Source organism: Nocardiopsis sp. iso_25 (assembly GCF_056173305.1).
On sequence record NZ_CM149667.1, the window covers coordinates 3,146,743 to 3,365,892 of the forward strand.

Annotated in this window: 218 protein-coding genes and 5 pseudogenes (2 of these 223 cut by a window edge); 111 read left to right on the forward strand and 112 right to left on the reverse strand. The window is 73.0% G+C overall.

Annotated elements, in window-relative coordinates; genetic code table 11:
- A protein-coding gene (locus tag AC0VX6_RS13550; protein WP_274977888.1) for a DUF58 domain-containing protein crosses the window boundary here: on the reverse strand, positions 1–709 show its 5' portion. The gene continues 260 nt to the left of window position 1, outside the view; only the first 709 of its 969 coding nucleotides appear in the window; the start codon lies at positions 707–709; its stop codon lies off the left edge, out of view.
- Between the two features lie 4 nt (positions 710–713).
- The gene (locus tag AC0VX6_RS13555) at positions 714–1,775 is read right to left on the reverse strand and encodes an AAA family ATPase (protein ID WP_047871649.1); all 1,062 of its coding nucleotides are present in this window, start codon (positions 1,773–1,775) and stop codon (positions 714–716) included.
- A 150-nt stretch (positions 1,776–1,925) separates the two neighbouring features.
- On the opposite strand from AC0VX6_RS13555, the gene AC0VX6_RS13560 reads away from it, so the two are divergent.
- From AC0VX6_RS13560 to AC0VX6_RS13580, 5 genes are all read left to right on the forward strand, one after another.
- Positions 1,926–2,645: a protein kinase family protein gene (locus AC0VX6_RS13560; RefSeq protein ID WP_274977889.1), complete on the forward strand. Its 720-nt coding sequence runs from the start codon at positions 1,926–1,928 to the stop codon at positions 2,643–2,645.
- 353 nt (positions 2,646–2,998) lie between these two features.
- Entirely contained in the window at positions 2,999–3,766 is a 768-nt protein-coding gene (locus tag AC0VX6_RS13565) for a HipA family kinase (RefSeq protein WP_274977890.1), read from the forward strand.
- Positions 3,763–4,200 carry a DUF3037 domain-containing protein gene (locus tag AC0VX6_RS13570; protein ID WP_013152991.1) on the forward strand — a complete coding sequence of 146 codons (438 nt, stop codon included), beginning with the start codon at positions 3,763–3,765 and terminating at the stop codon, positions 4,198–4,200. Before AC0VX6_RS13565 ends, AC0VX6_RS13570 begins: the two co-directional genes overlap by 4 nt.
- 144 nt (positions 4,201–4,344) lie before the next feature.
- Positions 4,345–5,658 carry a multidrug effflux MFS transporter gene (locus tag AC0VX6_RS13575; protein ID WP_274977891.1) on the forward strand — a complete coding sequence of 438 codons (1,314 nt, stop codon included), beginning with the start codon at positions 4,345–4,347 and terminating at the stop codon, positions 5,656–5,658.
- A 221-nt stretch (positions 5,659–5,879) separates the two neighbouring features.
- Positions 5,880–8,006 (forward strand): AMP-binding protein, encoded by a 2,127-nt coding sequence (locus tag AC0VX6_RS13580; RefSeq protein ID WP_475469000.1) that lies wholly within the window; start codon positions 5,880–5,882, stop codon positions 8,004–8,006.
- Positions 8,007–8,095: 89 nt separating this feature from the next.
- Here the strand turns inward: AC0VX6_RS13580 and AC0VX6_RS13585 are convergent, their stop codons facing one another.
- The 3 genes from AC0VX6_RS13585 to AC0VX6_RS13595 form a co-directional block, all read right to left on the reverse strand.
- Complete coding sequence (locus AC0VX6_RS13585) at positions 8,096–8,743, reverse strand: LuxR C-terminal-related transcriptional regulator (RefSeq protein WP_274977893.1); 648 nt, start codon at positions 8,741–8,743, stop codon at positions 8,096–8,098.
- The gene (locus tag AC0VX6_RS13590) at positions 8,695–10,029 is read right to left on the reverse strand and encodes a sensor histidine kinase (RefSeq protein ID WP_274977894.1); all 1,335 of its coding nucleotides are present in this window, start codon (positions 10,027–10,029) and stop codon (positions 8,695–8,697) included. Before AC0VX6_RS13590 ends, AC0VX6_RS13585 begins: the two co-directional genes overlap by 49 nt.
- A gap of 165 nt (positions 10,030–10,194) precedes the next feature.
- Positions 10,195–11,136 carry a hypothetical protein gene (locus tag AC0VX6_RS13595; protein ID WP_475469338.1) on the reverse strand — a complete coding sequence of 314 codons (942 nt, stop codon included), beginning with the start codon at positions 11,134–11,136 and terminating at the stop codon, positions 10,195–10,197.
- 165 nt (positions 11,137–11,301) lie between these two features.
- On the opposite strand from AC0VX6_RS13595, the gene AC0VX6_RS13600 reads away from it, so the two are divergent.
- The 3 genes from AC0VX6_RS13600 to rnhA all read left to right on the forward strand — a co-directional run bounded on the left by AC0VX6_RS13600 (position 11,302) and on the right by rnhA (position 13,115).
- On the forward strand, positions 11,302–11,745 hold the full coding sequence (locus AC0VX6_RS13600; RefSeq protein ID WP_013152997.1) for an SMI1/KNR4 family protein: 444 nt from the start codon (positions 11,302–11,304) through the stop codon (positions 11,743–11,745).
- A gap of 20 nt (positions 11,746–11,765) precedes the next feature.
- Positions 11,766–12,425 carry a peptide deformylase gene (gene def / locus AC0VX6_RS13605; protein ID WP_274977896.1) on the forward strand — a complete coding sequence of 220 codons (660 nt, stop codon included), beginning with the start codon at positions 11,766–11,768 and terminating at the stop codon, positions 12,423–12,425.
- 216 nt (positions 12,426–12,641) lie between these two features.
- Positions 12,642–13,115: a ribonuclease HI gene (gene rnhA, locus AC0VX6_RS13610; protein ID WP_274977897.1), complete on the forward strand. Its 474-nt coding sequence runs from the start codon at positions 12,642–12,644 to the stop codon at positions 13,113–13,115.
- Positions 13,116–13,169: 54 nt separating this feature from the next.
- Here the strand turns inward: rnhA and soxR are convergent, their stop codons facing one another.
- Complete coding sequence (gene soxR / locus AC0VX6_RS13615) at positions 13,170–13,637, reverse strand: redox-sensitive transcriptional activator SoxR (protein ID WP_047872170.1); 468 nt, start codon at positions 13,635–13,637, stop codon at positions 13,170–13,172.
- Positions 13,638–13,641: 4 nt separating this feature from the next.
- The gene (locus tag AC0VX6_RS13620) at positions 13,642–14,340 is read right to left on the reverse strand and encodes an ABC transporter ATP-binding protein (protein ID WP_274977898.1); all 699 of its coding nucleotides are present in this window, start codon (positions 14,338–14,340) and stop codon (positions 13,642–13,644) included.
- Between the two features lie 193 nt (positions 14,341–14,533).
- On the opposite strand from AC0VX6_RS13620, the gene AC0VX6_RS13625 reads away from it, so the two are divergent.
- The 3 genes from AC0VX6_RS13625 to AC0VX6_RS13635 all read left to right on the forward strand — a co-directional run bounded on the left by AC0VX6_RS13625 (position 14,534) and on the right by AC0VX6_RS13635 (position 17,258).
- Positions 14,534–15,472 (forward strand): GlxA family transcriptional regulator, encoded by a 939-nt coding sequence (locus AC0VX6_RS13625; protein ID WP_475469003.1) that lies wholly within the window; start codon positions 14,534–14,536, stop codon positions 15,470–15,472.
- A gap of 54 nt (positions 15,473–15,526) precedes the next feature.
- Complete coding sequence (locus tag AC0VX6_RS13630) at positions 15,527–16,168, forward strand: DJ-1/PfpI family protein (protein WP_368045829.1); 642 nt, start codon at positions 15,527–15,529, stop codon at positions 16,166–16,168.
- Positions 16,169–16,271: 103 nt separating this feature from the next.
- The gene (locus tag AC0VX6_RS13635; protein ID WP_475469340.1) at positions 16,272–17,258 is read left to right on the forward strand and encodes a DUF2332 domain-containing protein; all 987 of its coding nucleotides are present in this window, start codon (positions 16,272–16,274) and stop codon (positions 17,256–17,258) included.
- A 116-nt stretch (positions 17,259–17,374) separates the two neighbouring features.
- Here the strand turns inward: AC0VX6_RS13635 and AC0VX6_RS13640 are convergent, their stop codons facing one another.
- Positions 17,375–18,364 carry an adenosine deaminase gene (locus AC0VX6_RS13640; protein WP_475469006.1) on the reverse strand — a complete coding sequence of 330 codons (990 nt, stop codon included), beginning with the start codon at positions 18,362–18,364 and terminating at the stop codon, positions 17,375–17,377.
- 150 nt (positions 18,365–18,514) lie between these two features.
- A complete protein-coding gene (locus tag AC0VX6_RS13645; protein WP_475469008.1) occupies positions 18,515–18,829 on the reverse strand; it encodes an SHOCT domain-containing protein in 315 nt (104 codons plus the stop codon).
- Between the two features lie 133 nt (positions 18,830–18,962).
- Between AC0VX6_RS13645 and AC0VX6_RS13650 the strand changes: the two genes are divergently transcribed.
- The 5 genes from AC0VX6_RS13650 (at position 18,963) to AC0VX6_RS13670 (ending at position 23,998) form a co-directional block, all read left to right on the forward strand.
- Entirely contained in the window at positions 18,963–20,174 is a 1,212-nt protein-coding gene (locus AC0VX6_RS13650) for a sensor histidine kinase (protein WP_368045830.1), read from the forward strand.
- Complete coding sequence (locus AC0VX6_RS13655) at positions 20,171–20,824, forward strand: response regulator (RefSeq protein WP_274977903.1); 654 nt, start codon at positions 20,171–20,173, stop codon at positions 20,822–20,824. The genes AC0VX6_RS13650 and AC0VX6_RS13655 overlap by 4 nt, the downstream gene beginning before the upstream one ends.
- A 59-nt stretch (positions 20,825–20,883) precedes the next feature.
- Complete coding sequence (locus AC0VX6_RS13660) at positions 20,884–22,050, forward strand: aminotransferase class V-fold PLP-dependent enzyme (RefSeq protein ID WP_274977904.1); 1,167 nt, start codon at positions 20,884–20,886, stop codon at positions 22,048–22,050.
- Positions 22,051–22,256: 206 nt separating this feature from the next.
- Complete coding sequence (locus tag AC0VX6_RS13665) at positions 22,257–23,108, forward strand: MerR family transcriptional regulator (protein ID WP_475469010.1); 852 nt, start codon at positions 22,257–22,259, stop codon at positions 23,106–23,108.
- Complete coding sequence (locus AC0VX6_RS13670; protein ID WP_475469012.1) at positions 23,105–23,998, forward strand: transglutaminase-like domain-containing protein; 894 nt, start codon at positions 23,105–23,107, stop codon at positions 23,996–23,998. Before AC0VX6_RS13665 ends, AC0VX6_RS13670 begins: the two co-directional genes overlap by 4 nt.
- A gap of 36 nt (positions 23,999–24,034) precedes the next feature.
- On the opposite strand, the gene AC0VX6_RS13675 is transcribed toward AC0VX6_RS13670, so the two are convergent.
- From AC0VX6_RS13675 to AC0VX6_RS13710, 8 genes are all read right to left on the reverse strand, one after another.
- Positions 24,035–24,274 (reverse strand): hypothetical protein, encoded by a 240-nt coding sequence (locus tag AC0VX6_RS13675; protein ID WP_475469014.1) that lies wholly within the window; start codon positions 24,272–24,274, stop codon positions 24,035–24,037.
- A 294-nt stretch (positions 24,275–24,568) separates the two neighbouring features.
- Positions 24,569–25,750 (reverse strand): FAD-dependent oxidoreductase, encoded by a 1,182-nt coding sequence (locus AC0VX6_RS13680; protein ID WP_475469016.1) that lies wholly within the window; start codon positions 25,748–25,750, stop codon positions 24,569–24,571.
- Positions 25,747–26,319 carry a TetR/AcrR family transcriptional regulator gene (locus AC0VX6_RS13685; protein WP_475469018.1) on the reverse strand — a complete coding sequence of 191 codons (573 nt, stop codon included), beginning with the start codon at positions 26,317–26,319 and terminating at the stop codon, positions 25,747–25,749. Before AC0VX6_RS13685 ends, AC0VX6_RS13680 begins: the two co-directional genes overlap by 4 nt.
- A gap of 164 nt (positions 26,320–26,483) precedes the next feature.
- Complete coding sequence (locus tag AC0VX6_RS13690) at positions 26,484–26,873, reverse strand: Hsp20/alpha crystallin family protein (protein ID WP_274977910.1); 390 nt, start codon at positions 26,871–26,873, stop codon at positions 26,484–26,486.
- Positions 26,874–27,018: 145 nt separating this feature from the next.
- Positions 27,019–27,756: a class I SAM-dependent methyltransferase gene (locus AC0VX6_RS13695; RefSeq protein WP_475469020.1), complete on the reverse strand. Its 738-nt coding sequence runs from the start codon at positions 27,754–27,756 to the stop codon at positions 27,019–27,021.
- A 251-nt stretch (positions 27,757–28,007) separates the two neighbouring features.
- Positions 28,008–29,045, reverse strand: a complete 1,038-nt coding sequence (locus AC0VX6_RS13700) for an aminotransferase class V-fold PLP-dependent enzyme (RefSeq protein ID WP_475469022.1) — start codon at positions 29,043–29,045, stop codon at positions 28,008–28,010.
- 14 nt (positions 29,046–29,059) lie between these two features.
- The gene (locus tag AC0VX6_RS13705) at positions 29,060–30,034 is read right to left on the reverse strand and encodes a phosphotransferase family protein (protein ID WP_475469024.1); all 975 of its coding nucleotides are present in this window, start codon (positions 30,032–30,034) and stop codon (positions 29,060–29,062) included.
- Positions 30,035–30,209: 175 nt separating this feature from the next.
- Complete coding sequence (locus AC0VX6_RS13710; RefSeq protein ID WP_475469025.1) at positions 30,210–30,695, reverse strand: MarR family winged helix-turn-helix transcriptional regulator; 486 nt, start codon at positions 30,693–30,695, stop codon at positions 30,210–30,212.
- A 138-nt stretch (positions 30,696–30,833) separates the two neighbouring features.
- Between AC0VX6_RS13710 and AC0VX6_RS13715 the strand changes: the two genes are divergently transcribed.
- The gene (locus tag AC0VX6_RS13715; RefSeq protein WP_274977915.1) at positions 30,834–32,492 is read left to right on the forward strand and encodes an FUSC family protein; all 1,659 of its coding nucleotides are present in this window, start codon (positions 30,834–30,836) and stop codon (positions 32,490–32,492) included.
- 185 nt (positions 32,493–32,677) lie between these two features.
- Here the strand turns inward: AC0VX6_RS13715 and AC0VX6_RS13720 are convergent, their stop codons facing one another.
- The 4 genes from AC0VX6_RS13720 to AC0VX6_RS13735 all read right to left on the reverse strand — a co-directional run bounded on the left by AC0VX6_RS13720 (position 32,678) and on the right by AC0VX6_RS13735 (position 36,879).
- Positions 32,678–33,394, reverse strand: coding sequence for an ArsR/SmtB family transcription factor (locus AC0VX6_RS13720; RefSeq protein ID WP_475469027.1), 717 nt, complete (start codon positions 33,392–33,394; stop codon positions 32,678–32,680).
- Positions 33,395–33,648: 254 nt separating this feature from the next.
- Positions 33,649–34,425: a putative protein N(5)-glutamine methyltransferase gene (locus AC0VX6_RS13725; protein ID WP_475469029.1), complete on the reverse strand. Its 777-nt coding sequence runs from the start codon at positions 34,423–34,425 to the stop codon at positions 33,649–33,651.
- Positions 34,426–34,576: 151 nt separating this feature from the next.
- Positions 34,577–35,506, reverse strand: a complete 930-nt coding sequence (locus AC0VX6_RS13730) for a ribonuclease Z (RefSeq protein ID WP_475469031.1) — start codon at positions 35,504–35,506, stop codon at positions 34,577–34,579.
- A gap of 950 nt (positions 35,507–36,456) precedes the next feature.
- Entirely contained in the window at positions 36,457–36,879 is a 423-nt protein-coding gene (locus AC0VX6_RS13735; RefSeq protein WP_274977920.1) for a VOC family protein, read from the reverse strand.
- A 268-nt stretch (positions 36,880–37,147) separates the two neighbouring features.
- On the opposite strand from AC0VX6_RS13735, the gene AC0VX6_RS13740 reads away from it, so the two are divergent.
- The 4 genes and pseudogenes from AC0VX6_RS13740 to AC0VX6_RS13755 all read left to right on the forward strand — a co-directional run bounded on the left by AC0VX6_RS13740 (position 37,148) and on the right by AC0VX6_RS13755 (position 41,440).
- Positions 37,148–38,299: a helix-turn-helix transcriptional regulator gene (locus AC0VX6_RS13740; RefSeq protein WP_475469033.1), complete on the forward strand. Its 1,152-nt coding sequence runs from the start codon at positions 37,148–37,150 to the stop codon at positions 38,297–38,299.
- Between the two features lie 263 nt (positions 38,300–38,562).
- A pseudogene (locus AC0VX6_RS13745) lies at positions 38,563–39,432 on the forward strand (magnesium and cobalt transport protein CorA).
- Between the two features lie 165 nt (positions 39,433–39,597).
- Positions 39,598–40,167, forward strand: coding sequence for a TetR/AcrR family transcriptional regulator (locus AC0VX6_RS13750; RefSeq protein ID WP_475469035.1), 570 nt, complete (start codon positions 39,598–39,600; stop codon positions 40,165–40,167).
- A gap of 88 nt (positions 40,168–40,255) precedes the next feature.
- Positions 40,256–41,440, forward strand: coding sequence for a GDSL-type esterase/lipase family protein (locus AC0VX6_RS13755; protein WP_475469037.1), 1,185 nt, complete (start codon positions 40,256–40,258; stop codon positions 41,438–41,440).
- Between the two features lie 137 nt (positions 41,441–41,577).
- Here AC0VX6_RS13755 and AC0VX6_RS13760 read toward each other — a convergent pair whose 3' ends face one another.
- The 4 genes and pseudogenes from AC0VX6_RS13760 to AC0VX6_RS13775 form a co-directional block, all read right to left on the reverse strand.
- The gene (locus tag AC0VX6_RS13760) at positions 41,578–42,303 is read right to left on the reverse strand and encodes a Mut7-C RNAse domain-containing protein (protein ID WP_475469039.1); all 726 of its coding nucleotides are present in this window, start codon (positions 42,301–42,303) and stop codon (positions 41,578–41,580) included.
- 103 nt (positions 42,304–42,406) lie between these two features.
- A complete protein-coding gene (locus AC0VX6_RS13765) occupies positions 42,407–43,273 on the reverse strand; it encodes an LLM class flavin-dependent oxidoreductase (RefSeq protein WP_475469041.1) in 867 nt (288 codons plus the stop codon).
- Between the two features lie 112 nt (positions 43,274–43,385).
- The gene (locus AC0VX6_RS13770) at positions 43,386–43,862 is read right to left on the reverse strand and encodes a hypothetical protein (RefSeq protein ID WP_475469043.1); all 477 of its coding nucleotides are present in this window, start codon (positions 43,860–43,862) and stop codon (positions 43,386–43,388) included.
- 163 nt (positions 43,863–44,025) lie between these two features.
- Positions 44,026–44,946: pseudogene (locus AC0VX6_RS13775) on the reverse strand (aldo/keto reductase); the annotation flags it as partial.
- A gap of 28 nt (positions 44,947–44,974) precedes the next feature.
- On the opposite strand from AC0VX6_RS13775, the gene AC0VX6_RS13780 reads away from it, so the two are divergent.
- Complete coding sequence (locus tag AC0VX6_RS13780) at positions 44,975–45,469, forward strand: MmyB family transcriptional regulator (RefSeq protein WP_475469342.1); 495 nt, start codon at positions 44,975–44,977, stop codon at positions 45,467–45,469.
- Positions 45,470–45,551: 82 nt separating this feature from the next.
- Entirely contained in the window at positions 45,552–46,094 is a 543-nt protein-coding gene (locus tag AC0VX6_RS13785; protein ID WP_274978143.1) for an MOSC domain-containing protein, read from the forward strand.
- A 144-nt stretch (positions 46,095–46,238) separates the two neighbouring features.
- Here AC0VX6_RS13785 and AC0VX6_RS13790 read toward each other — a convergent pair whose 3' ends face one another.
- Both AC0VX6_RS13790 and AC0VX6_RS13795 read right to left on the reverse strand, forming a co-directional pair.
- Positions 46,239–46,664 carry a DNA-binding protein gene (locus tag AC0VX6_RS13790; protein WP_274977930.1) on the reverse strand — a complete coding sequence of 142 codons (426 nt, stop codon included), beginning with the start codon at positions 46,662–46,664 and terminating at the stop codon, positions 46,239–46,241.
- Positions 46,665–46,722: 58 nt separating this feature from the next.
- On the reverse strand, positions 46,723–47,475 hold the full coding sequence (locus AC0VX6_RS13795; RefSeq protein ID WP_475469045.1) for an SDR family oxidoreductase: 753 nt from the start codon (positions 47,473–47,475) through the stop codon (positions 46,723–46,725).
- Positions 47,476–47,690: 215 nt separating this feature from the next.
- On the opposite strand from AC0VX6_RS13795, the gene AC0VX6_RS13800 reads away from it, so the two are divergent.
- Together AC0VX6_RS13800 and AC0VX6_RS13805 are read left to right on the forward strand one after the other, a co-directional pair.
- Entirely contained in the window at positions 47,691–49,073 is a 1,383-nt protein-coding gene (locus AC0VX6_RS13800) for an FAD-binding oxidoreductase (protein WP_475469047.1), read from the forward strand.
- A 133-nt stretch (positions 49,074–49,206) separates the two neighbouring features.
- Positions 49,207–49,905 carry a hypothetical protein gene (locus AC0VX6_RS13805; RefSeq protein ID WP_274977932.1) on the forward strand — a complete coding sequence of 233 codons (699 nt, stop codon included), beginning with the start codon at positions 49,207–49,209 and terminating at the stop codon, positions 49,903–49,905.
- A 48-nt stretch (positions 49,906–49,953) separates the two neighbouring features.
- Here AC0VX6_RS13805 and AC0VX6_RS13810 read toward each other — a convergent pair whose 3' ends face one another.
- Complete coding sequence (locus AC0VX6_RS13810) at positions 49,954–51,405, reverse strand: aminotransferase-like domain-containing protein (RefSeq protein WP_475469049.1); 1,452 nt, start codon at positions 51,403–51,405, stop codon at positions 49,954–49,956.
- Between the two features lie 40 nt (positions 51,406–51,445).
- Here AC0VX6_RS13810 and AC0VX6_RS13815 point away from each other — a divergent pair, with 40 nt between their 5' ends.
- Together AC0VX6_RS13815 and AC0VX6_RS13820 are read left to right on the forward strand one after the other, a co-directional pair.
- The gene (locus AC0VX6_RS13815) at positions 51,446–52,300 is read left to right on the forward strand and encodes a DMT family transporter (RefSeq protein ID WP_475469051.1); all 855 of its coding nucleotides are present in this window, start codon (positions 51,446–51,448) and stop codon (positions 52,298–52,300) included.
- Between the two features lie 118 nt (positions 52,301–52,418).
- A complete protein-coding gene (locus AC0VX6_RS13820; RefSeq protein ID WP_274977935.1) occupies positions 52,419–52,964 on the forward strand; it encodes a type 1 glutamine amidotransferase domain-containing protein in 546 nt (181 codons plus the stop codon).
- Between the two features lie 84 nt (positions 52,965–53,048).
- Here AC0VX6_RS13820 and AC0VX6_RS13825 read toward each other — a convergent pair whose 3' ends face one another.
- The 3 genes from AC0VX6_RS13825 to AC0VX6_RS13835 all read right to left on the reverse strand — a co-directional run bounded on the left by AC0VX6_RS13825 (position 53,049) and on the right by AC0VX6_RS13835 (position 56,095).
- Positions 53,049–53,162 carry a methionine/alanine import family NSS transporter small subunit gene (locus AC0VX6_RS13825; protein ID WP_212639894.1) on the reverse strand — a complete coding sequence of 38 codons (114 nt, stop codon included), beginning with the start codon at positions 53,160–53,162 and terminating at the stop codon, positions 53,049–53,051.
- Positions 53,162–54,706: a sodium-dependent transporter gene (locus AC0VX6_RS13830; RefSeq protein ID WP_475469053.1), complete on the reverse strand. Its 1,545-nt coding sequence runs from the start codon at positions 54,704–54,706 to the stop codon at positions 53,162–53,164. The genes AC0VX6_RS13825 and AC0VX6_RS13830 overlap by 1 nt, the downstream gene beginning before the upstream one ends.
- A 357-nt stretch (positions 54,707–55,063) precedes the next feature.
- Positions 55,064–56,095 carry a pirin family protein gene (locus AC0VX6_RS13835; protein ID WP_475469055.1) on the reverse strand — a complete coding sequence of 344 codons (1,032 nt, stop codon included), beginning with the start codon at positions 56,093–56,095 and terminating at the stop codon, positions 55,064–55,066.
- 333 nt (positions 56,096–56,428) lie between these two features.
- Between AC0VX6_RS13835 and AC0VX6_RS13840 the strand changes: the two genes are divergently transcribed.
- The 7 genes from AC0VX6_RS13840 to AC0VX6_RS13870 all read left to right on the forward strand — a co-directional run bounded on the left by AC0VX6_RS13840 (position 56,429) and on the right by AC0VX6_RS13870 (position 63,407).
- A complete protein-coding gene (locus AC0VX6_RS13840) occupies positions 56,429–57,583 on the forward strand; it encodes a Gfo/Idh/MocA family protein (protein WP_444964023.1) in 1,155 nt (384 codons plus the stop codon).
- The gene (locus tag AC0VX6_RS13845) at positions 57,580–58,740 is read left to right on the forward strand and encodes a dihydrodipicolinate synthase family protein (RefSeq protein WP_274977938.1); all 1,161 of its coding nucleotides are present in this window, start codon (positions 57,580–57,582) and stop codon (positions 58,738–58,740) included. Before AC0VX6_RS13840 ends, AC0VX6_RS13845 begins: the two co-directional genes overlap by 4 nt.
- Complete coding sequence (locus AC0VX6_RS13850) at positions 58,737–59,696, forward strand: sugar phosphate isomerase/epimerase family protein (protein WP_475469058.1); 960 nt, start codon at positions 58,737–58,739, stop codon at positions 59,694–59,696. Before AC0VX6_RS13845 ends, AC0VX6_RS13850 begins: the two co-directional genes overlap by 4 nt.
- 53 nt (positions 59,697–59,749) lie before the next feature.
- Positions 59,750–60,655 carry a 5-dehydro-4-deoxyglucarate dehydratase gene (locus AC0VX6_RS13855; RefSeq protein ID WP_274977940.1) on the forward strand — a complete coding sequence of 302 codons (906 nt, stop codon included), beginning with the start codon at positions 59,750–59,752 and terminating at the stop codon, positions 60,653–60,655.
- Between the two features lie 2 nt (positions 60,656–60,657).
- Positions 60,658–61,746 carry a mandelate racemase/muconate lactonizing enzyme family protein gene (locus AC0VX6_RS13860; RefSeq protein ID WP_475469060.1) on the forward strand — a complete coding sequence of 363 codons (1,089 nt, stop codon included), beginning with the start codon at positions 60,658–60,660 and terminating at the stop codon, positions 61,744–61,746.
- A 259-nt stretch (positions 61,747–62,005) separates the two neighbouring features.
- A complete protein-coding gene (locus AC0VX6_RS13865; protein ID WP_274977942.1) occupies positions 62,006–62,383 on the forward strand; it encodes a DUF2784 domain-containing protein in 378 nt (125 codons plus the stop codon).
- 136 nt (positions 62,384–62,519) lie between these two features.
- A complete protein-coding gene (locus AC0VX6_RS13870) occupies positions 62,520–63,407 on the forward strand; it encodes a DUF2268 domain-containing putative Zn-dependent protease (RefSeq protein WP_274977943.1) in 888 nt (295 codons plus the stop codon).
- Between the two features lie 38 nt (positions 63,408–63,445).
- Here AC0VX6_RS13870 and AC0VX6_RS13875 read toward each other — a convergent pair whose 3' ends face one another.
- The 5 genes from AC0VX6_RS13875 to AC0VX6_RS13895 all read right to left on the reverse strand — a co-directional run bounded on the left by AC0VX6_RS13875 (position 63,446) and on the right by AC0VX6_RS13895 (position 69,461).
- Entirely contained in the window at positions 63,446–64,477 is a 1,032-nt protein-coding gene (locus tag AC0VX6_RS13875; protein ID WP_274977944.1) for a LacI family DNA-binding transcriptional regulator, read from the reverse strand.
- Between the two features lie 67 nt (positions 64,478–64,544).
- Positions 64,545–65,498: an NAD-dependent epimerase/dehydratase family protein gene (locus AC0VX6_RS13880; protein WP_274977945.1), complete on the reverse strand. Its 954-nt coding sequence runs from the start codon at positions 65,496–65,498 to the stop codon at positions 64,545–64,547.
- A 518-nt stretch (positions 65,499–66,016) separates the two neighbouring features.
- Positions 66,017–66,985, reverse strand: a complete 969-nt coding sequence (locus AC0VX6_RS13885) for a DUF6807 domain-containing protein (RefSeq protein ID WP_475469063.1) — start codon at positions 66,983–66,985, stop codon at positions 66,017–66,019.
- Positions 66,982–68,154 (reverse strand): Gfo/Idh/MocA family protein, encoded by a 1,173-nt coding sequence (locus AC0VX6_RS13890; RefSeq protein WP_475469065.1) that lies wholly within the window; start codon positions 68,152–68,154, stop codon positions 66,982–66,984. The genes AC0VX6_RS13885 and AC0VX6_RS13890 overlap by 4 nt, the downstream gene beginning before the upstream one ends.
- The gene (locus tag AC0VX6_RS13895) at positions 68,154–69,461 is read right to left on the reverse strand and encodes a Gfo/Idh/MocA family oxidoreductase (RefSeq protein WP_475469066.1); all 1,308 of its coding nucleotides are present in this window, start codon (positions 69,459–69,461) and stop codon (positions 68,154–68,156) included. Before AC0VX6_RS13895 ends, AC0VX6_RS13890 begins: the two co-directional genes overlap by 1 nt.
- A 433-nt stretch (positions 69,462–69,894) precedes the next feature.
- Between AC0VX6_RS13895 and AC0VX6_RS13900 the strand changes: the two genes are divergently transcribed.
- The 3 genes from AC0VX6_RS13900 to AC0VX6_RS13910 are packed head-to-tail and all read left to right on the forward strand — an operon-like array spanning position 69,895 to position 73,069.
- A complete protein-coding gene (locus AC0VX6_RS13900) occupies positions 69,895–70,866 on the forward strand; it encodes a carbohydrate ABC transporter permease (RefSeq protein WP_274977949.1) in 972 nt (323 codons plus the stop codon).
- The gene (locus AC0VX6_RS13905; protein ID WP_248770397.1) at positions 70,856–71,731 is read left to right on the forward strand and encodes a carbohydrate ABC transporter permease; all 876 of its coding nucleotides are present in this window, start codon (positions 70,856–70,858) and stop codon (positions 71,729–71,731) included. Before AC0VX6_RS13900 ends, AC0VX6_RS13905 begins: the two co-directional genes overlap by 11 nt.
- A gap of 18 nt (positions 71,732–71,749) precedes the next feature.
- Complete coding sequence (locus AC0VX6_RS13910) at positions 71,750–73,069, forward strand: ABC transporter substrate-binding protein (protein ID WP_274977950.1); 1,320 nt, start codon at positions 71,750–71,752, stop codon at positions 73,067–73,069.
- Between the two features lie 130 nt (positions 73,070–73,199).
- On the opposite strand, the gene AC0VX6_RS13915 is transcribed toward AC0VX6_RS13910, so the two are convergent.
- Entirely contained in the window at positions 73,200–74,159 is a 960-nt protein-coding gene (locus AC0VX6_RS13915) for an EamA family transporter (protein ID WP_274977951.1), read from the reverse strand.
- Positions 74,160–74,301: 142 nt separating this feature from the next.
- Positions 74,302–74,829 carry an N-acetyltransferase family protein gene (locus AC0VX6_RS13920; protein WP_475469343.1) on the reverse strand — a complete coding sequence of 176 codons (528 nt, stop codon included), beginning with the start codon at positions 74,827–74,829 and terminating at the stop codon, positions 74,302–74,304.
- Positions 74,830–74,861: 32 nt separating this feature from the next.
- Here AC0VX6_RS13920 and AC0VX6_RS13925 point away from each other — a divergent pair, with 32 nt between their 5' ends.
- Entirely contained in the window at positions 74,862–75,425 is a 564-nt protein-coding gene (locus tag AC0VX6_RS13925) for a helix-turn-helix domain-containing protein (RefSeq protein WP_274977953.1), read from the forward strand.
- A gap of 33 nt (positions 75,426–75,458) precedes the next feature.
- On the opposite strand, the gene AC0VX6_RS13930 is transcribed toward AC0VX6_RS13925, so the two are convergent.
- Together AC0VX6_RS13930 and AC0VX6_RS13935 are read right to left on the reverse strand one after the other, a co-directional pair.
- A complete protein-coding gene (locus AC0VX6_RS13930; RefSeq protein WP_274977954.1) occupies positions 75,459–76,292 on the reverse strand; it encodes a phosphotransferase in 834 nt (277 codons plus the stop codon).
- A 118-nt stretch (positions 76,293–76,410) separates the two neighbouring features.
- Entirely contained in the window at positions 76,411–77,457 is a 1,047-nt protein-coding gene (locus AC0VX6_RS13935; protein WP_475469070.1) for a Gfo/Idh/MocA family protein, read from the reverse strand.
- Positions 77,458–77,939: 482 nt separating this feature from the next.
- Here AC0VX6_RS13935 and gdhA point away from each other — a divergent pair, with 482 nt between their 5' ends.
- Complete coding sequence (gene gdhA / locus AC0VX6_RS13940; protein WP_274977956.1) at positions 77,940–79,310, forward strand: NADP-specific glutamate dehydrogenase; 1,371 nt, start codon at positions 77,940–77,942, stop codon at positions 79,308–79,310.
- Between the two features lie 214 nt (positions 79,311–79,524).
- Here the strand turns inward: gdhA and AC0VX6_RS13945 are convergent, their stop codons facing one another.
- Positions 79,525–80,502, reverse strand: a complete 978-nt coding sequence (locus tag AC0VX6_RS13945; RefSeq protein WP_274977957.1) for an aldo/keto reductase — start codon at positions 80,500–80,502, stop codon at positions 79,525–79,527.
- 390 nt (positions 80,503–80,892) lie between these two features.
- On the opposite strand from AC0VX6_RS13945, the gene AC0VX6_RS13950 reads away from it, so the two are divergent.
- Positions 80,893–82,161, forward strand: coding sequence for a purple acid phosphatase family protein (locus tag AC0VX6_RS13950; protein WP_475469072.1), 1,269 nt, complete (start codon positions 80,893–80,895; stop codon positions 82,159–82,161).
- 163 nt (positions 82,162–82,324) lie between these two features.
- Here AC0VX6_RS13950 and AC0VX6_RS13955 read toward each other — a convergent pair whose 3' ends face one another.
- The 6 genes from AC0VX6_RS13955 to AC0VX6_RS13980 form a co-directional block, all read right to left on the reverse strand.
- Positions 82,325–82,765 carry a VOC family protein gene (locus AC0VX6_RS13955; protein WP_274977959.1) on the reverse strand — a complete coding sequence of 147 codons (441 nt, stop codon included), beginning with the start codon at positions 82,763–82,765 and terminating at the stop codon, positions 82,325–82,327.
- Between the two features lie 81 nt (positions 82,766–82,846).
- On the reverse strand, positions 82,847–83,470 hold the full coding sequence (locus AC0VX6_RS13960) for a DUF1349 domain-containing protein (protein WP_475469075.1): 624 nt from the start codon (positions 83,468–83,470) through the stop codon (positions 82,847–82,849).
- A 253-nt stretch (positions 83,471–83,723) separates the two neighbouring features.
- Positions 83,724–84,179 carry a pyridoxamine 5'-phosphate oxidase family protein gene (locus AC0VX6_RS13965; RefSeq protein WP_274977961.1) on the reverse strand — a complete coding sequence of 152 codons (456 nt, stop codon included), beginning with the start codon at positions 84,177–84,179 and terminating at the stop codon, positions 83,724–83,726.
- Positions 84,180–84,335: 156 nt separating this feature from the next.
- Complete coding sequence (locus AC0VX6_RS13970) at positions 84,336–85,202, reverse strand: IS5 family transposase (protein WP_475467140.1); 867 nt, start codon at positions 85,200–85,202, stop codon at positions 84,336–84,338.
- Positions 85,203–85,291: 89 nt separating this feature from the next.
- Positions 85,292–85,477 (reverse strand): DUF397 domain-containing protein, encoded by a 186-nt coding sequence (locus AC0VX6_RS13975; protein WP_475469077.1) that lies wholly within the window; start codon positions 85,475–85,477, stop codon positions 85,292–85,294.
- 2 nt (positions 85,478–85,479) lie between these two features.
- Positions 85,480–86,391, reverse strand: a complete 912-nt coding sequence (locus AC0VX6_RS13980; RefSeq protein ID WP_274977963.1) for a helix-turn-helix domain-containing protein — start codon at positions 86,389–86,391, stop codon at positions 85,480–85,482.
- A 121-nt stretch (positions 86,392–86,512) separates the two neighbouring features.
- On the opposite strand from AC0VX6_RS13980, the gene AC0VX6_RS13985 reads away from it, so the two are divergent.
- Entirely contained in the window at positions 86,513–86,836 is a 324-nt protein-coding gene (locus AC0VX6_RS13985) for a hypothetical protein (protein ID WP_274977964.1), read from the forward strand.
- A gap of 140 nt (positions 86,837–86,976) precedes the next feature.
- Here the strand turns inward: AC0VX6_RS13985 and AC0VX6_RS13990 are convergent, their stop codons facing one another.
- Positions 86,977–87,405, reverse strand: a complete 429-nt coding sequence (locus AC0VX6_RS13990) for a hypothetical protein (protein WP_274977965.1) — start codon at positions 87,403–87,405, stop codon at positions 86,977–86,979.
- Between the two features lie 172 nt (positions 87,406–87,577).
- Here AC0VX6_RS13990 and AC0VX6_RS13995 point away from each other — a divergent pair, with 172 nt between their 5' ends.
- The 3 genes from AC0VX6_RS13995 (at position 87,578) to AC0VX6_RS14005 (ending at position 89,330) form a co-directional block, all read left to right on the forward strand.
- A complete protein-coding gene (locus AC0VX6_RS13995; RefSeq protein WP_274977966.1) occupies positions 87,578–88,015 on the forward strand; it encodes a GNAT family N-acetyltransferase in 438 nt (145 codons plus the stop codon).
- A gap of 106 nt (positions 88,016–88,121) precedes the next feature.
- A complete protein-coding gene (locus AC0VX6_RS14000; RefSeq protein ID WP_475469080.1) occupies positions 88,122–88,862 on the forward strand; it encodes a class I SAM-dependent methyltransferase in 741 nt (246 codons plus the stop codon).
- A gap of 129 nt (positions 88,863–88,991) precedes the next feature.
- The gene (locus AC0VX6_RS14005; RefSeq protein ID WP_475469081.1) at positions 88,992–89,330 is read left to right on the forward strand and encodes a DoxX family protein; all 339 of its coding nucleotides are present in this window, start codon (positions 88,992–88,994) and stop codon (positions 89,328–89,330) included.
- 54 nt (positions 89,331–89,384) lie between these two features.
- On the opposite strand, the gene AC0VX6_RS14010 is transcribed toward AC0VX6_RS14005, so the two are convergent.
- Positions 89,385–90,185, reverse strand: coding sequence for a TetR/AcrR family transcriptional regulator (locus AC0VX6_RS14010; RefSeq protein WP_475469345.1), 801 nt, complete (start codon positions 90,183–90,185; stop codon positions 89,385–89,387).
- 73 nt (positions 90,186–90,258) lie between these two features.
- Here AC0VX6_RS14010 and AC0VX6_RS14015 point away from each other — a divergent pair, with 73 nt between their 5' ends.
- From AC0VX6_RS14015 to AC0VX6_RS14025, 3 genes are all read left to right on the forward strand, one after another.
- Positions 90,259–92,529, forward strand: a complete 2,271-nt coding sequence (locus AC0VX6_RS14015; RefSeq protein WP_475469083.1) for an ATP-binding cassette domain-containing protein — start codon at positions 90,259–90,261, stop codon at positions 92,527–92,529.
- A 158-nt stretch (positions 92,530–92,687) separates the two neighbouring features.
- Entirely contained in the window at positions 92,688–93,305 is a 618-nt protein-coding gene (ccmA, locus tag AC0VX6_RS14020) for a heme ABC exporter ATP-binding protein CcmA (RefSeq protein WP_475469085.1), read from the forward strand.
- Positions 93,302–94,807 (forward strand): DUF6297 family protein, encoded by a 1,506-nt coding sequence (locus AC0VX6_RS14025; RefSeq protein ID WP_475469087.1) that lies wholly within the window; start codon positions 93,302–93,304, stop codon positions 94,805–94,807. The genes ccmA and AC0VX6_RS14025 overlap by 4 nt, the downstream gene beginning before the upstream one ends.
- Before the next feature lie 305 nt (positions 94,808–95,112).
- Here AC0VX6_RS14025 and AC0VX6_RS14030 read toward each other — a convergent pair whose 3' ends face one another.
- Complete coding sequence (locus AC0VX6_RS14030) at positions 95,113–96,126, reverse strand: helix-turn-helix transcriptional regulator (protein ID WP_475469089.1); 1,014 nt, start codon at positions 96,124–96,126, stop codon at positions 95,113–95,115.
- A gap of 62 nt (positions 96,127–96,188) precedes the next feature.
- Here AC0VX6_RS14030 and AC0VX6_RS14035 point away from each other — a divergent pair, with 62 nt between their 5' ends.
- A complete protein-coding gene (locus AC0VX6_RS14035; RefSeq protein ID WP_475469091.1) occupies positions 96,189–96,782 on the forward strand; it encodes a DinB family protein in 594 nt (197 codons plus the stop codon).
- Positions 96,779–97,240: a VOC family protein gene (locus tag AC0VX6_RS14040; protein ID WP_475469093.1), complete on the forward strand. Its 462-nt coding sequence runs from the start codon at positions 96,779–96,781 to the stop codon at positions 97,238–97,240. The genes AC0VX6_RS14035 and AC0VX6_RS14040 overlap by 4 nt, the downstream gene beginning before the upstream one ends.
- Before the next feature lie 71 nt (positions 97,241–97,311).
- On the opposite strand, the gene AC0VX6_RS14045 is transcribed toward AC0VX6_RS14040, so the two are convergent.
- Positions 97,312–97,662: a type II toxin-antitoxin system HicB family antitoxin gene (locus AC0VX6_RS14045; protein WP_475469095.1), complete on the reverse strand. Its 351-nt coding sequence runs from the start codon at positions 97,660–97,662 to the stop codon at positions 97,312–97,314.
- Positions 97,659–97,916, reverse strand: a complete 258-nt coding sequence (locus AC0VX6_RS14050; RefSeq protein ID WP_475469096.1) for a toxin HicA — start codon at positions 97,914–97,916, stop codon at positions 97,659–97,661. Before AC0VX6_RS14050 ends, AC0VX6_RS14045 begins: the two co-directional genes overlap by 4 nt.
- 226 nt (positions 97,917–98,142) lie before the next feature.
- On the opposite strand from AC0VX6_RS14050, the gene AC0VX6_RS14055 reads away from it, so the two are divergent.
- The 3 genes from AC0VX6_RS14055 (at position 98,143) to AC0VX6_RS14065 (ending at position 100,635) form a co-directional block, all read left to right on the forward strand.
- Positions 98,143–98,784, forward strand: a complete 642-nt coding sequence (locus AC0VX6_RS14055) for a TetR/AcrR family transcriptional regulator (protein ID WP_475469098.1) — start codon at positions 98,143–98,145, stop codon at positions 98,782–98,784.
- 10 nt (positions 98,785–98,794) lie between these two features.
- Positions 98,795–99,985 carry an acyltransferase family protein gene (locus tag AC0VX6_RS14060; RefSeq protein ID WP_475469100.1) on the forward strand — a complete coding sequence of 397 codons (1,191 nt, stop codon included), beginning with the start codon at positions 98,795–98,797 and terminating at the stop codon, positions 99,983–99,985.
- A 95-nt stretch (positions 99,986–100,080) separates the two neighbouring features.
- Complete coding sequence (locus AC0VX6_RS14065) at positions 100,081–100,635, forward strand: sugar O-acetyltransferase (protein ID WP_248770448.1); 555 nt, start codon at positions 100,081–100,083, stop codon at positions 100,633–100,635.
- Positions 100,636–100,859: 224 nt separating this feature from the next.
- On the opposite strand, the gene AC0VX6_RS14070 is transcribed toward AC0VX6_RS14065, so the two are convergent.
- Together AC0VX6_RS14070 and AC0VX6_RS14075 are read right to left on the reverse strand one after the other, a co-directional pair.
- Positions 100,860–102,758: an ABC transporter ATP-binding protein gene (locus tag AC0VX6_RS14070; protein ID WP_475469102.1), complete on the reverse strand. Its 1,899-nt coding sequence runs from the start codon at positions 102,756–102,758 to the stop codon at positions 100,860–100,862.
- A 201-nt stretch (positions 102,759–102,959) separates the two neighbouring features.
- The gene (locus AC0VX6_RS14075) at positions 102,960–103,634 is read right to left on the reverse strand and encodes a TetR/AcrR family transcriptional regulator (RefSeq protein WP_475469104.1); all 675 of its coding nucleotides are present in this window, start codon (positions 103,632–103,634) and stop codon (positions 102,960–102,962) included.
- A gap of 147 nt (positions 103,635–103,781) precedes the next feature.
- Between AC0VX6_RS14075 and AC0VX6_RS14080 the strand changes: the two genes are divergently transcribed.
- The 3 genes from AC0VX6_RS14080 (at position 103,782) to AC0VX6_RS14090 (ending at position 106,967) form a co-directional block, all read left to right on the forward strand.
- The gene (locus tag AC0VX6_RS14080) at positions 103,782–104,708 is read left to right on the forward strand and encodes an oxidoreductase (protein ID WP_274977983.1); all 927 of its coding nucleotides are present in this window, start codon (positions 103,782–103,784) and stop codon (positions 104,706–104,708) included.
- Positions 104,709–105,157: 449 nt separating this feature from the next.
- The gene (locus AC0VX6_RS14085; protein ID WP_475469107.1) at positions 105,158–106,102 is read left to right on the forward strand and encodes a DUF3592 domain-containing protein; all 945 of its coding nucleotides are present in this window, start codon (positions 105,158–105,160) and stop codon (positions 106,100–106,102) included.
- Between the two features lie 172 nt (positions 106,103–106,274).
- Complete coding sequence (locus AC0VX6_RS14090) at positions 106,275–106,967, forward strand: hypothetical protein (RefSeq protein WP_475469109.1); 693 nt, start codon at positions 106,275–106,277, stop codon at positions 106,965–106,967.
- Positions 106,968–107,033: 66 nt separating this feature from the next.
- Here the strand turns inward: AC0VX6_RS14090 and AC0VX6_RS14095 are convergent, their stop codons facing one another.
- Positions 107,034–107,753, reverse strand: a complete 720-nt coding sequence (locus AC0VX6_RS14095; protein ID WP_475469110.1) for a sensor domain-containing protein — start codon at positions 107,751–107,753, stop codon at positions 107,034–107,036.
- 109 nt (positions 107,754–107,862) lie between these two features.
- Positions 107,863–108,558: a GAP family protein gene (locus AC0VX6_RS14100; RefSeq protein ID WP_475469112.1), complete on the reverse strand. Its 696-nt coding sequence runs from the start codon at positions 108,556–108,558 to the stop codon at positions 107,863–107,865.
- 72 nt (positions 108,559–108,630) lie between these two features.
- On the opposite strand from AC0VX6_RS14100, the gene AC0VX6_RS14105 reads away from it, so the two are divergent.
- Positions 108,631–109,260 carry a TetR/AcrR family transcriptional regulator gene (locus AC0VX6_RS14105; RefSeq protein WP_274977989.1) on the forward strand — a complete coding sequence of 210 codons (630 nt, stop codon included), beginning with the start codon at positions 108,631–108,633 and terminating at the stop codon, positions 109,258–109,260.
- Between the two features lie 365 nt (positions 109,261–109,625).
- Here the strand turns inward: AC0VX6_RS14105 and AC0VX6_RS14110 are convergent, their stop codons facing one another.
- Entirely contained in the window at positions 109,626–110,942 is a 1,317-nt protein-coding gene (locus AC0VX6_RS14110) for an RNA-guided endonuclease InsQ/TnpB family protein (RefSeq protein WP_475469114.1), read from the reverse strand.
- A 197-nt stretch (positions 110,943–111,139) separates the two neighbouring features.
- Here AC0VX6_RS14110 and AC0VX6_RS14115 point away from each other — a divergent pair, with 197 nt between their 5' ends.
- Entirely contained in the window at positions 111,140–111,712 is a 573-nt protein-coding gene (locus AC0VX6_RS14115; RefSeq protein WP_475469116.1) for a GNAT family N-acetyltransferase, read from the forward strand.
- A gap of 30 nt (positions 111,713–111,742) precedes the next feature.
- On the opposite strand, the gene AC0VX6_RS14120 is transcribed toward AC0VX6_RS14115, so the two are convergent.
- Together AC0VX6_RS14120 and AC0VX6_RS14125 are read right to left on the reverse strand one after the other, a co-directional pair.
- On the reverse strand, positions 111,743–112,150 hold the full coding sequence (locus tag AC0VX6_RS14120) for a MarR family winged helix-turn-helix transcriptional regulator (protein WP_274977993.1): 408 nt from the start codon (positions 112,148–112,150) through the stop codon (positions 111,743–111,745).
- A gap of 120 nt (positions 112,151–112,270) precedes the next feature.
- Complete coding sequence (locus tag AC0VX6_RS14125; RefSeq protein WP_274977994.1) at positions 112,271–113,068, reverse strand: class I SAM-dependent methyltransferase; 798 nt, start codon at positions 113,066–113,068, stop codon at positions 112,271–112,273.
- A 284-nt stretch (positions 113,069–113,352) separates the two neighbouring features.
- Here AC0VX6_RS14125 and AC0VX6_RS14130 point away from each other — a divergent pair, with 284 nt between their 5' ends.
- On the forward strand, positions 113,353–113,835 hold the full coding sequence (locus AC0VX6_RS14130; RefSeq protein WP_274977995.1) for a VOC family protein: 483 nt from the start codon (positions 113,353–113,355) through the stop codon (positions 113,833–113,835).
- Between the two features lie 54 nt (positions 113,836–113,889).
- On the opposite strand, the gene AC0VX6_RS14135 is transcribed toward AC0VX6_RS14130, so the two are convergent.
- Positions 113,890–114,645, reverse strand: coding sequence for an SAM-dependent methyltransferase (locus tag AC0VX6_RS14135; protein WP_475469118.1), 756 nt, complete (start codon positions 114,643–114,645; stop codon positions 113,890–113,892).
- A gap of 386 nt (positions 114,646–115,031) precedes the next feature.
- On the opposite strand from AC0VX6_RS14135, the gene AC0VX6_RS14140 reads away from it, so the two are divergent.
- Positions 115,032–116,501 carry an MFS transporter gene (locus AC0VX6_RS14140; RefSeq protein ID WP_475469120.1) on the forward strand — a complete coding sequence of 490 codons (1,470 nt, stop codon included), beginning with the start codon at positions 115,032–115,034 and terminating at the stop codon, positions 116,499–116,501.
- Positions 116,502–116,566: 65 nt separating this feature from the next.
- Here the strand turns inward: AC0VX6_RS14140 and AC0VX6_RS14145 are convergent, their stop codons facing one another.
- Together AC0VX6_RS14145 and AC0VX6_RS14150 are read right to left on the reverse strand one after the other, a co-directional pair.
- Positions 116,567–117,727 carry an FUSC family protein gene (locus tag AC0VX6_RS14145; protein ID WP_274977998.1) on the reverse strand — a complete coding sequence of 387 codons (1,161 nt, stop codon included), beginning with the start codon at positions 117,725–117,727 and terminating at the stop codon, positions 116,567–116,569.
- A gap of 167 nt (positions 117,728–117,894) precedes the next feature.
- Positions 117,895–118,638, reverse strand: a complete 744-nt coding sequence (locus AC0VX6_RS14150; protein ID WP_475469122.1) for a (2Fe-2S)-binding protein — start codon at positions 118,636–118,638, stop codon at positions 117,895–117,897.
- A gap of 192 nt (positions 118,639–118,830) precedes the next feature.
- On the opposite strand from AC0VX6_RS14150, the gene AC0VX6_RS14155 reads away from it, so the two are divergent.
- The 3 genes from AC0VX6_RS14155 to AC0VX6_RS14165 are packed head-to-tail and all read left to right on the forward strand — an operon-like array spanning position 118,831 to position 121,869.
- Entirely contained in the window at positions 118,831–120,150 is a 1,320-nt protein-coding gene (locus AC0VX6_RS14155) for a sensor histidine kinase (protein WP_368045837.1), read from the forward strand.
- Positions 120,147–120,851 carry a response regulator transcription factor gene (locus AC0VX6_RS14160; RefSeq protein ID WP_475469124.1) on the forward strand — a complete coding sequence of 235 codons (705 nt, stop codon included), beginning with the start codon at positions 120,147–120,149 and terminating at the stop codon, positions 120,849–120,851. Before AC0VX6_RS14155 ends, AC0VX6_RS14160 begins: the two co-directional genes overlap by 4 nt.
- A gap of 46 nt (positions 120,852–120,897) precedes the next feature.
- On the forward strand, positions 120,898–121,869 hold the full coding sequence (locus AC0VX6_RS14165) for a DUF4097 family beta strand repeat-containing protein (RefSeq protein ID WP_274978002.1): 972 nt from the start codon (positions 120,898–120,900) through the stop codon (positions 121,867–121,869).
- On the opposite strand, the gene AC0VX6_RS14170 is transcribed toward AC0VX6_RS14165, so the two are convergent.
- Entirely contained in the window at positions 121,856–122,272 is a 417-nt protein-coding gene (locus AC0VX6_RS14170; RefSeq protein ID WP_274978003.1) for a hypothetical protein, read from the reverse strand. The genes AC0VX6_RS14165 and AC0VX6_RS14170 overlap by 14 nt on opposite strands.
- Positions 122,273–122,400: 128 nt before the next feature.
- Here AC0VX6_RS14170 and AC0VX6_RS14175 point away from each other — a divergent pair, with 128 nt between their 5' ends.
- Positions 122,401–123,417 (forward strand): Gfo/Idh/MocA family protein, encoded by a 1,017-nt coding sequence (locus tag AC0VX6_RS14175; protein WP_274978004.1) that lies wholly within the window; start codon positions 122,401–122,403, stop codon positions 123,415–123,417.
- On the opposite strand, the gene AC0VX6_RS14180 is transcribed toward AC0VX6_RS14175, so the two are convergent.
- On the reverse strand, positions 123,395–124,312 hold the full coding sequence (locus AC0VX6_RS14180; protein ID WP_274978145.1) for a GNAT family N-acetyltransferase: 918 nt from the start codon (positions 124,310–124,312) through the stop codon (positions 123,395–123,397). The genes AC0VX6_RS14175 and AC0VX6_RS14180 overlap by 23 nt on opposite strands.
- Before the next feature lie 138 nt (positions 124,313–124,450).
- Between AC0VX6_RS14180 and AC0VX6_RS14185 the strand changes: the two genes are divergently transcribed.
- Positions 124,451–125,026 carry a Uma2 family endonuclease gene (locus AC0VX6_RS14185; protein ID WP_475469128.1) on the forward strand — a complete coding sequence of 192 codons (576 nt, stop codon included), beginning with the start codon at positions 124,451–124,453 and terminating at the stop codon, positions 125,024–125,026.
- A gap of 10 nt (positions 125,027–125,036) precedes the next feature.
- Here the strand turns inward: AC0VX6_RS14185 and AC0VX6_RS14190 are convergent, their stop codons facing one another.
- The 3 genes from AC0VX6_RS14190 to AC0VX6_RS14200 form a co-directional block, all read right to left on the reverse strand.
- Entirely contained in the window at positions 125,037–125,993 is a 957-nt protein-coding gene (locus AC0VX6_RS14190; protein ID WP_475469129.1) for a helix-turn-helix transcriptional regulator, read from the reverse strand.
- A 93-nt stretch (positions 125,994–126,086) separates the two neighbouring features.
- Positions 126,087–126,488, reverse strand: coding sequence for a RidA family protein (locus tag AC0VX6_RS14195; protein ID WP_274973188.1), 402 nt, complete (start codon positions 126,486–126,488; stop codon positions 126,087–126,089).
- 124 nt (positions 126,489–126,612) lie between these two features.
- Positions 126,613–127,386 carry a dimethylarginine dimethylaminohydrolase family protein gene (locus AC0VX6_RS14200; protein WP_475469347.1) on the reverse strand — a complete coding sequence of 258 codons (774 nt, stop codon included), beginning with the start codon at positions 127,384–127,386 and terminating at the stop codon, positions 126,613–126,615.
- Between the two features lie 135 nt (positions 127,387–127,521).
- On the opposite strand from AC0VX6_RS14200, the gene AC0VX6_RS14205 reads away from it, so the two are divergent.
- Together AC0VX6_RS14205 and AC0VX6_RS14210 are read left to right on the forward strand one after the other, a co-directional pair.
- Positions 127,522–128,640, forward strand: a complete 1,119-nt coding sequence (locus tag AC0VX6_RS14205; RefSeq protein WP_274973189.1) for an NAD(P)/FAD-dependent oxidoreductase — start codon at positions 127,522–127,524, stop codon at positions 128,638–128,640.
- Positions 128,641–128,752: 112 nt separating this feature from the next.
- Positions 128,753–129,040, forward strand: coding sequence for a YiaA/YiaB family inner membrane protein (locus tag AC0VX6_RS14210; RefSeq protein WP_047869550.1), 288 nt, complete (start codon positions 128,753–128,755; stop codon positions 129,038–129,040).
- 61 nt (positions 129,041–129,101) lie between these two features.
- On the opposite strand, the gene bioB is transcribed toward AC0VX6_RS14210, so the two are convergent.
- A complete protein-coding gene (gene bioB, locus AC0VX6_RS14215; RefSeq protein WP_475469131.1) occupies positions 129,102–130,163 on the reverse strand; it encodes a biotin synthase BioB in 1,062 nt (353 codons plus the stop codon).
- 119 nt (positions 130,164–130,282) lie between these two features.
- Positions 130,283–130,891: a TetR/AcrR family transcriptional regulator gene (locus tag AC0VX6_RS14220; protein WP_274973191.1), complete on the reverse strand. Its 609-nt coding sequence runs from the start codon at positions 130,889–130,891 to the stop codon at positions 130,283–130,285.
- Between the two features lie 99 nt (positions 130,892–130,990).
- On the opposite strand from AC0VX6_RS14220, the gene AC0VX6_RS14225 reads away from it, so the two are divergent.
- Positions 130,991–131,854 (forward strand): oxidoreductase, encoded by an 864-nt coding sequence (locus tag AC0VX6_RS14225; RefSeq protein WP_475469132.1) that lies wholly within the window; start codon positions 130,991–130,993, stop codon positions 131,852–131,854.
- A 209-nt stretch (positions 131,855–132,063) separates the two neighbouring features.
- On the opposite strand, the gene AC0VX6_RS14230 is transcribed toward AC0VX6_RS14225, so the two are convergent.
- Complete coding sequence (locus tag AC0VX6_RS14230) at positions 132,064–132,675, reverse strand: HAD family hydrolase (protein ID WP_274973193.1); 612 nt, start codon at positions 132,673–132,675, stop codon at positions 132,064–132,066.
- Between the two features lie 198 nt (positions 132,676–132,873).
- Between AC0VX6_RS14230 and AC0VX6_RS14235 the strand changes: the two genes are divergently transcribed.
- Positions 132,874–134,301, forward strand: a complete 1,428-nt coding sequence (locus AC0VX6_RS14235) for a sugar porter family MFS transporter (RefSeq protein ID WP_475469133.1) — start codon at positions 132,874–132,876, stop codon at positions 134,299–134,301.
- 4 nt (positions 134,302–134,305) lie between these two features.
- On the opposite strand, the gene AC0VX6_RS14240 is transcribed toward AC0VX6_RS14235, so the two are convergent.
- Positions 134,306–134,554: an SHOCT domain-containing protein gene (locus AC0VX6_RS14240; RefSeq protein ID WP_475469135.1), complete on the reverse strand. Its 249-nt coding sequence runs from the start codon at positions 134,552–134,554 to the stop codon at positions 134,306–134,308.
- Positions 134,555–134,706: 152 nt separating this feature from the next.
- Between AC0VX6_RS14240 and pabB the strand changes: the two genes are divergently transcribed.
- The 4 genes from pabB (at position 134,707) to AC0VX6_RS14260 (ending at position 139,309) form a co-directional block, all read left to right on the forward strand.
- Positions 134,707–136,785, forward strand: a complete 2,079-nt coding sequence (gene pabB / locus AC0VX6_RS14245; RefSeq protein ID WP_475469136.1) for an aminodeoxychorismate synthase component I — start codon at positions 134,707–134,709, stop codon at positions 136,783–136,785.
- A 64-nt stretch (positions 136,786–136,849) separates the two neighbouring features.
- Positions 136,850–137,467, forward strand: coding sequence for a DUF4291 domain-containing protein (locus tag AC0VX6_RS14250; RefSeq protein ID WP_274973197.1), 618 nt, complete (start codon positions 136,850–136,852; stop codon positions 137,465–137,467).
- Positions 137,468–137,525: 58 nt separating this feature from the next.
- Positions 137,526–137,918 (forward strand): nuclear transport factor 2 family protein, encoded by a 393-nt coding sequence (locus AC0VX6_RS14255; protein WP_274973198.1) that lies wholly within the window; start codon positions 137,526–137,528, stop codon positions 137,916–137,918.
- 296 nt (positions 137,919–138,214) lie between these two features.
- Positions 138,215–139,309: a class I SAM-dependent methyltransferase gene (locus AC0VX6_RS14260; protein WP_475469138.1), complete on the forward strand. Its 1,095-nt coding sequence runs from the start codon at positions 138,215–138,217 to the stop codon at positions 139,307–139,309.
- Here the strand turns inward: AC0VX6_RS14260 and AC0VX6_RS14265 are convergent.
- From AC0VX6_RS14265 to AC0VX6_RS14275, 3 genes are all read right to left on the reverse strand, one after another.
- Positions 139,216–139,557 (reverse strand): helix-turn-helix domain-containing protein, encoded by a 342-nt coding sequence (locus AC0VX6_RS14265; protein ID WP_274973200.1) that lies wholly within the window; start codon positions 139,555–139,557, stop codon positions 139,216–139,218. The genes AC0VX6_RS14260 and AC0VX6_RS14265 overlap by 94 nt on opposite strands.
- Positions 139,487–139,843: a type II toxin-antitoxin system RelE/ParE family toxin gene (locus tag AC0VX6_RS14270; RefSeq protein WP_475469349.1), complete on the reverse strand. Its 357-nt coding sequence runs from the start codon at positions 139,841–139,843 to the stop codon at positions 139,487–139,489. The genes AC0VX6_RS14265 and AC0VX6_RS14270 overlap by 71 nt, the downstream gene beginning before the upstream one ends.
- A 201-nt stretch (positions 139,844–140,044) precedes the next feature.
- Positions 140,045–140,173 carry a hypothetical protein gene (locus AC0VX6_RS14275; RefSeq protein ID WP_274973202.1) on the reverse strand — a complete coding sequence of 43 codons (129 nt, stop codon included), beginning with the start codon at positions 140,171–140,173 and terminating at the stop codon, positions 140,045–140,047.
- 53 nt (positions 140,174–140,226) lie between these two features.
- Here AC0VX6_RS14275 and AC0VX6_RS14280 point away from each other — a divergent pair, with 53 nt between their 5' ends.
- Positions 140,227–140,928, forward strand: coding sequence for a metal-dependent transcriptional regulator (locus AC0VX6_RS14280; protein WP_274973203.1), 702 nt, complete (start codon positions 140,227–140,229; stop codon positions 140,926–140,928).
- Positions 140,929–140,972: 44 nt separating this feature from the next.
- Positions 140,973–141,617, forward strand: a complete 645-nt coding sequence (locus AC0VX6_RS14285; RefSeq protein WP_475469140.1) for a Uma2 family endonuclease — start codon at positions 140,973–140,975, stop codon at positions 141,615–141,617.
- Between the two features lie 67 nt (positions 141,618–141,684).
- Here AC0VX6_RS14285 and AC0VX6_RS14290 read toward each other — a convergent pair whose 3' ends face one another.
- A complete protein-coding gene (locus AC0VX6_RS14290; RefSeq protein ID WP_475469142.1) occupies positions 141,685–143,295 on the reverse strand; it encodes an alkaline phosphatase D family protein in 1,611 nt (536 codons plus the stop codon).
- Between the two features lie 317 nt (positions 143,296–143,612).
- Here AC0VX6_RS14290 and AC0VX6_RS14295 point away from each other — a divergent pair, with 317 nt between their 5' ends.
- Positions 143,613–144,242 (forward strand): NAD(P)-dependent oxidoreductase, encoded by a 630-nt coding sequence (locus AC0VX6_RS14295; protein WP_475469144.1) that lies wholly within the window; start codon positions 143,613–143,615, stop codon positions 144,240–144,242.
- A gap of 40 nt (positions 144,243–144,282) precedes the next feature.
- Complete coding sequence (locus AC0VX6_RS14300) at positions 144,283–144,780, forward strand: MarR family winged helix-turn-helix transcriptional regulator (protein ID WP_274973207.1); 498 nt, start codon at positions 144,283–144,285, stop codon at positions 144,778–144,780.
- A 122-nt stretch (positions 144,781–144,902) separates the two neighbouring features.
- On the opposite strand, the gene AC0VX6_RS14305 is transcribed toward AC0VX6_RS14300, so the two are convergent.
- Positions 144,903–145,079 carry a hypothetical protein gene (locus tag AC0VX6_RS14305; protein ID WP_274973208.1) on the reverse strand — a complete coding sequence of 59 codons (177 nt, stop codon included), beginning with the start codon at positions 145,077–145,079 and terminating at the stop codon, positions 144,903–144,905.
- A gap of 107 nt (positions 145,080–145,186) precedes the next feature.
- Between AC0VX6_RS14305 and AC0VX6_RS14310 the strand changes: the two genes are divergently transcribed.
- Positions 145,187–145,774, forward strand: a complete 588-nt coding sequence (locus AC0VX6_RS14310; protein ID WP_274973209.1) for a TetR/AcrR family transcriptional regulator — start codon at positions 145,187–145,189, stop codon at positions 145,772–145,774.
- Positions 145,775–145,902: 128 nt separating this feature from the next.
- Here AC0VX6_RS14310 and AC0VX6_RS14315 read toward each other — a convergent pair whose 3' ends face one another.
- On the reverse strand, positions 145,903–147,513 hold the full coding sequence (locus AC0VX6_RS14315) for a nuclease/transposase family protein (protein ID WP_475469145.1): 1,611 nt from the start codon (positions 147,511–147,513) through the stop codon (positions 145,903–145,905).
- Positions 147,514–147,889: 376 nt separating this feature from the next.
- Here AC0VX6_RS14315 and AC0VX6_RS14320 point away from each other — a divergent pair, with 376 nt between their 5' ends.
- Both AC0VX6_RS14320 and AC0VX6_RS14325 read left to right on the forward strand, forming a co-directional pair.
- A complete protein-coding gene (locus AC0VX6_RS14320) occupies positions 147,890–149,161 on the forward strand; it encodes an MFS transporter (RefSeq protein WP_475469147.1) in 1,272 nt (423 codons plus the stop codon).
- A 255-nt stretch (positions 149,162–149,416) separates the two neighbouring features.
- Positions 149,417–150,208: an alpha/beta fold hydrolase gene (locus AC0VX6_RS14325; protein WP_274978147.1), complete on the forward strand. Its 792-nt coding sequence runs from the start codon at positions 149,417–149,419 to the stop codon at positions 150,206–150,208.
- Positions 150,209–150,295: 87 nt separating this feature from the next.
- Here the strand turns inward: AC0VX6_RS14325 and AC0VX6_RS14330 are convergent, their stop codons facing one another.
- Positions 150,296–151,168 carry a helix-turn-helix domain-containing protein gene (locus AC0VX6_RS14330; protein ID WP_274973212.1) on the reverse strand — a complete coding sequence of 291 codons (873 nt, stop codon included), beginning with the start codon at positions 151,166–151,168 and terminating at the stop codon, positions 150,296–150,298.
- Between the two features lie 276 nt (positions 151,169–151,444).
- On the opposite strand from AC0VX6_RS14330, the gene AC0VX6_RS14335 reads away from it, so the two are divergent.
- The gene (locus AC0VX6_RS14335) at positions 151,445–152,593 is read left to right on the forward strand and encodes a baeRF2 domain-containing protein (protein ID WP_274973213.1); all 1,149 of its coding nucleotides are present in this window, start codon (positions 151,445–151,447) and stop codon (positions 152,591–152,593) included.
- Between the two features lie 186 nt (positions 152,594–152,779).
- Complete coding sequence (locus tag AC0VX6_RS14340; RefSeq protein WP_274973214.1) at positions 152,780–153,337, forward strand: SMI1/KNR4 family protein; 558 nt, start codon at positions 152,780–152,782, stop codon at positions 153,335–153,337.
- A gap of 57 nt (positions 153,338–153,394) precedes the next feature.
- On the opposite strand, the gene AC0VX6_RS14345 is transcribed toward AC0VX6_RS14340, so the two are convergent.
- On the reverse strand, positions 153,395–154,396 hold the full coding sequence (locus AC0VX6_RS14345; protein WP_475469149.1) for an exonuclease domain-containing protein: 1,002 nt from the start codon (positions 154,394–154,396) through the stop codon (positions 153,395–153,397).
- A gap of 720 nt (positions 154,397–155,116) precedes the next feature.
- Between AC0VX6_RS14345 and AC0VX6_RS14350 the strand changes: the two genes are divergently transcribed.
- Both AC0VX6_RS14350 and AC0VX6_RS14355 read left to right on the forward strand, forming a co-directional pair.
- Positions 155,117–156,382, forward strand: coding sequence for a sensor histidine kinase (locus AC0VX6_RS14350; protein WP_475469152.1), 1,266 nt, complete (start codon positions 155,117–155,119; stop codon positions 156,380–156,382).
- A complete protein-coding gene (locus AC0VX6_RS14355; protein ID WP_475469153.1) occupies positions 156,363–157,040 on the forward strand; it encodes a response regulator in 678 nt (225 codons plus the stop codon). Before AC0VX6_RS14350 ends, AC0VX6_RS14355 begins: the two co-directional genes overlap by 20 nt.
- 442 nt (positions 157,041–157,482) lie before the next feature.
- On the opposite strand, the gene AC0VX6_RS14360 is transcribed toward AC0VX6_RS14355, so the two are convergent.
- A complete protein-coding gene (locus tag AC0VX6_RS14360; protein WP_475469155.1) occupies positions 157,483–157,818 on the reverse strand; it encodes a hypothetical protein in 336 nt (111 codons plus the stop codon).
- A 494-nt stretch (positions 157,819–158,312) separates the two neighbouring features.
- Between AC0VX6_RS14360 and AC0VX6_RS14365 the strand changes: the two genes are divergently transcribed.
- The 3 genes from AC0VX6_RS14365 to AC0VX6_RS14375 all read left to right on the forward strand — a co-directional run bounded on the left by AC0VX6_RS14365 (position 158,313) and on the right by AC0VX6_RS14375 (position 161,899).
- Positions 158,313–158,510, forward strand: coding sequence for a hypothetical protein (locus tag AC0VX6_RS14365; RefSeq protein WP_475469157.1), 198 nt, complete (start codon positions 158,313–158,315; stop codon positions 158,508–158,510).
- Positions 158,511–158,732: 222 nt separating this feature from the next.
- On the forward strand, positions 158,733–159,401 hold the full coding sequence (locus AC0VX6_RS14370) for an ABC transporter ATP-binding protein (protein WP_475469158.1): 669 nt from the start codon (positions 158,733–158,735) through the stop codon (positions 159,399–159,401).
- Positions 159,402–159,418: 17 nt separating this feature from the next.
- A complete protein-coding gene (locus tag AC0VX6_RS14375) occupies positions 159,419–161,899 on the forward strand; it encodes an FtsX-like permease family protein (protein WP_475469351.1) in 2,481 nt (826 codons plus the stop codon).
- 135 nt (positions 161,900–162,034) lie between these two features.
- Here AC0VX6_RS14375 and AC0VX6_RS14380 read toward each other — a convergent pair whose 3' ends face one another.
- The 6 genes from AC0VX6_RS14380 to AC0VX6_RS14405 all read right to left on the reverse strand — a co-directional run bounded on the left by AC0VX6_RS14380 (position 162,035) and on the right by AC0VX6_RS14405 (position 167,681).
- Positions 162,035–162,682, reverse strand: coding sequence for a recombinase family protein (locus AC0VX6_RS14380; protein WP_475469160.1), 648 nt, complete (start codon positions 162,680–162,682; stop codon positions 162,035–162,037).
- Positions 162,683–162,878: 196 nt separating this feature from the next.
- Positions 162,879–163,121 (reverse strand): hypothetical protein, encoded by a 243-nt coding sequence (locus AC0VX6_RS14385; protein WP_475469162.1) that lies wholly within the window; start codon positions 163,119–163,121, stop codon positions 162,879–162,881.
- A 61-nt stretch (positions 163,122–163,182) separates the two neighbouring features.
- Positions 163,183–163,365 (reverse strand): hypothetical protein, encoded by a 183-nt coding sequence (locus AC0VX6_RS14390; RefSeq protein WP_475469164.1) that lies wholly within the window; start codon positions 163,363–163,365, stop codon positions 163,183–163,185.
- A gap of 60 nt (positions 163,366–163,425) precedes the next feature.
- Positions 163,426–164,055 (reverse strand): hypothetical protein, encoded by a 630-nt coding sequence (locus AC0VX6_RS14395; RefSeq protein WP_475469165.1) that lies wholly within the window; start codon positions 164,053–164,055, stop codon positions 163,426–163,428.
- 143 nt (positions 164,056–164,198) lie between these two features.
- A complete protein-coding gene (locus AC0VX6_RS14400) occupies positions 164,199–164,699 on the reverse strand; it encodes a putative phosphothreonine lyase domain-containing protein (protein WP_475469167.1) in 501 nt (166 codons plus the stop codon).
- A gap of 54 nt (positions 164,700–164,753) precedes the next feature.
- Entirely contained in the window at positions 164,754–167,681 is a 2,928-nt protein-coding gene (locus AC0VX6_RS14405) for a Tn3 family transposase (protein ID WP_475483723.1), read from the reverse strand.
- Positions 167,682–168,004: 323 nt separating this feature from the next.
- Here AC0VX6_RS14405 and AC0VX6_RS14410 point away from each other — a divergent pair, with 323 nt between their 5' ends.
- Both AC0VX6_RS14410 and AC0VX6_RS14415 read left to right on the forward strand, forming a co-directional pair.
- Positions 168,005–168,613, forward strand: a complete 609-nt coding sequence (locus tag AC0VX6_RS14410; protein WP_274973218.1) for a DUF3887 domain-containing protein — start codon at positions 168,005–168,007, stop codon at positions 168,611–168,613.
- A 53-nt stretch (positions 168,614–168,666) separates the two neighbouring features.
- Positions 168,667–169,653, forward strand: coding sequence for a lysostaphin resistance A-like protein (locus tag AC0VX6_RS14415; protein ID WP_475469353.1), 987 nt, complete (start codon positions 168,667–168,669; stop codon positions 169,651–169,653).
- On the opposite strand, the gene AC0VX6_RS14420 is transcribed toward AC0VX6_RS14415, so the two are convergent.
- From AC0VX6_RS14420 to AC0VX6_RS14450, 7 genes and pseudogenes are all read right to left on the reverse strand, one after another.
- A complete protein-coding gene (locus tag AC0VX6_RS14420) occupies positions 169,628–171,331 on the reverse strand; it encodes a serine/threonine-protein kinase (protein WP_475469168.1) in 1,704 nt (567 codons plus the stop codon). The two genes, AC0VX6_RS14415 and AC0VX6_RS14420, sit on opposite strands and share 26 nt — an antisense overlap.
- A 199-nt stretch (positions 171,332–171,530) precedes the next feature.
- Positions 171,531–172,805: an RNA polymerase sigma factor gene (locus AC0VX6_RS14425; RefSeq protein WP_475469169.1), complete on the reverse strand. Its 1,275-nt coding sequence runs from the start codon at positions 172,803–172,805 to the stop codon at positions 171,531–171,533.
- A 15-nt stretch (positions 172,806–172,820) separates the two neighbouring features.
- Positions 172,821–173,003: pseudogene (locus tag AC0VX6_RS14430) on the reverse strand (YciI family protein); the annotation flags it as partial.
- Positions 173,004–173,059: 56 nt separating this feature from the next.
- Entirely contained in the window at positions 173,060–173,992 is a 933-nt protein-coding gene (locus AC0VX6_RS14435; RefSeq protein WP_475469171.1) for an RNA-guided endonuclease InsQ/TnpB family protein, read from the reverse strand.
- On the reverse strand, positions 173,929–174,330 hold the full coding sequence (locus AC0VX6_RS14440) for a helix-turn-helix domain-containing protein (protein WP_475469354.1): 402 nt from the start codon (positions 174,328–174,330) through the stop codon (positions 173,929–173,931). The genes AC0VX6_RS14435 and AC0VX6_RS14440 overlap by 64 nt, the downstream gene beginning before the upstream one ends.
- 118 nt (positions 174,331–174,448) lie before the next feature.
- Positions 174,449–174,622: pseudogene (locus tag AC0VX6_RS14445) on the reverse strand (YciI family protein); the annotation flags it as partial.
- A gap of 132 nt (positions 174,623–174,754) precedes the next feature.
- Entirely contained in the window at positions 174,755–175,633 is an 879-nt protein-coding gene (locus AC0VX6_RS14450; protein ID WP_475469173.1) for an alpha/beta fold hydrolase, read from the reverse strand.
- Between the two features lie 159 nt (positions 175,634–175,792).
- On the opposite strand from AC0VX6_RS14450, the gene AC0VX6_RS14455 reads away from it, so the two are divergent.
- From AC0VX6_RS14455 to AC0VX6_RS14470, 4 genes are all read left to right on the forward strand, one after another.
- The gene (locus tag AC0VX6_RS14455) at positions 175,793–179,293 is read left to right on the forward strand and encodes a BTAD domain-containing putative transcriptional regulator (protein WP_475469175.1); all 3,501 of its coding nucleotides are present in this window, start codon (positions 175,793–175,795) and stop codon (positions 179,291–179,293) included.
- Between the two features lie 114 nt (positions 179,294–179,407).
- Entirely contained in the window at positions 179,408–180,352 is a 945-nt protein-coding gene (locus AC0VX6_RS14460) for a metal ABC transporter substrate-binding protein (RefSeq protein ID WP_475469177.1), read from the forward strand.
- On the forward strand, positions 180,349–181,095 hold the full coding sequence (locus AC0VX6_RS14465) for a metal ABC transporter ATP-binding protein (RefSeq protein WP_475469179.1): 747 nt from the start codon (positions 180,349–180,351) through the stop codon (positions 181,093–181,095). The genes AC0VX6_RS14460 and AC0VX6_RS14465 overlap by 4 nt, the downstream gene beginning before the upstream one ends.
- Complete coding sequence (locus AC0VX6_RS14470; RefSeq protein ID WP_274973226.1) at positions 181,083–181,997, forward strand: metal ABC transporter permease; 915 nt, start codon at positions 181,083–181,085, stop codon at positions 181,995–181,997. The genes AC0VX6_RS14465 and AC0VX6_RS14470 overlap by 13 nt, the downstream gene beginning before the upstream one ends.
- Before the next feature lie 39 nt (positions 181,998–182,036).
- Here the strand turns inward: AC0VX6_RS14470 and AC0VX6_RS14475 are convergent, their stop codons facing one another.
- The gene (locus AC0VX6_RS14475; RefSeq protein WP_475469181.1) at positions 182,037–182,993 is read right to left on the reverse strand and encodes an NAD(P)-dependent alcohol dehydrogenase; all 957 of its coding nucleotides are present in this window, start codon (positions 182,991–182,993) and stop codon (positions 182,037–182,039) included.
- 102 nt (positions 182,994–183,095) lie between these two features.
- On the opposite strand from AC0VX6_RS14475, the gene AC0VX6_RS14480 reads away from it, so the two are divergent.
- The gene (locus AC0VX6_RS14480; protein WP_475469182.1) at positions 183,096–183,704 is read left to right on the forward strand and encodes a TetR/AcrR family transcriptional regulator; all 609 of its coding nucleotides are present in this window, start codon (positions 183,096–183,098) and stop codon (positions 183,702–183,704) included.
- Between the two features lie 173 nt (positions 183,705–183,877).
- On the opposite strand, the gene AC0VX6_RS14485 is transcribed toward AC0VX6_RS14480, so the two are convergent.
- The 3 genes from AC0VX6_RS14485 to AC0VX6_RS14495 are packed head-to-tail and all read right to left on the reverse strand — an operon-like array spanning position 183,878 to position 187,029.
- The gene (locus AC0VX6_RS14485) at positions 183,878–185,437 is read right to left on the reverse strand and encodes a tripartite tricarboxylate transporter permease (protein WP_475469184.1); all 1,560 of its coding nucleotides are present in this window, start codon (positions 185,435–185,437) and stop codon (positions 183,878–183,880) included.
- A complete protein-coding gene (locus AC0VX6_RS14490) occupies positions 185,438–186,040 on the reverse strand; it encodes a tripartite tricarboxylate transporter TctB family protein (protein ID WP_274973230.1) in 603 nt (200 codons plus the stop codon).
- On the reverse strand, positions 186,037–187,029 hold the full coding sequence (locus tag AC0VX6_RS14495) for a Bug family tripartite tricarboxylate transporter substrate binding protein (RefSeq protein WP_274973231.1): 993 nt from the start codon (positions 187,027–187,029) through the stop codon (positions 186,037–186,039). The genes AC0VX6_RS14490 and AC0VX6_RS14495 overlap by 4 nt, the downstream gene beginning before the upstream one ends.
- A gap of 435 nt (positions 187,030–187,464) precedes the next feature.
- Between AC0VX6_RS14495 and AC0VX6_RS14500 the strand changes: the two genes are divergently transcribed.
- Positions 187,465–188,208 carry a metallophosphoesterase gene (locus AC0VX6_RS14500; protein ID WP_475469186.1) on the forward strand — a complete coding sequence of 248 codons (744 nt, stop codon included), beginning with the start codon at positions 187,465–187,467 and terminating at the stop codon, positions 188,206–188,208.
- Between the two features lie 199 nt (positions 188,209–188,407).
- Here AC0VX6_RS14500 and AC0VX6_RS14505 read toward each other — a convergent pair whose 3' ends face one another.
- Positions 188,408–189,220, reverse strand: a complete 813-nt coding sequence (locus AC0VX6_RS14505) for a thioesterase family protein (protein WP_274973234.1) — start codon at positions 189,218–189,220, stop codon at positions 188,408–188,410.
- A 142-nt stretch (positions 189,221–189,362) separates the two neighbouring features.
- Here AC0VX6_RS14505 and AC0VX6_RS14510 point away from each other — a divergent pair, with 142 nt between their 5' ends.
- From AC0VX6_RS14510 to AC0VX6_RS14520, 3 genes and pseudogenes are all read left to right on the forward strand, one after another.
- A complete protein-coding gene (locus tag AC0VX6_RS14510; RefSeq protein WP_475469188.1) occupies positions 189,363–190,496 on the forward strand; it encodes an RNA-guided endonuclease InsQ/TnpB family protein in 1,134 nt (377 codons plus the stop codon).
- A gap of 170 nt (positions 190,497–190,666) precedes the next feature.
- A pseudogene (locus AC0VX6_RS14515) lies at positions 190,667–190,816 on the forward strand (MerR family DNA-binding protein); the annotation flags it as partial.
- A 30-nt stretch (positions 190,817–190,846) separates the two neighbouring features.
- The gene (locus AC0VX6_RS14520; RefSeq protein WP_475469355.1) at positions 190,847–191,281 is read left to right on the forward strand and encodes a TipAS antibiotic-recognition domain-containing protein; all 435 of its coding nucleotides are present in this window, start codon (positions 190,847–190,849) and stop codon (positions 191,279–191,281) included.
- 112 nt (positions 191,282–191,393) lie between these two features.
- Here the strand turns inward: AC0VX6_RS14520 and AC0VX6_RS14525 are convergent, their stop codons facing one another.
- Positions 191,394–191,930: a hypothetical protein gene (locus AC0VX6_RS14525; protein ID WP_274978150.1), complete on the reverse strand. Its 537-nt coding sequence runs from the start codon at positions 191,928–191,930 to the stop codon at positions 191,394–191,396.
- Positions 191,931–192,304: 374 nt separating this feature from the next.
- On the opposite strand from AC0VX6_RS14525, the gene AC0VX6_RS14530 reads away from it, so the two are divergent.
- Positions 192,305–192,835 (forward strand): NUDIX hydrolase, encoded by a 531-nt coding sequence (locus tag AC0VX6_RS14530; RefSeq protein ID WP_475469190.1) that lies wholly within the window; start codon positions 192,305–192,307, stop codon positions 192,833–192,835.
- Between the two features lie 216 nt (positions 192,836–193,051).
- Here AC0VX6_RS14530 and AC0VX6_RS14535 read toward each other — a convergent pair whose 3' ends face one another.
- The gene (locus AC0VX6_RS14535) at positions 193,052–193,225 is read right to left on the reverse strand and encodes a glycine zipper domain-containing protein (protein ID WP_274973237.1); all 174 of its coding nucleotides are present in this window, start codon (positions 193,223–193,225) and stop codon (positions 193,052–193,054) included.
- Between the two features lie 424 nt (positions 193,226–193,649).
- Between AC0VX6_RS14535 and AC0VX6_RS14540 the strand changes: the two genes are divergently transcribed.
- Positions 193,650–195,335, forward strand: a complete 1,686-nt coding sequence (locus AC0VX6_RS14540; RefSeq protein ID WP_475469192.1) for an ABC-F family ATP-binding cassette domain-containing protein — start codon at positions 193,650–193,652, stop codon at positions 195,333–195,335.
- 85 nt (positions 195,336–195,420) lie between these two features.
- Here AC0VX6_RS14540 and AC0VX6_RS14545 read toward each other — a convergent pair whose 3' ends face one another.
- Both AC0VX6_RS14545 and AC0VX6_RS14550 read right to left on the reverse strand, forming a co-directional pair.
- On the reverse strand, positions 195,421–195,666 hold the full coding sequence (locus tag AC0VX6_RS14545) for a DUF397 domain-containing protein (protein ID WP_274973239.1): 246 nt from the start codon (positions 195,664–195,666) through the stop codon (positions 195,421–195,423).
- Complete coding sequence (locus tag AC0VX6_RS14550; protein WP_475469194.1) at positions 195,663–196,532, reverse strand: helix-turn-helix domain-containing protein; 870 nt, start codon at positions 196,530–196,532, stop codon at positions 195,663–195,665. The genes AC0VX6_RS14545 and AC0VX6_RS14550 overlap by 4 nt, the downstream gene beginning before the upstream one ends.
- A 194-nt stretch (positions 196,533–196,726) precedes the next feature.
- On the opposite strand from AC0VX6_RS14550, the gene AC0VX6_RS14555 reads away from it, so the two are divergent.
- Positions 196,727–196,972 carry a hypothetical protein gene (locus AC0VX6_RS14555; protein WP_248770538.1) on the forward strand — a complete coding sequence of 82 codons (246 nt, stop codon included), beginning with the start codon at positions 196,727–196,729 and terminating at the stop codon, positions 196,970–196,972.
- Positions 196,973–197,131: 159 nt separating this feature from the next.
- Positions 197,132–197,689 (forward strand): hypothetical protein, encoded by a 558-nt coding sequence (locus AC0VX6_RS14560; protein ID WP_475469196.1) that lies wholly within the window; start codon positions 197,132–197,134, stop codon positions 197,687–197,689.
- A 95-nt stretch (positions 197,690–197,784) separates the two neighbouring features.
- On the opposite strand, the gene AC0VX6_RS14565 is transcribed toward AC0VX6_RS14560, so the two are convergent.
- The gene (locus tag AC0VX6_RS14565; RefSeq protein WP_274973243.1) at positions 197,785–198,195 is read right to left on the reverse strand and encodes a DUF2000 domain-containing protein; all 411 of its coding nucleotides are present in this window, start codon (positions 198,193–198,195) and stop codon (positions 197,785–197,787) included.
- A 107-nt stretch (positions 198,196–198,302) separates the two neighbouring features.
- Here AC0VX6_RS14565 and AC0VX6_RS14570 point away from each other — a divergent pair, with 107 nt between their 5' ends.
- Together AC0VX6_RS14570 and AC0VX6_RS14575 are read left to right on the forward strand one after the other, a co-directional pair.
- A complete protein-coding gene (locus AC0VX6_RS14570; protein WP_274973244.1) occupies positions 198,303–198,767 on the forward strand; it encodes an Lrp/AsnC family transcriptional regulator in 465 nt (154 codons plus the stop codon).
- A 76-nt stretch (positions 198,768–198,843) separates the two neighbouring features.
- Positions 198,844–199,017: a glycine zipper domain-containing protein gene (locus tag AC0VX6_RS14575; RefSeq protein ID WP_475469198.1), complete on the forward strand. Its 174-nt coding sequence runs from the start codon at positions 198,844–198,846 to the stop codon at positions 199,015–199,017.
- An 84-nt stretch (positions 199,018–199,101) separates the two neighbouring features.
- Here AC0VX6_RS14575 and AC0VX6_RS14580 read toward each other — a convergent pair whose 3' ends face one another.
- The gene (locus AC0VX6_RS14580) at positions 199,102–199,764 is read right to left on the reverse strand and encodes a hypothetical protein (RefSeq protein ID WP_475469200.1); all 663 of its coding nucleotides are present in this window, start codon (positions 199,762–199,764) and stop codon (positions 199,102–199,104) included.
- A gap of 229 nt (positions 199,765–199,993) precedes the next feature.
- Here AC0VX6_RS14580 and AC0VX6_RS14585 point away from each other — a divergent pair, with 229 nt between their 5' ends.
- On the forward strand, positions 199,994–201,001 hold the full coding sequence (locus AC0VX6_RS14585) for a MerR family transcriptional regulator (protein ID WP_274973247.1): 1,008 nt from the start codon (positions 199,994–199,996) through the stop codon (positions 200,999–201,001).
- A 40-nt stretch (positions 201,002–201,041) separates the two neighbouring features.
- Here the strand turns inward: AC0VX6_RS14585 and AC0VX6_RS14590 are convergent, their stop codons facing one another.
- A complete protein-coding gene (locus AC0VX6_RS14590) occupies positions 201,042–201,644 on the reverse strand; it encodes an SDR family NAD(P)-dependent oxidoreductase (RefSeq protein WP_475469202.1) in 603 nt (200 codons plus the stop codon).
- A gap of 365 nt (positions 201,645–202,009) precedes the next feature.
- Positions 202,010–202,879 carry an NmrA family NAD(P)-binding protein gene (locus AC0VX6_RS14595; RefSeq protein ID WP_475469204.1) on the reverse strand — a complete coding sequence of 290 codons (870 nt, stop codon included), beginning with the start codon at positions 202,877–202,879 and terminating at the stop codon, positions 202,010–202,012.
- A 388-nt stretch (positions 202,880–203,267) separates the two neighbouring features.
- Between AC0VX6_RS14595 and AC0VX6_RS14600 the strand changes: the two genes are divergently transcribed.
- The 3 genes from AC0VX6_RS14600 to AC0VX6_RS14610 are packed head-to-tail and all read left to right on the forward strand — an operon-like array spanning position 203,268 to position 208,194.
- Positions 203,268–204,653: an MFS transporter gene (locus AC0VX6_RS14600; protein ID WP_475469205.1), complete on the forward strand. Its 1,386-nt coding sequence runs from the start codon at positions 203,268–203,270 to the stop codon at positions 204,651–204,653.
- Complete coding sequence (locus AC0VX6_RS14605; RefSeq protein WP_475469206.1) at positions 204,650–206,746, forward strand: molybdopterin oxidoreductase family protein; 2,097 nt, start codon at positions 204,650–204,652, stop codon at positions 206,744–206,746. The genes AC0VX6_RS14600 and AC0VX6_RS14605 overlap by 4 nt, the downstream gene beginning before the upstream one ends.
- Positions 206,743–208,194 carry an FAD-dependent oxidoreductase gene (locus AC0VX6_RS14610; protein ID WP_475469208.1) on the forward strand — a complete coding sequence of 484 codons (1,452 nt, stop codon included), beginning with the start codon at positions 206,743–206,745 and terminating at the stop codon, positions 208,192–208,194. The genes AC0VX6_RS14605 and AC0VX6_RS14610 overlap by 4 nt, the downstream gene beginning before the upstream one ends.
- Positions 208,195–208,360: 166 nt before the next feature.
- On the opposite strand, the gene AC0VX6_RS14615 is transcribed toward AC0VX6_RS14610, so the two are convergent.
- The 6 genes from AC0VX6_RS14615 to AC0VX6_RS14640 form a co-directional block, all read right to left on the reverse strand.
- Entirely contained in the window at positions 208,361–208,924 is a 564-nt protein-coding gene (locus AC0VX6_RS14615) for a DinB family protein (protein WP_475469209.1), read from the reverse strand.
- Positions 208,925–209,053: 129 nt separating this feature from the next.
- Positions 209,054–209,536 (reverse strand): anthrone oxygenase family protein, encoded by a 483-nt coding sequence (locus AC0VX6_RS14620; RefSeq protein ID WP_274973254.1) that lies wholly within the window; start codon positions 209,534–209,536, stop codon positions 209,054–209,056.
- A 321-nt stretch (positions 209,537–209,857) separates the two neighbouring features.
- Positions 209,858–211,027: a PP2C family protein-serine/threonine phosphatase gene (locus tag AC0VX6_RS14625; protein ID WP_475469211.1), complete on the reverse strand. Its 1,170-nt coding sequence runs from the start codon at positions 211,025–211,027 to the stop codon at positions 209,858–209,860.
- Between the two features lie 195 nt (positions 211,028–211,222).
- Positions 211,223–212,704 (reverse strand): MFS transporter, encoded by a 1,482-nt coding sequence (locus AC0VX6_RS14630; protein ID WP_475469212.1) that lies wholly within the window; start codon positions 212,702–212,704, stop codon positions 211,223–211,225.
- Between the two features lie 225 nt (positions 212,705–212,929).
- Positions 212,930–213,571 carry a DsbA family oxidoreductase gene (locus AC0VX6_RS14635; RefSeq protein ID WP_274973257.1) on the reverse strand — a complete coding sequence of 214 codons (642 nt, stop codon included), beginning with the start codon at positions 213,569–213,571 and terminating at the stop codon, positions 212,930–212,932.
- A 123-nt stretch (positions 213,572–213,694) separates the two neighbouring features.
- Positions 213,695–214,639 (reverse strand): ADP-ribosylglycohydrolase family protein, encoded by a 945-nt coding sequence (locus AC0VX6_RS14640; RefSeq protein ID WP_274973258.1) that lies wholly within the window; start codon positions 214,637–214,639, stop codon positions 213,695–213,697.
- A 243-nt stretch (positions 214,640–214,882) separates the two neighbouring features.
- Between AC0VX6_RS14640 and nirB the strand changes: the two genes are divergently transcribed.
- The 4 genes from nirB to AC0VX6_RS14660 form a co-directional block, all read left to right on the forward strand.
- Positions 214,883–217,384, forward strand: coding sequence for a nitrite reductase large subunit NirB (gene nirB / locus AC0VX6_RS14645; protein WP_475469214.1), 2,502 nt, complete (start codon positions 214,883–214,885; stop codon positions 217,382–217,384).
- A complete protein-coding gene (gene nirD / locus AC0VX6_RS14650) occupies positions 217,381–217,752 on the forward strand; it encodes a nitrite reductase small subunit NirD (RefSeq protein ID WP_212639753.1) in 372 nt (123 codons plus the stop codon). Before nirB ends, nirD begins: the two co-directional genes overlap by 4 nt.
- Complete coding sequence (locus AC0VX6_RS14655; protein WP_475469216.1) at positions 217,749–218,924, forward strand: uroporphyrinogen-III synthase; 1,176 nt, start codon at positions 217,749–217,751, stop codon at positions 218,922–218,924. The genes nirD and AC0VX6_RS14655 overlap by 4 nt, the downstream gene beginning before the upstream one ends.
- Positions 218,925–218,996: 72 nt before the next feature.
- Positions 218,997–219,150 carry the start of a sirohydrochlorin chelatase gene (locus AC0VX6_RS14660; protein WP_274973261.1) on the forward strand. 539 nt of this gene lie beyond the right edge of the window, so only the first 154 of its 693 coding nucleotides appear in the window; it begins with the start codon at positions 218,997–218,999; the stop codon falls past the right edge of the window.

Consider the following 219,150-nt stretch of genomic DNA (forward strand, 5'->3'; position numbering starts at 1 on the left):
CGGGCACGTCCAGCTCGCGCGGATCGACCACCTCCACCACCAGCACCTGGTGGCGCGCGGCCAACTGGCGCAGGGGCCGCTCCCAGGTCACCTCGCCGCCGAAGGCGGGGGTGTCCAGGAAGTCGGAGACCACCACCCGCAGGCCGCGCCTGCGGCGCACCCGCACCAGGTCGCCGATGGCGTCGGCCAGGGTGGCCCGGTGCGGCGAGGGCTCGCGCTCGTCCCCCTTCGGCGCCGCGGCCACCGTGGCCAGCAGCGCCAGCAGGGCCTCCTTGCCCGAACGCGCGGGCCAGCGCCGGATCGCGCCCCGGTGCAGGAAGTGGGCGCCGAAGCGGTCGCCCACCTTCTGGGTGAGGAGGTTGGCCGCGACCATCGCCCCGACCGCCACCTCGTGCTTGGAGCGCAGACCCGTGCCGAAGTCCATGCTCGGCGACAGGTCCAGCAGGGTCCAGCTCTCCAGTTCGCGGTCGGCGACCAGGTCGCGCACGTGCGGGGTGTCGGTGCGCGCGGTCACCGACCAGTCCATGAGCCGAACGTCGTCCTCGCCCGGCTGGTACAGGCGCGCCTCGGCCGCCTCCGAACCCGGCCCCAGGCGCAGGCCGAGGTGCTCACCGTGCAGCAGCCCCTCCAGGCGGTGCACGATGCGCAGGTCCAGACGGCGCAGCGCGGCGCGCAGCCGGGGGTCGGTACCGATGGCGGGTGCGTTCACCGGCTCACCTCGCGGAGGCGAAGGAGGCGGTCTCCCCGCTGGGCGGCTCGTCCCAGATCACCCGTGGCGCCAGCACGGTCGACAGGATGCGGTCCACCACCTGTTCGGCGGTGATGCCGTCGGCCAGGGCGTCGAAGGTCAGCACCAGGCGGTGGGCGATGACGTCGTGGGCGAGCACCCGCACGTCGTCGGGGAGCACGTAGTCGCGCCCGCGCAGCAGGGCCAGGGCCCGCGCGGCCGAGACCAGGCCCAGGGTGGCGCGGGGGCTGGCCCCCATCTCCAGCACCTGGCGCAGGTCCGGCATCTGGTGGTTCTCCGGCTCGCGCGTGGCCATGACCAGCCGCACCACGTAGTCGGCGATGAGCTGGTGGACGTGGACGCGCTGGGCGTCGGACTGCAGCTCGCTCAGGGTGACGGGGTCGAGCACCTGGTGCGCGGTGGGCGGGGTGGTCGACATCCGGCGCAGGATCTCCATCTCCTCGTGCGCGCGCGGATGGCGGACGTTGATCTTCATCAGGAACCGGTCGCGCTGGGCCTCGGGCAGCGGGTACACGCCCTCGGACTCGACCGGGTTCTGTGTGGCGATGACGATGAACGGGGAGGGGAGCGGGTGGGTGGTCCCGCCCAGGGACACCTGCCGCTCGGCCATGACCTCCAGCAGGGCCGACTGCACCTTGGCCGGGGCCCGGTTGATCTCGTCGGCGAGCACGAAGTTGGCGAAGACCGGCCCCAGCTCCACGTCGAACTGCTCGGTGGAGGGATGGTAGATGCGCGTGCCGACGATGTCGGAGGGCACCAGGTCCGGTGTGAACTGCACGCGGGCGAACGAACCCCCGGTGACCTTGGCCAGGGTGGACACCGCCAGGGTCTTGGCGATGCCGGGCACGCCCTCGATCAGGCAGTGCCCTCCCGCGACCAAGGCGATGAGAGAGCGCTCCACCATGCGCTCCTGGCCCACGATCACCCTGGACACCTCGTGCAGCGCGGCGCGCAGCAGTCGGGTCGGTTCGCCCGGAGCGCTGTCCGGGCCCGCGGAGGGCGTTGAGCCGTTTGCGCTCTCTGCCATGTGCCGCCTTCCTAGCAGGGAGCCCCGACGCGGGGGCACCGGATAGGTTGTGGATCACTCACCTGTGGTGACACTACCCGTTTCGCGGGCACCAGTCCGGTACACAACGCGGCGAAGCGGACGGCCGGAGTGGAGGGCAAGGGGGATGACATGGCGGTTCCCACGATGGGGCTGAACGAGGGTGATCCACGTCAACTGGGCGGCTACCGCCTGCTGGGGCGGGTGCGCGACTCCTCCCTCGGGGTGGTCTACCTGGGCAGGGACGGGTCCGGGAACCAGGTGAGCGTCGCCGTGCTCGACTCCGGCGCCGCGGGCGACGGCGGCGCGCGCGAGCGGTTCGCCGAGGCGGTGCGCCGCAGCCCCGACGTGGTCGCGGCCCGCACGCACGGGCGCTCGGCGCTGTGGGTGGCCCTGGCCCACGACGGGTCGGGCGCGTCGGCGGAGGACTTCCTCAAGGTGGCGGCGCGCTCGGGCCGGGCGGCCGCGCGCGGCCCGGTGGTGATGCCGCACTGGGCGGGCTCGCGCGGTCCCGTCTCGGTGCGGTGGGCGCCCTGGGCCGGGCGCAGGGACAGCGCCGTGGCGGCGGGGGAGAGCAACTGGTGGCTGATCGGCGGACTGGGCCTGGTGCTGGTGCTCATCCTGCTGCTGGTGTCGCTGCTGTACTGGTGGATGCTCCAGTTCCCGCCGCCGGAGATGCCCAGTCCGGCGCAGCCCCCCGAGGCGCAGGAGAGCCCGGAGAGCCCGCAGGGTCCGGGGACGCTCCCGGGCGAGGAGGAGGGCGAGGGCGGGGGAGCGGAGCCGACGCCGGTCGTGCCCACGCCGGGGGAGGGCGACGGCGAGTGGGGCGACAACCCCGAGGACAACCTCTAGCGGGGGGAGTACGCGGCTCGGGAAGCGCGCGAGGGGTCCGGTTCCGGTACCGGACCCCTCCCTTGCACCCGATATAAATCTACGTCGTACAGGTGGCGGTCTCTTTCTTGAAAAACGAAAAAACACGAGATCGCGCGGCTACGCCGCACGGTCCTACTGATCTTCCTCCCGGAAGCGGTTCGGCGTGTCGCGGCGGTCCGGGGACGTTGCCTAGAACGTGTTCAGGGTCCTTTAGTGGCGCTGTCGGGAGGCGGTTCCGGTGCGGCGCAGGGGCGGGAGGCCGCGGGCCTCTGCGTCCGGCTCAGCGGCGGGCCCGTCGCGGCGTCGGTGCGCGGGCGCTCCGCGGGCTGCCTATGCTGGTCCGCGTGCTGAGAAAGGTGGTCGCGACGCGGTACGTGCTGCCGCTGCGCGAAGGAGGTTCGCTCCCGGGGTTGGTCGAGGCCGACGACCTGGGCATGTACGTGGTCAAGTTCCTCGGGGCGGGGCAGGGGCGCAAGACGCTGGTTGCCGAGGTCGTCGCGGGGGAGCTGGGCCGCGCCCTTGGCCTGCCCGTTCCGGAGCTGGTCACGGCGGAGTTCGACGCGGTGATCGGCCGCAGCGAGCCCGACCCCGAGGTGCAGGAGCTACTCAAGGCCAGCGGTGGGCTCAACCTGGGGATGGACTTCCTCCCCGGTTCGCTGGGCTTCGATCCGCTGACCTTCGAGGTGGACCGGGGGTTCGCCGGGCGGGTGCTGTGGTTCGACGCCCTGACCGGCAACGTGGACCGGTCCTGGCGCAACCCGAACATGCTGCTGTGGCACGGGCGCCCCTACCTGATCGACCACGGTGCGACGCTGATCTTCCATCACAACTGGGCCAACGCCGAGCGGTTCGTGCACCGCCCCTACGACGCCTCCGACCACGTGCTGTCGGGTGCGTCGCCGGACCTGGCCGCCGCGGACGCGGACCTGGCGCCCTTGGTGGACGAGGGTCTGCTGCGCCGTGTGGTGGAGCTGGTGCCGGACGAGTGGCTGGTGGACGAGCCCGGGTTCGACGGTCCCGGGGATGTGCGTGAGGCGTATGTGCGGTACCTGCTGGCCCGGGTGGCCGAGCGTTCCTGGCTGCCGGAGGTGACGGGATGAGCGCCCCGAGGCGTTACAGCGACGCGGTGACGACCGGTCGTGTGGGTGAGCGGCGTGAGCGTGCGGTGTTCGAGTACGCGCTGTTGCGGGTGGTGCCGCGGTTGGAGCGCGGTGAGTGCGTGAACGCCGGGGTGATCGTGTACTGCCAGGAGCGGGGGTTCCTGGGGGCTCGTTCGGCGTTGGACGAGCGGCGGTTGCTGGCGGTGGACGCTGAGGCGGACGTGGCGGGTGTACGGCGTGCGCTGGAGGCGGTGGAGGTGATGTGCCGTGGCGGCGCGGGGGCGGGTGCGGCCGGCCGTGAGCGTCCCGGTCAGCGGTTCCGGTGGTTGACGGCTCCGCGGAGCACGATCGTGCAGCCGGGGCCGATCCACGGTGGTCTGACGGAGGATCCGGAGGGCGAGGTCGTGCGGTTGCTGGACCGGCTCGTAAGGTAACCGTCCGGGCCGTAACGGACATCACAGGCATTCTGGGGGATAAAGAGGAGGCGATCCGCGGGTTCGGGATGTTGGTATGGGAGTGTCCGTCGTCGGCGGGGCTCCTCCTTCCGGCGCTTTTCCCGTTCCTGAACTGGAGTGCCTGTGCAGTCCCCGAACTCCCCCTCCGCGGTCCCTGACCGGGAGGCGGTCGAGAGGTCCTCTTCCCCTGTCCCGGTTTCTTCTCCCGCCCCCGAACCGGAGGCGGGTGGGCGCTGGACGCCCTCGCGCAAGTCGGTGGCGCTGCTGGTGCTGGTCCTGGGTGTGCTGACGGCGACCGGGCCGTTGGCGACCGACATGTACCTCCCGGCGTTCCCCCAGATCACGCGGGATCTGGGGACGAGCGAGGCGCAGATCCAGCTGACGCTGACGGCGATGATGCTGGGCCTGGCCGTGGGCCAGTTGGTGATCGGGCCGTTGAGTGACGCGGTGGGCCGTCGTGGTCCGCTGTTGGTGGGTGTGGCCCTGTTCACGGTGACGTCGGTGCTGTGCGTGTTCGTGCCGGACGTGACGCTGTTCATCGCGCTGCGGTTCGTGCAGGGTGTGGCCGGTGCGGCGGGTGCGGTGATCGGTCGTGCGGTGGTGCGTGACCTGTTCGCGGGCGATGACGCGGTGCGGTTCTTCTCGCGTCTGGCGCTGGTGATGATGCTGGCTCCGCTGTTGGCTCCGTTGGCGGGTGCGCAGTTGCTGCTGGTGGGTCCGTGGCAGTTGAGTTTTTGGGTGCTGGCGGTGATGTCGGCGCTGAGCTTCGTGCTGGTGTTGGTGTGGTTGCCGGAGAGTCTGCCGGTTGAGGACCGTCGTCGGCAGGGTCCTCGTCAGTTGGTGGCGACGGTGGGTGGTCTGCTGCGTCAGCCGCGTTTCTTGGGTCCCGTGCTGACGATGGGGCTCAGTTTCGGGATGTTGTTCACGTACGTGTCGGCGTTCTCGTTCGTGTCGCAGACGGAGTTCGGTGTCTCGCCGCAGTTGTACGCGGGGCTGTTCGCGGTGAACGCGCTGGGGATGATGGCGGGTACGCAGCTGAACGGTTTCCTGGTGGGTCGTGTGGAGACGCTGCGGCGCCTGGGGATGGGGCTGGTGCTGGCTCTGTCCTCGGTGGGTGTGCTGGCGGTGTTGGCGGTGCTGGGTGCGGCCCAGTTGTGGATGGTCGTGGGGTTGCTCGCGTTGATGATGCTCAGTGTCGGGTTCATCATGCCGAACGCGACGGTGACGGCTCTGGACGGGCAGCCGGCGGCTGTGGCGGGTACTGCTTCGGCGTTGATGGGTGCGTTGCAGTTCGCGCTGGGCGGTGGTGTGGCGTCGCTGGCGGGGCTGACGGAGACGGGTGAGCCGTCGTTGGTGAGTATGGCGGTGGTGATGGTGTCGGTGGCGGTGCTGTCGTTGCTGGCGTATGTGTGGTCGGTGCGCACGAAGGTGCGGTGAGCGTTTTTCGGTGGTGTGGGCCCGGTGCCGTGGGTGGGGCGCCGGGCCCTGCGTGTGTGGTGCCGGGTCGGGTGAGTTGTGGCCGCGGTGTGGTCTGGGGCGTTGCGGGTCTGCGTTCCGGGTTGCCGTGTGGTGGGGAAATGGGCACAGTAGGTCGCAATCCCCCGATTGAGGTGGGCCTGTCCGGCCTGTCTTCCGATGCGGCAAGAGGATGAGTGGGTATGGGCGGTCCGAGTGTCACTCCTGGTATGTGGGCTCGGGGTCTTTCCGGGCTGAGCGACCTGGTGTACGGGGTGGCCACGGAGGAGGCCCATGCGGAGGTGTTCTCCGTGCGCGGTGAGCGCGGCCGGTGGGAGCGGGTGAAGGCCGGCGGGTTCGCCACGGAGGTGACGGCGGTCGCCAAGGGTCTGGTGGCGGCCGGTGTGGGTGAGGGCGACCGGGTCGTGGTGGTGTCGGGGTCGCACCAGGACTGGGTGCGGTTGGCGTTCGCCGTGTGGTCGGTGCGTGCGGTGCTGGTGCCGTTGCCGGAGTCGGTGTCGGCGGAGCGTTTGGCGCACGTGGTGCGGCAGACGCGTCCGGCGGCCGCGGTGGTGCAGGGCGATCGGTCGTTGCGTACGGTGTCGGGTTTGCAGCGTGAGTTGCCGGACCTGGGCCGGGTGTGGCGGATGGATGCTGGTCTGCCGGGTGTGGTGTCGCTGGGTGCGTACATGGACGCGTCGTCGGTGCGGTTTCGTCGGGACGGGGCTGTGGCCGAGGACGTGGCGGTGGTGCTGTATCCGGTGAGTACGGTGTCGCGGCTGACGCGGGGTGTGGTGTTGTCGCACGGGGCGTTGTTGTCGGCGGCGGCGGATGTGGTGGACCGGATGTGGCCGCGGTTGTCGGAGTTGCCTGAGGGTCGGGCGAGCACGTTGTTGGATCTGCCGTTGTCGCAGATCTCGGGGTTGGCCGCGTTGGTGGCGTGCATGGTGGGGCGTGTGCGTGTGGGGTTGGCGGGCCCGACGGGGTTGATGCGGCAGGTGGAGGCGTTCAAGCCGACGGTGCTGGTGTGTTCGGCCCGTGTGTTGGAGGGTGTCTTCGACGTCGAGCGGGGGAGTGCGCGTTCGACGGGGTGGGACTCGTTGGGCACGTTCAACGCGGCGGTGGAGTCGGCGGTGCAGTTCGACCGGTCGCCGCGCAGGAGTGCGTGGCAGCGGTTGTCACGGACGATGTATGACTGGCAGTTCTCGCGGGTGCGGGAGTTGTTCGGTGGCCGGGTGCATCTGGCGGTGTGCTGGGGTGGTGGGCTGTCGGACCGGTTGGACTCGTTCTTCGGCGGTGTGGGGATTCCGGTGGTGCAGGCGTTCGGTACGGCCGAGGCGGCGGGTGTGTTCACGGCCGGTGCTGTGGGGGACCGGGTTGCGGGGACGGTGGGGCGTGCCCTGGAGGGTCGTGAGGTGTGGGTCTCGCGTGAGGGCGAGATCCATGTGCGCGGCGGTGCGGTGTTCTCGGGGTACTGGGGTGAGGGTGAGGCCTCGCGGAGTGCGTTCCGTGAGGGGTGGTTGGCGACCGGGTACGCGGGTGAGGTGGACGCGGACGGGGTCGTGAGTGTGGCGGGCCGGTTGCGGGTGCAGGCGGCGACGGAGGAGTTGGCGGGGCGGTTCGTGGCGCGCGGGGTGGATGAGGCGCCCGCGTTGGAGGGCCGTGTGCTGGAGGGGCCTGGGGAGCGTGCCCTGGAGGGGCGGCCGGTGCGGGAGCGGCGTGCCTCTGAGGAGGGTGTGCGTCGGCGGGAGGCGCCCGCGTTGGAGGGGCGTGCGTTGGAGGCCGCGGTGGAGCAGGAGCCCGGTGCGGCCTCGGATGGGGGTTCGGGGGAGATGTTGGCGGTGACGGCCGCCTTCGCCGCGGTGGATCCGGCCGGGGTCGGGGAGCCCGCGGTGGTGGAGGCGCGGGAGCAGCGTGTGGAGCGGGGGGACGCGGAGCTGGTGGCGGAGTTCGAGGCGCGGTTGCGTGCTCATCCGTTGATCAGTCAGGTGTTGGTGATCGTGGAGGGGCGGCCGTTCGCGAGTGCGTTGGTGACGTTGGTGCGTGACCAGTTGGAGTACTGGCGGTTGGTGAACGGTCGGCCGTTGGCGATGGCTGCGGAGGAGATCGCGGGGGATCGTGATCTGCTGCGTGAGGTGCAGGGGTTGGTGTACGAGGCCAATCGGAGTGTGCCGCGTCATCTGGCGGTGCGGTCGTTTCACGTGTTGGCGGAGGAGTTCACGGTGCAGTCGGGGTTGGTGCACGCGTCGGGGGAGTTGCGGCGTGAGGCGGTGCTGCGGGCGTTCTCGGAGGAGATCGACGGGTTGTACCGGGTGCGTCGTGAGCAGTAGTAGGGGGTAGTGGGCGGCGGTGTTGGGGCCGCGGTTCGGACCGGGTGGTCTGGGCCGCGGCCTTTGGTGTGTGGTGTGGGCTGGGGTGGTTACTGGCCGTTGAGGAAGGCCAGGACGGCCAGGACGCGGCGGCTGTCGTCGGAGGAGGGCGGTAGGTCGAGTTTGGTGAAGATGTTGTTGATGTGCTTGCTGACGGCTTTTTCGGTGATGTAGAGGCGTGCGGCGATGGCGGAGTTGGAGCGTCCTTCGGCCATTTCGGACAGGACTTCGCGTTCGCGGGGGGTGAGTTGGGCCAGGGGGCCGCTCTGGTCCTGGCGGGCGAGGAGTTGGGAGATGACGGCGGGGTCCATGGCGGTGCCGCCGTCGGCGACGCGGCGGACGGCTTCGATGAACTGGCCGATGTCGAAGACGCGGTCCTTGAGGAGGTAGCCGACGCCGCCGGTGTCGTCGGAGAGCAGTTCGCGGGCGTAGAGCTGTTCGACGTGCTGGGAGAGCACGAGGATGGGCAGGCCGGGGATCTGGGTGCGGGCGGCGATGGCGGCTTGGAGGCCTTCGTCGGTGAAGGTGGGGGGTAGGCGTACGTCGACGACGGCGACGTCGGGTTTGTGTTCGGTGAGGGCGGTGTGGAGTTCGGGGCCGTTGTCGACGGCGGCGACGACGGTGAAGTCGTGTGCCTGGAGGAGGCGGATCAGTCCGTCTCTGAGGAGGGCAAGGTCTTCGGCGATGACAACACGCACGGGATCTCCAGGGTCACGATGGTGGGGCCGCCTGGTGGGCTGGTGATGTTCATCGTGCCATCAAAGGCGTCCAGGCGTCGGCGGATGCCGGCCAGGCCGCTGCCGGGGGCGGGGGTGGCGCCGCCGGTGCCGTTGTCGGTGGTGGTGATGACGAGGCGGTTGCGGCCGTGGTTGATGTGGATCCAGGCGTGGGTGGCGTGGGCGTGTTTGGCGGTGTTGGTGAGGAGTTCGGCGATGGCGAAGTAGGCGGCGGATTCGACGGGGTCGGCGGGGCGGCCGTGGAGGTGGATGGTGACGGTGATGGGGAGGTGGTGGGTGAGGGCGAGGGCGTGGACGGCGCCGTGGAGGCCGCGTTCGACGAGGACGGGTGGGTGGATGCCGCGGACGAGGTCGCGGAGTTCGGTGAGGGCGTGGCGGGTGGTTTCGCGGGCTTCGGTGAGCATGGCGCGGGCGGTTTCGGGGTCTTTTTCGACGATTTGTTCGGCCATGCCGAGGTTCATGCCCAGGGCGACGAGGCGGGCTTGGGCGCCGTCGTGGAGGTCGCGTTCGATGCGGCGGATCTCTGAGGCCTGGGTGTCGATGGTGTGGGCGCGGCTGGTGGCCAGGTGGGCGACGCGGGCGGTGAGTCGGGCTTTTTCGGAGGGGGAGAGCAGGAGGCGGTTGAAGCGTAGGTAGGTGTCGGCGGCCAGGGGGATGAGGAGCCAGCCCAGGGTGATGAGGGCCAGGGCGGGGATGAGGATGATGAGTTGGTTGAGGGTGGTGGTGGGGGTGTAGGTGTCGTAGAGGGTGGGGCCGGTGAGGTTGAGGGCGAAGAGGAGTTGTTCGATGCCGTGGGCGATGAGGGTGAGGGGGATGGTGACGAGGAGGAAGCTGGCGGGGGCGGAGATGAGCCAGAGCAGGTCTCTCCAGGTGGCGGGGTCGGTGATGATGGCGGTGCCGCGGCGGGTGATGCCGGTGGGGGGGATGGGGCGGTAGGCGGAGGCGATGGGGCGGTGTAGGGGGCGGGTGGTGGGGGTGGGCAGGCCGGGGGTGGCGGTGCGGCCTCGGGGGGTTTTGCTGTTTTTGATGAGTAGGTGGCTGAGGGTGCGGCGTTGGCTGTCGGCGAGGGTGCGTAGGAGGAGGGCGGTGAGGATGACGAAGGGTAGGCCGATCCAGGTCAGGGTGAGTACGGCCGAGAGGACGACGAGGGGGAGCAGAAGGAGGGCGGCGATGTTCTGGGAGAGCAGGAGGAAGAGGTAGGCCAGGGTGGTGAGGCGGCCTGCGCGGTGGTGGGGTGCGGTGGCCATGGGTGGTTCTTCCGTTCCTGCGCTCGTGGGTGCTGGTGTCTATTGTGTCCTGTTCGCGGGTGTGGGCGCGGTGGTGTGGGCTCCCCTGTCGCGGGGGTGGGGGCAGCGGTCAGGAGGGCTCCCGGCTGGTGCGGGAGCCCTCCTGGGCGTTGTGTTCGGGGGTTTTCAGGGCCAGCGCATGTCGGTGGCGGGGCCCAGGTCGCTGACGCGGGTGCTGCTGTGGGCGTCCAGGGCCTTCTTGAGTTGGTCCCAGGACTGGCGGGGGGTGTTGTCGGTGTTGTTGCAGGTGCGCTGTTGGCAGGCGGTGTGCTGGGACATGGCTCCGGCGAAGCGCAGGGGGTCGTCGGTGTTGGTGTGGCCCCAGCGGCTGATGTTGGCCCACTGGTCGGCCTGGATGCCGTCGGTGCGGTAGATCTGGGGGATGACGTGGACGCGGGGGTTGCCTCCGCCGGCCATGTGGTGGACGTCGGCCAGGCGCCAGCCGTTGGCGCAGTCGCCTGAGCCGGTGGTGGGGCAGGAGTCGGCGGAGTTGGCGGCGTAGAGCGGTGTGGTGGTGGCCTGGGTGTAGGCGGCGAGCCAGTCGCGGGCCCAGGCGGGGGTGGACCAGGAGGGTTCGGCGTCCAGGGCGGCGGTGATGGTGACGGCCTCGGTGGTGGAGGCGTCTTGGGCGGTGGTGACCAGGTCGGCCCAGCGTTGTCCGGCGTGGGTGCCGGTGACGCCGCCGTCGTCCTTGTTGTTGACGCCCAGGGCCAGGTGGGCGGTGGCCTGGCCGGTGCGGCACTCGGTGAAGCCCTGGGCCCAGTGGTGGGCGTAGGCGGCGGCCTTGCTGTAGGCGGAGCGGGGTGTGGTGGAGTTTCCCGCCCTGCCGGGTTCGCGTAGGGTGTCGTCCTTTTCCTGGGTGCCGAAGAAGAGGATGCGCGGGCCGGTGGCGCCGGTGCGTCCTTCGGTGCATCCGGCCTCGTGGGCGTGGGTGGAGGTGGCGTCGGTGAGGGGGACGTAGCGGCTGGTGGTGTGGCCGGGGTAGGTGGCGGTGGTGGTCGTGGTGGTGGCGTGGGTGGGCGTGCCCAGGGCGGTCAGGGCGGCGGCGAGCGCGGTGGTGGCGAGCATGCGTGCGGTGGAAGCCATGGGGTCATTGTGTGGGATAGTGACCGGTTGTGCACGCATCGTGATATGGGTGGCGTGTTCGGGTTTTGGGGTGGTGCGGCGCCCGTGGGTTCGGGTTTTTGGCGCAACTCGCCGCCGACGATTTCCCGTGGGTTGCCACGACCTGTGATGATCAGGAGTGTGTGGCGTGAACTGATCCTGGAGATGTATCCCGAGGCCGATCTGAGCGATCCGGCCGATGAGGTGACCCTGGCCGAGGTGGAGAAGCACCTGATGCTGCCCCTGCCCTTCGAGCTGGCCTCGTTGCTGCGCGAGACCGACGGGGTGACCAACGAGTACGGGGACGCGGTGGTGTGGAGTGCGCGGCGTCTGGTGGAGGACAACCTGGCGATGCGCCGGGAGCCGGACTATCTGGAGCTGTACGCGCCCTTCGACGAGATGATCTTCTTCGGTGACTCCGACATGGGGCCGCAGTTCGCCTACGTGCACACCGACTACGGTCCGGGGATCGTGGTGTGGGACCATGAGAGTGACCGGCGACGCCTGGTGGTGGTGTCGTTGCGCGACTACCTGGCGCGGTGTCTGATCCAGGGCAACTCCTGGTTTCGTTGAAGTGTGGTGAGAGTAGGACCATGTCGGAGCATGGCGGGGTTGGCGTCGTCGTTCAGGGCCGGGAGGTCGCGGATTTTCCCGAGTGGGCTCCGGAGGCGGCGCGTGGCCGGGTGCGGCGGATCACCGTGACGGGTGAGGAGGTGCTGCACCGGCGTGGTGTGGATGTGGCGCCGCAGATGTTGGGCTCGGCGGAGTTGGCCGCTCTCATCGACGACATGTTCGTGACGATGTACGCGGCCGAGGGTGTGGGGTTGGCGGGCAGTCAGGTGGGTGTGGACCTGCGGGTGTTCGTCTATGACTGCCCTGATGATGACGGTGTGCGTCATGTGGGGCACGTGGTCAACCCGGTGTTGGACGAGCGCGACCCCGATGACGCGGTGGTGGTGGAGTCCGAGGGGTGTTTGTCGGTTCCGGGGCCGCACGCGGATCTGGGGCGGGTCGAGCACGCCACGGTGCGGGGTGTGGACCGTGACGGCGAGCCCGTGGTCGTCAGCGGCAGCGGGTACTTCGCCCGGTGTCTGCAGCACGAGACCGATCACACGCTGGGCCGGTTGTACGTGGACCGGTTGAGTGCGCGTGAGCGCAAGCGGGTGCTGAAGAAGATGAACGAGATGGCCCATGACGTGTTCGCGCGTCGTGAGGAGCGGGCCGAGGAGTTGGCGAGGGAGCTGGCCGGCTGATCCGGGCTGCGTGTGGGGGTGTTCCGGGTGCGGAACGCCCCTTTTTTGTGGTGCGGGGGTGGTTGGTTGGGGCGGGTGTGGAGGGTCCTTTGGTCGGGTCGGCGGGCCGAAGTGGCGGATGTGGGGGCTCCATTGGGGGTGATTGGCTCCTTTTGTGGCCCCGTCGTTGGGGGTTGTGGCCTTTTCGTGACCGTGGGGGGCGGTAGATTGCCCGGCATGCGTAACGGGGACGAGGTCGGCCAGGAGCCGACGCAGCGGGTGGTCATCTACACCGACGGGGCGTGCAGCGGCAACCCCGGTCCGGGCGGGTGGGGGGTGTGGCTGCGCTACGGCGGCCACGAGAAGGAGCTGTACGGGAGTGAGGCGCAGACCACCAACAACCGGATGGAGCTGATGGCGGCGATCCGGGCGCTGGAGAGCCTGCGCCAGCCGCTGCCGGTGCTGGTGCACACCGACTCCTCCTATGTGCGCAACGGGATCACCTCGTGGCTGCACGGGTGGAAGCGGCGGGGTTGGCGCACGGCCGACAAGAAGCCGGTCAAGAACGTGGATCTGTGGCAGCGCCTGGACGAGGTCGCCTCACGCTATGAGGTGGAGTGGCGCTGGGTGCGCGGGCACAGCGGGGACGAGGGCAACGAGCGCGCCGACGCGTTGGCGCGGCGCGGACGCGACGAGGCCGCCGGGGTGTAGGGGGCGGTGCGGGGAGGGCGGCGAACGCGGGTGTTCGCCGCCCTCCCCGTGTGTTCAGCCGCTCTCGCGGGCCAGGGCGTTGACCATCAGGCGGCGCGGGCCGGGGCCGGCGGAGGCCAGGGCGTCGTCGGGGTTGGACAGGGTGCAGGTGTCCAGGGACAGGCAGCCGCAGCCGATGCAGTTGGTCAGGTCGTCGCGCAGGCGGATGAGTTGGCTTATGCGGGCGTCGAGTTCGGTGCGCCACTGCTGGGACAGGCGGGCCCAGTCGTCACGGGTGGGGGTGCGGTTGTCTGGCAGGGTGTCCAGGGCCTGGCGGATGCGTGCCAGGGGCATGCCCACGCGTTGGGAGATGCGGATGAAGGAGACCCGGCGCAGGGTGTCGCGGCGGTAGCGGCGCTGGTTGCCGGCGGTGCGGCGGCTGTGGATCAGGCCCTGGCGTTCGTAGAAGTGCAGGGCTGAGACGGCGACTCCGGCGCGTTCGGCCACCTGGCCGACGGTGAGTTCCTTGACGATGGGTGCCACGTGTTCATCCTAGGGCGTGGCCGGTGGTGCGGTGGGTGCCGGTGAGGGCGTAGAGGCGTGCGTAGGCGCCGCCGCGGACCAGGAGTTGGTGGTGGGTTCCGGTTTCGGTGACGCGTCCCTTGTACAGGAGCAGGATGCGGTCGGCGGTGCGGGCCAGGGCGGGTTGGCGGGTGAGGGTGAGCAGGCCGGTGTCGGGGGTGGTGGGTGGGTGGGCCTGGTCGTGGGCGGGCGGGTCGGTGAGCACGAGCAGGCGGGTGTTGGTGCGTTGGGCGTAGAGGGCGCGGGCCTGGTGGACGCGGGGGAGCAGGGCGGGGGGTAGGGCGTCCAGGGGTGTGTGCAGGCGGTGTGGTTCCAGGCGGGTGTGGGTCAGGGCGTGGGTCAGGTGGGGGTCGTCGGCTCGGGGTGTGTTCTGGCCGGTGATGGTGTGGGCCAGGGTGGGGCGGGGGGTGAGCAGGTGGGGGCGGGTGTGGGTGGCCAGGTGTCCGTGGGTGGGGGTGGTCTGGCCGGTGAGCAGGCGGGTCAGGGCGGTGGTGGCCTTGTCGGTCAGGCCGACCAGGGCCACGTGTTCGCCGGGGTGCAGGGTCAGGTCGAGGTGGTCCAGGTGGGGGGTGAGGGACACGTCGTGGAACTCCACCAGGGGTGGCAGGGGGGTGGTGCTGGGGTGGGTGGTGCTGCGGAGCTTGCCTCGGTTGGAGATCCTCACGGGTGTCCGTTCGTGTGGTGTGGTCGTCACCAGCCTGGGATTGTCCTGCGCGGGTGAGAGTTCTCGTGATCTGTTCGTGTCCTTGGTCTCGCTGGGTGGAACGGCTGGTGGGGCTGGTTGGTTCCCGGTGGCGGCAGGAAGGGTGGGGTGGACGACCTTGCGGTCGCGGTGCGGGGGCGCTGGGATGGGTGGCATGGGGCACGAGGTGGTCATCGTCGTCTTCGACGGTGTGCAGAGTCTGGATGTGGCGGGGCCGTTGGAGGTGTTCTCCGGTGCGGGCAGGGCGCCGGGAGGGCGTTACCGGGTGCGTACGGCGTCGTTGGGCGGTGGGGCGGTGACCTCCTCCAGCGGGTTGGGGTTGGTGCCGTCGGTGGCGTTGGAGCGGGTGGGGCGTGTGGACACGCTGGTGGTGCCCGGAGGTGAGGGGACGCGGTGCCCGGACGGGGCGCTGGTGGAGTGGTTGCGGGCACACAGCGGCGGTGCGGGGCGGGTGGCGTCGGTGTGTAGGGGGGCGTTCCTGCTCGCGGGGGCGGGGGTGTTGGACGGGCTGCGGGCCACGACGCACTGGGCGCACTGCGAGCGGTTGGCGCGGGAGTTCCCCGCGGTGCGGGTGGAGGCTGAGCCGATCTTCGTGCGTCAGGGGCGGGTGGTGACGTCGGCGGGGGTGTCGGCGGGGGTGGATCTGGCGTTGGCGTTGGTGGAGGAGGACCTGGGGCGGCAGGTGGCGTTGGCGGTGGCGCGTCATCTGGTGGTGTTCCTGCGCCGTCCGGGGGGTCAGGCGCAGTTCTCCGCTCAGTTGTCGGCGCAGGTGGCGCAGCGTCCGGCGGTGCGGGAGATGCAGCACTGGATCGCTGAGCACCCGGATGGGGAGGCGACGGTGGAGGCGCTGGCGCGGCGGGTGGGGTTGTCGCCCCGTCAGTTCGCGCGGGTGTTCGCCCGGGAGGTGGGGTGTACGCCGGGCCGGTACGTGGAGCGGGTGCGGTTGGAGGCGGCGCGGCGGTGGTTGGAGGAGGGGGAGGCGTCGGTGGCGCGGCGGTGCGGGTTCGGGACGGCGGAGGCGATGCGGTGGTCGTTCGTGCGCAATCTGGGGTGTCCTCCGGCGGAGTACCGGGCCCGTTTTCGGAGTGTGTGAGCCAGGTTTCCTCGTCGGTGTCGGTGGTGTGCGGGAGAAAGGGTGTGGTGTGTGGTGCGTGCGGCGATCGTGTTGTTCGAGGGTGTGACCCTGTTGGACGCGGTGGGCCCCTATGAGATGTGGGCGGGGTTGCCTGGGGTGGAGGTGGTGTTCGTGGGTGCTGAGCGCGGGCCGGTGCGTGACAGCGGTGGTCGGGGTGCTCTGGTGGCCGACGCCGCGTTCGAGGAGGTGGGTCAGGCCGATGTGGTGTGTGTGCCCGGTGGTCCGGGGCAGGTTCGGCACATGCGGGGCGGCCCTTTGGTGGAGTGGGTGCGCGGGGTGGACGCCGCCAGCAGGTGGACGACGTCGGTGTGTACGGGGTCGCTGATCCTGGCCGCGGCGGGGCTGTTGCGGGGCAGGCGGGCGACCTCGCACTGGTTGGCGTTGGAGCAGTTGGGACGCTGGGGTGCGGTTGCCACGCAGGAGCGGGTGGTGGTGGATGGCCGGTATGTCACCGCCGCCGGGGTGTCGGCGGGTATCGACATGGGGCTGATGCTGGCCGAGCGGATGGTGGGGCGGGAGGTGGCGCAGATGGTGCAGTTGGCCACCGAGTACGATCCGCGGCCGCCTTTTGACGCGGGGTCGCCGCGGACGGCTCCCGCGGAGCTGGTGGCGCGTGCGCGTGCGCGCTCGCGGTTCCTGTTGGAGGGGGCGTGAGCGCTTTCGCGGCGTCGGGGTGAGCGCGGTCACGGGGCGGCGGGGTGCGGGGGCGGGGTAGGAACACCGCACCTGTTCCCCCGAGGTGAAGGAGCGTGTGGTCGTGGAGCATGTCGCCGCCGTGGATGCGAGCGTGCACAGCGTCGTGAGGCAGTACCGGGGTTTCGCGGACGGTTACGCCCAGGACGCGGCTCCGGCGTACGCGCGTATCGCCCGGGCGCTGGCCGGGGACGAGCGGGTGCTGGAGCTGGTGGCCTCCCTGCCCGCGGGCAACAAGCGCCAGCCCAACCTGTTGCTGGGCGCGGTGCGGTTCCTGGGCGGGCCGGTGGGGGAGTGGGCGGATTTTCGCGCCTGGCTCCTGGAGCACTGGGAGGCGGTGCGGGAGGTGGTGCTGGAGCGCTACACCCAGACCAACGAGGTGCGCCGGTGCGCGACCCTGCTTCCGGTGCTGGCCGCTCTGGAGGGGCCGTTGGCGCTGGTGGAGGTGGGGGCGTCGGCGGGGTTGTGCCTGTACCCGGACCGGTACCGCTACTCCTTCGACGGCGGGGCGCCGATCGGTCCGCAGCGGAGTCCGGTGCTGCTTGAGTGTGCGACCTCGGGGCCGGTTCCGGTGCCCGAGCGGGTGCCGCGGGTGGTGTGGCGGGCGGGGATCGACCTGAACCCGTTGGACGTGCGCCGCGAGGAGGACGTGCGGTGGTTGGAGGCGCTGATCTGGCCGGGGCCGTATGAGGCCGGGCGGCGGGAGCGGTTGCGGGCGGCGGCGCGGGTGGCGGCGGTCGAGCCGCCCGTGCTGGTGGCCGGTGACCTGGTGGGGGAGTTGGAGGCGGTGGCGGCGCGGGTGCCCGCGGGGGCGCGGTTGGTGGTGATGCACAGCGCGGTGCTGGCCTATCTGGACGAGGCGTCGCGGGACGCGTTCGTTGAGGTGGTGCGGGGGTTGGAGGGGCACTGGGTGTCGAACGAGGGTGCGGCGGTGCTGCCTTCGTTGGAGGGTCCGCGCCCTGGGGTGGGTACCGATTTCGCGTTGGCGTTGGACGGGCGTGTGGTGGCCTTCGCGGGTGAGCACGGGCAGCGGTTGACCTGGGCGGGTTGAGGCGGGGCGGCCGTTGGCGGGTACGCGGGCGGGCGCGGGCCGGGCCCGTCGCGCGATCGGGCGGGCCCGCGTGGGGCGGTGTGGCCCCGTCCCCGGATGGGGGCGGGGCCGCACGCCTACCAGGGGTGGGGGTGGGCGTCGACCTCGGCGATGAGTTGGGCCTTGCGCTGGGGGGTGAGGAAGGAGGCGGTGAAGGAGTTGCGGGCCAGTTGGCGCAGCTGTTCGGCGCCCAGGCCCAGGTGGGTGTGCAGGGCCTGGTAGTTGTCGTGGACGTAGCCGCCGAAGTAGGAGGGGTCGTCGGAGTTGACGGTCACCAGCAGTCCGGCCTCCATCAGGGCGGGCAGGGGGTGCTGGGCCAGGTCGGGTACGGCGCGCAGGCGCACGTTGGACAGCGGGCACACGGTCAGCGGGGTCTGGGTGGCGGCCAGGTGGGCGACCAGGCCGGGGTCCTCCAGGCAGCGGATGCCGTGGTCGATGCGTTCGGCGCCCAGGAGGTTGAGGGCCTGCCAGATGTAGGAGGCGGGGCCCTCCTCGCCGGCGTGGGCGACGCGGCGCAGGCCCAGGTCGCGGGCGGCGGCGAAGACCTCGGTGAACTTCTCGGGCGGGTGGCCGACCTCGGCTGAGTCCAGGCCGACGGCGCTGATGTGTTCCAGGTGGGGGCGGGCCTGGTGGAGGGTGTCCAGGGCTTCGGCGGCGGGGCGGTCGCGCAGGAAGCACAGGATGAGGCTGGTGCTGATGTTGTGGGTGTGTTCGCTGGTGTGCAGGGCGGCCATGAGGCCGTTGATCACCGTGTCCAGGCTGATGCCGCGGCCGGTGTGGGCCTGGGGGTCGAAGAAGATCTCGGCGTGGCGTACGCCCTGGGCGGCGGCGCGGTCGAGGTAGGCGGTGGCCAGGTCGGTGAAGTCGGCTTCGGTGCGCAGGACGTCCATGAGGGCGTAGTACAGGTCCAGGAAGGACTGCAGGTCGGTGAAGGAGTAGGCGCGGCGCAGGGAGTCGACGTCGGGGCGGGGCGGGGTCAGGCCGTTGCGTCGGGCCAGGGCGAAGGCCAGTTCGGGTTCCAGGGTGCCTTCGATGTGGACGTGGAGTTCGGCCTTGGGGATGGGCATGGTGGTGCTCGCGCCTTCGTGGTCGGGGTTGCGTGCTGGCCATTGTGGCTGATGGGTGGGGGTGCCCCGGCCGGATCGGTGTGGGGTGTGGAGCACACGTTGGGGCCCGGCCGCGCGGGGTGCGCGGCCGGGCCGGGTGGGCGTGCGGGGTTATGTGCGGCCGGGGCGGTCGTTGTGGCCGGGGGTCCAGTTCAGGGCGCTGGCGCGTTCCATGAACTCCTCCACGGTCAGGTCGCCGCGGGCGAAGCGGTCGGCCAGGGTGCGGCGGGCCTCCTCCTCGGGTGAGGCGGGGCGCGGCGCCCAGGGCGGGCGGTGGCCGCGGCGGGCCAGGACGAAGGCCAGGGCGCCGAGCAGGATGAGGGTGAGCAGGAGGAACATCAGGGCTCCGGGGAAGACGAAGGCGGGCGGTCCCTGCCCCCAGTGGGGGTGGGCTGCCAGGGCGGTTGTCGCGGTGACGGTGTTCATGGGTTCACTGTGTCCGGGGCGCGGGGTCGCGGTCGTCCCCCCGCGGGCGGTACCTGTGCTGCGCCCGGGTGCGTAGGGCGCCTGCGCCTGTGGTGCCACGACAGGGCGGGGTTGGGCGGCCTAGGGTCGTGGTGTGAGTGGTGACAGGCGGATGCGCCGGGTGGTCGCGGACCTGGTGATGGGTGTGGTGCTGGGCGCGGTGGCGGTGGGGTTCGTGCGCGGCCAGTTGGTGTGGCAGCGGCGCGGCGGGGGCGGGCACGGCGGCCCCTGGCGGGGTGGGCCGCCCGCGGGGTGGGACGTGGACTGGGGTGCGGTGGTGGTGCCCTGGTCGGTGTGGGTGGGTGTGGGGGTGTTGGTGTGCGCGGTGGCGGTGCGCCGTGTGTGGCCGGTGGCGGCGTTGGTGGTGGCCGCGGTGGGGGCGGCGGTGTTCGTGGGGGCGGGGCACCCGGTGGGGCCGGTGCTGGTGTTGCCGGCGCTGGTGGTGTTCTCGGCCGCGATCCGGGTGGGTGCGGGGGTGTTCTTGGCGTGGACGGCGCCGTTGGTGGTGGCGGTGGGGTTGCTTTCGCGGGCGGATGAGCCCTGGTGGGGTTTGGCTGACGGGGGTGCGCTGGTGGGGGTGGTGTTCGCGGTGGGGGCGATGGCCTTTCCCGCGGGCGGTGGGGTGTTCGTGCGTGCGCGGCGTGAGGCGCGGCGGCGTGAGCGCCAGGAGGAGGTGGACCGCCACCGCTACGAGGAGCGGTTGCGTATCGCCCGGGAGGTGCACGATCTGGTGGGGCACAGCCTGTCGGTGATCAGCATGCAGGCGTCGGTGGCCCTGCACGTGGTGGATCGTCGGCCCGAGCAGGCGTCGGTGGCGCTGGCGGCGATCCGTGACAGCAGCCGGTCGGCCCTGGAGGAGTTGCGGGGCACGTTGGCGGTGTTTCGGGGTGGGGTGGAGGTGGCGGGTCGGGGTCCGTTGCCGGGGTTGGGGCGTGTGGAGGCGTTGGTGGGGGAGTTGCGCGGGGCGGGACGTCGGGTGGAGGTGGTGTGGGAGGGGGAGGCGGTGCGGGTGCCCGCGGCGGTGGACCACGCGGCGTTTCGGATCGTGCAGGAGGCGTTGACGAACGTGGTGCGCCATGGCGGTGAGGGTGCGTCGGCGCGGGTGCGGGTGGTGTACACCGAGCAGCAGGTGCGGGTGTGGGTGGCCGATGAGGGCGTGGGTGTGGTGGGGCCGGTGCGTGAGGGGTCGGGGATCGCGGGGATGCGTGAGCGTGCGCGTGCGGTGGGCGGGTCGGTGACGGTGGGGTCTGGTGAGGGTGGCGGGTTCGTGGTGCGGGCGTCGTTGCCGTTGGGGGGTGAGCGGTGAGCGTGCGGGTGGTGGTGGCCGATGACCAGGCGCTGGTGCGGATGGGGTTGCGGGTGTTGCTGGAGGGGGAGGCGGACCTGGAGTTGGTGGGTGAGGCCGCTGACGGTGGGCAGGCGGTGGAGCTGGTGCGTCGGCTGCGTCCGGACGTGGTGTTGATGGACGTGCGGATGCCGGTGGTGGACGGGTTGGAGGCGCTGCGGCGGATCGCGGGTGAGGAGGCGCTGGCGCACACCCGGGTGGTGGTGTTGACGACGTTCGAACTGGACGAGTACGTGTTCGAGGCGTTGCGTGCGGGGGCGTCGGGGTTCTTGATCAAGGACAGCGACCCGCAGGAGATGTTGGCCGCGGTGCGGGCGGCGGCGCGGGGTGAGGCGTTGTTGTCGCCGTCGGTGACGCGGCGGGTGGTGGCGGCGTTCGTCTCGCGTGAGCCGGGCGGGGGGCGGGTGCCGCGGTTGGAGGTGTTGACCGAGCGTGAGCGTGAGGTGGTGGGGCTGGTGGGTGAGGGGTTGAGCAACGAGGAGATCGCGGCCCGTTTGGTGGTCTCCCCGGCGACGGCGCGCACGCACGTGAGCCGGGCGATGGTCAAGCTCGGGGCCCGGGACCGGGCGCAGCTGGTGGTGTTCGCCTTCCGGGCCGGGCTGGTGCGCTGAAGGGGTCGGCGGGTAGGTTCGGCGGCGACGGTGTCGGGCGCGTGGGAGGGGCGGGCTGGATGGGCGTGGATGTGGCTGCGGTGCGGGCGGACACTCCTGGGGTCGTGGGGGCGGCGCATCTGGACAACGCGGGGTCGTCGTTGCCGCCGCAGGTGGTGGTGGAGGCGGTGGTGGATCACCTGCGCCTGGAGGCGCGGGTGGGGGGTTACGCGGCGGCCGAGCTGGCGCAGGCGCGGGTGGAGGGGTTCTACACCGCGGTGGCGCGGCTGGTGGGTGCGCGGCCGCAGGAGATCGCGTTCACCGAGAGTGCGACGCGGGCGTGGGAGTTGGCGTTCGGTTCGGTGGTCTTCGCCGAGGGGGACCGGGTGCTGACCACGGCCAGTGAGTACCCCAGTAACGCGCTCGGGATGGTCAAGGCGGCCCGTGAGCGGGGTGTGCGGGTGCAGGTGGTGCCCGACGACGCCGACGGGGTGATGGACGTGGTGGCGCTGGAGCGCGAGTTGGCTCAGGGTGGGGTGCGGGTGGTGGCGCTCAACCACATGCCCACGCACAACGGGCTGGTCAATCCGGCCGAGCGGATCGGGTCGCTGTGCCGCAGGTTCGGGGTGTTGTTCGTGTTGGACGCGTGCCAGTCGGCGGGCCAGTGGGATCTGGACGTGGAGCGGCTGGGGTGCGACGTGTTGGCGGTGACGGGGCGCAAGTTCCTGCGCGGGCCGCGGGGGACGGGGTTCGTGTACGCGCGGTCGGGGGCGGACCTGGGGGAGCCCGCGGTGGTGGACGTGACGTCGGCGCACTGGGAGGGGCAGGGGTACCGGGTGCGCGAGGACGCGCGCCGGTTCGAGAGCTTCGAGCGCAATGTGGCCGGTCAGATCGGGTTGGGTGTGGCCGTGGAGTACGCGTTGGCGGTGGGGATGGAGCCCGTCCGGGAGCGGGTGGGGGCGCTGGCCGAGCAGGCCCGGGACCGGTTGGGTGCTCTGGCGGGGGTGCGGGTGCTGGACCGGGGGGCGGTGCGGTCGGGGATCGTGACCTTCGCGGTGGAAGGTGTGGCGGCCGAAGGGGTGCGTGCGGCGCTGGGGGAGGCCGGGGTGCGGGTGAGCGTGTCGCGGTTGTGGAACCAGGTGTGGGAAGAGGGTGTGGGGGTGGACGAGGCGGTGCGTGCCTCGGTGCACTACTTCAATACGGAGGCTGAGGTGGAGGCGTTGGCGGACGCGGTCAAGGGGTTGTAGGCGCGTCGGGGCGCACGCCGGACGCGTCGGGGGCGGTGGTCTTCGCCGTGCGCGGATCGGTGTGGCTGGCCGGTTACCGGTGTGGCGGAGCGGGTGGCGGACGGCTCGGTCGCGGATGTCGGCGTCGCGGGCCGCGGGGCCGGGCGGGTCCCGGACGCGGGCGGGTGTTGACGGTGCCCTTGGGGCAGGGGCCACACTCACATCCCATGAGCACCCCACAGCCCCGCGAGGGGCTTTCCCGGGGGGAGTTCGCCCGTGCGAGCGGGCTCTCCCCCAAGGCGCTGCGGTTGTACGAGCGCTCGGGTCTGCTGGTCCCCCACCGGGTGGGCGCGGGCGGGCACCGCCTCTACCTCGCCGCCCAGGTGGAGCGGGCCCGGCGCATCCGCCTGCTGCGTCAGATGGACATGCCCCTGGCGGTGGTGGCCGAGGTGATGGCGCAGGAGGGCGGGCAGGCCCTGGAGCGGGCCCAGGCGTGGTGGCGGGCCCAGGAGGAGGCGCTGCGTTCGCGGCGCGCGGCCCTGGCCGAGCTGAGCCTGTCCTGGGGCGGGGCGGCTGAGCAGGACCCGGAGCCGGTGTGGCGGGTGCGCCGCGAACACGTGGCGGCGGCCAAGGTGGCGGCGGTCCGGGCCCGCACCGACCAGCAGAACCTGGTGGCGACCCTGCACGGGCGGGCGCAGGCGCTGCGCCGCCTGCTGGTGGGGCAGGGTGCGCGGCCCGGCCCCGGGTTCTGGGTCCTCTACCACGGTGCGGTGACCCCGGACGGTCCCGCGCCGATCGAGGTGGCGGTGCCCTTCACTGGGCACGCCGAACCCGAGGGGGAGGCGGTGATCCGGGTGGAGGCCGCCCACGTGCGCGCGGTGTGCGAGGTCAGGCGCGGCGACTGCTTCTATCCGCGGATCATGGGCGCCTACAGGGCGGTGGAGCGGTGGATGCTCCAGCGCGGCGCGCACGCGGCGGGGCCGTTGCGTGAGGTGTATGGGGCCTCCTGGGATGAGGTGGCCCAGGACGCGGTGTTCGCGCTGGTGGCGCGGCCGATGAGACAGGCGGGACGCGGATGAGCGCGGTGGAGGTGGACCGGTGGGCGGCGCACACCCCCTACAGCGACCCGGGCCGGCACGCGGGCGTGCTGGCGGGCCTGCCTGGGGATGTGGCGGGGCTGGGGCGGGTGCTGCGCGGGGTGGTGACCCACTACCGCGGCGGCGGGCAGGTGCTCACCGGGGAGCGGTTGGCCGAGATCGACCACCGGTGGGTGGAGGCGATGCTGGCCACCGACCAGGCCCGCTGCCCGGGGCCGTGGACGCGGCCCCGGGCGCAGCCGCTGGTGGGGTGCTGTCGTGACTTCGCGCTGGCGACGGTGGCGGCGCTGCGGGAGCGGGGGGTGGCGGCGCGCACCCGGGTGGGGTTCGCCTCCTACCTGAACGAGGGGTTTTGGACCGACCACGTGGTGAGCGAGTACTGGGACGGCGGGCGGTGGGTGTGGGCGGACACCCAGTTGGACCCGGCGGGCCCGTGGCCGGTGGATGTTCTGGACATCCCGCGCGCGCCTGAGGCGCGGGGCGCGGTCTTCGCCAGTGCGGCGCAGGTGTGGCTGGCCCACCGGGCGGGGGAGGTGGACGCCGAACGCTACGGGGTGCACCCGGACCTGCCGTGGCGGGGTGCGGGGTTCGTGCGCGCCTACGTGCTGTTGGAGTTGGCGCACCGCCAGGGCGAGGAGGTGTTGTTGTGGGACACCTGGGAGGCCATGCGGGCCGAGGACGACGGTGTGTTCGACGAGGTGGCGCGGTTGCTGGTGGCGGCGGACGGCGGGGACGGGGCCGCTGAGCGGGAGTTGGCGTACCGGTACGCCCGCGGGGGGCGGTTGAACCCGGGAGGGCGGGTGCTGTGCGCGTCGCCGTCGGGGTTCGTGGGGTGGGTGGACCTGGTGCGGCGGGTGGTCGAGCCGGGGTGAGGGGGTGCGGGCCGCCGGGGCAGGGGGCGGCGGGGTTCACACCGGCAGGAGGATCAGCAGGGTCGGCAGTGCCAGGACGAGCATGAGGCACCCTCCGGCCGCGGGGGTGGTGCCTCGGGGTGCGGTGGCCTCCAAGTCGGCGATCATGTGCCGTTGGGCCGGGCACCCCGGGGTCACGACGTCCTCATGGCTGAACACGCGGCAGGGCAGCCCCGTCATGAACTCGGCGTCGTACTGGCGTCCGCACAGGGAGCAGCGGGGGTCGTTCGGCTTCACGGTCGTGGTCCCTCTCGTCGAAGATCGGGCCGTGCCGCGTGGCCACCCGGCCGGTTCCCCGGCCTGGTGACGCAGGTGGGCCGTCCGGTGCGGTCGTGCGAGACGGCTTCACGTTCCTCTCGGACAGCGACAGTGCCGGGGCGGCCCCCGGCCGTTCGTGTGAGGGCGTCCCTCGTCGTCGGTGCGGCGGGTTTCGCCGCCCGCCCCGGGCGGGCCGTGGCCCTCCCGGGGCGGGGCCGTCGCCGCGTCACAGGTCGCGGTGGACACGGTTGAACGCGTGCCCGGCGGGGTGTTTCAGCCGTGGGCGGTCAGGGGGGTGTGTTCGCGTACGGCGGGGGTGGGCTTACCGGTGAGCGCCCCGGCCAGCAGGCGGCTCGCCCCGGGCAGGCCGGTCAGGCGCAGGGCCGTGCGGCGCAGGAGCAGTCGGGCGCGGGTGGGGGGCAGGAACCAGCGGGCGGTGCGGCGGGCGGCGCGCTGGCGTTGTTCGACCTCGGGGCGCCACTGGTGCTCGTAGCGGCGCAGCCCCTCCTCGACGGTGGGGGCCGAGGCCAGGTGTTCGGCCAGGACGAACGCGCCGCCCACGGCCAGGGAGGCGCCCTGGCCCGCGAGCAGGGAGACCGCGCCGCAGGCGTCGCCGAGCAGGACGGTGCGTCCCCGGCTCCAGTGGGGCACCACGCTCTGGGAGACCTGGTCGTAGTAGACGTGTTCGGGGTCGGGGCAGTGCTGGAGGGCGCGGGGCACCAGCCAGCCCAGGTCGGCGTGGGTGCGGCGCAGTTCGGTGCGCGGGTCGGCGGGCCGGTCGGGGGTGGGGCTGCGGTGAACGGTGAAGGCGGCCACGCGGCCGTCGCGCAGCCCGTACAGGCCCATCTGGGCGCCGATGGTGTCGGTGAGGTGGAAGCCGCCGTCGACGCGGGCGTGGATGTCGGGGTCGGTGAAGACGAAGGCGGCGGTGTGGAAGCCCAGGTAGCGCAGGTGGTCGGTTGCGGAGCCGAGGATCTGGGCGCGCACGGTGGAGTGGATGCCGTCGGCGCCCACGAGCAGGTCGCCGGTCAGGGTGCGGCCGCCCGCGAGGGTGACCTCGACGGTGTCGCCGTGGTCCTGGACGCGGTGCAGGGCCGCGTCGTGGTCCACCCGCACGTCGGGGGGCAGGGTTTCGCGCAGGGCGCGTTCGAGGTCGGGGCGCATGAGGGAGACCACGCCCAGGTGGGAGAACTGTTGGATGCCCAGCCTGGCGCGGGGGGTGCCATCGCGGTCGACGAAGGTGGCGTGGTCGATGTCGTAGCCGAGTGCGCGCAGGCGGGGCAGTAGGCCCATGAGTTCGGCGGCCTGGTAGCCGGGGCCGAAGAAGTCGATCATGTAGCCCTGGGTGCGGGGGTGGGGGGCCTGTTCGAGGACGGTGACCTGCCAGCCGTGGGTGTGCAGGCGGTGGGCCGCGGCCAGTCCGGCGATTCCGGCTCCGCAGATGATCGCTCTCATGGGTGTGCTCCCGGGGTGTGGTGGGTGAGCAGGCGGCGCAGGACGGGTTCGATCTCGGTGGAGGTCAGGTCCGGGGTGAGTGCGCGGTGGAGCAGGACGCCGTCCAGGGTCGCGGCCAGGACGGTGGCGGTCTGGTGGGGACTGGGGACGCCGGCGTGGGTGAGCCAGTCGGTGAGGTGGCGGCGCATCAGGTCCAGGACGCCGGTGACGGCCTCGCGCAGGCGGGGGTCGCGGGTGGCGGCCAGGTAGGTCTCGGTGACCAGGTGGGAGGCGGGGTCGTCGCCGGGGTAGCGGTCCAGGTCGCGCAGGATCAGGGCGAGTCCCTGTTCGGGTGTGGTGGTGGGGCCCAGCAGGTGGGCGGCCTCTTCGACGATGGCGGTGATGGCCTGGGTGGCGGCCTGGGTGAGCAGGGCTTGGAGGGAGGGGAAGTGGTAGTGGACCAGGCCGGGGCCCACGCCTGCGCGTTCGGCGAGTGTGCGGGTGCTGACCGCTGACCAGCCGCGTTCGCTGATGAGTTCGGCCGCTGCCCGGATCAGGCGGCCTTTGACGTCCTCGCCGCGGGGTGCCATGTGCGTCCTGTTTCTTGGTCGATTGCCTTGGGCGAACGTATTGGTCACTCGCCCAATTCGAGGATGGCACAGTGCCCGCCCCGCGGCAAGGGGCGGGGCGGGCACACGGAGAAGGGGGTGTGAGGTCCCCCGTGGTCCTCACACCCCCTGTCGGTTCTGCCGGGTCAGGCGGTGGCGCCGCCCTGGCCCAGGAGGATCTTGCGCGGCTGGGCCTTGGCGGCGACCGGGACGCGCAGGGTCAGGACACCGTCGGTGTGGTCGGCCTCGATGTGCTCGGTGTCCAGGTCCTGTCCCAGGCGCAGGCGGCGGGTGACGGCGCCGGTGGGCCGCTCGCCGACCAGGACGCGGCCCTCCTCGGCCCGCTCGGGGCGCTGGGCGCGGACGGTGAGCACCGAGCCCTCCACCTCCAGGTCGATGCCGTCGGCGGGCACGCCGGGCAGGTCGATCCGGACCACGAGGGCGTCCTGGGTGCGCACCGCGTCCATGGCGGCATTGCGCGCGGCGGGAGCGGTGGAGGTGGTGACGTCGAAGGGGATGGTGCGGGTGAGAAGCATGGAAGAACCCCCGAAAAACCTCGGCTTGATGCTGATGGACTCAAGTTTATTGACGACTTAGGGCGCGTCAAGGCGGTGTGGGGCACCCCACACGCCGACGCCCCAGGACTCGTACAGGCCGGGGTCCGGGGCGTGGAACGGGTGGTCAGCGGGTTCGGGCCAGGGTGATGATCTCGGGGCTGGACGCGGTCAGGGGCGAGCGGTCCCAGTTCCCGAACCGCTCGGCGGCCCGCAGCCCGGCCCGCTCCAGCAGCAGGTCCAAGTGGTCGGCCTCCACGAAGCGCAGGGTGCTCACGGTGCGCAAGGGGAGGGCGGAGTCGGAGCGGGTGGTGGTGCTGGTGAAGGTCACCAGCCCCTCGGGTGTGGGTGCGGCGGCGTCGTGGACGTCGCTCACGCGCACACCGTCGGCGGTGGTGACCTGGTGCGGGTGGGCGGGGGTCCACCTCTGCCAGGCGCGCGCGGCCGGGTTGCGGGTCTCGAAGGCCACCAGTCCGCCCGGGGCCAGAGCGCGGCGCACCGCCTCCAACGCGGCGCTGATCTCCTCGTCGGTGCGCAGTTCCTGGAAGGCGTGTCCGGTCATGGTGACCAGGTCGAACTCCTCCTGCCAGGTGTGGCCCGACAGGTCACCGCGCACCCAGGAGACGGTGTCGGTGCGCCCGCGGGCCACCTCCAGCATGGCCCGGGCCGGGTCCAGGCCCACCAGGTGTCCGGTGTGGCCGCGGGTGCGGGCGCGGTGGAGCAGACGGCCGGTGCCGCACCCGGCGTCCAGCACGCGCGGCGCGGCCATGACCAGGCCCAGGTAGAAGTCGTCACCGGGTCCCCACGGGCTGAGGAGGTCGTAGAGGGCGGCGACGTCGGGGGAGTCGTACGGGTTGTGGGTCATCGCGTCAGTGTGGCAGCGGGGCCGGGGGACGACCACCGGGTTTTCGCCCGCCCCGACCGGCGCGGGACGCGGTCCCGGAAAGGCCGGGGCGACCACCGTGGGCGCGCGCGTGCACGCACCCGTCCGTGTGCGCGGCCCACCCTGCCCCGTCGGGGAAAGCGGCGGACCGAGACGGGGGCGGACTCCCCCACGCCGGTGGGGCGTGGGGGTCCGTACTGGAAGTGGCGCGCGCCGGTGGGGCGCCTGCCGCGCTAGGGCTGGAGCAGGGCCTTGGCGGCGCGCTCGGCGTCGTCGAGGGTGTTGTACAGGTGGAAGGACAGGCGGGTGCGGCCCCCGCGTTCGGTGGTCACCACCCCGGCCCGGGCCAGGCGCTCGAAGGCGCCGGGCAGGTCGACGCTGGTGATGGCCGAGCGGGCGGGCTCCTGCCCCAGCGCCGCGCGGAAGTGGTCGGTCAGGGCGGTGTTGTGGGCGCGCACCCTCTCCAGACCCGTCTCCAGCAGGACCCGGCTGGAGACGGCGGCCGCCACGGCCGCGAACCAGTTGGGCGAGGTGTCGAAGGCGCGCGCGGTCGGTGCCGGGTCCAGCCGGGCGGCGTACATGGCCGAGGCGGTGTCGCGGGCGGCGGCCGGACCGGCGTTGTTGGGGCGCAGCCGCGCGCGCAGGTCGGGGGACAGGTAGGCCAGGGCCAGACCGCGCGGCGCCATGAGCCACTTGTAGGCCGAGGCGATCAGGGCGTCGAAGACGGTGGCGTCCAGGGGCGTCCACCCGGCGGCCTGGGTGGCGTCGGCCACGACCAGGGCGCCGTGGGCGCGGGCGGCCGCGACGATGTCGCCGGTGGGGGCCAGGCGTCCGTTCGCCGAGTGCACCGTGCTGAAGGCGACCAGGTGCGTGCGCGCGTCCACGGCCTGGGCCAGGCGGTCCAGGGGGACGGCCTCCACGGTGACGCCGCGGTCGGCCTGGGCCTGCCAGGGGAAGACGATCGAGGCGAAGTCCCCCTCGGGGACCAGGACGCGGGCGCCGTCGGGCAGGCTGGCGGCGATGGTTCCGGCGATCTGGGCGGTGCTGGCGCCCAGGGCGAGGTCGTCGGCGGGCGCGCCCACCAGGGCGGCCAGGTTGACGCGGGCCTGTTCGAGCTCGCGCCCCCAGGCCCCGGGGTCCCCGGTGGCGGTGTGCCAGGAGCGCACGGCTTCGGCCAGGGCCTGGTGGGCGGGCCGCGGCGGGATGCCGTACTGGGCGGTGTTGAGCCAGACGGTGTCGGTGCTCCACAGACCGGTGATGGTGTCGTCCATGGGCACCGAGTGTGTCAGGCGGTGGTGGCCAGCGCGATGTGGAGGCTGTGCTCGACGATGCCGAGCATGAGGTCGCGGTCGGGGTAGTCGCCGTCGAGCAGGCGCAGGGGACCGGCGACCAGGGACAGGTGCAGGGCCAGGTCGTACAGGGCGGTGCGGTCCGGGTCCAGGGGGCGGGTGGCCAGGCGCGGGTGGTGGGCGCCGAAGCGCAGGCGCAGGAAGGCGTGCTCCCACTCCGCGTCGAAGAACATCAGTCCCTCGATGTCGATCAGGACGGGGGCGCCCTGGGCGTCGACCAGGACGTGGTCGGGGCCGAGTTCGCCGTGGATGAGCGCGTGTTCGCGGCGGGGTTCCACACGCGCGGCCAGGGTGTGCAGGGTGGCGGTGAGGCGTTCGCGGCCCCGGCGCATGCGCGGGTCGCGGTGGGCGGCCTCGTCCAGGTCGCTCAGGGCCCGGTCCAGGACCAGCTGGTGGCAGGAGGGGGCGCGGGCGGCGCCGCCCGCGCCCAGGTGGGCGACCTTGCCGAAGGCGGTGTCGGTGCTCGCGTGCATGGTGCGCAGGTCGCGGCCCAGGCGGTCCAGGACCGGGCGTGCGGCGCGGGGGTCGCGGTGCAGGAGTTCTTCGAGGGTGGGGCCGGGGACGTCTTCGAGCACGGCCAGGCAGCCGGGGTGGTGGGCGCCGCTGGTGTCCAGGGCGTACAGGCGGGGGACCCGCACGCCCAGGTCGGTCAGGGTGCGGTGGGCGGCGGTGAACAGGTCGGCGCCCGAGGCGTGGGAGAAGGGGTCGGCCGGGTCGGCGCCGTGCGCGGTGGCGGGCCAGTAGTCCTCGCTGTCGTGCCACAGGTAGGCGATGACGGTGGTCTGGTCCAGGGCCAGGCGGTAGACGCCCTTCTTGGAGCCGCCGCGCAGGCGTTGGACGGCGCGGGCGGGGCCGGGGCGCCCCAGCAGGTCGGGGACGGCGCGGGCGAGGTCGACGGCGGGCGCGCTCATGGCACTCCTGGGGGGTGTGGTGGGGTGGGCGGCCATCCTCGCACGGCCCCGGTGGGGTGTGCCCGTGGTTTTTGGCGCCGGCCGCTCGCGGCGGGCCGGAGCCGCGAGCCCGGCTCGGTCGAGGCGGCCGGCGGCGGGTGGGGCCGCGCGCGGCCGGTGCTCGTCGGCGCGGGGCTCAGGCGCGGTCGATGGGGGCCAGGACGCGGGAGAGCAGGTCGGCCAGTTGGGCGCGTTCGTCGCCGGTCAGGGGGCGCAGGAGGTCGGCCTCGCGGTCGAGCTGCCCGGCGAAGAGGGTGTCGGCCAGGGCCTGTCCGCGTTGGGTCAGGCGGACCTGGACCTCGCGGCGGTCGCGTTCGAGGGGGGTGCGGGTGATGAGCCCGGCGGCCTCCAGGCGGGTGAGGCGTTTGGTGGTGGCGGCGCCCGAGGAGATGGTCTCGCGGGTGAGCTGGCGGGGGCGCAGTCCGTGGGGGGAGCGGCGCAGGGCGGCTAGGACCTCGAACTCGGGGCGGGTGACCTCGGCGTCGGCGAGTCCGTCCTCGGTGACGTTGTTCATCAGGGCGGCCAGGCGAAGGACGCGGCCCATGGCGGCCATGCTGGTCAGGTCGAGGTCGGGGCGCAGGCGCGACCAGCTGTGGAGGAAGCGGGAGACGGCGTCGCTCATGGTGTCCTTCGCGTGTGTGGCGGGCCGGTCGCCGGGTGCGGGCGGGCGTGCCCGTGGGCGGGGCGCCGGGCGGAGTGGGCGGTCTCTCCCCCCGTGGGGGTGTGTACGGCCCGCCGAACATCCTAAGATAATTTACTTGTGAATTACTTTTATCGTCCGTGGGTTGCGCTGCGCCGCACCCTCACCACCCGCGGGGCCTTCGCGCCCAGGCCCGTGCGCGGCAACGTCGCCGTCACCGCACTGCGCGCAGGAGTGTGCGTGGCCCTGCCCCTGCTGGCGCTGCACGCCGCGGGGCGCACCGACCTGGCCCCCTACGCCGCCATGGGCTGCTTCACCGCCCTGTACGCGCGCGACGACACCTACGCCCGCCGCGCCCGGCTCCTGGCCGTGGTCGGCGCGACCCTGACACTGGCCGTGGCCCTGGGCGCGCTGACCTCGGCCGTGCTCCCCCACCCCCTGGCCGCCATCACGGTCGTGGCCCTGGTCGCCGGCGGGGCCAAGTACCTCTCCGACGCCCTGGAGTTCGGCGCCCCGGCCGGGCTGATGTTCGTCTTCGCCGCCGGGGTGGCCGCCTACAACCCCCAGCCCCTGACCGCGCTGCCGGTGGTCGTGGCCACCACCGCGGCCGCGGCCGCCCTGTGCTGGACGCTGGCCCTGGTCGGCGCCCTGGTCCACCCCACCGCCCCCGAACGCCTGGCGGTCGCCCGCGCCCTGCACGCGCTCGCCCGTCACCTGCGCCACCCCGCACCCGCCGCCCGCACCGCAGCCGAGACCGCCCTCCACCACGCCTGGCACGTCCTGCTCTCCCGCCCCGGCCGCACCCCGGCCCGCCGGGGACTGGAGGTCCTCACCGCCCGCGCCGAAACCCTGCTCACCGGAACCGGAGACCGCCTCACCGACGCCCGCGCCGCCGCCGAGATGAGCGAACTGGCACGCCGCCTGCGCACCGAACGCGCCGTCGAACCCCTGGTCGGCGCCGACGAGCACGCCGCCCTGTCCCAAGCCGCCGCGCACCTGCGCCGCCACCACACACCCGCGCCCGGGCCGGGCCAGCGCCTGCGCGCCGCACTGCGCGCGCCCTCGCCCACCCCGGTGTCGGTGGTGCGCATCGTCCTGGCCTGCCTGCTGGCCGGGGCCCTGGCCTGGGCGCTGGGCATGGGACACGGCTACTGGGCGGCCGTCTCGGCCGGATCGGTCCTGCAGGCCGTCAACGTCACCACCACCTGGCACCGCACCCTGCAACGCGGCGCGGGCACGATCGTGGGCGTGGCGCTGGCCGCCGCGCTCTTCAGCCTGGACTACTCCCCGCTGGGCGTCATCGCGCTGGTGGTGGCGTGCCAGATGGCGGCCGAACTGGTGGTGACCACCAACTACTCCTACGCCATCGTGTTCGTCACCCCGCTCACCCTGGCCCTGTCGGGCCTGGCCCACGCCGACCCGGGCGCGGACGGGCTGGCGGCCGAGCGGCTGTGGGCCACCGTGCTGGGCGCCGCGGTCGGACTCCTGGTGTGCGCGGCGGTCGCCAACCGCCGCGCCGGGGACCACCTGAGCCAGGCCCTGGCCGCGTGCGAACGTGAACTCGCCCGGGCGCGGGAGTGCGCGGGCACCGACGCGGCCGCGCGCCGACGCCTGGTGCGCAGCCTGGTGGCGCTGCGCGCCTCCCACGCCCTGGCCGCGGGGGAGCCGTGGTCGGCGGTGGCGTGCGTCCAAGAGGTTCAGGACGTGGAACGACGCGCCCGCGCCCTGCTGGACGGGGCCGCCCTCCCGGGCCGGGCGGTCGGCACCCCCACGGGCTGAGACGAGGTCCGGAACCCGCAGCGGGGCGAGGCCACCGGAGGCTGCCACCGCGGGCCGGGAACGCTGTCGATCACCGCGGCCCGTGCCGCGCGCCCGGGACGACACGACGTCGCGGTGCCCGGCCCGGCGTCGGCCGATCACCACGGCCCGCGCCGCGGGCGCGGGACCACACGAGGTCGCGGTGCTCAGCCGGACGTCGCGGTCCGCACACCCAGCAGTTCACGCCAGGCCCGCTCGCCCGGCTCGGTGACCCGCAACGCCCGCCCCGAACCCACGCGCGCGCACCAGCCCGCCTCCAGCGCGTGGCGGCACAGCGCCGCCCCGGCCGTTCCGGCCAGGTGCGGCAGGCGTTCGGTCCAGTCCAGGCACGAGCGCACCAGCGGGCGCTTCCCGCCGCGCGCCAGCGGTATCCGCTGCTCGGCGAACCAGGCCACCCCGGCCTCGGTGAGCGCGAACCCGGTGTCCTGGGTCAGCAGCCCCCGCTCCGTCATGGCCCGGGTGACGGCGCAGCCCAGCTCACCGGCCAGGTGGTCGTAGCAGGTGCGCGCCCGCGCCAGGGCCCGGTCGGCGTGCACGGTGCGCAGGGTGCGCGGGCGCCGGGCCGACACCGGGGCCGACGTCGGGTCCGCGTGCGCGGCCAGGGCCTCCACCAGGTGCGCCACCGCCTCGTCGGCCAGGCGCACGTAGCGGTGGCGGCCCTGGCGTTCCTGGGCGAGCAGACCGCCCTGGACCAGCCGGGTCAGGTGTTCGCTGACGGTGGAGGCGCCCACCCCGGTGTGGCGGGCCAGCTCCCCGGCGGTCCAGGCGCGCCCGTCCAGCAGCGCCAGGCACACCCCGGCGCGGGTGGGGTCGGCCAGCAGGGAGGCCAGGGCGGCCAGGCGGGCGGCGTCGGGAGCGCGCATACCCCCAGGATGCGCCGCGCACGCTGCGGTGGCGACCGAAACGTGGCGCGCGGCCGGTGCGGCGTCGCTCTCACCGGCACCGGAGCGGGCACGCGGAACGGGAGAACGGCCGGGGCGCCGCGCGAGGGACGGGGACGGCCGAGGCGCGCACCCGCCGCACGCCGGGGGCGGTCGTGTCCGAGCGGCCCCGTGCGGCGGCCGCGGGGCGCGAGGACGCGACGGGTCCGCCCGCCCCGCGCCCCGGGGCCGCGCGGTCAGCGGGCGCCCGTGACCACGGTGGCCTCCCACTCCGGGCAGGAGACCACCTCACAGGCCAGACCGCCCCGGACGAAGGCCTCCCGCGCCGCCGCAACCTGCTCCCGGCCCACCTCCACCAGCACCCGGCCGCCCGGCGCCAGCCACCGGCCGGCCCCGGCGGCCACACGGCGCAGCAGGTCCAGCCCGTCCGGGCCCCCGTCCAGGGCCCGCCGGTCCTCGTGCACGCGCGCCTCCGCGGGCAGCAGCGCGATCCGGTCGGTGGGGACGTAGGGCACGTTGGCGACCAGCACCTGGACGCGGCCGCGCAGGTCCGGGGGCAGGGCGTCGTAGAGGTCGCCCTGGTGCACCCGGTGCCCGGGCAGGTTGCGCCGGGCGCAGGCCACGCTGGCGGCGTCGATGTCGGCGGCGTGCAGGGTGATGTCGGCGCGGGTGTGCGCCAGGACCGCGCCCAGGGCACCCGAACCGCAGCACAGGTCCACGGCCACGGCGCCGGGGGCGAGCAGGGCGCAGGCCCAGCGGGCCAGGAACTCGGTGCGGGGACGGGGCACGAACACGCCCTCGTCCACGCGCACGCGCAGCCCGCAGAACAGGGCCCAGCCCAGGACGTGTTCGAGGGGCAGACCGGCGCAGCGGCGCCGGACCATCAGATCCCGCTCGCCGGGGGTGCGCGCGGCGGAGGCGATCAGGCTCGCCTCCTGCTCGGCGAAGACGCAGCCCGCTTCGCGCAGACGGGCGACGAGGGCGGGGGAGACCGGGGAAGGTGGGGATGCCACGAGAGCCTTTCGACGAACTGTCGGGCGCTCCGGCTACGACGCGGGTGCGTGACCTCGCGGTGGGAACGCCCCTCCTGCGACAGCGGAGATCGTCCTCACCCCCTCGGTTGTACGGTCCAGTGCCCCGGAACTCTACCCCAACGCGCCCTGCTCAGGAGTCGCGGGGCGGCACCGGCAGGCGTTGCAGGTCCTGGGCCAGCGTGACGGGCCCGTCGAACTCGGCGGCGGCCTCGGCCAGGAAGCGGGCGTCGTCGTGTTCCTCGTAGCGTTCGGAGATGTGGGTGAGCACCAGGGTGCGCGCCCCGGCGCGCGCGGCCACGCGCCCGGCCTGGCGGGCGGTCAGGTGACCGTAGGAGCGGGCCAGATGCTCCTCGGTGTCCAGGTAGGTCGACTCGATCACCAGCATGTCGGCTCCGCGCGCGAGTTCGACCGCCTCCTCGCACTCGGCGGTGTCCATCACGAACGCCATGACCTGGCCCCGGCGCGGCCGCGCGCAGTCGGCCAGTTCCACGCGGCGCCCCTGGGCGGTGGTGACCGAGCCCCGGCGTTGGAGTTCGCCGACCATGGGGCCGCGCACGCCGTGGGCGGCCAGCCGCTCGGGCAGCATCCGCCAGCCGTCCGGTTCGGCCAGCCGGTAGCCGTAGGCGGTGGTCGAGTGGCGCAGCGGCAGCGCGGTCACGCGCAGGTCCGGCTCGCCCAGCGGGCAGGAACCGGTGCCGCCGACCGGTTGGGGGAGTACGACGTCGGTGTCGTGGAAGGCGGTGGCGTGGCGCAGCCGCCGCCAGTAGCGCTCGCCGTCGGCGGGGTAGGCCACGCGCACGGTGTGGGGCACCCGGTCGCGGGCGATGCGCTGGATGGTGCCGGGCAGGCCCAGGCAGTGGTCGCCGTGGAAGTGGGTGACGCAGACGCGGGTGATGTCGGTGGCGGCCAGGCCCGCCAGGCGCATCTGGCGCTGGGTTCCCTCGCCGGGGTCGAACAGGACGCCGTGGGTGTCCCACCGCAGGAAGTAGCCGTTGTGGTTGCGGCGGCGGGTGGGCACCGCGCTGGAGGTGCCCAGGACCACGAGTTCGCGTACGGACATGGGAGGGATCCTGCCACAGCACCGGGCCCGTCCATGGCGGGTCCTCGCGTGCCGTTCCGGGATCTGCCAGTCGAAGGCGGTAAGCGCGGACAGTGCCCGGGCGGAGGAGGCGTTCGGGGGCAGGGACCCGATCGTCGGAACCTAGGGGCCGGTCGGCGAAGCACGACACGGCCGTGCGCCGGCGATGTCACCGGCCGTCTGTGTCGGGTCAGGACCGGTCGAGGGCCCCGGAGAACTCGACGATGACCCGCAACGCCCCGGTACCGCTGGGGGCCGCCAGCGGGCCGGCGCCCCTCCTGCGGCGCGCGTGATGGTACAGCTCTGGCTGTACCCGTCGCGTTTTCGGGCCCTGGCCAGCGGCCTCTGAGGGCGCCGCCAACGAAACTCCGGGCTCCCCCGCCCTCTTTGTAGCAACACATGTAGTAGCACCTTATAAGGTTCACTTATCGGAGGTGAGAATGCAGGGGTGTTTGAGTCCTCGTTACGTGTGCAGATCGTTTTTACGTTAACTAATAACGTAACCAACGAAACGTTATTAGGAGGGGTGCGGAGAGGGCGCGCAGCACTGCGTTCCTGCGGAGACGAGGGGCCCAAGGCATGCGTGTACCGGCGGCGGGCACGACCGGCCCCGTGAACTACTGTTGCCTGCCATGGCGCACCCCCCGATCGGCCTCACCGCCGAGTTGGTCCGAGGTCTGCTGCTCGAACAGCACCCCGACCTCGCCGACCGCCCCCTGCACTCGGGAACACGGGGCTGGGGCAACCAGATGTGGCGGCTGGGCCCTGCGCCGGGCCCGGGGAAGGCGCACCGCCACGGGGCTGCGGAGTGGCGCAGGAGGCGCCGGTCGGCTCTTCGGCGGGCCGCGTGGGGCTCCCCTTCGGGACGGGAACGGGAGGTAGGGGGTGTGCGCCGGGCGGGTGCCCGGCCCGGCGCACACCCCCGTGCGGGGTCAGCCGTTGTAGGGGGCCGCCACGTCCAGGACCCAGACGACGCCGAAGCGGTCCTTGAGCATCCCGTAGAGCGGCGCCCACTGGGAGGGCTCCAGCGGTTGCACGATGGTCGAGCCGGCGGACAGCTTCTCCCAGAAGGCGGTGATCTCGTCGGCGCTGTCACCGCGCACGGAGACGAAGACGGCGTTCTCGCCTTGGTCCCAGGGCATCGCCGAGGGCACGTCGTAGGCCATGACGCGGAACCCGTTGTCCGCGACCACCTGGCCCCAGACCACCCAGTCCGCCTCGTCCGGGTCGGTGACGCTGCCCGCGTCCTTGTAGGTGACGGCGACGACGTCCCCGCCGAAGACGGAGTGGTAGAAGTCGAGCGCCGCGCGGGCGTCGCCGCGCAGGTTCAGGTGGGTCGTGGTCGTGACGGACATACTGGCTCCCTGGTCGAGTCGGGTGTGGACGGCCGCCGAGCGGGTCCGTGTCACGGGCGGGCGGTCCCGCATGGCCACGGTGTCCGCCCGGCTACGGGGCCGGGCGGACACCGCCTCTCCTCTGGGCGGTGGACACCGGGTGCCCACCACCCACGGGGTCGTGACCTGCGATGACCGTGCCTGTGTCGGCCCCCGTCGGCGTCTGCGGTCTCACACTGGCAGGGGTAGGGGCCAGGGTGTGTCCTCTACTTCCAGCAGGATGGGTTCCATGGTGATGAAGGCTTCCGCCCGTCTGCTGGCGCTGCTCTCCGTGCTCCAGACCCGCCGGGACTGGTCGGGCCGGGACCTGGCCGCCCGGCTGGACGTCAGCGCGCGCACGGTCCGCCGCGACGTGGACCGTCTGCGCGAACTCGGTTACCCGATCACGACCTTCAAGGGGCCCGACGGCGGGTACCGGCTCGACGCCGGGTCGCGGATGCCCCCGCTGCTGTTCGACGACGACCAGGCCGTAGCGCTGGCCGTAGCGCTCCAGGCGGCCACGGCCACCGGCGCCGGGATCGGGGAGGCCGCGGCGCGCGCCCTCAACACCGTTCGCCAGGTCATGCCCGCCCGCCTGCGCCAGCGGATCAACGCGGTCCGGGTCGCCGTGGTCGCGCCGCCCGCCGCCCCGCAGGCGCGGGCCGACGGCGGGGTGCTCACGGAGATCAGCGCCGCCGTGCAGGCCCGCGAGGAACTGCGCCTGGACTACGCCCCCGCCTTCCGGTCCTCCTCCGGGGAGGAGGAGGTCGCCGTGGTCGCGCCGCCCGCCGCCCCGCAGGCGCGGGCCGACGGCGGGGTGCTCACGGAGATCAGCGCCGCCGTGCAGGCCCGCGAGGAACTGCGCCTGGACTACGCCCCCGCCTTCCGGTCCTCCTCCGGGGAGGAGGAGGTCGCCGTGGGCCCGCGCCGGGTCCAGCCCCACCACCTGGTCACCTGGGCGGGGCGCTGGTACCTCCTGGGCTGGGACGTGGAGCGCGACGACTGGCGGACCCTGCGGGTGGACCGCATCGCGCTGCGCAGTCCCAACGGCCCCCGGTTCACACCGCGGGAGGTGCCAGGGGGTGAAGTGGCGTCCTTCCTCATCGGCCGGTTCCGGGGTTCGGACGGTGCGGTCGACTGGCCCTGCCGCGGTGAGGTGATCCTGGACCTGCCCGCCGCCGCCGTTGCCCCCTTCGCGCACGACGGGCTGGTGGAGGAGGTGGGCCCCGAGCGCTGCCGACTGGTGCTCGGCTCCTGGTCGTGGGTCGGCCTGGCCTCGGCCGTCGGCCGCTTCGACGCCGACTTCGAGGTCGTCGGACCGTCAGAGCTGGAGGACGCCTTCGCGCGGCTGGCCCGCCGTTACGCGGGCGGCGGCCGTCAGGCCCGCGCCCCCGAGCGCTGACCGCGCCGGAGGGCGGATCGCCGTAGCCCCGGGGGCGGACGGACCCGGTGGCACGGTCGCGGAACGGTGAGACCGCGGGGGTGCGAAGCCCGGGCCGGGAGGCTGTCCGGTGCGCGGGATCGTGCGTACAGAAGGGGATACAGCGCCCATAATGGTGGCTCGTGATCATAGACAAGGCCTACCACGACGGCAGGCGCCAGGAGATCGAGGGCGACATCAGCGACGCCTTCGACGAGGCCCGCCGCGAGCAGGGTGACTGCTTCGTGTGGATCGGGCTCCACGAACCCACAGCGGAGGAGTTCAGCCTCATCGAGGAGGAGCTCACCCTCCACCCGCTGGCCGTGGAGGACGCGCTGACCGCCCACCAGCGCCCCAAGCTGGAACGCTACGACGACACCCTGTTCGCCGTGGTCAAGACGCTCGCCTACGACGAGGAGACCTCCGACGTCGAGGTCGGCGAGGCGATGCTGTTCATCGGAGAGGACTTCGTGGTCAGTGTCCGCCACGGCGCGGCCAACCCGCTCGACCGCGTCCGCAGGCGCCTGGAGGCCGATCCCACGCTGCTGGCCGTCGGCCCCGCGGCCGTGCTCCACGGGGTGTGCGACGAGATCGTCGACCACTAAGGCACGGTGGTGCACAAGATCGAGTCCGACATCATCGAGCTGGAGCGGGCGGTCTTCCGGCCCGGCGGCTCGGACGTGACCGCGGACATCTACCACCTCAAGCGCGAGGTGCTGGAGTTCCGCAGCGCTGAGAGCCCGCTCATCCCGGTGCTGGAGGAGATCGCCAAGGGGCGCGTCCAGCGGTTCGAGGAGACCCGGGAGTACTTCCGCGACGTCCTGGACCACCTGCTGCGGGTGGACGACCAGGTCGACGACCGCAACGAGCTGCTCACCAGTGCGCTCACCGCCCACCTGGCCCTGCTGGGCAAGCAGCAGAACGAGGACGTCCGCAAGATCTCCTCCTGGGCGGCCGTCATCGCGATCCCCACCATGATCGCCGGGTTCTACGGTATGAACTTCGACCACATGCCCGAACTGCACTGGCTGTTCGGATACCCCCTCATCATGGGCGTGATGGTGGGTGCCTCCGGCCTGGTCCACCACCGGCTGCGCAAGAACGGCTGGCTGTAGGCACGCCGGGCCGGGAGGGCACGGCTCCCCCTCGGGCCCGGGAACGGTCCGCGAACGCGCGTCTCCCCTCCCTTGGCCGCACGGGCTCGTGCCTGGTATCCACAACCTCTTGCCTAAAGCCTTTAGGGAAAAGTACAGTGGTTTCTGGCAGAGAGGAGAGAGGCTATGGTACGTGCGGGACTGACCACCGAACGGCTCACCGAGGCGGGAGCCGAACTCGCCGACGAGGTCGGCTTCGAGCGGGTGACCGTCTCCGAACTGGCCCGGCGCTTCGACGTCAAGGTCGCCAGCCTGTACTCACACCTGCGCAACTCCCAGGACCTGAGAACCCAGATCGCCCTGCTCGCCCTGGAGGAGCTCGCCGACCGGGCCTCCGACGCCCTGGCCGGACGGGCGGGCAAGGACGCCCTGACCGCCCTGGCCAACGTCTACCGCGACTACGCCCGCGAGCATCCGGGCCGCTACGCCGCCGCCCAGTTCAGACTCGACCCGCAGACGGCCGCAGCCAGCGCCGGTGTGCGGCACGCACAGATGACGCGGGCGATCCTGCGCGGCTACGACCTGTCCGAGCCGGACCAGACGCACGCGGTCCGCCTGCTGGGCAGCGTCTTCCACGGCTACGTGACCCTGGAACTGGGCGGAGGGTTCAGCCACAGCGCCCCCGACACCCAGGAGACCTGGACACGGACCCTGGACGCCCTCGACGCCCTGCTGCGCAACTGGCCCGAGCCCTGACAGCGGCCCGCGCCCTCCCGTCGGCACCGAGCCGCGCGCCCACCGACCCACCGGACTTCACGACGGCCCCGACCACCAGGTTGACACCATGCACACCCAGCACCACTGGACCACCACACCCCTGACCGCGGACCTCCTGCGCGGCGCCCTGGACCTGGAGCGCACCGAGCACGGCGTGCTGCCGCACCGGCTGCCCGCGCGGGCCCGCGCCCAGTGCGAGGACCCGCAGCTGCTCATGGCCGAGTCCCAACCCTCCGGGGTTCGACTGGCCTTCCGGACCCGGGCCAGCGCCGTCGAACTCGACACGCTGCCCACCAAGCGCGCCTACACGGGCGCCCCGCCCCGCCCGGACGGCGTGTACGACTTGCTCGTGGACGGTCAGCTCGTCGACCAGGCCAGCGCGACCGGCGGCAACACCCTGACCGTCGACATGGCCACCGGCTCCGCCGAGCACCGGCCCGGACCGGTGGCCACCGTGCGCTTCACCGGCCTGCCCGACCGCGTCAAGGACGTCGAGATCTGGCTGCCGCACAACGAGACCACCGAACTCGTCGCCCTGCGCACCGACGCGGCCGTCGAACCCGCACCCGGCCGGGGGCGCAGGGTGTGGCTGCACCACGGCAGCTCCATCAGCCACGGCTCCAACGCCGCCAGCCCCACCGCCGTCTGGCCCGCGCTGGCCGCCTCCCTCGGCGGTGCGGAACTGGTCAACCTGGGGCTGGGCGGCAGCGCCCTGCTCGACCCGTTCACCGCCCGCGCCATGCGCGAGGCCCCCGCCGACCTGATCAGCCTCAAGATCGGCATCAACCTGGTCAACGCCGACCTGATGCGCCTGCGCGCCTTCGGCCCCGCGGTGCACGGCTTCCTCGACACCCTCCGGGAAGGCCATCCCGGCACGCCGCTGCTGGTCGTCTCGCCGATCCTGTGCCCCATCCACGAGGACACGCCCGGCCCCTGCGCCTTCGACCCGGACTCCCTGCGCACCGGGGAACTGCGGTTCCGGGCCACCGGCGACCCCGGCGAGCGCGCCGCCGGAAAGCTGACGCTCACCGTCATCCGCGAGGAACTGGAGCGCATCGTGCACCAGCGCGCGGCCGAGGACCCGAACCTGCACTACCTCGACGGGCGCGAACTCTACGGTGAGGCGGACAACGCCGAGCTGCCGCTGCCCGACGAACTGCACCCGGACACCGCCACGCACCGGCGTATCGGCGAACGCTTCGCCGAGCGCGTCTTCGGCGCGGGCGGCCCGTTCCACGACCACAGACCCTGAGAGGCCCGACCGGCCCGCCCCCGCCGCGCGGCCGTCGTCGTCCCACCGGTCGGCCGAGCAGGCACCCTCTGGGAGGTCCTCTGCACACGATCTGCCGTCCTCGGCCGGCCGGGCCCAGCCCGCCCTCGCCGTGCGGGTCAGGCCGGTCCGGGGCGCGCGGACACCAGCTCCTGGGCCTCGCGCACGATCTGGGCCAGCCGGGAGTGGTGGGCGCCGGGCCAGTACACCCGCTCGCACCCGGAGCAGCGCGCGAACACGTCGTAGGTGGCGCGGGTACCCGCCTCCAGGTCCTGGCGCACCTCCTCCTTGGTGGCGTGCACCAGTTCGCCGTTGCACGCCGGGCAGCGGGTCCAGGGCCGCAGAGGCGGGGCGAAGCGCTCCAGCACCTCGCGCAGCTGCCCGGCGGGCCGCTGCTCGCGCACGTAGCCGCCCGCCCGCAGTCCGCTGCGGCTCAGCAGTCCGCGGTCGCGGGTGAGCAGCACCCTGTCCTCGGCGTTGGCCTGGCGGAACAGGGAGGGGTCGTCGCGGTCGTTGTCGTAGGCGGTGTCCAGACCCAGCAGGCGCAGGCGCCGGGCCAGGGTACCCAGGTGCACGTCGAGCAGGAACCGCGGCTCGGCGAAGGGCAGGCGCTGCGGGTACTGCACGGGCAGGACCTCCACGGCCTCGCCTGGGGCGGGGATGTGGGAGGCGGGGGTGACGCGGCCGTCGACGCGCAGCGCGCCGACCTCGGTCAGGGGTATGCCCAACGACTGGACGACGTGTCCGAGGGTGGAGGTGGAGTCGCCCTTCACGAGCACGGTTCCGCTCCGGTGCCGTGAGGGCAGGAAGAACCGCAGTTCGGGCGCGAAACTCAGGTCCAGCATCGGTTCTCTTCCTTCCAGCGGGCCGTTCCCGGCCGCAGACCATGGGGCCGACCGGTGGCGGCGGACGCGGTGTGACAGGTACCCGGCGCGGCCGGTGAGTGGTTCAGGACAGGAGCGGGCGGACCCGTTCGGCGGTGAAGCGCACGAAGCCCTCGGGGTCGGGCTCGTCGGCCGTGGGCTGCAACACCACGGTGTCGGCTCCGGCCTCGGCCATGTGCCGCACCGCCTCGGCGACGCGGTCGGCGTCCCCTGCCACGCCGGTCTGCGGCGTCAGGCCCTCGGCGCGCAGTTCGGCGGCCATGCGCCGGTCGGCGTCGGGGCCGGTGGCGGCGAGCAGGTAGACGGTCACGGGGTGGTGGCCCGGGCGCCCTGCGGCCTGGCGTCCCCGGTCGACCAGCTGTCGTGCCCTCCGCACGCCGTCCACGCCCGCCGCGGCGTCCAGGATGGTGCCGTCGGCGGCCTGTCCGCTCAGGTGCAGGGTCCGCGGTCCGCGGGCGCCGGCCAGTACGGGGACGGGGGTGGTGGGCGGGTAGTCCAGGGCGACCTCGTCCAGGGTGACGTAGCGGCCCCGGGAGGTGACCCGCTCCCCGGCCAGCAGGGCGCGCAGTGCGTCCAGGTGTTCGCGCAGGAGGGCGAGAGGGGAGTCGGGGCGCGCGCCGACCTGGGCCATCCAGTCCTGCACGCCGTGGCCCACGCCGATGCGTACGCGGCCGGGGAAGAGCCGGTGCAGGGTGGCGGTCTCCATGGCGGTCAGGGCGGCGTTGCGCAGGGGGACGGGGAGCAGGCCCACGCCCACGGTGAGGTTCTCGGTCCAGGCCAGGGCGGCCGAAGCGGCGGCCACGCCGCTCTCCAGGAAGCAGTCCTCCCACAGCCAGAGCTGGTCGAGTCCGGCCTCGTCGGCCGCGCGGGCCACGGAGCGCAGACGCTCGGGGGGCAGTTGGGGGCGGAAGACGGCTCCGAGTTCGGTCATGGTGCCGTTCTATCGGGCGGGGGCGGGCGGGGACAACGGTTTTCGCCCTCCCCGCCCCCTGCTACGCGGACCGCGGCCTCCACCGACGGGGGGAGGCCGCGGTCCTGGCCGCTCAGGGCGCGAGGCGCACCACGCCGCCGGAGTCCGTCACGGCGACCAGGGTGATCTCGAAGCCGTTCATGACGAACACACCCCCCGGCTCCCCTCCTATCGGAGGCGGGAGGTGGCCCGACAGGGTGGTGCCGGGTCCGTAGCCGCTGACGTCCAGCCCGTCCTCGCCCACGGCGTCGACCACGAACCGGTCCACGCCGTGGGAGCCGTCCATGGCGAACTCGTCGCCGCTCTCCACCAGCACCTCGCAGTCGGCGTCGGCGCAGGCCTCCAGGTCGGTGCCGTCGGCGGCCTCGGGCGGCGCCGGTGCAGCGGCGGAGGGGGAGGCGGTGTCCGCGTCGCCGGGAGGGGAGGCGTCGGCGGCCGAGGGGGCGGGGTTCGCCGCGTCCTGCTCCTGCGCTCCGGCGCAGCCGCCGAGCAGGGCGGTCACGGCCCCGGCGGCTGCCAGGACGCGGATCCGGTGGAGGGTGGTGGTCATGGTGCCCCGTCCATGGGTCGGGCCGCGCACGTCCGGGGGTGAGGGGAGGCCGCGCGGCGGTGGCCTCGTCGCCGACGGTTGTGCCCCGGCTCCGTGATGTCCATACCCCCGCCGGTGTGGTGCGCGTCACCACGGTCGGCGCGGCCGTGGCCTCGGGCCTTCCTCACCCGCGTGGTGGCAGGTACAGGCGCCCCTCCAGCCGGGCGTCGGCCTCGCCGGAGATCCAGCGGCGCGAGGCGGTGACGTCGTCGGCGGGGTAGCCCGGCTCCACGCCCGCCGCGGCGTCCAGGCGCTCCCGTGCCTCCAGCGGCAGGTGCACGTCCACCGCGCCCAGGTTGTCGGCCAGCTGTTCGGCGTCGCGCGCGCCGACGATGGGGTGCACCGTGCGCGAGCGCGCCAGGGTCCAGGCGATCGCGACCTGGGAGGGGCTCGCCCCCAGCTCCTCGGCGACCTCGACCACCGCGCGGGCCGCCCGGTGGTCGCGCTCGGTCAGGGAGGCCGGGTCGACCCTGGTGCCGGACGGGGCGCCGCCCGGTCGGGTGTACTTGCCCGAGAGCACGCCCGCGGCGAGTCCCCCGTAGGCGGCCACGCTCATGCCCAGGGCCTCGGCCATCGGCAGCAGTTCGCGTTCGACGTCGCGGTGCAGCAGGTTGTAGGGCACCTGGATCCCGGCGAAGGGCGTCCAGTCGCGCCACCGGGCCAGTGTGTCGGCCCGCGCCACGACCCGCGCGGGCGTGTTGGAGACGCCCGTGTACAGGACCTTGCCCGCGCGCACGGCGTTGTCCAGGGCCCGCATGGTCTCCTCCACCGGCGTGTGTTCGTCCCACACGTGCACCCACAGCAGGTCGACGTGGTCGGTACCCAGCCTGCGCAGGCTCCGCTCCAGGGACAGGGTGAGGTTCTTGTGGTGGCTGCCGCCCGCGTTGGGGTCGGCGGGGTCGCGGGTGAGCGTGTACTTGGTGGCCAGCACGAACCGGTCCCGGCGTCGGCGCAGCAGGCCGCCCATGACCTCCTCGCTGTCGCCGTAGGCCGAGGCGGTGTCGATGACGTTGCCCCCGGCGTCGGCGTACAGGTCCACCATGCGGCCCACGGTGCGAGCGCTGCTGGAGCGGATGGCGCACACCCCGGCGGTACTGCTGAACCGGCTCGGCGACGTCGTGGCCCACACCCGTGCCTACGAGCGCCTGGCCGGGCCGGTCGGGCTCACGGAGGGGGACCCGCCCAACCGGGTCTGGTTCCTGTTCGCCGACGACCGCGCCCGGCGGGCCTACCCCGACTGGGACCGGGTGGCCGACGCGTGGGTGGCCGTGTTCAGGGCCTGGTCCCCGCATGAGGACCCGCACACGGCCCACCTGGTGGAGGAGCTGTCGATCGTGGCCGGTGCCGCGTTCACCGACCGGATGCGGGCCGCGCCGTCGGCGCCCCCGCGCACGGGGGTGGAGCACCTGGCCCACCCGGTCGCGGGTGCACTGCGCCTGTCCTACGAGACCCTGGACACCGAGGACCAGCAGTTGGTCGTCTACCTGCCCACCGACGAGGCCACCGCGGCCGCGCTGGAGGACCTGGAGCGGCCCGGCCGGGGCGGTCTGCGAGCGGTGCCGGGCTGACCGGGGTGCTCCCTCCCGGCAGGTGCGCCGGACTGGCTAGGCTGTGGCGCGGAACACCTGAGCGAGCGAGGGGATGGCGTCCATGGACCCGGTTGTGGAGTCGGTCAGCAGCAGTCCCGGCCACACGTTCAGCAAGGCCGCCCTGCCCCGGATCCGTCTTCTGGCGGGGTTGGGCGTGGAGGGTGACGCCCACCTGGGCGCCACCGTCCAGCACCTGTCCCGGATCGCCGCGGACCCCGACCAGCCCAACCTGCGCCAGGTCCACCTGGTGCACGCAGAGCTCCTGGAGGAGGTCGGCGAGGCCGGGTTCGCGGTCGCCCCTGGACAACTGGGCGAGAACATCACCACCCGCGGCTTGGACCTGCTGTCCCTGTCTGTGGGCACCGTCCTGTCCTTCGGCGACGGGGCCAGCGTGCGGGTCACCGGCCTGCGCAACCCCTGTGCGCAGATCGACGGCTTCTCCCGGGGGCTGCTCAAACAGGTTCTGCACCGCGAGGAGGACGGAACCGTGGTCCGCAGGGCCGGGATCATGGGCGTCGTCCTGACCAGCGGCACGGTCGAACCCGGTATGGCTGTGCGTGTGCGGGCGCCCCGGGGTGCCCACACACCTCTCGAACGGGTCTGAGGAGAGCCCCCGGGCCCCTCACACCAGTGAGGCCAACAGCCCGGGGTCGGTGTGCACGCGGATGCCGACGACGCGGTCGCCCTGGTCCGCCACACCCATCGGGAGGGGCTGGCGGTGGCCGCGCGGCCCACCGGACCCGGCGCCTCAGCTCTCGCCGCGCTGCAGGAGGCGTTCGTGGCGCTGGCGGGCGGCCTGGGCCGAGCCCAGTCCGAGGCCGAAGGCGATCTCCTGCCAGGTCATGCCGCGTCCCTTGGACATCTGGAGCAGTCCGGCCTCCAACTGGTCGAACTCAGCGCGCGCCCAGGGCACCAGGGTCAGGGCGGCGGTGAGGTCGTCCTGGTCCACGGCCGGGGCGCCGGGCTCGGGATGTGCGCCGCCCGCGGCCAGGTCGGCGACGCGCCGCAGGGCGTCCAGGGGCGCCATGGGCATGCGTGCCTCGTCCCAGCGCGTGCGGTGCTCTCCGGTGGCGTGGCGTTCGGTGATGCGCAGCAGTGCCTCGTGGGTGCGCATACGGCGGGCGCTTCGCGGGTCGGGTCGGGTGAAGGCGCTCTCGCGCTGTTCCTCGCTCATGCCTCCAGAATGGAGGCGCAAACCCCCAGTTGTCAACGAATAGTTTTCAACAGATTGTTCAAACCGGGTCCCGGCTGTCCAGGAACTCCGCGAAGGTCACCTTGCCCACCGCCCGGTCCGGGGCCAGGTGGCCCCCGGCACGGTAGGCGGCGAAGACGGCGCCCGGCAGGCGTACGGGCACCGTCCGCAGGTCCGTCCCCGCCCAGCGTTGGTAGGCCGCGGCCAGGTCGCGGAAGGACTCCACGCGCGGGCCGCCCATGTCCGCCACGCGCCCGGCCGGAGGGTGGTCGGCCAGGTGGGCCAGACGGGAGGCGACCTCCTCGACCGCCACGGGCTGCACGTCCACGTCGGGGACGGGCATGAACGGCAGGCGGGCCGCACCCGCGCACAGCCTGAGCACCAAGTCGTGGAACTGGGTGGCGCGCAGCACCGTCCACCCCAGACCGGAGGCCGCCAGCGCGCTCTCCACGGTGTGCTTGGCCTTGTAGTATCCCAGCGGAACCCGGTCCACGCCGACGATGGAGACGTAGACCAGGTGCGCCACCCCCGCCTCGCGGACCGCGCGGATCAGGTGGGTGGCCGACTCGATGTCGCCGCCCGCGGGCGCGCTGGCGCAGTGCACGACGGTGTCCACGCCCCGGACCGCGTCGGCCAGCCCGGTGCCCCGGCGCAGGTCCACGGAGAAGGACGCGGGGTCGTCCGGGTCGGGGCGGCGGCTCAGGACACGCACCTGGTGTCCGGTCCGGCGCAGGCGTTCCACGACGGGCCGTCCCAGGGTACCGGTGCCGCCCGTGACGAGGACTGTCTTCATACGCACTCCTTCGCTTCCTGGAGGACCCATGCTAGGTCTCGGGTAACCGGGCGCATCGGTCCCCGCCGGGACGCCCCGGGGCGTGTCCATGGCGGGGCTCGCCGCCGACCGCCCTGACCAGGGGGCGGTGGTGTCTTCGGCGCCCGGTGTCCGGTTAGAGTGCTGGCGGCGTCGGCGCAGCGGAGCGGCCGAGCGAGCGGTGAGGGAGTGTGCTCATGTCCGGGATCGCCGGGAGACTGACGACAGCGGTCGGCGCGGAGCAGGTGGTCACCGACCCCGCCGTCCTGGAGGGCTACTCCCACGACGAGGCCGAGTGGGCTCCCCACGGCGCCCCGGCCGCGCTTGTACGCCCCCGCCACACCCAGGATGTGGCGGCCGCGGTGGCCGTGTGCGCGGAACTGGGCGTCCCGGTGGTCGGGCGCGGAGCCGGGACGGGGCTGTCGGGTGCGGCCAACGCCGTGGACGGCTGGGTCGTGGTCTCCTTCGAGCGGATGAACCGGGTCCTGGAGGTCGACCCCGTGCAGCAGACCGCCACCGTGCAGCCGGGCGTGGTCAACAACGACCTGCGCGAGCGGGTGGCGCGGGACGGCCTGTGGTACCCGCCGGACCCGGCCTCCGCGCCCTGGTCGACCATCGGCGGCAATGTGGCCACCAACGCGGGCGGCCTGTGCTGCGTCAAGTACGGGGTCACCCGCGACTACGTGCTGGGCATGGAGGCGGTCGTGGGCTCGGGCGAGGTGGTGCGGCTGGGCCGGACCACCGCCAAGGGCGTGACCGGCTACGACCTGTGCGGGCTCATGGTGGGCTCGGAGGGGACGCTGGGCCTGGTCACCGAGGTGACGCTGCGGATGCGGCCGCTGCGTACCGGCACCGAGCACACCGTGGTCGGTTACTTCGACTCCTTGGTGGAGGCCGGAAGGGCCGTCGCGGCGGTCTCGGCGGCCGGGGTGGTGCCCTCGGCGATGGAGCTGATCGACCGGTTCTGCCTCCAGGCGGTGGACGACTGGAAGAACATGGGACTGTCCGCCGAGGGCGAGGTGCTGCTGCTGGCGCGCAGCGACCAGCCCGGGGCGGCGGGCGAGGAGGAGGCCGACCGCATCCTGGCGTGCTTCGAGGCCGAGGGCGCGGTCTACGCGGTGCGCTCCACCGACGAGGAGGAGGCCGAGGCCCTGTTCGAGGCCCGCCGCCTGGCCTACCCGGCGCTGGAGCGGCTCGGCCCGCTGCTGACCGAGGACATGTGCCTGCCCAAGGCGAAGGTGCCCCTGATGCTGGAGCGCATCGAGGCGATCGGCAGGCGCTTCGACACCCGCATCGGCAACATCGCGCACGCCGGCGACGGCAATCTGCACCCCCTGTTCATCGTCCCGGCCGGTGACGAGGACGCCAAGAAGCGCGCGCAGGAGGCCTTCGAGGTGATCGTGGACGAGGCGATCGCCCTGGGCGGCACGGTCACCGGCGAGCACGGCGTGGGCCTGCTCAAGATGCGCGGCGCCGCCCGGGAGATGGGTCCGCACGTGCTCGCCATGCACCGGGCCGTCAAGGACGCCCTGGACCCGAGGGGCATCTTCAACCCGGGCAAGGTCTTCGCCGCGTCCTAGCCCACGGGGGCCGGACCGAAAGGTGGAGCGGGCCGCGGACGGTGGGGCGCGGGGCCGTGAGAAGGGTGGAACCGGTCGGGGACCGCGCGGCGTCTCAGAGGTCAGGAACCGCACCGCGCACGAGGAGACCCCCATGGAGACCACCACCGTCCTGGTTCTGGTGATCGCGGCCCTGGTGGTCGTCGGCGTGATCGGGGCGGCGGTCGCGGGCTCGGCCGCCGAACGCCGCCGCTCCCGCGCCCTGTCCCTGTGGGCCTCGCGGGAGGGGTGGCGCTACGACCGCGAGCGGCCCGAGCTGGTCGACCGCTTCGAGGGCGTCCCCTTCCTGGAACGGCGGTCCAACGCCCGGGCCAGGCACGTGCTGTGCGCCGAACTGCGCGGACGCCGGGTCCTGGCCTACGAGTACGGCTACGCCGCACCCCATCCCCAGCAGCGCCACCGCACCGTCGCGCACGTGTACACCGTGGTGGCGGTGGCCCTGCCCGCGGGCGTGCCGCTGCTCCAGGTGGAGGAGGCCGGTGCCGGTGCGCCCCAGCCCCGGACCGACGGCGCCCGCGCCTGGACCGCGGGCGAGGCCGCCTTCGACGAGCGGTTCGCCGCGGTGACCGGCGACGGGGCCTTCGCGGCGACCGTCCTGGGGGAACCGGTGCGGGAGTGGCTTCTCGCGCGCGAGGGCGTGTGCCCGTTCCGCCTCGGCGGCCGTTACCTGGTGGCCTGGGAGCGCGGACCGCTGGAGACCGGTCGCGTCCGGGAGCGCGCCGACGCGGCGATCGGCCTGCTGGAACGGGTTCCGGCCGGTGTCTGGGAGAGCGCGCAGGACACCCTGGGGTAAGCGCTCCTCCGGGACGGGCGCGGCGGACGGCGTCAGCGGCAGCACCCCTCACTCCCCGGGCGCGGTACCGGCGAACGCGGCGCGCAGGCGGCGCACCCCCTCGATGATCTCGGCGGTCCCGGCCGCGCCGCCGTAACTGAGCCGCAGGTGGGGGGCGGTCGGCTCCGCCGGGAAGTAGGCCTGGCCCGCGGCCACCGCCACCCCGGCGCGCAGCGCCGCCGACACGAGCGCGGCCTCGTCGGTCTCACCGGGAAGCCGCAGCCACAGGTGGTACCCGCCCGCGGGCAGGTGCGGCGCCGCCAGTTCGGGCAGTTCCCGCACCAGGGCCGCGGCCATGGCCGTGCGGCGCTCGCGCAGGCCCGCCGCGACCGCACGCAGGTGTCGGCCCCAGGCGGGGGAGCCGACCAGCTCCAGCACGGCCTCCTGGAGGGGGCGCGCCACGAAGAAGCTGTCCACCAGCTGGATCGCGCGCAGGCGCCGCGTCACCGGTCCCCGCGCGGCGATCGCCCCCACGCGCAGACTGGGCGAGGTCGCCTTGGTCAGTGACCGCACGTGCACCACGGTGCCGTCGGGGTCCTCGGCCGCCAGCGGAGGCGGCGGGGCTGCGGCGTCGGCGTGCGCCAGGTGGCGGGCGAAGTCGTCCTCCACGACGAACGCGCCCGCGGCGCGCGCGATCCGCACCACCTCGCCCCGTCTGGCCGGAGCCAGGACCGTTCCGGTGGGGTTGTGGAAGAGGGGTTGGCACACCAGCACACGGGCGCCGCTGGCGGCGAACGCCTCTTCCAACAAGTCGGTGCGGATCCCCTCGGCGTCCACCGGGACGGGGGCGGGCCGCAGGCCCGCGGCCCGCACGATGGCCAGCAGACCGGGATAGGTGGGCGACTCCACCAGCACGGGCGCCCCCGGATGGGCCAGGGCGCGCAGCGTGGTGGTCAGCGCGCTCTGCCCGCCCGCGGTGACCAGCACGTCGGCCGAGCCGACGGAGCCGCCGATCTGACGGGCGAACCAGCCGCGCAGCTCCTCCACCCCTTCCGCGGGCGGGCGTGCCCAGGCTCCCGGGCGCCGACCCGCGCGGGCCAGTGCGGCGCCCATGGCCTGCTCGGGCTGGAGAGCGGGGTGCAGGTAGCCGCCGTTGAACACGATGACTCCCAGGGCGGGCGGGGTGAGGGTGGCCAGCACCCCGGAGGCGTCCACGGTGCGCGGGACCGGCTCGCCGGAGGCCGCCGCCGTCTCCGCGCTCAGCGCGACCTCCTGCCATGAGGTGTCGCCGACCGGGCGCCCGGAGGCGCCTGCGCCCGCACGGAACGCCCCGGCGCCGGGGCGGGTGACCACCACGCCCTCGGCGACCAGCGCCGCGACGGCCCGCGACACGGTCACCGGGCTCACGCCGTAGCGGTCCACCAGTGCCCGGCTCGACGGCAGCTTCTCCCCAGGGGAGTAGCGGTTGATCTCCCCACGTAGAGAATCCGTCAATTCCCGCACGCTGCTACGCTGTTTCATGAAGACACAAGATAGCGCTATCGCGACGCGCGGAGTAGCGGTGCTCGGCGCGACACTGTGTGCGGCGCTCGGCGTCCTCGGGTTCTCGTTCACCCTTCCGGCCACCGCGTGGGCACTGGAGGGCTTCGGGCCCTGGAGCGTGGCGGTGGTGCGGTGCGCGCTGGCCGCCGCGCTGGCGGGCTGCTGCCTCGCGGCGGTCCGCGCCCCGCTGCCCGACCGCGTCCACCGGCGGGGCATCGCCGTGGTCGCGCTGGGCTGCGTGGCGGCGTTCCCGCTGTTCAGCACGCTCGCGCTCCAGGCCTCCTCGACCTCCCACGCCGCGGTCGTGGTCGGGCTGCTGCCGCTCACCACCGCCGTGTTCGCCCTGCGCCGCAGCCCGGTGCGTCCCTCGCGCCGGTTCTGGACGGCCGCGGTGTGCGGCGCCGCGGCCGTCGTCGCGTTCGCGCTGGTGCGCAGCGGCGGAACACCCGGCCCGGCCGACCTGTACCTGCTGGCGGCCCTGGTGCTGTGCGCCGCAGGGTACGCCGAGGGCGGTCGGCTGGCCGCGCACATGCCGGGCTGGCAGGTCATCGCCTGGGCGCTGGTCGCCGCCGCGCCGCTGACCGTGCCCGCCGCGCTGTGGGCTCTGGCCGCCGAACCGGTGGACGCCGCGCCGCGCGCACTCGCGGGTATGGCCTACCTCGCCGCGGTGTCGCAGTTCGGCGCGTTCGTGGTCTGGTACCGGGGGATGGGCGCGATGGGCGTCGCCCGGGCCAGCCAACTCCAACTCGCCCAGCCGCTGCTGACCCTGGTGTGGGCGGTGCTGCTGGTGGGGGAGCCGCTGACCCCGGCCGCGCCCGTCGCCGCCGTCGTCGTCCTCGTGTGCGTCGCCGTCACCCAGAGGTCGCGCGGCTGAGCCCCCGAACGTGGCGCGGGCCTCCCCGGCGGGTGGTGTGAGAGCACGGCCTGTGCGGGTAGGGGCGCCAACGCGGCACGGAGGGTGCCGGAAAGAGTCCAGCTCTGAGGGGGCAGCCATGGCCGACAAGCTCAACGGCCGTCGGGTCGCGATTCTGGCCGCGGACGGGGTCGAGCAGGTCGAACTCGTCACACCGCGCAAGGCGCTGAACGAGGAGGGCGCCACCATCGACCTGGTTTCGCTCAAGTCCGGGCGGATCCAGGCGATGAACGGCGACATCGAACCCGCGGACACCTTCGACGTGGACCGCGTGGTGTCCGAGGTCGGGGTGGACGACTACGACGCCCTGGTGGTCCCCGGCGGGACCGTCAACCCGGACAACCTGCGCTCGGACGAGAACGCGGTGGGGTTCGTCCGCGACTTCGTGGCCGCGGGCAAGCCCGTGGCAGCCATCTGCCACGGGCCGTGGATCCTGGTGGAGGCCGACGTGGTGCGGGGGCGCACCGTGACCTCCTACCCCAGCCTGCGCACCGACATCCGCAACGCGGGCGGGACCGTCGTGGAGGAGGAGGTGGTCACCGACCAGGGGATCACCACCAGCCGCAACCCCGACGACCTGCCCGCCTTCTGCGAGCGCATCGTCCGCGAGTTCGCCGCGAAGTAGGCGGCCTCCCGCGAGGGCGCCCGAACGGCGACGGGGCGGTGGGAGCCGATCGGCTCCCACCGCCCCGTCGCCGTTCGGGCGCGGCTACCCCTCTTCGGGCTTCTCGGGGTGGCGGCGCAGGTGGACGATGGCCGCGATGAGCCCGCCCCACAGCAGGATCATGGCGACGGCCATCATGACGATCGCGCTGGTGGTCATCAGCGTTCCCCTTCCTTGGTCGTGGCTTCCTCGGTGTCGGCGTCCTCGCGGGCCAGGGCGTCGGCGCGCTTCCAGGGGAAGAGCGAGACGACGATCCCGAAGACGATCACGCCGATGGCCAGACCCCATCCGGCGGCCAGCAGGAACCCGGTCGAGTAGCCCGCGTAGTTCTCGGTCAGCTCCGTGCGCAGGCTGTCCCACATCATGAAGCCGAGCAGGATCGGGGTGACCACGCCCAGCGTGGCCTTCCACCACAGGCCGAGCCGGATCGAGGAGATCGCGTTGGTGTGCTCCTGGAACATCGGCAGCCTGCGCGCGATCCAGCCGAAGACCACGATCATGACGAGCCCGGCCAGCACGATGCCGTACTGGTTGATGAAGTGGTCGAACACGTCGAGGAAGTGCAGCCCCTCGGGCGTGGGGAAGAGCAGGATCGAGGCCAGCGCGGTGGCGCCGCCCACCAGCAGCACGGTCTGGATGCGGCCCAGGCCGGTGCGGTCCTGCACCGCGGAGACGATCACCTGGACGATGCTGATCAGCGAGGTCAGGCCCGCGATCACCAGGGAGCCGAAGAAGAGCACCCCGAACAGCGCGCCGCCGATGGGCAGGGTCGAGATGATCTGCGGGAAGGCGACGAAGGCCAGGCCGATGCCGTCGGCGGCCACGGCCTCGACCCCGGTGCCCGCGGCGGTGGCCATGAAGCCCAGGGCGGCGAACACGCCGATGCCCGCGAGCAGCTCGAAGGAGCTGTTGGCGAAGCCCGCCACCATCGCCGAGCCGGTCAGGTCGGCCCTACGGCGCAGGTAGGAGGCGTAGGTGACCATGATGGCGAAGCCCACGGACAGGGAGAAGAAGATCTGCCCGTAGGCGGCGATCCAGACGCTGCCGTTGAGCATGGCACTCCAGTCGGGCGTGAACAGGGCGTTCAGACCGGTCGCGGCCCCCTCCAGGGTGAGCGCCTGCACGACCAGGACCAGGAACAGCACCACCAGCAGCGGGATGAAGATCTTGTTGGCCTTCTCGATGCCGTTGCGCACGCCCAGCGCCAGGATGAGCAGCACCACGACCCACACGCCCACGAGCGGCCAGGCCACACCCGCCACGTAGCCCGAGACCATGCCGGGCCCCTCGCTCATCTGGAGGAAGTCCTCGAAGAAGAACGCGTTGGGGTCGTCGCCCCACTGCTGCCCGATGGAGAACCACGCGAACCGGGCGGCCCAGGCCACGATCACGGCGTAGTAGACCGCGATGACGAAGCAGATGGCCACCTGCCACCAGCCGATGGCCTCGGCGGGCCGCGTGATGCGCCGGTAGGACAGCGGCGCGGAGGAGCGGTAGCGGTGCCCGATGCTGTACTCCAGGATCAGCAGCGGGATACCGGCGGTGAGCAGGGCGATGAGGTAGGGCAGCATGAAGGCGCCGCCGCCGTTCTCGTAGGCGATGTAGGGGAATCGCCAGATGTTGCCCAGACCGATGGCGGAGCCGATCGCCGCCATCAGGAAGCCCGCGCGCGATCCCCACTGCTCGCGAGTCTGTTGGACCATGTTCAGGTCTCCTAAATCATCCCGTAGTTCGCGATCCGCACCGTAGCAGGAGTTGGCCTGGTCAGCATCGTGGGACGGGAAGCCTGGACAGGGTGTCGCCCCACGATGCTCTCTTCGTTTCCTTTTGTCCAGACTCGCACGAGGGACGGAAACGACAAGGGGTGCTTACCGGAAACCTTCAGCCGCTCTTGCCCGCGCGCGTGGCGGCGACCGCCGGGGGCGGGGCACTCGTCACGGGAACCGGCCGGTTCCCGGCGGACGCAGGCCCGGGACCACAAGGGCGCGGCCGGGGTCTGCCGGGCCGTGGCACGCGGACGCGCCCCGCCCCGGCAGACCCCGGCCGACAGTCGCGGGCGGCTACGCGCCGCGGTGGCGCGGGCGTGCGCGCAGGCGCGCGTTGGGCAGATCCGGAGCCGGGAGGGCCGCGTCGTCGTCGGCCGCGACCGCGGCGAAGCGCCGCCCGTCCGCGTCGACGGCGCCGTCCCGGTCGCTCTCCCAGGCGCGGCGGGCCCGCACGATCTCGTCGTGGTCGCGGCCGACGAAGTTCCACCACATCACCAGGTCCTCGGTGAAGGGCTCACCGCCGATCACCAGTACGTGCGCGGTCTCATCGGCCCGCAGTTCCACCTCCGTGCGCCCCTCTCCCGCGTAGAGCAGCGCACCGGCCTCGACGTCGTGGCCGAGGACCCGCACGGGCGCGTCCAGGGGCAGGACACCGTGTTCGAAGGAGGCGTCCAGGGGCAGGCGCACCCGGGCCCCGGGCTCCAGCACGACCTCGGCGCCCATGAGCGGGGTGTGCACGCGGGCGGGGGAGCGGCGGCCGTCCACCTCTCCGGCGATCACCGTGACCCTGGCCCCCGGCGCGTCCGTGCCGGGCAGGTCGAAGGCGGGCAGGTCGGCGTGGTGTTCGAAGCGGGCCGGCCCCTCGCGGTCGTCCCCGGGCAGGGCGATCCACAGCTGGGCGCCGTGCAGCAGCGGCGGGGCGTCGGCGGGGGAGCGCTCGGAGTGGGCGATGCCGTGTCCGGCGGTCATGAGGTTGAGCTGGCCGGGGCGGACCAACTGGTCCGAGCCCAGGCCGTCCAGGTGGTGGACCGAGCCCTGGACCAGCCAGCTCACGGTCTGCAGGCCGATGTGGGGGTGCGGCGGCACCTGCATGCCGGGGCCGTCGGCGACGCCGGTGGGTCCGTAGACGTCGGCGAAGCACCACGCGCCGACCATGCGGCGGTTCTTCCCCGGCAGGGCGCGGCGGACCAGCATGGCGCGCGGGCCGCCGAGCGGGACCTCGCGCGGTTCGAGGAGTTCGGTGTCGCCGGACACTGCGGTGCCGGCGGGGTCGACCTCTCCGCCGCAGACGCGCTCTTCGGCGGGATGGGTGTCCAGATTGCTCACCCTGCCGAAGGTAGCCGAGACGGTCCCGCCCCGGCACCCGCCGGGGACGTGCCGCAGGGAGGTCCGCGTCACCAGAGCCGGTGGACGTGTCCGGCGAGGCGGGCGGACCGCCCGCGAAAAAAGGGCGGCGCCCCTCGCGGCGGACCGCGCCGGTGCGGCGGCCGAAGGGCTGGCGGGTGTCGTCGCCGACGGCTCCGGGGCCTTCCGGGCGCTCTGGCGGGGACGGGTGTCGAAGCGCTTCACGTCGTGGCAGGTCCGGGGCCCCTCTGGTGCACAGGGGTGTTCTTGCCGTAGGCTGGAAAGCGCTTTCACACGGAAAGGTGGTAACAACCCATGGGTGATCACGTGCTGGGTGTCGCCATGAACGGCGTCACCGGACGCATGGGGTACAGGCAGCACCTGACCCGGTCTGTCCTGGCCATCCGGGAGGCGGGCGGCGTACGCCTGCCCGACGGCTCCCGGATCATTCCCGAGCCCGTCCTGGTCGGACGCTCCGAGCACAAGCTGCGCGAGATCGCCGAACGCCACGGAATCGAGCGCTGGTCCACTGACCTGGACGGTGTGCTCTCCGACGACGACATCACGGTCTACTTCGACTCGCAGATCACACACGCCCGCGAGGCGGCCGTGCGCGCCGCCATCGCCGCGGGCAAGCACGTCTACGTCGAGAAGCCCACCGCCAGCACGCTCAGCGCCGCCCTGGAGCTGGCCAAACTGGCCCGCGACGCGGGCGTGCGCAACGGCGTGGTCCAGGACAAGCTCTTCCTGCCCGGCCTGCTCAAACTGCGCAGGCTGGTCGAGAGCGGCTTCTTCGGCCGCATCCTGTCGGTGCGCGGCGAGTTCGGCTACTGGGTCTTCGAGGGCGACTGGCAGCCCGCCCAGCGCCCCAGCTGGAACTACCGCGCCGAGGAGGGCGGCGGCATGGTGCTGGACATGTTCCCGCACTGGCACTACATCCTGGAGCACCTGTTCGGCCCGGTGCGCGCGGTCACCGCCAAGGTGGCCACCCACATCCCGCGCCGTTGGGACGAGGAGGGCCGGCCCTACGAGGCCACGGCCGACGACTCCGCCTACGGCATCTTCGAACTGGACGGCGGCGTCATCGCCCAGATCAACTCCTCCTGGAACGTGCGCGTGGCCCGCGACGAACTCGTGGAGTTCCAGGTCGACGGCACCCACGGCAGCGCTGTGGCGGGGCTGCGCTCCTGCCGTGCCCAGCACCGCTCGGCCACGCCCAAGGCGGTCTGGAACCCCGACTTGGAGGACCTGGGGCGCTACCGCGAGCAGTGGGAGCCCGTGCCCGACAACACCGAGTTCCCCAACGGGTTCCGCTCCCAGTGGGAGGACTTCCTGCGCCACGTGGTCCTGGACACCCCCTTCCCGCACGACCTGCTCTCGGGCGCGCGCGGCCTCCAGATGGCCGAGGCCGGGCTCCAGTCGGCGCGCACCGGACGCACGATCGAACTGGACGAGGTCACCCTCGCATGAGCACACTCCTGCTACCCGCCGCCGACGGCACCGCGGCCCCCTACACCCTGAGCGGCACCCCCGTCGACGCCTCCCCGCTTCCCCCCGCCCGCTCGCGCACGGCCTACGCGGCGGCGCACGTGGTCGCCGACCCCCTGTCGGCCAACGCCCCCGGCGCCCCGGCCCGCCTGGACTGGGAGGCCACCCTGGCCTTCCGCCACCACCTGTGGGACCAGGGCCTGGGCGTGGCCGACGCCATGGACACCGCCCAGCGCGGCATGGGCCTGGACTGGGCGGCCACCGCCGAGCTGATCCGCAGGTCGGGTGCGGAGGCAGCCGCGCGCGGCGCCGCCCTGGCCTGCGGGGTGGGCACCGACCAGCTCGACCTTTCGCAGGCCGATCTGGAAAGCGTTATCACCGCGTACGGTGAGCAGCTCGACGTCGTCCAGGGCGCCGGAGCCACCCCCATCCTCATGGCCTCGCGCGCCCTGGCCGCGGTCGCCTCGGGCCCCGACGACTACGCCAAGGTCTATGCCGACCTGCTGGGCCGGGCCGACCAGCCCGTCATCCTGCACTGGCTGGGCACCGCCTTCGACCCGGCCCTGGCCGGGTACTGGGGCTTCGCCGACCCGGCCGAGGCGATCGAGCCGGTGGCGGCCCTGATCGCCGAACACGCGGCGAAGGTGGAGGGCATCAAGGTCTCCCTGCTCGACGCCTCGCTGGAGGTGCGGCTGCGGCGGCTGCTGCCCGAGGGCGTGCGCCTCTACACCGGCGACGACTTCAACTACCCCGACCTCGTGCTGGGCGACGAGCAGGGCCACTCCGACGCCCTGCTGGGCGTCTTCGCCGCCATCGCCCCGGCCGCCGCCCGCGCGCTGGCAGCCCTGGACGAGGGCGACACCGAGCGGTACCGGGCCCTGATGGACCCCACGGTCCCGTTGGCCCGGCACCTGTTCGCCGAGCCCACCTTCTACTACAAGACCGGCGTGGCCTTCCTGGCCTGGCTCAACGGCCACCAGAAGGGCTTCCACATGGTGGGCGGGCTGCACAGCGCCCGCGACCTGCCCCACCTGGCCCAGGCGGTGCGCCTGGCCGACGCCGCCGGGGCCCTGACCGACCCGGACCTGGCCGCGGCACGCATGCGGGCGCTCCTCCAGGTGTCAGGAGTCGACCAGTGAGCACCGTACCCGAGGGCGCCGCGGTGCCCCCCGCGCGGACGGCCGCACCCGCGGCCGCCGTCGCGGCGGTCGTGCCCGGCGCGGTGGACGTGCCCTCCGGGCAGCCCGCCGCGGTGCCCACCCCCGAACCGGGCGACCCGCGCCTGGCACGGCTCTCGCTCAACCAGGCCACCGTCAAGTACTGGAACCTGACCCAGGCCGTGGACGGCTGCCTGCGCGCCGGGCTGCCCGCCATCGGGACCTGGCGCGAGCCGGTCGCCGAGATGGGCCTGGCCAAGGCGGCCGCCCTGCTGCGCCGGTCCGGGCTGCGCGTGTCCTCGCACTGCCGCGGCGGGTTCCTCACCGCCCCGGACCGGGCCGCGGCGCTGGAGGACAACCGGCGCGCCGTGGACGAGGCCGCCGAACTCGGTGCGCCCTGCCTGGTCATGGTCGTGGGCGGGATGCCCGACGGCGAACGCGACCTGGTCGGGATCCGCGAGCGGGTGGCGGACGGCATCGCCGAGCTGGCGCCCTACGCCCTGGAGCGGGGGGTGCGGCTCGCGTTGGAGCCCCTGCACCCGATGTTCTGCGCCGACCGCGCCGTGCTCTCCACACTGGGACAGGCCCTGGACCTGGCCGAACGCTTCGACGCGGCAGCCGTCGGCGTGGTGGTGGACGCCTACCACGTGTGGTGGGACCCCCAGGTGTGGGAGCAGATCGCCCGCGCCGGGGCGGGCGGGCGCATCGCCTCCTTCCAGGCCTGCGACTGGGAGCTGCCCATCCCCGCCGACGCCCTGTTGGGGCGCGGCATGGTCGGCGACGGCCACGCCGACGTGCGGGCCCTGCGCCGCGCGGTGGACGCGGCCGGTTACGACGGTGACATCGAGGTGGAGATCTTCAACGAGCGGATCTGGTCGGCCGACGGCGACGACGTCATCGCCACCCTGGCCCGACGCCACGTCCAGCACGTCCTGTGAGGCCCCCGGGGGCGCACGCGCGCCCCCGGTCCCCCCGAGCTCAAGGAGCGAGTTTGAACTTCGACGGAATCCTCTTCTTCCCCCTGACCCCCTTCGACTCCGAAGGAGGAGTCAACGAGGACGTGCTGGCCGAGCACGTCGCCTCGGGCGTGGAGCACGGCGCGGGCGGGGTGTTCGCGGCCTGCGGCACCGGTGAGGTGCACGCCCTGTCGGCCGCCGAGCACGCCGCGGTGGTGCGGCGGTCGGTGGAGGCCACCGCGGGCCGCGTGCCGGTGGTGGCCGGTGCGGGCGGCAGCGTGGGCACCGCCATCGAGCAGGCCCGCGCGGCCCGCGAACTGGGCGCGGACGCGATCCTGCTGCTGCCGCCCTACCTGGTGGGCGCGCCGCAGTCGGGGCTGGTGGACTACGTGCGCACCGTGGTCGCGGCCTCCGACATCCCGGTGGTGGTCTACCAGCGCGGGTCGATGGTGTTCACCCCCCAGAGCGCGGCGGAGCTGGCCGCGATCCCGCAGGTGGTGGGGATCAAGGACGGGGTGGGCGATCTGGGCCGGATGCACCAGATCGTGATGGCGGTGCGCGACCTGCGCGGCGAGGAGTTCACCTTCTTCAACGGCCTGCCCACGGCGGAGCTGACCGTGGCGGCCTACCGGTCGGTGGGCGTGCCGCTGTACTCCTCGGCGGCGTTCGCGTTCGTGCCCGAGGTGGCCGACGCCTTCTACCGCGCCTTCCACTCCGGTGACGCGCTGGCCGACACCCTGATGCACGAGTTCTTCGAGCCGCTGGTGCGGCTGCGCGACCGGACGCCCGGGTACGCGGTGTCGCTGGTCAAGGCGGGCGCCCGGCTGCGCGGGGTGGACATGGGCGGGGTGCGCGCCCCGTTCAGCGACCCCACCGCCGAGGAGGAGGCCGAGCTGGCCGAGCTGATCGAGACCGGCCTGTCCCTGGTCAAGGAGGGCTGAACGTGCGCGTCACCGAGGTCGGCGCCCGGGCCTTCCGGCTGCCGCTGCACCGGTCCTGGGACGGGGGCGTGGACCGCAACGACGTCGTGGTGGTGCGGGTGGCCACCGACGCCGGTCTGGTCGGCACGGGGTTCGCGTGGACCCCGCTGATCGGGGCCCGGGCGGTGGCCGCGCTGGTAAACGACGACCTGCGGCCCGCGCTGGTGGGCGCCGAGGCCCATCCGGCCCGGTGGGACGAGCTGCGCTGGCACCTGCGCGAGGCGGGCACCAGCGGGCTCACCCTGATGGCGCTGGCGGGGGTGGACATCGCCCTGTGGGACCTGCGCGCCCGCGCGGCCGAGTCGAGCCTGGTGGACCTGGTGGGTCGGCGCCGCGAGTCGGCGCCGGCCTACGGCAGCGGGGTCAACCTGGACTACTCCCTGCCCGACCTGGTGGAACAGGTGCGCGGCTGGGTGGAGGCCGGGCACGTCGCCGCCAAGATCAAGGTCGGCTCGCCCGACCCGGCCCGGGACGCCGAGCGGGTGGGCGCGGTGCGCGGGGTGCTGGGCCCGGACCGGCTGCTGATGGTGGACGCCAACCAGCGCTGGGACGTGCCCGGGGCGGTCCGGGCGCTGGACGCGCTGGAGGAGTTCGGCCCGCACTTCGTGGAGGAGCCCCTCCCGGCCGAGGACCTGGAGGCGCACGCCCGCCTGCGCGGGCGCACGCGGGTGCCCTTCGCCGTGGGTGAGAACCTGCGCACGGTCGCCGAGTTCGAGCGGGCCGTGGAGCTGGGGGTGTGCGACGTCGCCCAGCCCAACGTGGTGCGGGTGGGCGGCATCACCCCGTTCCTGCGGATCGCGGAGTCGATGGCGCGCCGCGGCGTGCCGGTGGCTCCGCACCTGTTGCCCGAGCTGTCGGGGCAGCTGGCGCTGTGCCTGCCCCGGGTGGCCATGGTCGAGGACATCGACCGGGCCTCCTTCGCCGCGCTGGGAGCGTTGGCCCGCCCCAGCGGGGTGGAGTTCGACCGGGGCCGGGTGCGCGCCGACACCGGCCGCGGCCACGGCCTGGTGTTCGCCGACACGCTCACACCGGTCGCGGACGCTTCCCCCTAGCACCGGGTCGCGACCGGAAAAGGGGCCGGGACGCCCCGTGGCGGTGGCGTCCCGGCCCCTTCGCGTCCTCCCCGGCGGGGCGGAGGGCAGGGCCGCGGGGCGGCCCGCGGCGGGGCTCCGGCCCCGCGGCCGCCGGCGGGCGGTTCCGCGACCTCCCGCTGTCGGGCGGGAGGGAGGGAGGGCACAAGAGTAGGGGTACTCAGGGGGACCGGGTGCGCGTACCGATGTAGGCGGGACGGCCCGGTCCTAGGTTCGGGACATGACCTCCCTCCTGGTGGGCCACGCCGCGGCGGCCCTACACTTCGGTTTCCTCGCCTTCGTCGTGTTCGGCGGTGCGCTGGCCTGGCGCTGGCCCCGCATGTTCTGGGTGCACCTGGCGGTGGCCGCCTACGCCCTGGGCATCGTCATCGTCGACTGGCCGTGCTTCCTGACCGAGATCGAGAACTGGTCGCGGTCGCGCACCGGGCGGCCGGTGATGGAGAACGGCTTCATCGACTTCTACCTGACCGGGAACCTCTATCCGCCCGAGCACCTGCTCACCTCGCGCCTGGTCATGGCCGGGATCGTGGCGTTGACCTGGGCGGTCGCCGGGTGGCTGGTCCTGCGCCGCCGTGCGGCGCGGCGGGTCGGGGTGTGAGCGGTCGACTTGCGCGTCGGCACCGGCCGGGCGGCGGACCGAACGGCGTGGGGCGTGGCGCGGCGGCGGCCCCCGGGAGCGGGTCCGGCGGGAGAGGTTGACCTTGACGCTGCGTCAACCCCTAGCGTCCGTGGGCATGACGATCACCGTTCCCGACACCCTCTCCTCCATGCGGCGCGTCCTGCTGGCCCCGGCCGCCGACCGCCCCGACCTGCTGCGCTCGATGCTCGAACCCGTCCGGGGCATGTACCGCTACTTCCCCGGTGAGGTGGACCCGGCCGACATGCACCGGCGGTCGTTCGGGTTCCCCCTGGACCGCGACGAACAGCGCTGCCTCGACGCGCTGGAGACGCTGGCGGCCGCCGGGGCCTGGGAGCGCCTGCGGCGCGCGCTCGACGGGGCGCTGTCCGCGCTGCTGGCGGCGACCCCGGATCTGGAGGTCCCCGACATCACCGTGCTGTTCGTGCTCGGGGACCCCGGCGACGACCACTTCACCGGTCCCTGCCTCGGCGTGTCCGGCAACGGCGGGCTGTCGGGTTACATCGTGATCACCCTGTGGCCCTTCCCCGAGAACGTGGCGCGGCTGGAGGCCACCGCCGTGCACGAACTCCACCACAACCTGCGCTACGGGCCCGGCGGGGTGGTCTGGGACCCGGCGACCGTGACGGTCGGCGAGCACGTGGTCTCCGAGGGGCTGGCCGACGCGTTCGCCCGCGAACTGTACGGAGACGAACTCGGCCGCACCCGCATCGGTGTGCCGTCCCTGCGTGACGACGCGGTCTTCGACAAGGTCGTGTCCGGGCTCGGCGTGACCGGAATGGAGAACTTCACGGCCTGGGTGCACGGCGACGCCAGCGCGCGGCGCTTCGGCGCCGCCCCGGTGGGGCTGCCGACCGGGGCGGGGTACGCGGTCGGCAACAGGCTGGCGGACGCCTACCTGGCCGCGACGGGCCGGACCGCGGCGCAGGCCCTGCGGGACGGAAGCTCGCGGGTCATCGCCACCGCGCTCGGGCGCGAGGGCTGACCGCCGGGCTGCGGGCACGCTCGGCGCGCCCGCAGCCCTCAGCGGGTGGGCGGCGCGGTGCTCTCGCGCTCGACGACCTCGCCGCGCACGGTGACCACGCGGGGCTCGTCACTGGGCTCGCCGTCCAGGGCGAGCACCGCGGCGCGCTCGCCCATCTCCTCCAGCGGCAGGCGCACCGTGGTCAGGGCGGGGGTGAGGTCGCGCAGGGTGGGGATGTCGTCGAACCCGGCCACCGACAGGTCGGTGGGCACCCGCAGCCCCAGGTCGCGCAGCGCGGCCATCGCCCCCGTGGCCATGACGTCGTTGACGGCGAACAGGCAGGTGGCGTCGGTGCCCACCGCCATCAGGCGGCGGGTGGACTCGTAGCCGCCGTCGCGGGTGAAGGCGCCGTGCACCACGTTGTGGTGGGCCAGCTCCAGCCCCGCGCCCGAGAGCGCGGAGTGGAACCCGTCCAGGCGTTCGCGTGCGGTCTGGAGGTCGGTGGGCCCGGCCAGGATGGCGAACTCGCGGTGCCCCTGGGCGATGAGGTGGCGGGCCAGGTCGGAGGCCCCGGTGTGGTTGTCGGGGGTGACCGTGTCCGCGGGCAGGCCCTCCTGGGACACGCACGCCACCCGCCCGCCCTGGCGGCGGAACATGCGGATCTCCTCGGACAGGCGCCGGTTGCTCTCCTCGTCGGTGGAGCGCGAGCCGACCAGCACCACCGCGCGGGCCCGGTGCGCGCGCAGCGTGGCCAGGATGCGGCCCTCCTTCTGCGCGGAGCGGCTGGTGGTGCCCAGCACCAGGACCAGCCCCTGTTCCTCGGTGTGGCGGGTGACCCCCGCGGCGATCGAGGAGAAGTAGGGGTCGGAGATGTCGTGGACGAGCAGGCCGACCAGGGCGCTGCTGTTGCGGGCCAGGGTCTGGGCCGAGGCGTTGGCCAGGTAGCCGAGTTCGCGCGCGCTGGCGGTCACCTTGTCGCGCAGGCGCTGGCTGACCTGGCGTGTACTGCCGTTGATCACCCTGGACGCCGTGGCCAGGGACACCCCGGCGTGCTCGGCGACCTGTTCCAGTGTCACGTAACCGGACTCCACGCCGCTCCCTCTCCTGCCTCGGCCCATGGGAAAACTCTTTCCTACCCTAGCGGAGCCCTCGACCAGCTCACGGACGCTCTGACGCCCCACGCGCCCCGTCTGCCACGGAACCGTCCTCGAAGGCGGCCGCGCGGCTCTGCCCGGTGCGCAGCTGCGTGCGCCAGGTCCGTGAGGGGGCCCAGCCCAGCGCGGCGCGGGCCGCCTGGGAGGAGAAGACCGCGCGGCCGTCGGCCAGGGCGGCGGCCGCCGGGGCGGTGCCGGGGTGGTGCAGGGGCAGCAGGGCGTCGACGGGCACCTCGGACAGCGGGTCGGGGGCCATGGCGTTGAACACCTGGCCGCCGCTGACCTTGGCCGGGTTCTCGATGACCAGCGCGAACAGCTCGGCGGCGTCGCGGGCGTCGACGTAGTTGAACAGGGAGGTGGCGGCCAGGGCCGGGTCCGCCAGCCGCTCGGCCATGGTGTGCCCGAGCTGGGTGGGCGCGCCCTCCCACTCCTCGGGGGCCACGACGTAGCCCGGGCGCACGCACGACAGGACGCAGGTGGCGGAGGTGCGTGCCAGGGCGCGCACGGTGTCCTCGATGATCGCCTTGCTCAGCCCGTAGGCGTGCCAGGGCGTGACCGGGTGGGCCTCGTCCAGCGGCAGGTAGCGGGGCGCCCAGGAGGGGGTGTTGTACCCGTACACGGTGGGGCTGGAGGCGGCCACCGCCGAGTGGGCGCCGTGGGCGACGGCGGCGGAGAGCACCGCCCAGGCCAGGCCGGTGTTGACCTGGAGGGTCTCCACGTCGGGGCGGGCGAAGGGCACGGCGATCCCGGCCAGGTGGACGACGGCCTCGGGGCGGGCCCGGGTGAAGGCCGCCTCCAGGGCGTCCGGGTCCAGCAGGTCGGCGGTGACCGCGTCGACGCCCTCGGGCGGGTCGGTCGCGGCGGTGTCCACGGAGGTCACCTGGTGTCCGCGTGCGGCCAGGGTGGCCACGACGCTGCGGCCGAGCCGTCCGGAGCCGCCGGTGACGAGAACGCGCATGGGTGTTGTCTTCCTTCCCTAGCCCCCGGGTCCGGGGGGTTGTCCACAGGTCGTGCAGGGCACTGGTGCCGCCCCGCGCGGCGGTTCTAACGTTGATATCGGGGGGGGTCCCGGGCCCGCCCGCTTCGTGCTGCGCCCCTCGTGTCCGGGCCGCCCTTCCCCTCCTCCCGCCGGCCGTTCGCGGTCCCGTGTCCCACGCCGCCGGTCCGTGGACCGGGCCGTCGAGGACCGGTTCGCCGACGGCCGGGGCACCGACGGACCCCACCGGCGACCCCAGGACGCTGGCGGACCGGCCCGCGCCCCCGGGCCCTCCCGGGCACGGACCCCGGGGCGGCTGGCCGACCGAAAAGCTGGCGGACCGGCCGCAAACGGCGCCGGTGCGCTGGGAGGGGTCCGACCCTCGAACGACGCAGAAGGGGAAGGGAGCGGTGCGGTGGCCCTGCGCGGTCACCGCACCGGGGCGGTTCCCAGCCGGGCGGTTCCGACCTCGGCGGATTCCGACCAGGTCGGGCCCCGGGCTAGAACAGGTCCCGGGCGGCCTCGGCCAGGGCCTCCAGCTCCCCGGCCCCGTCGGCGCGCCCGTCGCGCACCGCCACGCGCAGCCGCCGCTCCAGGCGCCCGCCCTCGGGCAGGGGCAGCCGCGTGTCCCACGCCAGCGCGGGCCCCACCCCCGGGTAGTCCTCGGCCCGCAGGAACCACGGGTCGGTGTGCTCCCCGGGTTGGAGGAAGACCAGGGTCCACCCCCCGCCTCCGGCCTCGTCCGCGCCCGCCGCGTCGTCTTCGGCTCCGCCCCAGGCCGCGCCGCCACCCCGGGCACCACGGCCTCCGGCACCCTCTCCCGCAGCGGCACCAGCGGCCCCGGCGTCCTCACCGCCACCGCCGACCAGGGCCAGCCACTCCGCCCGCGAACCGTGCAGGGCCTTCTCGCCCTCCAGCCCGCCCGCTCCCACGACGGCGGGCGGGGTCGCGGCCACGGGCGCGCGCCAGAACAGGCCCCCGTAGCCAGCGCCGGGCCTGCCGTTGGTGGCGGGACTGCCGATGCTCAGGTCGCGCCCGGAGGTGTTGCGCAGCTGCGTGCGCACGTCCAGCACCCAGGTGCGCCCGTCCAGGCCCGCGGCCCGCACGGTGCGCTCCTCGCTCAGCATCTCGGCCCCGTCCGGGCCGGTCCACGACAGCGCCTCCACACGGCGGTCCGCGGCCAGCTCCAACCAGGACACGTGCCGCTGGCGGCCGTGGTTGTCCAGCAGCACCGACCCCCGGTCGCGGGTGAAGGTGCGCCCGCCCCAGAAGCTCACCCCCGACACGTCGGGCACGGCCACGCCCACCCCGAAGTGGTGCAGGTGGTCGGCGGGCCGCTCCTCGGTGACCGGCACCCCGGCGAGGGTGCGCACCGGGTGCAGGTAGGGCCGCGGCGACAGGGTCGGCTCGATGTCGGTCCCGTCCCTGAGGACGGCCAGGACGCAACCGTCCAGAGTCAGCGTGTTCACGGCGTGGCCTTCGCGTCGGTCGCTCCCGCCCGGGCCGCGGGGGACCAGGCGGGGTCGAGTTCGGAGAACAGCGCCAGGTGCTCGGCGCTGCGGTGGATGAGGGCGTCGATGCCGGGGACGATCCGGCGCACCCCCTCCTCAGTGCGGTACACGTGCTGCATGCCCGCGGGCAGCGCCACCGGGTCGGGCGCGGTGCGCACCGCTTCGAGCACGTGCATGAACGCCCGGGTGGCCCGGGGCGGCACCAGCAGCGGCCCGCCCCCGCGCACGTGTTCGACCAGGTTGGACATCAGGTGGGTGCGCGGGTGCGTGGTGGTGGCCGGGGGCCGGCCCGGCCGGTGCACGGTGACGCGGTCCAGCGTGTACTCGAACTCGATGCGCCCCAGGTCGCCGTGGACCACCAGGCGGGGCGGCAGGTGCTCGGGCGCGCACAGGGTCACCGCCAGGGTGATGGGCAGCCCGTCCGCGGTGCGCACGCGCACGCACGAGGTGTCGTCGGCCTCGATGGGGTGGGCGTGGAACATCTCCAGCTCCACGCCGCGCGGCGCCTCGGTCGCGGCTCCGGCCACGGCCAGCGCGGTGGCCAGGGCGTGGGCGAAGGGGTTGGTCAGCGCCCCGTCCACCACGTCGCGCCCCTGGAGGCGGCGGCGCCCCGCCCAGGGGGCGCGGTCGTAGTAGGCCGAGGTGCGCACCCACGTGCCCGTACCGCCGATGCCGCGCACGCGCCCCACCACGCCCTCGCGCACCAGGGTGCGCACGGCCTCCACGGCGGCCGACCCCAGGCTCTGGAAGCCCACCTGGCAGGCCAGCCCGGAGGCGTCCACGGCCGCGGTGAGCTCCTCGAACTCGGCCAGGGTCGCGGTGGTGGGCTTCTCCAGCAGCAGGTGGGAGCCGTGTTCCAGCGCGGTGCGGGCCAGGGGCAGGTGGGTGTGGATGGGCGTGGCCAGGACGGTGATCCGCGCGCCGGTGCTCTCGATCGCCTCGCCCAGGTCGGAGTGGCAGGGCAGCGCGCCGTGCCCCTCCAGGTCGTCGTCCTCGGCGACGGGGCGCTGGTCGCACACGCCCACGAGCCGGACCAGGCCGCTCTGCGCCAGTTCGCGCAGGGAGCGCAGGTGGGCGCGGCCGTGGCCGTGGACCCCGGCCAGCAGCACGGGCACGGGTTCGCCCATCAGCTGCCCCCGAGCAGGTCGGCGACGCGGACCGGCGCCCCCGAGGCAATGGAGGCGTTGGCCGCCAGCCCGGTGAGCAGGGCGTTGCCGCCGTCGGAGTGGTCGGGGCGGATGCCGTCGTCCTCGCCGCCGAACAGCGAGTCGAGCATGAGCTGGTCGCCGCCGCCGTGGGTGCCCTCGCCCACCGCCGCGGGGATCTCCTCGGGGGGCTGCCAGTGGCGGCGCAGCCACAGCCGCGCGCTGGTGTGCTCCTTGGGGGCGGGCATGCCGCGCACGGGCGTGGCCTCGTCCTGCTCGGGCGAGGTGTACTCGAACTCGGTCATGTCCAACTCAAGACGGCCCCGGCTGCCGGTGATCGCGATCCGGTAGCCCTCCCAGGGCGCGTAGGCGACCAGGTGGTAGGTCAGGCGCGCGCCGGTGTCGTAGCCGACCAGCACGGACATGTCGTCCTCGATGGTGATGCCGGGGCCGAAGACGTTGAGGTCGCGGCGGTAGCCGTCCTCGTGCTCGGCGTCCAGGTACAGAGCCCGCAGGTCGGCGCTGTCGTCCATGTGCAGGGCGAAGGGGTCGCTCTGGGCGGCGTCCTCGCCGTGGCCGCGCTCGTAGTCGGCGGCCAGGCCGTGGCGGCGGCCGTTGTCGTCGCCGTAGAAGAACAGCCTCCCCGACGCGAACACGTCGGTGGGGCGGGCGCCGATCCACCAGTTGACCAGGTCGAAGTGGTGGCTGGCCTTGTGCACGAGCAGGCCGCCGGACTGGGTCTTGTCGCGGTGCCAGCGGCGGAAGTAGTCGGCGCCGTGGCGCAGGTCCAGCAGCCACTCGAAGTGCACCGACCCGACCTCGCCGATCACCCCGGAGGAGATGAGGTCGCGCAGCTGGCGGTGGACGGGGTTGTAGCGGTAGTTGAAGCCGACGGTCACCCGCCCCCCGGTGCGCGCCTGGGCCTCGTTGATGCGCCGCAGCCCCTCCAGGTCGGCGGTCATGGGCTTCTCGGTGATGGCGTCGAGTCCGGCGTCCAGGGCTGCCACGACGTAGTCGGCGTGGGTGCGGTCGACGGTGCAGACGATGACCTCGTCGACCTTCTCCTCCTTGAGCATGCGGACGAAGTCGTCGGGGGAGTAGGTCGGCACGGCGTCGAGTCCGGCGTCGGTGACGATGCGGTTGTGCACGGCCATGCGGGTGCTGTTGGTGTCGCAGAGGGCGACCAGACGTCCCCGGTCCCGGTGGGTGCCGGTCAGGGCCCGGGTGTACATCCGGGCGCGGGATCCGGTGCCGACGATCGCGTACCTGCGTGGGGTGGTGTGGTTCACACAGGGCATGGTAAACGCTTTCCCATCTGGTCGACAAGGGTGTCGACCAAGACGTGTCCGAGCGTCCGCACTCCCGTGACGCACGACGGAGAGTGGCGCTATGACTTCGAAGGGTGGGATTTCTCGTGCGAACGAGCGCGAGACAGGAAAGCGCGCGGCAAGAACCGCGTCTCCCGGGCCGCCGGAAGCGTAACGATATGGGGCTTGGATCACAGTTTTCGGGAAATCTGCCGTTGACACCCATGTAACCCGGTGCTAGAAACTGAACATCTTAGTACGTGGATAGCGCTTACCAGAACATGTTCAGGCAGTTCAGCACGTGTTCTCGCCCACAGCGTACGCGTCTCCGAACGAGATTGGCAGTTTCCATGAATCCAGGACCGCACGCGCCCGCCAGCGCTCCGGCGGTGGCCCCACAGGAGGGTGGATCCCCGTGAGCGCCCTCCTGCAACGGCGGCCCGCCAAGGCCCCCGACGCCCCGGCCGGCGCCAAGCCGCGCCGCAGGGTCGGCAAGAGCCCGGCCCCTGGCAAGCGGCGGAACGAGAACCTCGCCGCCTACGGCTTCCTGGCCCCGTGGTTCGTCGGCCTGGTGCTCATCACCGCGGGCCCCCTCCTGGCCTCCCTGTACTTCTCCTTCACCGACTACAACCTCATCGGCGACTACGAGTGGGTCGGCCTGGAGAACTACCAGCGGATGTTCGACGATGAGCGCCTGCACAGCGCGCTCAGGGTCACGTTCGTCTACGTGTTCGTGTCGGTGCCGCTCCAGCTCGCCCTGGCCCTGGCCCTGGCGATGATCCTGGACCGCGGCGTGCGGGGCCTGCCCCTGTACCGGTCGGTGTACTACCTGCCCTCCCTGCTCGGCGGCAGCGTGGCCATCGCCATCCTGTGGCGCCAGGTCTTCGGCGCGGAGGGCCTGATCAACCAGGTGCTCGGCTTCTTCGGCATCCAGGGCGAGGGCTGGGTCTCCCACCCCGACTACGCGCTGGGCACCCTGATCGTGCTCAACGTGTGGACCTTCGGCGCACCCATGGTGATCTTCCTGGCGGGTCTGCGCCAGATCCCCGCCATGTACTACGAGGCCGCCTCGGTGGACGGTGCGGGCCCCCTGCGCCGCTTCTGGAACATCACCGTGCCGATGCTCACCCCGATCATCTTCTTCAACATGGTGCTGCAGTTCATCAACGCCTTCCAGACCTTCACCCAGGCGTTCGTGGTCAGCGGCGGCACCGGCGGCCCCTCGGACTCCACGCTCTTCTACACGCTCTACCTCTACCTGCGCGGCTTCGGCTCCTTCGACATGGGCTACGCCTCGGCGATGGCCTGGCTGCTGCTGCTGATCATCGGCGGGTTCACCGCGGTGAACTTCATCGCCTCCAAGTACTGGGTCTTCTATGGCGACTAAGACAATGCCCCCCGTGACCTCGCAGAAGCGCACGCGGGCCGAACGCACACGACGGCTGATCACGCACATCGGGCTCATCGCCTTCGGGCTGGTCATGCTCTACCCGCTGCTGTGGATGCTCTCCAGCTCGTTCAAGCCCACCGAGGAGATCTTCCGCGCTCCGGGCCTGATCCCCGAGACCTTCACCCCGGGCAACTACACCGAGGGGTGGAACGCCCTCCAGTTCCCGTTCCACCACTACCTGCTCAACTCGGCGATCGTGGTGGCCGGGGCGATCGTGGGCAACCTCATCGGCTGCTCGATGGCCGCCTACGCCTTCGCCCGGCTGGAGTTCCGCGGCAAGCGGCTGTTCTTCGCCGTCATGATGGCCACGATCATGCTGCCGATCCACGTCGTGATCGTGCCGCAGTACATCCTCTTCGCCGAGCTGGACTGGATCAACACCTTCCTGCCGCTGATCGTGCCCAAGCTGCTGGCCACGGACGGGTTCTTCATCTTCCTCATGGTGCAGTTCATCCGCGGACTGCCCCGCGACCTGGACGAGGCGGCGCGCATCGACGGCTGCGGCCACGTGCGCATCTTCTTCCAGATCATCATGCCGCTGTCCCTGCCGGCCCTGGCCACCAGCGCGATCTTCACCTTCATCTGGACCTGGAACGACTTCTTCAGCCAGCTGATCTTCCTCACCGACCCGTCGATGTACACCGTCCCCGTCGCCCTGCGCACCTTCGTCGACTCGACCTCGCAGACCTCCTGGGGTCCGCTGTTCGCCATGTCGATCGTCGCCCTGGGCCCCGTCTTCGGTTTCTTCCTCGCGGGTCAGCGATACCTCGTCAAGGGCATCGCCACCACCGGAATCAAGTAGTCGAAGGGAACCGAACACATGCACGCACACCCTGGCAACGGGCGCCCCCAGGCCCGTCGCCGCAGCCCTTTCCTGTCCGTGGCCGCGGGAGTGGGCGCCATCGTGATGGCGGCCACCGCCTGTGGCGGCTCCGAGGCCGACGACGGCACGGTCGAGCTGCGCTTCTCCTGGTGGGGCGCGGACGACCGCCACTCCACCACCCAGCAGGTCATCGACCTGTTCGAGGCCGAGAACCCGGGCATCACCATCGTCCCCGAGTACACCGACTGGGGGGGCTACTGGGACCGCCTGGCCACCAGCACCGCCGCCAACGACGCCCCCGACATCATCACGCAGGAGGAGCGCTACCTGCGCGAGTACGGCGACCGCGGCGCCCTGCTCGACCTCAACGAGGTCGACCTGGACCTGTCGGGGATCGACCCGCTGGTGGCCGAGAGCGGCGACCTGGACGGGCAGACCTTCGGTGTGGCCACCGGCGTGAACGCCTACGCGATCCTGGCCGACCCCCAGGCCTTCGAGGACGCGGGCGTGGAGATGCCCGACGACGAGACGTGGACCTGGGACGACTACATCGAGATCTCGGCCCAGATCAGCGAGGCCACCGACGGCGAGGTCGTGGGCACGCAGAGCATGTCCTACAACGAGACGGGCTTCCAGATCTTCGCCCGCCAGCGCGGGGAGAACCTCTACGCCGAGGACGGATCACTCGGCTTCTCCCAGGAGACGCTGGAGGAGTGGTTCTCCGTCACCGAGCAGCTCGTGGAGAACGGCGGTCAGCCCGGCGCGGCCGAGAGCGTGGAGATCGAGGCGGGCGGCCCCGACCAGTCGGTGCTCTCCACCAACCAGGGCGCGATGGCCCACTTCTGGACCAACCAGCTGGGCGGCATCTCGGCCTCCTCCGGCCGCGACATCGAACTGCTGCGCTACCCGGGTGAGAGCACCGAGGACCGCACCGGCATGTTCTTCAAGCCGGCCATGTTCTACTCCATCTCCGCGGGCACCGAGCACCCGGAGGAGGCGGCGCTGTTCGTGGACTTCCTGCTCAACAGCGAGGAGGCCGCCGAGCTGATCCTGGCCGACCGCGGTCTGCCCGCCAACGTGGACGTGCGCGCCCACGTCATCGACTCGCTGCCCGAGGCCGACGCCCGCAGCGCGGTGTTCCTGTCCGAGATCGAGGGCACGATCGTGGACGGCAACCCGCCGCCGCCGATCGGCGCCGGGCAGGTCGTGGACATCACCAAGCGCGTCACCGAGGACCTGACCTTCGGCGACCTGACCCCGGCCGAGGCCGCGGAGCAGTTCATCGCGGAGGTCGAGGCGGCCACCGGCGAGGCCTGATCCGGGCATCGGATACGGCACCGGCACGCGGGCGGGCCCGGCGGGAGGATCTCCTTCCGCCGGGCCCGCCCGCGTGTGCGGCCCGCCCGGTGAGGCGTTCCGGTGGCGTCGGCGCGCGGTTCCCCGTTCCTCAGGGCGAGGCGGTGACCGGCGGCTGCTCGGGGTCGGCCTCGGGCGGTGCGGGGGCCGGGGGCACGGCGGTCTGGGCGACGAGGGCGCCCGCGACGATGACGGCGGCGCCGACGGCCTGCACGGGGGTGAGCGCCTCGTCCAGCAGCACCCAGGCCAGCACGATCGCGGTGACCACCTCCAGGTAGGCGACCGCCCCGGCGACCTGCGGGGACAGGCGCCGGACCGCCGAGATGCCGAGGAAGTAGGCGAGCGCGGTGCACACCAGGCCCAGCCACAGGGCCGTCGCCCAACCGGGGAAGGAGAACCCGCCGAGCGCGACCGGGTCGGCGAGCATGTGCCAGGGCAGCGTCCAGGGCCGGGCCAGGACGCCCAGCAGCACCGCGGCGACCAGGGAGCCGAAGGCGACCACGGCCAGCGGGTGGGTGTCCTCGCCCATGGTGTCCGACAGCAGGAAGAAGACGGCCTGCGCCGCGGCGGCGCCCAGCGCCAGCCCCACGCCGACCGCGTCCAGGCGCACGCCCGCCCACACCTCCAGCAGCAGGCCGAGCCCGGCCACGGCCAGGACCACGCCGACCACGGCGGCGGGGGAGACCCGGGTGCGGCGCACCACGCGCAGCCACAGCAGGACCAGGACCGGGCCGAGGAACTCGATGAGCAGGGCGATGCCCACGGGGATGCGCGCGATGGAGGCGAAGTACAGGGCCTGGACCCCGGCCATCGGGAAGACGCCGTAGGCCAGGACCAGCAGCGGGCGGCGGCGGGCGGTGCGCCAGTGGGCCAGGGCCACGGGAGCCAGCAGCAGCGCCGCACCGGCCACGCGCAGCCAGGTGACGTGGAGGGAGTCCATCCCCGCGTCCAGCAGGGGGCGGGCGAAGACGCCCGATCCGCCGAAGGCGAGTGCCGAGGCGAGCGCGAAGGCCAGCCCCGAGCTCCGGTGGCGCGCGGGTGGGACGGACACGGCGGTGCTCCCGGGGGATGGTGGGGACATGGGACCGTTGACGAGCATACGGCCGGGGTCCGGGGGAGTCCTCGGGCGGCGTGCGCCCTCCGGCGCAGACGGAACGAGCGGGGACCGCGCTCCCCGCCGGTGGGAGCCGGTCTCAGCCCTGTGCGGGAGTGAGGTCGATCTGGGCCCAGGCGACGTCGTGCCAGGCGTCGAACTTGCGGCCGACCCGGCGCATGACGCCCACGTCCTCGAAGCCCAGGGAGCGGTGCAGGCCCAGGCTGGCCTCGTTGGGCAGGGTCATGCACGCGACGGCGGTGCGCATGCCGCGTTCGGCCAGGCGGGGCAGCAGTTCCCGGTACAGGGCGCGCCCCGCGCCGGTGCGCCTGCGGCCCATGGCCAGGTAGACGCTGACCTCGCACGACCACCGGTAGGCGTCACGGGCGCGGAAGGGCCCGCCGTAGGCGTAGCCGACGACCCCGTCGGCGTCCTCCAGCACGATCCAGGCGTGCCGCCGCTGGGCCGCGGCGATCCGCTCGGCCATCTGCCCGGCGGTGGGCGGCTCGTACTCGAAGGTGATCGCGGTGTCGGTGACGTAGGGGGAGTAGATGGCCGCGCACGCCGGGGCGTCCGCGGGGGTCGCGTCGCGGACTGTGAGGGTCGGCATCGAAGTCATGTCGACTATGGTATTCCTTTCTGCTCCCTATAGTGAACGCCATGAGTGACACACTGGGCACGGCCCTGGCTTCGACCCTGCGAGAGCTGCGCCGGGCCCGCGGGCTGAGCGGAGGGGCGCTGGCCGAGCTGTCCGGGGTCTCCCGGGGCATGATCAGCCGGATCGAGAACGGCGAGGCCCAGCCCACCGCCTCCCTGCTCGGGCGGATCGCCGCCGCGCTGGGCATCACCCTGTCGGAGCTGATCGCCCGCGCCGAGCGGGGAGACCGCCGCCTGGTCCGCGCGCACGAGCAGCCCGTGTGGACCGATCCCGGGACGGGCTACCGGCGGCGCGCGGTCTCGCCCGCGTCCGGCGGCCCGATCGAACTGGTGGAGGTGGAGCTGCCGCCGGGTGCGCGGGTGGGCTTCCCCGCGCAGGCCTACGCCCTCACCCACCACCAGATCTGGGTGCTGGAGGGCACGCTGGCCTTCCGCGAGGGCGGTGTGGAACACGTGCTGGAGCGGGGCGACTGCCTGCACCTGGGCCCGCCCGAGCCCTGCGAGTTCCACAACCCCACCGGTGCGGACTGCCGGTACCTGGTGGTCATCTCCCGGCGCGGAGCCTGAGGCGGCGGACGGGCCCGGGATCCGCCGCCCGGCTCAGGGCGTCAGCGCCCCGACGAACACCGCGCGCTGGTCGGCCAACCAGGCCTGGCGGCGGTCCCAGCGCTCCCATCCGCCCATCCGCTCCAGGTCGCGGGCGAACAGCGCGTCACCGTTCTCGACCCGCTCGGCCACGAAGACGCGGGCGACGGCCGTGTACTCCTCGATCACCCCCGGCAGGGCGCGGCGGTCGTCGGGGGAGAGCCCGTAGGCGTCGGCGAGGAGGCGCAGCCGGTGCGCGACGTCGCTCTCCCCGTGCGGGGTCCCCGCGGCCGAGACCGGGTCGAGCGCGGGCGCCAGGTAGTAGGCCAGCGCCGCCACGTCCCAGACCGGGCGGCCCGGTGCGGCCAGGTCGAAGTCGATCAGGGCCGCGGCCCGGCCCCGGCGGAAGACGATGTTCTCCAGGCAGGGGTCGTTGTGGCACAGGATGGGACCGCCCGCGGGGTCGGCCATCCCGGTGGCGCCGGTGTTCCAGGCGGCCGAGGCGTCCACGGGCACGCGTGCGGCGGCGTCGTGGTAGCGGCGCAGCAGTTCGGCGGCCGAGCGCAGGGTGTGCTCGGTGAACGCCCAGTCGGGGAACGGCGGGAGGGCGACGTCCCCCTCCACGAAAGTCAGCTCCTCGCGGCCGTCGTCGCGCAGCCGGAGCGGCACCGGAGCGCCCCTGAACCCGCTCTCGGCCAGGGCGCCCAGGTGGGCGTGGATGGCGGGTGCGGCGGGTGTCGCGGTGCGCACGACGTGGCCGCCGTACCGGAACACCGTGGTCATCATGCCGCCTGCCAGCCGCTTCCCCCTGTTGTCGGTGCCGCTGTCGGTGTCGCTCGGGTGGGTCATCGCTCTCCTCGGCGTCGAGGACCTGCGGCGGCGGGTCCACCTCGAAACTAGTGCCGCCGACCGTCCAAGGGGAGGCCGCGCCGCGTTCGGGGTCGTCCCGGAGGAGGAGAAACCCCGATCACAGCAGCGGAACCGGGACCGGGCACGACCCGCGGGCCAGCGACTCGGCCCCGGCCACCCCGACCAGTGAGGCCGCCACGGCCGCGCGTACCGGCACCAGCGGCTCGGCGCCGTGCTCGATGGTGTCGCGAAAGCCCCGCAGCAGGCGCACCGTGCCCTCGGCCCCGCGCTCCACGGGCTCGCCGTCCAGCAGCAGCGCGGGCGGGACGCGTTCCTCCTCGCGGGCGTCGCCGTCGGGGCGGGTCCACCCCTCGTGGCGCACGCGCACCGACCAGGCGCGCTCTCCCCGCGCCCGCACCGACTCGGCCAGCCCGAGGGTGCCGCGTACCGACACCCAGCTCCAGTGGCTGTCGGGTTCGCCCTGGAGGAAGCCGTTGCGGGTGACGGCCAGGGCGCCCGTGGACAGGCGCACCACCATGGTGCTGGCCTGGCGCGGCGCGGCCTCGTCCACGGTGAACGCGCTGACCTCCACCGGGTGCGCACCGGTGATCGCCAGGATCGGCGACAGGGAGTGGGTGCAGTAGGCGGTGGGGGCGATGCGTCCGCGCCAGTGGGCGGGATCGCCGGTCAGCCCGGTGACGCCCTCGGGGGACATGCCGTGCAGGTAGTCGGCCTCGATGAGGTTGATCCGGCCCAGTTCGCCCGCCCGGACGGCCTCGCGGACGAGCAGCACGTGCGGGTGGAGGGTGTAGTTCTCGGCCAGGGAGTAGGTCGCCGAGGAGCGGTCGGCCGCCGCGACCAGCGCCCTCGCCTCGGCCTCGTCGGCGCACGCGGCGGTCTCGGAGAGCACGTGGACGCCGCGGTCCAGGAAGGCCAGGGCCAGGGGTGCGTGGGCGTCGAAGTCGTTGGCCAGGACCACCCCGTCCAGGTCCTGTTCGAGCAGGTCCCGCCAGCGTTCGGTGAGGACCGCGCCGGGCAGCCGCTCGCGGGCCGCGGCGCGCTGGGCGGGGTCGCGGTCGCAGGCCGCCACCACGTCCATGCCCAGCCTGGCGGCCCACGCCGCCAGGTGCAGGCCCATCCCCAGTCCCACTACTCCCACGCGCATGGGGACATCATCTTCCCCCGCACGGCTGCCGCGCAAAGGGATTACGCGGCCCGGGTCCGTGGAGCGTCCGCCCCCCGGAGGCCTCGGCGGGCACGGGAGCGGACGCGCCGGACCTCGGCCGGGGGCACCGCCAGGATTCCGGAATGCGAAAACCGGTTCCGCACAGCGTCACCCGAAGGCAACACAGTGGAAACACCGGCGGCGGGGAACGACCCCGCCCCTCCCCGGGCACAACACCCGTTTGTGCATGCGCTGGCCAGTGACGACACCGGTTTCCCGGAGGGGGCGACCGAGCGCGGACGCGAAGGATTTATGTTTACATCGAGGTAATACACTCCTCATACAGCCACGATCCGCAGGCGTGAGGACCTCAGGGCCTGGGATCACCACCATGTGTTGCGCCAGCGTGCGCGTGTTCGAGGTTCCCGACACAACGGCGTGTGGGGTGCCCGTTCCACCTGTGCTGAAAGGAACGTTCACCCATGCCCTTCGCCGACGAGGCAGGCCGTGACCACCACCCCGGAGTCCGATCCGCCTACGAGCACGTCGTGCGCCGCAACCCCGACGAGCCGGAGTTCCAGCAGGCGGTGCTGGAGGTCCTGGACGACCTCTCCCCGGCCCTGACCCGGCACCCCGAGTACGCCGAGCAGCACATCCTGGAGCGCCTGTGCGAGCCCGAGCGCCAGGTGATCTTCCGGGTGCCCTGGCGTGACGACCAGGGCCGGGTGCACGTCAACCGCGGCTTCCGGGTGGAGTTCAACAGCGCGCTGGGCCCCTACAAGGGCGGGCTGCGCTTCCACCCCAGCGTCAACCTCGGCGTGATCAAGTTCCTGGGCTTCGAGCAGATCTTCAAGAACGCCCTGACCGGCATGAACATCGGCGGCGGCAAGGGCGGCAGCGACTTCGACCCCAAGGGCCGCTCCGATACGGAGATCGAGCGGTTCTGCCAGTCGTTCATGACCGAGCTGCACCGCCACCTGGGTGAGCACACCGACGTCCCGGCCGGGGACATCGGCGTGGGCGGCCGCGAGATCGGCTACCTCTTCGGCCAGTACCGGCGCCTGGCCAACCGCTGGGAGGCCGGTGTGATCACCGGCAAGGGCCTGGAGTGGGGTGGCTCGCGGGTGCGTACCGAGGCCACCGGCTACGGCAGCGTGCTCTTCACCCAGCGGATGCTGGAGCGGTCGGGCCGCGCTCTGGACGGTCAGCGGGTGGTGGTCTCCGGATCGGGCAACGTGGCGATCTACTCGGTGGAGAAGGCCCAGCAGCTGGGCGCGAACGTGGTGGCCGTCTCAGACTCCGGCGGCTACGTGGTGGACGACAAGGGCCTGGACCTGGACCTGCTCAAGCAGGTCAAGGAGGTCGAGCGCGCCCGGATCAGCGTCTACGCCGAGCGTCGCGGCGGGGGCGCCCACTACGTCGAGGGCGGCAGCATCTGGGACGTGCCGTGCGACGTGGCGCTGCCCTCGGCCACCCAGAACGAGCTGGACGCCGACGCGGCGCGCACGCTGGTGCGCAACGGCGTCGTGGCGGTGGCGGAGGGCGCGAACATGCCCACCACGCCCGAGGCGGTCAAGGTGCTGCGCGAGGCCGGTGTGCTGTTCGCGCCGGGCAAGGCGGCCAACGCCGGCGGTGTGGCCACCAGCGTGCTGGAGATGCGCCAGAACGCGCGGCGCACGTCGTGGTCCTTCGAGCACGCCGAGGCCGAGCTGGCCGAGACGATGGCGGGCATCCACGACCGCTGCGAGGAGGCGGCCGAGCGCTACGGGGCCCCGGGCGACTACGTGCTGGGCGCCAACGTGGCCGGGTTCGAGCGGGTGGCGGGCGCGATGCTGGCCCAGGGCCTGATCTAGCGGACCGGCCGGAACCGTTGCCGGTGCGAGGCACACGGTTCTGACCTGCGATGACCTTGTACTCGTAGCCGATGTCGGCGGTCGAGGCGCGCTGTGGGTACAGGATCACGGTGGTGGGGGCCGGAGCGGTGGACCCTTGCGGTCACCGCTGCGGCCCCCGGCGCCCACGAGCGGCGGCCGACCCCGGGGTCGGCCGCCGCGGTGTCCCAGGCCCTCACCACAGGTGGTGGACCCGGGGCCGGACGAGTTCGTCGTAGACCTCGGCCACCCGGGCGCGGACCCCGGGGTCGAGCGGGGCCAGTCCGGCGGCGGAGGCGTTGCCGCGCGCCTGGTCGGCGTTGCGGGCGCCGGGGATGACCACGCTGACCCCCTCCTGGTCCAGGATCCAGCGCAGCGCGAACTGGGCCATGGTCACGCCCTCGGGCACCAGCGGGCGCAGGCGCTCCACCGCCTCCAGTCCGGTCGCGTAGTCGATGCCGGAGAAGGTCTCGCCCTTGTCGAAGGCCTGGCCCTCGCGGTTGAAGTTGCGGTGGTCGTCCTCGCCGAAGGCGGTGTCGGCGGTGAACCTGCCCGACAGCAGACCGCTGGCCAGGGGCACGCGGGCGATGATGCCGACCCCGGCCTCGCGGGCGGCGGGCAGCACCCTCTCCAGCGGCTTGTGGCGGAAGGCGTTGAGGATGATCTGCACCGTGGCCACGTTGGGTCGGGCGATCGCCGTCAGCGCCTCGTCCACGGTCTCCACCGACACCCCGTAGGCGCGCATGCGGCCCTCGGCGACCATGGCGTCCAGGTCGTCGAAGACGGCGTCGGTGGCGATGACCCGCGGGGGCGGGCAGTGCAGCTGGACGAGGTCGATCGTGTCCACGCCCAGGTTCTGGCGGGAGCGGTCGTTCCAGGCTCGGAAGTTGTCGGGGTTGTAGTTTTCGGGGGCCTGGTCGGCGCGGCGGCCCATCTTGGTGGCCACGGTGATGCCGGGGCGCTCCTTGAGCAGCTGGCCGACGAGCCGCTCGCTGCGGCCGTCGCCGTAGACGTCGGCGGTGTCGAAGAAGGTGACACCGGCGTCGGCGGCCGCGTGCAGGGCGGCCAGGGCGTCGGTCTCGCTGACCTCGCCCCAGGAGGCTCCGATCTGCCAGGCGCCGAAACCGATGACGCCCACGTTGTTGCCGGTGCGGCCGAGTACGCGTGTTTCCATGGGTGCGATCCTAGGCCCTTGGGAGCGTTCCCATCTGCGCGGACTCCCCCTGATCGCGTTCCGCACCCCCAGGCGCTTCGGGGAGCACCTGGGCCAGAGGCCGTCGGGTTCGGGGGCGACCAGCCCAGGGGCCACGGCACGGAACCGCCGGGTTCGGGGACTCTCGGCTTCGGAAGCCACCGATCCGGAGTGCCCGGTGAGGACAGCGCCGCAGGGCCACCGGCGCGGGAGCCGTCGGTGCCGGAGGCGGCCCGGTGTCCTGCGCCTGTAACAGCGGTCACGCCCGGCGTTCACCGTGCCACGACGGATCGTCCCCGGGCGTTCACACCGCGTTGCGCGCGGGCGGCTACCTTCGCTGCGTCAGCGTTCCCCGGCAGAAAGGCACCCCCCGTGTCCCGCTTCGCCGCCCGACCCGCCCTCGCCCTGCTCGGCACGACCCTGCTGGCCCTGACCCCCGTCGTCGCCAACGCACCCGCCGCGTCCGCGGCCACCGCGCCCGAACGGGTGATCCTCTCGCCCACGGCCGACCCCGCCACCTCCCAGACCCTCGCCTGGCGCTCGGACGGATCGGGCCCGCCGGTCATGCAGATCGCCCCCGCCGCCGACCCCGGCCGGGTCACCACCGTCGAGGGCGCCGACACCGGCTCGGCCAACGGCGCCTTCCACGCCGCCACCGCCACCGGCCTGACCCCCGACACCGCCTACCGCTACCGCGTGGGCGACGCAACCGCCTTCAGCCCCTGGCGCACCTTCACCACCGCGGCCTCCGGCGCCGAGCCCTTCACCTTCCTGTACTTCGGCGACGTCCAGAACGGCATCTCCACCGGCGGCGCCACGGTGGCGCGGGCCGCCCTGGCCGCCGAACCCGACGCCGAGCTGGTCGTGCACTCCGGCGACCTGGTCGACTCGCCCAACAGCGAGTCGCAGTGGACCGAGTGGTTCGACGCCTTCGGAGCCGAGGCCACCGGCACCGTCAACCACCTCGCCGCCCCCGGCAACCACGAGTACTCGCTGCTCTCCCTGAGCCGGTACTGGCACCCGCAGTTCCCGGGCGCGGGCAACGGGCCCACCGGCGGACGCCACCTGCCCCAGACCGTCTACCACACCGACTACCAGGGCGTGCGCTTCGTCGTCCTCAACTCCAACTACCGCAACGCGGCGCCGCTGAGCGCCGACTCCTGGCTGGACACCCAGCAGCGCTGGCTGGAGGAGGCCCTGGCCACCAACCCCCACCCCTGGACGGTGGTCACCTTCCACCACCCCGTCTTCTCCAACAGCCCCAGCCGCGACAACGGCCCCCTGCGCGACTCCTGGCTCGACACCCTGGAGGAGCACGACGTGGACCTGGTCCTCCAGGGCCACGACCACTCCTACGGCCGGGGCAACCTGACCGCGAACCGCACCGACGACCCCGACGTGCAGACCGGCCCGGTCTACACCGTCGCGGTGACCGGCACCAAGATGTACGACGCCTCCGCCTCCAACTGGACCGACAACGGCGCCGAGGTGCGCGTGCAGCTGGCCGACACCTCCACCTTCCAGACCGTGGAGGTGGACGGCGCCCGACTGCGCTACACCGCCCGCACCGCCGACGGCGCGGTCGTGGACTCCTTCACCATCGACAAGAGCGACGGCAAGCGCGTGACCGACACGCTCTGAGCCCCCGCCGTGGCGCCCCCGGCCAGGAGACCGGGGGCGCCACGCGTGACGACGGGCCCCTCGCGCCGGTGCGGACGGGCGCCGGGGCCCTACCGCGGCGGGGGACGAGGCCGGTACGGCCGGCATTCCGGAACGTCCTCGGTGCGGCCCTCAGCTGCGGCCCTCAGCCGTCGAAGCCGGTCAGCGCGCCCCGTCCGTCGAACCTGGCCACCGACGCCCAGGCGATCTCCCAGCGGTTGCCCTCGGGGTCCGCGACGTACGCCGACCGCCCTCCCCAGGAGCGCTCCACAGGTTCGGCCACGACCGTGGCACCGGCCCGCACCGCGGCCGCGAAGGCGCTGTCCACCTGCTCGGGGCCGTCCACGTTGCAGGCGAGCGTGATCCCCGACCAGCCGACGGGGCCGGGGGCGCCGTCCGCCGCCTCGGCGGCCAGTTCCTCCACCGGGTACAGGGCCAACAGGACGCCGCCCAGGAGGAAGGCCGACCAGCCGTCACCGCTGGCCGGGACCTCCTCCCAGCCCAGGGCCCTGTAGAACCGGCGGAGCCGGGGCAGGTCACGGGCTCCCAGCGTCACGACGGACAAACGCGCGGGTAGTTCGGACATGCCCGGAGGCTACGCGGTCGGCGCCGGGTCAGGGAAGGCCCGGTCGGCCGGAAGGGGCACGCGCCGTGCTCGGTCCCCGTCTCAGGAACCGTTCCGCAGTTCGGCCAGGCGCTCGCCGGTGAAGCGGATGCGGTCGAAGGTGACGGCGCAGCCGTCGCCGGTCGGAGACTGGGCCTCGAAGCCGATCCGGGCGCTCGCGGCGGCGTCGACGGCGAAGAACCGGATCATCCGCCAGGCGGTGCCGTCCGGGGAGGCGTGGTAGGCGAAGGCCCGGCCGATCCGCGAGACGCGCAGCCACACCGTCCGGCCGTCGACGGTGAAGCCGTTGGCGTCGTCCGAGACGCCCCGGGTGACCACGGAGACGACCATGGGTTCGCGGTCGGGGGAGTACTCGAAGCAGAGCTTGCCCCAGTGGCGGTCGTCGATCCACAGGAGCAGGACTCCGGCGTCGAAGGCCGACGCGAAGTCGACGGTGACACGCGCGCTGAACTGGAAGTCGCCCTCCGGGGGAACGCCGAGCAGGGTCTGGGCGTTGAGTGTGGTCGCGGCGTCGTCCCCGGGGTCGGTGTCCGGGGCGATGAAGAGGTCGCTGCGGGCGGTCGCTGCGGCCGTCACCGTGCCGGTCTCCTCCTCGACCGCCCATGCCCCCTCGGAGGACGGGGAGAGGGTGAAGGGCAGTCCCGGTACGTTCCAGGCGGGGGTCATCGCTGCTTCCTCCGGTGTCGTGGTGCCAGGGGGTGGGTGGAGTCTTTCGAGGGCTGCCGCGGGGGAGCGGACCGCGTAAGCATGGAAGGGGCCGGGCACGCGGCACCACCGGAGGAGATCCGCGCGCCGGTGTTCTCGGTCGCCTCGTCCAAGTCGGCGTGGCATGGCGTGCCGTGCCCCTCCAGGACAGAGCACGCCGTGCCGGGACCGGGCTTCCGGGCCGCTCCGCGAAGCCCGGCAGCCGTTTGCGGGGTCAGGGGCGGGTCTTGGACAGGTCCTGGACGATGGTCCGTTCGGGGATGAAGCGGACGAGCCGTGTGTCGTCGTCGAAGTCCTTGAAGTCGGTGGGCCAGGTGGTCTCGTCGTCGCCGAGGTAGCGGCGGAGCTTGCGTCTGGAGCGTTCCTCGTCGTAGGGCACGACCTCGGCCTTGCCGCGCATGATGACCTGGAGGAACTCCAGTCTCTCCAGGTCACAGGTGTCCACGACCAGCGCGACCCGGGGGCCCTTGGCCAGGAACTTCGACATGCGCGAATAGGCGCCGGTGATCCACCAGACCGCGCCCTCCTCCCACAGGAACCACACCGGACGCACCGTGGGCGCGCCGGAGGAGTCGGAGACGGCCACCCTGGCGACCAGGGGCCGGGCGAGGAAGGCGTCGACGTCGAAGGGGTGCTCGTGCTCACTGAGGGTGCTGGGGGTTTCGCTCACACCTTCAGACTAGGCGGTCCGGAACGGCGGGAGAAGGAGCTTTTTCGGGCTGTGGACAACCCGTCGCGGGGGGTGCGGTGGCGGGCCGGACGGAGCTGCGGCCCGCCACCGGGAGGGCGTGGGAGCGCCCTCAGTGACTGTTGGGTATGCGGGTGATTACACGGCCTGGTCGGCAGAGCGGTTGCTCCACCGCTCGCTCTGACCGGCCAGCCGTGTGGCCATCAACCGGATCATCGCGAGCTTGACCATGGCCTCCGAACCCGTGGTCAAACGTTCGTAATCGCGCGCCAAACGGCGGTTGCGCACCAACCAGGCGAACGTGCGCTCCACCACCCACCGGCGCGGCAACACCTGAAACCCCCTGGCGTCATCGCTGCGCCGAACGATCTCCACCACCAACCGGAACGTCTCATACGCCCAGGTGAGCAGGCCGCTGTCGACCTTGTTCGCGTACCCCGCGTCAGCCCACACCAGCCCCACCGTCGGGAACCGGGCCGCCAAGGTCTCCAAGACCCGGCGCCCACCGGGGCGGTCCTGGACCGAGGCCGAGGTCACCGCGACCACCAGCACCAACCCCAACGTGTCCACGACCAGGTGGCGTTTGCGGCCCTTGGTGCGCTTGCCCGCGTCGTAGCCGCGGTCGGTACCGCCCTCCCCGGTCAGGATCGACTGGGAGTCCAACACCGCCGCCGAGGGGTCCCGGTCGCGGCCCGCCTCCTCGCGGACCCGGGCGCGCAGGGCGTCGTGGATCCGATCGATGGTGCCGTCGGCCCTCCAGGTGCGGTACCACCGGTAGGCGGCGTCCCAGGGGATCAGGTCGTGGGGGATCATCCGCCACTGGCAACCCGAGCGCAGCACGAACAGGATCGCGTTCCAGACCAGCCGGTCGTCGTATTTGCGGGGTGCTCCGCCTTTGGCTTGGTCGCGGACGGGCATGAGGGGCTCGATCACCTCCCAGACGGGGTCGGAGAGGTTGGAGGGGTAGCATGGGCGGGCGTCCCCGCCGGACTTGCATCTGCACACACAGCGCAATTCTGGCGGGGATGTTCTGTTCTCCCGTCAGCGACCCGGGCCGGTCACCTCACGCAACCACCCGCATACCCAACAGTCACTCAGGCCTTGGGGGCCTGGGCGGCCATGAGGCGGGTGAAGGCGGTCCACTCACCGGCACCGACCGGGAGGAACCCCAGCTCAGGGTTCTTGGAGTCGCGGATGGCTGCGCCGGTGGGCAGTTCGGCCACCTCGACGCAGTTGTCTCCGCTGGTGGAGTAGGAGGACTTGCGGAACTCCAGCAACATGTTCAGGCTCGCTTGTCGTGTTCGGCGGCGATGGAACCGATGAGGTCGAGTGATCTCTGGGGGCCCAACGCCAGGTTCTGGACGGCGTCGAAGATCAGCGCGTGCTGATCGAAGTAGTCCGCGTCCTCAACGTACAGCGCCTCCACCACGGTGGGGATGGAGACTATGCCCGGTTCGGGCCTGGGGAAGTCGAACAGCGTGAAGGCACCGTCAACGGCGGGATGCGCCCCCGCCTCGTCGGGGAGCACGAGCACAGTCACCTTGTAGTGGGCGGCCATACCGGTGAGAAAGCGCAACTGCTCGGCCATGACGGTGTGCGAACCCACGACCTTGCGCAGGGCCGGTTCGTCGATGACAGCGGTCAGACGGGGGCCGCTCGGTGCGTCCAGGACAGCACGCCGCGCCATCCGCGATTCCACCTTGCGGTCGACCTGCTCCAGTGGGACGACCTGGCCAACCTTGAAGATAGCTGCGGCATAGTCCGGGGTTTGCAGCAGCCCGGGCACCACGACGGCCTCGTACGTCCGGATTCGGACGGCTTCGGCCTCCAGATCGGGTAGCGGTCCGGTGAAAAGGTCGGCGTATTCATGCCAATCGCTGCGGCCGCGAGCTTCCTGAGTCAGACTGAGCAGGTGAGCGCGATCGTCCCCCTCCACCCCGTAGAGGTCGAGCAGTGCCTCGACCTCGTCGCGTTTGGGGAACTTCCACTCGTTGCGCTCGGCTCTGGTCAGTTTCGTCGCCGAGGACCAGCCCAGCCGCTTGGTCACCTCGGCCGCGGACATCCCGCTCGCGGCTCTGAGCCGTTTGAGCGCAGCGGACAACCGTCGCCGTCGAACCCCGGGCGAGTGCCCACCAGTCACGGAAACCCCTTCCAGGCAGAGCGTTCGTGCCTTGCCGATCGTAGCGGCGCGCATCGCCGCAAATTTTTCGACTCGAACACAATATCTTCTTGCGATTGTGTCTGAACACAGAGATACTGGAGTCAATAGCGCACCCCTGCCGGGTGCCGTCTCCTCTACGTAGGGAGAAGACTCCATGGCGTCATCAACGGTGCTCAGTGATGAGCTGTACACGGAAGTCGTGCAGGTGATCCGGGGCGGTGAGCCCGACGAGGACGGCATGCCGCTGGCAGGACGCGTCTCGCCCTTCACCCCGACCTACAACCAGCGGACCTGCGCCTGCACCTGCGCCCCGTTGCCGTACGGCTTCTGGGAGGCCATCGACCGACTCGACCCCTACGCCCACGACAGCGGGATCTGGCTCCGGATTCTGGGCGAAAAAGACGCCGAGAACAGCCCGCCGCTGCCGGAGGGTGCCACGCTCATCGAGACGAGGCGGGTGAGCTACCGCCTTTCATGAGACCCGGCGCCCCTGTGAGTCGGCGGCACCACCGTGCACGGTGGTGCCGCCCGTTCGCACGGTCGCACACGGTCGGCTCGGGCCGCCGCAACCGCGAGACTCCCCGTCGAACCCGGCTCCGCGTCCAGAGCCCGCCCGGTTCAGGGGTGGGGGGCCTGCCGCAGCTTGGTCAGCTCCTCCTCGTCGAAGTCCCCGGTGAAGCTCGGGATGGTCGAGGCGGCCCTGACGTCGGGCGCGGCTAGTTCGGGGTCATCGCGCTGGAGGGCGAACGCCGGTGCCCAACGGGCCATGTGATCCAGGGCGTCCACCACGGAGTGGAAGTACAGGTGCTGTTCGAAGCGGTCGTTGGCGATGTGCATGAAGAAGGTCGTGCCGTCGTCGCCGACGAACAGATGGGCGTAGGAGAACGCGCAGGGCCCGCCGTACTCGGCGAACGGGTGGTTGTCGAACCCGGCGCGGGCCACGCAGTCCGTCCAGTCCTCCTCGACGGTCTGGGTGGCGCACGCTTCTTCGACGGGGTCGGGTCCCGGCGCCCACGCGCCGTCCCGGTAGTGCAGTGCGGTGGTCATGGGGGCCATGCTCGCAGGTGGAGCCGGTTCGCGGGCGGAGTTGGCGGTATTGGCCGGGCCCGGACGACAGCCCTGGTCCGAGGAGGACCCGGTGCTCCCCGCTCGGCCCGCAGTGCCGGAAACCGGCAGGGGGCGACGACCGGTCCACACACCCCTGGGTAACGTGCGGGAAATGACTCCCCACGTGACCATCCGCACGGTCCGGACCGCCGACGCGGACGGGCTCGTGCCTCTCTACGCGGCGCTGTCGCACCCCGCCACGGCCGCTCAGGTGCGCAGTCGCCTCGAACGGCTGGCAGGCGACCCCACCTACGGCTTCTGGGTCAGCGAGACCGCTTCGGGAGAGCTGGTGGGCTTCGCCGCCGGACACCTGCTGTTCCCGGTGGAGGACGACACCCCGGCCGCTCAGCTCATCGCGCTGGTCACCGCCGCGGACGCACGGGGCAGGGGCGTGGGAACGGCGCTGTGCGCCGCGTTCGAGGCCTGGGCCGTGGAGCGGGGTGCGGCCCGGGCCATGCTGAACTCCTCGACCGGGCGGACCGGGGCCCACGCTTTCTACAGGCGGCGCGGCTACACCGCCTCGGGAGTGCGGTTCTCGAAGCCCTTGTAGCACCGGTCGACCAGCAGGCGGCGAGGATCTCGATCGGTGGCGCTCGGTGTTCGCGGGCGCGCGAAAACCCGGTGACGGCGGGGGAGCGGTCGGCCACAATGGCCCGATGGTCGACCGACACTTCTCCCAGCCGGACCTGGCCGAGCTCTACGACTACTTCAACTTCTGGCGGTCCTCACCCCAGGACGACTTCTACCTCGACCTGGTCATGGACGCCCGCTGCGTCCTGGACGTGGGCTGCGGGACGGGCAAACTCCAGCGGGTGGCGCGCGGGCGCGGCCACACCGGGCGCCTGGTCGGCCTCGACCCGGCCGACGCGATGCTGGAGGTCGGACGGCGCGACCGCGACGACGTCGAGTGGACTCTGGGCGACCTGGGCACACGTTCCTTCGAGGGCGAGTTCGACCTGGTCGTCATGACCGGCCACGCCTTCCAGGTGTTCCTCACCGACGCCGAGGTACGCGAGTTCCTGGCGGCGGTGCGCCGCGTCCTGACCGACGACGGCCGGTTCGTGTTCGAGACCCGCAACCCGGCCGCGCGCGGTTGGGAGGCGTGGACCCCCGAGCGGACGCGCACCGTGGACGGGCCCGGAGGGCGCAGGGCCACCTGTGTCCACCGGCTGGAGAGCGTGGAGGGCGACCTGGTCACCTTCACCTCCGACTACGGCGTCGAGGGGTGGGACCAGCCCAAGAGCAGCCGCAGCACGCTGCGCTTCCTGGACGCCGACGCCCTGAACGGCTTCCTGGCCGAGGCCGGATTCGACGTGAGCGCGCAGTACGGCTACTGGGACCGGAGCCCGCTGACCGACGCGAGCGCGGAGATCATCACCTTCGCCCGGCCGCGGTGACCGGCGCCTGTCCCGAGAACTCCTTCCGCAAAGCCGTCACATCCGTGCGCCGTGCGGGGTCGAGGGGGTGACAAGCCCGAAGGCACCCGGCCGGGCAGGCCGGGGCCCTCCCGACGAGGAGCGCCGCTGATGTCCACCGCCCACATCGTCCTCACCCTGCTCGGCTCCGCCCTGGCGGCCTTCTCCGCCGGGTCGGTCTTCCTGCGCGCGCAGTGGGTCGTGCAGCCCCTGACCGAGTACGGCGTCCCCCGTTCGTGGTGGCCCTGGCTCGGCGCGGCCAAGGCCGCGGGGGCAGTGGGCCTGCTGGCGGGCCTGTTCGTCCCGGTCGTCGGTGTGCTGGCGGGGGTCGGCCTGGTCCTGTACTTCACCGGGGCCGTGGCCGCGGTGGTCCGGGCGCGCTCCTACGCGCACATCCCCTTCCCGCTGGTGTACGCGGCGCCGGTGGCCGCCTCCCTGGTGGTTCTCTGACCCCGGCCGTGCCGGTCGCCCGGCCCCGGAGGGCCGACGGGGCGACCGGCGGGCTCACCCGCGCGGGCCGAGGCTGGTCTGGAGGCCGTCCAACAGGGCGTTGAGCCCGAACAGGAAGGTCTCCCACGCCTCCTGCTCCAGGTAGGGCTCGTCCTGGTTCTCGTTGCTGAACGCCCCCTGCTCCGACAGCAGGGTCAGCACGGGGAAGCGCTGGTCGAAGTCCGGTGCGACCCGGTCCAGCTGCGCGGAGCGCTCGTACCACCACGCCTCCTCGGCCACACCCGTGACCTCCGGGGCGCGGCGCGACTCCGAGGCGATCTGCACGGGTCCGCGCGCGAGGGTGAACAGGTTGCCGTAGGCGCTGCGGATCTGCGTGGGGCCCAGCCCGGCGCGGTGCAGCACCACGGCCAGCGACTCGAACAGCCGGTACTCATTGGGGCCCAGCACCGGCCGTGCCTGGGAGACCTCCAGGGTCCAGGGGTGGTCCAGGTAGAAGTCCCACAGCCGGGTGGCCCAGGATGTCGTAGCCGTGCGCCAGTCTGGTTCGGCGTCGGCCTCGGCCGCGTCGGCCAGTCCGGCGAAGACGTGGTCGTACATCAGCTCCACGAGTTCGTTCTTGCTGGCCACGTAGGTGTAGAGCGACATGGCGGTGCGCCCCAGGCGCTGACCCACCGCGCGCATGGACAGCGCCTGCATGCCCTCGGCGTCGGCGAGGGCGATGGCGGTCTCCACCACCAGGTCCACGCTGAGTTCGGGCTTGGGGCCGGGAGCCGTCCGGGCGCTGTCCCCACCGCGCGAACGCCACAGCAGCTCCATGGTGCGACGGGCGTCACCCTGCCCGGCGTAGACCACCACTTGCATCTCCTTACGCTATAAACTAACGTTCTCCAGCCATCAGCTTACGCCATAAGGACTCCTGAGGAGCAGTGTGTCTTCCCACCCCACCACAGCGGACACCCACGACACCATCCAGGTCCGAGGAGCCCGGGAGAACAACCTCGCCGACGTCTCGGTGGACATCCCCAAACGGAGGCTGAGCGTTTTCACCGGCCTGTCCGGCTCGGGCAAGTCCTCCCTGGTCTTCGGAACGATCGCCGCCGAGTCCCAGCGCCTGATCAACGAAACGTACACAACGTTCGTCCAGTCGTTCATGCCCAGCCTGGGGCGGCCCGACGTGGACAGCCTGCGCAACCTCAGCGCGGCGATCATCGTCGACCAGGAGCGGATGGGCGCCAACTCCCGCTCCACCGTCGGCACCGCCACCGACGCCGCCGCCATGCTGCGGATCGTCTTCAGCCGGGTCGGCACCCCGCGCCTGGAACCCTCCAGCGCCTTCAGCTTCAACAACTCCGAGGGCATGTGCGGTGAGTGCGAGGGCCTGGGGCGCACCAACCAGATCGACGTGGACGAACTCGTCGACCGCGACCTGTCCCTGAACGAGGGCGCGATCACCGTCCCCGGCTACGGGGTGGGCAGCTGGTACTGGCAGGTCTTCGTCAACTCGGGCCTGCTGGACGCCGACAAGAGGGTGGGCGACTACACCGACCAGGAGCGGCACACCCTGCTGCACCTGCCCGTCACCAAGGTCAAGGTCGGCACCAACTCCTTCTCCTACGAGGGGCTGGTCCCCAAGATCAGGCGCACCTACCTGACCAAGGACCGCGAGAAGATGCAGACGGCCGTGCGCGCCTTCGCCGACCGCGCGGTGACCTTCTCCACCTGCCCCGAGTGCGGGGGCGCCCGCCTCAACGCCCGGGCCCGGGCGGTCGAGGTCGCCGGGCGCACCATCACCGAGTGCTCGGCCATGCAGGTGGACGAGCTGGCCGGGTTCGTGCGCTCCCTGGACGAGCCCTCGGTCAAGCCCCTGCTGGACAACCTCGGGCACACCCTGGAGTCCCTGGTGCAGGTGGGGCTGGGCTACCTGAGCCTGGACCGGGAGTCGGGCACGCTCTCGGGCGGCGAGGCGCAGCGGGTCAAGATGGTGCGCCACCTGGGCTCCAGCCTCAGCGACGTGACCTACGTCTTCGACGAGCCGACCGTGGGCCTGCACCCGCACGACATCGAGCGGATGAACAACCTGCTGCTGAGCCTGCGCGACAAGGGCAACACGGTTCTGGTGGTCGAGCACAAGCCCGAGACCATCGCCATCGCCGACCACGTGGTGGACCTGGGTCCCGGCGCCGGGCCCTCGGGCGGACGCGTCACCTACACCGGAGACGTGGCCGGGCTGCGGGCCTCGGGCACGCTCACCGGCGACCACCTGGACCACCGGGCCACCCTGCGCGAGCGGGTGCGCACGCCCCGGGGACACATCTCCATCACCGGCGCGAACTCGCACAACCTCAAGGACGTCAGCGTGGACGTCCCCACCGGCGTTCTCACTGTGGTCACCGGCGTGGCGGGCTCGGGCAAGAGCTCGCTCATCCACGGCGCCCTGCCCGGGCGCGAGGACGTGGTGGTGGTCGACCAGTCGGCGATCAAGGGGTCGCGGCGCTCCAACCCGGCCACCTACACCGGGCTGCTGGACCCGATCCGCACCGCCTTCGCCCGCGCCAACAACGTCAAGGCCTCGCTGTTCAGCGCCAACTCCGAGGGCGCCTGCCCCGAGTGCAAGGGTGCCGGGGTCATCTACACCGACCTGGCGATGATGGCCGGGGTCTCCTCGCCCTGCGAGCACTGCGAGGGCAAGCGGTTCCGGGCCGAGGTGCTCACGCACAAGCTGCGCGGCAAGGACATCAGCGAGGTGCTGGCGATGTCGGTGGTGGAGGCGCGGGAGTTCTTCTCCGGCGGCAACGCCCGCACCATCCTGGACCGGCTGCACGACGTGGGCCTGGGCTACCTGGGCCTGGGCCAGCCGCTGACCACCCTGTCCGGCGGTGAGCGCCAGCGCCTGAAACTGGCCATCAACATGGCCCGCGACGGGGCGGTGTACGTGATGGACGAGCCGACCACGGGCCTGCACCTGGCCGACGTGGACCGGCTGCTGGCGCTGCTGGACCGGCTGGTGGACGACGGCAACACGGTGGTGGTGATCGAGCACCACCAGGCGGTGATGGCGCACGCCGACCACGTCATCGACCTGGGGCCGGGCGCCGGGCACGACGGCGGCCGGATCGTGTTCGAGGGCAGCCCCGCCCGGCTGGTGGCGGAGGGCGACACCCTCACTGCCCGCCACCTGCGGGCCTACCTGGAGCGCTGACCGACGTTCCCCGGGAAGGCCTGAGCGGAGGGGACGGCCGCGCGCTGTCCCCGTGTCCGCCCCGGCACCGCCAAGTGCCGGGGCGGACGGGTCGTGCTGCCCGTCCGGGGGCCGGACGCGGCGGCCCCGGCTCGACGCCCGAGCCCTAGGCTGAGCCGGTGAGCGAACCGATCATCGTGGCCCGGAACGTGGACGTGGAACTGGGCGGCGTCCCGGTCCTGCGCGGAGTCGACCTCACGGTCGCGCCCGGGGAGGTGGTCGCGGTGCTCGGCGCCAACGGCGTCGGCAAGACCACCCTGCTGCGCTGCCTCGCGGGGCTCCAACGGACCGCGGGCGAGGTCAGCGTGCTGGGCCGGCCGCCCGTGGACGAACCCGCGTTCTGGCGCGAGGTCGCCCTGGTCGGCGACGAGCCGACCTGGTACCCGGGGCTGACCGTGCGCGAGCACCTGGAACTGATGCGCGCCGTGCACGGCCCCGGACGACTGGAGGTGGCGGCGGCCGTGGAGCTGTTCGAGCTGTCCGGCTGCGCGGACCGGGCCCCATCGTCTCTCTCGACCGGGCAGCGTCAGCGGCTGTCCCTGGCCATGGCGCTGCTGCGGCCGAGCCGGTTGCTGCTGCTGGACGAACCCGAACGCGGGCTCGACGCCGCCTTCCGGGGACGGCTCGCGGAGCTGCTCGCCGAGTACGCCGCGAACGGCGGCACGGTGGTGATGGTGACGCACGATCCGCGCTTCGCCGCGGACGCCCGCCACGTCGCCCTGGAGGCCGCCGCGTGAACGGGGTGACACGGGCGGGAGCGACGCGCACGGGGGCGGCACAGGTCCGGGCGTTCGTGCGGGCCCGCAACCGCCGACACCGCAGCTGGTCCGACCGCTACGTCATCCTGCTGGCCCTGGGGCTGCTGGTGGTGACGGTGTCCCCGGTGGTCGGCCGCGCGGTGGCGGCCGTGCCCGACGCGGTCGATCCGGTGCGGGCGGGCGCGGGCCTGGCGCTGGTCGCCCTGCTGCTGGCGTCCTCCCTGAGGCTGGCGCGCGCGGTCGGGCCGACGGCGGTGTCGGCGGCGGACGCGGCGTGGCTGGTGCTCTCACCGCTGCCGCGCCGCGGCGTGCTGGCCCCCGCCCTGCTGGCCCTGGCCGTGGTGTGCGCCGTGGTCGGTGCGGTGTTCGGTCTCGCGCTGCTGAGCGCGCTCGGCGCCCCCGACGCGCTGGCGCTGCGGCTGCTGGCGTCCGTGGTGCTGGCCGTGTCGTGGACGGTGGGCGGGGCGGCGACGGCCGTGCTGGCGCAGGCGTCGCAGCCCTGGGACGACCGGCTGACCGCGCTGCTCGTCGCCCTCGTCGTCGCTGCGGCCGCCGCGACGGTGATGAGCGCGGGCCCGGGGCGCGGGGTGCTCGTGGGCATCGCGTCGGCTCCCGTGTCGGCGTGGGGCGCGGCGGCGTGCGCTTCGGCCGGGGTGGCCGCCGCTCTGGCGTGGCGGGCCTGGCGGGCACTGGCGCGCATCCCGGCCCGAGCGGTCCTGGAGGCCTCGTCCAGGGCGGAACTCGCGGCGGGCGCGCTCCTGGTCATGGACCCGGGTTCGCTGTCGTGGATCGCCGAGGACGCGCACTGGCGTTCACGCGTGCTGCGCTCGCGCGCGTGGCCGTCCCGGCTGTGCGGAGCGGCGGCGGTGGCCTGGCTGGACTGGCGGCGGCTGATGCGACGGCCGGGGCTCCTGACGCTGGTGGCGGCGGCGACCGTCCTGCCCGTGCTGGCCGCGAGGGCAGGCGTCGGGGAGGCGGGTGCGCTGGTGGTCCTCGCCGCGGGCGCGCTGGCGGTCGCGGCGACGGGCACCGCGGGGGCGCGCCGGGACGCCGGGGACGCGGCGTTGGCGCGGTTGCTGGGCACCGGTCCGCACGCGCTCATGGCGGCGCGGTCGGTGCTGCCCGCCCTGCTCGGCGGCCTGTGGCTGACCCTCGCGCTGGCCGGGCTGGGCCTCGCGGGCTTCGGAGGGCTCCTGTGGCCGCTGGGGCTGTTGTGCGCTCCGGCACTGGCGGCGGGGGCGCTGCGGCTTGCCCGGCGCCGACCCGTGGAGCACACGATGCCCGTCGTGGACACACCCCTGGGCCCGGTGCCGCTGGGGCCGGTGGTGTGGGCGCTGACCGGCGCCGACATCGCCGTGCTCGGGTGCCTGCCCGCGCTTTCGGCGTTCACCGCCGGGGTGACCGTGCCGCTGCTCGCGGCGCAGGCGGTGTGGGGCGCGGCGGTGCTGACGGCCTACTGTGCCGCCCCGAGGCGCTCGTAGGGACGCGCACCGGAGAAGGCGGGTTGGATCCTGCCGAGGCGCAGCCCTCTCGGACGCGGGGAGAGACGCGGGATCGGGGTACGCGCAGCCTGAGGCGCGCATTGGGGTGTCGTCGCCACCGTCCACCGGGGGCACGTCTTCGGCTCCGTCTGAGGCACGGATGGGGGCGCGGCCGGGACGGAGGCCGCAAGCGTGGGCACCCGCTTGGGCTTCCTCCCCTTTTCGGCTCGGCCGGGGCAGGCGCGGCCTGCTGCGCCGCCCCGGGACGCGCGGGGGCACGGGCCGTACCCCTCGCGGGCGACCGCTCAGGGCCCGGGTTCCTCGCGGTCCGGCTCGGCCGGGGCCGCCGCACCGGCCGACAGCAGCCTTCGCGCCAGCACGCGGCAGCGTCCCGCCAGCTCCGGCGGGTCGAGCACCTCGAACTCGTGGCCCAACAGGAGCACGTGCATGAGCACGAAGTCGAGGTCGTGACCGCCGCTGACCACCTCGCAGCGCCCGTCGCCCCGCTCTCGCACGACCGCCGCCGACGCGGGGATCTGCGCGCGCACCGTCTCGGCCGACGCATACACGAGGAAGCGCGCCTGGCGCGGGTAGACCCGGCTGGCCACGCCCTCCTGCACGTACGCCGCCGCGTCGGGGGCCGCGCGGGAGCGGAAACGCCAGGTCCGCGCGACCACATCGGTCATCCGGTCCACGCGGAAGCTGCGCCAGTCGTCGCGGTCCAGGTCGTAGGCGAGCAGGTACCAGCGCCGCTCGGAGGCGACCAGGCGGCGGGGCTCGACCCGCCGCCGTCGCACCCCGCTCCCGGACGGGTAGTCGAAACCGGCCTCGACCTCGTCGCGGCAGGCCCGGGCCAGCGTCATGAGCACCTCGGGATCGACCGGCGTGCGGCCCGAGTCGAAGGACTCCACCGAACCGGAGAGCGCGCGCACCTCGTTGCGCAACCGGATGGGCAGCACCCGGTCGAGCTTGGTCAGCGCCCGCAGCGCGGCGTCGCCCGCGCCGCCTTCCACACCGTCCGCGCCGCCCGCTCCGGCGAGCAGCGAGACCACGGTGGCGATCGCCTCCTCGTCGTCCAGCAGCAGCGGCGGCAGGTCCTTGCCCGGGCCGAGCTGGTAGCCGCCGCCGACGCCCTGGCTGGCGTGCACCGGATAGCCGAGCGCGCGCAGGCGGTCGACGTCGCGCCGCACCGTGCGCGGCGTGACCCCGAGCCGGTCGGCGAGTTCGGGACCCGTCCACACCCGGCGCCGCTGCAGCAGCCCGAGCAGGGTGAGCACCCGTTCCGTCGTGCCGCGTTCGTCGCCGCCTGCCGTGTCCATGCGGTCCACCCTGCCAGAGATAGCGGACCGATCCTGTCCGCCAGAGGTGCCAGGGTCGCCCCATGAGCACAGCAGAACCCGATTGGAACCAGACCCTGCGCGAGCAGTGGGAGTTCCACTGGAACCACCACATCCGGCCCCGCTTCGAGGGCCTCACCGACGACGAGTACTTCTGGTCGCCGGTACCGGACTCCCGCTCCTGGAGCGTGCGGCCGCGCGGTGGCTCGACGGCGCCCATGCGGGGCGGTTCGGGGGACTTCACGATCGACTTCGCCTTCCCGGAGCCCGACCCCGCACCCTTCACCACGATCGCCTGGCGGCTCGGCCACGTCATCGTCGGCGTGCTCGCCATGCGCAACGCGTCGCACTTCGGGGCACCGGCGGCCTCGTACGAGACGTGGGAGTACGCCGGGAGCGCGTCCGACGCGCTCGACCAGCTCGAAACCCAGGTCGACGTGTGGCTGGCCGGGGTGCGGGGCCTGGACGCGGCCGCGCTGCGGACCCCGGTCGGTGACAAGGAGCCCTACCCCGAGGCACCCATGGCGGACCTGGTGCTGCACATCCACCGCGAGCTGATCCATCATCTGTCCGAGGTCTGCCTGCTGCGCGACCTCTACCTGCACACGGCGGCAGCCGCGAACGGAGCGAACCGATGAGTCTCGACGTCCAGATCACCTTCGACGCGCACGACCCGCGGGCGCTGTCGTCCTTCTGGCGCGACGTGCTGGGCTACGTCCACCCCGGTCCGCCCGGCATCGACCTGCCCGGGGGCGCCGATCCCCTGGCTGCGTGGGACGCCTTCCTGGAGCGGGTGGGCGTGCCCGAGGACCAGCGCAACACGAGGTCGGCCGTCGAGGACCCCGAGGGGCGCGGCCCCCGGCTGTTCTTCCAGCGGGTGCCGGAGGACAAGGTGGTCAAGAACCGCCTCCACCTCGACGTGCGCGTGGCGCCCGGGCTGCTGAGGGAGGAGCGGATGGCGGCGCTGGAGGCCGAGTGCGCGCGGCTTCTGGCGCTGGGGGCGACGCGGGTGCGCCGCCACGAGCCGGAGCCGCCCATGGAGACCGGCTTCATCGTGATGGCCGACCCCGAGGGCAACGAGTTCTGCCTGGACTGAGGTCCTGCGGCCGTGGTCCTGGTGCCCGTGTCCCTCCGGGAGCGCGGGCACCGTCGTTCGTCCCGGCGGTGTTATCCGCACGCCGCACGGGAGGAGTCCCCGAGGCGCGCGGCGGCAAGCCGGTTGAGGGACACGTGCTGTTCGGCCGCTTCGAGCGCGAGCTGGCGATGAAGCTCGGGCGGTACCCGGACCACGAACCTGCCCGAGTACGGCCGGTCCGCGATCGCCCTCGGCGGTTCCTCCCCGTCCGAGGAGAGCATGTCCTCAACGACTTCCAAGGCCAGCCGCTGGATGCCCTCGAAGGCCTCGTTGCGTCCGGGAGCGAGCCAGGACAGGGACGGTAGTTCGGCGACGGTGCCGACGTAGCACTCGTCCTCGGCCGACCAGCGGACTCGGTAGGCGTAGTGGTCTGCGACGTTCACGGTCGCCCCTCCTGCTCTCCCAGTTTGTCGATCGCGGCGAGGACCTGCTTCACCTGGTAGGCCTTCGCCCTTCCGTGGTCGTTCTGGATGTTCACGCGCGGATCCCCTGGCCAGGGCATCTTGTACACCTGATGCGAGGTACCGCACTGACGCGGATCACCGAAGTGGTGCCTGCATACCCGCTCCAGGTCGACGAAGCGCACCGCCGAAGGGTTGGCGCGCATAGCTTCCAGTGCTTTTTCCAAGCGTCCCATGATCGTCTTAGTATCACTAATGATACTAGCCAAAAGGGAAAACGCCAGATCTCACCTCCAAAAATCCGGTGCGCCGAAGGATGGTCTCAGCCGAGTCCGCTCGTCCTGGCCGAATGCCCGAAGGAGTGAGAGCCGGGGACGGGCCCCGGGACGGGTGGGTGGCCGCCAGGGGTCGGGTCAGGGGCATCCCCGATAGCTTCCTGGCCGTGCGTGCTAGATTCTGGCCATGCGGTCAAAAAATGAACCAGGCGGACAGAAACGGTCCTTCATCGAGGAGGCCCGCAGGGCGCAGATCATCACGGCGGCGGTCGAGACCATCGCCGAGGTGGGCTATCCCAACGCCTCCCTGGCGCGGATCGCGCGCACGGCCGGGATCAGCAAGGGCGTGATCTCCTACCACTTCGCCGGAAAGGACGAGCTCATGGACCAGGTGGTGACCGACGTCTACACCGAGATCGCCGAGTCCGTCTTTCCCGCGATCCTGGAGCAGACCAACACCGCCGACATGCTGCGCACCCACGTGCGCGGCGTGGCCGAGTACGCGCTGTCCCACCCCGAGCGCATGGCCGCGCTGGGGCAGATCTTCACCCACGCACGCAAGGCGGACGGCACCCCGCGCTACGGGGCGGCGGAGGCCGACGTCCTCTACGAGTCCCTGGAGAACCTGTACCGGTCCGGCCAGGAGAGCGGCGAGTTCCGCGACTTCGACGTGCGGGTGATGGCGGTGACCCAGCAGACGGCGATCGACGCGATGTTCGCCTACTGGAGCGCCCACCCCGGCCACGACCTCATGGCACACGCCCGCGAGCTGGGCGAACTGCTCGTGCGCGCCACCCGCGCCGACCGCCCCCCACCCCCGAACGACTGACGAGGACACCATGACGCAGCACGCCGGCCCACCGCTCCTCCCGGACCCCGCGCCGCCCGCGCGCGGACGCCTGCACCACGTCGACAACCTGCGGGGCGCGCTGACCGTGCTGGTCGTCCTGCACCACGTCGCGCTCACCTACGGCAACATCCCGGTGTGGTTCTACCTCGAACCGGCCCAGGATCCCTCCGGCGGCCTGCTGGACCTGCTCGTCTTCCTCAACCAGACCTACTTCATGGGACTGTTCTTCCTGCTCGCGGGCTACTTCGTGCCGGGAGCGGCCGACCGCCGGGGCGGGCGCGGGTTGGTCCGCGAGCGCCTGGTGCGCCTGGGCGCGCCCTTCCTGCTGTTCGTGCTGCTGGTCCGCCCGTTCCTGGTGATCCCCAACTACGGGCCCGCCGTCGAGGTGTTCGCGGCCGAGGGCGGCGAGCTGCCGTTCTGGCTGTTCCTGATCATGACCTACGACCCCGGGCCCATGTGGTTCGTGGAGGTCCTGCTGGTCATGACCCTGGCCTACGTGGCCGTGCGGAGTCTGCGCGAGCGCCGCGTCCGGCAGGCGGGCGCAGAGGTAGAGCTCCCTGCCCGGCCCGCCGACACCGCTCCGCTGCGCTGGGCGGTGCCCGTCGCGGCCCTCACCCTGGGCCTGGCCCTGGTCACCTTCGCCTGGCGCTACCTGGCCCCGGCCCCGTACTGGCCGATCTTGGGGCTGCCCAGCCCCGGCTTCCTGCCCCAGTACGTCACCCTGTTCGTCCTGGGTGTGCTGGCCTACCGGGGCAACTGGCTGACCCGGCTGCCCGGCGCCGCCGGGTGGTGGGGCGCGGCCCTGGCCCTGGCGGGTCTGGCGGCGGGGGCGGCGGTCACGATCCTGTCGGGCGAGATCACGCCCGCGTCGGGCACCTGGCAGGCGCTGGCGCAGATCACGTCCGAGTCGGTCCTGGCCACGGGCGCGGTGCTCACGCTGCTGGTGGTCTTCCGGCGCTTCGCCAGCGGGAGCAACCGCCTCACGCGCTGGCTGTCCGACAACGCCTTCGCCGTGTACGTCCTGCACCCGCTGGTGCTGGTGGGGTTGGGGGTGGCCCTGAGCGGTTGGGAGGCCAGCGCGCTCGTGAAGTTCCTCGGCATGGGAGCGCTCGCGGTTCCGGCCTGCTGGGCGCTGGCCACCGCCGTGCGGGCGGTTCCCGGAGCGCGTCGGATCCTGTGAGGGGCCGGTCGGGGCCCGTCTCCGCGAAAGCCGGAGACGGGCCCCGACCCGCGCGCGCCGGGCTAGGGTCGGAACGCGACCGACACGAAGGGACCGTGGTGACCAGCCAGAAGGAACGCATGCTCGCCGGTGAGCTCTACCAGGCGGACGACCCCGACCTCCAGGCCGACCTCATCCGGGCGGAGAGGCGTGCGGCGGCGTTCAACAACGCCTCCGTGGACGACCCGGACCGCCGAAAGCTCCTGGCCGACCTGGTGGGCGAGCTGGGCGAGGACGCCTGGGTCCGGCCCCCGCTGCGGGTGGACTACGGCTCCATGATCACCATCGGCGCGCGCACGTTCGTCAACTGCGGCGCGGTGATGCTGGACGTGGCCCCGATCAGCATCGGCGCGGACGTGCAGATCGGCCCCAACGTCCAGCTGCTCACCCCCACCCACCCCGTGGACCCCGAGCAGCGGCGCGACAAGTGGGAGGCGGCCGAGCCGATCACCATCGGCGACAACGTGTGGCTGGGCGGCGGGGTCATCGTCTGCCCGGGTGTGACGATCGGGGAGAACACCGTGGTGGGCGCCGGGGCGGTGGTCGTGCGCGACCTGCCCGCCAACGTGGTGGCCGTCGGCAACCCGGCCCGCGTGGTGCGCCACATCTGACCCGCCCCGGCCCCGGGGAGGGTTCCGACCTTCCTCGGGGGCCGTGGCGGCGCCGTACGCACCGCCCGGTCGGCACGCCCCCGCGTGCCGACCGGGCACGGAGAACCGTCCCCCGGTGTGGCGCCACCGGGGGACGGGGTCTGTGGCGGCGGAAGCGGCCCCCTTCGAGGACGCCCGCCCGAAGACGGGGGAAGGCTCCGTCCGGGCCTTCCCCCGCAACTCCTCTAGGACACCGCGCGTCCGACCGGGACCGCCGCGGAGTCGTCGGCGGCGAACTGGGTCCGGTACAGCTCGGCGTAGCGGCCGCCGCGGGCCAGCAGTTCGGCGTGGGTGCCGCGCTCCACGATCCGTCCGGCCTCCACGACCAGGATGGCGTCGGCGGCGCGGACGGTGGAGAGCCGGTGGGCGATGACCAGCGCGGTCCGACCCTCCAGCGCCTCGGCCAGGGCGGCCTGCACCGCGGCCTCGGAGGTGGAGTCCAGGGCCGAGGTGGCCTCGTCGAGGATGACCACCTCGGGTCCGGCCACCAGCAGGCGGGCGATGGTCAGGCGCTGGCGCTCACCGCCGGAGAAGCGGTACCCGCGCTCGCCGACCACGGTGTCCAGTCCGTCGGGCAGGGCGGCGACGAGCTGGTCCAGGCGGGCGCGGCGCAGCGCGTCCCACAGCTCCTCCTCCGTCGCCCCGGGCCGGGCCAGCGACAGGTTGGCGCGCACGGTCTCGTGGAACAGGTGCCCGTCCTGGGTGACCATGCCCAGGGTGGCGCGCACGGAGGCGAAGGACAGGTCGCGCACGTCCACCCCCGCCAGGCGCACGGCGCCCGAGTCCACGTCGTACAGGCGCGGGGCCAGCTGGGCGATGGTGGACTTGCCCGCGCCGGAGGAGCCCACCAGGGCGACCGTCTGCCCGGGTTCGATCCGCAAGGACACCCCGTGCAGGACCTCGCGCTGCTCGGCGGTGTCCAGGACGGCGACCTCCTCCAGGGAGGCCAGCGACACCCTGTCCGCGGAGGGGTAGGCGAAGGAGACGTCGTCGAACTCCACCGACACCGGCCCGGCGGGGACCTCGCGGGCCTCCTTCTTCTCCTCCACCAGGGGCCGCAGGTCCAGGATCTCGAAGACCCGGCTGAAGCTGACCAGCGCGCTCATCACCTCCACCCGGGCGCTGGCCAGGGAGGTGAGCGGGGCGTACAGGCGGGTGAGGAGCATGCCCATGGACACCACGGTTCCCGCGTCCAGGCGGCCGGTCAGGGCGTAGAAGCCGCCCAGGCCGTAGACCAGGGCCAGGGCGAGCGCGGAGACCAGGGTCAGGGCGGTGAAGAAGACCTCCTGGACCATCGCGGTGCGCACGCCGATGTCGCGGACCCGTCCGGCGCGGCGGGCGAACTCGGCCGACTCCTCCTCGGGGCGGCCGAAGAGCTTGACCAGGGTGGCGCCCGGAGCCGAGAAGCGCTCGGTCATCTGGGTGCCCATGGCCGCGTTGTGGACGGTGCGCTCGCGCTCGATCCTGGCCAGGCGCGCGCCCATGCGGCGGGCGGGCACCACGAACAGCGGCAGCAGCACGAGCGCGAGCAGGGTGATCTGCCAGGACAGGGCGAGCATGACGGCCAGGGCCAGGGCCAGGGTGACCAGGTTGCTGAGCACCCCGGAGAGCACGTCGCTGAAGGCGCGCTGGGCGCCGATGACGTCGTTGTTGAGGCGGCTGACGAGGGCGCCGGTGCGTGTGCGGGTGAAGAAGGCGACCGGCATGCGCTGGACGTGGTCGTAGACGGTGGTGCGCAGGTCCAGGATGAGCCCCTCGCCGACGCGGGAGGAGAGCCAGCGCACCACCAGCCCCAGGGCGGCTTCGAGGACCGCGACGGCGGCGATGAGCCCGGCCAGGAACAGTACGGGTTCCAGCGGGCCGCCCTCGGTGATGGCGGTGACGACCCGTCCGGCCAGGAGCGGGGAGGCCACGGTCAGGACGGCGGTGACCACGCTCAGGGCCACGAACCAGGCGAGCTGGCGCGCGTGGGGCCGGGCGAAGGAGGCGATCCGGCGCAGGACGGGCAGTGAGAAGGGGCGCTGGTCCTCGCGGGCGTGCATGGCGTGGTACATGGAGTTATAAGCGGCCAGTTCCATACTCATGGTCGTCCACCGGATCTGTCGGAGTTGATGCCAAGAACCGTAGAACCTCAACAAATATTGAGGTCAAACTCCCGCCCGCGACCCGCCAACCGCCCGGAGGCCGCCGCGCGGGGGAGTGGGACGCCCTCGACGGACTCCTACGGCGCAGATCCCCCTCCTGCCACCGGCCAACCGCCCGGAGGCCGCTGCGCGGAGCAGAGGTCAGGAGGAGGTGCGGGCGATGGTGCCCGCGGTGAGGGTGGCCAGCATGTCCTCCAGTGCGGTGGCGAAGTCCATCTCGAACGCGGTGAGTGACGGGTCGGCCCGGTAGGCGGCGAGCATCGCCTCGGAGGGGTGGGCGTGCGTCCACACGGCCCCGATCGCCATGATCATGGCCGCGGCCAGGCGCGGGGCGTCCTCGCCCAGTTCGGGCAGGTGGCGGTCGGCCAGCACGGCGACGGCGGCGACGTTGGCCACGGCCGCGCGCTTGTAGCGGGCGGCCGCCTCGGCGGAGACGTTGTGCTCCAGCACGCCCGCCTGGGAGCTCAGCAGGTCGCACAGGACCCGGCGCCCGGCGAGGGAGCGGGCGACGGCGGCGGCGAACTGCTCCGTGCGCCGCTCCACGGGCGCCGCCCGGTCGATGCCGGCGTCGAGGAGGGCGGGCAGGTCGGCGATCCACTGCCGCCAGGCGCGGTCCAGCAGCTCCAACAGGATCGCTTCACGGGATTCGAAGTAGCGCAGCACGTTGGACTTGGCCAGCCCGACCCGGCGGCTCAGCTCGTTGAGGCTGACGCCACCGGCGGGCATCTCCTCAAGCATGGCCGCGGTGGTGTCCAGTACCGCCCTGCGCCGGATCTCGCGCTGCTCCTCACTGCGGGCGCGCTGGAAGTTCTCCATGCCCCCATATTACAAACCGCCGGTCTTTTGACATCAGACCACCGGTCTCTTAAATTGGGGCGCGCCGCACAAGACCTCCCGGGCCGGGTATCCGGTCGCCGGACGACCCGCGCACAGCACACGACGAACCAACGGAGAGGCACGGAGATGAACCACTGGACGCCTGACGACATCCCCGACCAGAGCGGCCGTACGGCGCTGATCACCGGCGGGAGCGGCGGGATCGGCCTGGAGACCGCTCGCGTCCTGGCCCGGCACGGCGCCCGCGTCATCCTGGCGGGACGCAGCCGGGACAGACTGGACCAGGCCGCCGAGACCGTGCGCACCGCCGCGCCCGGGGCCCGGACCGACACACTGGTACTCGACCTCGCCGACCTCTCCTCCGTCCGTGACGCCGCCACGCGAATCGCCGAGACCGAGACGATCGACCTGCTGTTCAACAACGCCGGCGTGATGAACCTGCCCGAGCGGCGGCTGACACGCGACGGCTTCGAGATGACGGTCGGCACCAACCACCTCGGCCACTTCGCCTTCGACGCCCGGGTCTGGCCCGCCGTACTGCGTTCCCCCGCACCTCGCGTGGTCACGGTCAGCGCCATCGCCGCGCGGTGGCGGACGGGCGGACTCGACGACCTGATGAGCGAGAAGGGCTACCGCGCCATGGGCGCCTACGCGAAGTCCAAGCGCGCCAACATCGTCTACACCCTCGAACTCGCCCGCCGGACCGCGCACAGCCCCCTCGCGGCACTCGTCGTCCATCCGGGATCAGCGATGACCGGGCTCCAGCAGCACGGCACCGGGACACTGAGCCGCATCGTCACCCCGGTCGCCGCGCGCCTGCTCATGGGATCGGCCGACGGTGCCGCCTGGCCCCTCCTGTACGCGGCCACCAGTACGCACGTCAGCTCCGGGCAGTTCATCGGCCCGGCCGGCCGCGACCAGACCTCCGGCACCCCCAAACCCGCCAGGCTTCCCACGGGAGCGGACGACACCGATGAGGCCGGGCGGCTGTGGACGGCGAGCGAACAGCTCACCGGCGTCCCCTTCGACGCCGGGACCGGAACAGCCTCCTAGACCACTGGCCAGTCGGCACGCGGGGAGCACACACCCCCGGCAGACACCCCACCCACGTAAGGAGTAGGAATGAACACCGGACTGATCCTCGGCGGAGGCGGCTGGGTCGGCATCGCCTGGGAGACCGGCGTACTCGCAGCCCTGGGCGAGCACGCGGGGTTCACCCCCTCGGCCTGCTCGGTCGCCGTCGGCACGTCGGCTGGCGCCTACGTCGCGGCGATGGCCATGGGCGGAGTCGACCTGGCCGAGCGCGTCCGCGCCGAACAGAGCGGCGCCCTGCTCACGCCGCTGGCACCGCTGCCCGAACCGACGCGCGACACCGCCGGGAGGCCGCTGCACGGGCAAACGGGGCGCCCGCGGCCGACACCCGTGCACCGGCGGCCCCTGCGGCCGGACCCGATCCCCGTACACCCCTTCTCCGGCCGTCGGCGCTCTGGTAGAACGGCCCGGTGGACCCCCAAGGACTCCTCGCGCTCCTCCTCCTGGCCCTCTTCTCCGTGTACTCGGTCTACTCCGGCTTCAAGGACCTGTCGGCGGCGCTGCGGGTCCGGCGCGACGCCCGCCTTCTGGACCGGACCGGCGTGCGCGCGCGGGGAGTCGTCACTTCGGTGCACCCTCTTACCCGGAGCCCCAACGGCCACACCGTCACCGTGGCCTTCCGCGACGCCGACGGCCGGGAGCGGGAGGCGGTCGACACCTCGGGGCTGGGCGGGTACCTCGTCCGCGAGGGCACCCCGGTCGAACTCCTGCACTCGGCCGACGACCCGCGGCTCGTCCGGGTGGAGAGCGCTGTCCTGCCCGGCCCGTCGGCCGAGCACTACCCTGTCCGCCCCGGGTGCCGCCCCGGCGGCGCGAAGGCGATCGCCGCCGCGGTCCTGACGATGCTCGCCGTGCCCGCCTTCACCGCCGTCATCGCCGCGCTGGCCCTGTCCGGCGGGGACGGCGGCGGCCTCCTCCGGTACCTGCCGTTCCTGTTCACCGTCGTCGGCCTCGGCATGCTCCTCTCCGCGACCGTGTCCGCGGTGCGCGACCGTGCGGGCGGCCGGGGCTACACCGGTGGGGCCGACGGAACCGTCACCGACTCCTGGCGTGAGGCCAGCAGGGCGACGGTGAACGGCCGCCGCGTGTACACCCACCCGTTCACCGTGCACTTCTCGGCCGGCGACGGGCGCGAGGTGCACCGGCGCTACCGCCGCTCCAGCACCTCCTACCGCCCCGTCAGGGGACAGAGCGCGCGGGTCAGGTACGACCTCAGGGCCCCGGCGCGCTTCTCCGTGCCCGAAGCCCACACGTGGGGGTGCGGGCCCGGCGCGGTCATGGTCGTCGTCGGCCTGGGCTTCGTCATCATCGGAACGTTCGTCGGCCTCATGTTCCTGCTGTCGGGTTCGCTCTAGCCGGGCGGGCGGTTCCGCGAGCCGTCCCGCCCAGAGCGGCGCGGCTCCCCGGCGCCCCGACGTGCGGTGACGACCGCCGACCGACCGCTGTCCTGGTCCGGCCACCGCCGTCGGCCGTCGACGGGTGCGGGGCGGGTAGGAACCCGACCACCCCCGCGCCGTGGAGGCCGCCATGCCGTCGATGCTGCTGATCGTGGCCGGATGCGCGCTCGCGTGCGCCTGCCTGCTGTGGGTCGTGCTCGGCTCCTACCGCACCATGGTCGGCTCCCACGAGGAGGAGCGCCTCAGGAAACGCGACGCCGTGCTCACGCATCTGGCGGTGGTGGCCGCCAGCGGCGGTGCGGGCACGACCCTGATCGTGGTCGCGGTCGCGCCACCGCAGAGCAGCGGCGCGCGGGCCCTCCTGGCGGTACTGGCCGTGTACGTCTTCGTCTGCGCCGCGTGTGCCTGGGCGACCGGGTACCTGGACGGGGTCCGCCACCGGAGACGCGTCCGCGACCTGCTGACGGTCGCGATGTGGACTGCCGTCATGGCCGTGTTCCTGGCCCTGGCCGGGGCCGTGACCGATCCGGGCGCCCGGGAGGCGGTCGGCGACGTGGCCGACGCGGTCGGCGCGGTTGTAGCGGGGGTGCTGCCCCTGGTGGCCGTGGTCGTGACGACCGTCGTGACACTCGGTTTCATGATCCTCGTCGGCGGGGAGGACCGGAGCGCTCCTCGGCGCCCCCGGGGGATGAGCAGGCAGGTGTGGAACCGGCAGCAGAGGGAGTGGCGGGAGTACAGGCGCAGGTACGGCACCGACCGCAGCGGCGGCGCGGGCTACAGCGGCGGCGGTGACGGGGGCGACGGAGGCGGCGGCGGAGACTGACCGGCGCTCCGTCCGCCGACACCCGCCCTCCGGGTCGAACAGCGGGAGTGCGCCGGGCAGCGATCCTCATACGCCCGCCGCCATGGGCGCGGTGTCCTGCCGGTGCTGCGCGGCCCGTGCGGTCTCCTCCCGGTGCGGCGCCGCGGTGTACACGCCCACGTGGGGGTCCTCGGGAGCCAGCAGCAGGGCGCGGCCGAGCGTGGCCTGTGTGCGGGCGCAGGCGCGCGCCACCAGGGGCAGGGTGAGGGCGAACAGCACTCCGGCGAGCATGTGCGCCACCGTGGTCGCCAGCACCGGGTACTCGGGCACCAGGTAGGTGCCCACGTCGGTGTAGCCGGGGATGGTGTACAGCGACCAGCCCCACAGCGGCTGGAGCAGCCCGGCCAGGGCGCCTGCCCACCAGGTGGCGGTGAGGCAGAAGCCGACCACGGCCACGGGCAGCAGCACCAGCGCGTGCAGGGCGTCCAGCCAGCTCTGCGGGCAGGCCAGCGGGGTCAGGGCCCGGCGCAGGGGGCCGACTCCGGGAGCGGGGGAGCGGTAGGGGCGGCGCGTCACCGGTCGTCGGCCCAGGTCGGCCAGGCGCACGCGTTCGACGTGGGCGAACCCGCGTGCGGCGTACAGGGCGCCCGTCATCAGGAACAGGCCCGCCATGACGACGGCGGTGCCCGCCCCGGCGGCCAGGACCGTCAGGACGACCACGAAGGCGATGAGGGCCAACGGCAGGCCCAGGAGGATGTGGCGGGTGTCGGCCAGGAGCCGGGCGACGGGGTTGCGGGTCGTGTCCATGGCCCCGAAGTTACGCCCGGCCGGGCCCGGAGTCAGGGCGGTACGGGTGCGGACCGGGGGTGGTGCTGGCTCCACCCCGCGTTGGCGCCGCCGCGTTCGGGCCCTTCGGTCACAGGGCGTCCAGGAAGGCGGTGGCCCCGTCGAGGATTCCGGAGAGCCACAGCCCGTGCCGCAGGACCAGGAAGCCGACGATGCCGATGATCCAGCCCAGGGCCTCCCGGGAACCGGACTCGATCTTGGTCCGCCAGCGCTCCATCCGGGGCCGCAGCCGCTCGCCGAAGGCGCGGTAGGCCAGGTAGAGCAGGATCGGCGGGAGCACCATGACGACGTTGTAGGCGGCGAGCAGCGGCACCCAGGCCGCGGTGGAGAGCCCGGCGGTGGTCATGATGCCGATGGCGCCGAAGTAGGGCAGCGCGGTACCGCCCTCCAGCAGGCCGGTGGCCAGGCCCAGCGCGACCATCGTGCCGGTGCGCAGCGATACGGGCCTGCGCTGCCGCCGCGGTCCGCTCGGCATGAACAGGGCGTAGGCGAGCATGCCCCCGCCCAGCACCACCATCACCCAGCCCAGGACGGGGCTGTCGGCGAGGTCGTCCAGGGCCTCGAACGCGAAGCCGAGGCCGAGCATGAGCGCGCAGCCCAGGGCGAAGTAGAAGGCGGCGACGGTGGCCAGGTAGACGAACAGGGGGCGGGCCACCGACCGCGCCCCGCTGAGTAACACGTACAGCGAGACCCCGATGGTGGCGGGGCTCAGGGTGTCCAGCAGCGCCAGTCCGGCGACCGGCAACAGCACTTCCAGGGACGGCATCGGGATCTCCCCCGCTCTCGTTTTCATACGCCTGTGTCAAATAAAATAACACAAGTGTGCTAGAAAGGGGAGATGCCCAAGATCGTCGACCACGAACAGCGCCGCCGGGAGCTGGCCGAGGCCCTGTGGCGGGTCATCGCCGAGTCCGGCCCGGCCGCCGTGTCCATCCGCTCCGTGGCCGCCGAGGCGGGCTGGTCCCCCGGAGCCCTGCGCCACTACTTCCAGACCCGCGAGGACCTGCTCGTCTTCGCCATGAACCTGTCCGAGGAGCGCGTCACCGCGCGCGTGACGGCCCTGAACGGCGCCCAGGACCCGGACACCCCGTTCCTGGACCGCATGGCCGAGTACGCCGAACAGCTCCTGCCCCTGGACGCGACCCGCCGCGCGGAGTACCGCGCCTGGGAGGCCGCCGGGCTGCTGGGGGAGTACGACCGCGACCGGGAGCAGCGCTGGAACAGCCAGCGCAGGCTCTACCGGCTCCTGATCGCCGCCCTCACCCAGCAGCCGGTGGAGGACCCCTTCCAGCCCCACCCCGACCCGTGGGTCGAGGAGTGGTCCGGGTACCTGCACACCCAGGTGGACGGGCTCGCCCTCCAGCTGATGGTCACCCCGGGCATGAAGGGCCCCGAGGGGGCGCGGCGGGAGCTGCGCGCCTTCCTGGCCCGCACCGAGGAGGCATGGCGGCGCCGCCAGGACACCTGAGCGGTCGGCGTCCGGGGGAGGACGGAGCGGCCCGCCGCACCCGGTGGGCCCCTCCGAGAGGCCCTCTCAGCCCGCCCCGGCCGCAGAAGGAGCCAACAGCCCCCTCCGCCTCCGCCGTCACCACCGCCGCCGGACCCGCCGTCGCCGCCGCCCCGGTGGCCGCCGTCCGACCCGCTGCCGCCGTAGCGGATCTCGTCCACGATGGAGACGACACAGAAGACCAACGGGTTGACTTCCTCTTCCTCGTCAACGAGGGAGATTCCGACCGCCCCTTGTCGGGGCGGTGGTGCTACGCGCCTCGCGGCCGCAACTGGTTCCTGCTTCACCGACATGGCATCCCAGAGGTCTCGGCAGGCTGGCACGGTTCACCCCGAAGGGCTAGTCCATCCGCGCGTGAGAATGTTCTGGGCCGCGTTCACGTCCGCATGAGCTGTGTGCCCGCACCTGCCGCAGCAGAACACCGATTGGCTCTCTCGGTTCTCCGCCGCGACGTATGCGCACGAGTGACAGGTCTGGGACGTGTACGCGGGATCGACCGCCACGATCCGACTCCCGGTGCGCCGAGCCGCGTTCTGACAGGCCAGCGTGAGGCCGTGCCATCCCTTGGCCAGGATCGCCCGATTCAACCCCGCCTTCTGACGCACGTTGACACCCGGCGCGTGGGTGGTGCCTTGGGCCGAGGCGGTCATGTTCTTGGTCTTGAGCTTCTCCAGCACCACGACCGCGTTCTTGGCACACAACGTATGGGCGACCTGCGCGGCAAAATCGGCGCGCCGAGCCCGCACCCGCCCGGTCAGCTTGCCCAGAGCGGCCCTGGTCCTGGCCCGGTTCGCCGACCCTTTGCGTTGGCGGCACAGGCGTCGGCGCAGACGGCGTTCACGCTCGGCCTCCTTCTGGGTCTGGAACACCTGGTCGAGCAGGTCGCCGTCGGAGGTGGCCACCGCCACCGCCACACCCCAGTCCACACCTACCGCGCTGGCGGGGCGCTCATGCGCCTCGGGGGTGGTGTGGCCGTCCTCGCACAGCAACGACACGTACCAGTGGGCCCCGTCGCGGGAGACGGTGGCTGAGCGGACTGCGCCCCGGGGCGCGCGTGACCAGCGGAAGCGCGCCCATCCCAGCTTGGGCAGCTTGATGCGCCCCCATTTGCGGCTCAGGCGTTGAATGCTCATCCGCCCACCGTCGGGGAAGCGGAAGGAGGGCTTCCACCGCACCTTGAACGTGCCGTGCTCCCGGCAGGCCCGGTCCAGGTCGCGCAGGGTCTGCTGGAGGATGTGGGAGGGGGCGGCCTTCAGCCAGGTCTCCTCGGTCTTGGCCTCGGCCAGTTCACGGGCTTGGAGGTGGTAGCCGCAGTAGGGCAGGCGTTGGCCGCGCTGCCAACGGGACACGGCCTCACGGCGCTGGTGCAGGCCGGTGTTCCACACCGCCCGACAGATATCGCCATAGACCTGACACGACTCGGCCTGCTCGTCAGTGAGCGCGAGCCGGTACCGAAATCCCGTCAGCATGATGAGAAAACACCTCCCCTCGAAGAACCAGCACACACCGTAGTCGGGCCCTACGACATTGTGGCGGGGGCGGCTCACCCCGCCCTGAAGGACGGAGTCTGCACCGCCAACGAAAACGATCACACCGATGACGACGATGGCCACCACCGCCAGAAGCATGTCGAGAACGCTCATGCCCGTATCCTCCCCGCCTACGGCGTGCGGTACCTCAGGAGCACCGCCCGGGCCGGAGCGTCAGACCAGCCAGCGCCCGTCACGCATCAGCTCGCGTCCGGACGACCCTTGCGTCCCTCTTGCCCCAGGGGTCCGTGTTCTTCGCTATGTCCGGTGGCCGATACTGGGGGTGCCAGCGGCCGGAAACAACGGGGGAGATGCGTGTGACCACCAGCAGTGAGACGACTTCGGGGCCCTGGACCGACCTGGCCTACAGGACCGCCGTCACCGATGACGTCCCCGCGCTCGTCGAGCTGGTCAACTCCTGCTACCGCGGCGACTCCTCCAAGCAGGGCTGGACCACCGAGGCCGACCTGCTCGACGGCCAGCGCGTGGACGCCGGGGGCATGGCCGAGCTGCTGTCGCGCACCAACACGATCGTGCTGGTCGCCGAGGCCCAGGGGCGGATCGTGGCCTGCTGCGAGCTCCAGCGCGGCGTCAACGGCGCCTACTTCGGCATGTTCTCGGTACGGCCCGGCATCCAGGGAGGGGGGCTGGGCAAGCGGGTCCTGGCCGAGGCGGAGGAGACCGCGGTGCGCGAGTGGGGCTGCCGCCTGATGCGGATGAAGGTGCTCAAGCAGCGTCCGGAGCTGATCGCCTGGTACGAGCGGCGCGGCTACACCAACACCGGCAAGACCGAGCCCTTTCCCTACGGTGACGCGACTTTCGGCCTGCCCAAGCGCGCGGATCTGGCCTTCGTCGAGCTCACCCGGGAACTGCTCGCCCCCTGACCGGGGCGCGGCCGGTCGGGGGCGGCCGCGTCAGCCCTGTTCGAGGTTGGCCGACATCCGCTCCAGCACGTCGACCGCGGTGCGGTACTCCTCGGCGCTGATCCCCCGCGAGATACGGCGGCGGGCCTCGTCGACCCTGGCGAAGAGGGCCTCGTGCGCGGCCTCTCCCGCCGCGCTGAGGTTCAGGGAGACCAGGCCCTCCACCCAGCCGCGCCGACGCAGCTCCTCGACCACCGGGGTGACGCTGTACTCGTCCTCGTCCAGGAACGCGGCGAGCCTGCGGTCCAGGTCGGCGATCGTGCCCGGTTCGGTGTGCAGGGAGTTGAGCACCTGCCAGTGGCGGCGCCCCAGCGACTCCGCGGCCAGGGTCCGGTCCAGGTCGTTCTCGATGAGCCGGTCCAGGTGCTTGAGCCAGTAGCCGATCGGCAGGTCGGACATGGTGCTCCTTCCAGCGGTGACTGCGCGGGCGTCCACTCTCCGAGACACGTCGAAGATAGATCGCCGCGCCGCGCACCGCCAACGACCGGCGGCGGTGTCGGCACGGGGGCTTGTCGCGAGTTAGGCCCGGCACAGGATCGCGCCGCGCGGGATCACGAACACCCCGTCGGGGTCCTGGCTCCAGGCCGTCCAGCCCGCCGATATGCGCTCCAGCTCCTCCCGGGTGGCGTGGCCCTCCGCGACCGCCTGGCGGCCCATGTCCGACTCCAGGATGCGCCGGGACCACATGCCGCCCCACCAGGCGCGGCGCTCGGGGGAGGAGTGGTTCCACACCTCGGCCACGTAGGTGACGTCCTCGAACCCGGCCTCGCGGGCCCAGGAGGCCATGCGCCGCCCCGCGTCTGGCTCGCCGCCGTTGGCGCGCGCCACACGCTGGTACAGGTCCATCCACGCGTCCAGTTCGGGCAGGCGCGGGTACCAGTACATCGCGGAGTAGTCGCTGTCGCAGGCGGCCACGACCCCGCCCGGCCTGGCCACGCGGCGCATCTCGGCCAGGGCCCGGACCGGGTCGGCCACGTGCTGGAGGACCTGGTGGGCGTGGACGACGTCGAAGGAGTCGTCGGGCAGGTCCAAGTCGTGGACGTCGCCGACCCGGAAGTCGATGTTGTCGGCCCCGGCCTCCCTCGCGCTGGCGCGGGCCAGTTCGACGGCCTCGGCCGAGGCGTCCACGGCGGTGACCCTCCCCGGGGCGACCCTGCGGGCGAGGTCGGCGGTGATGCTGCCCGGGCCGCAGCCCACGTCCAGCAGCGAGCGGCCGGGGACCATCCGGTCCAGGGCGTAGGCGGCGGAGTTCTCCGCGTCGCGCCAGCGGTAGGAGTCGGTGACCGTGGGGTGCTGGCCGTGGGTGTAGCGCGTCATCGAACGCCCTCTCGTGGGTCGCGGGCGGGAGCGAACACCTCGGACCCTACACCGACATCTCTGTAAATGAGATTCTATTCTCATCATATGAGACAAAGAAGAGAATGCCCTCTTAGGAGGGGTTCCTCCCCGGGCCACGGAGGCAACCGGCCGCGGAACGGGCGAGAGGGGCGAAACTCCTGGGAAAACCCCCGCACGGGCCGATGATTTCCGCCGCCCGGACGCGTCATCACGGGTAGGGCGGACGCGCGCAGGGCCGCGCCGCACACCGAGAGGACCAGATCATGACACGGCTGAACAAGATCACCCCCTGCCTGTGGTTCGACACCCGCGCCGAGGAGGCGGCCCGCTTCTACGTGGGCCTGTTCGACAACTCGCGCATCCTGCGGGTCCGGCACTTCGGCCCCGAGGGGCCCCGGCCCGCCGACATGGTGCTGACCGTGGACTTCGAGATCGACGGACAGCAGATCACCGCGCTCAACGGCGGCCCGGAGTTCACCTTCTCCGAGGCGGTCTCCCTCCAGGTGGTCTGCGACAGCCAGGAGGAGTCCGACCACTACTGGTCCAGGCTCAGCGAGGGGGGCGAGGAGGGCCAGTGCGGCTGGCTCAAGGACCGATACGGCTTCTCCTGGCAGGTCTTCCCGGCCGAGCTGGACGACCTGCTGGCCGACCCCGACCCCGGCCGGGCCGGACGCGCCATGCAGGCCATGCTCAAGATGGGCCGGATCGACCTGCCCGAGATCCGGCGGGCCGCGGACGCGGCCTGACCCGCGGCGGCCGTCCGCGCCGGGAGACGGCGGCGCGGACGGCCCCGTCCGGTCTCAGACCCGGGCCAGGGACAGGTAGGCGAAGCCGAGCGTCTCCCGGGTGCCGCGCAGCCAGAAGTTCCGGTACCGGTCCGCCCTGGCCCGGACCTCGTCGGCGTCGAGGGAGTCGGGGTTGCGCTCCAGCCACTCCTCCCGCCCCCGGGCGTGCCGGGACTCGAAGTCGTCCCACTCCTCCAGGGTGGCCTGCGACAGCGCCCGCAGCCGGAAGCCGTGGGAGAGGGCGAGGTCCACCAGGTCGGGCAGCGACCGGTACTGGGCGCGCGGGATGTCGGTCATGGCCTCCAGCTCCGCGGGCGTCGGCTCGCGCAGCCAGAAGCACTCACCGAACAGGAACCGGCCGCCGGGCCGGAGCAGGTCGGCGACCGCCTCCAGGGCGTTGACGGTGTGCGTCACCGGGTCGCCGCCCCACACGTGGCTGGCGCCGTTGTTGACCACCACGTCCGCGTGCGTACCGGACCAGGCGCCCACGTCGCCGACCGTGAGTTCGACGCGGTCCGCCAGGCCCCGGGCCCGGGCGTTGGCGCGCCCGTGCTCCACGGCCTCCTCACCGAGGTCGATACCGAACCCGGTGGCGGTCGGCTCGCTGGCCAGGGCACACAGCAGCAGTTCGGCCCAGCCGCAGCCGATGTCGACGATCCGCCTGCCCTCCAGGGAGTCCAGGTCCCGGATGAGCCTGGCGGCGTGGGCGTCCGAGAGCGGGCCGTTGAAGTCGGCGTCGCGGTACAGGGGCGGCAGGGGCGGTGTGGTCATCCGAACACCCTGGCGGGGGAGCCGCCGCCCGTCCACCCGTTTTCGGGGGCGCGGAGCCACCCTCCCCGTGGAGGGCTCCGGTCGGCGCGCCGGGCCCGGGCAGGGGGAGCCCCATGGCGGGGACGCGTGTCGAGCGCACCGGCCCGGGGCGGCACACGGAGCGGCCGGGTATTTCCGGTGCGCCGACCCGGCGGCAGGGTCTAGACTGCCGCGCATGATGGCAGTCGCAGTCACGGACTAGGCGGGCGTCCGCGCCCGCCGCCCGCCGCGCGCCGCGTCCCGTCCCGGGAGGACGGGCGGGGCCTGTTCGGCGTACCGCGCGGGCGGAACGGCTTCCCTTCCGTTTCCCGGCCCGCCCCGACGCGGGTCCGACCCGATCGGCCATCATGAACTCCTTCCGAACTCCCGACGCGCGCTCAGGCCGCCGGGAACACCTCACCGCTGCCCGCCGTTGGTGGGCGCTGGCGGCGGTGTCGATGCTCCAGTTCCTCATCGCCGTGGACGTCACGGTCGTCAACATCGCCCTGCCCTCCATCGGCGCCGACCTGGACGCCGGTCCGCAGGGCCTGACCTGGGTCGTCGCCGGTTACACGCTAGTCGGCGGCGGCCTGCTGCTGCTCGGCGGGCGCGTGTGCGACCTGCTGGGGCGGCGGCGCATGCTGCTCCTGGGCGCCGCCCTGTTCGGCGCGGCCTCGCTCGTCGCGGGCGCGGCGCCGGACCTGCCCTGGCTCCTGGCCGCCCGCTTCGGGCAGGGGGCCGGTGAGGCGCTGGCCTCCCCGGCGGCCATGTCGCTGATCGCGATGCTCTTCCCCGACCCCCAGGAACGCGCCAGGGCCCTCGGCGTCTGGGGCGCCATCTCCAGCTCCGGCCTGGTGGGCGGGGTGCTGCTGTCCGGCGTGATCACCGAGCTGCTGCACTGGCGGTGGATCTTCCTGGTCAACCTGCCCGTGGTCGCCGTGGTCCTGGTCGCGGTCCCGCTGCTGGTCGCGCCCGACCGCGTCCGCGGCGCGGCGCCGGGGGCCCAGGCCACGGCCGCCGGGACCGGCGCCGCACGGCGCCGTCCCGACGTGCTGGGCGGGTTGCTGCTGACGGCCGGTCCGCTGGCCCTGGTGCACGGGGTGCTCCAGGCGGCGGAGCACCCGTGGACGGAGCCGCGGGTGTACGTCCCCGTGCTCGCGGGTGTCGCGGCGACGGGGCTGTTCGTCCTGGTCGAGGCCAGGTCGCGCAACCCGCTGGTGCCGCTGTCCTTCTTCGCCGACCGCACCAGGCTGGTCGCCAACGGGGCGACGGTGCTGCTCAGCGCGGCGCTGTCGACCTCCTTCCTGCTGGTGACGCTCTACCTCCAGCACGTGCTGGGGATGAGCCCCATACAGGCGGGGCTGGCGTACGTGCCGTTCTGCGCGGCGATCCTGGTCTCGGCGACCGTGGTCGGCCGGATCATCGGCGCCCTGGGCCTGTCCGGGGCGGCGATCGCGGGCCTGCTGTCGGCCGCGGCCGGAACCGCGTGGCTGTCGCGGCTGCCGGTGGACGGCAGTCTGTGGACCGACGCTATGCCGGGCATGCTCCTGGTCGGCGTCGGCATGGGCGTCGGCCTGATCGCCCTGCAGAACGCCGCCCTGCACGGGGTGACCGAGGCCGACGCGGGGGTCGCCTCCGGCGTCCAGCGCTCGGTCGACCAGCTCGGCGGGGCCACCGGCATGGCCGTCCTCGTGGGCGCGGCGGTCGCCGCGGGGGCGTCCGGCGACGTGGCCGCCTCCGTCGAGGGCTACCGCACCGCCTTCTCCTGGGCGACCGTCGGCGTCCTGCTGGCCGCCGCCGGTGTGGCCCTGTCCGCCTGGCGGTCCGGCCGCGCCTGACCGGTGCCACCGCCCTTCCGGGGCCGCCGCGTGACAGGCGGCCCCGGAAGGGGGCACGGCCGCGGTCAGATGTGGCGGGCGCCGCCGGACCCGTCGGCGGGGCCGGGGCGGTCCACGTAGTTCAGGATCACGTCGCAGCTGTACTGGAACTCGTCCATGAGCCGCTGCGCCTCGATCAGAAGCACGCCGTAGGGCAGCCGGAGGTCGTCGAAGGGCGGGGAGTCCTCTTCCTCCTTGGCCCGTACGAGGTCGTCGTAGTGCTCTCGGGCCTGCTCCGCGAGTCGGCACAGCCTCCGGGCCTGGGGGCCGAGCCGGTCCTGGTCCAGCCCGCTGAGCTCGCGGGTGATCTCGGCGACCGAGGCGAGGAAGTCCCCGTACAGGCGCAGGAAGTCCTGGTGGACGGAGCGCTCATCGTCACGGCTCCAAAGGTGGATGCTGCGGGCCAGGGAGCCCAGCTGGTGGGTGGTGCGCTCCAGGGCGTCGACCAGCTGCTGGTAGCCCTCGAAGGCGACGTTGTGGCGGTGTCTGCGCAGGAGTCTGGCCGGGTTGAGGTAGACGCTCTCCCAGGCGGTGTCCACCGCCGAACGCGTCTGCTGGACGGTCGACGCGAGCCGGTGGGCCCGCCGCCGCCAGTCCTCGGCCTCGTCCTCGGTCAGGTCCCCCCGTTCCATCCCGCGCCGGATGTCCCCGATCAGGTCGCACTCGGAGTGCGCGAGGGAGCGGATGGCGTACTCCGCGCTGCGAAAGCGCATGGGAGGCAGCACGAGGACATTGACCGCGGTGCCGATGGCGCAACCGATGAGCACCAGCAACAGGATCTGGGAGAGGTCCACCAGGCGCCCGGTGTAGCCCTGGGAGGTCAGGAAGGTGGAGAAGGCGAAGAACGCGGCCGTGACCACCTGGGAGCCCTGGCTGCCCAGGGGCCTCCACCGGCCGATGACCAGGGCGATGAGGGTGACCACGACGAAGGTCAGCATGTCCGGGCCCGCGGCGAAGCCCAGGACGGCCTGCACCGTGATACCCAGCGCCACCGCGCCCACGTAACGCAGCGACTGGACCACCGACTGGTAGACGGTGACCTGCATCATCAGGACCGCGGTGAAGGGGGCGAAGGCCGGAGAACTGGCCTGCATCAGGTGCTGCGCGACGAACCACGCCAACGATGCGGCCAGGGCGCTCTTGCCGATGGACAGCGCCGTGTGCCGTTCGTGTCCGTCCGAACCCACCGCGCGGCTCACCCACGCGCGTGCGCGGGCCACGGATCCGCCCGCGCCCGCCCTGTCCCGACCCGTCACTGTTTCCTCCCACCGGTGCCCTCGCCGACCTTCTCCCAGGGGCGCAGCTACCCGGGGTGAGGGGCGGCGAAGCACAGAAGGGGGCGGGTGTGGATCACTCAGCGGCGCAGGGCGCAGTCCCCGCAGTACCCCGCGCCCGGCAGCCGGTAGTACAGGCAGCACGTGGTGCGCCGGAACACCCCCAGCCCGGAGGCGTCCACTCCCGTGTAACCGCCCGTCCCGGCCAGGGAGGGGCGTCCCAGCAGGTCATCGGCCACCTCCCCGGCCCGCGCGCGCACCGCGGGCCGGTCCGCGCCCAGGGCGCGCACGGCCCCGGCCAGGGCGGCGGCGGTGTTGCCCCGCAGCAGCCCCGGCGCCACCCCGCCCGCCCCGGCCAGGCCCCGCGCCGCACGGGCCAGGACACCGAGGACCACGGTGCGCTCGACCCAGTCGGCCAGTTCCGCCGTCCCCCCGGTCACCGCCGCGGCCTCCTCCTGCGAGGTGCGCAGCACCACCGGCCCCTCCCGGTGCGGGTCCCAGTGGAACCGCGCCGCGTCCACCAGCACCCCGTGGCACAGTCCGGCCGCCAGCACCGGCGACAGCAGCCGCGTCGCCAGCCCCTGCTGGAACACCGACGCCGCCACCCGCCACTCCACCACCGCATCCGGCCGCCCCGCCAGTTCCGCCAGGCGGTTCCGCGTCCGCTCCACCTCGGCCGCGAGAACGCGGGGCTCCAGAGCCCCGCCGCCTCCCAACGGCAGCCACCCCGTGCCGGGAGGGGCCGCCTCCACGGCGAACAGCGTGTTGACCCGGCCGACCTCCGCCAGGACCGGCCGCACCGCCGTCGTCCCCGCTCCGCCCACCCCGCACCCGTCCTTCCCCGTACCCGGAAACGCCCGAGTGGTGCCAGCACCACCGGCACTCCACGTGCTGTTGGGTTCGTGCTCCGGGGCCGCCGAACCTAGATTGGTCGCGTGACCGGTCAGAGCACGCGCACCAGCGCCAGGAACGGCGGGAGAGGGGGTTTCCTCACCGCCCTCGCCGCCCTGCCCCGCGTGGCCGAAGCCTACGGGTCCGGTTGGCGCGTGCGCGTGGTGGAGGTCCTGCACCTGATGACCTCGCTGGCCCTGGCCCTGTGCTACCTGGTGCCCGCGTTCATGCTGGTGGTCTCGGCCACCTGGATCGGCTTCGCGGTCTCCGGCCCCTGGCTGCCCGAGGTGTCCCGGCTCGTCCCCGATCGGATGCTCTCGGACTCGCTCGCCTTCCTGGTCGGCCTCCCGGCCCTGGCGACCCTGCTGGCCCGCCTGTCCTGCCGGGTCCAGCGCAACCGGCTGGACAACGTGTTCGGGATCGTGGAGACCAGCCCGCCCGACCCCCTGGCCCACGACAAGCCGCTCGTGCGCGCCTGGCGGTTCGTGTTCGGCCGCGACGCGTGGTCGGCGGTCGTCTACAGCACCGCCGCCGGGATCCACGGCCTCCTGGCCGGGGGCGTGGTGGTGGCGCTGGTGGTGTGCGGCGGGGCGTCGGTCGTGGGAGCCCTGATGGGGATCGTGTTCGTGCTGGTGATGGGCTCCCCGGGCGACCTGGTCGGCCCCCTGGTCCTTGTCGTGTTAGGGCCGCTGTGCGCCCTCGTGGGCCTGCGTCTGGCCCCCTACGTGGTCGCCACCGAGGTCCTGCTGCACCGCAGGCTGCTGTTCGAGGCGCCCGAGGTGCGCATCCGCCGCCGCCTGCTCCACGTCCAGGACAGCCGCCTGCGCATGGTCGACGCCGCCGAGGCCGAGCGCCGCCGCATCGAACGCGACCTGCACGACGGCGCCCAGCAGCGCCTGCTCGCCCTGACCATGACCCTGACCCGGGCGCGCTCGCGCGTGGCCACCGACCCCGAAACGGCACTGGAACTGATCACCGAGGCCCAGCGCGAGTCCCGGGAGGTCATGGACGAACTGCGCCAGGTGGCGCGCGGGCTCCACCCCCGGGTCCTGACCGACCACGGACTGGGCGCGGCCCTGCCCGTGGCCGCCGGACGCGCCCCGGTCCCCGTGCGGGTGGACGTCGAGTTGGCGGAACGCCCCTCCCCGCGCGCCGAGGGAGTGGCCTACTACGTGGCCTGCGAGGCGCTGAACAACGTCGCCAAGCACTCCGGCGCCACCGGGGTCACCGTGGCCGCGGAGCGGGTGCCCCGCCCCGCGCGCGGCGGCGGCGACCTGCTGCGGCTCACCGTCACCGACGACGGCTCCGGAGGGGCCGCTCCACGGGCGGGCACGGGCCTGAACGGCCTGTGGGACCGCGTGGACGCGGTCGACGGCGTCCTGACCATCCACAGCCCGGCCGGTGAGGGCACCGTCCTGACCGCCGACATCCCTTGGGAGGCATGACCGTGTACACCGGTGCGAACCCCGTCCAGCCCGCGGAGAGGGGGCCCAGGGTGGTCCTCGCCGAGGACTCGGTGCTGCTGCGCAGCGGGATGGCACGCCTGTTGGAGGACGCGGGGGTGGAGATCGTCGCGCAGGTCGGCGACGCCGACGCGTTGATGCGGGCGGTGGAGGAGCACCCCGACGTGGATCTGTGCCTGGTCGACATCCGTATGCCGCCCACCTACTCCGAGGAGGGCATCCAGGCGGGTATCGCCATCCGCCGGAGGTATCCGCGGGTGGCGGTGCTGCTGCTGTCCCAGCACGTGGTCAGCCGCTACGCCGCCGACCTGCTCGGCAGCGGGGCCAGCAGGGTCGGCTACCTGCTCAAGGACCGGGTCGCCGACATCGACGAGTTCCTCACCGTGCTGCGCCGCGTCGCCGGGGGAGGCGCCGCCATCGACCCGGAGGTGGTCTCGCAGCTGCTCAGCCGTCGGCGGGACAACGCCCTGGCCCGGCTCACCCCGCGCGAGACCGAGGTGCTGGAGCTCATGGCGCAGGGGCTGAACAACGCGGGCGTGGCCTCGCGGCTGACCGTCACCGAACGCGCCGTGGAGAAGCACATCCGCTCGATCTTCACCAAGCTGGACCTGGGCCACGACGATCACGACCACCGCAGGGTACAGGCCGTGCTGCGCTACCTGCGCGGCGCGGACCGGGACTGACCGCGGACACCAGAGGGGGCGCGAGCCCAACGAGGAAGGAAGAACAGTGACATTCAAGGCACGGGGCCTGTATGCCTCGTCGAGCAAGGAGCCGCGCGGGTTCCGCGTGGGTCCGTGGCTGCTCCTGGGCGCGGTGCTGGTGCTGGGCGTGGTGGTGGCGACCGCCTTCTCGGTCCTGGGCAACGTGGGAGTGGACCGCGGCACCCGCAGCGACGCCTACGACGCGCCCCAGGCCCTGGAGATCGAGAACGGCACCGGCGGCGACGTCGTCCTCACCGGCGGCGCCGAGCGGGTACAGGTGGACCGCACCCTGCGCGGCACACCCCTCACCGAACCGGAGGAGGACATCGAGGAGGACGACGGCGCCCTCCAGGTGGAGGCCGAGTGCCTGGGCCTGCCGTTCTTCGACGGCTGCCGGATCGACTACGAGGTCGCGGTCCCGGTGGGGACCGCGGTGACCGTGGAGACGGTCGGCGGCCGGATCAGCGTGGAGAACGTCGACGGCGAGCTGGAACTGGTCAGCACCAGCGGCGAGGTGCGGGTGGACGGCAACAGCGGAGACGTCACCGCCGAGTCCGTCAGCGGCACGATCGACGTGACCGGAGTGGAGGGCTCCGTGGTCGCGGAGACCACCAGCGGCCGGATCACCGCCGAGGGGGCGGGGGAGCACCTGCAGGCCGCGAGCACCTCCGGTGACGTGGACGCGTCCGGGTTCGACGCGCGCACGGTCGTGGCCGAGTCCACCAGCGGCGACGTCCGGGTGGGCGGCGGCTTCACCGAGGCCCAGGTCTCCACGGTCTCGGGGGGCATCGGGGTCGCCACCGACGAGGCCTTCGACCTGCTGAGCCTGGAGAGCGTCAGCGGCGGGGTCGACGTGCGGGTCCCCGAGGGCGTCTACGAGGTCACCGGGGAGTCCGCGTCCGGGGAGCGCCGCGTTGACGTGGACACCTCCCCGGAGGCGGAGGCCCGCATCCAGGCCGACACCGTCAGCGGCGCGCTCAGCGTCACGTCGGACTAGACCGGCCCGCTCCGGCGCGCTCGAAGCGCAGTGCCGCCCAGTCCGAGTCGATCGGCACCTGGGCGGTACCGCGCCACCCCGAGTCCAGGAGCGGGTCCCAGCCCCGGTCCGCAGCCAGGTCGGTGATGATGGTGCCGCCGCGCCGGGGGTAGCACGCCCACAGGCGGGTGTCCGGCCCCACCGCCTCCAGGACCCTGGGCGCCTCGCGGCCCACGGTGCCCCGGTCCAGGGCGAACAGGTGCACGTCGTCGTAGTCGGCGCCCTCGATGGGGCCCAGGTCGATGTGGATGTCAGGGGGCGGTTCCAGCAGCCGCAGGTAGCGCTCGGGGGCGTTGAGGACGAGCAGCCGGTCGCCGGGGCGCACCCCGAGCCTCTGGGCGAGAGTGCCTGGGTTGTCCGACATATCCCCCTCCGTTCGTGGCCTGCGGGCGTCCTCGCCCGTCTCCTGGCCACCGTACGGTCCACGGCCGCGGAAACCGAGCACCTTCCCCGCCCGCACCCCGGCGGGACCCTGTTTTTTAGGATGCCCCCATGACAGATGAAAACGGCGTACTGCGCTGGGGCGTGCTCGGGACCGGCGGCATCGCCCACTCCTTCGCCGAGGCGCTCGGCTCCACCCCCACCGCCCGGCTCACCGCGGTCGGCTCGCGCACCCCCGAGCGCGCCGAGGAGTTCGGCCGGGCCTGGGACGTCCCCGAACGCCACGGCAGCTACGAGGACCTGGCCCAGAGCCCGAACGTGGACGCCGTGTACGTGGCCACCCCCCACCCCTGGCACCACCCCAACACCCTGACCTGCCTCAGGGCGGGCAAACACGTCCTGGTCGAGAAGCCCATGGCGATGAACGCCCTCCAGGTCTCGCAGATGGCCGAGGCGGCCCGCGAGGGCGGCCTCTTCCTGATGGAGGCGATGTGGACGCGCTACCTGCCCGCCTCCCGCCTGGTCCGCGACCTGGTAGAGGACGGCGCGATCGGCGAGGTGCGCTGGCTCTCGGCCGAGTTCGGCTTCAACGCCCCCTACGACCCCGACCACCGCCTCTTCAACGCCGGCCTGGGCGGCGGCGCCCTGCTCGATCTGGGCGTGTACCCGCTGGCCTTCGCCTCCCAGCACCTGGGCGAGCTGACCGTGGTGGGCGCCACCCGCCACCTGTCGCCCGACCGGATGGTGGACACCGCCACCACCGTGCTCGTGCGCGGCGAGAACGGGGGCACCGGCTCGCTGTCGTGCGCCTCGCAGACCACGCTGCCCAACCGGGGGGTGCTGGCCGGGACGAAGGGTCGGCTGGAGATCCCGAACTTCTGGATGGCCACCGACGTGGTGCTGCACCGCGACGGCCACGAGCCGGAGGCCTTCTCCCGCCCCTTCCGCGCCAACGGCTACGAGTACGAGGCCGAGGAGGTCGCGCGGTGCGTGGCCGCCGGTGAGCTGGAGAGCCCCGACATGCCCTGGGCCGAGAGCCTGCGCCTGGCCCGGATCATGGACCAGATCCGCGACGTGGGCGGCCTGGTCTACAGCCCGGCCACGGTCAAGGCCGTGCCCCTGGCATGATCCCGGCCGCTCCCTGCCTCTCCTTCCTGGGAGCGGTCCCACGCTCGGACTCGGCGGCGCCCGCGGGAAGATCCCCGGCCTCCTGCGGGCGCCGCCGCGCGTGCAGCAGGCGTGCCGCGGTGGCCCGTGCCAGGGCGGGCAGGCTCATGCGGACCACCATCAGCAGGGCGTCGCGGGAGCCGACCTCGTGGGCGAAGTAGTCGTCGAGCGCGAGGTGGCCGCTGCGGGGCCGGGTGCCGTAGATCCGGCCGTCGAACACGCGGTAGGCGTCGTGGATGAGCAGTGTGTCGGGGTCCAGGTTCGGCCCGTCGCCCAGCCACTCGGCGGCCTCGCCAGCGACGCGCCGGACCCGAGCGGGGAGGGGCCGGAGCTCGTTGGGGAAGACGCGCGCGTCGCCCAGGCTCTGCCGCCACGCGGCGTAGACGGCCGGGTGGCGGGTGCGCAGGACGACGTAGGTGGTCCGCAGCGGGTGGGCGAGGACCTCGCGGGTCAGGAAGTGGATCATCAGGGCCGCGGACAGGCCCGAGCGGCGGTGGGCGGGGACCACGCCCGCCGCGTCCAGGTACACGGCGCGCCGGGAGGCGAAGCGGCGGCGGTGGTAGCCGCCCCAGCCGACGGGGGAGCCGTCCGGCCCCAGGATCAGCGCCAGGGAGGAGACCTGGTCGAAGAAGCCCGCGTCGATCCGGGCGCGCCAGTAGGACGAGTGGTCGGCTCCGAAGGCCCGCGCGGCCAAATCGCGCAGGACGCGGTGCAGGCGTTCGCGGCAGGGCGGGGACAGGGCCGCCGGGGAGTCCCAGCGGGCGAGGCGGTAGCCGGGGCACAGGTCCCGGACGGTGGGCGGCGCGCTCAGGTCGCGCAGTTCGGGGCCGTGGTCGTGGACGGTCACCTGCACCACTACTTTCACTACTCTCCGGAAAGAAACGACTCCCTAAAGTAGTGGTTTTGGCGCGCGTTCGGGCGAACTCCGCCCGACTCGGGGCTCCAACAGCTAGGCTCCCGGTCGTCGAAGGAGCCGTTGAACAGCGAGGAAGGTATGACCTCCGCACCCGTGCCCGACTGGCTGATCCCTCCCGTCGAAGGTTTTCGGTCGGAGGACCTGGACCGGCTGACAGGCCTTCCCCCGCACAGGGAGTTGATCGACGGCAGTATCGTCCTCCCCGCACCGCGGGAGGGGTACCACAGCGTCGTACTGGATCTGCTCACCATCGGTCTACGCCACACGATTCCAGCTCACTACCGTGTGCGCCGTGGGATGACCGTGACGCTCGGACCGCGCCAACGCCCCGAGCCGGACATCATGGTCGTGGACGCCGGGGCCGTGGACGATCGGCAGAGCACCTTCCCCGCGGACGCGGTGGCGCTGGTGGTCGAGGTGGTGTCGCAGGCGTCCGCGGAGCGGGACCGCAAGCGCAAGCCCTTCCTGTACGCGGAAGCGGTCATTCCCCACTTCTGGCGGATTGAGGAGGACGGCAGCGGGCCCGTGGTGTACGTGTACGAGCTGGACCCGGCCAAGGCCTGTTATGTGCCCACCGGCATCCACCACGACCGGCTCAAGGTCGAGTTCCCCTACCCCGTGGACATCGACCTGACCGAGGTCCACCGGCTCTGAGCGCGCGGGCTCAGCCCGAGGCCGCCGCGCGGCCGAACCTCTCCGACAGGCGCGACATGTGCCCGCGCAGCTCGGCGGGCTCCTCCACCTCCATCTCCATGTCGAGCATGCCCAGGTAGCAGGCCATGTGGAACAGCGAGTCCCCGGAGCACACCAGCACGCACGAGCGCTCGTCCACCGGCTCGATCAGCCCGAAGCCCGCCGCCGTGCGCTCGGCCTCCTCCGCCGGGACGAACAGCCTGACCCGCGCCCGCACGGGCCACATGTGCACGTCCATGCGCTCCCGCAGGTAGGCCGCGACGCCCTGCTCGGGCGGGTCGCGCGGGGGCACCCGCGGCCCGGTCGGCGTGAGCGGACGCATCCGGTCCACCCGGAAGGTGCGCCAGTCGTCGCGCTCGGTGTCCCAGGCCACCAGGTACCACCGCCGCCCGCGCGAGACCAGCCGGTGCGGCTCCACCACCCGGCGCGAGGCGCTGCCGTCGTGGCGCTCGTAGTCGAAGCGCAGCCGCTCGCTGTCCCGGCAGGCGGCGGCCACCAGCGCCAGCACGTCGGCGTCCACCGTGGGCCCGTCGGAGGGCATGGGAACGGTGAAGGTGCCCAGAGCGTCCACCCGGCGCCGCAGCCGCGAGGGCAGCACCTGCAACAGCTTGGCCAGGGCGCGCACCGAGGTCTCCTCGATCCCCGACACACCGCCCTGGGCGGCGGTGCGCAGTCCCACCGCGACCGCCACGGCCTCGTCGTCGTCCAGCAGCAGCGGCGGCAGGGCGGCGCCCGCGCCGAGCTGGTAGCCGCCCCCGGTGCCCATGGTGGCCTGGATGGGGTAGCCCAGCTCGCGGAGGCGGTCCACGTCGCGGCGGACGGTGCGCGGACTCACCTGGAGACGGTCGGCGAGTTCGCCGCCCGGCCAGTCCTTGCGGGTCTGGAGCAGGGAAAGCAGGCGCAGCAGGCGCGCGGAGGTCGCTCTCATGTCGGCAGTGTGCCAGGAGCGGAGGACGCTTTCGGTCCTCCACTCCTGGCGCCGACCGGTCGGACGGGATGCTCGGGCCGGGGGAGGGATGCCTCAGTGGGTCACCGCGACCGCCTCCACCTCGACCAGCTGGTCGTCGTAGCCGAGCACGGCCACCCCGAGCAGGGTGCTGGGCGCGTCGTGCCCGCCCATGTGCGCGCGCACCACCTCCCAGACCGCCACCAGGTCCTCCTGGCGGCTGGAGGCGACGTAGACCGTGGTCTTGACGACGTCGGCCAGGTCGGCTCCGGCGTCGTTCAGCGCGGTGCGCAGGTTGCGCATGACCTGCTCGGCCTGGCCCGAGTAGTCGCCGACCGCGACGGTGCGGCCGTCCTGGTCGAGCGGGCAGGCGCCCGCGGTCCACACCACGCGCGCGGGGGCCTGGGCCGTGGCGGCGTAGGCGTAGTCCACGGCCTCGGTCAGGGTCTGGCTGCGGATCAGTCGGACAGCGCTCATCGTTCTCCCGGGACTTCGTCGGTCTCTGGCATCCCGCCAACGACCGCGCGGGGGCCGCGGTTTCCGGTTCTGCCCACGGCAGAGGACCCGCCCTCCCCGCAGGAGGGGGCGGGTCGCCGACCTCTCAGGCCCGGTCGGGGACCAGGACGCTCAGACAGGTCACGCACGCCTCCAGCTTCTCGAACTCGGAGATGTCCACCGGCAGCACCCGCCACCGGTCGGCGCTCAGTTGGTGGATCGTCTCGTGCGCGGCGGCGCTGACCAGTACGTCGCGCCCGCCCAGGGGCAGCACGTGCGCGCCCCGCTCCTCGGCCGCCCGGCGCACGGGAGGCAGCGCGTCGGCCTCCACCAGCTCGGGCAGGCCCACGAGCGTGCCGTCGGGCAGCGCGGTCACCACCGACTTCAGGTGCGGCGCCGCGCCCAGGCCCACGCGCACGACCTCCCGGCCCAGCGGCTTGAACAGCTGTTCGAGCTGGGCGGCGCCCTCGGCGTCGGTTCGCCCGCCCACGCCCACGTAGACGGTCGGGCCCACCTGGAGCACGTCACCGCCGTCCAGGGTCCCGGGCGCCTCGACGCGCGCCACCCGCAGACCGAGCCTGCGCACGGAGGCCTCGACCCCCTCCACCTCGCCGCGGCGCTCCCGCGCGCCGGGACGGGTCAGGACCGCCAGGTCCTCGCACACCACCACGGTGTCCTCCACGAACACCGCGTCGGGGTGCTCGGGCGCCGGTTCGACCTCGCATACCCGCCACCCGGCCGAGGCGACGGCCTCCTGGTAGATCGTGTACTGGCGTGCGGCCAGGACCGGGTCCACCTCCGTGCGGGGGGCGGCGCCCCGTGCCAGGCCGGGGCCGGGGCGGCGCATCAGGGCGACCCCGTAGTAGGTGTATCCGTCCACGTACACGTCCTCCAGGGGTGCGGCGCCGGGATCTGGGAAGAGCACAACCTATCGCGCACCCGTACCCGTTTCCCGGACGCGGCACGCGGGTCTTCCGGCTTGTTCGCCGGTGCTGGCGGGGGCAGGCTGGTGGCCATGGACGTGATCATTGTCGGCGGCGGGATCGTGGGGACGAGCGCGGCGTTCCACCTGGCCAGGAAGGGCGTGTCCACCGCGCTGGTGGACGCCTCGCACCCCGGGCGGGCCACGGCCGCCGGGCTGGGGGTGGTCTTCCCCTGGCCGCTGCCGTGGGACGAGGCACCGGTGTGGGACTTCAAGGCCCGCGCGGCCGAGCACTACCCGCGGCTGATGGCCGAGCTGGCCGAGGACGGACAGGCCACCGGTTACGAGGTGGTCGGGGGCCTGTCCGTGGACCGGGAGGGCGACGACGCCGGGTTCGACCTGCTGCGCAACCTGTCGGAGCGCCCGGAGTTCGCGACGATGGGCGCGGTGGAGCGCCTGGCCCCGGGCGGACCGCGCGAGCGGTTCCCGCTGCTGCCCGAACCCTACGGCGGGGTGTTCGTGGAGGGCATGGCCCGGTTGAACGGAGCGGCGGCGCGGGCCGCCCTGTTCAACGCCGCCGAGGAGCGGGGACTGCGCCACTTCAAGGGGGAGTGCCGCCTGCTGTGGGACGGCCGCCGGGTGAGCGGTGTGCGCGTGGGCGGTGAGGCCCTGGAGGCGTCCGTGGTCGTGGTGGCCGCGGGCGCGTGGTCGGCCGGTCTGCTGGCGTCCACCGGTGTGGACCTGCCCGTGCACCCGGTGCGCGGGCAGGTGACGCACTTCGCGCTGCCGGGGCGCGACACCCGCGCCTGGCCGGTGGTGCGGTTCGGCGAGCGCGGGTACTTCGTGTCGGCCTTCGGCCCCGACCGGGTGGTCACCGGCGGCACGTGGGAGCCGGAGGCCGGGTTCGACCGGCGGGTGACGGCGTCGGGGCTGCTGCACAACCTCTCCACCGCGGTCGAGGCGCTGCCCGGGCTGGCGGACGCCACGGTGGTGGAGACGCGGGTGGGCCTGCGGCCGTGCACGCACGACGGACGGCAGCTGCTCGGGCCCGTGGAGCGGGCGCCCGGTGTGGTGGTGGCGACCGGGCTGGGCGGTGAGGGGCTGACCTTCGGACCCTTCCAGGGGCTGGTCGCGGCCCGGCTGGCCATGGGGGAGGACCCCGGGGTGGACCTGTCCCCCTTCCGGCCCGACCGGCCCATGGCACCCGCCTGACCCCGTCCGCGCGGGCAGCGGCCCGAACCCGGCCGGGCCCGGGGGCGGGTCCGGCGGGGAGTTGAGTAGCGGTACTCAGGCGCGCGGCCTGGGGAGCCGACAGCATGGACGCATGAACCCCTACACCCCCCAGCCCCGGTCCAGCCCGCAGTTCTTCCTCCAGTCCGCCCTGTCCTTCGGCGCGGCGTCGGTCGGAGTCGGCGCGGGGATCATCTACCTCCCCGTCGACCTGTGGATCCGGGCCTTCCTCGGCCTGGGCCTGCTCTACGTGATCACGTCCACGTTCACCCTGGCCAAGTGCGTGCGCGACCGGCAGGAGGACGCGCTGGCCGCCGAGGCGGCCCAGAACTACCAGCAGATCCCCATCTGGAACGGAGAGCAGCCCGTCCCGCGCTCCTGAGCGGGACGGGCCGGCGCGGCGCGCGGGGACGGAGCGCGCCGCGTCCCGGGCCGCGCCGGTGTCAGGCGTTGGGCGGAAGAGCGGTTCCGGCGCCCCTCCGGCGCGGCCTGAGCAGGTCGTGGCGCTCCCTGGGCAGGGTGGGCTCGCCCGCGCCCTGCACGGTGAAACCGGCGTCCTCGATCATCTCCAGGTCGGCCCGGCCCGCCTGCCCCTCGCTGGTGAGGTAGTCGCCCAGGAACACCGAGTTGGCGATGTGCAGCGCCAGCGGCTGGAGGGAGCGCAGGTGGATCTCGCGGCCGCCGGCCAGGCGCACCTCCACGTCGGGGAAGACGAACCGGGCGGCGGCCAGGATGCGCAGGCACCGCTGCGGGGTCAGCTCCCAGGTGCCCTCCAGCGGGGTGCCCTCGAAGGGCATGAGGAAGTTGACCGGAACCGAGTCCGGTTCCAGCTCGCGCAGCGCGAACAGGGCGTCGACCAGGTCGTCGTCGCTCTCCCGCATCCCCGCGATCAGCCCGGAGCAGGGGGACAGCCCCGCGTGCTTGGCCCTGGTCACGGTCTCCACCCGGTCCGCGAACTCGTGGGTGGTGCAGATGTCGGCGTAGCGCTCCTCGGAGGTGTTGAGGTTGTGGTTGTAGGCGTCGGCCCCGGCCAGGCGCAGCCGGTCGGCCTGGCCCTCGGAGAGCAGGCCCAGGCAGGCGCACACCTCCACGCCGGGGTGCTCGCTCTTGATGCCCTCGATGACGGGGGCGAGCCGTTCCACGTCGCGGTCGGTGGGTCCGCGCCCGCTGGCCACCAGGCAGACCCGGGTGGCGCCCGCCCTCACCCCATGGGAGACGGCCTCGCGGGTCTGGTCGGCCTTGAGCCAGGTGTACTTGACGATCCCGGCCTCGGAGCCCAGGCGCTGGGAGCAGTAGGTGCAGTCCTCCGGGCACAGTCCGCTCTTGACGTTCACGAGGTAGTTGAGCTTGACGCGGCGCTCGAAGTAGCGCTGTCGGACGCGGAAGGCCGCGGCGACCAGGTCCATCAGGTCGTCGTCGGAGCTGCTCAGAACCCCGAGGAGTTCGGCGCGGCTGGGCTTCTCGCGGCGAAGGGCCTTCTCGGCCAGGGGAAGGAATGTGGTCACGGGGACGATCCTGGTTCCCCGGACGCGGGCGGCACAGTCACCGAACCAGCCAAAAACGCGGCGGAAGTCTTGTGCGGGGCGGTTGTTTGTCGCCGCGTCCCGGCCGGGGCCGGGTGCGGCTACCGGCCGCGGGGGCGGGCGCCCCGCAGGAACTGCCCGACCGCGGTCTCGACCAGCCCGTCGAGCCTGTCCGCACCGATCATGCCGCCGTTGACCATCGTCGCGATGCCCTGCACGGTCGCGTACAGGATGATCCCGATGCGCTCGGGGTCGCCGTGTTCGAGCGCGCCGCGCTCCTGGCCCTCCTCGATCAGCTCGCTCACCTGCCCGAAGGCGGCCTCGGCCGCCTCGACGAGCCGCGTGGCTCCCGGCCGGTGTTTGCCGGAGTTCATCAGTTCGAGCAGCGCGGCGTTCTCGGTGGCGAAACGGGTGAAGGCCAGCACAGCTCTGTGCACACGCACGTCGAACGCGTCCCCGGCCTCCGCCAGCGCGGTGCGCAGCGCGTCGCCCAGGCGGACGAACCCCGCCTCGGCCAGGGCGTCGAGGAGTGCCTGACGGTCGGCGAAGTGCCGCCGCGGCGCGGCGTGGCTCACGCCGACCTCCCTGGCCAGGTCCCGGAGTGAGAGCTGGTCCGCCCCGTGCTCGCGCAGTTGGCGCGCGGCCGCGTCGAGGATCGCACTGCGGAGGTTGCCGTGGTGGTAGGGACGCTGCCCGGCGGGTTCGGTCACGTCCGCCAGCCTAACACGCAATGTTTGCATTGACATCATTGTTTGCACTGACTACATTCGGGGGGCATGTCAGTGTTCTCCGTCCAAGACGTCCCTTCCATGACCGGTCGCACCGCCGTCGTCACCGGCGCGAACAGCGGGATCGGACGCGTGACCGCTCGCGTCCTCGCCGCACGGGGCGCCCGGGTCCTGCTCGCCGTCCGCGACCCCGACAAGGGCCGCGCCGCCGCCGCGACCATGACCGGCGACGTCGAGGTCGGCGAGCTCGACCTCGCCGACCTGTCCTCGGTCCGCGCGTTCGCGGGCCGACTCACCGAGCCCGTCGACCTGCTCGTCAACAACGCCGGCCTGTCGATCCCGCCGCTGTCCCGCACCGCCGACGGTTTCGAGTCGCAGTTCGGGACCAACCACCTCGGCCACTTCGCGCTCACGAACCTGCTGCTGCCGCGAATCCGGGGGAGGGTCGTCACGGTGGCCTCGCTCGCGCACCTGATCGGCTCGATCGACTTCGCCGACCCCAACTGGGAGCGGAAGCCCTACCGGGCCTATCCCGCCTACGGGCAGTCCAAACTCGCCAACCTGCTGTTCGCCTCGGAACTCCAACGGCGCCTCGACGAGGCCGGTTCCCCGGTGAGGTCGACGGCCGCCCATCCCGGGATCTCGGCCACGAACCTGATGAGGACCGAAGGGCGCGGCCCGTGGCTGCGGGCGAGCCAGGCGCTGATCGGCCTGGTCACGCAGAGCGCGGAACTCGGCGCCCTGCCGACGCTCTACGCCGCCACGGCGGACGTTCCCGGCGGCAGCTACGCCGGTCCCCGGCGCCTGATGGGGCTCCGGGGCGCGCCGAAGCTGGTCACACGCGCGGCGAAGGCGAGTGACGTCGACGCGGCGCGCCGGCTCTGGCAGGTCTCCGAAGAACTCACCGGAGTGCCCTTTGCGCTGAAGACGCCCCGCGCCGCCTGAAAACCGTTCCGGCGCCACGGGTTCGAGCGTTCACGAACCCCGCCGCCGTTGACACCGGCGCGCCCCGGAAAGGAACGTCCGTTGACGCGAACACACGGAACCCGGCCCCACGACGCCGAACTCAGGCGGCTGCTGGACCGGGCCGGGATCAGCGAGGTCCAGACCCGCTACGCCACCGGGACCGACTCCCGTGACTGCGACGGGCAGACTCAGCTCCGCGGGTCGGACCCCCAGCGCGCGAGGCCCTCGCGGAACCCGTCGGCGGCGGTGAACACGTGGCCGCCCATGCCCAGCGCCTCGGCGGCCCGGACGTTCTCCTCGCGGTCGTCGACGAAAAGGATTCGCCCGGGCTCCACGCCCAGGGCCTCCTGGCACCACCGGTAGGCGTCCGGTTCGGGCTTGGCGCGGCGGATGCGGCAGGAGAAGGCGCGCACGTGGAAGCGGTCGAGCCAGGGGTGGTGCGCCTCGTAGTGGGCGGCCAGTTCCTCGGGGATGTTGGACAGCAGCCCGATCCGCCGACCGGAGGCCGCGAGCTCCCCGACCAGGGCGACCATGGTCTCGTCCACGGCGCTCCAGCTGGCGACGTCGGCCTCGACGAGCGCGGCGACCCGCTCCCCGTCGAAGCTCGTGCCCAGGTCCTCGCCCACGCCGCGCCAGTACTCGGCGGCGCTCACGTCAGCGCGGTCGTAGGCCTGGCGCCGCGCCCAGTACGCCTCCCAGAAGGCCGGGGCGGGCGCGCCCGCGACCCGGACCAGCCGGTCCCTGCCCTCCTCGGACTGGTGGCGGGCCAGGACGCCGAACAGGTCGAAGAGCACGGTCAACAGGACACACCTTCCTCATGGCACCGTCGGGAACCCGTCCAGATCGTATGCGGTCGGGCGCCGTGCGACCGATACACGTCGCGGGCCAAACGATGGACATCTTTTGGCCCGTGGGCGTTTTGTCCGTGCCCCTCGGCTTCCCGGCGTGTCCACTCTGGGGACGGACGACCACTGTGCGACGCGGAAGGGACACCAGACGTGAGTGGAGCCACACAGGCCGGGGACGAGTCGGTTCCGGCGGGGGAGGGCAACATCGTCCACGTGACGATGATCGCCGCGGCCGCGGCGATGGGGGGTTTCCTGTTCGGCTACGACAGCGCCGTCATCAACGGTGCCGTACCCGCCATCCAGGAGTACTTCGGAGTGGGACCGGCCACGCTCGGCTTCACGGTCGCCGCCGCGCTCCTGGGCTGCGTGGTGGGCGCCGCGGTCGCGGGGGCCCTGGCAGACCGCCTCGGCCGCATCCGCACCATGCAGATCGCCGGTGTGCTGTTCGCGGTCAGCGCCATCGGTTCGGCGCTGCCGTTCAACGTGTGGGACCTGACCGCCTGGCGGATCCTGGGCGGTGTCGCCATCGGCCTGGCCTCGGTGATCGCCCCGACCTACATCGCCGAGGTGTCGCCCGCGGCCTACCGCGGCCGCCTGGCGTCGTTGCAGCAGCTGGCCATCGTGCTGGGCATCGCCGCCTCGCAGCTGGTCAACTACGGCATCGCCCAGATCGCCGACGGCACCGCGAGCGGCATGCTGGGGCCGGTCCAGGCCTGGCAGTGGATGCTGGGCGTCGAGGTCCTGCCCGCCCTGGTCTACCTGGGGCTGAGCGTGCTCATCCCCGAGTCGCCCCGCTACCTGGTACGCGTGGGCCAGACCGAACGCGCCCGCCGCATCCTGGCCGACGTGGAGGGCGGCGGGACCGAGCGGGTGGACAAGCGCATCGGGGAGATCCGCGAGGCGCTGGGCTCGGAGGTCCGGACCAGGCTGAGCGACCTGACCGGCCGCTACGGTCTGCTGCCCATCGTGTGGATCGGCATGGCCGTCTCGGCGTTCCAGCAGCTGGTCGGAATCAACGTCATCTTCTACTACTCCAGTTCGCTGTGGCAGTCGGTAGGGGTGGAGGAGTCGGCCTCACTGCTGCTGAGCCTGTTCACCTCCATCGTGAACATCGTGGGCACGTTCGTGGCGATCCTGCTGGTGGACCGGGTTGGCCGCAAGCCGCTGCTGCTGGTGGGCTCGGCCGGGATGACCGTGGCGCTGGGGCTGGCCGCCTACGCCTTCAACCACGCGGTGGTGCGGGGCGAGGAGGTGACGCTGTCGTTCGGCTGGGGTGCGGTGGCGCTGGCCGCGGCCAGCCTGTTCGTGCTCTTCTTCGCCCTGTCGTGGGGTGTGGTCGTGTGGGTGCTGCTGGGGGAGATGTTCCCGCTGCGCATCCGCGCGGCGGCGATGGGCGTGGCCACCGCGACCCAGTGGCTCACCAACTGGCTCATCACCGTGAGCTTCCCGACTCTGCGTGACTGGAGCCTGAGCGGCACGTACCTGATGTACGCGTTCTTCGCGCTGGTGTCGTTTTTCTTCGTGCTGCGGTTCGTGAAGGAGACCCGCGGCAAGACCCTGGAGGAGATGCGGGGCTGAGGGTTCAGCGCTCCAGGTCGATCCTGCGCTGGAGGAACTCCTCCCGGTCGATCTGGCCGCGCGCGTATCTGAGCCGCAGCTCCTCCTCCGCCGCGTCCACGGCCTGCGGCGCGGGCGCGGCGGGGGTCCGGCGGCGCCCCGGCCGGGCCAGATCGGCACGGGCCGCGCCCGCCACGGACGCCACCGTGACGACGAAGAAGACGCCCAGCGCCACCATCACCATGATGACGACCGCGGCCATGATGTAGGTCAATGTCTGCTCCCCACTCCTGGAAGAACCGCTCCTCTCCTTCCTGTGTACCCGTGTCGGGGGCGCTTCTCCAGGGGTCCTTCGCGTCTGTGGACAACCGCCCCGCCCGGATCGCCGTAACCTGAATTGTCGCGATCCGGACGAAAAGGGTGGTTATGCGCGTCCTCCTCGTGGACAACCACGACTCATATACGTACAACCTCTTCCAGCTCCTGGCGCGCGTCCTCGGCCGGACCCCGGCGGTGCTCACCCACGACGACCCCCGCTGGGACCGGCTCGACCCGGCGGACGTGGACGCCGTGGTCGTCTCACCGGGACCCGGCCGCCCCCAGAACCCCCGCGACCTGGGCCGCGTCCCCGAACTCCTGGCCCGCACCCCGCTGCCCGTCCTGGGAGTGTGCCTGGGCCACCAGGCCATCGCCCACCTGGCCGGAGCGGACGTGGTCTCGGCCCCACAGCCCCGCCACGGCCACCTGTCCCGGATCCGGCACACCGGCGCGGGCCTGTTCGCGGGCCTGCCCCAGGGCCTCACCGCCGTGCGCTACCACTCCCTGGCCGTCCCCGAGCCGCTGCCCGAGGCGCTGACGGCCACCGCCTGGGCCGAGGACGGCGTGGTCATGGGCCTGGAACACCGAACGCTGCCCCGCTGGGGCGTGCAGTTCCACCCCGAGTCGGTGGCCAGCGAGCACGGCGCGGAGCTGGTCGCGAACTTCCTGGACCTGGCCCGCCCGCACACCTCCCTCGCGGCCGTGCCCCCGGATCCGTCCCCGAGCCGGGACGCGGCCGACCGGGGCTTGGAGGCCCCGGAGGAGAAGACCCCGACGACGCTGCCCGGAGAGCGCCCCGACGCCGACGCGGCCACGGCCGCCCCGACCGTCCGCGTGCGCGAACTCCCCCTGGCCGTGGACACCGAGGCCGCCTTCGCCCGCCTGTACGGCGACGCCGAGTACGCGTTCTGGCTGGACAGCTCCCGCCCGGAGGGGCCCGCGCGCTTCTCCTTCCTCGGCGCCGCCACCGGCGAGGTGCTCACCTACCGCGTCGGCGGACCCGTCACCGTGCGCGCCGCCGACGGCACCGAGCACCGCGAGCCCGGCAGCGTCTTCGACGCCCTCGACCGCCGCCTCCCGCCGCCCTCGCCCTCCGGCCTGCCCTTCGACTTCGCCGGAGGCTACGTCGGCTACCTCGGCTACGAGCTCAAGGCCGACTGCGGCGGCGACAGCGCCCACACCTCCTCCGAACCCGACGCGGTGTGGCTGCGCTGTGACCGGTTCGTGGCCGTCGACCACCACCGGGACCGCACCTACGCGGTGTGCGCCGACGACCTCCCCGACGGCGACGCCTGGCTCGACGCGACCCTGGCCGCCCTCACCGACCTGCCGCCGCTGCCCGCACCCGCCCCCGCCGCCCCGCCCGCCGACCTGGCCCGCCTGCTGGAGCGCCCGCGCGAGGACTACGTCGCCGACGTCAAGGAGTGCCTGGCCGAGCTCACCGCCGGGGAGAGCTACGAGATCTGCCTGACCAACCGGGTCCGAGTGCCCCACGGCGGGAAGGACCTGGACTCCTACCGCCGTCTGCGCGCCGCCAGCCCCGCGCCCTACGCCGCCCTGCTGCGACTGGGGCCCACGAGCGTGCTCAGCGCCTCGCCCGAGCGCTTCCTGCGAGTGGACGGCGAACGCACGGTCGAGAGCCGCCCCATCAAGGGCACCGCGCCGCGCCACACCGACCCGGCCGCCGACGCGCGCGCGGCCCGGGAGCTGCGCACCGGAGCCAAGACCCGCGCCGAGAACCTCATGATCGTCGACCTGCTCCGCAACGACCTGGGGCGGGTGTGCGAGGTCGGCAGCGTCGAGGTGCCCGCGTTCATGTACACCGAGTCCTACGCCACCGTGCACCAGCTGGTCTCCACCGTGCGGGGCGTGCTGCGCCCGCGGGTGTCGGCCGTGGACGCGGTCCGCGCCTGCTTCCCCGGCGGGTCGATGACGGGCGCGCCCAAGGAGCGCACCATGCGCATCCTCGACCGCCTGGAGACCTCCGCGCGCGGGGTCTACTCCGGCGCGCTGGGCTACGTGTCCTCCTCCGGCGCGGCCGACCTGAGCATCGTCATCCGCACCGCCGTGCTCAGCGGCGGCGAGCTGACCATCGGCGCTGGCGGAGCGGTCGTGCTGGACTCCGACCCCGAGGAGGAGTACGAGGAGATGCTGCTCAAGGCCGACGTGCCCGCCCGCGCGCGCTGACCGGCCCCCGGCGGGGTCGGAAAACCGCTTGCCGCGCCCTGCTTCCGGGCACCACGCTGGGCCCATGGACGTCCCCGAGCACCAGATCCGCGCGCTGCACACCGACACCACGGTCACCGTCTACCAGGCCTACACCCCCTCCCTCGGGCTGGCCGCCGCGCGTGGGGGACGCTTCCCCTCCGCCTGGAAGCGCGACCGCATGACCTGGATCAAGCCTTCGTTCATGTGGGTGATGTATCGCTCCGGATGGGGGCTGAAGAGGGACCAGGAGACCGTGCTGGCCGTGGAGATCACCCGCGCGGGCTTCGCGTGGGCGCTGCGCAACGCGTGCCTGTCCCACCACGCGCCCGCCGTCCACCCCGACCGGGAGACCTGGCGCGCGCGGCTGCGCGAGGCGCCGACCCGCGTGCAGTGGGACCCCGAACGCGACCTCCACCTGACCCCGCTGGAACACCGCTCCCTGCAACTGGGACTGGCGGGCGAGGCCGCGCGGCGCTACGCGGACGAGTGGATCGTCTCCATCACCGACGTCACCCCGCTCGCGCACCGGGTGCACACCCTGGTCCAGGAGGGGGACACCGCCGCGGCGACCCGGCTGCTGCCCGCCGAGCGCCCCTACCCGGTCGTGCCGGGGGAGCTGGACCACCTGCGCCCCGCCCGCGAACACGACGCCGCGGTGTGACCACGCACCGCTCCGGTCACAGTCACCGTAGTCGGACAGTCCAGGTGAGGGGTCGGGTGTGTACGGAGCCGGAGGCGGGACGGGCGAGGCGGTCCAGTGGGTGATCGAGGGTGAGCTGCGGCTGCTGGAGCCCCACGTGCGCGCCTCGCGCAGGCTCGCCGGGGAGCTGCTGGACCCCGAGTTCACCGAGGTGGGCAGGTCGGGCAGGCGCTGGGACCGGGAGACGATGCTGGCCGAGCTCCCCGCCATGGACGGCCCGGACGCGACGGGACCGCGACGGCGCCGGGTGCGGGTCACCGACATGGTGGGACGGCTGCTCGCCCCGGACCTGGTGCACCTGACCTACGCGACCGAGGCCGACGGGGCGCGGGCCCTGCGCAGCTCCCTGTGGCGCCGCAACGCGGACGGCGCGTGGCGGCTGTACTACCACCAGGGCACGCCCGCGCCCTGAGTACGGGGCCGAAGGGCCGGTTCCCCGGGGCCGGCGGGCACCCGGAAAACCCCGGCGGGGCGGGCACGCCGAGCTGTACCATCGGGCCGCGCGTCCGGCTGCCGGGGGAACACCGTCCTTCGGCGGGCAGAACGCCGGTGCGGGCGGGCGCCGCCCGCCCACGCGCACCACTTCCCGCGTACACGGAGCGAAGCGGTCAGACGTGAGCGAGCACGACGGGGCGATACGCCGGTGCGGGCGGGCGCCGCCCGCCCACGCGCACCACTTCCCGCGTACACGGAGCGAAGCGGTCAGACGTGAGCGAGCACGACGGGGCGATCGCCCGGAACCGGGCGAACTGGGACCAGCGCGCCGACGTCCACGCCCGGTCCGCGATGTACGACGTCGACGGGCTGATCGCGGGCCCCTCCCGCCGCTCCCCGGTCGTGCTCAACGACCTCGCGGTGCTCGCGCCCCACCTGGAGGGCGGCACGGTGGCGGGGAGGTCGCTGCTGGACCTGCAGTGCCACATCGGCACCGACACCGCCTGCTGGGCCCGGCTGGGCGCCGTGGACGTCCACGGCCTGGACCTGTCGCCGAACTCGCTGGCCCACGCCCGGCGCATCGCCGACGCCGTCGGCGCGGACGTCACCTGGATCGAGGGCGACGCGCGCACGGCCTCCCAGGTCATCGACCGCGCGTTCGAGGTGGTCGTGACCAGCGCCGGGACGATCGTGTGGCTGCCCGAGCTGCGCTCGTGGGCCCGGTCGATCCACGACCTGTTGGAGCCGGGCGGGGTGTTCGCGATCCGCGACGACCACCCGATCCTGGGCGCCATGGACTTCGAGCCGTGGCAGGTGAGCGGTGACTACCTCAGCGGCGGGGGCGCCAACGTCTACGACGACGCGGCCACCTACACCGACGGGCCCACGGACTCGATCACCCAGACCGTCAACCACGAGTGGCGCCACGACCTGGCGGAGGTGACGGGCGCGCTGTTGGAGGCGGGGCTGGTCGTCGAGGCGCTGGGGGAGCACCCGTTCATGGACTGGCCCGCCTTCTCCGGCCTGGTGGAGTGCCCTCAGGGGTGGCGGCTGCCCGAGGGCGCGCCCAGGATCCCGCTGAACTTCTCGGTGGTCGCGCGCCGCCCGGAGCGACCTCACACGCGAGCCGTCCCACCAGCGTCAGCAGCAAGGGAACGCGGCGACGGCGCGCGCTCCTCCGCGCACCCGCCGAAGAGCCCCGGCCGGAGCGCACCCGCGCGGCGCGGAGCCAGCACGCGGTCCTCGGCGGCCGGGTCCGGTCCGACCCCGCGGGTTCAGGCCGTGGGCGACTGGCTCACGGGCATACGCAGTTCGTGGTCTCCGAAACGAGCGACGAGTTCAAGCCGACCGCCCAGTGCCTCAACGTAACGGGCCACGACGTCGAACGACGCGACCTCTCCATGTTCGATCTGGGACACCCTGGCCACACTGACCCCCATGGCCTCGGCGATGTCCCGCTGAGTCAGTTCGTGGGACCTGCGTGTCTCGGCGAGCTGGTAACCGCGCGCCTCGGCCAGGAGAAGGCGGGCCCCGGCCTCGACCTCCTCACGGTCCGCACCAGCTGCATACAGTTCCTCCTCCAGGACTTCCCAGTCCTGTGGGACGCGCTTGGGCATGCTCACTCCTCCGCTTGGTCGACATAGTCGGCGTAAAGCTGTTCGGCGCGCGGAACGTGGGACCGGTACCACCGTTTCCAGTTTCCCGCTTTGTCGCCCCGAGCAGGAGCAGAGCTGAACGTGAGGGATCGAAAGCGAAGATGATCCTGATCTCGGAACGCCCACCGGAGCCCGGACGAAGCTCCTTGAGGTGGTGCAGGCGAGATCCCTTGAGTCGGTCGACGAAGGGCCGCCCCAGAGCGGGCCCTTCCTGGCGCAGAAGGCCAACGGCCTGGGTGACCTGCACAGCCGAATCGAGATCCTCCTTGAGGAGCGTTCGAAACCACTCCGCATACTCTTCGGTGACCTTGACGGGCCAGGACAAGAGAACTCCTCAGACATCCGAGGTCGACTTCATGTCAAGGCATCCCTTGAACTGTATCCAGAGAGTCACCCTGTGTAATTAGAACGGGGATTTCCACCCCCGCAAGCCCGCTGGCTCCGGGGCTCAGGCGGTGGCCTCGGGCGCGATCTGCTCCCACTGCGCCTGGATGGCGTCCGCGGTGACCGTGCCGTAGCGGACGACGGCCCGCACCGGATCCGGACGCCCGGGAGTACCGCGTCTGGGGTTGTCCACAGGGCCGATGCTCACATGGTGGCCGGTGAGCCGTCCGCGATACGGTTGGGGTCATGGACAACGCACCGACACGACCGTCCACGTCGGTTGAGGACTACGTGAAGGTCATCTACGACCTCCAGGAACGCGGCACCGGGCCGGTGACCATCTCCGGTATGGCCGAGCGCCTGTCGGTGTCCAACTCCTCGGTGTCGGGAATGCTGCGCAAACTCAGCGAACTGGGCCTGGTGGAACACCGGCGCTACGGCGCGGTCAACCTCACCGAGCCCGGCACCAAGGCGGCCCTGTCGGTGCTGCGCCGCCACCGCCTGCTGGAGACCTACCTGGTCGCCGAGCTGGGCTACTCCTGGGACGAGGTGCACGACGAGGCCGAGATCCTCGAACACGTGGTCTCGGACAAGTTCGTCGACCGCATCGCCCACCACCTGGGCGACCCCGTGGTCGACCCGCACGGCGACCCCATCCCCACCCGCGACGGCCACATCGTCGAGCGGGAGAGTCTGCTGCTGTCGGAGGCGGAGAAGGGCGTCAGCGGCGTGATCGTGCGCGTCAACGACACCGACCCCGACCTGCTGCGCTACCTGGCCGACATCGAGATCGGCATCGGGATGCGGGTGGAGGTGGCCGAGCGCCGCCCCTACGCCGGGTCGATGCAGATCACCGTGGGTGCCGTCGCGGGTGCTCCCCAGCGCTCCCAGGCCCTGGGCCTGGTGGCCGCCGAGGCACTGTGGATCAGCCCCGACGACCAGGGGTAGGACTTTCCCGGAAACACCGTCGCTACCCGAAGGACGTGGCTACCATGGGTGACGAGGACGATCCGACGACCGGAGGCAGCGACATGCCCGTTTCCCCTGTGGCCGAACGCCAGTCCTCCACCGAATCCCGGTACGAGCCGCTCACCCCGCCTCCGGAGGGATTCACCGCCGACGACCTGGACAGCATCCCGGATCTTCCGCCGCACACCGAACTCATCGACGGAAGCCTGGTACTGGTGACCCCTCAACGCAACTTCCACACGGTCGTGCTCTCGGTCCTGGACACTCGCCTGTTCGAGCAGGCCCCCGACCGCCTGCGCGTGCGCAGGGAGATGACCCTCAAACTCGGTCCGCGGCAAAGGCCCGAACCCGACCTCATCCTGGTACAGGCCCAGGCCACCGGGGGGACGGAACAGGCCTGGTTCGCACCCGAGGCGGTGGAACTGGTGGTCGAGGTGGTCTCTCCCGAGTCGGAGCTGCGCGACCGTGAGCGCAAACCGCAGCTGTACGCCGAGGCAGGTATCCCCCACTTCTGGCTGATCGAGCAGGACCGGGGTGACGCCGTGGTCTACGTGCACGAACTCGCGCCCACCGGTGGCTACACCAGGCCGACCGTCCACCGACAGCGCCTCAAGGCCTCCCGGCCCTTCCCCATCGACATCGACCTGACCGAGATCCAGCGTCGCTGAGCCGGTCGCCCCGTCCCGGTCCGGGCGACGGGTGGCGCGCACCCGCCGCCCGGACCAGCGTCGGTGTTCACCCCTCGGCGCGCACGCCCGCCACGCCGTCCGCGATCACGAACCGCGCCCGGTCTCGGATGGGAGAGCCCGGCTCGCTCACGTGGTCCACGACGCGGTAGTCGGCCGTCCACTCGGTGGGCGTGACGACGTTGCGCACGTAGCCCCGCTTGCGGTTGACGAACCTGATGTGCGGGTTCTCCCGCAGCTGCACCTCGTCGCCGGGGGCCTGCTCGGTGCCGTCGCCGCCGCTGGTGACGGAGGTGCCCACCAGCTCGGTGGCCACAGTCGGCGACTCGGGGGCGTCGAAGTCGGCCTTGACGTCGCACACGTAGTTGGCGTGCACGTCCCCGGTGATCACCACCCCGTTGCGCGTGCGCGCCAGCTGGTCGCGGACCTCGTCGCGGTCCACGAGGTAGTTGTCCCAGGCGTCATTGCTGAAGTCGGTCGCCCCGCCCTCCGCGAAGTCGCGCTGGGAGAAGAACACCTGTTGGGCGAGCACGTTCCAGCGGGCCCGCGACGAGGCCAGCCCCTCCCTCAGCCACTGCTTCTGCCGGGCGCCGAGCAGGGTGCGCGAGGGGTCGCCGCGTTCGGCGTCCGACACCTGCGGGTCGCGGTACTGGCGGGTGTCGAGCAGGTGCATGTCCACCAGGTCGCCGAAGACCAGTCTGCGGTAGAGCTGCATGTCGGGGCCGACCGGCGTCTGGGCGAAGCGCAGCGGCATGTGCTCGTAGTAGGCCTTGAGCGCCTGGGCGCGCCGGCGCAGGAACTCCTCGGGCGGGACGTCCTCGCCGTTGGAGCGGTCGTCGGCCCAGTTGTTCTCCAGCTCGTGGTCGTCGAAGACCACCGCCCACGGGAAGGCCGCGTGCGCGGCCTGGAGGTCGGTGTCGCTCTTGTACTGGGCGTGCCGCACGCGGTACTCGGCCAGGGTGCGGACCTCCCGGTCGGGGAGGTGGCCCCGGCCCAGGCTCCCCTGCCCGCCCGTCTCGTAGATGTAGTCGCCCAGGAACGCGACCAGGTCCAGGTCCTCCTCGGCCAGGTGCGCATGGGCGTTGTAGTGCCCGGCGGTGTAGCTCTGGCAGCTGGTGAACGCGAAGGAGAACCGGTCTGTGCGGATTCCGGGGGGAGGGGCGGTCTTGGTGCGGCCGACCTGGCTGATCTCGTTGCCCACGCGGAACCGGTAGAAGTACTCGGTGCCGGGCCGCAGCCCCTGCGCCTCCACGTGCACCGAGTGGGCGGCGTCGGGGCCCGTCTCCACGGTTCCGGAGGCGGAGAGCAGGCCGAAGCCCTCCTCCCGCGAGACCTGCCACTCGACCTCCACCCGCCGGTCGGGCATGCCGCCCAGCCCGTCCTCCGCGAAGGGGTTGGGGGCCAGACGGGTCCAGAGCACGACGCTGCTGTGGAAGGGGTCGCCGGAGGCGACGCCCAGGGTGAAGGGCTCGGCGACGCCGCCCGACCGGACGGGGGCGTCGGCGCGGACGGAGGCGTCGGCCCGCACGCCGGGGTTCCAGGCGGTGCCCAGCGCGACGGCGCCCAGGGCGGCCGCGCCGCCGACCAGGGCCTGGCGCCGTGTGGTGCTGCTGACGGTCTCGGCGGGGAGGGGAGCGGGGGTGCGGGGGGTTCCCGGCATGGGCGGTCTCCTGATCGGGTCGCGGGGGAGCCCGACCCCGTGCCGGGCCGGGCGGGGGACCGTGCTCTATCCGGCCACGGCGGGCGGAACTCCCCAACCACCGGGTGGTGAACGTTGGACCCCTTAGGGTGACTAACAGGTGACAGCCCGTTGCGACGCAGGTCAGGCCCGTAACACGCCGGAGGGCCCGAAAACTCGTCGCGCGGCCCGCGGGGCGGCGGCCGCCCGTTCGCGAGGAACCGAACCCGGATGAACACTTCGGATGCCCGAACTACGATGGTGTTCAGGAGACCCTCCCGACCCCCCGAGGGGTCAGCATGCGCATCACCGTCCTGGGCGCCACCGGCGGCACCGGCCGCCATGTCGTGGACCAGGCCCTGAACGCGGGGCACGAGGTCACGGCCCTGGTCCGCGATCCGGCGCGGCTGCCCGTCACCCACGAGCGGCTGGAGACGGTCCGGATGCCCGTCCCCGAACCCGACCGGCTGCGCTCCCTGCTCTGCGCGGCGGACGCGGTGGTCTCGGCGCTGGCCGCGAGCGCCAAGGGCGGCTTTCCCGCCACCACCTGGACCGGCGCGGTGCTGAGCGCGCTGGAGGGCGACCGCGCCACACGCCTGGCCGTGGTCAGCGCCTCACCCGTCGGCCCGAAGGAACCGGGAGGACCGCTGGCGCAGCGGCTGCTCATGCCGCTGATCGGCAGGCTCTTCCGCGACGCCTACCTCGATCTGGGGCGGATGGAGGTCGCCCTGGAGGCCAGCGGCGCCGCATGGACCGTCGTGCGCCCTCCCCAGCTGACCGACGTCCCGGCCACGGGGGAGTACCGCCTGGTCCTGGACCGCAACGTGCCCTCCGGTTACCGGATCTCGCGCGCGGACCTGGCGCACGCGCTGCTGCGGGTCCTGGACGACCCGGCCACCGTGCGCCGGGCCGTCGGCGTCGCCGACTGAGCCCCGAACGACCACGTCACGCCCCCGGTAGCATCGGCGCATGGACCAGGGGGCGGGCCGGGAAGAGGCCGAGGACACGCGTGTGCCGGACCGCGCGATGGTGGAGGGGGCGCTGCGCTTCGTGCCCCTCATCGAGACCTACTACCGCCGCGCCCACGCCGAGATGCCCGCCGGACTGCGGCGGTTGTTCACCGACCACCACCTCACCGCCCGGCACGGCGCGGTGCTGGCCCAGCTCGTCCACGGCCAGGAACTCGGCATGGGCGAACTCTCCTCCCGCCTGGGGGTGGGCCCCTCCACCGTCAGCGAACTGGTCGGCGACCTGACCCGGGTGGGCCTGGTGGTGCGCCGCGAGGACCCCGCCAACCGGCGGCGCGCCCTGGTGTCACTGGCCGACGAGCACCGCGACCTCATGCGCGCGTTCGTGGCCAGCCGGGCCCGGACCCTGCTGCGGACCTTCGACCGGCTCTCGCCGGAGCAGCGGGAGGGGTTCGCCGCCGGGCTGGAGGCCTGGGCCCGCGAGCTGCACGGGATCTGATCCGCGCCCCCTTGCGGGGACGTCCGCCGCGGCAGGAGCTCCCGGCGCTCACGTCGGGTCGTGCACGAGCTCGCGCACACGCGGTGCTCCTCTCGGTTCCCGCGGGGCGATTGGGGTGCTGGTCAGCGGACACCGCCCGGCTTGGGCAGCGGCCTGGCGCGCCGCACCGAATGGGGCTTGGGGTGCTCGTCGCGGTACCTGCGCCGGGGCCGGGGCGGGGTGAAAGGCGGGGTGATCTCGGGTCGGATCTCGGCGGACGGCGCGGTGGCCAGGTCCAGACGGATGGAATCGGCACGCATGGGGTTCCCTCTCACAAGTGCTTACTTCGTAGTACTCTGCTTGGAGTGGTGAAAACATAGTACTACGATCAAAGTGATGTCAACTTCGTTCTGAGGAGAGATCTGACATGAGGCAGAATCCGGCACGCCGAGCCGCCCTGCTCGACGCGGCCATCGAGGTGCTCGCCCGCGAGGGCGCGCGTGGACTGACCTTCCGGGCCGTGGACACCGAGGCGGCCGTCCCCAACGGCACGGCGTCCAACTACTTCAGCAACCGCGACGACCTGCTCACCCAGGTCGGCCACCGCTTCTACGAGCGCCTGGACCCCGACAGCGACGTGATGGCCGCGGCCCAGGCGGGGCCGCGCGACCGCGACAGGGTCACCGAACTGATGCACGAGGTGGTGGGACGCCTCACCGAGTTCCCCTCCGGCTACCTGGCCCTGCTGGAACTGCGCCTGGAGGCCACCCGGCGACCGGAGCTGCGCCAGTTGCTCACCGAGCGCGTCCGCGCCGACCTGGACGCCAACATCGCCTTCCACACCGGGTCCGGTATGCCCGGCGACGCGACCACCGTCGTCCTGCTCTCCCTGACGCTGAACTGGCTCATCCTGGAACGGCTCACCCTGCCCGACCTCTTCTCCCAGGACCGGTTCCACGACCTGGTGACCGACGCGGTCGAGCGCATCGTCCCCGGCCCCGGCCGCGCGGACTGACGGCCCCGCGCGGGGCCGCGGACGCGACCTCCCCAACCCGCGCGGCGGCCCCGCGCACCCGCGCACGACCTCCGCGGCCGGGTTGTCCACACCGTTCCTGAACAGTGGTCAGAAGTGACCCCTGGGGGTCACTTCGGCACCGCGCCCATCCCGAACGGTGCTGGATGGGCTGGGTCACCGCGTTCCTGCCCCGTCCGGCCACGCGCATCGCGTGCACGCGCCGTGACGGGAGGGCGGTTTCCCTCACGCCCACAACTCCCCGGTGCGGCCTGGACGGTCCGATGCCCCACACCATCACCCCGGTGGTGTGGGGGCGGTGCCGTCCGACGCCGGACCGGGTGGCCCTGGGCGCGCCGCCCGACCGCGATGCTGGCCGCATCGTGCCGGGAGACCTTCTTGGTTGTGGTGGTCAGGGGTCGTTGCCAGTGCTGGGCACCCCACTTTGATGTATACGCCGGGTCCACGGCGATGACCGCCACCCCCAGGGTGTGGGCCATCGAGGTCAGCCGGGACCGCAGCCGTGCGGTGGGAAAACCACTGATCAGCCGCCGGAACTTCTTACGCCGTCCGTGCTTCTCCCGGGACTTGTCCGCAGAAAAGTCCAGGTCCTCCACGGCGATGGCCCGCACACCGTGTGTGGTGGCCCAGCGCAGCAGCCGGGACAGGGCGTGGCGGACCTGCGCGTCCCGGTGGGAGGCGCTGCCGGACAGGTCGAACTCAAAGCGGCGCGGGTTCCCGGTCGGGTTGCCGTGGGTGTCGAGCCGCCAGGCGGCCAGGTGGTCGGCGTTGGCGTCCACCCCGACCACCCCGCGGGCCAGCGCCGCTTGCAGAGGCAGGGCAGGCACCGCTTGTGGGGTCCAGGACGCGGTCACGTACCACCGACCCCGGCCGGTATCCAGGTGGAGGCGGTAGGCCACCGCCCCATCAGCCTCGACCCGATCAGCCCACTCGGCGCCCCGGTGGGCGAAGGCCACCCGACCCGAGAGCACATACCGACCGTGCGCGGCGTTAGCCAGGTCCGCCAACGGGGCGGGCAACCTGATTGAGACCTGCCCCTGGGGAGTGATGCGGATGGTTTCGTTGCCGTGGCGTTTGCCGGACTCGCCATCAGCGGACAGGAAGAAGCGTGCGGCCTCCCACCGGGCCCGCCACTGGGGCTGGGTGAGTCCGGTCTGGTCCAGGTGGTGGCGGGTGTGCAGCAACCGCTTGCCGCCGCGTACCACCCGTACACGGCCCTCCTCCCAGTCCGCCACCACCACCGCATAGCGATGCTCCAGGGCGGCCAGGCGTCGGGACTTGGCGTGCCACTCCCTGCGACAGGCGTACCCGCCCGGCACACCCCGGGTGCCCGGGGTTCTGAGGGGTTGGGACAACCGGTGGCGCAGGGTGTCGATCCCCGTTTGGAGGCGGTGCAGGTGGGCGGCCTGGCTGCGGCGGGCCAGCGCCCACTGCTCGTGGGAGGCCTTGGTCAGGGCTCCGGCCCACCGCGACGAGGATTCAGGGGTCAACTCCCGTTTGCGGGCCGCCCAGGAGTCCTTGTGATGGCTGGTGCCATCCAGACACCGGGCGGCCAGGTCCGTGGAGGCCAAGGACCCCAGGTGCGCGCCCACGGCCCGCAGCACCGCTTCGTCCTCAGGGGTGAGGCCTTTGAGCCGGTCACGCACGCTCACCCCGGTCGGTGTGGGGGCCAGGAACGGGTCGGCGAGGGTCCGCAACCGCCGCGCGCCGGTACCCGCCATCCCTTCCCACCTCCCGATCCTGCCGGTTTCGTCGCTGTGTTCGACACGACCGTAGCCAGGGCCGGGGGCGCTTGTCCGGAGAATCAGTGAACTCCTCGGACGGAATGTCACCGGCGGGCCGTCCACCGGAGTGGGGGCACACAGCCACACACCGCTTTCCGACAGCAGCACAGCATGACTCCTGTGCCCTCGTGTGCGTTTGCGTGACTTCCCGACCCAACAGCTAATAACCCCCTGTCGCGGCGGTCGGCGCACGCCTATCCTGGAGGCATGTTCCAGCGACATTAAGTCCCCAGCCGGTCCTCGGTCCGAGCACGCGGTCCACCCCGGGCGGTCCCCGCCCCGGTGCCCGTCTCCGCTCGACCGAAAGACCTCCATGACCACCCTGTCCTCACGTGCCCCCGGCACGCGTCCGTCCCGTCTGACCCGACCCCTGTACGCCTACGCGGCACTGGGGGAGTTCGTCCTCCTCTACCCGCTGTACGCGCTGCTGTTCGACGAGACCGGCCTGACCGTCGCCCAGATCAGCTCCCTGTTCGTGATCTGGTCGCTGTCCTCGGTCCTCGCGTCCGTCCCCGCCGGGGCCTGGGCCGATGTGGTGCCGCGGCGCTACCTGCTGGCAGCCGCCCCTCTCCTGGCCGCGTGCGCTTTCGTGCTGTGGCTGCTGCGGCCCGGCTACTGGGCCTTCGCGCTCGGCTTCGTCCTGTGGGGCGCGGGCGGCGCGCTGTCCTCGGGCTCCCTCGAAGCCCTCGTCTACACCGAACTCGCCCGCCGCGGCGCGTCCGACCGCTACGCCCGGGTCATGGGCGTGACCCGCGCCCTGGACGTGGCCGCCGTCGGCGCCGCCACCCTGCTGGCCATCCCCGTCATGGCCCACGGCGGCTACGCGGCGGTCGGCGCGGCGAGCGTCGCCGCCTGCGTGCTGTGCGCCCTGGCTGCCCTGGCCCTGCCCGAGCACCGCGCCGCCGCGGGCGGCCCCGCCTCCGCTGACGGTGTCACGGGGACCGGGGAAGCGGAGGAGGCGCCCTCCGGCTACCTGGACGCCCTACGGGGCGGACTGGCCGAGGCGCGCTCCAGCCGCCGGGTGCGCGGCGCGATCGTGCTCGTGGTCGCGGTGACCGGGTTCTGGGAGGCGCTGGACGAGTACGTCCCCCTGCTCGTCGCCGAGTCCGGCGTCCCCGCCGCCACCGTTCCCGTGGCGGTGCTGGTGGTGTGGACCTTCGTGCTCCTGGGCGGACTGCTGGCCGGGCCCGCCTCCCGGCTGCCCGTGCGGGTCCTGGCCGTCCTGGTGGGCCTGGCCGCGCCCGCCATCGCCGCCGGGGCCCTGCTGGACGGCCCGGTGGGATGGGTGCTGATCGGCGTGGGCTTCGGCCTGTGCCAGACCGCGGGGGTGGTCGCCGACGCCCGCCTCCAGGACCGCATCACCGGGCCGAGCCGGGCCACCGTCACCTCCCTGGCCGGTCTGGGCACCGACGCCCTCACCACGGCCTCCTACCTGCTGTACGCGGGGGTGTTCGCGGTGACCGGGCACGCCCTGGCCTTCGCCCTGTTCGCGCTGCCCTACCTGGTGGCGGCCCTCGTCCTGGGCCGCGGCACCCGCGGGACCCGTCCGGCCCGCCGCTCCCCCGACCGGAAGGGGGCGGCCTAGCGGTGAACCGCGTCCGGACCCGACGGCCTCCGGGCGGGTCCTCCCCGTAGTCGGGCGCTCCGCGTCCGGCGCCGCGTGGCGGGCGCGCGCCCGGGGACGGCGGGCCGTAGGCGTCGGGGGACCGCCTACGGCCCGGCCGCGACCCTGCTGCGGGGCCCTCGGTGGCCAGGGCCCTTGCGCGTCTGAATAGCATCGGTTCCTGTGGCACACCAGACGACGAACACGGCGAGCAGTGAAGGCCCGGGCATCGCCTCCGTGCGCGGGATCAACGTCACCTACACCGACCGCGGGGCCGGGTACCCCGCCCTCCTGATCCACGGTCACCCCTTCGACCGCACCATGTGGGAGCCCCAGGTCAGGGCCCTGGCGGGACGCGGTTACCGGGTGATCGCCCCCGACCTGCGCGGGTACGGGAGCAGCACCGTCGTCCCCGGGACCACGACCCTGGACACCTTCGCCCGCGACCTGGACGCGCTCCTGGACCACCTGGGCCTGGACGTGGTGAGCGTGGTGGGGCTGTCGATGGGCGGCCAGATCGCCCTGGAGCTGTACCGGCTCTTCCCCGACCGCGTGGACTCGCTGACCCTGGCCGCCACCAACCCCAGCGCCGAGACCGAGCGCGGCCGTGCCGCCCGCGTGGCGCTGGCCGAACGGCTGCGCGCCGAGGGCATGCGCGGCTACGGCGACGAGGTGCTCGTGGGCATGATGACCGCCGCCAACGTGCGCGGACTGCCCGCGGTGGCCGACCACGTGCGCGCGATGATGTACGCCGCCCCGCCCGAGGGGGCGGCGGCCGCCCTGTTGGGCCGCGCCAGGCGCCAGGACTACGCGCCCCTGCTGCGCCGGGTGTCCGCGCCGACCCTGTTGGTGGGGGGCCAGCACGACGTGTTCACCCCGCCCGATCTCGCCGAGTCCATGCACGTGCTGGTGCCGGACTCGGTCGTGGAGATCGTCGAGGGCGCCGGGCACCTGCCCAACCTGGAGCGGCCCGAGCGGTTCAACGAGGTGCTGCGCCGCTTCCTGGACCGCTGCCGCACCCGCGTCTAGCAGACGACTGCCGCGTCCGGTCCGTCGGCGGACGCGCGGTACCCGGCGGGTGGCGGCTCAGCGCCGCTGCGGGGGTCGCGGGGCACGTCAGACGCGCTCGACGGGCAGCCACAGCTCGGCCTCGGCGGTGGCGCCGTCCCCGGAGTAGGAGACCCGCAGGATCTCCGGCCCCTCGGTGGCCCGGTAGGCCGTGTTGGAGGGGAACCACCGGCCGAAGGCGTCCGCCCACATGTGCTGCAACCCCTCGGGGCACCGCGCCACGGGCACCGACTTCGGGAAGACCACCCAGGTACCGCTCGGCACCTCCAGCGTCTCCATGCCCTCCGCGCCACGGGCGGAGGTCGCCGCGGCCTCGTAGTAGTCGATCAGGCTCCCCTCCCCGCGGTCGGGGGACAGGGCGGCGGTGACGCCCAGGACACCGCGCGGTTCCTGGTCGGAGAGCTCCGCGACGCGCGCCCGGACCTCCTGGTCCAGGCCCCTCACGAACTCCTCCATGGCGTGGTTGCGGCCCTCGTGGACGATCGGCACCCGTGCCTTGGGACCCACGAGGCGGAAGGCCTCCTTGTCCACGATCCGGTAACGCATGGTGGTACCCCCTTCGACGGTCAGGCGGAAGGACATCCTCGGCTGTGAGGCGAGCACCGCGCCGGTCCGGCGGGCCTCGCCCGGCCCCACACCGTGCATGGCGCGAAAGGCCCGGGCGAAGGCCTCGGCCGACCCGTAGCCGTGGCGCACCGCGATGTCGAGCAGGCTGTCGCCGCCCCCGAGCACCTCGGCGCCGGCGAGGGTGAGCCTGCGCCGCCGCACGTACTCCGACAGGGGCATCCCCGCCAGCGCCGAGAACAGGCGGCGCAGGTGGTGCTCGGAGGTGAGCGCGATCCGCGCCATCTCCGCCACGTCCACCGGCCGTCCGGTGTCCTCCTCGACCTTCTCCAGGGCCCGGTTGAGCCGGTCCAGCATGGCGCCCTCCCTCTCCGTGTCACCGACGCTAGCGGCCCGGGTCCCCTCCGCACCCGACAGTTGGCGACCCCCTTCTGTGCGTTCGTCGGTCCTCTTCGCCCATGTCCGGCGGCCGACGGGGTAGGGGGCCCGTCCAAGGACAGGAAATCCTTGGGCAAGAAGCGCGTCTGTGCCGACGTGGCGTGCCCCGAAGCAAGCATCATGGGCCCGAGTATGGCCCGCAGACCGACCCCGAGAAGGAGGTGGGCGGGGCGGGGACACACGCCCCGCGGACACATGGACCTGGGTTTTCTGCGACCTCTGTACGAGAGTGACGCTCCGGTGGCCTCGGTGCACCTGGACACCAGCCGCGACAGGACCGACGCCGGCAAGGAACTCGAACTGCGCTGGCGCCACCTGCGGGACGAACTCTCCTCGCTGGGCACCGACAAGGCGACCCTGGACGTGCTGGAACAGGCGGTCAGGGACGGCTCCTCCCGGGCCTTCGGCAGCCACGGCCACTCCCTGTTCGCCTCCGAGGGGCGCCTGCTCGGCGCGTACACGCTCTCCGAACCGCCCGCGCAGAGCCGTGCCCTGCGCATGCCGGTCCCCGACCCCCTTCCCGTGGTCGTGGACCGGGGGCGCTATCTGCCCTACGTCCTGGTGGCGCTGGACCGGGTCAACGCCAAGGTGTTCTCCTACACCGGCCAGCCTTCCAGCGGACCGGCCTCCGAGAAGGACTTCTCCGGCGCCGACCTGCGCAACATCGACCCGATGGGCCGGGGCGGGCCCGGTGTCCTGAGCGGGTACAACGGCCGCTTCGACGGCAAGCACTACCCGATGGAGACCTGGCGGGAGAACACCGCCCGCATCGCCCAGCAGGTGCGCGAGGCCGTCGCCGAGGTGGACGCCCGGATCATCTTCGTCGGCGGTGACGAGGAGGCCATCGCCTATCTGCGCGACAACCTGGGCGAGCGCAAGCTGAGCACCCCGGTCAGGCTGGTGGCCGGGGGCCGGGGCGGCCCCGACGCCGAGGAGCGCCTGCACGAGGCCGCGGCGGAGGCGCTGCGCGACTTCGTCATCGACGGCCACGACGACATCATCGCCGACTACCATCAGAAACTCGCCAACGACCAGGCGGTGCGCGGCACCGAGCCCACCCTGCCGATGCTGTCGGAGGCGCGGGTGCGCACCCTGCTGCTGGGCGCCGACCGCGACGGCGAAGCCGAGCTGTGGGGCTCACCGGGCGAGCCGGTGCTGGTGTCGAAGGACCCGGCGGACCTGGACGACCCCGACGCGGCGTTCCGGGCACCGGCCAGCGCGCTGATGCTGCGTTCGGCGATGGCCGCCGACGCCGGTTTCGGCGAGGTCCTCGACCACGGCCACACCAGCGCCGAGAACGGCGCCATCCTGCGCTTTCCCACGTCGCCGAACGAGAGGGTCTGACCGACCCCGGCGAGCCGCCCGCGTCCGTCTCCGGGCGCGGGCGGCCCCGTGCGCGGCACCCGCCGGAGCCGTCGTCCCAGCGGCCCGCCTTGCGGCCCCGCCGCTGAGGCCGTCGTGCGTGGTCGCGGAGGAGTCGTTCCCTCCAGGCCCCTCCGATGTCGGTGGCCGGGGTTACTCTGACCGCTCGTGGACTACGGAGAGGACCCCCTGGTGAACGAGGAGCGCGGCACCGCGCCGTCGGGGCGGAGACTGACCACCCCCGAGCAGTGGCGGGCCCACCTGAACACCGACGGCGCCGCTGCCGCCCCGGGCGGCCGGGCCCCCGAGGAGTGGTCCGGCCACGGGCCCGCCACCGACGAGCAGATCGAGCGGGCTGAGCGCCGCCTGGGCCTGCGGACGCCGCTACCGCCCAGTTACCGCGCCTTCCTGGCCGCCACCGACGGCTGGGACGAACTCGGCCTCTGGTGCGGGCGAGCCCTCTCCGCGCACGAGGTCCAGTGGCTGGCCACCGCACGCCCGTACCTGGGGGGCTTCTACGAGGACGACGAGGTCTACGGTCCCCTCCTGGAGTCGGCGCTCGTGCTCAACGAGGGCGAGGACCTGTGGCTCCTCGACCCGCGCGAGGCCGGGGCCGACGGCGAGTGGGCCGCCTACCTGTTCCAGGTCAAGTACGGGGACTTCGACCGGGCCGACTCGTTCTCCGACCTGTGGCACCACCACGACAGCAGGCTGGCGAGGTGGTGAGGGCCCGGCGGGGGCCGGTCCGCACTCTCCGTCGCGGGAACACAGGGCGCGTCCCGGTCAGGGACGGGTGGTCATCCCCAGCAGGGCCAGCAGTTCGGCCTCGGTGACCAGGTCGATGCGCTGGCCCCGCTCGCGGTAGGTCTCGGCCCGCAGGTGCTTGGCGGTCTTGCCGGGGCCGCCGTGGCTCCCGAGGATGAGCACGTCGGTCTTCTTGGTGACGTTCTTGGCGGGCCGCCCGCCCGCCTCGGCCACGCGCCGCCACACCTCGGGCTTGTCCATGGACTCCAGGTCGCCGGAGACGCACACGGTGCGCCCGTACAGCGGCCCGGTGGGGTCGGCGTCCGGGGAGGGCTCGGGCAGTGGCGTCTGGGCGTCGCGCTGCCACCGTCCGAACCGGTCCTCGGGTGCGGCGGCGGACGCGGCGAACAGCGCGGGCTGGGCGGGTGCGGCGGCGGCCGGGGCCGGAGCGGGTACCGCGCTCCCGGCCGAGGCCTCCACCCGGCGCAGGTCCGTCCGCGCGGCACGGGCCAGGTCGGCGAGCGACGGGGTGCCGTAGCGCTCCATGGCGGCCATCACGATGCGCGCGGCGGCCTCGGCGTCGGCGTCGGCGCGGTGGTGGTGCGTCACCCGGTGCCCGATGTGGGCGCACACGGTCGGCAGCTTGTGGTCGGGCAGCCCGGCCCAGGTGCGCCGTGACAGCGCCAGCGTGCACGCGTACTCCCACGCCGGGTGGGGCAGCCCGGTGTGCCCGCAGGCCTGGCGCAGCACCCCCATGTCGAAGGCGGCGTTGTGCGCCACCAGGGGGCTGCCGTCGGCGAACTCCACGATGCGCGCGTGCGCCTGTTCCCAGGAGGGGGCGTCGACGACGTCGGCCGCGGTGATGCCGTGCACGGCGATGTTGTGGCGGGAGAAGAAGTCCACCTGCCCCGGCGGTCGGATCAGCGTGGTGTACCGGTCCACGACCGCGCCGTCGCGCACCCGCACCAGGCCGACCGCGCACGCGCTGCCGCGGTCGTGGTTGGCGGTCTCGAAGTCGATCGCGGTCCAGGTCCGGGACACCGCGCACCTCCTGCAAACGGGGAACGGACCGAGGCTATCCGGGCCCGGACGCCTTCGGGGACGAAACGGCCCCAGCGGTCCGGTGCCGATGGCGCGGCCCCGCTCGCGCCCTGAGGAAAACCCCGCCCCCGCTCTGGCGCGCACCGCCCCCGACCTGGCGGTACGCCCCATGGCCCGGCAGGGGGCGCGGTTCCCGGCGTGGTCGCCGCCGCACGGACGAGGAGACGAGGGCCGCACCTGAGCGCCCCGGGGGGAACCGCTCTCGTGACGGCCACCGTCGGTACGCTTCTGACGCACCTGGTGATCGGTTTCGGTGCGGTGCGGACCTGTCGCCCGTGCGGACACGTCGCGGTGGAGAACCGGGAGAGCCCGTCGGTCTTCTGCCGTGGCAGGTACGGGCACAGGGCGCATGCGGACGTGAACGCGGCCCAGAGCATTCTCGCGCGCGGACGGATCAGCCCCTCGGGGTGAACCGTGCCGACCTGCCGAGACCTCTGGGACGCCATGACGGTGGGGCAGGAACCAGCCGCGGCCGCGAGGCGCGCAGCACCACCGGGTCGGCAAGGCCCGGTCGGAATCCCCCTCGTCCACGGGGGAGGGGAAGTCGACGGGCGGTTCGACCACGCGCTCACGCCCGCGGCGGGCGCCCTGGTGCTCCGGCTCCGGGACGCCTGGGGCGGCGGGTGCGGACGGTCGCGGGAGAAGAGGGGTGAGGGCCGGATGGCCGAGTGGGCCGGGGCCGGGGACGGCCCCCGCGCCTGGGCGCGGGCGGCGGCCGCGCCGCTGGCACGGGCCGGGCGCGAGCTGACGGGCACCGTGTTGGGGCTGTGCACCGCCGCGCTCACGCTGGTGTGGGTCCTCGCGGCGGCCGCGGCGCTGGTGTGCGCCCCGCTCCTGTCCTCCCGCAACCGGCGCCGGTTCCGCGGCGCGGTGACCCGGTGGGCGGTGCGCCTGGGCGACGCGGACCTGGCCCGTCTGGCCCGGTGGTCGGGGGGAGGCGTCGTCGAGCCGGGGACCGGGGCCGCCCCGCGCGTGGCCTACCTGCTGCTGCGTCTTCCGGCGGCGCTGGTGTGCGGCTACCTGGCGCCCACGGCGCTGACGCTGGTGGCGGTCTTCGTCGGCGGCGCCGCGCTGGAGCTGTTCACCGGGGGCGGCACCTACGTGCCCGTGCTCATGCCCGGCGCGCGGATACACGTCTCCAGCATCAACGTGGGCCTGTTCATGGGCCTGGTCGTCCTGGCGGCGACGTGGCTGGTGGCGGCGCTGGCCTCGGCGGCCGACCGTGCCCTGGCCCGCCGCCTGGTGGGCCCCAGCAGAGAGGACCTGCTGCACCGGCGCATCGACGAGCTGACCTCCACCCGGTCGGGCATCGTTCGGGCGGTGGACGAGGAGCGGCGGCGCATCGAACGCGACCTGCACGACGGGATCCAGCAGCGCGTGGTGGCGCTGGCCGTGCTGCTGGGGCGGGCCCAGCGCGGCCGCGACCCCGAGCGCGCGGCGCGGCTGGTCCGCCAGGCGCACACCGAGACCCGGGTGCTGCTGGACGAGCTGCGGGGGGTGGCCTGGCGGGTCTACCCCACCGCGCTGGACACCCTGGGCCTGGAGGCGGCGCTGACCGAGGTGGCCGAACGCAGCCCTCTGCCGGTGGAGGTGCGCGCGCACCTGTCGGCCCCGCCGCCCCGCGAACTGGCCACGGCGGTGTACTTCGCGGCGCGCGAGGCCATCACCAACGCCGTCAAGCACTCCGGGGCCGAGGCGGTGACCGTGCACCTGGACGACGCCGACGGCGTTCTGGACCTGCGGGTGCTCGACGACGGCCGCGGCGGCGCCGACCCCGCGGGCGGCGGTCTGACCGGCCTGGCCAGGCGGGTGCGGGCGCTGGACGGCACACTGGCGGTACACAGTCCCCGGGGCGGTCCGACCACGGTACGCGCCATGCTGCCCCTGACCACGATACGGAGCCCCCATGCGCCTAGTGCTCGCTGACGACTCGGTCCTGCTCAGGGAGGGCCTGGTGCGGCTGTTGGAGGAGGAGGGCCACGAGGTGGCGGCGGCGGTCGGCGACGCCGACGCTCTGCTGGCCGCGGTCGCCGAGCACGCGCCCGACGCCGCCGTGGTGGACGTGCGGATGCCGCCCACCCACACCGACGAGGGGCTGCGGGCGGCGCTGCGCATCCGCGCCGACCACGAGAAGGTGGCGGTGCTGGTGCTGTCGCAGTACGTGGAGCAGCGCTACGCCGCCGAACTGCTGGCCGGGGCCTCGGGCAGGGTCGGCTACCTGCTCAAGGACCGGGTGTCGGAGGTGGGGGAGTTCCTGGAGGCCCTGGAGCGGGTGCGCGCGGGCGGGGCGGCCTTCGACCCCGAGGTGGTGCGCCAGCTGCTGGCGCGCACCACCCACACCGACCCGCTGGCCCGGCTCACCCCACGCGAGCGCGACGTCCTGGAGCGCATGGCGCAGGGGCTGAGCAACACCTCGATCGCCGAGCGGCTGTACGTGTCGTTGAGCGCGGTGGAGAAGCACGTCAACGCGATTTTCGACAAGTTGGGGCTGGGGCACGCCTCCGGCTACAGCCGCCGGGTGCTGGCGGTGCTGCGCTACCTGGACGGCCCAGTTCTCCCGAAGCTACGGCGAGGGGCAAAGTAACCCTTGAGTAGCTACAGCGAGCCCTACCGCCTCACCGAAGCCGGACCCCAACCGCCAGAGGCCCGGACGGGACGCCCCCGGCCGGGCCTCTGGCGTCTACGGATCAGAGGTTGAATTCGATGCTGCCGATGCGGGCGCCCCAGGGGTCGATGACCTTGAGGGTGACCGTGCGGGACAGGCCCAGCGACTCGAAGAAGTCGGCCTTGGCGACAACAGCGGCCCGCTCCTCAGCGGTGGGGGGCGGACAAGATAAGCCGGAAAGGGGCAATGGCCAGGTCGGCGGTAGTGAACAACCATGGGGAAACCGTGGTGACAGCCCGGGTCCGGATCGAGACCGTCAGCATCCCGCCCCGGACCCCCACACCGGTTTCATCTGATGAAGAATCTCTTCATCAGATGAAGACGCGGTTCTGCCGAAGCTACGGCGAGGGGCAAAGCGCCGTCAGCGGCTTCGAGCCATGGTGTAGCAGCGCGGGCAAGCCGGGGTGATGGCCTCGGCAGGGGCGTTCCAGGCGAAGCGGCAGTACCAGCGTCGGCACCGGCGCGGTTCGGTCGCGGGGGCGTAGTCGTCGGTGGACAGCGGCGCGGTGTGCCCGCAGGCCGGGCAGGTCCATTCGTGCGGGGTGGTCTCGGTGCCGTGGGCGCGGGTCACCGACAAGTGCAGGCGCATGTGGCCGGGGGCGGGGCCGTGCGGGTCGGCCACGTGGCCACAGGACGAACAGCGCGGGTAGGCGGGTGGGGCGGGACGGCGGTTGAGCCACACCATGAGCAGGGACATCGACGCCTCCAAGGTGGTCGGGTAATCACAGCCGGTGGCCTGTGGGGAGGAGCCCCTCGGCGTGGTAACTGCACCAGAGTGACGGGCCGGGACGGCCAACACCTCCTCCTCCATCGTGGCGGAACCTTGGCCGCAACAAAAAGCATCCGCGTAGACTACCGAAAGGGACTCTGCAACCCCTCCAAAAGAGTATGACCGCAATCGGACACCCAACTTTACGCGGCGGTCAAATGCAGAAGCTTGACCAGCGGAGTTTTCCTGCCGGATATTAGCGGACACCTCGCGACCTGCCCTTACGGACTGGATCGCAGTTCCATTGACTTGGCTTTTACGGCATGACTACGCTTCGTGTGCACGTGAAACCAGCAAAGAAAGGGCAATCCGTGCATATTCTCCGAAACTTGAGGAAATCGGCCGCTGTCGCTGTTCTGGCGGCAGGGCTGTCTGCCGCCGCTGCCCCCGCCTGGGCCAGCACCGGCGGCAACGAGCTCGCCATGCTCGACTGCAACAAGGGCGTGAGTAACGGTGACGCCTACGCCAGCTGCTTCGGCAGGATGGGCGAGGAGTGGCGCCTGCGTGCCGACTGCCCCTTCCAGCCCGACCGGTACTCGGACTGGCAGAACGGCGACGGAAACGTCACCGTGGGCTGCACGGTTGGGGACGCGCGAGCAGCCATCATCGAGGTTCGCTGACCCCTGTCGTTCCAACGGTATTCGCGTGACTTTCCGGCACATATAATCCCTGGGAAAGGGAATCAAAGCGCGGAAAGAATGCGATGCCGCACAGGGCGGTCCGTGCATACTGGTGCATCACCACTGTGCACGGACCGCCGCTGTGGGACCGAGGAAAATCAGGCGGTGAGAGCGACGCCCAGCGAAAACGTACACATCGAGAACACGACACCGGCTCTGGAAATGAACGGGGTGATCCGAGAATACGGCGCGGGCCAGGCCCAGGTCATGGCTGTGCGGGAGGCCTCCCTACGGATCACCCGCGGGGAGATCGTGGTGGTCTGCGGCCAGAGCGGGGCCGGAAAGTCCAGCCTCCTCCAGATCGCCGGGTGCCTTGCCGAACCCACCCGGGGAGCGGTGCGCGTGGACGGCGACGACGTCACGGGCATCAACGCCAAACGCCGCGCGGACCTGCGGCGCCGCCGTATCGGCTACGTCTTCCAGGAGTACAACCTCGTGAGCGTGCTCACCGCGGCGGAGAACGTCGCGCTCCCCCTGGAACTGGACGGAACACGTCAAGCGCGCCAGCGTGCGCGCGCGGCGTTGGACGAACTGGGCATCGCCGAACTGGCCGACCGCTACCCGGAACAGATGTCCGGTGGCCAGCGTCAGCGGGTGGCGATCGCCCGCGCACTGATTGGCTCCCGTCGCCTGGTCGTCGCCGACGAGCCCACCGGCGCGTTGGACTCGGCCTCCTCGCGGGCGGTCCGGGAGGCCCTGGTCACCCGTGCGCGTGAACACGGCGCCGGTGTGCTGGTGGGCACCCACGACCAGGAGTGGTTCCCCCTGGCCGACCGGGTGCTCGTCATGCGCGACGGCGTGCTGAGCCCCGCTGCGGGGGGCGCGCGGTGAGGGGACGAGTGAGCCTGATGCTGGCCTGGCGCATGCTCCGCCAGGACGGGAGGCGTTCGGTGCTCGGCGCGGGACTGCTGGGGTTGCCGGTGGCCGTGGCCGTGCTGGTGCAGATTCTCTACAGCACCGCCATTCCCACCCCTGAGGAGGACAAGGTCGCGGCCATGGGCGCGGCCCAGGCACGTGTGCTGTCCCAAACGGAGGAAGCCTCGGCCCAGGCGCTGCGCCAGGTGCTACCCGAACAGGCGCGCATTCTCCAGGCCGCTGGTTCCGTGGTCTCCCTCCAGACCTCGCACGGCCCGGTGCCCACCTCGGTGACGCTGGTGGACCTGTCCGACCCCCTGACGGAGGGGCTGCTGGAAGTCACTACGGGCCGGATTCCCGAGCGTAGCGGCGAGGTGTTGGTGAGTCAGCACCTCAGCGACACCCAGGGGATGGAGGTCGGTGACCAGGTGGGTGTGGGCGAGGACCACACCGCCACCATCACCGGCCTGGTCCTCGATCCCACCGACCACGACCGCGACTTCCTCGTGGGACTGCCCACGGACCCGGCGCTGACCACACAGCAGGAGGGTGCGGGGCCGTGGCTGGTCGGCGGTCTTCCCCCGAGCATGGACGAACCCGCGCTGGTGGAGCTGCTGGGCCCGCACGGTTTCGCCGTGGACCCGCGCACCCCCGGCCCCACACCGGGCGCCCCTCCCGCCGCCGAGGACACCACCCGCGACGACGACCGCGCGGTGCTGCTGTTCACCGCCTTGGGTTTGGGCGAGGTCGGGCTGCTGGCCGCGGCGGTGTTCACCCTCACCGCCCAGCGCCGCCGTCGTGAACTGGGGTTGTTGTCCGCGGCCGGGGCCCGCCCGGCCCAGCTGCGCCGGGTGGTACTGGCCCACGGTGTGCTGGTGGCCGCGACCGGCGCCCTGGCCGGACTGGCCCTGGGGGTGGTGTTGGCGCTGGCCGCCCAACCGCTGGGGGAACAGATCGTGGGCGTCTCCTGGGGGCCGCCGGTGATCCGTCCCGACCAGCTCGTCTGGATCGTGGTCCTGGCGCTGGTGGCGGGACTGGTCGCCGCCTGGCTTCCGGCATGGTCGGTGGCACGTCGAGGCCCGGTGGCGGCGCTGCGCGACACGCCCCCTCCCGCCGTCTGCCGACGCCGAACGTGGGTGTGGCCGCTCCTGGCCACGGTGGGCCTGGTGGCCCTGGTCGGCGGCATCGCCGTGGGGATCATCCCGCTGGCCGGGGCGGGCGCCCTCGCCTACGCGCTCGGACTCCTCGGTTCGTGCGCCCTGCTGCTGCGTACCCTGGCTGTGGTGGCCGCGCGTCTTGGAGTACGTGCGCGGGTGGCGTTGCGCGGCCCGGCACGCAGTCCATCGCGTTCACTGCCCCTGGCGGTGGCGGTCTGCGCGGTCATGGCCGCGGCGTCGGTGGCCGGAGTGCTCCTGCACAGCGCCGACCAGCACAACGCCCGCGCCTACGTGCCCCGCCTCCTGGACGGCCAGGCCGTGCTGAACGGCCCCCTGCCCGCCGACGACGCCGCGCTGCGGCCGGTGACCCAGGCGTTAGGCGGCGCGCGCGTCATCCGGCTCTCCCACGCAGCGATACCCACGGACGGCGGTCCGGTGCGTCTGACCCTGGACAACGCCGCACGCCGGTGCGCGCAGCCTCCCCCCGGCGGCGTCCCGGAACAGTGCCCGAAGGAGTTGGGACCGGGTCTCACCCCGGTTCAGGACGTCGCGGTGGCCGACGAAGACCTCGTCGCCGCGCGCTTCACCCAACCCGACCAGCGCGAACGGGCCCTGCGTGCCCTACGCGGCGGCCAGATTGTCCTGACCGACCCCGCATTGCAACACAGCCCCGGACAGGCCCGGCTGGTACCGGGCAACGACCTTTCCGCAGAGGCCGTGGAGCTGGACGCGGAGGTCATCGTTCCCGAACAGCCCGTGGGACAGTTGCCCCACGCCCTCGTCTGGCCCGCGACCCTGGCCGAACACGACCTGGTGAGCACCCCGGTCCGCGGGGCCCTGCTGGTCACCGGCACAGAGCCCACCCCCGACCAGGTCGAAGCGGCCCGCTCTGCCACCAACCGCCACCTGGGCGGACAGGTCGATCTCTACGTCGAACGCGGCTACGACAGTCAGGAGATCGCCTCCGTGCTGTGGCTGTTCATGGCCTTGGCCGCCGTCACCGCGGTGGGGACAGCGGCCATCGCCGGAGCGCTCTCCTCCGCTGAGCACGCCCGTGACGACGAGGTCATGGCGGCGGTGGGCGCCCGTCCCCGGTTCCTGCGCGCCATGGCGGCGGCGCGCCTGCTCGCGCTGGTGACTCCGGCCGCTGTGCTAGGCCTGCTCGGAGGCGGCGCGGCGATGATGCTGGCCCTGTGGGCCTGGGGTGAGTGGCCACCCACGGTGCCCTGGGGGTCGCTGGCGGCTGCTGTGGTCGCGACCGCGGCCGCCGCCTGGCTCACCGGTTACCGATCCGCACGCACACTCACTGGTCGATAGCGAGCACGTCCAGGGCGGCACGGTGTGCCGGGGCCTGGACGGTGCCGAGCAGACGGGTGAGTGCGCTGTGACTCTGCTCGGGGGCGGGAGGGTGTTCACCTGCGCCCTACCGCCCCTGCTGGTGGCTTGACAGCGTCACTGAAACTCCTGAAGTTCGGTGCGGCCGCCCGACAGTTCCGGCACGTGCTTGTACAGCGTCGAGCGGGACACCCCGAGCAGGCGGGCGATGGAGGCCACCGAGTTGTCGGGGCGGGCGAGCAGGTCGCGAGCGTGGCGGACCTGCTCCGGCGTCATAGCCGGGGGCCGTCCCAGGCGTTTGCCTGCGGCGCGGGCGGCGTCCAGGCCCTCGCGGGTGCCCTCCACGATGAGTTCGCGGATGAACTCGGCCAGGGCGGCGAAGACGTGGAACACGAGCCTGCCGCCGGGGGTGGTGGTGTCCAACGCTTCGTGCAGGGAGCGAAAGCCCACCCCGGCGCGGCGCAGGTCCCCGACCAGGGTGATGAGGTCCTGGAGCGAGCGGGCGAGGCGGTCCAGGGCGGGGACGACGAGGGTGTCGCCGGGGCGCAGGTAGGCCAGGCACGCTTTCAGCTCGGGGCGCTGGGCGTTCTTGCCGGACTTCTTGTCGGCGAAAACCTTGGCGCACCCGGCCGCTTCGAGGGCGCGGAGCTGGCGGTCGAGCTTCTGCTCGCGGGTGGAGACGCGGGCGTAGCCGATCAGCGCCCCGCCGCCGGAGGCCGGTGCGGGGGCGAGGGGGTCGTCGGGGAGCGCGAGGGTGGTGTCCATCCCCCAAGTGTACGAAAAACGGTGCCTCCGGAGTAGATGAACACCAGAAGTTTCCAACACGTTTTTCCGACACCCTCGGGCCCGGTTCGGCGCCCTCCGGAGCCGTTCCGGGCACCTGTCGCAGAAACGAACGTTTTCCAACGGTCGGCACCACCGTCCGGCCACGGCGAAAGGTAGGACGACTCCGCCGCCACCTTCACCCCCGGCCGGCGGCCAGGTGCTCGATGACCGCGCGGGTGAGCGCCTGGCGCAGCAGCCGCTCGCGCTCGCAGGCGTCCTCGCCCGGCGGCTCCAGCAGGTCGATGACCGCCCGCAGCACCTCCGCCGAACTCAGGCCCGGGCGGCCGATCCGCACCCCGGCGAGCGCGGCCCACCGGGCCAGCGCCTCCCGCTGGGCGGTGTCCAGGTCCAACGTCATCCGCGTCCGCTGCCCGCTCATGACCAGGACCTACCCGGGCACGGAAGGCACTGCACCCACGGCGAGCACGGAAAACCCGTGGTCAGCGCCCCGCCGGGGGCGCGCCGCCGTCCTCACCGTGGTCCTGCTCGTCCTGGCGGCGGTCGGCCGCCGACTGCGCCCGGGAGTCGAACCCGCTGCGGGCGGTGTCCGACTCCGGGTCGCGGGCCGCGGCGGACTGGATCCGCCCGGCGGCGTCCTTGTCCATCTCGGTGTGCTTGTCCATGTCCTCTACCTACCCGCTGACCAGTCCGCTGCCGCTTTCCGGCGTGCTTGGTCCGCCCCCTTACGGGCCCTCGGCGGCGTCGGCGCGGCGCTGGTCCTGGGCCAGGTGGTAGCGCATGAAGTCGGTGGGCTCCATGGCCAGGACCGCCCGCAGCTCGTCCCGGGTCAGGGGCCGGCCGTCGATGCGCCACTGGTCGGGTTCGGTGGCCTCCAAGTCCTCGATCGAGTGCATCCCCTCCACCCGCAGCAGGATCTGGACGGGGTCGGGCCCCTCGGTGGGCACCGTGCGGGCCAGACGCTGCACCAGCTCGGAGCGCACCTCCTCGCGCGGCCGCGGCGGCGCCTGCCCGTCGGCGTCGTCGCATCCGCAGTCGGCGAAGGAGTCGGGGAACGCCTGCCGCGCCCCGGCCCAGACCTGCTCGGTGTCCTGGAGCCGGTCGGGGTCGGTGAGCCAGGGACGGTTGTTGTCCAGCACCATGGCCTCCCACTCGGCGTCGAACTGGTGGGCGTACTCGGGCGCCTCGGCGCGCATCTGGGCGATGACCTCGGGGGTGATGACGCGCCCCTGGTAGGTCATCGGAACCGGTTCGTCGACGTCGTCGAAGACGAACCCGGCCGCGGCGGCCTGGCGGGCGGCCGGGTTCTGCGGCCCCAGCCGCTTGTTGCGCGGCTTCTTGTTGCGTTTGCCCATCTCGATCCCCCTGGGTGTCGGCGCGGGTGGCGGTGCTGCGCGGGCAGCGTAGGGCCCCCGGCCCGCGGGGGCGGGCATAGCGGGGCGGGACCGGCGTGTCCGGGCGCCGACCCGGTGGCCCGGTCGGCGCTCGGGCTCCGGCGTCAGGCGGGGAAGGGACCGTAGGGTTCGGTGCGCGCGAAGATCTCCTCCGGGGTGCGCTGGGGTTGGTCCTGCGGATCGCCGAAGATCGCGTGCTGGTCCTCGGCCGTGCAGGCCTCGCGGCGCTGGGTGAAGCCCTCCGAACCAGGGCCGGCCACGTACAGGGAGGCGCCCTTGCCGTAGAGCAGGGCGTGGGTGGCGGCATCCTCCTTGTAGGACAGGCGCTGGTCGATGCCCATCGCCCGCAACTCGCCCAGGACGCGGGCCACGTCACGGCGGTCGCGCCAGTCCTTGGTGTAGACGCAGATCAACACGTCCTTGCCGGGGGTGTGGTCGGTGGCGACCTTGGCCTTCCACCCCAGGCGTCCGGCCTCGGTGGCCTCCACGATGGCTGCCCATACCTCCTTCACCCTCTCGGGGGCGGTGAAGGGCATCCACTTGCCGGTGAACCCGGCGTTGACCAGCTCGGCCACCTCCTTGCGTTCGGTCTCGTTCGCGTTCATGTCCACGGCGTAGCGCCACGGATGCATCGTCTCTGTCCTCTCGTCGGGGGTCTCTCACACGGCCAGGTCCAGGCGCTTGTCCATGTCCAGGTCGAACCGGCCATAGGGGTTGATGTGGGTCCAAAACAGCGGGTTGAGCGCTCGCCGGTCCTCGGGGGTGAGCCGCTTCGCCCAGACGGGGTCTTCCAGGACTCGTTGCAGGAGCAGGGTGTTGACGTAGACCAGGGCGGACTGGAGCAGGTGCAGGCACAGCATGGAGATCTCGGCCGACTCGCGGTCGTCGCCGGTGAGCACGCCCTCCTTGCCGTAGAAGAACGTGTCGTTGGCGCCGTTCCAGTTCTCCACCACCTCCAAACCGCCGTGGATCTCCCGGCGCAGGGCCTCGTCGGCCAGGTAGTCGCAGGCGAAGATGGTGCGCACCGCCCGGCCGAGTTCTTCCAGGGCCTGGTAGACGGGGTTCTTGGGGCCGCCACCCTTGGTGAAGCGGCGCAGCACCTGCTCGGTGTCGGCGGTGCCCAGCCGCAGGGCGGTGGCATAGGCGACCATCTGGTCGTAGTTGCGCTCGATCAGCGCCCAGTCGATGGGTCGGTTCTTGACCACCCGCTCCAAGTGCGGCCAGGTCGCGGGACCGTCGTCGGGGCTGTACAGGCGCACCGCGCCGATGTTCTTCAGCCGGGGCAGCAGCTTGAACCCGAGCAGCTCGGTGAAGGCGAACCCCACGATGGATGCGCCGTGGGTGTCGGTGTAGTTGGCCTGGACCTCGGCGTCGGTGCAGTGCCGCAGCACGCCTTCGATCATCGCCGCGACCTCGGAGGAGGAGCACGACTTGAGCTGGGAGTAGATGCAGGCCCGGCCCTTGTCGACGTGCCAGTAGATCATCACCCCGTGCCCGCCATATCGAGCGTGGAACTCCGTCATCAGGTTCGATTCCCAGGAGCCGAACCGTTTGGAGTCCGAGGCGGTGGTGGTGGCGGTGCCCCACCAGATGGCATCGCGGGCGGCGAAGGTCTCGTTCACCACCGTCGCGATGGCGCGGCGCAGGTTGTCGCGGGTGATGTGCGAGGCGCGGGTGCGGCGCAGCGCCCCCTCGTCCTCGCCGTGGTCACCGGTGGCGATCATCTGCTTGATGCCCATGTTGGTCCCCAGGGCGAACAAGCACAGCAGCAACCGGCGGTGCAGGGTCGCCTTGGGGACGGCCTCGCGGGTGGCCACCGAGACGAACTCGGAGCAGAACCCGGTGAGCAGCGCGGTGTCCTTGAGGATGTCGAGCAGGTCGATGGTGCCCCACCGGCGCTGCACCTCGCCCTTGAGGGCGCCCAGGTTCTGGGGCTCGTCCAAAGGCTCCAGCTTCGGGACGCTGATCCAGGGCTGTCCCTTGCGGGTCACCACTCGGACCCCGCCCGTGGTGCCTTCGGCCATCGCCACATCCAACCGGTCCAACGCGGCGCGCATCCGGGTGCGCACCCCCTCAACGAAGGCGTTCGGCTCCACCGGCTTGCCCAGCGCGGCGTAGTGCACGTCCCGGTTGTCGGCGAAGTCGCCGGGCAGGTCGGTGTCGGGGTCGCGCCACTTCCCGGCGCCCTCCACGTAGATCTCCCGCCGGCGCAGGGCCTCGCGTAGCGCGATGAGCACGCACAGCTCATAGGGGATGCGCTCCACCCGCTCCGAGGCCTGGTCGGTGACGGCCTCGGTCCAGGCCTTGGGCACCACACCATCGATCGGCACCACCTCGCCGGCGCCGTAGAACTTCTCCTTGCGGTCGACGTCGGTGTAGCGGCCCAGCAGCTCGATCGCTTCCATCACCGGCCGGTAGGCGGTGTTGTTGCAGCGGAACGACAGGGCGGCCAGCAGCGGGGAGAGCATCCGCCGGTAGTAGTGGGAGTAGGAGCCCCGCAGCTGGTAGCGCACTCGCTCGGCCACCGCCTTCTCAGTGGCCATGAGCTCGCGCGCCAGACGCCGCAGGGTCTTGGCTCCGCCGGGCACCACGGGGAAGATCACTTCGGCCACCGTCCCGTCCGGGGAGGCCAGAGAGGCGTCCACCATCCGGCGCAGGATCGACTTCTTGCCCGGCACTGCGGTCAACTGGCCGATCAGTTCCTTCTCCACCCGCGTCTCGGCGCGGGCGTTGATCCGGTGGATGAGGCGGATCAGCAGCTCCACCAGGCCGTCGATCAGCTCGGCCTGGCGGGTCCAGCACAGCGCGGCCAGCAGGGTGTAGCGCACCGGTTCGGCGCACTCGGCGAAGTCGGAGGGGTACATCCGGGCCGCCCGGGAGCGCCAGGCGGCCACGATCTTCTCCGACACGCCCCCGAACGGCTCGTCCGGCAACCCCAGGGCCTGCACGGTCTTGAGCTTGTCGATCTCCTCCAGCAGGGTCTCCAGCCCCAGCGGGCCCGGGTCGGACTTGACCGCCAGCAGCACGCCCTCGGTGCCCAGCACCTTGGACTGGAGCCGGTCGCAGATCCCCGGGCCCAGGCGGGTCATCACACTGGTGGTGAAGGCCTTCTCGAACCGGCGCACCCCCGAGGCGACGATGCGCTCGATCTGTCCGGGGCGCGGCGGCTCGATCTTCAACGTGCGGCACCGGCGCTCCACCGCCTGGGCGAGCTCGTCGCGGCCGGCCTCCACCGGGCACACCTGGTCGGCCAGCCAGTCGGCGAGCTGGTCCTCCTCGTCCTCGGTGGCCGCGTGGGTGCCGTACCTGTCGCGGATCTGGCTGCGGTGGTACTTCACCGACCGAGTGTTCCAGGGGTACTTGCCGAACAGGGCCGCCTCCACGCCCACCTGGTCGGCGACGAAGGGCACCGCGGCGGCCGGAATCTCCTCGGCGTAGGAGGGGAAGCGGCCCTCGATCTGGAAGAACTTGAGCTTGAGCGCGAACCCGAGCCGGGTGGCGCCGCTCTTGTTGCCGATCAGCTTGCGGTCGCCCTCTTCCAGGGTCCACTCATCGACGAGCTGTTCAGGGGTCCAGTCCTGGCGCATGAGGGGGGTACTCCGCGATCGTGTGCGGTCAGTCGACAGCGCACACGATCGCGGACAGGGATCGGGTTACCGGCGGGTTCGCCTAATCCGTGACCTCGGACCGCCTCCGAAGCTACTCACCGGTTACTTTGCCCCTCGCCGTAGCTTCGGGAGAACCGGGCCTGGACAGCTGAGCGCGGCCGCGGCGGGGTTCGGGCGGCACGGCCCGCAAAGGGGCACGCGTAACGCGAAGTCCTTCGGGCGCCGGTGAGGGGCGCCGTTTTCCGTAGTCGGTCGCGCTCACCCGCTTGCCCACGGCCTACTTGTCAAGCTAAGGTTTACACGTGCAAGAAAAGTTGACAGAGGCGCTGCGTGTCCTGAAGGCGCGCACGGAAGCGTTCCTCGCCTCGCGCGTCCTGACGAGGGACGACGACTGGACCGACTCGCTGGGGCGCGCCGTGAGCATGCGCGCGGCCGCCGACGACGTCGTGCGCGCCGTCGTGGGGCAGGCGCGCCAGGACGGCGTCACGTGGCAGGTCATCGGCGACGCGCTCGGCGTGAGCAGGCAGGCGGCGTTCCAGCGCTACGGCAAACCGATCGATCCCAGAACAGGAGAGCCCATGAACACCACACCGCTCCCCGGAGCCGCCGAACTGGCCGTCTCGGTGATCGAGGACCTCGCGTCCGGGCGATGGTCGCACGTCACCGAGCGGTTCGATCCGGCCATGCGCGACGGCCTGTCGCAGGACGCGCTCGCGGCCGCGTGGGCGCAGATCATCGGCCTGGCGGGAGCCTTCGAGGGGCGGGGGGAGCCGGAGGCCGCCCGGGCCGGCGACGTGACGGTCACGAACACGCCGCTCTCGTTCGAGGCGGGCGACTACACGGCACGGATCACGTTCCGCGACGACCGCACCGTGGCCGGTCTGCACATCCTCGAAGGGAAGCCGTCGTGACCGACGAATCCCCGAACGTGTCGAGGACGGCCGCGACCCGGGGCGGATCGCGTATGAGCGGCCGCGACCTGCGCTCCATCGGCGTGTTCACCGCCCTGGCGTTCGCACTCGCCTGGCTCGTGGCGCTCCCGCTCTGGCTCGGCGACGGACTCGCCAGCCCCTGGTTCCCGGTCGTGGCCACCGCCGTGATGATGACCCCCGCGATCGCCGCCCTCGTCGTCGTGTTCCTCGTGGAACGGCCGAGGCGGAAGGCGTGGACGCTCGGACTGTGGCCGCTACGACCGGTCCGCAGGCTGCTCGGCTACGCGGCGCTGGGGGTCGTCGTGCCCATCGCGCTCGTCCTGGCTGCGCTCCCGGTCGGCGCGCTGCTGGGGGTCTATCCGGCCGACTTCGCGAACCTCTCCGCGTTCCGGCAGGTCCTGGAGGAGCAGGCGGGCGCCGCCGGAGCGGCCGAGCTCCCGATACCGGTCGGCGCGCTGATCGCCATCCAGCTCGCCGCGCTGCCGGTGGCGGCGTTCGTCAACCTCATCCCGGCGCTGGGAGAGGAACTCGGGTGGCGGGGGTGGCTGCTCCCGAGACTGATGCCGCTCGGTACGCTCCCGGCCCTGCTGGTCTCGGGCGTGATCTGGGGCCTCTGGCACGCCCCGCTCATCCTCCTCGGGTACAACTACCCCGACGCGCCGGGCTGGCTCGGCCTGACCGCGATGGTCGGCATGTGCGTCCTGGTCGGTGCGGTCTTCGGCTGGCTGCGGCTGCGGTCGGGGTCGGTGTGGCCCGCGGCCCTCGCCCACGCCGCGTTCAACGGGGCGGGTGGGACCTACCTCCTCTTCTCGAAGGCGGGCGAGCACGTCGACACCACGCAGGCCACGATCCTGGGCTGGAGCGGATGGATCGTACCGCTCGCGCTCGTCGCGGTCCTGATCGCCACGGGACAGTTCTCCTCCGCCAAGCACCCGTCCGCCCCGCCGTCCGGGGAGGGGCCCGCACCCGAAGCCGAGGAGGACCGGGACCGGCTCAGGCCGGCTCGAAGGACTCCATGACGACAGTGCGCTGGACGTCATCGTCAGCCCACGAGGCATCGGTGGAGGCCCAGGCCAGCGTGTAGTACTCCCCGGGAGCCACCGCGATGTTGCGGGTCAGCACGCGGCGTGTCTCGCCGGCCTCGTCCCGCCAGGTGAACTCCCACTCGGCGGCCGAGTGGAAGCCGGTGTCGCCGGTGACGTCCGCGATCCGCACCCGCTCGTAGCCCGGCAGCCGACCCGAGTCGTACACGCCCTGTTCCTGGTCCAGGACGTGCTGGTACTCGTCGTCGGTGGGGTGCTCGGCCATGTCGATCTGGAGGTAGCTGGCGTCGGCGGGGGACTCGTAGAAGACGCTGCTGCCGTCCACCCGGCGGATCCAGCCCTCGGGGATGCGCATGCCGAAACCGTCCGGGTCCTCGGTCCAGGTCATCCCGGGCACGGGGGTGTCGTCGGCGCCGCCCTCCTGGGGCGCCCCGGTCTCCTCGGGTTCGGTGGCGTCTCCCCCGGCCCCGGCCCCGGCCTCCTGCTCGTCCGCGCCGAGGTCGGAGGGCTCCTCCGTACCCGTCCCGGCGGCGGAGACGCCGCTGTCGGAGCCCCACGGATCGAGCACCACCACCAGCGCCGCCACCGCCACCAGCGAGGCCAGGCCCAGGGTGAGCACCACCATCGGCCAGGACAGCCGCCCGCCCCGCTGCGGTACCGGCGCCGTCGTGACCGTCGTCTGGGGCGGGAGCGCCGCCGGGGGCCGCGGGACCGGCCCCGGGGCTTCGGGCGGCACCGGTCCCTGGGTGACCGTGGGTGTGGGGCCGCCCACCGGCCGCGGCGGCACGGACACGGTCGTGGCCGAGGGGGCCGTGAAGGCCGCGGCGGCGGTGTCTCCCCGCGCCTGCGCGGTCAGCAGCGCGCGGCAGCGGTCGGCGTCGATCCGCCTGGCCGGGTCCTTCACCAGCAGGCCCCGCACCGCCTGGGCCAGCGGACCCCGCCCCAGGACGTCGGGCGGCTCCTCGGAGGTGACGGCGTGCAGCGTGGCGGGGATGCCCTCACGGCGGAACGGGGAGTTGCCGGTGGCCGCGAGGTACAGGGTCGCGCCCAGTGACCAAAGGTCGCTCGCGGGGGTCGCCGGGCTCATCGCCAGCCGCTCGGGGGCCAGGTAGGCGGGGGAGCCCATCACCCCGGCCGTCTGGGTGACGGAGGAGGTGTCGGCGATGGTGGCGATGCCGAAGTCGGTGAGCACCACCCGTCCGGTGTCGGTGACCATGACGTTCTCGGGTTTGACGTCGCGGTGCGTGATCCCCTGCCCGTGCGCGGTGCTCAGCGCGCTGAGCAGGTCGAGCCCCCACTGGGCGGTCGCCCGGGCTCCGCGCGGGCCCTCCTGGCGGACCAGCGCGTGCAGGGAGCGCCCGCTGAGGAACTCCATGACGATCCACGGGCGCCCGTCGTCCTGGACGATGTCGTGCACGGTGACGATGTTGGGGTGGCCGCCCATCGCGGTGGCCTGCGCCTCGCGCCGGGCCCTGGCCGCCATCCGGTCGCGTTCGTCGTCGTCCAGGCCCGGGCCCAGGAGGATCTCCTTGACCGCGACGGTGCGGTTGAGCTCGGTGTCGTGGGCCCGCCAGACCCTGCCCATCCCGCCCCGGCCGATCTCGGCCAGCAACTGGTAGCGGCCACGCAGTGCGCGGTGCGGCTCGGCCCCCATCGGACTCCCTTGCGGTGCGGGCCCTCGTGACCCCGTGGACGTCGACAAGCCCGCAGGGACAGCGGTTTCCCACGCGCGCCGAGCGACCATGGTACTGAGGTACGACGGTGCTTCGACCCCGTGGGAGCGCCGCCCCTGGTCAGCCCGCCGCACCGGAGCCCCGGGGCGAACCGCGACGCTCTCCGGGGGCGTGGACCGGTCAGCCCAGGTCGGCGAGTTTGCCTTCCAGCACCTCCCGCTCGCGCTCGTTGCCGCACCGGCGCACGGCCAGCTCCAGTTCGGTGCGCGCCTCAGCGGTGCGGCCCAGGCGCACGAGCAGCTCCCCGCGCACGCTCGGGAGCAGGTGCGAGTCCGCCAGCGCCCCGGCCGCCGCCAGCTCGTCCACGATCCGCAGCGCCGCGGCCGGTCCCCGGGCCATGGAGACCGCCACCGCCCGGTTGAGGTCCACCACCGGGGAGGGCGCCAGACGGCCGAGCGCCTCGTAGAGCAGCACGATCCGTTCCCAGTCCGTCTCCCGCACCGAGGGGGAGAGCGCGTGGCGCTCGGCGATCGCGGCCTGGAGGCCGTAGGCGCCCAGCCCGCGGCCGGTGCTCCCGGCGCGGGCCAGGGCTGCCCGCCCCCGGCGGATCGCGGCGCGGTCCCAGCGGCGGCGGTCCTGGTGCTCCAGCAGCACCGGCCGCCCGTCCGCCCCGGTGCGGGCGGGAAAGCGCGCCGCGGTCAGCTCCAGCAGCGCCAGCAGGCCGTGGACCTCGGGCTGGTCGGGGACCAGCCGGGCCAGAACCCGGGCCAGGCGCTGGGCCTCGCCCGCGAGGTCGGGCCGGAGCAGGTCGCCTCCGGAGCTGGCCGAGGAGCCCTCGGTGAAGACCAGGTAGACCACGTTGAGCACCGAGCCGAGCCGCCGGGCCCGCTCCCGGGCCGGGGGCACCCCGAAGGGCACCCGGGCCGCCCCGAGGGTCTTCTTGGCCCGGGTGATCCTGGCCTGCACGGTCGCGGTCGGGACCAGGAACGCCCTGGCGATCTCGTCGCTGGTCAGACCGCCGACCACCCGCAGGGTGAGCGCCACCCTGGCCTCCCGCGACAGCACGGGGTGGCAGGCGGTGAACATCAGCGCGAGCACGTCGTCGTCGATCCGGTCCGGATCCCACAGCACGTCGTCGGCCTCCCCGACGGGATCGCCGGGCGCACTGCCCGAGGCGGCGCCGCCCTCGCCCAGGTCGCGGGCGAGGACGGCGTACCTGTCGTCCAGGGTGGAGCGGCGGCGGAACGCGTCGATCGCGCGGCGGCGGCCGACGGTGAGCAGCCACCCCGCCGGGTTGCGGGGCACGCCCTCGCGCGGCCAGGTCACCAGCGCCTCCTGGCCCAGGTCCTCGGCCAGCGCGAAGTCGCCGGTGTAGCGCGCGAGCGCGCCGACGATCCGCGCCGAGTCGATCCGCCAGACGGCGGCTACGGCCTCGCGGCCGGTGGGGTCGGCCATCTCCGGTCGGTCCGCTCAGAGCTGGCCGGTGGCCTCGCGCCAGGCCCGCTCCCTCTGTATCCACTCGTTGTCCTGCGGGAACTCGTCGATCGTGGTGACCCGGCGGATCTCGGTCTTGAAACCCGGCCCGGCCATCGGCGACCGCTTGGCCCACTCCACGGCCTCCTCCTTGGAGGCCACGTTGAGGATTTGACATCCTCTTCCGCCTGAAGGCGGGAGAACCCAGCTAACGGAACCCGTTCGCCGCTGGTGGTCTACGCTTCACAGCCCGCCTGGCGGCGAGGGCTCCACGTCCTGGCACCCACAATGTCCTGGGGCGCTTGCTGCTTGGTCAGGTGCTCGATGTTGCGCGCGGCGTTGGTGTCGGCGTGCGCGGTGTGCCCGCACCCCGGTGCCTTGCACACGAGCCGGTCCCGTGACTCGCGGCCGCCCTCGGTGATGGCCTGGCGTGCCGAGCAGCGCCGCGAGGTGTAGGGGGCGGGCACCCGCACCAGGTACCCGCCCCGGTCGGCGAGCTTGTACTCCAACAACGTGATGGTGCGTCCCCACGCCTGTCCGGCGATGGCCCGGTTCAACCCGGACTTCTGTGCCACGTTGGTGCCCGGGGCCTCCACCGTCCCCCGAGCTGAACGGACCATCCCTGCGATGTGCAGGTCCTCGACCCCCACCACACCGAACTCCCCGGCCAGGGCGTGCGTGACCTTGTGCTGCCAGTCCAGGGCGCGGCGCTTGGCTTTCGCGCGCACCCGGGCGATCTGGTCATAGGTGCGCCGCAACCGGTGCGAAGACGGCTGCCCGGGTGTGCGCTGCCGCCGTTGGCGGGCGGCTGTGCACTCCAACCGGCGCAGACGCCCGCCCTCACCCGGGAATATCCACGGCCCGTGCTCGCGGAAGGTGTCATCGGACAGGGTCAGCGGCTGGGCCACACCCCGGTCGATCCCCACCCCCGGGCCGACATGGGGTGCCGGTTCCTTAACCTCGGTGCGCAGGCGCAGCACCACGTGCCAGCCGTTGGCCTCCCGCACCAACCGGGCACCGGTAACCCTGTTCGCGGCGTCAGCGTGCTTACCCACCGGTAGGTCCTTGGTCCACCGGAACCGGACCACGCCGACCTTGGGGATCCTCACGGCCCCCCACGTGCGGGTGAGGCGCTCGATGGCCAGGTCCCGCCCCTGGGGAACGTCCACGCACATCCGTGCACGCACATCCGTGCACGCAACCGGGCCTTGAAGACGGGCGGCCCCGTCCGGCCCGCCCAGCAGTTCTGCCACGCCCGGAAATAGGCCTTCAACACCTGCTGAGCCGCCTGCGCCGGAAGAACAGCCAACCAGGGCAGGTCCTTGCGGGCCTGACGAATCGCGGCGTCGGCGTCTTTGAGGGACACCCGCCGGTTTTCGGAGGACATCGTCCACCAGGAGTGCAAGGTGTTCCACAGGGCGCGGGCGGCGTGGCCCTGGGTTTCCAACTCCGAGAGTTGGTCCTTGGTGGGGTAGAGGCGGGCCTTGTGGCCGCGTTCGCGTTTGATGTGTCACCCCCCTGGACTGGTCTGGGTCGACCTTAGCGCGGGGGTGTGACGTTTCGTGACTGACGGTTCACCCACTGGCTGAAGCCGGTGGCACTCTCACGAAGGAGAGGCAGGGGCCGTCGACGACCACGCCCTCGGCGGCGTCGTCGAGGCCCTCCGCGGCGAGCAGCACCCCGGCGCGGATCAGCTCGTCGTTGTACCGGCCCATGGTCGCGAGCATCTCGTCGAAGTCGATCTGGCCCATCTTCGCGAAGGCCTCGTCGGTGGCGCGCATGATCAGCATGTACTTCACGGCTCTGTCTCCCCGGGTGTCGCGGGCCCCTTGCGGGCCCCTTCATCCCTAGGTCGAACGGGGGGCGCCGCGGATCGACACGTCCACCGATCTTTTTCCGGGGAATTCTGACAGAGTCCGCCCGCGGCCCGCCTACCGGGCCAACAGGTCGCGCAGCGCCCCGACCACCTCGGCCGGGGCCTCCTCCGCCATGAAGTGGCCGCAGGTCACCGTGCTGTGGTGCAGGTCGCGAGCCCAGGCCCGCCACACCGCGGCGGCGTCGTAGCCCAGCGCCGCGCCCCAGTCCTGCTGGAGCACCGTCACCGGCATGGCCAGACGCCGCCCGGCCGCGCGGTCGGCCTCGTCGTGCTCGACGTCGATCCCGGCCGAGGCCCGGTAGTCGGCCACGATCGAGGGCACGGCCTCGCGGGAGGCCCGCAGGTAGGCGGCGCGCACCTCGGCGGGGATCGCCTCGGGGTCGCGCGTCCAGATGTCCAGGAAGTGTCCGAAGAACGCGTCCGGGCTGGCACCGATGAGCTGCTCGGGCAGGCCCGGAGGCTGGGCCATGAGGTACAGGTGGAAGCCCACCGCGGCCGAGGCCCCGCGCATGACCTCCCACATGTCCAGGGTCGGCAGCACGTCGAGCGAGGCCAGGTGGGTGACGGCGTCGGGGTGGTCCAGCCCGGCGCGGATCGCGACCAGGGCGCCCCGGTCGTGGCCCGCCAGGGCGAAGCGTTCGTGGCCCAGGGCGCGGGCCAGGGCGACGACGTCGGCGGCCATGGTGCGCTTGGCGTAGGCGTCGCCGTCGGTGCCGGCGGGCTTGTCGCTGTCGCCGTAGCCGCGCAGGTCCGGGCAGATGACGGTGTGGTCGGCGGCCAGGTCGGCCGCGACGTGCCGCCACATCAGGTGGGTCTGGGGGAAGCCGTGCAGCAGCACGAGGGGGCTGCCCGAGCCGCCGACGGCGGCGTTGAGCGCCACGCCCTCGGCGACGGGCACGCGCTGGTAGTCGAATCCCCGGATCGTGGGTTCCACGGTGGTCTCCTCGGTGGGTCGGAGTCGGGTCCCCGGCGGTCGCCGGGGATCTCGGTCGTCCACGAGCCTGCCGGGGTCCGATGAGCAGCCGATGAGCAACGGTTGAGCGGGGGCGTCGGCGGCCCCGGCCGGTGCGGACGGCCGGATAGATTTGCTGCCATGGAGGGGGAGGTGACACGGGCGGCGGTGTCCTTCCGCGTGCTGGGTCCCCTGGAGGCCGTCGGCGCGCACGGACCGCTCGCCCTCAAGGGACCGCGACACCGCGCGGTGCTGGCCCGGCTCCTGCTCGCCGAGGGCCGTGCCGTGCCCGTGGACCGCCTCGTGGACGACCTGTGGGAGACGCCCGCCGAGGGCTCCGTGGCCGCGGTGCGCACCTTCGTCTCGGCGCTGCGCCGGTCCCTGGAACCGGACCGGCCCGCGCGGCGGCCCGCCCGGCTGCTGGTGACCGCGCCGCCGGGCTACGCGCTGCGGGCCGACCCCGAGGCGGTCGATGCCCGGCGCTTCGCCGGGGCCGTGGCCCGTGGCGGCGCGCTGCTCGCCGAGGACCGGCCCGGTGCGGCGCTGGACGGCCTGGAGGAGGCCCTCGGGTGGTGGCGGGGCCCGGCCTACGCCGAGTTCACCGCCTACCCCTGGGCGCGCGCCGAGGCCGACCGGCTGGAGGGGCTGCGGCTGCTGGCGGTGGAGCGGCACGCCGAGGCCCTCCTGGCGCTGGGGCGTGCGGGTGACGCCGTGCCCGCCCTGGAGGCGCACGCCCTGGCCCACCCCCTGCGCGAGAACGCCTGGCGGCAGTGGGCGCTGGCCCTGTACCGCTCGGGCCGTCAGGGTGACGCGCTGGCCGCGCTGCGCCGCGCCCGCCGGACCCTGGCGGAGGAGCTGGGGGTGGACCCCGGCCCCGGACTGCGGCGGCTGGAGGCCGACGTCCTGGCCCAGGCGCCCCACCTCACCCCGCGTGCCGCCGCCACCGCTGTTCCGGCACGGGCGGAGGGCGCGCCCGAACCCGTCCGGCGCCCCTTCGTGGGCCGGACCCGGGAGCTGGAACTGCTGGAGGGGGCCGCCGCCTCCGCCGCTCCGCACGCTCCGGCCCGGGTCGCGCTGGTCTCCGGCGACGCCGGGGCGGGCAAGACGGCCCTGGCCGAGGAACTCGCGCGGCGGCTGGCCGGGCGCGGGTGGACCACGGCCTGGGGGCGCGGCCCCGAGCACGAGGGGGCGCCCGCGGCCTGGCCCTGGACGCAGATCGCCGCCGTGCTGGCGGCGTCCGCGGACACCTCGGCCGACGGGGGCGCCGCCGACCCCGGCACCCCGCGCACCGGTACCGCCACGGGCACCGCGGCCCACGGGGACACCACCGGCCTCACCACGGACGACACCACAGCCTCGGCATCCAACACGAGCCCCACCGGGACGGACAGGTCCTCCACGGGCACGGGCCGGGGTGCGGTCACCACGCAGCCCAGGGGCATCGCCGCCCCCGCCCGCGACGACGACACCGCGGCGCCGGGAGGTGCCGCCCCCGACCCCGCGGCGGCCCGGTTCGGCGTCCTGCGCCAAGCCGCCCGCCTGCTCGCCTCGGCCGCGCGGCGCGGCCCCGTCCTGCTGGTCTTCGACGACCTGCACCGGGCGGCGGAGGAGACCCTGGAACTGTTCACCTTCCTGGCCGCCGAACCGCTCCCCGGGCCCGTGCTGCTCGTGGGGACCCACCGGACCGGCGAGGTCCACCCCGCGCTGACCGCGGCCCTGGCCCGGCTCGCCCCCGGCGAACCGGCCCGCGCCTACCTGGGCGGGCTGGCCGAGGAGGCGACCGAGGCGCTGGTGCGGGCCCTGGTCGGCCGCGACGTCGGCGGGCGGGCGCTGCGCGCCGTCCACCGGCGCAGCGGCGGCAACCCCTTCTTCGTCCGTGAGCTGGCCCGGCTGCTGTCCGACGGGGACGGCGCCGCGCTCGACGCGGTCCCCGCCGGGGTGCGCGACGTCATCCGCCACCGCCTGGGCTCCCTGACACCCGGGGCCCGGGACCTGCTGCGCCGGGCCGCCGTGATCGGCCGCGACGTCGACCCCGACGTCCTGTCGGCCCTGTCCCCGGACGGGGACGCCCTGCTCGACGCCCTGGACGAGGCGCTGGAGGCGGGCTTCCTCACTGACCGCGCCGAACCGGACGAGCCCGACGGCGCACCCGGCCTGCGCTTCGCGCACGTGCTGGTGCGCGACACCCTCTACCAGGACCTCTCCCGACCGCGCCGGGCGCACTGGCACACGGCGGTGGCCGAGGCCGTCGAGGCGCTGCACCCCGACCGGGCCGACGTGCTCGCCCACCACTTCGGGCGTGCGGGAACCCGCGCCACCGCGGACCGGGCCGCCCGCCACGCGCGCACCGCCGCCCTGCGGGCAGAAGAGCGCTTCGCCCCGCACGAGGCGGCCCGGCTGTGGCGGGAGGCCGTCGCCGCCCACGACCGCTGCGGCGAGGACCGGCCCCGCGAACGCCTGGAGGCGGTCATGGGCATGGTCCGGGCGCTGGCCGTCACCGGCCGTCTGGAGGAGGCCCGCCACCACCGCGCCCGGGCGGTGGCCGCGGCCGAGGAGCTGGGCGACGCGGAGCTGACGGCTCAGGTCATCACCGCCTTCGACGTGCCCGCCCTGTGGCCGCGCAACGACGACGAGGCGCTGGCCCGCCGGGTCGCCGGGGCCGCCGAACGCACCCTGGCCGCCCTGCCCGAGGACCGCCCGGAGCAGCGCGCCCGCCTGCTATGCGCCCTGGCCCTGGAACTGCGCGGCGCCGCCACCGGCCGGGGCCCGGACGCGGCCCGCCTGGCCGAGGAGACCGCCCGCGGGCTCGGCGACCCCGCCCTGCTGTGCCTGGCGCTCAACGCCCGGTTCATGCAGTCCTTCCAGGGCGCCGGGCGGGCCCCGCAGCGCGTGGAGATCGGCGCGGAACTGGTCGACCTGGCCTCCCGGCACGGCCTGGTGACCTTCGAGGTGCTGGGCCGCCTCGTCCTGGTCCAGGCGTACTCCGCGCTCGCCGACTTCGGCGCCGCCGACGCCCACGCGGCCGCCGCCGACCGGCTGGGCTCGCGTTACGGGATCGCCCTGGTGGGGGTGTTCACCCGGTGGTACGAGGCGCTGCGCACGGCCGCGCGGGGGTCCGCCGAGGAGGCCGAGGCCGCCTACCGGGCCGCGAGCGTACGGCTCGCCGACACCGGCATGCCCGGGGTGGAGCAGGGCATCCTGCCCCTGGCGCTGCTGTGCCTGCGCCTGCGGGGCGGCCGTCCCGCAGCGGTGGACCCTCGCCAGGACTGGGGCCCCTACGCCCCCTGGGCCCACGCCCTGGCCCGGCCCGGGGCAGCGCCCCTTCCGCCCGACGCACCGCCCGGCCTGCTCGGGGAGGCCCTGACCTGCCTGGCCGCCCGGGCCGCCACCGCCGTCGGCGACCGCCCCGCGATGGAGCGCGCCCACCGCCTGCTCTCACCCGCCGCCGGGGAGCTGGCCGGTGCGGGCAGCGGTCTGCTGACCCTGGGGCCGGTCGCGCACCAGCTCGGCGACCTCGACCGCGCACTCGGACGCCGCGAGCGGGCCGCGGAGCACTACCGGCTGGCCCTGCGCGTGGCCGCCCGGGCAGGGTCGCCGCACTGGACCGCCGCGGCCCGGACCGCCCTGGCCGGACCGGACTGAGCCGCACTCGCCGTACGGGCGGGCCAGCGGTGCCCAGGACACGAGGCCCGGTCGGCGACCGCGACACGCCCGCCGCGATGTGTAGTTTGGCCCTCTTGTGGTAAAAAGTTAGGCGTGCCGAACTTTCAAGATGAGGCTTCTTCACACTCCTGGTCGGCGAAGCTCCCCGCCGCCTCCCTCGCCCTTGTCCTGGGCCTGACCGCCTGCTCCTCCGCCGGACAGGAGCGCGACGACGGACGGCTCCTGGTACTGACCACGTTCACCGTCCTGGCGGACATGGCACGCAACGTCGCCGACGGGCGCGTGGAGGTCGCCTCGCTCACCCGGCCCGGAGCCGAGATCCACGGCTACGAACCCACCCCCGACGACCTCGTCCGCGGCCAGGACGCCGACCTGATCCTGGAGAACGGGCTCGGCCTGGAGGCCTGGTTCAGCCAGTTCACCGAACGCGTGCAGGCCCCCACCGCCGTGCTCAGCGACGGCGTCGAGACCATCCCCATCTCCGCGGGGGAGTACGAGGGCCAGCCCAACCCCCACGCCTGGATGTCGCCCGACAACGCCCCCGTCTACGTCGACAACATCCGCGACGCCCTCACCGAACTCGACCCCGAGGGCGAGCAGGCCTACGCCGAGGCGGCCGAGGCCTACAAGGACGAGATCAGCGAGGTCGGCGACTACCTGGAGGAGGAGCTCGCCGGGGTTCCCGACAGCTCCCGCGCCCTGGTCACCTGCGAGGGGGCCTTCTCCTACGTGGCACGCGACGCGGGGCTGACCGAGATGTACCTGTGGCCGGTCAACGCCGAGACCCAGGGCACCCCCCGGCAGACCGCCGCCGTCACCGAGTTCGTCCGCGACAACCAGGTTCCCGCCGTCTTCTGCGAGAGCACCGTCAACGACGGCTCCCAGCGCTCGGTGGCGCGCGAGACCGGCGCCGCCATGGGCCGAACCCTCTACGTCGACTCCCTGTCCGAGGAGGACGGCCCCGTGCCCACCTACCTGGACCTGCTGCGCCACGACGCCGAGGCCATCGTGGCCGGGCTGCGGGGGGAGGAGCGGTGAACGCCGCCATCGAGGTCACCGACGCCACCGTCCGCTACGGCGACGTCCTGGCGCTGGACGGCGTGAGCCTGTCCGTCGCCCCCGGCCGCGTCTGCGGCCTGCTGGGCACCAACGGGTCGGGCAAGTCCACCCTGTTCAAGACCGTGCTGGGCCTGGTCCCCACCGACGGGGGGCGGGTGCGGATCCTCGGGCGCACCGGGGCCGCCGCCCGCCGCCGCGGGCTGGTGGGCTACGTGCCCCAGTCCGAACAGGTCGACTGGACCTTCCCGGTCCGTGTGCGCGACGTGGTGATGATGGGCCGCTACGGGCGCATGGGACAGCGGCGCCGCCCCCGCCCGGCCGACCGGGAAGCGGTCGAGCACGCCCTGGACCGCACCCACCTGGGCGACCTGGCCGACCGCCAGATCGGCGCGCTCTCCGGCGGCCAGCGCAAACGCGCCTTCGTGGCCCGCGCCATCGCCCAGGGAGCCGACGTGCTCCTGCTCGACGAGCCCTTCGCCGGGGTCGACAAGCGCTCGGAGGGGCGCATCACCGAACTGCTGCTGCAACTGCGCGGCGAGGGCCACACGCTGCTGGTGTCCACCCACGACCTGGCCCAGGTGCCCGCCCTGTGCGACGAGGCGGTGCTGCTCCAGCGCCGCGTCGTGGCGCACGGCGCACCCGAGGAGGTCCTGCGCCCGGAGACCCTCATGGAGGCCTTCGGGGTCCACACCGACGAGGAGGGAACGGCATGGACGCGCTGACCGCGGTCGCGGAGTGGTTCACGGTGCCCATGGGCTTCGACTTCGTCCGGCGCGCCCTGCTGGTCAGCGTGGTCGCCGGGGTGGCGTGCGCCGTCCTGTCGTGCTGGATGACGCTGGTGGGCTGGTCGCTGATGGGCGACGCGGTCTCCCACGCCGTCCTGCCCGGGGTGGTGCTGTCCTACCTGTTCGGGCTGCCCTTCGCGGTGGGCGCGCTGGTCTTCGGCGCCGGGTCGGTCGCCCTGATCGGGGTGGTCAACCGCACCTCCCGGGTCAAGGAGGACGCCGTCATCGGCGTGGTCTTCACGGCCATGTTCGCCTTGGGCCTGGTCCTGGTCTCGCGGGTGCCCAGCCAGACCGACCTGGGGCACATCCTGTTCGGCAACGTGCTGGGGGTGTCGGACACCGACATCTGGCAGGTGCTCGTCCTGGCCGGGGTGGTGCTGGCGGTGGTCTGGTACAAGCACCGCGACCTGACCCTGTACGCCTTCGACCCGGTCCACGCGCACGCGGTGGGCATCAACCCCCGCCTGCTGGAGACGCTGCTGCTGGGGCTGCTGTCGGTCACGGTGGTGGTGGCCCTCCAGGCGGTGGGGATCATCCTTGTCGTGGCCATGGTCATCGTCCCCGGGGCGACGGCCTACCTGCTCACCGACCGCTTCGAGCGGATGCTGGTCATCTCCGCGGCGGTGGCCGTGGCGGCGGCCGTGGCGGGGGTCTTCCTCAGCTTCCACCTGAACGTGTCCACCGGCGGGGCGATCGTGCTGGCCCAGTCGTCGGCCTTCACCCTGGCCTACCTGTTCTCGCCCCGCCAGGGCGTGCTGCTGCGGCGGCGCGCCGCACGAAGGGCCGGGGCCCGCGCGGTCGGCCGCGAGCGGGCCCGCCCCGCGAAGGAACCTTCCTAGGTCCACCGCCGCCGACGGGCACGGCCCGACACGTCGCCGCTAGGGGCGACGCACGTCGATGACGTACTTCCCGCGGACGCCGCCCGCCTCCAGCCTGCGGTGGGCCTCCGCGACGTCGTCCATGGGGAAGACCGTGTCGACCAGGGGGCGGACCTTCCCCTCCTCGGTGGCGCGGGTGAGCTCGGCGATGCGCTCCGCCGACGGGTTGTTGCTGAAGAGCTTGGTCCGGCCGGGCCGCACGGCGGCCCGTAGCCCGGTGCCGAGCAGGGACCTGAGGACGCGGTCCGGATCGAAGGCGAGCGCGACCATGCGCCCGCCCCGGTCCAGCCGCGCCTGGTAGGCGCCGAGGTCGGTGCCGACCAGGTCGACGATGACGTCGAAGCGGCCGAGGTCCCGCGGCCGGGTCGTGCGGTAGTCCAGGGCCTCGTCGGCGCCGAGCCCCCGGATCCAGTCGAGGTTGCGGGCACCGGCGAGGGCGGTGACCTCGGCGCCGAGCGCCTTGCCCAGTTGCACCGCGACGCTGCCCACACCTCCGGTGGCGCCGCGGACCAGGAGTCGTTCACCGGGCGCGAGGCGGGCCTTGTCCGTCAGCGCGGTCAGGGCGGTGGTGCCCGCCCCCGGAAGGGCGGCGGCCTCCAGGAGGCCGAGGTTCCCGGGCGCGCCGGCGAGCCGCTGTTCCGGGACGACGACGTGATCGGCGATGGCCCCGAAGGCGAAGTGCGGCATGAGCCCCCACGCCGCGTCCCCGGCCCGCCAGGCGCGCACTCCCGCGCCCACCGCAGCGACGCGGCCCGTGAAGTCGACGCCCACGCCCCGGGGGAACCGGGCGCGGGTGATCCCGCGCATCCTGCCCGAGCGGAAGGCGACCTCGCCCGCGTCCACGCTCGCGGCGTGCACCTCGACGAGCACCTCGCCCGCTCCCGGACTCGGCCTGGGCACCTCGTCGACGCGCAACACCTCGGGCGGGCCGAATCGGTCGTACCGCACAGCGCGCATGGTCGTTCTCCCCAGTCTCGCGAAGAAAGTGGGGTGCCCCCCCACTTCGTTCCGCTAAGATAACCGGAGATCCACCCCACTTAGCAAGTCCAGGAGGTCACGGTGGTCGAGAGCACGGCGCGAAAGCCCCTGCGCGCGGATGCCCTGCGCAACTACGAACGCATCGTCGCCGTGGCCGAGGAGGCCTTCGCGGCCCACGGCGTCGACGCCTCGCTGGAGGAGATCGCCCGTCGGGCTGGGGTGGGCTCGGCGACCCTGCACCGCCACTTCCCCTCCCGGCGCCGCCTGCTGGAGGTGGTCTTCCACGACCGCGCCGAAGCGCTCTGCGCAAGGGCGCGGGAGCACTCCCGCACCAACGGGCCGGGCCCCGCCCTCTTCGCCTGGCTGCGGGATTTCAACGCCTACGCCGAGGCCAGCCGCGGTCTGGCCGCCTCGCTGCTGCGGGACGGCCGCGACGCCGACCTGCTGGAGCGCGACGACGGCTGCGCGGCGATGATCACCGCCGCGGCCGGTGAACTCCTGGAGCGCGCCCGGCGGGCGCGGGCGGTGCGCCCCGGTGTGCGCGCCGAGGACCTGGTCGCGCTCGTCAGCGCCATCTCGCTCGCCACGGAGGACCACCCCGACGGCGCGCAGGCGGGCCGTCTGCTGGACATCGCGTTCGCGGGCGTGCGCCCGCGGGGGCCCTCGGCCACGACCGGCGGGGGTTCCTGAGACCGGGGCCGGACGCGGGAGGGCGGCCGGTTCGGAGAAAGTGTTCCTCGCCGGGCCGCGCGGCCCCCGAAGAGCACCGGTCGGCCGCCGACCGGGCACGGGCACGAACAGAAACGGCGCGGCGGCACGGGGAGTGGTCCGTGCCGCCGCGCCCGGGAGGGGCCTGGCCGGAGTCAGCCGCGGCCCGCCTCCACCGGGGTGTGGTCCTTATCCGCGGCCCGTCGGGCGCGCAGTCGGCCGACGGCCACGACCAGGCCGATCGTCAGCAGCAGCCCGTAGATGCCCAGGGTGATCCCGCTGTCCACGAGCACCGACACGTCGCCCTGCCCCACGGCCAGGGCGCGGCGCAGCTCCGTCTCGGCCACCGGGCCCAGGACGACCGCGATCAGCACCGGGGCCAGCGGAATGTTGAAGCGGCGCATCATCAGAGCCACCAGGCCCAGGATCAGCATCAGCCACAGGTCCACCATGGACGACGCGGCCGCGTACACGCCCAGGGACGAGAACACCGCGATCCCGGCGTACATGTACGGCTTGGGGACCAGCAGCAGCTTGGCCCACAGCGGCGCGAAGGGCAGGTTGAGGATGAGCAGCATGACGCTGCCGATGAACAGGCTGGCCAGCAGCGCCCACACCAGGTCGCCGTCGCGCTCGAACAGCAGCGGACCGGGCTGCATCCCGTACTGCTGGAAGGCGGCCAGCATGATCGCGGCGGTCGCCGAGGTCGGCAGACCCAGACCCAGCAGGGTGCCCATCGCGGTTCCGGCGGTGGCGCTGGCGGCGGCCTCCGGCGCGGCCACGCCCTCGATGGCGCCCTCGCCGAACTCGTCCTCGCCCTTGCCCTTGCCCCGCCGGGCGCGCCGCGCGGCGAGCTTGCGCTCGCTGCCGTAGGCCAGGAAGGTCGGGATCTCCGAGCCGCCCGCCGGGATGGACCCGAACGGCAGGCCGAACAGGGTTCCGCGCATCCAGGCCGGAAGCGTGCGCCGCAGGTCGCGTCGGCTCAGCCAGGGGGTGCCGGTGCGCCGCAGGCCACCGCGCGCCGCGTCGCCCGCGTGGGCGGTGGCGGCCACGTGCAGCACCTCGCCGATCGCCAGCAGCGCCACCGTCACCGTGATGATGCTGAAGCCCTCGAAGAGCTGGGGCACGCCCAGGGTGAAGCGCTCGGCGCCGCTGAGGCCGTCGATGCCCACCATCGAGATGGCCAGGCCGATGCCCAGGGCGATCAGGCCGCGCACGGCCGAGTCCGAGACCACCGCGGAGGTGGCCACGAACGCGAAGACGGTGAGCGCGAAGTACTCGGCGGGGCCGAACTGCAGCGCCAACTGCACGATGACCGGCGAGAAGAACGCCACCAGCGCCGTGGACACGATCGCGCCGATGAACGCGCCGATCGCCGCCGTGGCCAGCGCCTGCGGCGCCCGCCCGCGCTTGGCCATCTTGTGGCCCTCGATGGCGGTGGCGATGGCCGAGGCCTGCCCCGGCGTGTTCATCAGGATGGCGGCGGTGGAGTCACCGAACAGCCCGCCGTAGTACACACCGGCGAACATGATGAACGCGCCGGTGGGGTCGAGGTGGAAGGTGACCGGCAGCAGGAGCGCGACGGCCATGGAGGAGCCCAGGCCGGGCACCACGCCCACGGCCGTGCCGAGCATGACGCCCAGCAGCGCCAGGAACAGGTACTCGGGGCTCAGCGCGTTGGCGAACCCCGCCATGAGGTTGGTGAGAACGTCCATTTAGAAGATGCCCCCGAGGATTCCGGCCGGCAGGTTCAGGCCCAGACCGGCGACGAAGGCGAGCTGGATGACGGAGGAGAACACCAGCGACAGCACGGCGTCGAACAGGTACCGGCGGCTGCCCAGGGCGTAGGCCACGCCGAAGAACAGCAGCGCCGCGGACAGCAGCCAGCCCACCGGCTGGAGCAGCAGGATGAACACCGTCAGTGAGGCGACGACGATCCCCAGGCAGCGCCAGTCGATGCGCGCGGGCCCCGCCTCACCGGCCGGGGCGCTCCCGTCGGTGTCGGCGGTGGCGGCCTCGGCGTTCTCTCCGGTGGTCGGCGCGTCGGCGGTGCGGGCCGGGCGCAGCAGGACCTGCACGGCCAGGGCCACGCCCGTGACGCCCATGAAGATCGCGACCAGGGTGGGGAAGAAGCGCGGACCGGGCGGTTCGGTGCCCGGCGGCACCGGCATGGCCGCGGTCTGCACGGCGATGAACCCGGCGATGCCCAGCACCAGGGCGGCGACCAGCAGTTCGGACCTGCCCCGCCACCAGGAGGGGCGGGGCGGCGGGGCGGCGGGCTCCGTCGCCCGGACGGGGGTGGTGGCGTCGGTACTCAAGACAGGCCCAGTTCCTCGGTGATGGTGGTGATGCGCTCGGTCTCCAGGGCGAGGAACTCCTCGAACTCCTCGCCGGTCTGGAAGGTGTCGTCCCAGCGGTTGCGCTCCAGCGTCTGCGCCCACTCGGGGGTGTCGTGCATCTCGGTGACGATCGCGGTCAGCTCGGCGCGCTCCTCCTCCGTGATACCGGCCGGGGCCACGAAACCCCGCCAGTTGGGCAGGACCGCGTCGATGTCCTGCTCGGCCAGGGTGGGAACGTCGATGCCCTCGACGCGCTCGTGCGCGGAGACGCCCAGGGCGCGCACGTTGCCCGCCTCGATCTGGTCGCTGAACTCGTTGTAGCCGCTGATGCCCACGTCGACGCTGCCCGACAGCAGCGAGGTCAGCGCCTCACCGCCGCCGGAGAACGCGATGTAGTTGACGTCCTGGGGGTCGACGTCGACGTCGGAGGCGATGAGTCCGGCCAGCAGGTGGTCGGTGCCGCCCAGGGAGCCGCCGCCGATCGCCATCCCGCCCGGGTCCTCGCGCCAGGCCTCGGCCAGGTCGCCCATGTCCTGGTACGGGGAGTCGTCGGGGACCACGACCACCTCGTAGTCGTCGGCGAGCCGGGCGATGGGGGTGACGTCCCCCAGGTCGTGCGAGGAGTTGTTGACGATGATGCTGCCGATCATGACCGTGCCGGTCACCATCAGCATGTTGGCCCTGCCCTCCTGGCGGACCGCCTGGGCCAGGCCGATGGTGCCGCCCGCGCCGGGAACGTTGACCACCTGGTTGTTGGCGACGATCTCCCCCTCGCGGAAGGCGTTCTGCGCCTCGCGCCCCACCAGGTCCCAGCCGCCGCCGGGCGCGGCGGGCACGATCGTGGTCAGTCGGCTGCGTACGGCCTCGGCGCCGTCGCCGCCGGTCGACGAGGCGTTGACCGCCGCGGCGCCGATGACGACGGCCGCGGCGACCGCGCCGCCGACGCGCAGAATGCGCTGGATGCTCATGGGGTGGCTCTCTCCGTTGCTGCAGGTCCGCGGTGCGGGCGGGCGCTCGCGGGCCGACGGATCGCCCGAGGCGGGAACGTGGCGGCCGTTACACCGCTCCGTGGCGCCGGTCGCATCCGCACCGGTTTCGAGAGCATGACCCACGGTTTGCCGACCGGTAAATCTTCTGGTCGTTTTGAACACAGAGATTGTTGTGGTCGCCCGGGCTCCACCCGGGCCGCGGCCGCCGAACGCGGGCGGGGAACCACCCTGTCCCGCTCGCGGCGCGCGCAATAGCCTCGTTTCACCCGACGGGAAACGGCCGGTCAACGGCCTGGGGCGGGCACGGGGCGGAAGCCGGGGGTTCCCGGCCGCACGGGTTCCGTGCGCCCTCCCAGCGGCAGGTCCGCGCGGTCCCGGAGGGCGCAACGCACCCGCGACCGACGAAGGACGGCCATGACGCTCCTGCTCGCCCACATCAGCGACCTGCACCTGGACGGGACCGACCGCACCACCGGGCGCGCCGCCCGGACCGCGGAGTACCTGCGCGGCCTGGCCCAGGAGCCGGACGCGCTCCTGGTCACCGGTGACATCGCCGACCACGCCACCGCCGAGGAGTACCGCGAGGCGGCCCGGCTGCTGGACCTGCCCTTCCCGGTGCTGGTCTGCCCCGGCAACCACGACGACCGCGGGCGGATGCGCGCGTCGCTGCTGGGTCAGGAGCCGTCCGAGGAGCCGTTCAACCAGGTGCACGAGGTGGGGGGCTCGGCGGTGCTGACCTGCGACTCGACGGTTCCGGGCGAGGACGGCGGCCACCTGGACACGGCCACCCTGGTGTGGATCAACGAGACGCTGAGCGCCCTGCCCGACGACCAGCCCGCCCTGCTGGCCCTGCACCACCCGCCCGTGCGGGTCCACCACCCGCTGCCCGACTCCATGCGGCTGGACAACGCCGACGACCTGTCCGGGCTGCTGCGGGCCCACCCGCGGGTGGCGGGGATCCTGGTCGGGCACGCCCACACCGGCGGGGCGACCACCTTCGCCGGGCGGCCCCTGCTGCTGGCGCCCGGCGTGACGTGGACGCTGCGCATGCCCTGGGAGGGCGAGCCCGCGGCCAACCGCGACCAGCCCCCGGGGGTGGCCTTCCACATCCTGGACGAGGACCGGCGCCTGACCACGCATTTCCGCGCCGTGGTCTGAGTTCGGGCGGGGGAGCGGCGGGGACCGGTCCACGTCCTGAACCGGGCGGGTCGGTCCCTCGGGCGGTGACGGGAGCAGCCGTCGGCTGGCCCGGTCCGGGCAGGAGGGCCGGCGGCTCCGTGTCCGGGCGGGGGAGCGTTCTCGGCGCGGCGCGGGTGGGCCCGCGCCGAGAGCCTCACCGCGCCAGGGGGAGCTCCGATCAGAGGAGCATGGCCAACTGGCGGCACTGGGCGACCAGCGTGCCCGTGGCGTCCCAGATCTCCATGTCCTCCTCGTGCAGGCCGCCGGAGACGTGCTTGGTGAACACCCGGCAGGCCAGCCACCCCGGGGCGGGCCTGGCGCGCACGTGCACGCTCAGCTCGACGGTGATCGTCGCGAACTCGCCGATCTCCAGAACCGCCGGAGGAGCGAAGTCCACCATCGAGGCCAGCGCGTGGGTGTCGGGTTCGCGCCCGTCGGCGAAGCGCATCCAGAACTCGGCGTACGGGCGGCCGTCCTTCCTGCCGTCCAGCCAGCCCGGCCGCCCGGGGTAGCGGTAGTCGACGCTGCGCGCGATGCCCAGACCCTCGGGGTTGTCGAACTCGGGCGGGACGGGGCAGTCCTCGGGGGCGGGCAGGCGCGGGGGCTCGTCCAGGGTCAGGACGCGGGCCGAGGGGTCGGGGGACAGGACGCCGTAGGTGGCGGTGGCGCGCAGGATCTCCTTGCCGCCCTGCTCCAGGCGGACCTGGCCGGTGGCGGTGCGGCGCCCCTCGCGCACCACCTCGGTGCGCGCGGTGGCCGCGCCGGGGGCGGCGGGGCGCAGGAAGAACGCCGAGACGGCCAGGGGGTCGGGCTGGCTCAGGTTCTGGCGCAGCGCGTTGAGGGCGGCGCCCAGGACGTAGCCCCCGTTGGGGTGGGAGGTGAAGGTGGTCCAGGCGTCGGTGAGGGTGGTGGCGAACTCGCCGTCGGCCAGCTTCTCGACGCGGGTGTCCCGGTCGAACCGGAAGTCCTCGATGGTGCGGTCAGGGCTCATGCCCCCAGATGTTACCGGCGAGTAAGGCCCGGTGGTGGACACGGGGCGCCCCTGGTGACGGACCCGGACTGCTTAGATCCGAACTTCCTGTGTGTCCTTACCCGGTCACGTTCTGTCGTAGCCCGTCTCTACTGTCAGGGGTATGCGGTTGCGGTACTCCTTTCGCGTGTACCCGGACGCCGACCAACGGGGTGCGTTGGCCAGGGCGTTCGGGTGTGTCCGTGTGGTCTACAACGATGCCCTCCGGGCCCGTGAGACCGCGCACGCGAACGGAGAGGCTTTCCCAACCGCCGGTGAGCTGTCCACACGGTTGATCACACAGGCAAAGAAGACCGAGGAGCGGTCTTGGTTGGGTGAGGTGTCGTCGGTGGTGCTCCAACAGTCGTTGCGCGACCTGGACGCCGCCTACCGCAACTTTTTCGACGGACTCCAAGGCAAGCGCCCCGGGGTGGGGCCGCCCCGGTTCAAGTCCCGCAAGGACAGTCGCCAGTCGGTCCGCTTCACCGCCAACGCCCGGTGGAAGATCACCGAGGCGGGCAAACTGTCCCTGCCCAAGGTGGGTGAGGTGAAGGTCAAGTGGTCCGGGGCTCTGCCCTCCACCCCGTCCACGGTGACCGTGATCAAGGACGCCGCGGGCCGGTACTTCGCCTCGTTCGTCGTGGAGACCGACGACCAGCCCCTGCCCGAAACCCCGGCTGATGTGGGGATCGATCTGGGGTTGGGGCACTTCGCGGTACTCTCCGACGGCACCAAGGTCGCCAACCCCCGGTTTCTGCGCCGGGCTGAGAAGAAGCTGAAGAAGACCCAGCGGGCCCTGTCCCGCAAACAGAAGGGGTCGAACAACCGGGCCAAGACGCGGGTCAAGGTCGCCCGCGCGCACGCGAAGGTCACCGACGCGCGTCGTGAGTTCCACCACCGGCTCTCCACCCGTATCGTCCGCGAGAACCAAGCGGTGTACGTGGAGGACCTGTGTGTGAAGGGGCTCGGGCGCGCCCGGTTGGCCAAGAGCGTGCACGACGCGGGCTGGTCGGCGTTCGTGGCCATGCTGGAGTACAAGGCCGCCCGGTACGGGCGCACCTTCGCCAGGGTGGGCCGGTTCCTGCCCTCCTCGCAGACCTGCTCGGTCTGCTATGTCATCGACGGACCCAAGCCCCTGCACGTGCGTACATGGACGTGCGGGGGTTGTGGGGCCGTTCACGACCGGGATGTGAACGCGTCCCGGGTCGTGCTCGCCGCTGGACGGAAACTCGCCCGAGAGCGGGAAGCGGAGAGCTGAAACGCCTGCGGAGGCTGGGTAAGACCACCATCTTCGGGTGGGGCTCCGGCCAGCGAAACAGGAACCAGCGGACGCCGTGAGGCGCATCGCGCCCGCAGCCGCGAGGTTGTGGGAATCCTCAGGGTTCACCCCGAGGAGGACGTCAAAGCGACGGGGACCTCGAACGGCTCCGGCGGATCCTGACCTACCGGGAACTGGGCTTCGGCCTGGACCGGATCGCCGCCCTGCTCGACGACCCCGCCGCCGACGCCCGCGCCCACCTGGCCCGTCAGCACCGGCTGGTGACCGAACGCATCGAACGCCTGCGCACGATGGCGCGCGGCATCGAACGCCTGATGGAGGCCGACACCATGCAACTCGACCTGACCCCCGCCGAACGCCTCGAACTCTTCGGCGACTTCGACGTGGACGCCCACTCCGAGGAGGCCCGCCGGCGCTGGGGCGGCACCGAGGCCTACACCCGGTCCCAGCGCAGGGTCGGCTCCTACACCAAGGCCGACTGGGAGCGGCTCAACGCCGAGGGCGAGGAGATCTACCTGGCCTTGGCCGCGGCCATGAACGACGGGCAGGCGCCCGACAGCCCCGCCGTGATGGACCTGGCCGAGCGGCACCGCGCCCACATCACCCGCTGGTTCTACGACTGCACCACCTGCGTCCACCGGGGACTGGGACGGCTGTACGCGGACGACGAGCGCTTCACCGCCACCGTCGACGCCCACGCCGAGGGGCTGAGCGTGTACCTGCGCGAGGCCTTCGCCGCCAACGCCGCGCGTCAGGAGGCGTGAAACGGCGGAGGCCGGTGACCGGGCACCCGGTCACCGGCCTCCGCCGGACGAGCATGCGAGAGCGGGGTCCGCACGCTCCCCTGTCTGTCTAGGTCTGTCTAGGAACGGTCCGTTACCAGAGCTGGTCCACGATGATCTCGGCGTCGTCGACCTGGTGCTGGTACCGGTCGGGGTAGGCCGAGCGCTGCACGTCCTGGGCGGCCTCGCCCAGCGGGGTGTCGTCCCAGCTGCCCTCGGGGTAGACGCGCTCGAGCTCGTCGAAGAAGGCGTTGGTGGCCCAGGTGGGGTCGAGGCGGTCCTCCTGCGAGCCGTAGTGGTCGCGCTGCTGGAACAGGCCGACGCTGTCGCGGTCGCCCCAGTCGAGGTTGTCCAGGTGGGTCTCGACGATGGAGGTGGCCACCGCCATGGCGGCGGCCTCCTCGCCCAGGTCGCGGTCCTTGGCCGCGTCGACCATCGCGCGGGCGTTCTCGACGTGCTCCTCGGTCATGTGACCGGCCATGTCGTCGTTCAGCTTGTCGTTGAGGGTGTCGGCGATCTCCTTGGCGGAGGCCGTGTCCGCGGCTGCGGCGCCCGGTCCGGCCAGAAGCAGCCCGCCGGTGATGAGCAGGCTGGAGGTCGCGGTAAACGTCAGCTTGGGTATCGATCGCATAAAGTTCACCCGTGCAACGTATGCGCTGGTCAGGGCTTTGGAAAGTGTTTGAAACCACTTGGGGTGAGTGGGAAAGGCAACACCAAGTCCGGGCAACCCCCCGGTCAGGCGGCGTGGGCCCGTTTCCGTGCCTCGCCGGCACCCCGCCACGGGCCTGACCAGCGCGAACGTGACCGTGCCAACAGTGGGGCCCGAGCCCGGGCACACCCGGACCACACCGGCCGCCGAAGGCATGAGGCCCGCGTGGCCCGACTCCCACACGCGCGCACCTGTCTCCGGCGGGCCCGCTCACGGTCGCCCCGACGGCCACACGCGCACGCGCGCGAACGTGGGAGTCTGGTGGTTCCGCTTCCCGCCAACGGAAAGGGCCGCCCGTGCGCTGGACCGTTCACTCCGAGAAGCCCCTGTACACCGATCCGTGGATCGACGTGCGGTCCGCCGACGTCGAACTGCCCGACGGGCACCGGTTCGACCACCGGGTCGTCCGCCGACCGCCCGGGGCGGGTGCCGTGGTGCTCGACGGGCGGGGCAGGGCCCTGCTGCTTTGGCGGCACCGGTTCATCACCGACACCTGGGGCTACGAGATCCCCATGGGCGGCGTGCACCCGGGGGAGAGCCCCGAAAGGGCGGCCGCGCGCGAGGTGCTGGAGGAGACCGGGTGGCGGACGGGGCCGCTGCGCCCGCTGGTCTACGTCCAGCCCTCCAGCGGGCTGACCGACAGCGAGCACCACGTCTTCGTCGCCGACACGGCGGAGAGGGTCGGCGAACCCCAGGACGCCTGGGAGGCCGAGCGCGTGGAGTGGGTGGCGCTGGACCGGGTACCCGAACTGGTCAGGCGACGCCAGCTGGTGAGCGGCACCTCCATGAACGCGCTGCTGTACCTGTACGCCACCGGCGGGGAGTGAGGGGGCGCACCGGCGGCGCCCCCGCGCGCCGCGCCGGGTACGGCCTTCGCGGAACCGCGGGGAAGCGCGGTCCGTGGCCGCACCCCCTCATCGTTTCGCTCCCGTACTTGTCAGTGCTGTGCCGTCACCGGGACGCCATCGGCGTCCGATTCTCCCGAAGTCGCGCGAAGCCGAGAAGCGACCTCGGGACGGGCCGGGCGAGGGAGCCTTCCGGGTTCAGCCGCTCGAACGCTTCGAGCCGAGCGCCCCGCCCGTCGCTCCGACCGCGGCTCCCAGCAGCGCTCCGAACACGATCCCCAGCGCCAGGTTGTCGAAGACCGTTCCTAGGACGATGCCAAGGGCAAGACCGATCGCGACCCCCGTACCCGATGCGCGATGTTCGCCGTTCACAGATGAAACCTCCTTTTTATTTGTCTTTAGACGCTTTGCCCGCCTTTGGCGTTCCAGGAAGGCCAAGGCGCGAGACGAAGAGGAAGGGGGAGCCCGGCCCGGGGCCGGGGGGTGGGTCCTGGGCGCCGCGCGTTCCGCACTGCCATGGCGGCTCCGACGGCGCTGCCCGTGAGCACCATGTCAGGGGCACGGGGCGGGCGGCCCGCGATAAATCCTTTCCGCCCACGCGGACCCGTTTGTTACGGTTGCCGTATGCATCTGCCGCTGTACCTCTGATCCGAGCCCGAGCGCCCGCCCCGCCTCCACGCGGCCGCGGGCGCCCGACGTGAGCACCGACCCGCTTCCCGGGTCTTTTCCGTCAGCTCGAAGAGCTCCCGCACACCCCGCCGCCACCGCGCCGGGCGGAGCTCTGTTCGGAGGAACAGTGACCACCCTCAACCCCGAACTCGTGCTGCCCGCCGGTGAGCGGGCGCAACTGACCGCGAACGGCGTCCACATCGACCGCGGCGGCCGCACGGTCCTCTCCGGCGTCGACATGACCGTCACACCGCGATCCCGCTGGGGTGTCGTGGGCGAGAACGGCCGCGGCAAGTCCACGCTGCTGCACATCCTCGCCGGCGCGCTCGAACCCGACTCCGGGAGCGTGCGGCGCATCGGCACCCTCGGCGTCGCCGAACAGGAGATGCGGGCGACCGGCGGCCGTACCGTCGGGGACCTGATCGACGTCGAACTCGCCGACGCCCGCGCGGCCCTGGCCGCGCTCGACGCCAGCGCCGAGGGACTGGCCGCGGGCGATCCCCTGGCCGCCGAGGAGTACGCCGCGGCCCTGAACGCCGCCGAGGTGCTGGACGCCTGGGACGCCGACCGGCGCGTCGACCTCGCCCTGGAGAACCTGGGCGCCGTCACCGACCGCTCCCGGCCGCTGGCGGAGCTGTCGGTGGGCCAGCGCTACCGCGTCCGGCTGGCCTGCCTGCTGGGCGCCTCGCACGACTTCCTGCTGCTGGACGAGCCCACGAACCACCTCGACGCCGCCGGGCTCGACTTCCTGGCCGCCCAACTGCGCGGGCACGGCAACGGCGTGGTGCTCGTCAGCCACGACCGAGCCCTGCTCTCGGACGTGGTCACGACGGTGCTCGACCTCGACCCGAGCCCCGACGGCGGGCCCCGCGTCTACGGCGGCGGGTTCGCCGGGTACCAGGAGGGGCGGCGCGCCGAACGCGAACGCTGGGCCGCCGAGTACGAACAGCAGCGGGCCGAGCACGCCCGACTCACCCAGGACCTGTCCGAGGCGCAGAACCGGCTGGTCAGCGGCTGGCGTCCGGACAAGGGCACCGGCAAGCACCGACGGGCGACCCGCGCGCCCGGGCTCGTGCGCTCCGTCCACCGTCGGCGCGACGACCTGGAGGCGCACGCGGTCACCATGCCGCCGCCCCCGCTGCGGTTCCGGATGCCGGAGCTGGCGGCACTGCCCGGCGTGACCCTGGTCAGGGCCGAGGAGGTCACCGTCGCGGGGAGGCTGGAGCAGCCGGTCACCCTGTCCCTCGACTCCGGTTCGCGGCTGGTGGTCACCGGGGCCAACGGGGCGGGCAAGTCGACGCTGCTGTCAGCGCTCGCCGGGCGGATCGGACCGACCGGCGGCGGTGTGCGCACCGCGCGCACCGCACGGGTGCGGCTGCTGACGCAGGAGTCGCCCCAGGCGGGGACGCGTCGTGCTCGGGAGGTTTTCAACGCCCACCTGGGACGCCTCGTGAGCGGGGGAGTTGTGCGGGAGAGCGAGACGGTCTCGCTGAGTTCTCTGGGGCTGCTCTCGTCGGCGGACGTGAACAAGCCGTTGCGTGAGCTGTCCATGGGGCAGCAGCGCAGGCTCGACCTGGCGCTCGCGCTGGCGTCCCGGCCGCATGTGCTGCTGTTGGACGAGCCGACGAACCACCTCTCGATCGCTCTCGTGGACGAGCTGACCGAGGCCCTCGGCGCCACCGGGGCGGCGGTGGTGCTCGCCACCCACGACCGCCAGCTCCAGCGCGACGTCGCCTCGTGGGACCGGCTGACGCTGGCCCCGGGGGCGTCCGCGTCCCGGCTGGTCGGTCAGTCGGCCGCACACGGCGGCTGACCCCGCCGGGTGATGTGATGCGGAGGGTCCGGCGGGGTTTCGCCGGGCCCTTCACAGCAGATCGGCCGGGGGGTGAGGGCGTTGCCTACTGGTGGAAGTCGAACTCTCCGGAGCGGACGCCCTGGGTGAAGGCCTCCCATTCGGCGCGGGTGTAGATGATCGCGGCGCCGTCGGGGAAGTGGCTGTGGCGGACCGCGACCCGCCCCGAACCGTCGTTGAGGGGACCGGCCTCGACGCAGTTTCCACCCCGGTCAGCGCTGAAGCTGCTGATGTGCCAGGCGACACCTTCCAGCTCTTCGGAGGTGGGGTGCTGCGTCGTATTCTCGGTCACTTCAGTTCCTCGCTGAGCGTGGTGATGAACGCGGCCGATTCCTCGGCGCTGAGGGAGGCTTCCCACAGCTGATCGTACATTTCCACCATTGGGTCGCAGTCTGGAGTTTCGACGTAGAGGGCACCTCTCGGTGTCTCCACGTAGCCGACCTCGGGGTAGGGGTCCTCCATCCGGTAGATGGCGAACGAACCGGTGCTGAGAGCCGTGTGGATGCCAGCGTTGTAAGTGATCACCCGGATGTCCACGTGGTCCTGCTCAGCCATCGTGTCGAGTTCTCGAAACTGTGCCCGCATCATCCGTGCGGACCCTACCCGGCGACGTAGAACAGACTCGTCCAGCACCACACGCAGCGATGGGGGATTCTCGCGGCGAAGCAGCCCCTGCCGTGCTATCCGCAGTTCAACCCATCGTTCCATCTGTTCCTCAGACGCCTCGGGGTTGGCGGTTGCCATGATTTCGCGAGCGTATGCCTCGGTCTGGAGGATGCCCGGAATCACCGTGCTCTGGAAGAGCCAGTGCTCTACGGCCATCTCCTCCAGCCATACGAAGTCGATGAGCCAGTCCACGACATCGTTGGTGTAGCCCTCCCACCAACCGGTCTGCCATACGCTCTCGCTGAGCTTGAGCAGGTTGTCGCGCTCGCGCTGCTCACTGACGCCGTAGAGGTCGAGCAGGGCCAGGACGTCCGGACGGCGAATCGGATAGACACCCGTCTCGAACCGGCTGACCGTTCCGTTCGCGCGCTGCATGAACTCGGCAACGTACTCCAGTGTGAAGCCGTGCTCCTCGCGCAGCTCCCGCAGGCGCTTGCCCAGCCACTGGCCGCGAAGCGTCACCTTCTTCGTCCGCTTGACCTTGGGCGGCATGCGCCCTCCTCCGCTGCACAGAAAACTTTTATACAGAGTTGTGTGATTACTTTGCGCATGCAACCATAGCAGAAGGTGAGATGGCCATCACACCCGCAGAGGGAAGGGTGGGCTGTCACGCTTCAAACACAGGCGGCCCGGGCGAGAGAGCTACCAACTACACCGCCCGGGCCTGGAACCAGAGGACGGCGCGTATGAACGCGAACAACCCCTTCGATCCGGCTCCTGTCTACCAGACCCCTGTCTCCGAGGACCGCCCGCGCGCGTTCTACGTCGACATGTGGGACGAGGACACCGACGAGCTCGTGCACGCCTACTTCGGCGTCTTCCACCCGACCGGCGGGGGACTGGCCCGCCCGATCGAGGGTTCGGGCATCCACTCCTTCGGCGACGTCGAACGCTTCGCTGGCCGGTTCGGCGGCGTCGTCACCTGGTGCTGATCCCGCTCTGAGGCAGGGGCCGCCCGAGCCCGCCAGGGGTTTGGACGGCCCCCGCCCGGTCGCCACCTGGTCTGAGCCGGGCCGGGTCAGGGACGGGGAAAGACGAGGGCAGGGAAAACTCCTAGCACCCGACGGTTCGACCGGATTAGCGTGCGGGGCATGACATCCACCCGCGACGGCTGGCGCACCCCGGAACTGGCCGAGACGATGCGCCTCATCCGCGCGGAGACCGACCGCGCCTGGGCCGAGGCGTGCGCGGAGTGGAAGGCCCAGCCGGGCGGCGACGCCGAACGCGACCTGGCCGAACTCGTGCTCTCCGACCCCGGCCAGTTCGCCTGGCGGGTGGTGGACGCGGCCATGGACCGCCTGGTGTGCCCCGAGTGCGGGCGGGCCCTGGGGTCGGGTGAGCTGGACTGCGGGCCCTGCGACCTGGCCGACGGACACCGCTACCTGGCCCGGGAGCCCGACCGCCCGAACGTTCCCCCGGGCAACGAGCACGCGGTCCGGGTCGGCTCGGTGGTCGTGCGCCAGTGGTACCGCTACCCGGCAAGGGCGGTGTGCGGCTGGGAACTGGGCCTGCCCGAGATCCACCGGGGCTTTCTGCCGACCGGGGCGCAGGCGCGGGCGGCCAAGGCCCGGATCAACCGCCTCACCGAGCAGCAGGTACGCACCGTGTCCTCCTACCGGGAGTTGGAGGAACTCACCGGGGGCGTGTGACCGGCACGGCGCGTGCACGGCGCGTGCTCCTCCCCGCCGGGGCGGCGGGGCGCCGATCCCCCGATCCGCGCCCCGTCCCAGCCCGTCCACCGACGTCAGCGCATCAGCGCCAGCTTGCCGGTGAGCTTGTTGACGGCGTTGCGCGCCCCGAAGACGGCCACCCCCACGTACTCCACGTCCTGCGGTTCGGTGGCCGCGAGGGCGTCCAGGTACTCGACGTAGTCGCGGGAGCGGCGGGCCACCTCGTTGAAGCCCACCACCGTCAGGTCGCGCTCGTCGGCCCCGGCCTTGAGCTGGCGCAGCTGCTCCGCCGAGGCCACCAGGGTCGGTACCGGGTGCGGGTTGAGCCCGGCGTGCAGGCCGCCGCCCGCGTCCTTGCCGTCGGCGGCCAGCGAGTTCTCCATCCGCCCGCCCAGCGCCAGGCCCAGCACCACCCCCGCGTTGGCGGCGAGCGCGGGCTCCAGGCCCCCGCGCAGCACGACGACGATCTTGGTGGACATCCCCATGGTTACCCCGTTCATATGTCTTGTGAACGGTGCAGAACCTAGTCATACGGTCGCACCCATGGTTGCGGGACCGAACACTATTCGACCGAGGGGCTACCGTGGGGGCCATGGACGAACTTGATTCGGCGATCGTGCGCGAACTCCAGCAGGACGCGCGGCAGACCAACCGCGCCCTCGCGCACAAGCTCGGCGTGGCGCCCTCCACCTGCCTGGAACGCGTGCGCCTGCTGCACCGGCGCGGGGTCATCCGGGGCTACCACGCCGACATCGACCCGGCCGCGCTCAACCGGGAGGTGGAGGCCTTCGTGTCGGTGCAGCTGCGCCCGCCCAGCCGTCAGGTCATCGAGGGTTTCAAGGGCGCGATGTTCGCCCTGCCCGAGGTGCTGGCGGTCTACGTCGTGGCGGGGGAGCAGGACTTCCTGGTGCACGTGTCCGTGCCCTCCCTGGACGCGCTGCACAGCTTCCTCATCGACCGGCTCACCCAGCGCCGCGAGGTGGCCAGCTTCCGCAGCCAGATCATCTACGACAGCGCCCGCAAGCACGTCGCCGCGGCCTTGGAGCCGCCGCAGTGAGCCGGAGTCCCCTCGCGGGGAACCGTGGACGGCACCCCCGCGTCCAAGAACCGACACGCGGCTACAAAGGGGACACATGAACAAGGACAAGAACAACCACCTCGCACTGGGGCTGGCGCTCGGCGTCTGCTTCGGCACCTCCTTCGGCCTGCTCATGGACAACCTGGCGCTCGGTGTGGCGATGGGCCTGTCCATGGGCGTCGTCTTCGGTGTGGCCGCCGACAAGAAGACCACCGACAAGGGCGAATAGCCGTCGCCGGAGGCCGTGTGTCCGGTCCCTGTTCGGGCCTCCACGCCCCCGGCGGCGGTGATCCCCCGGCCGGTCGGACCTTCCTCACCCCTGGGCCGCGGAGTCCAGCAGCCAGTTGTAGCGCAGGCGCAGCGCGCGCTCCGCGCTGGCCGCCGCAGCGCCCAGACCGAGCGCGGTGTTGAGCCACACGGGCAGGTCAACGGGCGAGGTGAACGTCCCGAAGCGCTCGGCCACGGGCGGCAGCTCGAAGGCCACCTCGACGAGCTGGGGGACGAGCAGCGCAGCGGGCACGACGAGCAGGAGCAGCGAGAGGACCCCGATCCAGCGGCTCAGCACGGGGTGCTCGCGCTCCAGGCGCGCGCGGCGCCCCTCGCCGGAGCGCGGGTCCGGAACGAGCTGGTGCTCGCTCCCCTCGTCGGTGACGTAGTGGCAGCGCCGCAGGCCGAAGGCCGTCGCCGCCACCTCGATCACCCCGCCCCGCACGGGGAAGACGGCGGGGAGCCTCGACTCGGCGTGGTGCCTGCCGTCGCGGTACAGGTCGGCCCTGCCCTTGCCGTCCTCGGAGAAGAACCGCTGCGTGTGGTTGACGTGGACGGCGTAGACCGTCCGCCGACCGTCGGCGTCGCCAAGCGCGAGGTAGAACAGGGCGCGGGAGGTCAGCTGCCACCAGCGGAAGGGCTTCAGAGCACGCCCGTTCCCCGGCCCGACCCGCCGCACGGCCCGACGCCGACGCCGTTCCTCGAACATCTCGGGCTCCCTGTCGCCTCGTGGATCGCCGTTCCCTGATTCGAACCTAGACCGGAGCAAGCCCGTGACGGAGTGTCATGGATCATGTGTTGCCTGTGCGGTCCGCACGGGTCGGGCATGACAGATGTCATGCGGCGGGGGAGCGCGACCGCGTCGGCCCGCGCCCCGTACGAACCCGTGCGTCCACCGGCTTGCATCTCAAGCTGCTTGAGGTACCACAGTGGCTCCCATGCACGACCACGAGCTGTACCCCATCGGAGACGCCGCGCGCCGCAGCGGCCTGAGCGTCAGCGCCGTCCGCTTCTACGCCGACGCCGGAGTCGTCGAGCCCGCGCGCCTGACCGACGCGGGCCACCGCCTCTACGACATCGACACCATCGCCCGCCTGGAACTCGTCCGCACCCTGCGCGAGTTGGACACCGACCTGGAGGAGATCCGCCGACTGCTCGCGGGCGGCACGACCCTGCACGACCTGCTCACCACCCACCTGGAGGTGGTCGAGCGCCAGGAGCGCACCCTGCGGGCCAGGAGAGCGGTGCTGCGGACCCTGATCAGGCAGGGCGCCACGACCGCGCGGGCCGACCTGATGCACAAGCTCGTCTCGATGACCGACGAGGAGCGCGAGCAGGTCATCGACGACTTCTGGAACGACGTCGGCGAGGGCTTGGACGTCCCCGAGGGCTTCGTCGACCGGCTGCGCGAGATGCGCCCGGTCCTGCCCGCGGACCCCACGGCCGCCCAACTGGAGGCGTGGATCGAACTGGCCGACCTGGTGCGGGACCCGGAGTTTTGCGAGGAGGTCCGCACCTACCTGCGCGACACCTACTCCACGGACGTGGGCCGGAGCATCGCCAGCCCGCGGTTCCAGGACTTCATGTACGGGAGCGGGACCGCGCTCATGAAGGAGGTCCTGGCCGCGCACCACGAAGGCGAGTCACCCCGCTCCCCCCGGACCCAGAAGGCCATCACGCGCTTCATGGAGGAGGCCGCGGGAGTGTCCGACACCCCGCTCACCCCCGAGGGCCGCGACCGGATGGCCGAGGCGTTCCGGCAGATCCCCGATATCGAGCGCCAGATCGCCGAGGAGGACGCCGCCTCCGAGGACCCCGTCTACGACGACACCCACGGCCGGTACCTGACCCTGGTGGCGGCGGTCAATGGGACTCCGCCAGAGGAGGACACTCTGCCCTACTCCTGGATCGCCGACGCCATGCGCGCCACGGCCCCCGGCTCCTGAGCACCGCACCGCCCCGGGCGCCGCGCCTGGGGCGGTGTCCTCACGCGTCGGCGTTCACGCGTATGCCGCGCGCCGCCAGGTCCAGCGCGGTGGACCTGGTGACCGCCTCCAGCGCCGCCTTGGACGTGCCGTAGCCGGTCTGGCCGGGAAAGGCCCGTGCGGCGTCGGTCGTGACGTTGACGACGCACAACGGCTCCCTTCCCCTGCGCAGCCGCGCCGCCTCGGCGATGAGGACGGCGGGGGCGATGGCGTTCAGCCGGTAGTGGCGTTCCAGGGACGCGTGGGTCAGCGTGTCGACGGTGTCGGGCGTCTCGCAGTGGGCGGCGTTGTTGACCAGGACGTTGACCGGGCCCGCCCGGTCCGCGACCTCACGCGCCAGCCGGACCGCTCCGTCCGGCTCGGACAGGTCGGCGCTGACGGCGAAGGAGCCGTTGCCGAGTTCCTCCGCGAGCGCGGCCGCCGCCTCCGCCGCGGGAGTGATGTGCGCCCGGGCGGTACCCGCGGGCGAGGGCGGGTCCCGGTCGAGGTGGTGGATCGCCACGCGTGCCCCCTGGGCGGCGAAGGCGCGGCTGATCGCCGCACCGATGTTGCCGGATCCTCCGGTGACCAGGACGGTCTGGTCGGCCAGGCCGGTGTCGATCATGATTTCTCCTCCGTGGTTGTTCCGTCGGCCGGACTCGTAAGGCGGGCGCGAGCGCCCGCCCCGCGAGCGGGAGGGCCGCGGACGGGAGGGGAGGCGCACCACGGACGAGGCGGCTGGGACGAACGGACGAGGCGGCGGGGACGATGCGCGCGAAACCGGGGGGTGCAGAAGGAGCACGGGCGTCCTGGGCTGGAGGAAGGGTTACACCCCACGGGGCCGTATGCCGCGCACATGGGGACCGGAACTCTCAGGAACGCATGTGGGCATCGTACACACACCGGTGTCCTCTCCACGAACCGTTGTGCACTGGACCGACCGCTCCGATGCGGGCCCGGCCCGACGGCGCCGTCACCGCGCCCACGGGGTCAGAGCAGGGGCCGCAGCTCGTCCTGGCACCAGGCGGCCAGGGTGGTCGGCGTCGTGGTCGCCGCGGTACGGGGCTGCTCTGGGGTGAAGCCCTCCCGCAACCCGGTGGACATGCCCATGACCGCCTCGACGGAGCCGGGCCCCAGACCCGCGCCCGCGAGCACCCCGCGCATGCGCTCGTCGGGAACACGTTCGGCGCGCACACGGCGCCCCGTCACCTCGGAGACCACGGCCGCGACCCGCTCCCAGCTCAGGTCGGCGGGGCCGTGCACGGCCCGCACGGTCCGGCCCGCCAGGTCGGGGTTGAGCAGCAGGCCCACCGCCGTGTCGGCGATGTCGCGCGGCGCCACCCACGGCATCGGACGGTCCACGGGCAGCACCACCGAGACGGTGCCCGACCGGAGGGCGTCCAGTTCCATCAGCAGATTGGTGAAGAAGAAGCCGCACCGCAGGTGTGCCACGGTCGCTCCGGTCCCCTCCAGTAACTGCTCGGTGCGGGCCAGCCCGTCGATCTCCCCGGCCCCGCCGCGCTTCTCCGCGCCGACGCTGCTCTGGAAGACGACCCGGGGGATCCCGTTGGCGGTGACGGCGCGGGCGGCGTGCGCGCCCATCCGGGCGTGTTCGGCGACCGGGTCCTCGGCCGGGACCGGCGGGCTCACCCAGTACAGCGCGTCCACGCCCGCGGTCGCGGCCAGGACCGCGTCCGGGTCGCGCTGGTCCACGGCCACCGGGTCGACCCAGTCGGCCAGCGCCGGGTCCAACCGGGCCGGATCGCGCAGCAGCACGCGCGGGCGCACGCCCGCGCGGACCAGGCCGCCCACCACGTGGCGGCCGACGTTGCCGGTGGGTGTGGTCACGGCGATACGCATGACGGACTCCTCGTGCTCGACACCAGTGCCCCCACGCTAGGGAGGAAAGCGGTCGGTTTCCGGCCACAACCCGCGCTTTCCGTTCCCTCGACGGCACGGATATCCGGTACCTTCCCAGGGCGGCGCCTGCCCACGGCGGTCCGCCGCACCCGGGAGCCCCGGCGCGGGAACGCCACCGGCGGTGATTCGCGCCACAACGGACACCGGGGAGCCCGCCGCGCCGAGAACGCCCCCACCACCTCCCACCAGGCGGGACAGGGCTTCTCACCGCGGCCGCGCCCTCCGGGTGAGCCGACTGTTTCCCGCGTGTTACGGCTGGACACCTCCAGGCAACGCGGGCTCCCTACCTTCGGTTTCGTCAGCAGCCGTCAAGCAGGAAGGCACGGCCGTGGCCTCTGAGACTGGCCCGCGCGCACCGCGCACCGGTAAGAGCTGGATCTCCGCCTGGGACCCCGAGGACGAAGGGTTCTGGAACGGCGGCGGACGACGCGTGGCCCGCCGCAACCTGTGGGCCTCCATCGCCTCCGAGCACATCGGCTTCTCGGTGTGGAGCATCTGGTCGGTACTCGTGCTCTTCATGATCCCCGAGCACGGCTTCTCCACCACCCCCGAGCAGAAGTTCCTGCTCCTGTCGGTGGTCACCCTGGTCGGCGCGATCCTGCGCGTGCCCTACACCCTGGCCGTGCCCGCCCTCGGCGGACGCAACTGGACGGTCATCTCCACCCTGACCCTGGCCGTGCCCACCGTCGCCGCCTTCTTCCTGGTCCGCGACCCCGACACCCCCTTCTGGCTGCTGCTGGTCCTGGCCGCCACCGCGGGCGTGGGCGGCGGCAACTTCTCCTCCTCCATGGCCAACATCAACTCCTACTTCCCCGAACGGGAGAAGGGGTGGGCGCTGGGCCTGAACGCGGGCGGCGGCAACATCGGCGTGGCCACCGTGCAACTCGTGGGCCTGGCCGTCATCGCCCTGTTCACCACCTCCGCCGGGTACCTGGTCCCGCTGTTCTACGCGCCGCTGATCCTGCTGGCCGCCTGGTGGTCGTACCGGTCCATGAACAACCTGGTCCACGTGCGCAACGACGTCTCCGCGCAACTGTCGGCCGTCCGCGACCGCCACTTCTGGATCATGTCGCTGCTGTACGTGGGCACCTTCGGCTCCTTCATCGGCACCGGGTTCGCCTTCGGCCTGCTGCTGCAGTCCCAGTTCGGGCTGGCGCCCGTGCAGTCCGCCGCCATCGCCGTGCTCGGCCCGGTCATCGGCTCCCTGATCCGCCCCGTGGGCGGCAGAATGGCCGACTCCCTGGGCGGGGCCCGCGTCACCCTGTGGGTCTTCCTGGCCATGGCCGCCTGCGCCGCCGTCCTGGTGGTCTCCGTCCAGGCCGCCCAACTGGCCCTGTTCATCGGCGCGTTCGCGGTGATGTTCGTCCTCACCGGCCTGGGCAACGGCTCCACCTACAAGATGATCCCCTCGCTGTACGCCGCCCGCGCCGAGGACGCCATCGCCGCCGGGGAACCCCGGGAACAGGCCCTGGCCCGCACCAAGCGCGTGGCCTCCTCCGTGCTCGGCCTCATCGGCGCCGTCGGCGCCCTGGGCGGGGTGGGCGTCAACATCGCCTTCCGCGAGTCCTTCGCCGCCACCGGATCCACCGCCCCGGCCTTCGTCGTCTTCGGCGCCTTCTACCTGGCGTGCGCCGCCGTCACCTGGGCCGTCTACCTGCGCCGCCCCGCCGCCTCCCCGGCCGGCGCCGCCAGCGTGGAGAGCGCCAACCGATGACCACCACGCACTGCCCCTACTGCGCGCTCCAGTGCGCCATGCACCTGGAGCCCGGCCCCGACGGGCGCCTGGCCGCCCGCCCCGCGCCCTTTCCCACCAACCGCGGCGGACTGTGCCGCAAGGGGTGGACCTCCGCCGAGGTCCTCACCGTCCCCGACCGGCTCACCCGCCCCCTGGTGCGCAAGGACCGCGGCGCCGACCTGGTCGAGACCGACTGGGACACCGCCCTGGACCACGTCGCCGAACGCCTGCTGGCCCTGCGCGCCGAGTCCGGACCCGACACCGTCGCGGTCTTCGGCAGCGGCGGCCTGACCAACGAGAAGTCCTACACCCTGGGCAAGTTCGCCCGCCTGGCCCTTGGCACCTCCCAGATCGACTACAACGGCCGGTTCTGCATGTCCTCGGCCGCCGCCGGGGGCACACGGGCCTTCGGCCTGGACCGCGGGATGCCCTTCCCGCTGACCGACGTCGGCGAGGCCGAGGCCGTCCTGCTGGCCGGGGCCAACCCGGCCGAGACCATGCCGCCGATGATGGGCCACCTGTCCTCGCCCACCCTCATCGTCATCGACCCCCGCCGCTCGGCCACCGCCCAGGTCGCGCTCTCGGGCGGCGGCATCCATTTGGCCCCCCGCCCCGGCACCGACCTGGCCCTGGCCCTGGGGCTGCTGCACGCCGCCCGCGTCCAGGGCTGGTGCGACGAGGAGTACCTCGCCGAGCGCACCACCGGGTTCGAGTCCGCCTGGGAGCACGCCGCCGCCTGGTGGCCCGAGCGCACCGAACAGGTCACCGGCGTCCCGGCCGCCCGCATCCGCGCCGCCGCCGACCTTCTGGGCCGGGCCGCCCGCAACCGCTCCGCCTACGTCCTGACCGGACGCGGCGCCGAACAGCACGCCAAGGGCACCGACACCGTCTCGGCCTGGATCAACCTGGCCCTGGCGCTGGGCCTGCCCGGCCGCCGGGGCTCGGGGTACGGGTGCATCACCGGCCAGGGCAACGGCCAGGGCGGGCGCGAACACGGCCAGAAGGCCGACCAGCTCCCCGGCTACCGCAAAATCGACGACCCCGCCGCCCGCGCCCACGTGGCCGGGGTGTGGGGCGTGGACCCCGACACCCTGCCCGGCCCGGGCCGCTCGGCCTTCGAACTCCTCGACGCCCTGGGCAGCGGCGGCGGACCGCGCGCCATGCTGCTGTTCGGATCCAACCCCGTCGTCTCGGCCCCCGACACCGCGCGCGTGCGCGCCCGCCTGGCCTCCCTGGACCTGCTCGTGGCCGCCGACTTCGTGCTCTCCGAGACCGCCGCCATGGCCGACGTCGTGCTGCCCGTGGCCCAGTGGGCCGAGGAGAGCGGCACCATGACCAACCTGGAGGGGCGCGTCCTGCGCCGGGCCCGGGCCGCCGCCCCGCCCGAGGGGGTGCGCACCGACCTGGAGGTGCTCTCCGCGCTGGCGGTGCGCCTGGGCCAGCCCGCCGACCGCTTCCCCACCGACCCCGACGCCGTCCTGGCCGAACTGGGCCGGGCCTCGGACGGCGGAGCCGCCGACTACTCCGGCGTCACCCCCGAACGGCTGGCCTCGGGCGAGGCCCTGCACTGGCCCGTGCGCGCACAGGAGCCGCCCACGCCCCGCCTGTTCCTGGACGCCTTCGCCCACCCCGACGGGCGCGCCCGCCTCGTCCCGGTCGCCCACCGGCCGCCCGCCGAGGACACCGACGCCGACTACCCCCTCGTGGCGACCACCGGACGGCTGATGGGTCACTACCAGTCCGGCGCCCAGACCCGCCGCGTCAACGAACTGGACCGGGCCGAACCGGAGGCGTATGTGGAGGTGCACCCCGACACCGCCGCGCGCGCCGGTCTCGCCGCGGGCGACTGGGCCCGCGTCACCTCCCGGCGCGGCCACACGCGCGCCCGGGTGCGGCTGGCGCCCGCCGCCCGCCTGGACACGGTGTTCCTGCCCTTCCACTACGCGGGCGCCCAGTCCGCCAACAACCTGACGAACCCGGCGTTGGACCCCACCAGCCGCATGCCCGAGTTCAAGGTGAGCGCGGTGCGGCTGGAACCCGAGGACACGCACACACCAGGAGGCAGCAGTTGAGCACCGTGCAGGGCGCGTCCCCGCGCCAGATCGTGGTCGTGGGCAACGGGATGGTCGGTGCCCGCTTCGCCGAGGAGACCGCACGCCTGGACCCGACCGGAGAACGGGTCCACGTGAGCGTGGTCGGCACCGAGCACCACCCCGCCTACAACCGGGTCCTGCTCTCGGGCGTGGTCGCCGGGGACTACACCCCCGAACAGATCCGCCTGCCCGTCCCCGACACCCCTGGCGTCACCGTGCGCACCGGCGCCACCGCCACCGCCCTGGACACCGAGCGGCGCACCCTCACTCTGGACGACGGCAGCACACTGGGCTACGACGAACTCGTCCTGGCCACCGGAGCGCGCGCCTCCTTCCCCCCGGTCACCGGCGTGGCCGGGCCCGACGGTGCCCCCGGCGACGGGGTGACGGCCCTGCGCGACCTGGACGACTGCCAGAGGCTGCTCGCCCTGGCCCGCCCGGGCGCCCCCGTGGTGGTCCTGGGCGGGGGCGTGCTGGGCCTGGAGGCCGCCCGCGGCCTGGTCGGACGCGGCATGCGCGTGTCGGTGGTGGAGTCCTCGCCCTGGATCATGCGCCGCCAGATCGACCAGCCCGCCGCGCGCATCCTGGCCGAACGCTACGCCGCGCTGGGCGTGACCGTGCACTCCTGGCGGGTGGCCGCCCGCTGGGTTCCGGGCACCGGCCTGGAGCTGGACGACGGCCGAGTGCTGCCCGGCGACGCCCTGGTGGTCACCGCCGGGGTGCGAGGCAACATCGAACTGGCCAAGGACGCCGGGATCGAGGTCGAGCACGGCGTCATCGTGGACGACCGCCTGGCGACCTCCGACGCCCGCGTGCACGCCATCGGCGACTGCGCCCAGCACCCCGGCGGCGGCGCCGGACTCATCCAGCCCGGCTGGGAGCAGGCCGCCGTCCTGGCCCGGCGCCTGACCGGCGCCGCGCCGCACGCCCTCTACTCCGGAGCCAGGCCGCTGACCCGGCTCAAGGCGGAGGGGATCGAGCTGACCGCGTTCGGGCGGGTGCACGAGGAGGACGCCGACGACCTGGAGACGGTGACCATCAGCGACCCCTACGGCGGCCGCTACGCCAAGCTGTCCGTGCGTGAGGAGAAGGTGATGGGCGCGGTGCTGCTGGGCTTCCCCGAGGCCGCCGCGACCCTGGCCCAGCTCTACGACACGGGCGCCCCGGTGCCCGCCGACCGCCTGGCGCTGCTCCAGGGGCTGCCGACCGCCGCCGCGGAGGAGGCCGACGGCGCGGCCGCCGACGCGCTGGTGTGCCGGTGCAACGCCGTCAGCCGCACCGAGATCGAACAGGCCTGGCTGGACGGGGCGCGCACCCGCGAGGCCATCGCCGACCGGACCCGGGCCACGACGGGTTGCGGGGGGTGCGTGCGGGACGTGCGTGCGCTGCTGTCGGGGATGCAGGGCCAGGCCACCGCCGGGGTCTGACCCCGGAGGGAACAACGGCCCCGCCCCCAGGGGCCCGACCGGACGGCTCGTCCGCCCCGGGGGGCGGGCGCGCGTGTCCCGCCCGTCACAGGGCCGGGCGGAGCGTCCGGCCCCGGGGGGCGGGAGGGGAGGGCCGGGTCCTCGCCGCGCCGGAGCCGGGAGCCGGCTACTGGCCCCGGCGGCCGTCCAGGCGCTCGCGCAGAAGGTCGGCGTGCCCGTTGTGGCGGGCGTACTCCTCCACCATGGGCACCAGAACCTGACGCAGGTCCCACACCCGGTCGTTGTGGGGGTCGGTCCAGGTGGAGCTCTCCAGGTCGGGGGCGCGGGCCACGAACGCGTCGGTGCGGGCGCACTCGGACCGCCACGTCGCCCAGGCCTCCTCCACCACGGCCGGATCGGCCACCGCCCCGTCGAAGTCCCCGTCGGGTTCGCTCGCGCTGGCGTAGTGCAGGGGCGCCTGCTCGCGGCCGCGGCCGCCCAGGCGGCACCGGAACCAGGCCCGCTCCACCTCCGACATGTGCCGCACCAGCCCCAGCAGGGACATGGTGGAGGGCGGCACCGAACGGCGGGCCAGCGCGTCGGCGTCCAGACCCGAGCACTTCAGCTCCAGGGTCGTGCGCTGCAGGTGCAGGAACCCGACCAGCACGGCGCGTTCGCCGACGGGGCGGGGGCGGCCCTCGCGGGGGTCCTCGTCCGGGGCCAGGAACATGTCCGCGCGCTGTGTGCTCATAGGCGCGAGCATCATCCACGCGCCGCCGGTGCGCAACGGGTTTTTCCCGCCCCGCCCGGCGGCCGCCGGGGCTTCGGGGGCTCCGGCGGGGCGGGGGCAGGGACTTGTGCTGGCGGGTGTACGCCGGGGTCAGCGCAGCGCGAGGACCGTGCACAGGAGCGCGACCAGGGAGGTCAGGGTGCGCACGTTGTTCCAGCGCACCCACACCGGCTCGAAGGCGGCGCGCACGGCAGCCGGGTCCGCGATCCGCTCGGCCGGGCCCTGCCGGTCCAGGACGTTGTTGCGCGGGACGTTGACCGCGAAGGTGGACACCAGGGCCGCCACCAGGCAGAGCAGCGCCGCCCCCGACCATACGGCGGAGGCGGTCGCGCCGACACTGGCGTAGAGCACCACGCAGGCCAGCACCGCCACCGGGGCGCCGATGAAGACCACGGCGAAGAACGGGTTGAGGATGGCGACGTTGACCCCCTGCATCACCTCGATCATCGCCCGGTCCCCGGACCTGCGCAGACCCGGCATCACCGCGATCGAGAACGCGAAGAACAACCCGGCGAACAGACCGGTCGCCACCACGGCGAACACCGGAACGACCACGTGCACCATCTCCGCCACGCCACACCCCGGATTCTGTTGTCCTGCCCGCGTGTTATGGGCGGATTCTACGTGCCGCGCGGAGCGTCCAGGGCGCTCTCATCCCTTGCGTAGCGAGCGGCACCACCAGCCCACCAGCCCGTCCCGCGCACTCGCTGTGCCAGGCGTCCCACCCGCCCTTCGGGCGACTCCCCGCACACCACCCCCAAGGGCCACACGTCGCCCGGACGCCGCACACCGCTTCACCGCACCGACCCGGTCGACACCCGCCGCGGGTGTGTGGAGGGGGCTGTTCATCGCTGCCCCCGCGACCGGGACCGTGCTCGCGCCGAAAGCTCCGGGTCAGCCGTGCCACTCGCAGAAGAGCACCGTGGCGTCGTCGCCGAACCTGCCGTGGTGGTACTCCAGCACCGCGTGCACCAGGCGCCGCAGCGTCTCGGGAACCGGCATGTTGTCGGCCTGGTGGCGGATGACGAAGTCCACGAACCGCTCCACGCCGAACTCGCGCCCCTGGGAGTCGCGCGCCTCGATGATGCCGTCGGTGTACAGCAGCAGCCGGTCGCCGGGTTCGAGCTGTTCGCGGCACACCGTCACCGGCAGCCCCAGGTCCATCCCCAGCGGGTGGGAGGGCTCGCACTCCAGGTCGCGGACCTCCTCGCCCCGGATGAGCACCGGCGGCAGGTGCCCGCAGTTGACCCAGTACAGCTCCCCGGTGGCCATGTTCAGCTCGGCCAGGATCGCGGTGGCGAAGCGGGTGCGCACGAACTCCTGGATCAGGGTGTTCTCCACCCCCTGGCAGACGTCGGCCAGCGGGGTGCCCTTGCGGCGCTCGTTGCGAAAGGCCCCCACGGCCAGGTTCGCGATGAGCCCGGCGGCGGTGTCGTGGCCCATGGCGTCGAACATCGCCAGGTGGGCGATCTCCCCGTCCAGGGCGTAGTCGAAGGAGTCCCCGGCGTTGTCGTAGGCCGGTTCGGTAGCGGCCGAGATCGTCACCCGCGAGTCGGCGAAGGTGCCCGGCGGCATGAGCGTCCACTGCATCTCCGCCGAGACCGACATGGGCTTGGTGCGGATCAGCCGGGCGTAGGCGTCGCTGTTGGAGCGCTTGGCGATGACCAGCAACGCCACCATGGAGGCCAGGTCGCGCATCGCCGAGCGGTCGGGGTCGCCCGCGTAGCTCACGTGCAGCACGCCCAGGCGCTCGGCGCCGTCCAGGACCGGCACCCAGTAGCGCTGTTCGTCCTCCATCCGCACGGCCACGCCCGTGACGTAGGCCTGACCGGCCGGTGAGTCGTCCACCAGCAGGTCCTCACCGCCCCGGTGGGCGTCGATGCCCTCTCCCGTGACCTCGCGCAGGACCTGCTGCTGGTGGTCGGCCAGATAGATGCGCGCCTGGGAGAGCCCGGCGCCGTCGGCCTTCTTGGCCACGAGTGCGGGCAGCTCCTCGAAGGTGGCCAGGTGTCCGGCCCGCACGAGGGAGACCATCAGCTCGTTGGACGCGTGTTGCACCGACATGGCAGCACCCCGGAATCCGGCACGACAGCCGTTCGTCTCACGAATCCCTACCCGCCGTGCCATCTTTCGACCAGAAAATACATCTTCGCACGTGAGAGCCCGACCGAACAGGTCACGACCCCACCGAAACCTCCCTCGCGGCGCACGGTCCGAAACCGCTTCCCCCGTCGGAAGGGGCGCTGACCCCGCGCCCGCTCACCGGTCGGCGGTGCGTTCCGCGCGCTCCCGCGCCGGCTGTTCCTCCACCGCGCGGGCGTCCGGCGCGTGGGGGACGGCGTCCGCGAGGGCGAGTTCGGGGGACGTGCGCTCCGCGGGCCGCGGACGACCTTCGGCGGGGCCGGCCGCCTCCCGTACCCGCGGGCCGTCGAGTGAGCGGAACACCGGGGCGACCAGGGCGGCGGCCGCCGTGACGCCCGCCAGCACGGCGAGGACGGCTCCGGCCACGGGCAGCCCGGCCGCGGTGGCCACCGCCGCGAGCGGGGCACTGGTGAGGGCGGGCGCGGCGAGCATGACCGTGTTCTGCGCCCCCAGGACCCGGCCGCGCATGTGGTCCGGGGTGGCCTCGACGGTCAGGACGCCGAGCACCGCCGAGGCCGGTGCGAAGGTCAGCCCGACCAGTGCCGCGGCGCCCAGCACCAGCCACGGGGAGGCCATGGTGCCGACCGCGCCGAACCCGACCAGGGTGCCGCTCATGCCGAGGACGAACCAGCTGCGGCGGCGGACCCGCCCGGCGGTGGCGGCGTAGAGCGCGGATCCGGCGATGCTGCCCGCCGCGAGCGCGCTCAGCGTCAGCCCGGTGAGTCCGGGAAGCCCCTGACCGGTGAAGTAGGCGGGCATGAGGGTGGTCTGCAGCGAACTCAGGACGGCGACGAGCACCGCGCTGATCAGGGTGGTGCCGAGCAGGAGCCGGGTGCGGCCCAGGAAGCGCCACCCGTCCAGCAGGTCGGTCACCGCCCGGCGCACCGGGCCGCCGACGGCGGCCGCACCGGAGGCGTCGGCGGCCCCGGCCGGGTCGGGGCGCCGCCGGACGACCCGACCGGCCCGCGGGTCCAGCAGCAGGGTCATGGCCGCGGCGAGCAGGCTCGTGGCGGCGGTCACCAGCAGCAGCGCCGAGGACAGCCCCAGCAGACCCACGAGCAGCCCGCCCAGGCCGGGACCGGCCAGCAGCAGGACGTTGCCCATGGTCTCGCGGGTGGCGATCATCCGGTCCAGCCTCCCCGGCCCTGCGGCCGCCGACCGCCCGCGCCGACCGCCTCGCCCGCCCGGCCGGTCGACTCCGAGCCGGGCCAGGGCGGGCAGCAGCGTCTCCTGAGCCGTCATCCCGGGCACGCGGATCACCGCCCCCACGACGCCCAGGGCCAGGAACCAGCCCATGTTCAGGCCCCACAGGGCGTCGACGACCGGCAGCGCCGCCACCGACAGGGCGGCGAGCAGGTCCGAGACCACCGAGACCCAGCGGCGGTCGATCCGGTCCACGATCAGACCGCAGACGAGCCCGGCCAGAGCGGAGGCCGCCGTGGACGCGGTCGCGAGTACGCCCGCCGCCAGGACGTCGCCGGTGCGGTCCAGGACGAGCAGCGGCATCACGACGCTGGCGATGCCCTTGCCCAACAGGGACAGCCCGTACGAGGCGAAGTAGACCGTGGCGCTGCGGCGCATGACCGTCTGGCCTCCCATCGGTGTTCGGGTCGGGTGGTGCCGTTCCCCCGCCCCGGCCCGTGCCGGGAACGCGGGGTGAACCGTGTCCCAGCAAAAACCGTGCCGTCGCGGCACACTCAAGTCCCCGGTCCTGTGGCGTGGGCCACTTCGCCGGGGAGGAGCCGACCGGACCGGACGCACGAAGAGGGCCCGCGCCCGGTGTGAACCCGGACGCGGGCCCTGGTCGGGACCGCGACGCGCCGTCTACCCCTGGCCGGCCTGGTGGGCCTTGTCCAGGGCGGACAGCACCACCTCCACCGACTGGGCCCCCGAGATGCCGACGGCGCGGTCCATGACGAAGAAGGGCACCCCGGTCGCACCCAGCCGGCGGGCCAGGGCGATGTCCTCGCGCACGTCCTCGGCGTGCTCCTCACCCTCCAGCACCCGCCGCACCTCCTGGGCCTCCAGCCCGGCCTCGGCCGCCACCTCCACCAGGACGGCGGCGTCGCTGAGGTCGCGGGCCTCCACCAGCTGGGCGCGCATGAACCGCTCCTGCGCCTGCGCCTCCAGGCCGCGGGTCCGGGCCAGGTGGATCAGACGGTGGACGTCGAAGGTGTTGACCATGACCCCGCCCGCGAAGTCGTAGTCCAGGCCCTCCTGGGCGGCCACCCGCGTGACCTGCTCGGTCATCGACCGCACCTGCTCGCGGGGCGCCCCCATCTTGCGCGAGAGCGAGTCGTAGACCGGCTCGCTCACACCCGGCGGGAAGGAGGGGTCCAGCTGGAAGCTGCGCCAGCGCACCCGGACCCGGTCGGCGTGATCGAACAGCTCCAGCGCCCTCTCCAGGCGCCGCTTGCCGATGTAGCACCACGGACAGACGACGTCGGACCACACCTCGACCTGCACAGGCCCACCCCCCACTCACCCACACGTTCCCAGGCGCGTTTGCCGCTCCGGCTCCGAGCCACCCTAGCCGGGACCCGGTACCGGTAGCTGTGCCCGGCCCCCGCCGCCCCACGGCACGTCCCCCTAACCGCCGAGGCCCTCCTCGTCCGCCAGCGCCCAACCGGGCAGCTCCTCGGTGCGCTCGGCCCACGCGGCGGGAACCCGCCCCCCGGGCAGCCCCGCGCCCAGGATCCCCGCCACGATCGCGCAGGTGGTGTCCATGTCCCCGCCCGCAGCGACCGCCGCCCACATCGCCGGGGCGAAACCCCCACCGCCCGCACGCGCCCCCGACACGACCCCGCCGTGCCGGGCCGCCACCCACAGCGCGAACGGCACCGTGTCCAACGCGCTGACCCGGGAGCCGTTGCCCAAATCGGCGGCCGCCACCAGCGGGTCGGCGCTCACCAGCAGCCCGCGGGCGGCGCCCACCGCCTCGCGCACCCGCCCCGGCCGCAGACCCTCGACCACCCCGTCCAGGAAGGGCCCGGGCCCCACCGGCTCGCGCCGTGCCGCCAGCGCGGCGGCCACCGCCACCGCGACCGCGCCGTCCACCGCCTCGGGGTGGGTGTGGGTCACCCGCGCGCTCACCGCCGCCTCCCGGGCTGCCCGGCCCGGATCGTCGGCGTACCAGGCGCCCAGCGGAGCCACCCGCATCGCCGCCCCGTTACCGAAGGAACCCGACCCTTCGAACAGCTCCGCGGCCAGCGTCCGCCAGTCGCCGCCCTCACGCACCCGGCCCAGCAGCCGCCCGGTGGCGGCGCCGTAACCGCGGTCGGCGTCGTGGTGGCGGGCGAAGGAACCCGCCAGCCGGTCGGGGTCCACCCCCTCGCCGCGCACCGCCTCCGCGTGCACCGACGCCGCCATCTCGGTGTCGTCGCTCCACCGCCACGGCCCCGGCGGCAACTCCCGCCCCTCCACCAAGCGCCGGTTGGCCGCGGCGAAGAACTGGGAGCCGAAGGCGTCGCCCACGGCCAGGGCGGACAGGCAGGACAGGGCGCGCGCGGGGCGCGGGGCGGCGAACGTGTGCATCGGTGCCCATCCTGACCGGCCGGGGGGCCGCTGTCCACGCCCCGCCCCCGACACCGGGCCCGCGGTGTGACCAACCCCCCAGACGCGGCCCGCCCGGCACCCACCCTGGCGCTTCACCCCGCATCACTCACCCGCCACCTGCGGTGGCAGCACATCGAAACAAGCGCGACACATACGGCTGACCGTCGGGAAACACCCGGGAGGTTGCCTGAAACCTGTCCGACCCCGCAGCAGGAGGAGCCCATGGAAGAACTCGTCGTCATCGGCAACGGCATGGTCGGCCACCGCCTCGTCGAGGCCCTGCGCGACCGCGACACCGCCGGGCACTGGCACATCACCGTCGTGGGCGAGGAGCCCCGCACCGCCTACGACCGGGTGGCCCTGTCCTCCTACTTCGACGGCGCCAGCGCCCAGGACCTGTCCCTGGGCGACCTGAGCGGCCCCCACGTGGACGTGCACGTCAACGAACGCGCCGTGGACGTGGACCGCGCCAACCGCACCGTCACCACGGCGAGCGGACGCGTCCTTCCCTACGACCGGCTCGTCCTGGCCACCGGCTCCACACCCTTCGTGCCGCCCGTGCCCGGCCACGACCTGCCCGGCTGCCACGTCTACCGCACCATCGAGGACCTGGACGCCATCACCGCCTCCGCGCGCGGCGCCAGCACCGGCGTGGTCGTGGGCGGCGGCCTGCTGGGGCTGGAGGCCGCCAACGCCCTGCGCCTGCTGGGCGTGCGGGCGCACGTGGTCGAACTCGCCCCCCACCTGATGCCCGCGCAGATCGACGAGGGCGCCGGAGGCCTGCTGCGCACCCTGATCACCGACCTGGGCGTGCGGGTCCACACCGGTTCGGCCTCCACCGCCGTGGAGGCCGGACCCGACGGCCGCGTGGCCCGCCTAAGACTGGGCGAGGGCTCCCTGGACGCCGACCTGGTCGTGTTCTCCGTGGGCATCCGCCCCCGCGACGACCTGGCCCGCGCGATCGGACTGGAGGTGGGCGAGCGCGGCGGCATCGTCGTCGACGACACCTGCACCACCAGCGACGCCCACATCCACGCCGTGGGCGAGGCCGCCAACCACCGCGGCACCGTCTACGGCCTCATCGCCCCCGGCAACGCCATGGCCGAGGTCGTCGCCGACCGGCTCGTGGGCGGCCGGGCCACCTTCACCGGCGCCGACACCTCCACCAAGCTCAAGCTCATGGGCGTGGACGTGGCCAGCTTCGGCGACGCCCACGGCCGCACCTCCGGCGCCCTGGACGTGGTCGTCAACGACGCCGCCAGCGGCCGCTACGCCAAGCTCGTGGTCTCCGACGACGCCACCACACTGCTGGGCGGCGTCCTGGTCGGCGACGCCTCGGCCTACGCCACCCTGCGCCCCCTGGTCGGATCACCCCTGCCCGGCGACCCCCTGTCGCTCATCACCCCCGAGGGCGCCGCCCTGGGCGCCGACGCCCTGCCCGACACCGCCCAGATCTGCTCGTGCAACGCCGTCACCAAGGGCGAGCTGACCGAGGCCATCTCCTGCGGCAACCACGACGTGCCCGCGCTCAAGGCCTGCACCAAGGCGGGCACCAGCTGCGGCTCGTGCGTGCCCATGCTCAAGCAGATCCTCGCCCAGGCTGGCATCGAGCAGTCCAAGGCCCTGTGCGAGCACTTCCCCCAGTCGCGCGCCGAACTGGTCGAGATCGTGCGCGCCACCGGCGCCGCCACCTTCTCCGGCCTCATCGCCGCCCACGGCACCGGGCACGGCTGCGACGTGTGCAAGCCCGCGGTGGCCTCCATCCTGGCCTCCCTGGGCAACGGACACATCCTGGAGGGCGAACAGGCCACCCTGCAGGACACCAACGACCGCTACCTGGCCAACATGCAGCGCAACGGCACCTACTCGGTCGTGCCGCGCATCCCCGGCGGCGAGATCACCCCCGACAAGCTCATCGTCATCGGCGAGGTCGCACGCGACTTCAACCTCTACACCAAGATCACCGGCGGCCAGCGCATCGACCTCTTCGGCGCCCGACTCGAACAGCTGCCCGTCATCTGGAAGCGGCTGGTCGACGCCGGGTTCGAGTCCGGACACGCCTACGGCAAGTCCCTGCGCACCGTCAAGTCGTGCGTGGGCACCACCTGGTGCCGCTTCGGCGTCCAGGACTCGGTGGGCCTGGCCATCCGCCTGGAGGAGCGCTACCGGGGCCTGCGCTCACCCCACAAGCTCAAGGCCGCCGTCTCCGGGTGCGCCCGCGAGTGCGCCGAGGCCCGCGGCAAGGACTTCGGCGTCATCGCCACCGACAAGGGCTGGAACCTGTACGTGGGCGGCAACGGCGGCTTCACCCCCCGCCACGCCGAACTCCTGGCCTCGGACCTGGACGAGGACACCCTCATCCGCTACGTCGACCGGTTCCTGATGTTCTACGTGCGCACCGCCGACCGCCTCCAGCGCACCGCCCCCTGGATCGAGTCCCTGGAAGGCGGCCTGGACCACCTGCGCGACGTCGTCGTCCAGGACTCCCTGGGCATCGCCGCCGAACTGGAGGAGGCCATGGCCCGCCACGTGGACGCCTACGGCGACGAGTGGGCCGCGGTCCTGGCCGACCCCGACAAGCTCGCGCGCTTCGTCTCCTTCGCCAACGCCCCCGACACCCCCGACCCCACCATCAGCTTCACCACCACCCGCGACCAGCCGGTCCCCACCGCTCCCGTCAGCCTGGGCATGCCCGCCCGCCGACCCCAGGAGGCCACCCGATGACCGTCACCACCCCAGCCCAGCCCACCACCTGGATCGACGCCTGCGCCCCGGCGGGCCTGCGCGTGGAGGACGGGGTGGCCGTGCTGCTCCCCGACGGCCGCCAGGTCGCCGTGTTCCGCACCCGCGACCAGCACCTGTACGCCGTCGACAACATCGACCCCTACACCGGCGCCGCCGTCATCTCACGCGGCATCGTCGGCGACCGCGCGGGCGAACCCACCGTCGCCTCACCCATGCTCAAGAACGTCTTCTCCCTGCGCACCGGCCAGAGCCTGGACGACGAGCACGTGCGCCTGACCACCTGGCCCGTGCGCCAGACCGACACCGCCGTGCAGATCGGCGCGCCCGCCCAGGAGGGCACACCGTGAACACCTCCCTGGACGACGACACCGCGGCCCCGCCCGTCCGCCGCCAGGCCGAACCCGCCACCACCGCGCCCCTGGCCGGGTTCACCGTCGCCGTCACCGCCGCCCGCCGCGCCGAGGAGATCAGCGCCCTGCTGCGCCGCAAGGGCGCCCAGGTCCTGGCCGCACCGGCCCTGCGCATCGTGCCCCTCAGCGACGACCAGCGCCTGGCCGCGGTCTCCGAACAGCTCGCCCGCCGCCCCGCCGACGTCGTCGTGGCCACCACCGGCATCGGCTTCCGCGGCTGGGTGGAGGCCTGCGAGACCTGGGGCACCGTCGACCCGCTCCTGGCGAGCCTGCGCACCTCGCGCCTGCTGGCCCGCGGCCCCAAGGCCAAGGGCGCCATCCGCGCCGCCGGACTCACCGAGGAGTGGTCCCCGCCCTCGGAGTCCTCCGCCGAGGTCCTGGACTACCTGCTCGCCCGGGGCGTACGGGGGCTGCGGGTGGCCATCCAACTGCACGGCGAACCCCTGCCCGACTTCACCGCCGCGCTGCGCCTGGCCGGAGCCGACGTCGTCGAGGTCCCCGTCTACCGCTGGACCCTGCCCGAGGACACCGCACCCCTGGACCGCCTCATCGAGGCCGTCACCAGCGGGGGAGTGGACGCGGTCACCTTCACCAGCGCCCCGGCCGCGGCGGGGCTGCTGGCCCGCGCCCACACCACCGGCCACCAGGCCGCCCTGGTCCGGGCCCTGCGCGGCGACGTCCTGGCCATGTGCGTGGGAGCGGTCACCGCACGCCCCCTGATGGCCCACGACATCCCCACCGTGTGGCCCCAGCGCGCCCGCGTCGGCGCCCAGGTCCGCGCGCTCGCCGAGGAGCTGCCCGCACGCTTTCCGACCCTGTCCGTGGCCGGACACCGCCTGCGCCTGCGCGGCCACGCCGTCCTGGTCGACGGCACCGTGCGCACCCTCTCGCCCACCCTGATGCGGGTGCTGCGCGAGCTGGCGCGCAGGCCCGGCCAGGTCCTGGACCGCACCCGCCTGCTCACCTGCCTGGGCGAGGACGCCGACGCCCACGCCGTGGAGACGGCCGTGGCCCGGCTGCGCACCGCGCTGGGCAACCCCAGGATCATCCAGACCGTGGTCAAACGCGGCTACCGGCTGGCCCTGGACCCGCCCGAGCGCGCCCTCTGACGAGCGCACCGGCCCACCCGACCGAGGGAGAGGAAGAAGCGGATCACCGGCCCCGGCCGTCCGCGCCACGCGATGAACCGACACCCCACCCTGCTGCTGGCCGTCCACGGCACCCGCGACCCCCACGGCACCGCCGTGGCCCACTCCCTGGCCCTGCGCGTGGCCGAGGTGACGGGCCGAACCACCCGCCTGGCATTCGCCGACGTGCTCGCGCCCAGCGTCGGCG

What these genes read in the sequence shown, in the direction of transcription:
- AC0VX6_RS14380 (WP_475469160.1), bottom strand. Translation starts at nt 162,682, where the DNA reads ATGGACACCACCCTCGCGCTCCCCGACGACCCCCTCGCCCCCGCACCG.
- AC0VX6_RS14225 (WP_475469132.1), top strand. Translation starts at nt 130,991, where the DNA reads ATGACCGGTCGCACCGCCGTCGTCACCGGCGCGAACAGCGGGATCGGA.
- AC0VX6_RS13935 (WP_475469070.1), bottom strand. Translation starts at nt 77,457, where the DNA reads ATGCGCGTGGGAGTAGTGGGACTGGGGATGGGCCTGCACCTGGCGGCG.
- AC0VX6_RS14595 (WP_475469204.1), bottom strand. Translation starts at nt 202,879, where the DNA reads ATGCGTATCGCCGTGACCACACCCACCGGCAACGTCGGCCGCCACGTG.
- AC0VX6_RS14280 (WP_274973203.1), top strand. Translation starts at nt 140,227, where the DNA reads ATGGACAACGCACCGACACGACCGTCCACGTCGGTTGAGGACTACGTG.
- AC0VX6_RS14560 (WP_475469196.1), top strand. Translation starts at nt 197,132, where the DNA reads ATGACATCCACCCGCGACGGCTGGCGCACCCCGGAACTGGCCGAGACG.
- AC0VX6_RS14570 (WP_274973244.1), top strand. Translation starts at nt 198,303, where the DNA reads ATGGACGAACTTGATTCGGCGATCGTGCGCGAACTCCAGCAGGACGCG.
- AC0VX6_RS13625 (WP_475469003.1), top strand. Translation starts at nt 14,534, where the DNA reads ATGGGGCACGAGGTGGTCATCGTCGTCTTCGACGGTGTGCAGAGTCTG.
- AC0VX6_RS14425 (WP_475469169.1), bottom strand. Translation starts at nt 172,805, where the DNA reads ATGGCCGACCCCACCGGCCGCGAGGCCGTAGCCGCCGTCTGGCGGATC.
- AC0VX6_RS14420 (WP_475469168.1), bottom strand. Translation starts at nt 171,331, where the DNA reads ATGGGGGCCGAGCCGCACCGCGCACTGCGTGGCCGCTACCAGTTGCTG.
- AC0VX6_RS14140 (WP_475469120.1), top strand. Translation starts at nt 115,032, where the DNA reads ATGAACTCCTTCCGAACTCCCGACGCGCGCTCAGGCCGCCGGGAACAC.
- AC0VX6_RS14265 (WP_274973200.1), bottom strand. Translation starts at nt 139,557, where the DNA reads ATGCCCAAGCGCGTCCCACAGGACTGGGAAGTCCTGGAGGAGGAACTG.
- AC0VX6_RS14205 (WP_274973189.1), top strand. Translation starts at nt 127,522, where the DNA reads ATGGACGTGATCATTGTCGGCGGCGGGATCGTGGGGACGAGCGCGGCG.
- AC0VX6_RS14625 (WP_475469211.1), bottom strand. Translation starts at nt 211,027, where the DNA reads ATGTCGGTGCAACACGCGTCCAACGAGCTGATGGTCTCCCTCGTGCGG.
- AC0VX6_RS14055 (WP_475469098.1), top strand. Translation starts at nt 98,143, where the DNA reads ATGCGGTCAAAAAATGAACCAGGCGGACAGAAACGGTCCTTCATCGAG.
- AC0VX6_RS13805 (WP_274977932.1), top strand. Translation starts at nt 49,207, where the DNA reads ATGGAGACCACCACCGTCCTGGTTCTGGTGATCGCGGCCCTGGTGGTC.
- AC0VX6_RS13800 (WP_475469047.1), top strand. Translation starts at nt 47,691, where the DNA reads ATGTCCGGGATCGCCGGGAGACTGACGACAGCGGTCGGCGCGGAGCAG.
- AC0VX6_RS13945 (WP_274977957.1), bottom strand. Translation starts at nt 80,502, where the DNA reads ATGGAAACACGCGTACTCGGCCGCACCGGCAACAACGTGGGCGTCATC.
- AC0VX6_RS13660 (WP_274977904.1), top strand. Translation starts at nt 20,884, where the DNA reads ATGGGCGTGGATGTGGCTGCGGTGCGGGCGGACACTCCTGGGGTCGTG.
- AC0VX6_RS13555 (WP_047871649.1), bottom strand. Translation starts at nt 1,775, where the DNA reads ATGGCAGAGAGCGCAAACGGCTCAACGCCCTCCGCGGGCCCGGACAGC.
- AC0VX6_RS14250 (WP_274973197.1), top strand. Translation starts at nt 136,850, where the DNA reads ATGGACGTCCCCGAGCACCAGATCCGCGCGCTGCACACCGACACCACG.
- AC0VX6_RS14050 (WP_475469096.1), bottom strand. Translation starts at nt 97,916, where the DNA reads ATGGGACGCTTGGAAAAAGCACTGGAAGCTATGCGCGCCAACCCTTCG.
- AC0VX6_RS13930 (WP_274977954.1), bottom strand. Translation starts at nt 76,292, where the DNA reads ATGACCCACCCGAGCGACACCGACAGCGGCACCGACAACAGGGGGAAG.
- AC0VX6_RS13910 (WP_274977950.1), top strand. Translation starts at nt 71,750, where the DNA reads ATGCACGCACACCCTGGCAACGGGCGCCCCCAGGCCCGTCGCCGCAGC.
- AC0VX6_RS14125 (WP_274977994.1), bottom strand. Translation starts at nt 113,068, where the DNA reads ATGACGCGCTACACCCACGGCCAGCACCCCACGGTCACCGACTCCTAC.
- AC0VX6_RS14300 (WP_274973207.1), top strand. Translation starts at nt 144,283, where the DNA reads ATGGACCAGGGGGCGGGCCGGGAAGAGGCCGAGGACACGCGTGTGCCG.
- AC0VX6_RS13985 (WP_274977964.1), top strand. Translation starts at nt 86,513, where the DNA reads ATGGCGTCATCAACGGTGCTCAGTGATGAGCTGTACACGGAAGTCGTG.
- AC0VX6_RS13600 (WP_013152997.1), top strand. Translation starts at nt 11,302, where the DNA reads ATGATCAGGAGTGTGTGGCGTGAACTGATCCTGGAGATGTATCCCGAG.
- AC0VX6_RS13865 (WP_274977942.1), top strand. Translation starts at nt 62,006, where the DNA reads ATGACCTCCCTCCTGGTGGGCCACGCCGCGGCGGCCCTACACTTCGGT.
- AC0VX6_RS13790 (WP_274977930.1), bottom strand. Translation starts at nt 46,664, where the DNA reads ATGAGCGAGGAACAGCGCGAGAGCGCCTTCACCCGACCCGACCCGCGA.
- AC0VX6_RS14080 (WP_274977983.1), top strand. Translation starts at nt 103,782, where the DNA reads ATGAACCACTGGACGCCTGACGACATCCCCGACCAGAGCGGCCGTACG.
- AC0VX6_RS13750 (WP_475469035.1), top strand. Translation starts at nt 39,598, where the DNA reads ATGGTACGTGCGGGACTGACCACCGAACGGCTCACCGAGGCGGGAGCC.
- AC0VX6_RS13570 (WP_013152991.1), top strand. Translation starts at nt 3,763, where the DNA reads ATGAGCGCCCCGAGGCGTTACAGCGACGCGGTGACGACCGGTCGTGTG.
- AC0VX6_RS14330 (WP_274973212.1), bottom strand. Translation starts at nt 151,168, where the DNA reads ATGCTGGACCGGCTCAACCGGGCCCTGGAGAAGGTCGAGGAGGACACC.
- AC0VX6_RS13825 (WP_212639894.1), bottom strand. Translation starts at nt 53,162, where the DNA reads ATGACCACCAGCGCGATCGTCATGATGGCCGTCGCCATGATCCTGCTG.
- AC0VX6_RS13735 (WP_274977920.1), bottom strand. Translation starts at nt 36,879, where the DNA reads ATGTCCGTCACGACCACGACCCACCTGAACCTGCGCGGCGACGCCCGC.
- AC0VX6_RS14385 (WP_475469162.1), bottom strand. Translation starts at nt 163,121, where the DNA reads ATGAGCGGGCAGCGGACGCGGATGACGTTGGACCTGGACACCGCCCAG.
- AC0VX6_RS13780 (WP_475469342.1), top strand. Translation starts at nt 44,975, where the DNA reads ATGGCGCACACCCCGGCGGTACTGCTGAACCGGCTCGGCGACGTCGTG.
- AC0VX6_RS13710 (WP_475469025.1), bottom strand. Translation starts at nt 30,695, where the DNA reads ATGAGCGACGCCGTCTCCCGCTTCCTCCACAGCTGGTCGCGCCTGCGC.
- AC0VX6_RS13565 (WP_274977890.1), top strand. Translation starts at nt 2,999, where the DNA reads ATGCTGGTCCGCGTGCTGAGAAAGGTGGTCGCGACGCGGTACGTGCTG.
- AC0VX6_RS14195 (WP_274973188.1), bottom strand. Translation starts at nt 126,488, where the DNA reads ATGAGCGCTGTCCGACTGATCCGCAGCCAGACCCTGACCGAGGCCGTG.
- AC0VX6_RS14090 (WP_475469109.1), top strand. Translation starts at nt 106,275, where the DNA reads ATGCCGTCGATGCTGCTGATCGTGGCCGGATGCGCGCTCGCGTGCGCC.
- AC0VX6_RS14335 (WP_274973213.1), top strand. Translation starts at nt 151,445, where the DNA reads ATGGACCTGGGTTTTCTGCGACCTCTGTACGAGAGTGACGCTCCGGTG.
- AC0VX6_RS14580 (WP_475469200.1), bottom strand. Translation starts at nt 199,764, where the DNA reads ATGTTCGAGGAACGGCGTCGGCGTCGGGCCGTGCGGCGGGTCGGGCCG.
- AC0VX6_RS13905 (WP_248770397.1), top strand. Translation starts at nt 70,856, where the DNA reads ATGGCGACTAAGACAATGCCCCCCGTGACCTCGCAGAAGCGCACGCGG.
- AC0VX6_RS13810 (WP_475469049.1), bottom strand. Translation starts at nt 51,405, where the DNA reads ATGAAACAGCGTAGCAGCGTGCGGGAATTGACGGATTCTCTACGTGGG.
- AC0VX6_RS14305 (WP_274973208.1), bottom strand. Translation starts at nt 145,079, where the DNA reads ATGCGTGCCGATTCCATCCGTCTGGACCTGGCCACCGCGCCGTCCGCC.
- AC0VX6_RS14070 (WP_475469102.1), bottom strand. Translation starts at nt 102,758, where the DNA reads ATGAGTATGGAACTGGCCGCTTATAACTCCATGTACCACGCCATGCAC.
- AC0VX6_RS14160 (WP_475469124.1), top strand. Translation starts at nt 120,147, where the DNA reads ATGACCGTGTACACCGGTGCGAACCCCGTCCAGCCCGCGGAGAGGGGG.
- AC0VX6_RS13645 (WP_475469008.1), bottom strand. Translation starts at nt 18,829, where the DNA reads ATGAACACCGTCACCGCGACAACCGCCCTGGCAGCCCACCCCCACTGG.
- AC0VX6_RS14350 (WP_475469152.1), top strand. Translation starts at nt 155,117, where the DNA reads ATGGCCGAGTGGGCCGGGGCCGGGGACGGCCCCCGCGCCTGGGCGCGG.
- AC0VX6_RS14030 (WP_475469089.1), bottom strand. Translation starts at nt 96,126, where the DNA reads ATGGACACGGCAGGCGGCGACGAACGCGGCACGACGGAACGGGTGCTC.
- AC0VX6_RS14555 (WP_248770538.1), top strand. Translation starts at nt 196,727, where the DNA reads ATGAACGCGAACAACCCCTTCGATCCGGCTCCTGTCTACCAGACCCCT.
- AC0VX6_RS13870 (WP_274977943.1), top strand. Translation starts at nt 62,520, where the DNA reads ATGACGATCACCGTTCCCGACACCCTCTCCTCCATGCGGCGCGTCCTG.
- AC0VX6_RS14640 (WP_274973258.1), bottom strand. Translation starts at nt 214,639, where the DNA reads ATGCACACGTTCGCCGCCCCGCGCCCCGCGCGCGCCCTGTCCTGCCTG.
- AC0VX6_RS14100 (WP_475469112.1), bottom strand. Translation starts at nt 108,558, where the DNA reads ATGCCGTCCCTGGAAGTGCTGTTGCCGGTCGCCGGACTGGCGCTGCTG.
- AC0VX6_RS13680 (WP_475469016.1), bottom strand. Translation starts at nt 25,750, where the DNA reads ATGAGAGCGATCATCTGCGGAGCCGGAATCGCCGGACTGGCCGCGGCC.
- AC0VX6_RS14120 (WP_274977993.1), bottom strand. Translation starts at nt 112,150, where the DNA reads ATGTCCGACCTGCCGATCGGCTACTGGCTCAAGCACCTGGACCGGCTC.
- AC0VX6_RS13765 (WP_475469041.1), bottom strand. Translation starts at nt 43,273, where the DNA reads ATGACCGAACTCGGAGCCGTCTTCCGCCCCCAACTGCCCCCCGAGCGT.
- nirB (WP_475469214.1), top strand. Translation starts at nt 214,883, where the DNA reads ATGGAAGAACTCGTCGTCATCGGCAACGGCATGGTCGGCCACCGCCTC.
- AC0VX6_RS13740 (WP_475469033.1), top strand. Translation starts at nt 37,148, where the DNA reads ATGGTGATGAAGGCTTCCGCCCGTCTGCTGGCGCTGCTCTCCGTGCTC.
- AC0VX6_RS14520 (WP_475469355.1), top strand. Translation starts at nt 190,847, where the DNA reads ATGCAACTCGACCTGACCCCCGCCGAACGCCTCGAACTCTTCGGCGAC.
- AC0VX6_RS13695 (WP_475469020.1), bottom strand. Translation starts at nt 27,756, where the DNA reads ATGACCCACAACCCGTACGACTCCCCCGACGTCGCCGCCCTCTACGAC.
- AC0VX6_RS14185 (WP_475469128.1), top strand. Translation starts at nt 124,451, where the DNA reads ATGACCTCCGCACCCGTGCCCGACTGGCTGATCCCTCCCGTCGAAGGT.
- AC0VX6_RS14565 (WP_274973243.1), bottom strand. Translation starts at nt 198,195, where the DNA reads ATGGGGATGTCCACCAAGATCGTCGTCGTGCTGCGCGGGGGCCTGGAG.
- AC0VX6_RS13730 (WP_475469031.1), bottom strand. Translation starts at nt 35,506, where the DNA reads ATGTCCGTACGCGAACTCGTGGTCCTGGGCACCTCCAGCGCGGTGCCC.
- AC0VX6_RS14135 (WP_475469118.1), bottom strand. Translation starts at nt 114,645, where the DNA reads ATGACCACACCGCCCCTGCCGCCCCTGTACCGCGACGCCGACTTCAAC.
- AC0VX6_RS13685 (WP_475469018.1), bottom strand. Translation starts at nt 26,319, where the DNA reads ATGGCACCCCGCGGCGAGGACGTCAAAGGCCGCCTGATCCGGGCAGCG.
- AC0VX6_RS14415 (WP_475469353.1), top strand. Translation starts at nt 168,667, where the DNA reads ATGAGCGGCCGCGACCTGCGCTCCATCGGCGTGTTCACCGCCCTGGCG.
- nirD (WP_212639753.1), top strand. Translation starts at nt 217,381, where the DNA reads ATGACCGTCACCACCCCAGCCCAGCCCACCACCTGGATCGACGCCTGC.
- AC0VX6_RS13560 (WP_274977889.1), top strand. Translation starts at nt 1,926, where the DNA reads ATGGCGGTTCCCACGATGGGGCTGAACGAGGGTGATCCACGTCAACTG.
- AC0VX6_RS14040 (WP_475469093.1), top strand. Translation starts at nt 96,779, where the DNA reads ATGAGTCTCGACGTCCAGATCACCTTCGACGCGCACGACCCGCGGGCG.
- AC0VX6_RS14290 (WP_475469142.1), bottom strand. Translation starts at nt 143,295, where the DNA reads ATGCCGGGAACCCCCCGCACCCCCGCTCCCCTCCCCGCCGAGACCGTC.
- pabB (WP_475469136.1), top strand. Translation starts at nt 134,707, where the DNA reads ATGCGCGTCCTCCTCGTGGACAACCACGACTCATATACGTACAACCTC.
- AC0VX6_RS14360 (WP_475469155.1), bottom strand. Translation starts at nt 157,818, where the DNA reads ATGTCCCTGCTCATGGTGTGGCTCAACCGCCGTCCCGCCCCACCCGCC.
- AC0VX6_RS13975 (WP_475469077.1), bottom strand. Translation starts at nt 85,477, where the DNA reads ATGTTGCTGGAGTTCCGCAAGTCCTCCTACTCCACCAGCGGAGACAAC.
- AC0VX6_RS13955 (WP_274977959.1), bottom strand. Translation starts at nt 82,765, where the DNA reads ATGTCCGAACTACCCGCGCGTTTGTCCGTCGTGACGCTGGGAGCCCGT.
- AC0VX6_RS14525 (WP_274978150.1), bottom strand. Translation starts at nt 191,930, where the DNA reads ATGCGATCGATACCCAAGCTGACGTTTACCGCGACCTCCAGCCTGCTC.
- AC0VX6_RS14375 (WP_475469351.1), top strand. Translation starts at nt 159,419, where the DNA reads ATGCTGGCCTGGCGCATGCTCCGCCAGGACGGGAGGCGTTCGGTGCTC.
- rnhA (WP_274977897.1), top strand. Translation starts at nt 12,642, where the DNA reads ATGCGTAACGGGGACGAGGTCGGCCAGGAGCCGACGCAGCGGGTGGTC.
- AC0VX6_RS14575 (WP_475469198.1), top strand. Translation starts at nt 198,844, where the DNA reads ATGAACAAGGACAAGAACAACCACCTCGCACTGGGGCTGGCGCTCGGC.
- AC0VX6_RS13640 (WP_475469006.1), bottom strand. Translation starts at nt 18,364, where the DNA reads ATGCCCATCCCCAAGGCCGAACTCCACGTCCACATCGAAGGCACCCTG.
- AC0VX6_RS13720 (WP_475469027.1), bottom strand. Translation starts at nt 33,394, where the DNA reads ATGCGCGCTCCCGACGCCGCCCGCCTGGCCGCCCTGGCCTCCCTGCTG.
- AC0VX6_RS13980 (WP_274977963.1), bottom strand. Translation starts at nt 86,391, where the DNA reads ATGCGCGCCGCTACGATCGGCAAGGCACGAACGCTCTGCCTGGAAGGG.
- AC0VX6_RS14455 (WP_475469175.1), top strand. Translation starts at nt 175,793, where the DNA reads ATGGAGGGGGAGGTGACACGGGCGGCGGTGTCCTTCCGCGTGCTGGGT.
- AC0VX6_RS14000 (WP_475469080.1), top strand. Translation starts at nt 88,122, where the DNA reads ATGGTCGACCGACACTTCTCCCAGCCGGACCTGGCCGAGCTCTACGAC.
- AC0VX6_RS14190 (WP_475469129.1), bottom strand. Translation starts at nt 125,993, where the DNA reads ATGAGAGCGACCTCCGCGCGCCTGCTGCGCCTGCTTTCCCTGCTCCAG.
- AC0VX6_RS13580 (WP_475469000.1), top strand. Translation starts at nt 5,880, where the DNA reads ATGGGCGGTCCGAGTGTCACTCCTGGTATGTGGGCTCGGGGTCTTTCC.
- AC0VX6_RS14370 (WP_475469158.1), top strand. Translation starts at nt 158,733, where the DNA reads ATGAACGGGGTGATCCGAGAATACGGCGCGGGCCAGGCCCAGGTCATG.
- AC0VX6_RS13690 (WP_274977910.1), bottom strand. Translation starts at nt 26,873, where the DNA reads ATGCTTCTCACCCGCACCATCCCCTTCGACGTCACCACCTCCACCGCT.
- AC0VX6_RS14495 (WP_274973231.1), bottom strand. Translation starts at nt 187,029, where the DNA reads ATGAGCATCCAGCGCATTCTGCGCGTCGGCGGCGCGGTCGCCGCGGCC.
- AC0VX6_RS14405 (WP_475483723.1), bottom strand. Translation starts at nt 167,681, where the DNA reads ATGCGCCAGGACTGGACCCCTGAACAGCTCGTCGATGAGTGGACCCTG.
- gdhA (WP_274977956.1), top strand. Translation starts at nt 77,940, where the DNA reads ATGCCCTTCGCCGACGAGGCAGGCCGTGACCACCACCCCGGAGTCCGA.
- AC0VX6_RS13840 (WP_444964023.1), top strand. Translation starts at nt 56,429, where the DNA reads ATGGGTGATCACGTGCTGGGTGTCGCCATGAACGGCGTCACCGGACGC.
- AC0VX6_RS14400 (WP_475469167.1), bottom strand. Translation starts at nt 164,699, where the DNA reads ATGAACGCGAACGAGACCGAACGCAAGGAGGTGGCCGAGCTGGTCAAC.
- AC0VX6_RS14630 (WP_475469212.1), bottom strand. Translation starts at nt 212,704, where the DNA reads ATGGGAGGCCAGACGGTCATGCGCCGCAGCGCCACGGTCTACTTCGCC.
- AC0VX6_RS14470 (WP_274973226.1), top strand. Translation starts at nt 181,083, where the DNA reads ATGGACGCGCTGACCGCGGTCGCGGAGTGGTTCACGGTGCCCATGGGC.
- AC0VX6_RS14310 (WP_274973209.1), top strand. Translation starts at nt 145,187, where the DNA reads ATGAGGCAGAATCCGGCACGCCGAGCCGCCCTGCTCGACGCGGCCATC.
- AC0VX6_RS14510 (WP_475469188.1), top strand. Translation starts at nt 189,363, where the DNA reads ATGCGGTTGCGGTACTCCTTTCGCGTGTACCCGGACGCCGACCAACGG.
- AC0VX6_RS14395 (WP_475469165.1), bottom strand. Translation starts at nt 164,055, where the DNA reads ATGGGCAAACGCAACAAGAAGCCGCGCAACAAGCGGCTGGGGCCGCAG.
- AC0VX6_RS13700 (WP_475469022.1), bottom strand. Translation starts at nt 29,045, where the DNA reads ATGGACGACACCATCACCGGTCTGTGGAGCACCGACACCGTCTGGCTC.
- AC0VX6_RS13990 (WP_274977965.1), bottom strand. Translation starts at nt 87,405, where the DNA reads ATGACCACCGCACTGCACTACCGGGACGGCGCGTGGGCGCCGGGACCC.
- AC0VX6_RS13770 (WP_475469043.1), bottom strand. Translation starts at nt 43,862, where the DNA reads ATGACCACCACCCTCCACCGGATCCGCGTCCTGGCAGCCGCCGGGGCC.
- AC0VX6_RS14590 (WP_475469202.1), bottom strand. Translation starts at nt 201,644, where the DNA reads ATGATCGACACCGGCCTGGCCGACCAGACCGTCCTGGTCACCGGAGGA.
- AC0VX6_RS14320 (WP_475469147.1), top strand. Translation starts at nt 147,890, where the DNA reads ATGACCACCCTGTCCTCACGTGCCCCCGGCACGCGTCCGTCCCGTCTG.
- AC0VX6_RS14615 (WP_475469209.1), bottom strand. Translation starts at nt 208,924, where the DNA reads ATGAGCACACAGCGCGCGGACATGTTCCTGGCCCCGGACGAGGACCCC.
- AC0VX6_RS13590 (WP_274977894.1), bottom strand. Translation starts at nt 10,029, where the DNA reads ATGGCCACCGCACCCCACCACCGCGCAGGCCGCCTCACCACCCTGGCC.
- AC0VX6_RS14105 (WP_274977989.1), top strand. Translation starts at nt 108,631, where the DNA reads ATGCCCAAGATCGTCGACCACGAACAGCGCCGCCGGGAGCTGGCCGAG.
- AC0VX6_RS14060 (WP_475469100.1), top strand. Translation starts at nt 98,795, where the DNA reads ATGACGCAGCACGCCGGCCCACCGCTCCTCCCGGACCCCGCGCCGCCC.
- AC0VX6_RS14315 (WP_475469145.1), bottom strand. Translation starts at nt 147,513, where the DNA reads ATGGCGGGTACCGGCGCGCGGCGGTTGCGGACCCTCGCCGACCCGTTC.
- AC0VX6_RS14285 (WP_475469140.1), top strand. Translation starts at nt 140,973, where the DNA reads ATGGGTGACGAGGACGATCCGACGACCGGAGGCAGCGACATGCCCGTT.
- AC0VX6_RS13820 (WP_274977935.1), top strand. Translation starts at nt 52,419, where the DNA reads ATGGCCGACAAGCTCAACGGCCGTCGGGTCGCGATTCTGGCCGCGGAC.
- AC0VX6_RS13845 (WP_274977938.1), top strand. Translation starts at nt 57,580, where the DNA reads ATGAGCACACTCCTGCTACCCGCCGCCGACGGCACCGCGGCCCCCTAC.
- AC0VX6_RS13595 (WP_475469338.1), bottom strand. Translation starts at nt 11,136, where the DNA reads ATGCTCGCCACCACCGCGCTCGCCGCCGCCCTGACCGCCCTGGGCACG.
- AC0VX6_RS13925 (WP_274977953.1), top strand. Translation starts at nt 74,862, where the DNA reads ATGAGTGACACACTGGGCACGGCCCTGGCTTCGACCCTGCGAGAGCTG.
- AC0VX6_RS14115 (WP_475469116.1), top strand. Translation starts at nt 111,140, where the DNA reads ATGCGTGTGACCACCAGCAGTGAGACGACTTCGGGGCCCTGGACCGAC.
- AC0VX6_RS14475 (WP_475469181.1), bottom strand. Translation starts at nt 182,993, where the DNA reads ATGCGCGCTGTGCGGTACGACCGATTCGGCCCGCCCGAGGTGTTGCGC.
- AC0VX6_RS13760 (WP_475469039.1), bottom strand. Translation starts at nt 42,303, where the DNA reads ATGCTGGACCTGAGTTTCGCGCCCGAACTGCGGTTCTTCCTGCCCTCA.
- AC0VX6_RS14130 (WP_274977995.1), top strand. Translation starts at nt 113,353, where the DNA reads ATGACACGGCTGAACAAGATCACCCCCTGCCTGTGGTTCGACACCCGC.
- AC0VX6_RS14485 (WP_475469184.1), bottom strand. Translation starts at nt 185,437, where the DNA reads ATGGACGTTCTCACCAACCTCATGGCGGGGTTCGCCAACGCGCTGAGC.
- AC0VX6_RS14175 (WP_274978004.1), top strand. Translation starts at nt 122,401, where the DNA reads ATGACAGATGAAAACGGCGTACTGCGCTGGGGCGTGCTCGGGACCGGC.
- AC0VX6_RS13785 (WP_274978143.1), top strand. Translation starts at nt 45,552, where the DNA reads ATGGACCCGGTTGTGGAGTCGGTCAGCAGCAGTCCCGGCCACACGTTC.
- AC0VX6_RS14035 (WP_475469091.1), top strand. Translation starts at nt 96,189, where the DNA reads ATGAGCACAGCAGAACCCGATTGGAACCAGACCCTGCGCGAGCAGTGG.
- AC0VX6_RS13830 (WP_475469053.1), bottom strand. Translation starts at nt 54,706, where the DNA reads ATGGTCCAACAGACTCGCGAGCAGTGGGGATCGCGCGCGGGCTTCCTG.
- AC0VX6_RS14500 (WP_475469186.1), top strand. Translation starts at nt 187,465, where the DNA reads ATGACGCTCCTGCTCGCCCACATCAGCGACCTGCACCTGGACGGGACC.
- AC0VX6_RS13880 (WP_274977945.1), bottom strand. Translation starts at nt 65,498, where the DNA reads ATGCGCGTTCTCGTCACCGGCGGCTCCGGACGGCTCGGCCGCAGCGTC.
- AC0VX6_RS14210 (WP_047869550.1), top strand. Translation starts at nt 128,753, where the DNA reads ATGAACCCCTACACCCCCCAGCCCCGGTCCAGCCCGCAGTTCTTCCTC.
- AC0VX6_RS13795 (WP_475469045.1), bottom strand. Translation starts at nt 47,475, where the DNA reads ATGAAGACAGTCCTCGTCACGGGCGGCACCGGTACCCTGGGACGGCCC.
- AC0VX6_RS13995 (WP_274977966.1), top strand. Translation starts at nt 87,578, where the DNA reads ATGACTCCCCACGTGACCATCCGCACGGTCCGGACCGCCGACGCGGAC.
- AC0VX6_RS13665 (WP_475469010.1), top strand. Translation starts at nt 22,257, where the DNA reads ATGAGCACCCCACAGCCCCGCGAGGGGCTTTCCCGGGGGGAGTTCGCC.
- AC0VX6_RS13755 (WP_475469037.1), top strand. Translation starts at nt 40,256, where the DNA reads ATGCACACCCAGCACCACTGGACCACCACACCCCTGACCGCGGACCTC.
- AC0VX6_RS14550 (WP_475469194.1), bottom strand. Translation starts at nt 196,532, where the DNA reads ATGCCGCCCAAGGTCAAGCGGACGAAGAAGGTGACGCTTCGCGGCCAG.
- AC0VX6_RS14505 (WP_274973234.1), bottom strand. Translation starts at nt 189,220, where the DNA reads ATGAGCCCTGACCGCACCATCGAGGACTTCCGGTTCGACCGGGACACC.
- AC0VX6_RS14075 (WP_475469104.1), bottom strand. Translation starts at nt 103,634, where the DNA reads ATGGAGAACTTCCAGCGCGCCCGCAGTGAGGAGCAGCGCGAGATCCGG.
- AC0VX6_RS13890 (WP_475469065.1), bottom strand. Translation starts at nt 68,154, where the DNA reads ATGGGCGAACCCGTGCCCGTGCTGCTGGCCGGGGTCCACGGCCACGGC.
- AC0VX6_RS13705 (WP_475469024.1), bottom strand. Translation starts at nt 30,034, where the DNA reads ATGAGCGCGCCCGCCGTCGACCTCGCCCGCGCCGTCCCCGACCTGCTG.
- def (WP_274977896.1), top strand. Translation starts at nt 11,766, where the DNA reads ATGTCGGAGCATGGCGGGGTTGGCGTCGTCGTTCAGGGCCGGGAGGTC.
- AC0VX6_RS14585 (WP_274973247.1), top strand. Translation starts at nt 199,994, where the DNA reads ATGCACGACCACGAGCTGTACCCCATCGGAGACGCCGCGCGCCGCAGC.
- AC0VX6_RS14170 (WP_274978003.1), bottom strand. Translation starts at nt 122,272, where the DNA reads ATGTCGGACAACCCAGGCACTCTCGCCCAGAGGCTCGGGGTGCGCCCC.
- AC0VX6_RS14605 (WP_475469206.1), top strand. Translation starts at nt 204,650, where the DNA reads ATGACCACCACGCACTGCCCCTACTGCGCGCTCCAGTGCGCCATGCAC.
- AC0VX6_RS14390 (WP_475469164.1), bottom strand. Translation starts at nt 163,365, where the DNA reads ATGGACAAGCACACCGAGATGGACAAGGACGCCGCCGGGCGGATCCAG.
- AC0VX6_RS14365 (WP_475469157.1), top strand. Translation starts at nt 158,313, where the DNA reads ATGCTCGACTGCAACAAGGGCGTGAGTAACGGTGACGCCTACGCCAGC.
- AC0VX6_RS14355 (WP_475469153.1), top strand. Translation starts at nt 156,363, where the DNA reads ATGCGCCTAGTGCTCGCTGACGACTCGGTCCTGCTCAGGGAGGGCCTG.
- AC0VX6_RS14295 (WP_475469144.1), top strand. Translation starts at nt 143,613, where the DNA reads ATGCGCATCACCGTCCTGGGCGCCACCGGCGGCACCGGCCGCCATGTC.
- AC0VX6_RS13670 (WP_475469012.1), top strand. Translation starts at nt 23,105, where the DNA reads ATGAGCGCGGTGGAGGTGGACCGGTGGGCGGCGCACACCCCCTACAGC.
- AC0VX6_RS14110 (WP_475469114.1), bottom strand. Translation starts at nt 110,942, where the DNA reads ATGAGCGTTCTCGACATGCTTCTGGCGGTGGTGGCCATCGTCGTCATC.
- AC0VX6_RS13960 (WP_475469075.1), bottom strand. Translation starts at nt 83,470, where the DNA reads ATGACCCCCGCCTGGAACGTACCGGGACTGCCCTTCACCCTCTCCCCG.
- AC0VX6_RS14005 (WP_475469081.1), top strand. Translation starts at nt 88,992, where the DNA reads ATGTCCACCGCCCACATCGTCCTCACCCTGCTCGGCTCCGCCCTGGCG.
- AC0VX6_RS14095 (WP_475469110.1), bottom strand. Translation starts at nt 107,753, where the DNA reads ATGGACACGACCCGCAACCCCGTCGCCCGGCTCCTGGCCGACACCCGC.